The following is a 230,686-nucleotide window of genomic DNA, read 5'->3' on the forward strand; positions in this document are numbered from 1 at the left end:
GCTCATATGAACTAAAATGGATAACGATTGGTCGACCGTGAGGACATGTGAATGGATTGCTTGATTTTCTCAACGATTCTAATAGATTAAAAATTTCATCGTTTGTTATATATTGATTTGCTTTTATTGACGCTTTACAGCTCATCATGATCGCTTTTTCTTCACGCAGTTTTTTTATATTAATTGTTCCGCGTTTTAATAGTTCTTGAATCATTTCATCAATTAATGTATCCTCTTGCCCTTCTGGAAACCAATTTGGATGTTCACGAATGACATAACTATTCGAACCGAACTTCTCGATAAATAGCCCGACTTCTTGTAGTTCATCATGGTATTGGTCTAATAAAATAGCTTGTTCTGGTGAAACATCAAATGTGATTGGAATTAATAAAGTTTGTAGTTCTGATGCAACTTCCCCTATTTTTTCCTTAAAATATTCATAGTAAATACGTTCCTGTGCGGCATGTTGATCAATTAAATATAATCCTTTTTCATTTTGAGCAATAATATATGTTCCGTGCATTTGCCCGATTGGATATAAAGGAGGTAGTTGGTCTATATTTTGCTCATCATATACTTCTTCGTTCACAATGACTGTTTCTTCTATATTTGATTGGTCGTCATCATTTACAAAAGTTGAAAATCCTACGTCTTTTTTGGATTCTTGTTTTTCAAAATAAAGACTTTCATAATCGGTTGGAGTTGATGAATCAATTTGAGTAAAGGAATCGTATTCAGTTGAATGTTCATCCTTTATTGTTTCATTAGTCTCATTGAAATAATTCGAATTAGTAGTAAAACGATCTTGAAGAGAGAATGGTAATTTCTTTTCTACGTCTTCTTTTATCGAAGAATGTTCAAACGAAAATGTAGATTGTTCACTAAATAGTTTTTCCTTTGGAACTGATGACTTTATTTCTGGAATTAGGGAACGACCTCTAAAAACTTTTTTTATACTTTCAGTAATTAATGTAAATAATTGATCCTCTTTACTAAAACGAACTTCTTGTTTTGTTGGATGAACATTTACATCGACTAATTGAGGGTCCATTTTAATAAATAACGAAACGATTGGAAAACGGCCAATTGGGAGCAAAGTATGATAGCCTTCGCTAATTGATTTGTTTACACCATAGTGTTTTACATATCTTCCATTTACATAAAGTGATAGATAGTTTCTAGTTGCTCGTGTATATTCTGGCATGGATAAATAGCCTTCAATTTGAAAGTCTAATGACTCGCCTTTAAAATGAACCATGTTTTTTGCAATTTGTAGTCCGTATAATGATGCAAGAATTTGTCTTGCGTCGCCATTTCCATTACTACGGAACATTAATTTATCATTATGTTTCAAATCAAAAGCGATTTGTGGATTTGCTAATGCCAATCGATACACAACGTCTGTCACATTACTTAATTCTGTTTGAACCGTTCTCATATATTTTAATCTAGCTGGTGTATTAAAAAATAAATTTGAAACTTCAATGCTTGTCCCTTTTGATTTAGCAATTTCTTTTTGAGATTGCAATACGCCACCTTTTAAAATTGTTTCAATTCCAGGTCCGTCTTCGGTTGATGTTTTTACTGTAACATAACTAACAGATGCAATACTCGGTAATGCTTCACCCCGGAAGCCTAATGTACGTATTCGAAACAAGTCATTTTCATCTTTTATTTTACTAGTTGCATGGCGCTCAAATGCTAGGATACTATCTTCTTTTGTCATCCCTTCACCATTATCACTTACAAAAATTCGTGAGAGTCCACCGTCGTTAATTTCGACTGTAATACGTGTACTAATTGCATCAATTGCATTCTCAAGTAATTCCTTTACAACTGATGCAGGACGTTCTACAACTTCACCTGCCGCTATTTGATTGGCTAAAATCTCATCTAACTTCTGTATTTTTGACATTAGTGAACCTCCTCTCTATATAAATGCACTAATCAATAAAAAAAGGTATAGTACATAAACTATTATCACAATTTTAACTGTTAATAAAAAGAAAGGCCAATTGGCCTTTTTTTTATTTTTTAACTTGCTTTTGAAGTTCATATAATAAATTAAATGCTTCCATAGGATTTAATTCTAGTATATTTATTCCTTTTAATTGATCAATAACAGGATGGTTTTTAACAACTTCTTTAACCACCGGTTGATGATCGTCAAATAAGCTTAACTGAGATTCAGCATCCTCTTTGTCAGTTGTTTGAACAATTTCTTTTTTCGGTACTTGAATATTTACAATCTCTTTTTCTGTATTTAGATTTTCCTCTTTAACATAGGAATGATTATTTGATTCTAAATCATTTAATAATTCTTTTGCTCTACTGATTACATCTTTTGGAAGATTTGCTAATTCAGCAACGTGGATACCGTAGCTTTGATCCGCTGCACCTTCAAAGATTTTATGAAGGAATAATACTTTTCCATCTTGCTCTTTTGCTGCTACGTGAATATTTTTTAAGAACTTAAGTTGATTCGCTAATACCGTCAATTCATGATAGTGAGTAGAAAAAAGCGTTTTTGCTCCGATATGATCATGTATATATTCAATCATCGCTTGTGCTAAAGCCATTCCATCATATGTTGATGTACCTCTACCAATTTCATCAAATAAGATTAAACTTTTTTCTGTTGCATTCGTGATTGCATAATTAGCTTCTAACATTTCGACCATAAATGTACTCTGCCCAGAAATTAAATCATCAGCAGCACCAATTCTCGTAAATATTTGATCAAAAATAGGTAATTTCGCATATTCAGCAGGTACATAGCAACCAATTTGAGCCAATATACTTATTAATGCAACTTGTTTCATATACGTACTTTTACCAGCCATATTAGGTCCTGTAATTAAAAATTGATGAGTATTAACATCGAAATTCGTATCATTAGGAATATACTCTGAACCTAGAAGTACTTTTTCAACTACTGGATGTCTGCCATTCTTCACAATATATTCACTTTCCTCAGTGAATGCTGGTCTTACATATCCATTTTTTTCACTAACTACAGAAAAACTTTGTAAAACGTCAATTTGACTAATTATTTGTCCTAATGTTTGAAGTCTAGATAAATATTGTTTTACTTGTTCTCGAATTGAAATAAATAACTCATATTCCAATCCAATCATTTTTTCTTCAGCTTCAAGAATCATTGTTTCTTTTTCTTTTAGCTCTTCAGTAATAAAACGTTCTGCATTCGCTAACGTTTGTTTACGTTCGTAACGACCTTCTGGTATTTGACTGATATTTGATCTAGTTACCTCGATAAAGTAGCCGAAAATTCGATTGTATCCAATTTTTAAAGACTTAATCCCCGTAATTTCTCTTTCTCTTTGTTCTAATTCCATTAGCCAATTTTTACCGTTCTTACTTACGAAACGATATTCATCTAATGTTTTATGAAAGCCATCTTTAATAATGTTTCCTTCTTTAATTGATAAAGGCGCATCTTCAATAATTGCATTCTCTAAAAGCATTTGAAGCTCTTCACATGGATCGATTTGATTAATTAGTTCATCTATCGTTTCATGACTAATGGATTTTAAAGCATGAATAATTAAAGGTACTGTTTGAAGTGATCGTTTTAATTGCAATAAATCTCTTGCATTTACATTACCAAATGAGACTTTTCCAGCTAAACGCTCTAAATCATAAACATCCTTTAATAATTCCTTTAGATCTTCACGTATAAAATAGTTTTCCATTAACAATTCCACAATCGTTAAACGATGCTCGATTTGTTCCGTACTGACTAGGGGACGTTGAATCCATTTTTTTAGTAATCGTCCACCCATCGCTGTTTTTGTTTCATCTAATAACCAATTTAAAGAACCTTGCTTGTTTTTTGAACGTTGTGTTTCAACTAATTCAAGATTTCTCATCGAATACATGTCCATATTTAAAAAATCATGTTGATGAATAACGACTATTTCTTGAAGATGAGAAAGTGTTCGTTTTTGTGTTCTCGATAAATAATTTAATAATCTTGCGGTAGTAGTTTTTAAACTAGTTTGATCAATTGATTTTACAACATTTGTAAACTCCTCAGATAAACGATCATTCTCCTCAAATGAAACGGTAATAGAAAAGCTTTTTTCTAGTGTTTGAATCGCTTTAGATGAAAAATCTTCTTTTACAACTACTTCTTTTGTACCAGTTGCTGCAATTTTTAAAACCGCTTCTTCAATTGACCCACTAAGTAATAAAGCATTGCCCTCACCAGTCGTCAAATCAATCCAAGCCAAAGCATATGAACTCGGTGTTACTTCAGATAATGTTGAGATATAATGATTTTGCTTTTCATCAATCGATCTACCCTCCATTTGCGTCCCAGGAGTGATCAGCTGAACAACCTCTCTTCGAACTACTCCTTTTGCGACGGTTGGATCTTCGACTTGTTCACAAATAGCTACTTTATATCCTTTTTCAACTAATTGTTCTATATATCCAGGAGCAGAATGGAATGGTACCCCACACATCGGAATTCTTTCATCGGTTCCTCCTGCTCGGCCGGTTAAAGTAATTTCTAAAACTTGAGATGCCTTAATTGCATCCTCAAAAAACATTTCATAAAAATCACCAAGTCTAAAAAACAAAAATGCATCTTGGTAATTCTTTTTTATATTTAAATATTGCTCAATCATTGGCGTATAAGTTGCCATTTGTATCCTCTCCATCAAAAAACATTCTTCGCATATTATATCACATTTTGCGAAAAGGCTTAGAAAGTTCGAAAGTTAAGACAAAGAAAACTTTCGATTGATTTATGAATCGCAAAATAAAAAAGCTAGGAAGTATCACCTCCCTAGCCTAACTTACTCTTCTTCGCCCTCTAAAACAAAATCTGGATCTAAATCTTCAAACTCATCATCTACATCAAAGAACTCGTCATCGTCGTCTACACCATGTGGTGCAACAAGTACGACAATTTTCGTTTCACCTACAACTTCAACTAATACTTCTTTCTCTACAGTTACAATAAATCGATTTCCATTTGGAGAAATGATTGCATCTAAACAATTTGGATGTTTTAATGATCTAGCAATCACTTCACAATCCTCGCCAGTAAAGTTTTCATCTCTGTGTCTTAACTTTACTACTTCAGTATACTTAACAGATTCAGGAACTACTTCTGTTTTCGTATTATCACCATAGGAGTACCAAATATTAATATCATATTTACCAGATACTTCTACTCCATCCTTACATTTTTTTGCATCATATACATGGTTTATAACCCAGCAGCCTAAAATACTTGATGGAGTATGATTTGGTGTGATTGTATGTGTGACTTTGTTATATTTCTTGCCTCTTCCTACGACTGCCTTCGTTATAATCTCTCTATGTTCGCGTTCAGACATAGGTGTGACCCTCCTCGTTCCATTTTCATTTCATTCTATGCGTGACATATGCGGAATGTGTTAATGACATGAAAATTCTTTTATACAAGTTAAAAAAACATGTGATGATAAATTGTATGACGACAGCCTAATAAAGTTGACTCTAAATTGAAGAATTTAAAAAATAAACATAAAAATTATGATATTAAGGCTACTTAGTAATTACTTTATTAACTTTATATAAAAAAAAGACTCAAGCAGCAAAATTAATTGCTTTCTTGAGTCTTTTTTTATTAATGGCTGCAGCTATCTGTTTTGCATGAATCCGGTCCATGTGCTACTTTTGAACCTGTCTCACCACTTAATAAGTTCCCACCTGTTGACTTAATGATTTCGTCTGTCACACCATTTGAGATCGTGTGAGCGATTAATTGAAGTAAATCATTAACCTCTACTTGAGAAGATTGGAATTCTTGTACAACTGGAATTGTTTCAAGTTTTTCGTTTAATTCATCAAGCTCTTGTTCAACTTTTTTAAGTGCTTCTTTTTTACCCCAGTGCTCTAAATTAACTGCTTGTTTTTGTAATGACTTAATTTCTTCAATATAAGCTCTAACAGTTTCACTCTCGTTAATTTGCGCTTCAGCACGTTTAAAAAAGTCTACTTCTTCAGTTTCAGAAATCATTACTGCTAATTCTTTTGCACGTTCAACGATATCAGTTTTTGTATATTTTCCCATTATAGCACCTCTACTGTTTCTTCTACTAATTCTCCATCTAATGACCATGTTTTAGCTTTTGTAACTTTTACTTTTACAATTTGACCAACAATTGATTTAGGACCTCTAAAGTTTACAAGTTTATTGTAAGGAGTATACCCAGCAAGGACATCAGGATTTTTCTTGCTTTCTCCTTCTACTAATACATCAAGTATTTGACCTTCAAAACGTTTATTAAATTCAGCAGATTTTTCATTTACAAGATTGTTAAGTCGTTGTAATCTTTCCTTTTTCACACTCTCTGGTACATTATCTACCATTTTTGCGGCCGGTGTACCTTCACGTGGTGAATAAATGAATGTAAATGCTAAATCAAAACCAACTTCTTCATATAATGTCATCGTTTCTTCGAATTGCTCATCCGTTTCATTTGGGAATCCAACAATGATATCTGTTGTAAATGAAATTTGTGGCATTGCAGTTTTTAATTTTCTTACAAGTTCTAAGTATTGTTCACGATCGTATTTACGTGACATTAGTTTTAGAACTTCAGAGCTACCAGATTGAACTGGTAAATGAATATGTGGCATTAAGTTGCCACCTTTTGCTAATACTTCTATTAAATGATCATCAAAATCACGTGGATGACTTGTTGTAAAACGAACACGTGGGATGCCAATTTTACGGATTTCATCCATTAAATGACCTAATCCATATTTACCATCATCTAAGTCTTTACCATAAGCATTAACATTTTGACCTAATAAAGTAACTTCTTTATAGCCCAGTCTAGCTAATTCACGTACTTCATTGATGATATCCTCTGGTTGACGACTACGTTCTTTACCACGTGTATAAGGAACAATACAGTACGTACAGAATTTATCACATCCATACATAATATTAACCCAAGCTTTAATTTCTCCACGACGTACTTTTGGAAGGTTCTCGATTACATCCCCTTCTTTTGACCATACTTCAATAACCATTTCTTTACTAAACATCGCTTCTTGAATAATAAATGGTAATCTATGAATATTATGTGTACCAAATACCATATCTATAAATGAATGTTTTTGTAAGATTCGATTAACAACTGCTTCTTCTTGAGACATACAACCACAAATACCAATTAATAAATCTGGTCTTTGAAGTTTTAATGGTTTTAAGTGACCAATTTCACCAAACACTTTATTTTCAGCATTTTCTCGAATTGCACATGTGTTTAATAGAATAATATCTGCATCTTCAACTGATGTAGCTACTTCATAACCCATCGTTGTTAAAATACCTGCCATAACTTCTGTGTCATGTTCATTCATTTGGCAACCATAAGTACGGATTAAGAATTTCTTACCGACACCTGAATTTCTCATTTCTTCAGGAATTTCGAAACCACGATCATAAGTAACTTCTTCTTTACCACGACGCTTTGCATCAGCTAAAGATGGAGCTTGGTAAACTTTTTCAAAATATTTACTATAATCTTTATCGTTTCTATCTTTTGAATTATTTATATTAGTGCCTTGAAGGCGTTGTTGTTCATTCATGAAACAATCTCCTTTCTTCTCGAGCGTCCACACATTACTTAAGTATATAACGTTATTCTACAATATACAATGTACGTTACGCAAAAAAGAAAGCCGATAATAGTAGTATATTTGAATAATTTTATTCATTTTTATAAAAACAATTCTTTAAATAATAAAGCGCTTTAATTATTAATAGAAGAATGTTGATTTCAAATAAATGATCCTAGTGATTAAAACTGTGACCCGAGCCCATTGAAGATTAATAATTCTGAGTATGATAACTGAAGTTCATAAGTTACATAAAAATGTAAAAATATAAGTAGCTCATGAAACAACATCCCCAGGAAACAATCGTAAAATTCATGACAATGACATTTTCTGACCAACCATATTTAATTCCATAATGAAAATGTATATGGACCATTAGAAATAATCTTTTTCTTGTTCTTTTAAAGTAGAAAACTTGAAAATAAAAGGAAAACTTTTTAGCTAAATAAAACCTGAAAATCGCAAATAAATTCGGCAAATCGGCAATTAAAAATACGGAATCCAAATAAAATTTACAAATCTGCAATTTAATCTAGTAGAACTGCAAATAAACTTAAAAAGTATCTATACCCAATAAGGTATTACGGCCTAATTATTGTACATAGTAAAAGCTTTTAACTTAAAAACAAACAATTAAGTTCTTAAACTTACTAATTCGAATAACAATCAGCTAATTTTTTTAAAAAGCCCAATTATATCAACTATTAAATGAAAACCGAAGTTGAAATACCTCCCACTTCGTATACCTCCATAGTACAGAGCGTAAAAAAATGTGAAAAACTCTTAATATCCCATTTAAAATTGCTATATTAATATATCGCTGACTTTAATTTTCCAAATCATATGATCATATCCTTTTTCCCAATAGTCCTTTAATAAATAATCAGGTTCCCCAAATTTCTTTTTCCAGATTTTTTGGGCATTACAATAGCCACTATCTAAACAAAATTCTTCGATCCCTCTATTCTGCAAAGTAACGTACATACTCTTTAATAATAAATTTCCTATTCCATTTTTTTGATACTCCGGATGTACAAATACTGTACCAACCTCAGGTAGCCCTTTTAATACATGGTTTGTACAATTTAAAATAAGATCACTAGCTGGACCATATTCAATCGAACCAATAATTTTTTCGTTTTCAAGAGCAATCAAAAAAAATCGTTCTTCACCATTACTTTCAAAATCATTTTCTAAAAATATTCTTTTTGTTTTGATTTCTTCATACATACTTTCCACCTGATTACTAATACCTTCTTTTGCAAAAGTATCGGTAATCACTATTTTAAAAAATTGATTTAACTCTTTCATGTCCTCTATTCTTGGTCTTCTTATTTTAATATTCATCATCAAAAACACTCCTAACTACAAATTACTTCAACATCAAATGGCAGTATCCTTCATAATAAATTGTTGATTGTCTAGATTTAAATATAAAATAAAAAAACTCCTCAAAATTGAGGAGTTTTTCTTATTATTACATGAATTCAGCAACTAATTTTTCGAATTGTGCTTTTTCTAATTGAAGTTCTGATTCAACTAATGGTTGTTCACTGTATCCAGAAATTAATTGTTGGTATGATTTTTGCTCTTTGTTTTGGTAGATAAGACCAGTTACTAAACCTTTATTTTGCATTAATGTTTGCATAGCCATTTCTTTGTTTGATGGATCATATCCTTCAACATCAGAAAGTTTAACAAGATTTTCTTTAAACCAGTCATATGTGTTTACTTTATTGTAAGTTACACATGGGCTGAATACGTTAATTAAAGAGAAACCTTTGTGGTTAATACCTTGCTCAATTAATGAAGTTAATTCTTTTAAATCACTTGAGAAACTTTGAGCTACGAATGTTCCACCAGCTGTTAATGCCATTTCCATTACTGAAAGTGCAGATTCAACAGAACCTTGTGGCGTACTCTTAGTTTTGAATCCTACATCACTACGAGGTGATGTTTGACCTTTTGTAAGACCATAGATTTGGTTGTCCATTACGATATACGTAATGTCGATGTTACGACGAATTGCATGGATCGTATGACCTAAACCGATAGCGAATCCATCACCGTCACCACCAGAAGCGATAACAGTTAGATCACGGTTAGCCATTTTAACACCTTGTGCAATTGGAAGTGAACGACCATGGATACCATGTAAACCGTAAGAGTTAATATATCCAGAAATACGACCAGAACATCCAATACCAGAAATTACTGCAAGGTTATCAGGTTCTAAACCAACATTTGCTGCTGCACGTTGGATAGATGCTTGTACAGAGAAGTCTCCACATCCTGGGCACCAGTTTGGTTTAATATTATTACGAAATTCTTTAAATGTTGCCATTTAGAACAACTCCTTCCTTGCAAGTATTGTAAATTTCTTTTGGTAAGAAAGGATTTCCATCATATTTTAGTAAGCTTGAAATCTTTTCTGCATGACCACAATTCATTTTGATAATGCTTGCTAATTGACCAGTAGCATTATTTTCAACAACGATTACACGTTTAGCTTTTTTAAGCTCAGGCATTAATTCGTTTGTTGGGAATGGGTGAATTAGACGAATATGAGCATGGTTAACTTTGATTCCATCTTGCTCTAAACGAACCATTGCTTCTTCAATTGCACCACGAGTTGAGTTGAAACCAACTAGTAATACATCAGCATCGTCGTGTTTAGAGTTCACTAACACTGGGTTAGGGAATTTTAAGTTATTTAACTTGCGCATACGTTTATCCATTTGTTGATTACGGTTAATTGGTGATTCTGATGGTTTACCCATTTCATCATGCTCAACACCAGTTACGTGGTGAATTCCACCTTTCATACCCGGTACTACACGAGGAGAAACGCCATCTTCAGTCACTTCATAACGTTTGAAGTACTCTTTGTTTTCAGATACAGGTAATTCTTGTTTGTAATCAAACTTACCACGGCGAATTTGTACTTTATCAAATTGAAGTGGCTCAACAGTTTGTTTACCTAAAGATAGTTGTAAGTCAGTAATTACGATAACAGGTACTTGGAATTCTTCAGCTACGTTAAACGCTTCCACCATATCGTAGAATCCTTCTTCTACTGTACTTGGAGCGATTACTACTTTCGGAATTTCACCGTGAGTTCCGTAGATCATAGCCATTAAGTCTGACTGCTCTTGTTTAGTTGGGAGACCAGTACTTGGACCACCACGTTGAGTATCAACGATTACTAAAGGAACTTCAGTCATACCAGAAAGACCGATTGCTTCCATCATTAATGAAAGACCAGGACCTGCAGATGATGTTAATGTACGAACACCAGCATAGTTAGCACCGATTGCCATTGTACATGCAGCAATTTCGTCTTCAGTTTGAATAACTGCTCCACCATACTGAGGTAATTTTTTGATTAAGTATTCCATGATTTCAGATGCTGGCGTAATTGGATACGCTGCCATAAAACGAGAACCACCAGCTAATGCACCCATTGCGATTGCATCGTTACCGATTAGGAACATACGTTTTTTACCATCAGCTTCTGATAATTGCATTTTATTTACATTCACGCCAAGCATTTCTCTCATTTCTTCTGCTCCACGTGCGATTGCTTCTATGTTTTTCTCAACAATTTGTTGACCTTTTTTACCAAAAATTTCATCTACAACTTCTCTGAAAACTTCAATTGATAGACCTAAAATTGCACTTGAAGCTCCAACTGCAACCATGTTTTTCATTAATGAAGTACCTAATTCAGTAGCTAATTCTGTAAATGGAATTGAATAAAGTGTTACGTCAGTTGAATCTGGAATTGTCGGATTAAATTTAGCATCAGCGATTACGATACCGCCTTTGCGTAATTCATAAAAGTTTACATCGATTGTTTCTTGGTCAAATGCTACTAAAATATCTAAGTCATCTGAAATTGCACGAACTTCAGTTGTACTTACACGAATTTTGTTATTAGTGTGACCACCTTTAATACGAGAAGAGAAATGACGATATCCGTATAAGTAGTAACCTAAACGGTTTAACGCAATTGCAAAAATCTCACCTGTACTTTCGATACCTTCACCCTGTTGTCCTCCAACTTTCCACGAAAGTTGTTCAATCATTTCCTACACCCCTTTGAATGCCCTCATTCGTAATAAATTAAATTATAAATGGATAATTTTTTTGCATATCATTCATTTTATATAAAAGAATGAAAGCGATTTAAGACATATCTTTTGATATGAGTTAATTCGCTTTCAATTCTAGACCTATTAACCAAAAAAATCAATGATTTTGAAAGAAATTATTCCTTTAATTTTTATATTTTTATTATTCTGAACAAGTAACATATTATTTGTAATGTATATATGATGAATAATTCTCATACATAAAGCCTTTAACCTGTTGTTCTGTATAGTGTTTAAGCAATTCATTTGTTAAATTTTGATAAAGTCCTATATGATGTAAATTTGTTGGATGAGTATCGATTCCATCAAAATCTGATCCCATCGCAATAAATTTTTCTCCACCTAGAGAGCACATATGATCGATATGTTTAAGAATATCTGAAATAGTTGCAACACCTTCATCGACTAAAAAAGTGGGATAGAAATTAATCCCTACTATGGCTCCTCTATTAAACATAGCCTTTAGCTGTTCATCATTTAAATTTCTTGGATGTTTACAAATCGCTTTAGCATTTGAATGGGTAGCTGTTGGATATTTTGCTTGTTCAAATGCATCCCAAAACGCAGCTTCAGTACAATGAGAAAGATCACACCACATATTATGCTCATTTAAGTAATGAACTACACTTCTTCCAAAATTAGTTAAGCCCCCATTTCTTTCTTCAAGAATTCCATCTGCAGCTTCATTTGCATAATTCCATACTAGACCGACACTACGTACGCCTAGACGATGTAATATCTTTAAGCGATTAATATCACCTAAAAGTGCATCACAGCCCTCTAGCGTCAAAATAGCACCCATTTCGTGACTTTTTAATCCAACTTCATCTTCTTTTGTTCGAATAACTTTTATATTATTATTTTCAGTTGCTACTTTTTCATAAAAAAGGGTGACACATTGAAGAGCTGCATCAAATTTGATTAGTTTATGTACATTTTCGGGAATATAAATCGCATAGCATTGTATTTTACTATTCCCTTGTTTTAATCGTTTAACTGAAACTTGTAGTGACTCATCATTTTCAAAATTGATCAAAGGATTTTCAAGTAATTTCATCAATACATCACAATGAGCATCAAAAACTTTCATAAATTAACACCCTCCCATTTTTTTTTGACTATTGAAACTAGTGTAACATATTAATAAATCCAATAATAAAAGTAATAATTATACGCAAAAAAACTCGTCGACTGACGAGCTTCAAGCCGGCGCTAAGTCTTAGCTCCACTTTTTAATCATGACCCGCTACACTTAATCTTTCTTTAACTAAAAATAAAACAACCTGTCGCTTTAGGCTAACAGGTTGTTATTATTAACGAGGCTCTACGATTAATTTTATCGCTGTACGCTCTTCCCCATCGATTTGAATATCTGTAAATGCAGGGATACAAATAAGGTCTACACCACTTGGTGCAACAAATCCTCTTGCAATTGCAACTGCTTTTACAGCTTGGTTTAACGCGCCAGCACCAATTGCTTGAATTTCTGCTGAACCACGCTCTCTCAATACACCTGCAAGTGCTCCTGCTACAGAATTAGGGTTTGACTTTGCTGAAACTTTTAATATTTCCATTCCTGATCCTCCTTGTACTTACAAAGCTATTATTGTGTACAATAAAAACTATTCTCGATGACAAGAAGTTATTCCTGCAAATATTTAAAAGTTTTTTAAAAATTTTCACAATTCTTTTAATTGATATTATAGCTCTTGATGATCATCATTTATTTGTATTCTTTTTATTGATTTTGCTAGCCCAGTTTGTTTGTCTAATTCGATGATGACACCACTTAACTGACCTCTGCCTTCATCTACTTCGAATCTCACTGGTAAGTTCGTTAGGAATTTTTTAATAACAGCTTCTTTCGTAACGCCTAGAATGCCATCATATGGACCCGTCATTCCAACATCCGTAATAAACGCTGTACCAGCAGGTAAAACTCGCTCATCAGCCGTTTGAACATGTGTATGTGTACCGACAACCGCTGTTACTCTTCCATCCAAATACCAGCCCATAGCAATTTTTTCACTTGTTGCTTCAGCATGAAAATCAACAAAAATGATGTTTGTTCGTTTTTTGGCGATTTTTATTAGCTCATCTGCTTTTTTAAAAGGACAATCAAGTGGTGGTAAAAATGTTCTACCTTGTAAATTTATAACGGCTATTTCAACATCATTAAAATTTAAAAAGACTAATCCATTACCTGGTGTACCTTCAGGGAAATTAGCTGGTCTAACTAAGTATTTTGCTTGATCAATAAATTCAAAAATATCCTTTTTATCCCATGCATGGTTACCAAGTGTTACTGCTTGAGCACCTAATTCTAAAAATTCGCGGTAAATTTTTTCTGTTATTCCTTTACCATGTGCTGCATTTTCACCATTTATAATCGTTACCGAAGGATTATATTTCCTTTTTAAAGCTTGAATATTAGCCTTTACCATTGACCTACCATTTGAACCAACTACATCGCCTATAAACATTATTCTCATTTCGTTACATCCTTCCAACTTGCCACTGCTAATTCACAGCACTGATTTTACTTTTAGATTACCCAAAAATACGAAAAAGCCCCTTTACTAGCACAATCTGAATCTTCATCTATGCCATTCAACTAAGATTCATTTCAGATATGTATTAGTTGGAGCTATTTTAAAAAATTTATTTTGTTACAAAAAAGAAAATAAAGTGGCAAATACCACTTTATTTTGCATACTCGACTGCTCGAGTTTCACGAATAACCGTAACTTTTATATGACCTGGATAATCCAGTTCATCTTCAATACGTTTTCTAATATCTCTCGCTAATCTATGAGCTTGTAAATCATCAATTGTATCTGGTTTTACCATGATGCGTACTTCACGACCTGCTTGAATAGCGAATGATTTTTCTACACCTTCGTATGATTCAGAAATCTCTTCAAGCTTTTCTAAACGACGGATATAGTTTTCTAATGTTTCGCTACGTGCTCCTGGTCTAGCAGCAGATAGAGCATCTGCAGCAGCTACAAGAACCGCAATAATTGAAGTTGGCGCAGCATCCCCATGATGGGATGCAATACTATTGATAACTACTGGATGTTCTTTATATTTCGTTGCTAATTCAACACCGATTTCAACGTGACTTCCTTCTACCTCATGGTCAATTGCTTTACCAATATCGTGAAGTAAACCTGCACGTTTTGCAAGTTTTATATCTTCACCAAGTTCAGCAGCCATAAGTCCAGCTAGGTTCGCTACTTCCATCGAATGCTTTAACACATTTTGACCATAACTAGTTCTAAATTTCAGACGACCTAATATTTTAATTAAGTCAGGGTGAATTCCATGAACACCAACTTCAAAAGTAGTTTGTTCACCGACTTCACGTATGTACTCATCTACTTCTCGTCTTGATTTTTCAACCATTTCTTCAATTCGTGCAGGATGGATACGACCATCTTGTACTAATTTATCTAGTGCAATTCGTGCAGTTTCACGACGAATTGGATCAAAACCTGATAATATTACAGCTTCAGGCGTATCATCAATAATTAAATCTATACCAGTTAACGTTTCTAGAGTACGTATATTTCGTCCTTCACGGCCAATAATACGACCTTTCATTTCATCATTTGGAAGATTTACAACTGAAACAGTTGTTTCAGCAACATGATCTGCAGCACATCGCTGGATTGCTAATGATAAAATATCTTTTGCTTTCTTATCTGCTTCTTCTTTTGCTCGAGCTTCTGTTTCTTTTACTAGTATTGCTGTTTCATGGGATAATTCATTTTCGACTTTAGAAAGTATTAATTGTCTTGCTTCTTCACGATTTAAGCTAGAAATTCTCTCTAACTCTTCTTGTTGAGCAGCAATTAATGTTTCTATCTTGCTTTCCATTTCTTCTATCTGCTGTTGTTTTAAAACAAGAGATTCCTCTTTTCTTTCAAGAACAGACTCACGTTTTGAAAGTCCATCATCTTTACGATCTAAGTTCTCTTCTTTTTGCATTAAACGATTTTCTGACTTTTGTAGTTCACTACGACGGTCTCGAATTTCGTTCTCTGCATCTGTACGAATTTTGAAAATTTCGTCCTTTGCTTCCAATAAAGCTTCTTTTTTAATTGTTTCTGAATCACGTTTTGCATCTTCAATAATTTGATTTGCATGATTAGTTGCGCCATTTATTTTAGCTTCTGCAATGGACTTACGGACAAAAAATCCGACAGCATAACCGACTCCGAATGTGGCAAGCAATGCGAAGATGATCAAAATTATAGTATTTGCACCCATGATTTCACCTCCTCTTGCTATTTAGTTAGTTTCATTTTTGTCGGCTGTTATATTGTATAAATAATTGCATCAACATACAGCACACTTCAATTCAATTTTTCACAAAATAGTAATATTTTTTTAGAATATACACTTAAATATTAAATCTCTTACCAAATGATGTCAAGCCTTGTAAATCGCTTACTTACTTGATTTATCAATATTTATTACATTTTTACTAGATTTCATACATGAGAATCTAAATTTTATTCATTAAATTTTTTTTAAGATTTGATTAGTAAGTTAATTGATCGAATTTTTCATTCTTAAACTACTCACCACTTAACACCCTTACAGGTTGTTTGAAGTGGGAGATTCTTGGGAACTGAGCATACTTGCTAGTGTTATTTCTTTGCCAACAGAGGTTACTCTTATTTACCAAGCTATTTCCGTAGATTCCTACGGTTCTATCATTATTTAGGCCAAAGCCAATGTACGTAAACCTGCCTTCAGCTAGAATATTTTTACTGTCATTTATGTCTTAATCGTGATATTGATGGCAAATTGGACAGGTCCATTCCCTAATTACAAGAAATTTGAAATTATAAATATAAAAAATGCAGGCACTTTTAATAAGCGCCCGCATTTTTTGTAATTTTAAACTAACTTTTGATTACTCTTTTAATAAAGAGAATTGTTCTTCGTCATCTGTTTCAGTTATAGCAACAGGGTTATCTAAACCATGGTGAAGACGGATAGATTGTTTAATCGTATCACGAATTTCTTTATTTTCTTTTAAGAATTGCTTAGCATTCTCACGACCTTGTCCAAGACGCTCTTCATTGTAAGAATACCATGCTCCACTCTTAAGAACGATATCTAAATCCGATCCAATATCAAGGATTTCTCCTTCTTTAGAAATACCTTCTCCATACATAATGTCTACATCTGCTTGTCTAAATGGTGGTGCTACTTTATTTTTTACTACTTTAATCTTTGTTTTGTTACCTACAATATCATTACCTTGTTTTAATTGTTCAGCACGACGTACTTCTAAACGAATTGTAGAATAGAATTTTAACGCACGTCCACCAGGAGTCGTTTCAGGATTACCAAACATAACCCCAACTTTTTCACGAATTTGGTTAATGAAGATTGCGATTGTTTTTGACTTGTTAATTGCACCAGAAAGTTTACGTAATGCTTGAGACATTAATCGTGCTTGTAGACCTACGTGAGCATCACCCATCTCACCTTCAATTTCTGCTTTTGGAACTAATGCAGCTACTGAGTCAATTACGATAATATCAATTGCACCACTGCGTACTAATGCTTCAGCAATTTCAAGTGCTTGTTCACCTGTATCTGGTTGAGATAATAATAACTCATCAATGTTTACACCTAATTTTTGAGCATAAACCGGATCTAATGCATGCTCAGCATCTATAAACGCCGCTTGTCCTCCATTTGCCTGAACTTCAGCGATTGCATGTAATGCTACAGTTGTTTTACCTGAACTTTCAGGACCATATACTTCGATAATTCGACCTCTTGGATATCCACCCACACCTAATGCAACATCTAGTGCTAACGATCCACTAGAAATAGTTGAAATTTGGCGGTCAGTTTGTTCTCCAAGTTTCATAATTGAACCTTTACCGAATTGTTTTTCGATTTGTTTTAAAGCCATATCTAATGCAGCTTGACGATCACTCATTTAGATTCCTCCTTCAGGATTCATTTATCTCTTAACTATATAATAACTGTTTTTTGTTCGTTTGCCAACAAAAAAATAGAACGTTTATTCGATATTTTTCGTATTTAAACTTGTTTTTTAAAGAATAGAAACGCTTGTTTCGTATTTTTCGGTCTATAAAACTAGATTTTTATTAATATCGAAACTATAAAATTAAAAAACTCGGCTAAATTAACCGAGCTTTTTTATTATAAAATATTCTATTTCATTTTATAAGTCTTGACTTTCAAAACTTGAATTAATTAATTTAATCAATAAGTTCGCGCCATTTTTGACACTTGATAATCTTATTTGTTCTCTAGTACCACTGAATTGAAACTCTTTTACAATTGAATCAGAATCACCAATTTTTATACCGATAAATACTTTCCCTACCGGCACATCTTCTAATGTAGACGGTCCTGCTTCACCAGTAAAACTAATTGAAATATTACTTCCTGTTAATCTTTGAATATTTTCAACTAGTGATTTTGCACACTCTGCACTTACTGCACCACTTTTATTAAGAATGTCTGATGGTACATGTAAAAGGTTTTGTTTCATTTCATTAGAATAACAAACAACACTCCCCTTAAAAATGGACGAATTCCCAGGAATATCTGTCAGTCTTTTACTGAACAGACCTCCAGTTAAACTTTCAGCAGCAGAAATAGTCAGTTTAAAATCTTTTAACTTTCTTGATAAAACTGTAAACAAGTTTTCATTATTTGTACCATATATAAACTGCCCAACACGGTCGCGTATTTTTTCTTCAGCTTGTCCAATTAGTTTTTCTGCCTCTTGTTCATTACTAGCACTTGCAGTAACTCGAAGCATTACTTCTCCCTCACTCGCTAAAGGAGCAATTGTTGGATTTGATTGATTTTCAAGTAAATCAAGAATTTCAGTTTCTAAAATCGATTCCCCGATGCCAAAAAACTTAAGCTCTTTGGAAATAATCGTACTTGCTTCCTTTCCTTTTAAAAAATAAGGAATTAGTTCTTTCTCAACCATCGGGATCATTTCTTTAGGTGGTCCTGGTAATAATACAAATTGTTTATTTTTCGCTTCAAGAACCATTCCAGGTGCCATACCATTATTATTCAATAAAACATATGCGTTATTAATGACTAATGCTTGTTTTTTATTATTTTCAGTCATTGGTCGATTTACTTTAATAAAATATTGTTCAATATAATCTAGTGATTCATCGTGGTAAACAAGTGATTCTTGAACAAATTCTGCAACAACTTCTTTCGTTAAATCATCCTTGGTTGGTCCAAGTCCACCAGTTAAGATGATTAAATCACTTCTTGATGAAGCAATTTCTAATGCACTTTTAAGTCGTTCGGAATTGTCTCCTACAACTGTTTGGAAATGATGGTGATATCCTAATGCAGATAAATGTTTAGCTAAAAATTGAGCATTTGTATTTGCAATTTGACCTAAAAGTAGCTCTGTACCTACTGCGATGATTTCAGCACGTTTCATATCATTTCCCCCTCTATTCATTACATTGATTTAAGAAGAACATCTCTATTTTTATAAAAATAATCCCAACCAGAATATACTGTAAAGAATAATGCGACCCAAAGTGATACATCCGCAATCGAAAATGGTAAGAAATTCAATGGGAAGTCATGTAAGAAATACGCTGAAATGGCAACTATTTGTGCCCAAGTCTTAATTTTACCTAGCATTGCAGCAGCATGAACTTCTCCAGAACCAGCTAAAATCATTCGTAAACCGGTTACAGCAAACTCTCTACTTATTATGACAATCGTAATCCACGCAGGAACATAATGAAAATCAGTTAAGATAATTAATGCTGAAGAAACAAGTAATTTATCAGCAAGTGGATCTAAAAACTTACCAAAATTAGTAACTAGATTTAATTTTCTTGCGTAATAACCATCTATAAAATCAGTAACTGAGGCAATAATAAAAATTGCAGCCCCTACTAAATGATTTATTGGTATTGAATCACCCATTAATGTAACTTTTCCCCATCCAAAATCAATTAAAACGGCAATCATAAATAATGGAATTAGACAAACCCTTGACACTGTGATCTTATTTGGTAAATTCATGGTAAAACCCTCCAAAACTTTCTAAAAATGAAGCATTTATAATAAATGAATAAAAGCCATCTTAAAGATGACTATTGATTCATTTTTAAATTTTTAATCGTAATCTTTTGGTGAACAGCATTTGTTGGACTAACTGGGTATTTAAATACCTCATCGTTAATTCGTAGCTCAACATTGTTAGAAGCACCAATATTTACAGTTACTTCAGTTTCATCTGTTAAGTCGTAGTTTTGAGTTTGTCCTTTTTTTAAAATTCCGGAATAGAACATTTTTCCATCAGCATTTTTTAAATCTACATAACTTTCACCATTTGCAACTATTTCTATTTTAAATACATCCGTACCAGATAAAGAAATAGTAGTTCGTTTACCCGCTGCAGAGTCAACAGTAATTTTTTGCGCTGGCGTTTGCTCAGTCACATCATTTTTCGGTTTCTCTGTTTTTTTCTTATTATTAACTTTTGCCTGATCTAGCGCATTATTTTTTGGCTTTTCAATTTCAGAATTAGAGTTAGATTGAGATTGATTAGTATCCGCAGATTTTCCATCATTTTTTGATGGGAACATCATATAAATAGCGATGCAGATTCCAATGATAAGAATTGCTACTAGTATCCTTGGTAAATAATCCATTATTCGTGATGACTTTACATTGCTTAATGGTTCTTTCAGCTTCGATGATCTACTAGGAATTTCTTCATGCTTTACTTCTTCTACTGTACTTGCCACAGTTGATTCTTCTACTTCTGGCTTTTCAGTTAGAAATCCAGAAACGTCAACACCAATTGTTTCTGCATATTGTCTGATAAATGCACGAACATAAAATTGCCCTGGCAATATTTCATAATTACCTTCTTCGATTGCTTCAAGATAACGTTTCTGAATCTTCGTTAACTCTTGTACATCGTCAATTGATAAACCTTTCGCTTCTCTTGCTTCTCGTAAATATTTTCCTAATTCTGTCACAAGTTACACCCCAACTAACTTTAAAAATCAAACATCGAGAACGAGTTGTGTCCATTTTTATCCATTTGGTCTACAAGTTCATATTTAATTTCTTCATTTTCATCATTTCTTAATTCAATTATGTAATCAAAATCTTCTAAAGAGTATTCAGTTTGCTGTACAAATACATCAGGATGCTCCACTACTTTCACAGAAGACATTGCCATAATTTCGCGAACCAATTGCCAATGTTGCTCATTTGCTCTTCTATGAGAAAGAATGCCATCAATAATAAATACATTATCTGAATTATATTCGTCTTCTATTAATTGACTTCTTAATGTTTGTTTAATTAATGTAGATGAAACAAATAACCAGCGTTTATTTGCACATACACTTGCTGCTACAACTGATTCAGTTTTACCAACACGAGGCATCCCTCTAATTCCAATTAGCTTATGACCTGGCATTTTAAATAACTCTGCCATAAAATCAACAAGCATACCTAAATCATCGCGAACAAAACGAAAAGTCTTTTTATCATCTACGTCACGTTGAATATAAGTACCATGTCTTACAGCTAAACGATCTCTTAGGGTGGGCTTTCTAAGTTTAATTATTGTTATATTGTCCATAGTATTTAAAATTGATTCAAATCTAGTAATTTGATCATCGTTATCGCAACCAAGTAACATGCCGCGTTTCATTGTGTCGACACCATTGATTGTTAAAATATTAATCCCTAGCATACCGATTAGCGATGCAATATCTCCAAGTAGTCCAGGGCGATTCTTATGTATTTCATACTCAAAATACCATTCGATTAACTCCATACCTATACCCCCTATTTGTTAACTACTTAACTCTCCATTTAATAATAAACGATTTCGCCATAATATAAAAGGTAAAATATGTGAAATAAATAACTTTCGACCGGAAATTTTGCTATGAAGTATGCCAACCGCCGTTTACTCCTAGAATTTGACCAGTTATATAAGAAGATTGTTCGGAAATTAGGTAATTTACAGTATTCGCAATTTCACTTGGAAGAGCTAAACGATTCATTGGAATTTCATTGGCAATATCCTTTAAATCTTCTTCACTAAAGGTTTTTAACATTTTCGTTTTTACAGCACCTGGAGCAACAGCATTTACTTTTATTCCACTTGGCCCTAGTTCTTTAGCTAATGCCATTACATAGGCGTTTTGAGCACCTTTAGTAGTTGAATATAAAACTTCACATGAAGCACCAATTTGTCCCCATATAGACGAAATAACGACGATACTACCAGATTTTTTAGCCACCATATTAGGAAGAAAATGATTGACTACCTTAATCAAACTTTTGATATGTAATTGAGTCATTCGATCAATCTCTTCATCTCTTACATCATTAATCAAACCAAAGATTGAAAAACCCGATGCATACACAATTGAATCGATTGTATCATTTATTTGTGATGTTAAAATTTCAACCCCATTTTCAACTGACAAGTTCGCTTGAACGAATTGGCAACTTACTTCAATCTCATTAGCCAATTCGATCAGTTCATTAAGTGGCTCTTTCTTACTATTATAATGAACAATTAAATCATATTTTTCATTGATTAATTTTTTTGAAATTGCTAGGCCGATGTCACCACTAGCTCCAATTACTAGAATTCTTTTTCTCATTTATTATAATCTCCATTTATTCGAGGTTTTAATTCAAGTTTAAAGAGTATTAAGAAATATAAAGGTAAGCGCGGAAGCTCTCTTAAAAATTTTTATTAATAATAGTACACATAAATTCTTGATAAACCCTTAAATTTTTTAAATTTCAAAAAGCATCCTAAAAAGGATGCTTTTAATTCATTCAATGAGGAAGAACAAAGAATTCACTCATATAGTCTTCATTTATTAGATGACTAGCACTTTCTTTTAAATCCTCTACAGAAATAGATTGTAACACAGATACAATGTCAAATAAATGCATATCTAAGAACGCATATCGCGTAAATTGGTTAGCGATATATTCTGGAGAATTTAATGAGCGTAGGAATCCACCAATTTTCTTTTTAACTACGCGATCCACAATTTCTTTTTCCCATTGATGATTTTTTGAGTCTACTAACACTTCTTTTATTTTCTCAGAAAGTTTTTCAGGTGAAGTAGAATCTCCTCCGATGATTGCAAAAGCAAAACCATTTTCTGCTGAATAATCATATGAGAACGTATCATCGATTAAGCCGTCTTCATACATTTGTTGATACGTATTTGAGCCTTTACCAAATAAATAATCAAGTAATACAGATATAGATAATTCATGCTTTAATAATTCGCTTCCACCTTTAGGTGCAGAAAAGTCTTTTACGCCAACGAGTACTTTCGATGATTGGACATTCATATGTAACACTTTTTTCTTTTCTGCAGATTCAGGAGTTTCTTCAGGGAAAAATCTCTTAATTTCAGTTGCTTCTTTAAACGTTTTTTTGCTTTGGTTTTCTTTAATTAAATTCATTGTTTTATCTGGGTCTACTGGACCTACAACAAAAAACAACATATTACTTGGGTGATAAAAAGTTTCGTAACAAGTATAAAGTAATTCTTTCGTAATTTTTGAAATTGATTCAACTGTACCAGCAATATCTGTTCTAACAGGATGTTTACCATATAAATTAGCAATCATCCCAAAATATTGTCTCCAATCTGGGTTATCTTCGTACATTTTAATTTCTTGACCGATGATCCCTTTTTCTTTTTCAACACTTTGATCAGAAAAATATGGATCTTGCACAAAATCAATTAGAGTCATTAAATTTTGTTCTACATTATTCGTTGCTGAAAATAAATAAGCAGTTCGTGTAAAACTTGTAAACGCATTAGAAGAGGCTCCTTGTTTACTAAAAACCTGGAATACGTCCCCATCTTTCTTTTCAAACAATTTGTGCTCTAAAAAATGAGCAATCCCATCTGGTACAACTAATTTTTCATCTTTTCCTAAAGGAATAAATTCAGAATCAATTGAACCGTATTTAGTTGTAAAGGTCGCATATGTTTTGTTGTAGCCTTGTTTAGGAAGAATATATACTTTTAATCCGTTTTCAAGCTCCTCGAAATAAAGCGTTTCATTCAATTGTTCAAAATACTTTTTTTCCATTATGCTCCCTCCTGACCTTTTAAGAAATAAGTTGTGTGAAGTTTAATTTTATTAGCTACAGCTACAATTTCATCTTTCGTAACTTTTTCAATTTCAGGGAACCAGTCCTCGATCGGACGTTCATTTCCTGCAACTTGGTCATTGAATAATGTTTCAATGATTCCATAAGCAGTGTCCATACTTTCTAATAGACTGTTTTTAATTACTAATTTTGTTTGATCAATTTCCTCTTCAGTGAAATTTCCCTTTTTCATTTCTTCAAGTTGTTCAGCAATAATTGTTGTTGCTTTTTCATAATTTTCACTTGCTATACCAGACATGACCATTAAAATGGATTTATGACTTTCAAAACGAGAAGCAGCATAGTAAGCTAAGCTATTTTTTTCTCGAACATTGATAAATAATTTTGAATGAGAAAATCCTCCAAAAAGACCATTAAATACTTGAAGTGCAAAGTAATCTGGATCTTTAATCGAGATCCCAGTAGTATAACCGATGTGTAGTTTTGCTTGATTGAGTTTTTGTTCTTCAATTACTTCATTAGGAGAATCGGCTGGTATTGCTTTTGTTGTATTAACTGTTAATCTTCCACTAGTTGTGTTTCTAAAGTTCTCTTCAACTAGTTGTTTACATTGGTCAAATGCAACATCTCCAACGATATAAAGGTCAATTAAATCTTGTTGCAAAGCTTTTTCATAGTAGTTATAAAGTGATTCAGCTGTAATTGAATTGACATCTTCTGTTTTTCCATTTGCAAGTAACGAATAAGGTTCATCCTTAAACATTTCTTCCACTAGCCTTTGATTTGCATATTTCAATTTATCATCATTAATAGACTGAATTCGTTGTACTTGTGTTCTTTTTTGAGTTTCAACATGTTTAGCTGAAAATACTCCATTTTCTAAAAATGGATTTTGCCAAATTGAAGCAATAAGCATTAGTGCTTCATTTAATAATGAACCTTGATTTGAAAGGTATTTTTCATTTGCAATGTCAATTGTAAATGACATAACATGGTAATCACCTTTTTTTGATACGTCTACAAAGAAGGTCGCCCCATATAATTCTTCTAATTTTCTTCTAATTTCACCATTGGTAGGAAGATCTTTTGTTCCACTTTGCAATACATAAGGTAAAATTCCGCGAAAAGATACTGTATCTTCTTCAAGTTTTCCACGTACTTTTAATGTAATCGAATTTGTTTTAAACTTTTCAGTTGTTACCACATGTAGTTTAATACCGTTAATATCACTATTTTTGTACTGTAACAAATTCAAATTGAACCCTCCTTAGTCAAATACTATTTACTCATATTTATTTCCAATATCTTCATTGTATCTCTAATTTTCCCAAAAATAAAACCTACTGCTTAGTTTACCCAAAATAATTAATTCAAATAAAAATCTGTTCTTTGAAAATAAGTACTACGCAACTTCCACACAATGATGCTCCCTTTCTGTGGGAAGAGAAGATCACTCCCACCAAACTTTCATAACATCGATAAATTCCTAATTGATTGACAACACCCTTTAAACAATAAAAAAGCTTCCTAATTAATTAGGAAGCTTCAAAACATTTATTCATCGTTTACCTTTTTCATACGCAACACCAACTGATTTTGGTGCTTGAGATGATTTTGAGAAAATTACTAATGCGATTAAAGTTACTACGTATGGGAATAACTTTAGTGCTAATGGTGGGATTTGAGCTAAACTTGGAATAACTTGCGATACATTGGCAATTGTTGTAGCTACACCAAAGAATAATGTCGCCGCTAAAATTCCAAGTGGTTTCCATTGTCCAAAAATTAATGCAGCAATTGCTAAGAAACCAAGACCTGCAACACTACCTGTAAATTCCCCAGAGTATGTTACTAAAATAATTGCTCCACCTAATCCAGAAAATGCACCAGAAATAATAACGCCAAGATAACGGATACGGTATACGTTAATACCTGCTGCATCAGCTGCTTGAGGGTATTCACCACATGCACGTAGACGTAAGCCTAAACGAGTTTTATAAAGTATAAATGTACTAATGATTAGTATACCAATTACTAACCATGTCGTAGAATACGTGTTTTTAAATAATAAATCTCCGATAATTGGAATGTCCTTTAAGACTGGGATATCAGTACGAGTAATACCGTTAATACTAATGTTTCCTGATCCGGTAATATTTCTTGCTAAGAAGATAGTTAAAGCTCCTGCGATCATATTAATTGCGATACCACTAATTACTTGATCTGCGTGTAAATTTATACTTGCAAATGCATGTAGTAAAGAAAATAAAGCACCTGTAAGAACTGCAACAAGAATTCCTACCCAGATTACCCAAACTTCTCCTTGATGAGTTTCTTGAAGTTTTGAAATTGTTAAGGCACTAGCGAAACCACCAACAACCATTAAACCTTCTAAACCAATATTTACGACACCGCTTCGCTCAGAAAATAAACCACCTAATGCTACGATTAATAATGGAATCGTATAGGCAATTGCATATGGGAAAATTTGTATAATTAAATCCATGCCTTATTTCACCTTCTCTCCTACATTGCTGTTTTTGTATTTGCGTGATTTGGATACTCGATCGATAACTTTCTTAATTAAAATACTAGTTGCTGAGAAATAAATAATGATTGCAATGATAACGTCAGCAATATCTGGTGGAATTGAAGTCATTGCACTCATAAAACCTTTTCCAGAATATAATAGTCCAAAGAAAATAGCTGAGAAAAATACGCCAATTGGTGTATTCATTCCTAGAAGTGCCACGGCAATTCCGTCGAATCCTTCGGTAGGTAAAACACCTATTTGAATTAGTGATGCATTACCAGCGTATTGAACAACACCTGCTAACCCAGCAAGTCCACCTGAAATCATCATTGATAAAATAACATTTCTATTTACTGAAATACCTGCATATTCAGCAGCACTACGGTTGTAACCTACAGCTTTTAATTCATATCCTAATACTGTACGATTAATAATAAATGAAATAACGATTACCATAATAACGGCGATAAATAAACCGAAGTTAATATATGAACCACCAAATAAATTTGATAAAAATGGCATTTTTAATGTTGCAGCATCTGCAAGCATTTTTGACTCTGTTTCAGTACTACCTTTAAAATATTGTGGTACTAAATAATAAACAGTCCAGTATGCAATCCAGTTCATCATAATCGTAGAAACTACTTCGTGAACATTAAACTTAGCTTTTAGTATTCCTGGAATAAATGCCCAAGCTGCACCTGCAACAAAGGCTACAATTACCATAATCGGAACTAAGATTAGAGTAGGTAAATCGACAGTTAAACCAATTGCAGAAGCACAAAATCCTGCAAAAAGCATTTGGCCAGCTGCACCAATGTTAAATAAACCTGTTCTGAATGCAAATGCAACAGAAAGTCCTGTTAAAATTAACGGAGTAGCAGTAGCAAATGTATTACCAATACGCTCCGGATCTTTTAATCCACCTTGGAATAAATAAGTAAACCCTTCTACTGGATCATTACCTGTTACTAAAATTAATAATGCTCCAGCTAGTAAACCTAATAATACGGCAATTAAAGAAATGATTCCTCCCTTTTTCATGCCCCTTCACCTCTCCTTATACCAGCCATCATTAATCCTAATTCATCTTCATTTGTGTCTTTGGCATTAACGATATCAACAATTTCACCAGCATTTACGATTGCAATGCGGTCAGATAAATTAAGGACTTCATCTAGCTCTAACGAGATTAGTAGAACCGCTTTTCCACTATCTCTTTGCTCTATTAATCTCTTATGAATATACTCAATCGAACCAACGTCTAATCCACGTGTTGGCTGACATGCAATTAATAACTCAGGCTTTAGTTCGATTTCACGACCAATGATTGCTTTTTGTTGGTTTCCTCCAGACATTGATTCAACCACTGTTTTAGCCCCTTCACCAGAGCGTACATCGAATTCTTCAATGATTTTCTTTGCATGTTTGGCAATCGCAGTTTTATCTAAAACTCCATATTTAGAGAATGGTTCTTGATTATAAATCTCTAGAACAACGTTTTCTTCAATTGTATATTCAAGAACAAGTCCTCTTTTTTGACGATCCTCTGGAATATGTGCAATACCGCTTCTAATTCGCTCACGAATACTGTGTTTTGTAATATCTTGATTTTTTAATAAGATAGAACCCTCTTCAATTGGTCTTAACCCTGTAATTGCTTCAACAAGTTCAGATTGTCCATTTCCTTCCACTCCAGCAATCCCAACGATTTCACCTGCTCGAACTTGAAGTGTAGCATTTTTTAAACCTAAAACTTTTTTATTATTTTTGACACTTAAATTATTTACATCTAGTACAACTTCACCAGGTTTTGATTCTACTTTATCTACCTTGAAAGACACCTGACGTCCGACCATCATAGATGCCATTTCAGATTCAGATGTTTGTTTTACATCAACTGTACCAATGTACTTCCCATGACGAATTACTGTACATTGATCTGCAACAGCTTTAATTTCTTTTAATTTATGAGTAATGATAATGATTGACTTACCTTCATTAATCAAGTTTTTAATAATCTTCATTAAATCTTGTATTTCTTGTGGAGTAAGTACTGCTGTTGGCTCATCTAGGATTAATACTTCAGCATTACGGTATAAAGTTTTTAAAATTTCGACTCTTTGTTGCATCCCTACTGTTATATCTTCAATCTTTGCATATGGATCTACATTTAAACCGTAAGTTTTAGAAAGTTCTTCAATACGTTTTGCTGCAGTCTTGATATCTACTACTAGCCCCTTTTTAGGTTCAAGACCTAGAATAATATTTTCTGTTACTGTAAAATTTGAAACTAATTTAAAGTGTTGGTGAACCATTCCGATCCCTAGTTCATTTGCAACATTTGGATTTGAAATTTTAACTTCTTTACCTTTTATTTTTATAATCCCTTTTTCAGGTGTGTACATTCCAAAAAGGACGGACATTAAAGTTGATTTCCCTGCTCCGTTTTCACCTAATAAAGCATGAACTTCCCCTTTTTTTAATCGTAGTGTAATATTATCATTCGCTATAATGCCAGGAAACTCTTTTGTTATATTTAGCATCTCCACTACATATTCCATAATTTTCCTCCTTGATATTACGAAGTCATTTTTTATTTTAAAGTTTTACTTGATTTCGAAATATTTTTCTATATTTTTTATTTAAAGTGGGCTTAACTCTCTCTCCCGATGGTCATGCCCTAATCAATTGGAAGCTTAACCAATATAAGTGCTTGCAATTGATTAAAGCATGAAAGCCAAAATCATTTTTAGGGTAGAAGAAGCATATAAAAGGGTATCCTTTCCTATGCTTCTTCTATCATTTATTAATTAGAAAGATAATTACTTAATTAAATTTCCTCTTTCACTTGCTACTACAATCTCACCCGACTTAATTTTGTTAAATACATCTTCAACTTTTGTTACAGTTTCAGAACTTAAGTTTGGATTTTCTTTTGGTAAACCAATTCCATCATTTTTTGCATCGTAAGTTAAAGTTTGTCCACCAGGGAATTTTTTATCTTTTTCAGCTTTTACCATATCAGAAGCTGCTTTTGCAACACCTTTCATAGCTGAAGTTAAAATTACTGATTTGTTATCTTTATAAACACCATCAGCGTACTGATCTACGTCAACACCAACAACCCAAACTTCTTTACCACTAGCTACTCTGTTTTTAGCTTCAGTAATAGCACCTTGTCCAACTCCACCTGCTGCAGTGAAAATCGCTTTAACGCCGCGGTCATACATTTGAGCTGCAATTTGTTGACCTGCTGCTTTGTCTGTAAAGCTTCCAGAATAAACTACGTTATTAGCTTTTAACGTTATGCTAGTTCCAAGGTTTTCGTTCGCATATTTAATACCTTGTTGGAATCCCCAGTTATATTTTTGAACTGCTGGAATTTCCATACCACCGATAAATCCAACATCACCAGTTTTTAATTGAACTGCTGTAGCAATACCAGCTAGGTAACCAGCTTCATGTTCTGCGAAGAAAATGGAAACTGTGTTCTTTTTTACATTTGGAGTAAAATCTTTAGCTGTGTGTGGAGTACCATCGATAATAACAAATTTGTCATCTTTATATTTATCTTGTGCTTTGTTAATTGCTGTTTCAAATTTATAACCAGGAGTTATGATAAATTGAAACCCTGCATCATTTAAGTTTCCGATTTCTTTTAAGTAATCAGCTTCAGTTTCACCAGCAGGTTTTAAGTATTTTGTATCTTGCTTAAGATTGAATCCTAAATCTTTAGCTCCAGCTTCGATCCCTTCCCAAGTACCTTGGTTAAATGACTTATCATCAATAGTACCAGAGTCAGTTACCATCCCTACTTTAAATGCGCCTTTTGCGTCTTTTGTATCTCCACCTTTACCACAAGCACCTAAAATTGTACCTGCTGCTAAGGCCATTGAAAGAACAAGACCAGCTTTTTTCATCTTCATAAAAATTTGCCCCCTTAAATCTTTATTTACATTTGCACTAGCTTGGTTTATAATCGTTATCTTAACGATCCACCTCCCTAATAATTTAATGAAATTTCTGTAAACAATATTTGAAAACCAGCCAAAACTTATTTTTCGTAACTATTATTTTGGCTATACAATTTAATTTCTTTTTCTTAAAACATTAAAGCTAAACTGATCAGCTCTGAAGTAATTATAAGAATGTAGAACTGCGCGGTTTAAATCGTCAAAATGTAACTGTTCGATTAATAATAATGAAACATCTGGTTCACACTGTAATAAAGGAGAAACTTTATCGTGGTAACCTATAGGCTCAATTCTTGCACTTGAATATTCAATATTTCGACCAGTTTCTTTTTTGATGAATGAAAAAAACGAATGATCTTCATATGATGGAACCTGTTTAAAATAATTAGTTGGTAATTTATCAATGCAATAAACTACAGGTTCGCCATTTGCTGTTCGAATTCTTTCTACTACGTGCATACGATCATCTTCAGTGATTGTGAAGCTTTTTAAATCATCTTTCGTAGGAACTAATAGTTTAGAAGATAGAAAGATTGTACCAGGCTCTTTACCTGCATCAACAATCATTTCTGATACACTGCTTAATTGTTCGATGCCTGTCCTAAAAATTGGTTTCGGTTTCACAAATGTACCGACTCCGTGTCTTCTAACTAAGATATTTTCTTCTTCTAAAACCCTTAATGCTTCTCTTAATGTTGCTCTTGATACTCCAAATATTTTAGATAACTCATACTCTGATGGTAACTTATGATGTGGCAAGTAAATACCATTCTCAATATCTTGTTTTATTCGATCCATCACTTGGAGATAAAGTAATCTGGTGTCTGTTTTAATCTTCATTTCCCATCCCCCAAACTTCGGATTTCAGACATCAGTTGTTAGACATCTGTCGTATAATCCTTCTTTACTATACTGTTATTTTTTACTCATTTCAACACTTTTTTGTAAACGCTTTATTTTTTATTTCGTTAATGAATCATTTGTTCCTATTTAACAAAAAAACTCTTATAATCTACCGTTCCACTTAGTGAAAAAGCTAGATTATAAGAGTTTTTGATTTTCGTAAATATAAATCATTTCTCCATAATAATGCTTTTTCCCCATAGTATTGCAAATATTGGTTGCAATGTAGAAACTTCCGACCCATTATGTCGATATTATATGAGGACTATCAATTTATCTGAAGAAATAATATCATTCTATGTCTAAAAATGTCAATAATGTTTCGACAATTTTTTCTTTTTGTTTAAGACAAGGCTTGCTCATCTTCCACAGGTTTACTAATTAATACTTCCCTAGGTTTACTACCTTCATACGGACCGACTATTCCATTATCTTCCATCGCATCAATTAATCTGGCAGCTCTTGTATAACCAATTCTAAATCTTCTTTGTAGCAGTGATACCGAGGCTGATTGCATATTTGTTACTAGCTCAACAGCTTCATTATAAAGATCATCATTCACTTCAGATTTCCCATCTTTTTCCTCTTTTACCATCATTTCTTCTTGGTATTGAGCCTTTTGTTGAGAGATTGAAAACTCGACTACTCTTTCAACTTCATCATCAGATAAAAATGCTCCTTGCACTCGGATTGGTTTAGATGCACCGATTGGTTGATATAACATATCTCCTCTTCCTAATAGTTTTTCTGCTCCACCAGTATCAAGAATTGTACGAGAATCTGTTTGAGAAGATACACTAAAAGCAATTCGAGAAGGTATATTTGCTTTAATGACACCCGTGATAACGTCAACGGAAGGTCGTTGTGTAGCAATAATTAAGTGGATACCCGCTGCACGAGCCATTTGAGCTAATCTAGTGATTGAATCTTCCACGTCACTCGAAGCAACCATCATTAAATCAGCTAACTCATCAACAATCACGACGATAAATGGTAATAAAGGTTGTTTTGAATTCGTCATCGTATTATTTTGTTTAGTTAATTCGTTATAAGCTTCAATGTTTCTAGTACCTGAATGAGAAAAAAGCTCATATCTTCTTTCCATTTCACTAACAACTTTACGTAACGCTTGTGAAGCCTTTTTAGGGTTTGTTACCACCGGAGTTAGCAAATGAGGAATACCATTATAAACATTCAATTCAACCATCTTCGGATCGATTAGCATTAGCTTTACTTCAGATGGTTTTGCATTCATTAGGATACTAACAATAATTCCATTTATACATACACTTTTCCCACTACCTGTCGCCCCAGCTACTAGTAAATGCGGCATTTTATTAAGCTCTGCAAATACAGCATCACCGGCAATATCTTTTCCTAACGATACAGCTAATGGATTTTGTAATTTCGGATTTTTTGCTTCGAGAACTTCTCTAAGTAATACAGTTGTTATATTCGTATTAGGCACTTCAATTCCTACAGCAGATTTACCCGGAATTGGAGCTTCAATACGAATGTCTTTTGCTGCAAGTGCAAGTGCTAAATCATCACTAAGGTTTACAATACGACTAACTTTCACCCCTGCTTCAGGGTAGACTTCATATTTCGTTACCGCAGGTCCATGGTGTACTTTTGTTACTGTAGCCTTGACACCAAAACTTTGAAATGTTCTTTCAAGCTTGTCCGCATTTTCCTTTAGTTTGGATTCATTTTCACGTTTTTTAGCAACCTTTGGATAGGCTAATAAATCCATGGATGGCAATACGTAGTCTACCTTATCATCCATTCCTACTTCTGCAACTGGCAATTCGATTGACTGATCGTCATCCTCTGCAAAATGAGCCTGGATTTGATTTGAATTATTTGCGATGATCAATTCTGGTTCCTTAGGTGGCTGATATGTAGGAGAATATTCGATTTGAATTTCTTTTTTCGGCTCAATGATCTCATCTTCATATGAATTTTTAACTTGGTAATTTAAACTATTACCAGTAGACACTTCTTCTTCATTATCATTGTCTTCATATGAATCTTTCCTTGCTTTTCTCTTTTGTTTAGCCTCAGCTCGTCTACTAGTAGTTTTTTGTTCACGACCACGTTTCCAGAAATTTGTAAAATCCTCCCAGCTGTCTGAAATTAAATTTCTTACTTTTGGCATTATATATTGATATATATAACCACCAAGTGGCTTACCAGTTATAAATAAAACTCCCGCAACTATTGCAATGATTCCGAATAAAATCGCACCTGTTCGATCAAATAAGAAATATAAAACTGCAAAAAGTATCGCTCCAATCATACCTCCACCAAGATCCACCGTACTAATTTTGCCTTTGGCTTCAATTAAAAATAAATCTAGCGTACTTTTTATGACAGATTGATCATGAAATTGATTATTTTTTGCTAATAAATCAAATAGAGTAACATGACTAAACATCAATATACTAAAGAAGATTAACAATCCACCAATCGTAATACTCGAAACAAATGGAGGTCTTTTTCGATAAATTATGCTATATGCAGATAAACCGATGATAAAAAGAAAACTAAGCATGTACCATTCCCCAAAGAAAAATCTTAAGAATAATACAAAGGCTTTACCTACAATACCAAGCTTTAATATTGTTACGATTGAAAGTGCTAAAAATATTAATCCACTAATTTCATACCATATTGAACCATTGCCACTTACTGATTTTCGAGCTTTTGACTTTTGCTGCTTCTGCTTTGCCATGTAATTCACCCCCATCAAAATTTGCAGATTCGCCAAAGAAAGCAGCCTTTTGGCTGCTTTCTTAAATTGAATTTATTATAACATATCAGAACATATGTTTACCATGTATTGTTAATAATTACCTCAAGTTGGAAGAACTAAAATTCTTTGACCAGGTGTATATTGCATATAATGCTCGGGATCGGTACTTACAATTCTTTTAATTTCAAAAGCTGTACCCCCAACACTATCAACCAACATTGGAACACCATTGTACTCCAAAAACTGCTGCGATGTATATTCTTGTTGATCAATAGGAAAAATCGATTCAATTGGCATAATTGTATAAAGAATCAAAATTCATTCTCCTCTTTATTAGACTTTTCTTTTCGTTCGTCAATTAATTCCTGCAACTTCTTCAGTGCTTGCCCAATTCCACCTACATCATCAATTAGTCCATATTTTACTGCATCTCCACCGACTACATTAGAGCCGATATCTCTTGTTAAATTACCTTTTGTAAACATTAATTCCTTGAAACGTTCTTCCGTAATATTTGAATGCTTCGTAACAAAACGAGTTACTCTTTCTTGCATTTTATCAAGATATTCAAATGTTTGAGGTACACCAATTACTAAACCAGTTAGACGAATTGGATGAATTGTCATTGTTGCCGTTTCAGCGATATATGAAAAGTCAGTACTTACTGCAATTGGTACTCCGATACTATGTCCACCACCTAAAACGATTGATACAGTAGGTTTCGTTAATGTCGCAATCATTTCTGATATTGCAAGGCCTGCTTCCACATCTCCACCAACAGTATTTAGAACAATTAATAATCCTTCAATCTTAGGATTTTGTTCAATTGCCACTAATTGCGGGATTAAATGTTCATATTTAGTTGTCTTGTTTTGAGGTGGTAATGCCACATGCCCTTCAATTTGTCCAATTATCGTTAAACAATGGATTTTTGAATCATTGCTTGCTGGAACATTTGTTTGTCCTAATTGCTGAATTTTTTCAACAATGCTCATTTCCTTTTGATCATTTGGTTTTGGAGGTGCATCTTCGTTTGGAATAGGTGTTTCATTATTTGAATTTGTCAAAACGGTTCCCCCTATCATTTTTCATACATGTTAGTATGTGAAAATAATAAGGAAATCATACCCATCTTTGATTAAGAAGTACTTCGCTATTTTAAATTATACTTCCATTAAAATTGGAAGAATCATTGGTCTTCTTTTTGTTTCTTCATATAAGTAAGCGCTTAATCCATCTCTTATTGAATTTTTTAATAATGTCCATTCAATTTGATCGTTCTGTAACATTTTTTCTGTAATATCTTTTACAATTTCAGTTGATCTAGTTATTAATTTTTCGGACTCACGAACATATACAAAGCCACGAGTTATAATTTCTGGACCAGATATGATTACTTTCTTTTGCTTGTTAAATGTTACCACAACGATTAGTATTCCATCTTGAGAAAGTAGCTTACGATCACGTAATACGATATTACCAACATCACCGACACCAATTCCGTCAATTAAAACGTTGCCAACTTCGATTTTTTCAGTTCGAGAAGCTTGACCATTTTTAAACGAAACGATATCACCTTTTTCAATAATAAAAATATCTTCTTTTGCCATCCCTACTTCTTCAGCAATATGTGAATGTGCTTTTTGCATTCGATATTCACCATGAACTGGTATGAAATATTTTGGCTTCATCAATTCAAGCATTAACTTTAATTCTTCTTCATAGCCATGGCCAGATACATGTACCTTCTTATAACCATAAATAACATTTGCACCAGCTCTAAATAATAGATTAACAGAAGTTGAAACTAACATTTCATTTCCTGGTATAGGTGTTGCCGCCATTAGTACAGTATCACCTTTTCGGATTGAAACTTGTTTATGCGTACCTTTAGCAATTTTTGAAAGGGCTGCCATCGGTTCTCCTTGAGTACCTGTTGTAAGGATGACAATATCTCTTTCTTTATAATTATCTGTATCAACAACTGAAATCATTAAATCATCAGGAATCGATAAATAATCTAATTCCTTTGCTATTTCAATCGATTTCATCATACTACTTCCGACTACAGCTAGTTTTCTTTCAGAAGCTACACTTGCATCAATAACCTGTTGGATTCGATATATATTTGAAGAAAAGCAAGCTACTAAAACTCTTCCTTTTGCATTCATTATTTCTTTTTTTATTTCTTCCGATACTTTCTTTTCAGAGCCCGAAAACCCTTGTCTTTCTGCATTTGTGCTATCAGATAGCAAACATAAGACACCTTTATCACCTATTAATGCTAGTTTGCCTAAATCAGCACCTGGAAAAGGACTTTTCGATTGATCAAATTTGAAGTCTCCAGTAAAAACGACAGCACCTTGTGGTGTATTCACACAAAATCCAAATGAATCAGGAATACTGTGAGTAGTCCTAAAAAAACTAATAGAACTATTTTCAAATGTTAATAAAGTAGTTTCGTCATATAGTTCAAATTGCTCAAGGTTTTTAATACCCTTTTCACTTAATTTTTCTCTTATAAATAAATAAGCTAATTTATTCGTATAAAACTTTACTTGTGGAAGTTTATTCATAATATATGGAATCGCACCAATATGATCTTCATGTCCATGTGTTATAAAAACACCTACTACTTTATGTGCGTTTTTCTCTAAATAACTTACATCTGGTATGACATGATCTATTCCGTACATTTCTTGGTCAGGAAATTTCAAACCTGCATCTAACACGTAAATCAAATCTCCAACTTCGACTACATACATGTTTTTTCCGATTTCTCCCACCCCACCAAGGGCAAAAACTTTTACTTGTTCCTTCATTTCCTTCACCACAACCTGTTCCTCCTAGTTAGTTCATTAAATTTACAGACCGTTCAAAATCTTACAAACATTATATCCTAGTCCGAACAGGTAAAACAAGATACATTCTTCCTTAAATAGGAAAATCGGATTACTTAGGGTATGTATTTTTAATCACTTTTTAACGCTCAGGTTGTTTTAGCGAACAGTAAAAAGAAAAATTGTTGTTTCCACTTCATCTTTCCTTCTTAACGATAGGAGTAAAGATCACTTGAATTAAGCAGTAAAAATATGGGATACAAATAAACCATAATAAATCTTACTATGACGAGAAAATTGACAAAATCAACTCCAGGGGTGTTTTCAAAAATTGTCTATATTGAATTTCTATATTTTGTTGTATTTGAATGGTCAATTATTACTCAATGTTGGAATATGAATATGTTAGAAAAGGAGGATCGATATGAATTTTAATGACAGAGAGCCCCCAAAAATGAATCTTTCTAAATTCGTAGATGAACTACCCATTCCACCAATTTTAAAACCTCGCTGGAAAGAACATTTTTATACTTATTATGAAGTAACGATGACTGAGTTTAAGCAATCGCTCCATAGTGAGTTAAATGACTCAACTGTTTGGGGGTATGAAGGAAGCTATCCTGGACCTACAATTAAAGTAGAGCAAGGTGAAATCGTGTTTATTAAATGGATTAATGAACTCCCAGACAAACACCTGTTTCCGATAGATTATACTGTTCATGGTGCTCATAAAGATGTTCCTCAAGTAAGGACAGTTGTACATGTACATGGTGCTTGTGTTGAACCAGAAAGCGATGGCTATCCTGAAGCTTGGTTTACAAAAGATTATAAACAAGTTGGTCGTTATTTTACAAAGCAAGTATATCGATATGATAATTGTGATAGTGCATCTACGCTTTGGTACCATGATCATGCACTTGGTATTACAAGGCTTAATATTTATGCTGGTTTAGCAGGATTCTATCTAATTAGTGATCAGAAGGAAAGTTTATTAAATTTACCGAATGGGAAATATGATGTCCCGCTATTGATACAAGATAAAAGTTTTAATCACGATGGTTCACTTTATTATCCAGAACAACCAGATCAACCAATCAAAGAACTACAAACGTCAATTATCCCTGAATTTATTGGTGATACAGTAATCGTCAATGGTAAAGTTCATCCTTATTTAAAAGTTGAACCAAGAAAATATCGATTTAGGTTATTAAACGGTTCTAACTCACGCTTTTTTCGATTTAAGCTTGATACTGGTCAACTTATGTATCAAATCGCAACTGAAGGTGGATTCATGCAGCATCCGATCGGTATAAATGAGCTAATGTTATCCCCAGCTGAACGAGCGGAAGTAATTATCGATTTTACGAATCTTGAAGGTAAGAAGATTATCATGCAGAATGATGCTCCTACCCCATTTCCATCTGGAAAACCTGTTGATGAAAATACGGGAACTGTAATGCAATTTAAAGTTAGTTTGCCATTATCAAACGTGGATACGAGTATGATACCAGCTAATATGGTTACTATTCCAAAAATTAATGAACAGTCTGCTTCAATGAAGCGATACTTAACATTAGATCACAGGATGGATCAGTATGGACGAGAAATAATGTTATTGGATAATAAACATTGGGATACCCCCATCTCAGAAAATCCGAAATTGGGAACGACCGAAATATGGTATTTAATTAACTTAACGCCAGATGCTCATCCTATTCATCTTCACTTAATCAATTTCAAAATCTTAGATCGTAGAAACTTTGATGTAGAAAAGTATAAAAAGGAAAGGATCCTTCATTACACAGATCCACCGACTCCACCAAATCCACAAGAATGTGGATGGAAGGACACTGTTCAAGCTAATCCAAATCAAGTAACTAGAATAATCATGAGGTTTGGGCCATTCACAGGATTATATGTTTGGCACTGTCATATGTTGGAACACGAGGACTATGAAATGATGAGACCATTTATTGTGATTCAATAGGAGAATTCTGTTTTTTTGAGGATGAGTCCATTACATTAATAAAAACCACTTACGCCATCCAATTAACGGATTATTTGTAAGTGGTTTTCTTATTAATTACTTTGTAATGCTTCGTCTAATTTATTTATTAATATACCGATCGTTGTGCGTTCAGCTTCTGAAAGTGGTACAAGCGGTAAACGAACTCCACCAACATCTAAACCTTTCATTTGTAAAGCCGTTTTGATTGGACCTGGACTTGGAGCCATGAAGAATCCTTCAAATAATGGTAATAGTTTACGGTGTAAGAATTGTGCTTTAGCCATATCTCCAGTGAAGAAGCTTTCAGCTAATTGTTGCATTTCATTTCCTAACACGTGTGATGCAACTGAAACAGTTCCCTTTGAACCAATTGCAAATGCAGGAAGTGTTAGGCCGTCGTCACCACAGTATAATTCAAAGTCTTCAGGAGTACGGTCAATAATTTCCGTCATTATGCTTAAGTTACCAGTCGCATCTTTAATTGCAACTACATTCGGAATTTCTGCTAATCTTACAACTGTATCTACAGAAAGGCTAGCAACTGTTCTACCTGGTACATTATATAACATTACAGGCAGTTCAGTACTTTTTGCTGCCGCTTTAAAGTGTTGATAAAGCCCTTCTTGGTTTGGTTTATTATAATAAGGTACAACTACCATTATTGCATCTACACCTAAAGCAGAAACCTTTTTCGTTAATTCAACTGTTTCACGAGTATTATTACTTCCTGTACCCGCGATTACAGGTACTCTTCCTGCTGCAGTTGAAACAACATGGCTAATTAATGCTAACTTTTCTTCAGAAGTTAACGTTGGGGATTCTCCAGTTGTTCCACAAACTACGATTGAATCCGTACCATTCTCAATTAAGTAGTTCACAAGTTTTGTTGTTTTTGCGAAATCAATATTTCCTTTTGAATCAAAAGGTGTTACCATCGCTGTTGAAATTTTACCAAATCTACTCATTGTTCCACTCCGATCAAATATTAATCCACTTTAACTGAACTAAGTTCAAATGCATCATGAAGTGCAGTAACTGCTTCGACCATATCTTCATTTTTGACAAGTACCCAAATAGTAGTATGACTGTCAGCTGATTGTAAAATTTGAATCCCTTTTTCAGCTAATGCAGTTACAATTTTAGAAGTTACGCCAGGTACTCCTGCAATTGCTGCACCAACTATTGATACTTTTGCACATCCTGTAGTGTATGAAGGCTCATAGCCAATACCTTTTAATACATCAATCGCTTTTGAAGCAACTTCATCACTTACAGTGTATACTACACCATTAGGTGAGATATTAATAAAGTCTACACTTATTCCTTTATTTGCCATTGCTTTAAATACTTGAGAATGTAAATCAAAAGTATGTTCCTTTGAAGTTACTCTAATTTGCGTAACATTCGGTACATGTGCGATTCCTGTAATTAAACGATCTTGAATATTTTCACCAATAATTCGTTGTGTAGGATTCGATGTTACTAGTGTACCTAAACTATTTGAATAAGTTGATCGAATTCGAATAGGTACCTTCCCTTGCATTGCAATTTCTACAGCTCTAGGATGAATTACTTTCGCCCCTTGATATGCCATATTACAAATTTCTGCATAAGTAACAACAGATAAAGGTCTTGCTTCTTTTACAATCCTTGGATCTGCTGTCATTACGCCTTCAACGTCAGTAAAGATTTCAATTGTTTCTGCGCCAACAGCAACCCCAAGTGCAGAAGCAGAAGTATCACTTCCACCTCTACCTAATGTTGTGATATCACCATTAGATGTTGATCCTTGGAATCCTGCGACTACTACAACATCAAAGTTTTCTAGCTCTTTAATAAGACGTCCGCATTTCATATCAAGAATTTTTGCATTTCCAAATTCATCATTTGTTCGGAAACCTGCAGATGCACCTGTCATAGCCATGGCATGAATACCGTTTTCATTCAATAAATTAGAAAAAACAATTGATGAAATGGTTTCACCACAAGACATTAATAAATCAAGTTCTCTTTGTGTAACCTTACTTTTTTTTGCGCCAACTAAATTTAATAGTGTATCTGTTGCATATGGTTCACCTTTTCGTCCCATAGCAGAAACAACTACTACTAATTTATATCCTTTTTCTAATGCTTCTTTTATATGCTTAAGTGCGTGCTTTCTTCCATTTTCGTCACGTACTGAAGTCCCTCCAAATTTTTGGACTAATATTTTCATTCTTGCACCTCTCTAGCAGTTTTCACTAAATGATGCTTAACTCAATTAATCTTTCAGCAATTTGCACTGAATTCCAAGCAGCACCTTTTAATAGATTATCTGAAACGATCCATAAATGGAATCCAAATGGATTATCTAGGTCTTTACGGATACGTCCTACAAATACTTCATTACTTCCAATACTGTAAAATGGCATTGGATATAGTTGTTGTTCTGGATCATCTTGTAAAACGATTCCAGGTGCATCACTTAAAAGAGATTTAAGTTCCGCTACCGATACTTCCTTATCAACTTCAATGTAAACTGACTCTGAGTGACCAGAAATTACAGGAAGTCTTACACAAGTTGCGCTAATTTGTAATTCAGGTAAATGCATGATTTTTTTCGTTTCATTAATCATTTTCATTTCTTCATAAGTATATCCATTCTCAGTAAATACATCGATTTGTGGAATTGCGTTAAAAGCAATTTGATAATGTTTCTCGCCACTTTTTACCGGTAATACTGATGGAGTTGCTTCTTCACCATTTAAGAATGCTTGCGCTTGTTCCTTTAATGCTTCAATTGCTGTAACTCCAGCACCAGAAACGGCTTGGTAAGTTGAAACTACTACTTTATTTAAACCAATTGATTGACGAATTGGTTCTAAGGCAACAACCATTTGGATTGTTGAACAGTTAGGATTTGCAATTATACCTTTATGATTAAATAAATCTTTGTCATTTACTTCAGGTACAACTAAAGGTACATCTTCAGCCATTCTAAATGCACTAGTGTTATCTACTACTACTGCCCCTCTTTTAACTGCTTCAGGAGCTAGGTCTTTTGATACTGAACCACCAGCACTAAATAAAGCAATATCAACACCTTCAAAAGCTTCAGGAGTAGCTTCTTGTACGATTACTTCTTCACCTTTATATGTTAATTTTGTTCCTGCAGAACGCTTTGAAGATAAATATTTAATTTCTTTTACCGGAAAATTTCTTTTCTCCAATGTTGCAATCATTTGTTGTCCAACTGCTCCAGTTGCACCTACCACAGCTACTACATAACTTTGTTTATTCCCCACTTTTTTTGCACCATCCCTGTTTTCACTTTTATTAAATAGTTTACGTCAAATGAAGTTTATATTCAAAGGTTTTCGCTTGAATAATTGATTTCATAGTAACGAGTATGTATCCTAATGACACATACTCAATTTTCTTCATTCTAACATAGAAAAAATAATTCAGTCCTATTTTTTCTAAAATATTTATTGGAGATCGCGATATTTTTCAACTAAAACAGGTTGAAGTTGTTTTCCTTCAATAGAAGATTTTACTGTATCAAGCAATGATTCCATTCTTGCCACTAATGAATTCGGTTTTTTTATTGGATCATCTTGACCAAAGGGAATAAAATAGATATTTTTTGTACTCATTAAACGCATTAAATTATGACTTAGAGGATAATACCGATCTAAACGGAATATCATTGGTTTGGGACAGTAAAAAATTGACTTTAAAAGGAGCAGGTTAAAGGATTTAAAAGGGGATTGAAACAAAAAATTAAGCTTAGTAAATAATTTTTAAAATCTCACCCTACTGATTGTAGTGAACGATATATTTAGCGTATACATAATCAAGTTGTTTTTTAATGCAAGTATTATAAAAGGATTGTTTATAATCAGTATATAGTACCTTTAAAAACCGATCTCTAATTGATTTAATCGTCAAATTATGAAACCGTAAATAGGTTTCAGTCCAAAATACCATATTCTTTGAAAAAGTTTCATCGTCGATGTCAAAAAATGTTCGTACAGCTCGAACACCAATATTCCCCATTAAAACAGTAACATCTTCTACGTCAACATTTGCATCTAGTTCAAAAATAATAACCTCTTGGCCGTTTCTAGTTCTATAATTTGCCCCCTTAATTGAATAACCTATTAATTCACCATTTGTAAGATCCAAAGCAACTACACCTTTAGCATAATCTAAAGTCCAGTTATTATAAGCTAGTTCTATGACATCTTTTATTCTTACATTTAATATTAAATGTTCAGCAAGCTTACGTTCGATCAACTTTTCCTTTGAAATAAATTGTTTTTTTAAATGATATTCGATAATAACCAACATTCCTCTCTATGATGAATATTTAGAATCACTATCACTATAATTACGATCGTTATGTAAAAAAAATGACAGATTTTTGAGTAATCTGTCTCAGAATTTTTCTGAAATTCATGAATCATCTTAATCATGGTCACTATTATATCTGCAGTTAAATTGATTGCATATTTAGTTTTTTACCGTTGTAAAAGTACAAAAATAATGTTTCCCTATGGAATTTAGTTTTTGGAATAATAGCTGATCAATGGATATTATCAAAAAAAGCACCCTTTTTTAGGTGCTTACTAAATTCATTCTACTGATCATCTTTCTTATACAATTCTTCTTTAACAATCTTCCAGCCAATCGTATAAATTTCTTCAATAATTTTCTTTCTATTTTCTTCTGTAACATCATTTGGCGCAATTATATTCACTTTTGTTTTTCCAAATTGATAGGTAGCAGTAAATTCTGTTTGTTTACTCAGTATCACCACCCCCATAATTCATTGTATGTTTTGTTTTATGGCGGACTAACCAACATTTTGTTGCTGGTGATTCAAAATTAATTAATTCTTTAATTAGACATATATATAGTCTATGAGGTGATTAAATGGAACGAGTTGCATTGTACTTGCGTAAAAGTCGAGCAGATTTAGATGCAGAAGCTAGAGGTGAAGGTGAGACCTTATCTAAGCATAAGGAGCAGCTTTTAAAATTCGCTAAGGAACATAATTTAAATATAATTTGTATTCGACAGGAAATTGCATCTGGTGAATCGCTTATTTACCGGCCAGAAATGTTAAAGCTTTTACAAGAAGTTGAAGAATTTAAATATGATGGCGTGTTAGTAATGGATATGGACCGTCTTGGACGCGGTAATATGAAGGAGCAGGGAATTATTTTAGAAACGTTTAAATCATCTAGAACAAAAATTATTACACCGAGAAAGACCTATGACCTTCATGATGAGTTTGATGAGGAATACAGTGAATTTGAGGCATTTATGGCGCGAAAAGAATTAAAAATAATTACTCGTAGGCTTCAACGAGGTCGAGTTTTATCAGTCCAAAGAGGAAATTATTTAGGAACCTTTGCACCTTATGGATATGAGATTTATGAAACGAAGGAATTCCGCTCTTTACGCATTAATAACAATCAAGAAAAGGTAGTAAAAAGTATTTTTGAATGGTATACGAAGGATTTGATCGGTGCAAATGAAATTGCTAACCGTTTAAATCAAATGAATATCCCTTCCTATTCTGGAAAAAAGTGGAGTTACCATTCCATTTTAGAGATGATAAAAAATCCTATTTATATCGGGAAGGTGACTTGGAATAAAAAATCAAGTAAAGGGATAAGAAAACCAAAATCTGACTGGTTGATTGTTGATGGAAAACATGAAGCAATCATCGATCCTGATATATATAACTCAGCACAAGATATTTTAACTAGTCGATACCATGCCCCTTATAATAGTAAATTAAGTAATCAGCTAGCTGGTATAATTTTTTGCAGTAAATGTGGATCAAAATTACAGCAGCGTTATCCAAAAGGCAAGCCTAGACAAATTGTGTGTACAAATAACCGCTGTAGCACTCGCTCTTCTTATACTCATTTAATTGAAGAGAAACTCTTACAAGGATTAGAAATTTGGTTAAAAGAATACAAAATAAGTTTTACGAATCAACCCGAAAAAGAAAAATTTGAGGTAATTAATTTAAAAAAACAGGCACTTAAACAAATCGAAAATGATTTAAATGAGGTAGTAAAACAAAAAAATAATTTATTTAATTTACTAGAACGCGGTGTTTATGATGAATCGATTTACAATGAACGTTCTGAAATCCTCTCTAACCGAATAAAAGAACTATCAAATAGTAAATCGTTAATTTTGGATGAACTAGCTAAATATCACAATAGAGTGTTGCCAAACGATCAATTTATTCCAAACTTTGAAAAAGTGTTAGATTTATATTACAAAACAACTGATATAGAACTTAAAAATCGTCTCCTTAAATCAGTATTATTTAAAGTAGAGTATCAAAAAGAGACACATCAAAAACTAGATGATTTTACACTTATACTTTACCCAAAGCTGCCCAGGTGATCTTGTAAACTGATTTGGTATTACCATCTAAGTCACATTAAATTAGTTCCATTTAAACCTAAAGCATCGTTTGTAGAAATACCTAAAACAACAGGTTTTCCATTTCTTAATGTAGCCTTAGCTGCCATTAATACAGGGCTATCAGTTTGAGCATTAGCAAACTTACTCATTGAATTTCCTGTTAATGGTGCAATTACCATACAATCTAATTGTACTTTTGGACCAAATGGTTCTGCTCCTACAATTGAATCAACTGTTTTACGCCCTGTAATTTCTTCTATTTTTTCGATCCAATCTTGCCCTACACCAAATCGAGTTGTTGTGCTTTTTACAGTAAATGTAACAACAGGGTATACGTCAGCTCCATCATCCACTAACTTTTGAATTTGTGGTACTACCTCTTCATAAGTACAATGTGATCCTGTAATACCAAATCCAATTTTCTTACCTTTCAATGTCATTTTTGTTGCTCCTTTCTTTTATCTAAATCTACCTTTAATAGTTGTGTTAGTACGTTTCCAATTATTTGACCTGCAGTTTTAGGAGCAACGATTCCTGGTAAACCTGGTGCTAATAAGGCCTTAATACCTCTTTTTTCAGCATAACGAAAATCTGTTCCTCCAGGTTTAGAAGCTAAATCTATAATTAGTGAATGAGGTTGTAATTTTGAAATGACACTAGCTGTCACGATTTGAACTGGAACAGTATTAATTACAACATCTACATCCTTTATGGCCTCTTCAATATTCTTAAATTCAAAAGCTTCTAAGCCCATTTCAACAATTCTAGCAATATGTTCTGATTTACGAGCGCCTACTTTTACTTTTGCACCCAAACTATGAAAAGTCCTTGCGACACTCATACCTGTACGACCTAAACCTAATACGGCTACTTTTGAATTATGAATTGTATATTCCGTATGTTGAATAACCATCATAATTGTACCTTCAACAGTTGGAATACTATTATAAATAGCTACATCGTCTCGTTCAAATAATTTTACTAACTTTCGATTTGAAGCTGTAACTATACTATCTAAGTAAGAGTTACTAATTCCAGAGTAAATCGTACAATGCGAAGGAGTACTGTCTAAAATTTCTTTTGTCAGCACGACTTTCTCATTTGAAAAAATTGTATCGACAACACCTTCAATATTCGTACCTGGTACTGGTAAAAGGATTGCGTCTAGATCTTCAAAATTTGCATCTGCCATTAATTCTTTTGATGCACTGGTAAAGCCACTATCTAATTGTTCAAAGCCTATTAATGTTACCTTTGCGTCTAACTCTGTTAACTTCCGAATAACTTCGAGCTGTCTGGCGTCCCCACCAATAACAGCAATATGCAAGCCAGTTAACATGCAGCATTCACCTTCTTTACTTCACTATGGTAAATGGAAATTAATCTCTGTAAGCAGGACTACCGCCTAACATCTTTCTCCTAAATATCTTATGAACATTCCATTGCATTGGTGAAGATTCTTTCTAAAATTAAGGAGCAGTAATGAAAAACTGTTTAAATCTGAGCATTTCTATTCTCGCTCATTTGAAAAATAAAAAAGAAGGCCCTATAAGGGGCCCACTAATTGATCAACTTATTGTTAAATTTGGTGGAATTACTCCATCTGGACTTACTAATGAAACTGCATAGTCGTCAGTAAAAACAAACTTCGCAATATCATTTACTTTATCAATTGTTACATCATCTATTAGTTGAATTACTTCATCTAAAGTACGGTGATTGCCTAGCATTAATTCATTTTTACCATTTCGGCTCATTCTGCTATTTGTACTTTCTAATCCTAACATTAAATTACCTTTTAATTGCTCTTTACAATTATTTAATTCTTTTTCTGTTATTCCATCTGCATTTAATACTTTTAAAGTTTCTTGGATTGTTTCAAATAATTGATTTAATTGGCTTTTTCCAGTACCTGCATAAATTGCAACTGTACCACTATCTTGGTATGCAGAGTGATAAGAGAATACTGAATATGCAAGTCCTTTTTGCTCACGAACATCTTGGAATAAACGACTACTCATACTACCACCAAGTATATTATTTAACGCAATTAATGGATATAAATCGCTATGCCCAAGTTCAAGACCTCTATAGCCAACACAAAGATGTGCTTGCTCTGTTTCTTTTTTGCGAGCAATTTGCCCAAAATGGATTGTAGGGATTCCAAAGTTTATATCTTTCTTTTTCCCCTCATAATTTCCAAATAATTCTTCAACACGTTTAATAAAGGATTCATCAATATTACCCGCAATTGAAATAACTACTTGATCCGGTGTGTAAAAATCCTTCATGTACTGACGTAAAGTATCACCATTAAAACTTTTTAAAGTTTCTTCTGTACCTAAAATTGGATAACCTAATGGATGAGTCTCATACATAACTTTACTTAATAAGTCATGAACTAAATCATCTGGTGTATCATCATACATTTTGATTTCTTCAAGTACTACATTTTTTTCTTTTTCTAATTCACCTTCATCAAAAGTAGAATTAAAAAACATATCTCCTAACACTTCTAACGCGTAATCCGCATGAGTATCTAACACTTTTGCGTAATAACAAGTATATTCTTTTGAAGTAAATGCATTTACTTGTCCACCAATTGAATCGAAACTTTCAGCGATTTCTTTTGCATTGCGAGTTTTAGTACCTTTAAAGAACATATGCTCAAGAAAATGTGAAACACCATTTATTTCTGACGTTTCATTGTTTGAACCTGTTTTAATCCAGACTCCAAGTGCAACTGAACGGACAGTTGAAATATTTTCAATTACTACTCTAACTCCATTTTTGCAAGTATGTCGTACAATCATTTAATGCCTCCTATGTATACACCATCTATTTACACTTTTGTAATAAGATTGAAAAATTTAACTATATTTTACAATCATCTTAACAAAGCTGAAAGTAATTGTCATTTGTTTTCAACTTTTTTAATTGTATCGTACCGTTTTTCATCTAATAAAGTTGAAATATTTACAACTTTTCGACCTGATGCCTCTATTTGTGTGATTAGCTCATCAAGTGCCTCAGCTGTCGGTTTCGTTGGATGCATAAGAACGATTGTACCATTGCCTACTTTTTTCATAACACGACTAATAATGACTTCTCTTGGCGGTTTCTGCCAATCAATCGTATCTGCTGTCCACATAATGGTTTTTAAGCCTAAACTTGAAGCAATTTTAACAACCTCATCACGATAACTACCACTTGGAGGAGCAAACCATACAACTTTTTGATCAGTTGTAGCTAGTATGACTGAATTTGTTTGGGTTATTTCATTTCTTATTTGCTGACTACCTAATCTTGCCATATCGGGATGTGTATAAGAATGGTTCCCAACTTCTTGATCTGCAGCAGTGATTAGTTGAGCGACAGTTGGATTATTTTTTACCCATCTACCCTCAAGAAAGAAAGTTGCGTTTGCATTGTGCTTCTTTAATACTTCTAGCATTTTCGGAATATATTCATTTCCCCATGCAACATTGATTGTAAATGCTACCATTGGTTTTTCAGGATTCCCTTTATACACTGGTGATGGTGGTAAATCCTTTAAATGAACTTTTGGAGAAACTTCTTTAAATACAAGTTTATTCTTATCAAACTTACCTTTTGCCTTCATTTTCTTATATGACGCATTAACATCGATTGTTAAACCATTATAGCCTGGTATTGCTTTCCAAACCGAGTCCACATAGGCATCTTTTGGAGGTATTTCGAAAGTTGGCGCTTTTGTTTTGATTTCATCCAATAACCCATTTGTTTTTGCTGTTACAAATGACGATTTTGAAGTTATATCCTTCACGTATTGATTAGTATATTGATTTCTAACTACTAAAATTGCCAGAAATAATGCCATAACGAATGCTAAGACTTTTAACCGACTTCTACTCATTTCCTAAACGCCCTCCTACTAGAAGGAATATGATATTTTTTAATAAAATAGAACAAGCTTTCTACAACTTATGTACGTCTGAATTAGTAATAACTAATTTATCTGGTAATTTCTAGTTCTACTTTTCTTATTGTAACCAAAAAAATTTTAGGCACACATGAAATTACGGAAAATTAAAAGAGAGGATTTAAGCAAGGGGGTTGAATTAAAATAAATAAAAAAACAGGCCCATTTTTATATGTGCCTGTTTTTTTTTGTTCAGGGAAGGCGAACGTCTTCCGCTTTTCTAGTTTTGCTCAGCTTTTTCTTTTTGTTCTTTTAATACAGCTTTGCGAGATAAATTTACTCGTCCTTGTTTGTCGATTTCAGTTACTTTTACTAGGATTTCGTCTCCAAGTGAAACTACGTCCTCAACTTTTGCAATGCGTTCTTCTGCAAGTTCAGAAATATGGACTAATCCATCTTTACCTGCAAAGATTTCAACGAATGCGCCGAATTTTTCAATTCGTTTTACTTTACCCATGTATAATTGACCTACTTCTACTTCACGAACAAGGTCTTCGATAATTTGTTTTGCACGTTCATTCATAGGTTGGTCTACAGATGAAATAAATACTGTTCCATCTTGTTCGATGTCAATTTTCACGCCAGTTTCTTCAATAATTTTATTGATTTGTTTTCCACCAGGTCCAATAACATCTTTAATTTTATCTGGGTTAATTGTCATCATTAAGATTTTTGGAGCAAACTCAGATAATGCCGTTCTTGGTTCGCTTATTGTAGCAAGCATAGAATCAAGAATTTGCATACGACCAATTTTTGCTTGATCTAATGCTTCTTTTAAAATTTGTTCTGATAATCCTTCGATTTTAATGTCCATTTGAAGTGCAGTTACACCTTTAGCTGTTCCTGCTACTTTAAAGTCCATATCTCCTAAATGATCTTCCATACCTTGAATGTCTGTAAGAACTGAATAATGTTCACCAGATTTAATTAATCCCATTGCAATACCAGCAACTGGTGCTTTGATTGGTACACCAGCATCCATCATTGCTAGAGTACTTGCACAAATACTTGCTTGTGAAGTTGAACCATTTGATTCAAGTACTTCTGATACAAGTCGGATTGTATATGGAAAATCCTTTTGATCTGGAATACTTGGCTCAAGTGCTCTTTCACCTAATGCTCCATGTCCAATTTCACGGCGACCTGGTCCACGAATTGGTCCTGTTTCACCAACACTAAATTGTGGGAAATTATAATGATGCATAAAACGTTTTGATTCTTCAATGCCTAATCCGTCGAGAATTTGCACATCACCTAGAGCTCCTAGTGTACAAATGCTTAACGCTTGAGTTTGTCCACGAGTGAATAAACCAGAACCATGTGTACGAGGTAGTAAACCAACTTGTGATGATAATGGACGGATTTCATCTAATTTTCTTCCATCAGGACGAACTTTCTCAACCGTGATTAAACGACGCACTTCTTCTTTTACTAGCATTGAAAAGATTTCTTTAACTTGTCCAATAGTCTCTTCGTCTGCTTCATTTTCTTCAAACTGAAGAACAACACGTTCTTTTACTTCATTAATTGCAGCTTCACGAGCATGTTTTTCATGAACTTGAATTGCTGCATTTAATTCTGTTTCACAAATTTCACGAATTTGTTTTTCTAATTCAGCATCAAGTTCATGAAGCTGAATTTCCATTTTTTCTTTTCCAATTTGAGCTACTATTTCTTCTTGGAATGCAATTAATTTTTTAATTTCTTGATGACCAAACATAATTGCTTCAAGCATTACTTCTTCTGGCACTTCATTAGCTCCAGCTTCAACCATGTTTATTGCATCCTTAGTTCCAGCAACTGTTAAATGTATGTCACTGTTTTCAGCTTGCTCAACAGTTGGATTAATCATAAATTCGCCATTAATGCGACCAACTACAACTCCAGCAATCGGTCCGTTAAAAGGGATGTCAGATACGCATAGCGCTAGTGAACTACCAAACATGGCAGCCATTTCTGATGAACAATCTTGATCAACACTCATTACCATGCTAATTACTTGTACTTCATTACGGAATCCATCTGCAAATAATGGTCGAATTGGGCGGTCAATTAGTCGACTCGCTAATATTGCTTTTTCACTTGGTCTACCTTCACGTTTAATAAATCCACCAGGAATTTTTCCTACTGCATATAAACGCTCTTCGTAGTTTACTGTTAATGGGAAAAAGCTAACTTTCTTAGGCTCTTTTGATGCAGTTGCTGTTGCTAATACGACAGTATCCTCGTATCTTACTAAAACTGCTCCATTTGCTTGCTTTGCTAATTGTCCTACTTCAACAGTAAGAGTTTTACCAGCAAGCTCCGTGGAAAAAACGTGCTTTTGTTGTTCCATATGGTATAAATACCCCTCTCTAATTTACAATTCAAAGTCTAAACTAATTATGTAAAAAAATCATATATTCTCTATTATCTCCTATGTTTAGTAAAGAAATCAACTAACGAGAAAAAGAGAATAAATATTTATAAATTTTAAATTCAATTAATCAGTAATTTTAAAACGATATGTATAAGAAAAAGCGGGAAGAATCCCGCTTTTTCTTAAAGTATCAAATTAATACTCGAATTAACGACGTAAACCTAATTTGTTAATTAATTCACGGTAACGAGTAATGTCTTTGTTACGTAAGTAGTTAAGTAAGTTACGACGCTTACCAACCATTTTTAATAAACCACGACGAGAGTGGTGATCTTTTTTGTGAGTACGTAAGTGCTCATTTAAAGAGTTAATGTTTTCAGTTAAAACTGCAATTTGAACTTCTGGAGAACCAGTATCGTTCGCATGAGTTTTGTAAGTGCTGATAATTTCGTTTTTACGTTCTTGAGTTAATGCCATGTTTTTTCACCTCATAATAATATTGTTGAACACCTATCACCTAGCAGTCGTCGGTGAATCGATTTGCCAAGCAACGGTTTTTCAAGTACTTTAATAATATTACATTGTTTTAATTATAAAAGCAAGTATTCTACATTAGTTATTCTCGAAAATAACTTTTTACTGTTTCACGATCTTTTTGTAATTGATCGATTAACTCAGTTATACCATTAAACTTCTTTTCATCACGTATTCTAGCATACCAAAAAATTTCAACTTCTTTTCCGTATATATCTTCATTAAATTCAAAAATATTTACTTCAATTGTTTGTTTTTGGAACTCATGATAGAAAGTTGGTTTGTATCCAATATTACACATACCTTCATATATTTCACCGTTAACAATACATTTTACAGCATAAACACCTACTGATGGTAATGCATACGGAATAGAAACAGAAATATTAGCTGTTGGAAATCCAATTGTTCGGCCACGTTTGTCACCATCTACAACGATCCCTTTAATTTGATACTGTCTGCCAAGTAAGTGGGTAGCTTCTTCCATTTCACCAGCTTTTATCGCTTCTCTAATTCGTGTTGAACTTACTTTTTCATCGTCTAAAACGAATTTTGAAACTGTTGATTGAGTAAACTCACCTCTAGAGTGAAATGGTAATGATTCCATATTCCCTTTACCATATTTTCCAAATGAAAAATCAAATCCAGCAACAACGTGTTTTGCATTTAAAGCAATAATGTATTGATCGACAAATTCTTGTGGTAGTAGTGTCGCAAATTCCTCTGAGAATTCAACAACAAATAATTGGTCTACACAAAGTTTCTCCATCCACTTCACTTTTAGCTCCAAAGGTGTCAAATAAGAAATCGCATCATCACGATTTCCGAGAATTGCTGATGGATGTGGATCAAATGTCATCACTGATAATAATAATCCTTTTTCATCCGCAATTTCTTTAGCAGCTTTTATGACTTGTTGATGACCTTTATGTACTCCATCAAAAAAGCCAAGTGCTAAGACCGTTTCTTTACAATCTTCTTTTTTTATTGAATGAGGATGGGTGATTTTTATTATTTTTGTCATATTTATCACCTTTTCTATAATCAAGTCTCTTTTCCCATTATAGAACAATGAATAAAATTTATATAGTTTTTTCTATTGGTTATGAAATACTCTTGTCGGTTTAATTACTTTATTATTTTTAGGATTTGGGGTGTACATTGCAATAATTCGATTATTTTCGTTGTAGACTGCAATATATTCTCCTTCTTTACAATTCATCGTGTTCGGAAAAAAACCACCATTAAATACTCTAACCTCTTCTATTTCATTCACATCTAGACGTGGGTACTCATTAAGTGCTTGCTCCATCGATAACATGACACGATCTAAAGTAAAATCATTAGCATTTTCTTCTAATTCAGCAAATGTAACACAATCATCAATCGTAAATGCGCCTGCTTTTGTTCTAGTTAAGTAAGACATATGAGCAGGGAACCCCAAAAGCTCACCGATTTGAACAGCTAAAGTTCTAATATATGTACCTTTACTACAAAAAACTTCAAATTTAAAAGAAATAGTATCTCCTTCGAATACGTCTCGATCATCAAGTAAAATGATTTCAAATATTGTAACCGTTCTAGTTGGACGTTCTACTTCGATTCCAGCCCTAGCATATTCATAAAGCTTTTTACCATTTACTTTAACAGCAGAGTACATAGGAGGCGTTTGACTAATTTCTCCTGTTAATTGATTTAGTATAGTTAATATCTCTTCACGTGTAATAACTCGATCAACCTTCTTTTGCTCAATAATTTCTCCATGAGCATCCTCAGTTGTTGTAGAAAATCCTAAAGTAATTTCACCAATATATTTTTTCCGATCATCGGTTAAATATGGTATTAACTTTGTAGCTTCACCCACACATATCGGTAAGACGCCCGTTACTTCTGGATCAAGGGTTCCTGTATGACCGACTTTTTTTGTCTTTAAAATCTTTCTTATTTTAAAAACGCAATCATGAGAGGTAAGACCCGCTGGTTTATTTAGTGCAATTACACCATTCATCTTATCACCTATCGTTTATTTTTTAGCATGATGAAAAATGGATAGACGAATCTCTCGCCTATCCATTCATTATCAGTTATTCTCTTTATTAATTTGAGTTAGCAATGTTTCAATTCGATTACCATAATCGACTGATTCATCAAATTCAAAAATTAATTCTGGTGTCTTACGTAAACGAATACGTTGACCAATTTCAGAACGAATAAATCCTTTTGCTTTCGCTAATCCAATTAATGTATTTTGACGTTGTTCATCGTCACCTAATACTGAAATATAGACTTTAGCTTGTTGAAGGTCACCAGTTACTTGAACATCAGTAACTGTTACGAAGCCGATTCTTGGATCTTTAATTTTTCTACCAATAATCTCACCAAGTTCTTTCTTCATTTGTTCGCCAACACGATGTGCTCTTACTTTCATACTTTCACCTCAATCATACAAAGCAAAACAATTTATGCTTTATACAATTAGTTTAACTAATTGTATAAATAATTATTTATTATGCTGAACTTATTCATTTGTGATAAGTCCATTATTTATTTCCAGTTCTAAATCATCATCTAAAAGAAGATAATATGATGTTTAGTACTAGAGAAGTCGCCCCCTCGAGGTCATAAGACTATGACCAGTTAAGGTTAAAAACCAACCTTATCTGGTCCTTGTCGGGGCTACGAGCAAACGCCTACCACTTTTTGTTGGTTACTTACGTTTAATTTCTTCCATTACGTAAGCTTCGATTACGTCGCCTTCTTTAATATCATTGTATTTCTCGATCGTGATACCACATTCGTAGTTTGTTGCTACTTCTTTAACGTCATCTTTGAAACGTTTTAATGTGTCTAATTGACCTTCAAAGACAACAATACCGTCACGAATTAAACGAACACCGCTGTCACGAGTGATTTTACCATCAGTTACATAACAACCAGCAATTGTACCAACTTTTGATACTTTGAATACTTGACGAACTTCTGCTTGCCCAATTACTTTTTCTTCAAACTCAGGGTCTAACATACCTTTCATCGCAGATTCAATTTCTTCAATTGCTTTGTAAATAATTCGATGTAATCGGATATCAACATTTTCTAAATCTGCAGTACGTTTTGCATTTACATCAGGACGTACGTTGAAACCAATAATAATCGCATTAGATGCAGAAGCTAAAATTACATCAGACTCAGTAATTGCACCAGCGCCTGTGTGGATGATTTTAACTTTTACACCTTCAACTTCAATTTTTTGCAATGAAGCAGCCATCGCTTCAACAGAACCTTGAACGTCTGCTTTTACAATGATGTTAATTTCTTTTACTTTACCTTCTTGAATTTGAGCAAATAAATCTTCAAGAGATAATTTTGAGCTTTCGTTACGTTGTTGAAGAACTGCTTTTGAAGCACGTGCTTCACCAACTTGACGTGCGGTTTTCTCATCAGCAAATACCATAAAACGGTCACCAGCTTGAGGCACTTCGTTTAAACCAGTAATTTCAACTGGTGTAGATGGGCCAACCTCTTTAATTCGACGACCTAAGTCATTTACCATTGCACGTACACGACCAAATGAAGTACCAACAACAATTGGATCTCCAATTTTTAATGTACCATTTTGAACTAATAAAGTTGCAACTGCACCTTTACCTTTATCTAATTCAGCTTCAATTACTGTACCTAGTGCTTTACGTGAAGGGTTAGCTTTATATTCTTCTACTTCACTAACTAAAAGAATCATTTCAAGTAACTGATCAACACCGTTACCGTTTAATGCTGAAATAGGAACAAAGATTGTGTCTCCACCCCATGCTTCTGATACAATACCGTGTTCAGTTAATTCCTGCATTACACGATCTGGGTTTGCAGATTCTTTATCCATTTTATTCACAGCAATAATAATAGGTACTTCTGCTGCTTTTGCGTGATTGATTGCTTCAACTGTTTGAGGCATAACACCGTCATCAGCTGCTACAACGATAATTGTAATATCAGTAACTTGCGCTCCACGTGCACGCATTGTAGTAAATGCTGCGTGACCAGGTGTATCTAAGAACGTAATTTTCTTTCCTTCGATTTCTACTTGGTAAGCACCGATATGTTGTGTAATTCCACCTGCTTCTCCAGCAGTAACCTTTGATTTACGAATATAGTCAAGTAAAGTAGTTTTACCATGGTCAACGTGACCCATAATCGTTACAACTGGTGGACGTTCTTGTAGACTATCTTCATCATCAGCTTCATCAATAAAGCTTTCGAAATCTGTTTCATCAACAATAACTTCCTCTTCAACTTCAACTCCGTAGTCACTTGCTAATAATTCGATCGTGTCTTTATCAAGGTCTTGGTTAATTGTTGCCATAATGCCTAACATAAATAATTTTTTAATTAATTCTGATGGTTCTTTACCTAATTTTTTTGCAAGCTCAGATACTTTTAATGAACCTGAGAATATTATTTTATTTGAGGTGTTCTCGGTTGAGTTATTTTTATGATTCATATTTTGATTGCCTTTCTTTATCCCTGTCGTTTGTCGATCTTCATTTTGACTGCTTTGCTTTTGGCTATCAGTCTTTTTCTTTTTATTACTGTTCTTTTTTGATTTTTCTTTCGTATCTTCTAATTGATAGTCTACATAATCAAGCTCTTCACTAGCTTCTACATTAAATGCAGGAATTACCTTAAAAGAAGATTTGGACACAGCTTTTTGGGGTTGTTTTATCTCTACAGACTTTGGTTGAAAACTCTTATTTAACTTTTCAACAATATCCTCTGCAATTGTGGCCATATGATTCTTTACTTCGATTTTTAAATCCTTGAGTCTTTCAATAATTTCCTTACTTGAAACATTTTGCTTTTTAGCATACTCATAAATTCTAATTTTCGTCATACGTTCACCCCCAGATTAGTCCATTAATTTAATAATGTCTGAAGTTTTGTTGCAAATCCTTGATCAGTAATTGCAACGACCACTCGAGCGTCTTTCCCAATAGCGTGCCCTAATTCAAAGCGATTTTCAACATAACAAAGTGGAGTATTGTAATAAGTTGTCTTGTCTTTTATTTTCTTCGCGGTTAAATCGGAAGCATCCTTTGACAAAATAACTAGTTTTGCTCTTTTTTGCTGGACTTCTTTTACAACTAACTCTTCGCCTGAAACCACTTTACGAGCTCTAGCTGCAAGTCCTAATAAAGACAATCCCTTATTTGTCATGCTTTTTCCTTTTCAATAAACGCTAAAAGTTCTTCATATAAACTAGCATCAATTTTAGCGTTTAATTGCTGCTCTAAAGTATTTTTTTGCTGCGCTTGTTTTACTACATCAACAGATTTTGTTAAGTAAGCTCCACGACCTGATTTTTTTCCACTTGGATCGATGGATACTTCTCCTTCTTTAGAACGAACAATTCTAATTAATTCTTTTTTTGGTTTCATTTCTTGTGTGACAACACACTTACGTAAAGGAATTTTTCGATTCATGAGTTTACTCACTCCTCATTAAAGTCGTCAGCGTAAGCATCGAAATCATCATTAGATACTGTTACTTCTTGCGCTGGTGATGTATAGTCAATACCAATTTTATCTGCATCAGACTGTGATTTAATATCAATTTTCCAACCAGTTAAACGCGCAGCTAATCTAGCATTTTGACCTCTTTTTCCAATTGCAAGAGATAATTGGTGATCTGGTACTACTACTGTAGTTGCTTTTTCTTCTTCATTTACTAAAACTCTAATAACTTGAGATGGACTTAATGCATTTGCAACAAACTCAACTGGATCTGAAGACCAACGTACAATATCAATTTTTTCACCTTTTAATTCATTAACAATTGATTGTACACGTTGACCTTTTTGACCTACACAAGCACCTACTGGATCTAAATCAGGGTTACTTGTATAAACTGAAATCTTAGAACGGTCACCTGCTTCACGGGCAACTGAACGAATTTCTACAACACCATCATAAATTTCAGGTACTTCCGTTTCGAATAAACGCTTTAATAATCCAGGGTGAGTACGTGATACAAAAATCTGTGGACCTTTTGATGTTTTTTCAACTTTTGTAACAAATACTTTAATGCGATCATGGATTCTGTATTTCTCAGTTGGAATTTGTTCTGTTACAGGAAGTACTGCTTCAATTTTACCTAAGTTAACATAAATTGCGCGTGAATCGATACGTTGAACTGTACCTGTCATCATATCTTCTTGGCGGTCAATATACTCTGAATAAATTACACCGCGTTCTGCTTCACGAACTCTTTGTGTTACTACTTGTTTAGCAGTAGTTGCAGCAACTCGTCCAAAGTCTTTAGGGGTTACTTCTAATTCAATGATATCTCCTACCATAAAGTTTGGATTATGTTGTTGCGCTTCTTCAACTGTAATTTCTAAACGTGTATCAAACACATTGCTTACTACTTCTTTTCTTGCAAAAACACGAATTGAACCATTATGTAGGTTAAAATCAACTCGAACATTTTGTGCTTGATTAAAATTACGTTTATATGCTGAAATTAAAGCTGCTTCAATCGCTTCAATTACTACATCTTTACTAATTCCTTTTTCTCTTTCAATTATTTCTAATGCTGTTAATAACTCCGAACTCATTAAATAGTACCCCCTACTTAGAAAAACGTAACGGCAAGTCTTGCGCTTGCGATTTTTGGTGTTGGAATTGTAATCATTTTTTTTCTTGTTTTAATTGTTAATTCTAACTGAACTTCCTCTGACGTATAGGAAATTAATTTCCCTTCAAATTTCTTTTCGTCAAGGATTGGTTCATAAGTTTTAATGAAAACTTGTTTTCCAATTGCTTTTATAAAATCTTGTTCTTTCTTTAAAGGACGCTCAGCACCTGGTGATGAAACATCTAAAAAATATAGGTTTTCAATTGGATCTTTTTCATCTAAGACTTCGCTTAGTCTTTCACTTACTGCAGCACATTGCTCCAAATCAATTCCAGACTCACTATCTATAAATACTCGAAGGAACCAGTCTTTTCCTTCTTTTACGTATTCTACATCAACTAACTCTAATCCTAGTTGTTCAATTATTGGTTGTGCTAATTCTGATACAACCTCTGTGACCTTCTTACTCAAGAAGTATCCTCCTTCCAAACATTACAAGATGAAAATTCCCTGCTATTTAGCAGGGAAATTATCTTTAGTATTTCCAATTTACGCAATTATTGTAACTTAAAATTCAAGTTTCACACTACGTAAGAGATGAATTGGGTCATAAGGGTAATAAGAAAGAGCAGGTTGCCCCTGCTCTTCAAGAAAAATCCCGTGCTAATTACATCTGTATCTACTATACCATAATTCCCAAGTTTTGCAAACTGTTAAAAGCCATCGAAAAGTGATAATTGGTTTTGATCAGGTAAGTTTTGTAAACAGCCTTGTTTATCTAAATACTCTAATACTGTTTTTGAAATTTTACTTCTTTGTTGTAAGTCTTCTTTCGAAAGGAATTCTCCGTCTTCTCTAGCCGTAACAATATTTTTAGCTGCATTCGTGCCTAATCCAGGAATCGAATTAAACGGTGGAATTAATTTGTTTCCATTTACTAAAAATTCATCTGCACTTGATCGATATAAATCCATTTTTTCAAATGAATAACCTCTTTCACACATTTCCAATGCTAACTCTAGTACAGTCATTAAACTTCGCTCTTTTACTGATGCATCTAATCCTTTTATCGCAATTTCTTCAATTTTAGCTTTAATCGCACTTGGACCAGCAATCATCGCTTCAATATCAAAATCTTCAGCTCGTACTGTAAAATATGCAGCATAATAAAGAATTGGATGGTGAACTTTGAAATACGCAATTCGTACTGCCATTAAAACATATGCTGCAGCGTGGGCCTTCGGGAACATGTACTTAATTTTTTTACATGAATCAATATACCAAGCAGGTACTTTTTTATTTCTCATTTCTTCTTCCCACTCTGCTGGTACGCCCTTACCTTTACGAACAGATTCCATTATTTTAAATGCTAAAGAAGGCTCTAATCCTTGATATATTAAATAAACCATGATGTCGTCACGACAACCAATTACTTCAGAAAGTGTACAAGTTCCACTATTAATTAATTCAGATGCATTTCCTAACCATACATCTGTACCATGTGATAAACCAGATATTTGAACTAGTTCTGAGAAAGTAGATGGCTTTGTATCTTCTAACATTTGACGGACGAATTTTGTTCCGAATTCAGGAATACCATAAGTACCTGTCTTACAGCCTATTTGTTCCTCTGTAACACCTAAAGGCTCTGGTCCAGCAAATATTTTCATAACTTCAGGGTCATCAGTTGGAATCGTTTTTGGATCGATTCCACTTAAGTCTTGAAGCATACGGATAACAGTTGGATCATCGTGTCCAAGAATATCTAGTTTTAACAAATTATCATGGATTGAATGGAAATCAAAATGTGTCGTTTTCCATTCAGACTTTACATCATCAGCTGGGAATTGAATCGGTGAAAAATCATAAATGTCCATATAATCTGGAACTACTATAATTCCCCCTGGATGTTGTCCAGTTGTTCTTTTTACACCTGTACATCCCATAGCTAATCGATCATATTCAGCACCACGTAAATTTAGATTATGATCATTTGCATACCCTCTTACATAACCATACGCTGTCTTGTCAGCTACAGTACCGATTGTACCTGCACGATAGACATAGTCCTCACCAAAAAGTACTTTTGTATAATTGTGAGCTGTTGGTTGATATTCGCCGCTGAAATTCAAGTCGATGTCGGGAACCTTATCTCCTTTAAATCCAAGGAAGGTTTCGAAAGGAATATCATGCCCATCTTTTTTATATGCAGTACCACATTCTGGACAATCTTTGTTCGGTAAATCGAATCCAGAACCTACTGATCCATCATTGAAAAACTCTGAGTGCTTACAATTTGGACAGACATAATGTGGTGGAAGTGGATTTACTTCCGTTATTTCTGTCATAGTCGCTACTAATGATGAACCTACAGATCCCCTTGAACCTACTAGATACCCATCATCTAATGATTTTTTTACAAGTTTATGCGAAATCAAGTAAATTACGGCAAAACCATGTCCAATAATACTTTTTAATTCTTTTTCAAGACGGGCTTCTACGATTTCTGGTAATTGCTCTCCGTAAATAGATCTTGCCATTTGATAGCTCATATCACGAACTTCATCTTCAGCACCTTCAATTTTTGGAGTATATAAGTCATCCTTAATTGGCTTAATATCTTCAATTAAACTAGCAATTTTTTGAGTATTTGTAACGACTATTTCTTTTGCTTTTTCTTCTCCTAAAAATGAAAATGCAGATAGCATCTCATTAGTTGTTCTAAAATGAACATCTGGTAATCGATGTCGATTTAATGGATTTGCTCCACCTTGTGAACCAACTAAAATTTTCCGATAAATTTGATCTTCTTTTTGTAGGTGATGAACGTTACCAGTACCAACAACAATTTTTTCTACCTTTTCAGCCATTTTTACAAGCTTTGAAATAACTTCTCTTAAATGTTGTTCATTACGAACAATTTCTAATTCTACTAAATGTAAAAGTGTCTCTGGTGGCATTACTTCGATATAATCATAAAACTCCATTAGCTTTTCTGCTTCTTCAGGAGATTTTTGAACACTTGCCTCAAAAACTTCACCTTTATCACATGCGGAGCCAACTAAAATTCCTTCGCGATGTTTCACTAATAATGATCTAGGAACTCTTGCAACTCGATGGTGATAATGGATATGAGAATATGAAACAATTTTAAACAAGTTTTTTAGTCCAGTTTCATTCGTAGCTAATAGAGTTGCATGTGATGGTCTTGCTCGTTTATATGCATCGCCTTTCCCCATGTTATTATTTAGCTCGTCATGATAATACATATCCTGCTCTGCTGCATCTTTTAGCATCTTTAGGAGTAAGTAGCCAGTGGCCTCAGCATCGTAAATCGCTCTATGATGCTGTGTTAAGTTAATATCGAATTTTTTACAAAGTGTATTTAATCGAAAGTTTTTAAAATCTGGATACAAAGTTCTAGCTAGCTCAAGCGTATCAATTACACCGTTATTTGAAATACCAATTTCATATTTTTTAAAGCCCATTTGAATAAAGCCCATATCAAATGAAGCATTATGAGCTACTAATATATCGTCACCCATCCACTCTTTAAACTCACGAAGTACCACATCAACATTAGGGGCATCTCTTACCATTTCGTCAGTAATTCCCGTCAATTCAATCGTAGTTGCAGATAGTGGATGATGAGGATTTGCAAATCGTTCAAATCGGTCAATGATTTCACCTTTATGAATCTTTACAGCAGCTAATTCGATGATCGTATCATAAACAGCAGAAAGACCTGTTGTCTCTACGTCAAATACAACATAGGTTGCTTCCTCTAATGAAATATGAGATGGATTATATGCTGTTGGTACACCATCATTTACTAGATTTATTTCAACGCCATACAGTATTTTTACACCATGTTTTTTACCTGCTCCAAATGCATCAGGGAAGGCTTGAACTACCGCATGATCTGTTATTGCAATGGCTTCATGTCCAAACTTACCTGCTTGTTTGACTAAATCACCTGCTGAAACGACTGAATCCATTTGGCTCATATGTGTATGAGCATGTAACTCAATTCTACGTTCTCCTTCTGGAGCTTCATCCTTGCGTTCATCTGGCGTAATTTCATTTATATCATTTGCAATCATGACTAAATCACGTACAAATGTATCGTTTTGTACGGATCCTCTAACTTTTACCCACATACCCTTTTTAATTTTATTTAACATTGGGATATCTTCTTTATCTCTAGAGAACATTTTAACTAGAATTGAGCTAGTGTAATCAGTTATTTTAAAGGTGATTAAGACACGGCCACTCTTAAGTTCACGAATTTCAGAATCGAATACATATCCTTGAAGAACTACTCGTTTTTCTTCTTCAATGATTGACGAGATTGTATTAATTTCAGTTTCTTTAATATAATATCCAACAACAAGAGGACCTTGAGGCTCATCTCCTTCAGCTTCTTCAGCAGCCTCTTTCTTTTCTAATTCAACAAGTACTTCCATCGCTCGCTTGCGATCTTCTTCAGCTTTTTTTTCAAGAAACTCAGTTTTTTCTTCAACATTGTCTTTGATCGTATTCTCAAAAAACAACTTTGGAAAACCTACTTTTTGATATAAATCTTGCAGCTGAGGAACATATCGATTTGTAAAAGCATTTTCTTCAATTAGACTATTTAAATGGACCATTACTTTATTATTTTCAACTGAAGGTAGAGCAGATTCAATATGCTGTAATATAGGGGATTTCGATTCAACAGATTGAATCATAAATGACCAATAATCAATTACTTTTTGTTCTTCTATTTTTGGATTTTCTGTATTAATAACGACGGATACATCTGCTATATGTTTAAAAGTTCTTAATAAACTTGTTACAAATACTTGAAATGTTGCAAAAGGTAATACATTATCTATTTTAAACGTAAACTGCCATTTTTTTTCGCTTTTATTTACTTCAAGATTTACGATTTCCCCATTTTTAAAGTACAGATCTCGCATATCTTCCGGAAATTGAAGCTGCTCTAATAATAGCTGAAACCGCTCCTGACGTGTTTGTCCCATTTTCTCACCAACCTTATTATCTAAATTGCATTATATGTGTAAAAAAATCGAAAGTACCTCTAAATGTCAGAGGTACTTTTTATTTGTGTGCGATTCCCGTTAGGTGTCGCTTCCACATTTATTTTATTTTAACATATTTATTTCATTCACAAGGTTAGAAATTTCTACTTCTTTACTAACTTGTCCATCTCTTGTTTTAAGTTCTACAATTCCTTCTGCAGCCTTTTTACCAACAACTACTCTTACAGGAATTCCGAAAAGATCAGCGTCTGCAAATTTTACACCTACCCGTTCATTTCGGTCATCTAATAATACATCTTGTCCAATCTCTTTTAGTGTTTTATAAATATCGTCTGCTAAATTTACTTGCTCTTCATTCTTTGTATTTACAGTAATAACATGTACATCAAAAGGAGCTAGGTTTTTAGGCCAAACAATACCTTTCTCGTCATTGTATTGCTCTACAATTGCAGCTAATGTACGAGATACCCCAATTCCATAGCATCCCATAATGATTGGATTCGATTTCCCATTCTCATCAAGGAATGTTGCATTCATAGACTCAGAATATTTTGTACCTAATTTAAATACATGACCTACTTCAATACCTTTTGCGAATGAAATAGTTCCTTTACCGTCTGGTGATAAGTCACCTTCTTGAATAAATCTTAAGTCTACGAAGTCTTTTACATCATAGTCTCTATTTACAGTTACGTTAATGTAGTGATAGCCTTCCTCATTTGCTCCACAGCAACCATTTACAATACCTTTAATTGCATTATCTGCTAATACTAATAAATCAGATTTTACGCCAATTGGACCTAATGATCCGATTTCACAGTTCATTAGTTCTTTTACTTCTTCTTTAGAAGCAAGCTCTACTGAATGTGCACCTAAATAGTTCTTTAATTTAATATCGTTGATTTCGTGGTCACCACGAGCAAGCACTAATACAAAATTTTCATCTGCTTTGAAAATAATTGATTTAATGCTTTTTTCAATCGGTAAGTTTAAGAATTCAATTACTTCATCGATTGTTTTTTGATTTGGCGTTTCTACTTTTTGAACTTCTTCTAATTTCTCATCAGATGGTTCGTATTTTGCCACAACTGGTGCCATTTCAATATTTGCTGCATAGCTAGATTCATTTGAAAATGCAATTGTATCTTCACCAATGTCAGATAACACCATGAATTCATGCGTATCTTTTCCACCCATCGCTCCTGAATCAGCAACAACCGCTCTGAAATTTAATCCACAACGAGTAAATACGTTGCTATAAGCCGTAAATAAACGATCATATACTTCATCCAAGCTTTCTTGTGATGCATGGAAAGAATAAGCATCTTTCATTAAAAATTCACGCCCGCGAAGTAGTCCAAAACGAGGACGTTTTTCATCACGGAATTTTGATTGTACTTGGTAAAGTGTAATCGGTAATTTTTTATATGATTTTAATTCATCACGAATAATGGAAGTAACAACTTCTTCATGTGTTGCTCCTAATGCAAATCCTCTACCGTGACGATCCCTTAAACGCATTAGTTCTGGACCAAAATTATCCCAACGACCTGATTCTTCCCATAATTCTTGGGCTTGCATTGATGGCATTAACATTTCCATCGCACCAGCATTATTCATTTCTTCTCGAACGATATTTGCGACTTTTTGAAGCACTTTATTGCCTAAAGGTAAAAAACTATATATACCAGATGCATTTTGTCTAATAAAACCTGCTCTTAATAATAATTGATGGCTTTTTATATCTGCATCTGAAGGTACTTCACGAAGAGTTGGACTATATACGATACTTTGTTTCAAAAGGATTCACCTCATATTTTTCTTTTATTCTTTTTAATAAATTTTTAAAAAAATAGATTTAGGAATTGTTTTAAAAGCTAGATGTAGCAATACAAACAACAATTTCAAAAAAAGCACTTAGCAAGATAAGAATCCGCTCCCACTTAAAACGGGCTAATTGACAAACAATATGTCACTAAGCCCGTTTTATAAGCAAGTAAGTCGCGGATTCTTTAACTCAAAATACATGAAATTACACGATTAAATTAAACAGAGCTTTTTATAAGAAAAATCTTTTAATATCATTCCAAGTTACGATGATCATTAATAACATTAATAGCGCAAATCCAATAAAGTGAACGACACCTTCTTTTTGGCGATCTATTGGACGACCTCTTAATGCTTCTATTGCAAAAAATGTTAGTCTTCCTCCATCAAGAGCTGGTAATGGTAATAAATTCATAATACCAAGATTGATACTTAAAAACGCTGCCCACTTCATTAAGTAGAAAATACCTGATTGTGCAGCTTGATCTGTTACCTGATAAATACCAACTGGACCCGAAAGATTATTAATTGAGAATTGACCAGATACTAAATGACCAACTGCTAAAACAATTTCTTTTGTCCATCCAATTGTTTCAGTTATACCATATTTAACCGAAGAAAAAACATTCTTTTCTACAGGTGCATATACACCGATTAATCCATTAACTTTATGATCGATTTCTTCTGATTTAGGAGTGATTGGAATCGAAATAACTTTGTCATTTCTTTTCACTTTAAATAATAATTCTTTACTTGGGCTTTCTCTTACAATTTTAACTACTTCTGCCCATTTTGAAACTTCTTTATGATCAATTGATAAAACAATGTCGCCTTCTTTTAGACCAGCAGCTTGTGCTGGACCTTTCGGAAGTAATTCACCAATTTTAGCATCATTTACTGGAGTACCTTGAAGTAATCCCAAAAGGATAAAAATGACTAAAGCTAGAACAAAATTCATCATTGGACCTGCAAAAATGGCAATCGCTCTTTTTCCTACTGATTTACTATTAAATTGTCGGTTATATGGAGCAATCTGGTGCCCTTGTCCTTCACTATAAATGAACGCTTTTTCATTTACATTGAATTTTGATACACCTTCAGTTCCTTCCTCAATACCAATGATTTCTAACTTATGTTCTAAATCTATTGAATCAACTTCAACAAAACGAAGATCTTGGAAACGATCAAACTGATCAACTACAATCTTAGTAACTTCCCCGATTGAGTTAAATTGTAAACCGATATGTGATCCAGGCTTTACTTGTACCATTTCTGGATCTTCTCCAGCGTAACGAACATAACCACCAAGCGGCAACAATCTTATTGTATATGTAGTTTCATTTCGATAAAATGAGAAAACCTTTGGACCAAATCCAATCGCAAATTCTCTACATAATATACCAGCACGTTTTGCAAAATATAGATGTCCTAGTTCATGAAAAAATACAAGTGCGCCAAAAATTACAACAAACGCTATAACTGTATTCATCTAATTACCACCCTTACTTTATTAGTGATGAAACGAATTGTCTTGTTTGTTCATCAATGTTACGAATTGCTTCTAATGAAGGTTTACTTATTACATTGTGTTTTTCAAGAGCGTTTTCTATTAAATTCTCAATTTGTAAGAATGATATTTTATTCTGGAGAAAAGCAGCTACCGCTTCCTCATTTGCTGCATTTAATACAGTTGGTAAACTACCGCCGACTTTTCCTGCTTGATAAGCATAATCCAGACATTTAAACCTGTTAAAATCCATTTCTTGGAAATGAAGTGTCCCAAATTTAATTAAATCTAATGGTGTATGATTATTAATTGGTTTCCTTGAAGGATAGTTTAATGCATAGGCGATCGGTACTCTCATATCAGGTGTTCCTAATTGTGCCATTACACTTCCGTCATCGAATTCAATCATAGAGTGAATAACACTTTCTCTATGAAGTACTACATCAATTTTTTCATATGGCATATTAAATAGCCAATGCGCTTCAATCACTTCTAATCCTTTATTCATCATTGTAGCTGAATCAATTGTAATCTTTGCGCCCATTGACCAATTTGGATGATTTAGTGCATCTTCAATTGTAACATCCTTTAATTGATCTCTTGTTTTATCTCTAAAGCTACCACCTGAAGCCGTGATGATTAATTTATGTATTTCATTAGGGTTTTCACCATTTAAACATTGATAGATTGCTGAATGCTCACTATCTACAGGTAAAATTAAGACACCATATTTTTCTGCTTCAGCCATTACAATATGACCTGCTGTTACTAATGTCTCTTTATTCGCAAGTGCGATTGTTTTACCATATTGGATTGCTTTCATAGTTGGAACTAAACCTACACTTCCAACAACAGCGTTAACAAGTATTGTACTGTCTTCATGGACAGCAACTTCAATAAGGCCTTCTTCACCATATAAAACTTTAGTTTTCGAGGGGATACCGAAGCTCGTCAGTTTTTCAGCCTCTTCTTTACCTGCAACTGAAACTAGTTTTGGTTTAAATTCTAAAATGATCTTATATAATTCATCAATATTTCTCCCAGCTGAACACGCGACTAATTCAAAATCATTTGATTGATTTCTAATAATATCGAGTGTTTGTATACCGATTGAACCAGTTGCTCCAAGTAAGCTGATTTTCTTCATTTTCATATGTCTCCTTAAATACAAAAACTAATACTATAACGTAAATAGTAAATAGACGATTGGCAATGTGAAAATGATACTATCAAATCTGTCTAAAATCCCACCATGACCAGGTAATAAATTCCCTGAGTCTTTAACACCGTAGTATCTTTTATATGCAGATTGTACGAGATCACCTAATTGACCAAAAATCGAAACAAGTACAGCAACTAATACTAAATATAGTATTGAATGATTTAAAGTTAACATAATCGATAAAATTACTGCAACTACAACAGCACAAATAATTCCACCTATCGAACCTTCAATCGTTTTATTAGGACTAATATCTGGCCAAAGTTTAGTTTTACCTGTGGCTTTCCCAATAAAATATGCACCTGAATCAGTTGCCCAAATTACGAATAATGGGAAGAAGAAGTATGAAATACCCATATTTCTCATCTCGTACATATAATGAAATCCGAATCCTACATATAAACTGCTTAGTACTACAAAAGAAGCATCTTCAAAAGTAAATGTATTCTTTGTAATTACCGTATATGATAAAAGTAATAGGATTAGTACAATTGAAATTTCTGTTTTACCGATTTCTACAGGAAAAATCTTATCCGATAAACTATTTGGTGTAATTGCAACCCATGTTAAGATTAATCCAAGTACTGTTTGTGCACTAAATAAATTAAACTTTTTCATTCTTATCAATTCAAAATAACCGATTGTGCCAAGTGCAAATACAAGTAATCCAAACGGCCATTTACCAAATATTACCAACCCTAGAAATAAAGCTCCAGCTATAACTCCTGTTATAATACGCTGTTTCAAGTTCGTTCACCGCTTTCTTAAATACCACCATATCTTCTTGCTCGATTTTGATATTCTTTTACCGCATCAATTAAACACTCTTCAGTAAAATCGGGCCATAAAACATCTGTAAAATATAGTTCAGAATAAGCAATTTGCCAAAGCATAAAATTACTGATCCTTAATTCACCACTTGTTCTAATTAACAAATCTGGATCTTTAAAATCACTAGTCATTAAATATCGATTAAATATGTCTTCATTAATTTCTTCTTTATTTATTTTATTATCCAATACATCTGAAGAAATCTTTTTAACTGCAGAAATAATTTCGTCTCTAGATCCATAATTTAGGGCAAAATTTAATACCATACCCGTATTATTTTTAGTTTCTTCTACTGCTCTTAATACTGCTTCTGTAGTATAGCTTGGTAATTGCTCTTTATTTCCAGTTAATCTTACCTGCACATTTTCTTCGATTAATTCAGGTAAAAATGTCCCTAGAAATTCTTGTGGTAACTTCATTAAGAATTCTACTTCAGTTTTAGGTCTTTTCCAATTCTCAGTTGAAAAAGCATATAAAGTTAACGTCTTTACACCTAATTTACTAGCAGTTCTTGCAATTTTTCGAACTACTTTCATTCCCTCATAGTGTCCCTTAACCCTTGGTAGATTCCTCTTTTGTGCCCATCTACCATTACCATCCATTATTATTGCAACATGCTCAGGAATTACTCCGTCGACCCCATTTAATTGCGAACTTGGAGGTACATTTTTCTCTTCTTTATTTCTTTTAAAAAAAGAAATTAATTTAAACATCTTTAATCCTCCGTTTAAGTATATCTAATTAAAGCATTGAGTAAAAAAACCCCCTTAAACAGAGGGTCTTTTTACTCAAAGCGCTTAGTTTATTTAATTATAATGCAATAATGAAATTATGTAATAGCATAATGTGAAAAATTCATTATTTTTCTAAGCGCTAGTAAGATATACCTTGCAATGCAGTATTAAACTTCCATTATCTCTTTTTCTTTTTCTTTTGTAATTCCATCGATTTTTTCAATATGTGAATCTGTTTGTTTTTGAATGTCTTCTACAAGACCACGTAATTCATCTTCAGTAATTTCACCATTTTTTTCTGCTTTTTTAAGATCATCATTTGCATCACGGCGGATGTTACGTACTGCAACTTTAGCATCTTCAGCAGATTTTTTAACTACTTTTACTAAATCGCGACGACGCTCTTCTGTTAATGGTGGGAAACTAATTCTGATTACAGTCCCATCATTTGAAGGGTTTAAGCCTAAGTCAGCTTTTTGAATCGCTTTATCCATATCATTAATGACTGTTTTATCGTAAGGAGTAATTAATAATAATCTTGCTTCTGGTACTGAAATATTTGCCATTTGGTTGATTGGCGTTGGAGCACCATAATATTCAACTAAAACTTTATCTAAAATAGCTGGGTTTGCACGACCAGCACGTACTGTTGCTAATTCTCTAGAGAAAGCAGAAACAGCTTTTGTCATTTTTTCTTTTGCTAAAGAAATGATTTGATTAGACATCTTTTTATTTCCCCTTTACTATTGTTCCAATATTTTCGCCTAGTACGGCACGTTTAATATTACCTTCTTCCATAATTGAGAATACAATTAATGGAATATCATTGTCCATACATAAAGAAGATGCAGTTGAATCCATTACACCTAAACCTTCTTTTAATACGTCTAAATATGTAAGAGTTTCGTATTTTACAGCAGTTTTATCAATTGATGGGTCAGCTGAATATACTCCGTCTACATTATTTTTTGCCATTAAAATAACATCTGCTTCAATTTCAGCAGCACGTAATGCAGCAGTAGTATCAGTTGAGAAATAAGGATTTCCTGTACCAGCAGCAAAAATTACAACACGTTTTTTCTCTAAATGACGAATTGCTTTACGACGGATATATGGTTCTGCAACTTGACGCATTTCAATTGATGATTGTACACGAGATTGTACACCAAGTGTTTCAAGACTATCTTGAAGTGCTAATGAGTTCATTACAGTACCTAACATGCCCATGTAGTCTGCTGTAGCTCGGTCCATGCCCATTTCGCTACCTGTTTTACCACGCCAAATGTTACCAGCACCCACTACTACTGCAACTTCAACATCTAGTTCTGCAATTTCTTTAACTTGTTCAGCAATTGATTTAATAACTGATGGATTAATTCCAAATCCTTGCCCGCCAGCTAGTGCCTCACCACTAAGTTTTAATACTACGCGATTATACTTTGCTTTACTCATAATACCCTCCATTTACGTACATCTATGTAATTTACGTTTCTTTAAAAAATAGGGAACACATAGTGTCCCCTATTTTCATTCAAAGTAACAGAATTAGTTACCTTTTACTTGATTCATTACTTCTTCAGCAAAGTTATCTTCACGTTTTTCTAAGCCTTCTCCAACTTCATAACGAACGAAAGATTTAACAGTTCCGTTAGCAGCTTTTACGAATTGACCTACTTTAACGTCTGGGTTTTTAACGAAAGATTGATCTAATAAGCAGATTTCTTCGAAGTATTTACCAATACGTCCTTCTACCATTTTAGCAACGATGTTTTCAGGTTTACCTTCGTTTAATGCTTGTTGAGTTAAAATTCCACGCTCATGCTCAACTTCTTCTTGAGAAACAGCATCACGAGAAATATATTTAGGGTTGATTGCAGCGATGTGCATAGATACGTCTTTAGCAACATCTTCTTTAGTTGTTCCTTCTACTACTGAAAGAACTCCGATACGACCGCCACTGTGTAAGTAAGCACCAAATGCATCAGCATCTGTTTTAGAAACTAATTCAAAACGACGTAAAGAGATTTTTTCTCCGATTTTAGCAATTGCATGGTTGATGTATGTTTCAACAGTTTCACCATTTTCCATTGTTTGTGCTAAAGCTTCTTCAACAGTTGCAGGTTTGTTAGCAACGATATGTTTAGCAAGAACAGAACCTAATTCTTTGAAACCTTCGTTTTTAGCAACGAAATCTGTTTCAGAGTTTACTTCGATTAATACTGCATCGTTTCCAGCAACTTCAACGAAAGTTAAACCTTCAGCAGCGATACGGTCACCTTTTTTAGCAGCTTTAGCGATCCCTTTTTCACGAAGGTAGTCAATTGCTTTGTCCATGTTACCTTCAGTTTCAGTTAATGCTTTTTTGCAATCCATCATACCAGCGCCAGTTTTTTCACGTAATTCTTTTACCATTTGTGCAGTAATTGCCATAATATTTCATCTCCTATATGTAAGCTTATTTTATTCAATCGTTTTATAAGGTAAACAATTTCCGATTATTTTAACCTTAAAAAAAGGTGATAAAAGGCTAAAACCTCTTATCACCTTTCAATTTCTCATTAAGCAGTTGTTTCTTCGCCTTGTTTCGCTTCAAGAATCGCATCTGCCATTTTTGATGTAAGAAGTTTTACAGCTCTAATAGCATCGTCGTTTGCTGGGATAACGTGATCGATTTCATCTGGATCACAGTTAGTGTCAACAATACCGATGATAGGAATGTTTAACTTACGAGCTTCAGCAACAGCGATACGCTCTTTACGAGGATCAACTACGAATAATGCATCAGGAAGTTGCTTCATGTCTTTGATTCCGCCTAAGAATTTTTCAAGACGTTCTAATTCTTTTTTAAGTTGAATAACTTCTTTCTTAGGTAACACTTCAAAAGTGCCATCTTCTTGCATTCTTTCGATATCTTTTAAACGTTTAACACGTTTTTGGATTGTTTGGAAGTTTGTTAACGTTCCACCTAACCAACGTTGGTTAATGAAGTACATACCAGAACGGATTGCTTCATCTTTAATAGCTTCTTGAGCTTGTTTTTTAGTACCAACGAAAAGGATGTTTCCACCTTCAGCAGCGATACCTTTCATTACGTTGTAACATTCTTCAACCTTTTTAACTGTTTTTTGTAGGTCGATAATGTAGATACCGTTACGCTCAGTGAAGATGTAACGTTTCATTTTTGGGTTCCAACGGCGTGTTTGGTGACCGAAGTGAACACCAGCTTCTAATAATTGCTTCATAGAAATTACTGACATTTTATTTCCTCCTAATGGTTCTTTTTCCTCCGCTCACGTCTTCTTCTCCTATCACTCCCAAGCTGGGTAGCACCAATAAGAAAATCGGCAAGCGTGTGTATTAACACCATGGACTACTATAGCATATACAACATTAATTATCAAGAGAAAACGAGAAATTATTGTCGAAGTTTATACAATGATTGATTTTCCTTTTCTCTGTATAAATCCTTCTTCCATTTTCATCCATAGTAAGTCAATTTTTGGATCATCGAACGAAATTTGGTCTATTTTTCCATACTAAATGACCAACACATGAATGCAATAAATTAAAGTGATTTAGAATTGAGTATTTACCTGTCACAACAACTGAATCTTTATCAGTATTGGGAATTTTTGTTAATTTATTCAACTTAACCGTATTCTTCTTCACATTTCTTTAAATTGTTAAAAAAGAAATTGTCAATAAAGTAAGTAATGTGAGGCTGATTCCCACTACACAAATAGAAATAATCTTAACTGGACTGCCATTAACTCTCTAAATGAAATCAATGTAGAGTTTACGAGCCGCCACTATATTTTATTTTTACTTAAAAGATCCCTTAATTTAAAAATGGATTTAGCATGAATCTGGGAAACCCTAGAAGTTGATAAATTAATAATTGTTCCAATTTCAGTAAATGTTAATTCTTCATGATAATACAAACTTATTACTAGCTGTTCTTTTTCATTTAATTCCGTTACAATCGTCTTGGCAAGAAGTCTTATTTGTTCATCTTTCAGTAGCATTTCTTCTGGTGTTGCTGTTTCATGATCTTTTATTGTATGAATGAAATTAACTTGTCCCTCTCCAGCATCTTTAATTTGTTCATCTATAGACAACATATTAGAGAAAAACACATCATTTATGACATTAACAACTTCCATCGAAGAAAAGCCAGTATACAGTGCTATTTCTTCAGGTGTAGCTTTTCGTTCAAGAGCCGGTTCTAACTTTTCAATTGCACATTCTATTTTTTTTGCTTTATCTCTAATTGATCTAGGTAACCAGTCCTCCTTACGAAGACCATCCAATATATTACCACTTATTCTAATTGAAGCATATGTTTGAAATTTTAAATCTCTTTTTGGGTCAAATTTCTCTAGTGCGTCATATAAGCCCATCATCGCTAAACTGTGTAAATCATCTCTGCTGACACTTGAAGGTAATCTTTGAGCTATACGATTTACTTGAAAGTGAACTAGTGGCATATAAATCCGCATTAACGCATCTCCGGCATCTAAATCACGATCTTCAATCCACATTTTCCAATAACCTTGTGAAACATTTTTTTGAACTTGCAACACGTCTTTCACCTCAGCGAATTACCATAATATGTTTAATACTTGATTGACAATTTGTTATAAATAGTGATTTTTGGTGAAAATAAAATTTTAGGGCAACATTTAATAAAAGGAATTAAACTTTACTCAAGTTTTATTTGTGCTATTGAATTAAATATGTAAGATCATGTCGATTTCCCAAGTAGTCGAGTGAATTCATCAAAAGGAGATTACAATATATCTAGAATCGGTTCATAAAATTCTTTTTTTATTACTATTTAGCCTTTCAATTCCCTATTATTAAACGGCTAAATAGTAATAAATATGAATCTATTAATTTTATTCAATATTCGGTACGAATCAATTCATTTCGCATAGATAAGCACCACGTATTGTATAATTTTATACTAAGGCTCAAAATGCTTTTTCAATGTAAGTTTTGATAAAAAAGTGTTCATTTTTCTATCCTTATATAAATTATATTATTAAAATTCTTTAATGTGTTCACTCATTCTTTAAAATAATGTGAAATTTTATTTAGCACAATAACACAGATTAATTATTTTCATTTTTTTAAAATAATTGTACATATATTCCAGAATTCTATTTTTAATAGAATAGATTAATCTTTAGAATAACCTAATTTTAGTTATACTTAAGAAGAACTATTCAAAAAAGTAGCCTTTTTTGAATAATTGTTGTTTAGTAATTAACTGTTTATGACAAAAATTTATTAAAGCTAATGAGGTAGTCTTCAAATAGGGTTAAGACTAATAAAAGTAAGCTAGATCTAAAACTTTTCCTACTTGTTTAATATTGCACTTCTTTATCTTCGTCTTAAGGAGAGTATGTATCTAGAGTGGAAATAACTGACATATACTAAAAAACAACAATGAATTTGAAAGCAACCAAAAGAAAAAACACCATTACAATTCTATTATCTAATTCCCTCACAAAAATAATTTTTATATTTTATCACTATAATCAAGTAAATATTTTTTAATCATACCATAATTTCCAATTCGTCAATATATTTCATTTATACAAAAAAGGAAAATAGTCTCTATTTAACAAATCTTTTTATTCTAAAATATAAATTTTTAAAATTAACTCAATCATTTTTAAATTTAATAAAGACAAAAAAACCTTTTCCCAAATATTAATTGAGAAAAGGTTTAAACTTAATATTAACTTTTACCTTCTTTAAGAAGTTACTTTATTCATTAGTTAGATTTTAATTTCTCTAACTCTAATAAGAATTTGTCATTTAGTACTTTAATATAAGTACCTTTCATTCCTAGTGATCTTGACTCGATAACACCAGCACTTTCTAATTTACGTAGTGCGTTTACGATAACAGATCTTGTAATTCCTACTCGGTCAGCAATTTTACTTGCTACTAATAAACCTTCATAGCCGTTTAATTCTTCAAAAATATGTTCGATTGCTTCTAATTCGCTATAAGAAAGAGATGAAATAGCCATTTGTACAACTGCTTTACTTCTAGCTTCTTCTTCAATTTCTTCTGCTTTTTCACGTAGAATTTCCATACCTACTACTGTAGCGCCATATTCAGCTAAGATTAAATCATCATTTTCAAAATCTTGATTAATTCGAGCTAGAACAAGAGTACCTAATCGCTCACCACCACCAATAATTGGTACGATAGTTGTTAAACCACCAGAAAATAAATCTTTATTTTCAACTGGGAATGCAGTGTACTCACTATTGATGTCTATATTTGATGATGTTTCATTAATATTAAATAGGTTTTGTGTATATTCTTCAGGGAATTGGCGATCGCTGAACATTTTTTGCATACGCTCATTTTCGATTTTTTGGTGAAGACCGTACCCTAATAATTTCCCTTTACGACTTAAAATAAATACATTTGATTCAATAACTTCTTCTAATGTATCTGCCATTTCTTTAAAGTTTACTGGCTTCCCTGCAGATTGTTGTAATAACTTATTAATCTTTCTTGTTTTTTCTAATAATTGCATCTTTCTAAATGCCTCCTATTTAATTGTACATTTCCTTTGAACTTCTTAGCAATCTCATGGCTGAATTCAAAAATGTTCTTTAACAAAATCATAAAATGAATTGACTTATATCTTTATCTTTTGCAATATTTGCGAGCTTTTCATTTACATATTGTGGTGTAATCATAATTGTTCCCATTTGAATTTCAGAAGCTTCAAACGATAGGTCTTCAAGGAGCTTTTCCATAATAGTATGCAATCTTCTTGCGCCTATGTTATCCGTAGTCTGATTAACTTCAAATGCTATTTGTGCTATTCTACGTATAGCATCGTCAGAAAATTCGATTTGTATACCTTCTGTAGACAATAAAGCTTTATATTGTTTAATAATTGAAAAATCAGGCTCAACTAATATACGAACAAAATCTTCAACAGATAATTTCCCTAATTCTACACGAATTGGGAAGCGACCTTGTAATTCAGGTATTAAATCTGATGGTTTTGAAATATGAAATGCACCAGCTGCAATAAATAGAATATGATCCGTTTTAACTGGTCCATATTTTGTCACAACTGTACTTCCTTCAACGATTGGTAATATGTCTCTTTGTACGCCCTCTCTCGAAACATCTTGAGTAGAGTTTTGTTTACTTGCAATCTTATCAATTTCATCAATGAAAATAATACCTAATTGCTCAGTCCTATAAACTGCTTCTTGGGCTACTTCATCCATATCGATTAATTTCTGAGCTTCTTCATTCGTTAAAATCTTACGAGCTTCTTTAACAGTAAGCTTTCTTTTTTTAGTTTTCTTTGGAAATAGACTACCTATTGACTCCTGGAAGTTCATTCCCATTTGTTCCATTCCAGTTCCTTGCATAAAATCTAGCATCGGAGCTTGTTGTTGCTCTACTTCAATAGACACAAGATCTTCTTCTAGTTTTCCAGATAATAATTGAAATTCTATATTTCTTCTTTTAGATGTTAATTCTGTGTCATTCTCTTCTTGCTCAGCATTCGAGTTTTGTGAATCTTGATTAAAAAGCATCTCAAGTGGGTTTTTGAATGAAGCTTGTTTTTTTGTACTTGGTGCTAGAAGTTTTACTAATCTTTGATTCGCATTTTTTTCAGCTTGATCTTTCACCTTATTCATACGCTCTTCTTTTACAATTCGAATAGAAGTTTGGACTAAATCGCGAATCATTGATTCTACATCTCTACCAACGTAACCAACTTCTGTAAATTTTGTAGCTTCGACTTTAATGAATGGCGCGCCAACTAGTTTTGCCATCCTTCTAGCAATTTCAGTTTTACCAACACCTGTTGGACCAATCATTAAAATATTTTTTGGTGAAATTTCATCACGGAATGACTCTTCAAGTAAACTTCTACGATATCGATTTCTGAGTGCAATTGCTACTGCTTTTTTCGCTTGGTGTTGTCCAACAATATATTGATCAAGTTTTTCAACAATTTGACGAGGCGTGAAAGAAGTACTCATAATACACTCTCCTATTCTAATTCTTCTAATATTATATTTCCGTTCGTATACACACAAATATCACTTGCAGTTTTTAAACTAGCATATGCAATTTGTTTTGCTGAAAGATTTTCCCCTGCGTTTTCCTTTAGCGCACGGCCTGCTGCAAGGGCATAATTCCCTCCAGAACCGATTGCAAGAATTCCATCGTCAGGCTCAATTACTTCACCAGTACCAGAAATTAATAATAATGAATTATGATCCATTACGATTAGCAATGCTTCAAGTTTATGTAATACTCGATCTGTTCTCCATTTTTTTGCTAATTCAACAGCAGCTCGTTGAATATTTCCATTATATTCAACTAACTTGCCCTCAAAAAGTTCGAATAAAGTAAATGCATCTGCAACAGATCCTGCAAAACCAGCTAAAACCTTTCCATTAAAAAGCTTTCTTACTTTTCTTGCAGTATGCTTCATTACTACTGCATTTCCAAAAGTTACTTGACCATCACCAGCCATGGCACTTTTACCATCGTGTCTGATTGCGAAAATCGTTGTAGCATGAAAATTGGACATGTGAATCCTCCTTAGAAATGTCGTTAATTTCTAAAATTGAGCGAATTTATGCTCTAGGATGATGTAAATTGTATACCTTTTGTAATCTTTCCTTCGTTACATGTGTATAGATTTGAGTAGATGATAAATTCTCATGCCCAAGTAATTCTTGAACACTACGAATATCAGCACCGTTATCAAGCATATGTGTAGCAAAGGTATGCCTTAACATATGTGGATAGATTTTATTAGTCAACGAAGTATCTTTGATCATTTTTTCTAATATACCACGGACACCTCTTGCCGTTAGTTTTGTACCACGGTGATTCAAAAAAAGATCGTCATTCATTTGCTTGTTAGCTACTATCAGTCTATTTCGGCCATCTTCTATATATGTATGAAGAGCTTTTTCTGCATAACTGCCAAAGGGAATATACCGCTGTTTATTCCCTTTGCCCGTTACTAAAATAGTCCCAATTTGAAAATCTATGTCTTTTAATTTCAAATTACAGCATTCGCTTACTCGGATTCCGGTAGCATATAGCAATTCTAAAAGAGCTTGATTTCTTTGTCCAAGTTCCGTATCTAGATCGCTAATCTTAAATAGTTTTTCAAGTTCTTCCTTGTATAAAAATCTTGGTATCATAGTTTCTTTTTTAGGAAGTGATGCTAGTACAAAAGGATTCTCTTTTGCTTCATTTTCTCTCATAAGAAAACGATAGAAACTTCTTAAACAAGAAATATGCTTTGAGACTGTACGTCTTGATAGCTGTTTGTCATGCAAAGTTGTTAAATAGAGACGAACATCAGAATAAGTAACTGAAGAAAATGAAATAATGGATTGTTGCTCCATAAAAACTAGAAATTGTTCAACAATTTTTTTATAACTATTTAATGTGTATTGTGAAGAGTTTTTCTCTAATTGTAAATACTGAATGAATAATTGACACAATATTTTAATATTCAAGGTAATTTCTCCTCACAAGCCACTACATACTAACATATTAAGTAGCTATTTGCAATTTATTTTCTTAACATTCTACAAAATTCATAATTGATTCTAATGCACGGTTTGCATATGCTTCATATCGTTCTTGTTTTCTTTTAATTTTGACATCAAGTCGAGGGAACAGACCGAAATTAGCATTCATAGGTTGGAAGTGTTTTGCACTTGTTGTCGTTATATAATTAGCCATACTTCCAATTGCAGTTTCAGCTGGGAATACGACTAACTCTTTCTCCATTACGTATCTAGCTGCATTTATTCCTGCTACTAAACCAGATGCTGCAGATTCTACATAACCTTCCACTCCAGTCATTTGACCTGCAAAGAATAAATCTTCACGACCTTTAAAACGATATGTTGCCTCTAATAGATTCGGTGAATTTATAAAGGTATTTCGATGCATTACACCATATCGTACAATTTCAGCATTCTCTAGGCCAGGTATTAATTGCAAAACTTCTTTTTGAGGTCCCCATTTTAAATGCGTTTGGAATCCTACTATATTATATAAAGTTCCAGCACTGTCATCCTGACGTAGTTGGACAACTGCATACGGAGTTTTACCAGTCTTTGGATCCTCTAAGCCTACTGGTTTCATTGGTCCAAATAGTAATGTTTGCTTACCGCGTTTAGCCATTACTTCAACTGGCATACAGCCTTCAAAGAAAATCTCTTTTTCAAATTCTTTTAAAGGAACTGTTTCTGCTGTAGTTAATGCTTCATAAAAACGATCAAATTCCTCTTCTGTCATTGGGCAGTTTAAGTAAGCTGCTTCACCTTTATCATATCTTGATTTTAAATATACTTTATTCAAATCAATACTTTCTTTTTCTACTATTGGAGCCGCTGCATCATAAAAATAAAAATAATCTTCACCTGTTAATTCTTTTAATTGCTGTGATAATTCAGGTGATGTTAAAGGTCCTGTTGCGATAACTGTAGGTCCTTCAGGAATTTTAGTCATTTCTTCGTTATGCACAGTTACATTTGGATGATTTTTTACATACTCAGTTACACGGCTTGCAAACTCATGTCGGTCTACAGCTAACGCACCACCTGCTGGTACAGCACACTCATCAGCAGATCGAATAATCACAGAATCTAATCTTCTCATTTCCTCTTTTAATACACCTACAGCGTTCGTTAATGTATTCGCTCTTAGTGAATTACTACAAACTAATTCAGCAAACTTATCTGTATGATGAGCAGGTGTTTGTCTAACTGGTCTCATCTCGTATAAATGTACTTTAATTCCTCTTTTGGCGATTTGATACGCAGCCTCGCTTCCTGCTAAACCTGCTCCAATTACATTAATAAATTGTTCTTTCATTGTTAACTCCTTCTACGCTGATTCAATCAAAATTACGTAATAATATTTTATAATTTTTTTCTTAAAGATTTCTTAATAAAAAGTTGATATGAAAAGTAAAAGTGAGCAAATTAATTGCTCACACTTTTATTTGGACAAGTCTTTAGGGAATATGAATTTCAGACTGATTATTGCTGGCATTCTAAAGGTAAGTATATTAATTACTCACACTTGTTGATCTTCTTTGTAGTCACAAGATACACATTGAACTTGAATACCTTTTTTCATTTTCTTTTCAACTAATAAGTTTTCACATTTCGGACAAGGTCTTGCAATTGGCTTATCCCAAGATAAGAATTCACATTCTGGATAATTCGTGCATCCATAGAATATTCGATTCTTTTTCGATTTTCGTTCAATTATATTCCCATCTTTACATGTAGGACATTTGACACCAATATCTTTTACAATTGCTTTTGTATTTCTGCAATCTGGAAAGTTCGAGCACGCCATGAACTTACCGTATCTGCCCATTTTAAATACCATCGGGCTTCCACATAGTTCACAGTCTTCTCCAGCAGGTTCATCTCTAATTTCAACTTTTTGCATTTCTTTTTCAGCTATTTCTAAGTGTTTCTCAAAACCTCTATAAAATTGATCGATGATTTGAATCCAGTTCACATTGCCGTCTTCAATTTTATCAAGGTCACCTTCCATTTGAACCGTAAACTCAATATTAATTACTTCTGGGAAAAACTCAACGACTAAATCAAATACTATTTGCCCTAGTTCAGTAGGTACAAATCGTTTATTATCTAAGGAAACATATCCACGTTTCTGAATCGTTTCTAGAGTTGGTACATATGTTGATGGTCGACCTATTCCTAACTCTTCAAGCGTTTTTACTAATCTAGCTTCCGTGTAACGTGGAGGTGGTTGAGTAAAATGTTGTTCAGGTAATATATCTTCTAATTTAACTTTTTCACCTTCAGCTAATGGTGGAAGGATTCGATCTTTTTCTTCTGTGCCATCATCATTACTTTCTATATATACCTTCATAAAGCCAGGGAATTTAACTACTGACCCATTAGCTCTAAATATTACATCATTATTAATTAAATCAACTTTAACCGTATCTAGTACGGCTGATGCCATCTGACTAGCAACAAAACGTTCCCATATTAATTTATAAAGACGATATTGATCACGACTAACATGTGCTTTGATTGTATCAGGCGAACGTAAAGTTGACGTTGGTCTAATTGCTTCGTGTGCATCTTGTACTTTATCTGATTTTTTTTCGCTTTTTTTATTTGTAGCAACAAAATCTGCACCATAAGTATCAATTATATAAGATTTTGCTTCCTCAGCGGCAACATCGGATATTCTAGTTGAATCAGTTCTCATATATGTGATTAATCCGACCTGTCCTCCACTACCTAGGGAAATCCCTTCATATAATTGCTGTGCAATCATCATCGTTTTCTTTGCACGCATATTTAATTTCCTAGCTGCTTCCTGTTGTAATAAGGAAGTAGTAAAAGCAGTTGCTGGATTACGTTTACGTTCTTTTCTTGTAACACTCTGAACTTCAAAGTGATCACCTTTTATTTGTGATAAAACATTTTTCACGTCTGTTTCAGAATTCAATTCCAATTTTTTACCATTAACTCCGTAAAAAGAAGTATCAAATGTTTCTTTCTTTGTTAAAGCTTTACTTTTAATTGTCCAATATTCTTCAGGTTGGAAGCTTTCAATCTCTTTTTCTCGCTCGATGATCAGTCTTAGAGCGACAGATTGAACTCGACCAGCACTTAAGCCCTTTTTCACTTTCTTCCATAGTAATGGGCTTATGTTATACCCTACTAAACGATCTAATACCCGTCTTGCTTGCTGTGCGTCAACTAAATTCATATTAATTGGTCTAGGTTTTTTAAAAGACTCTTTTATAGCATCTTTTGTAATTTCATTAAACACTACACGACAATCCGATGATGTATCGATATTGAGTGTATTCGCAATATGCCATGCTATTGCTTCACCTTCGCGATCTGGATCGGCTGCTAGATAGATTTTTTTTGCTTTTTTCGCAGCAGATCTTAAATCCTTTAAAACTGGACCTTTTCCACGGATTGTTATGTATTTTGGGTTGTAATCGTTTTCTATTTCAATCCCCATCTGGCTTTTAGGTAGATCTCGAACATGTCCCATTGATGCGATTACTTTGAATTTTTTACCTAAATACTTTTCTATTGTTTTAGCCTTTGAAGGGGACTCCACTATAACTAAATTTTCTGCCATCTTTTAAGCCTCCCGAGAGTTTCCTATTCATTACTCTCTGTATTCCTTATTTCTTTCTTTTATTCTTATGTATTCTCAAATAGATTCATAATAAGAAGAGTTCAATTTATATTTTTGATTTTCCTTCATACAATTTCAAATTGTATAGTTAATTCTATACATTAGTCAAATTTTATTTAGATATAAAATAACACAAGTCGCATTAGTATTGTCAATATTTTGTAATCTAAACATATTTTTTTATTTTTTAGTCTATTCCTAAAATTCCTCTAAAATATCATTTGTACATGTAATTAACTTCGCTCCATCCTGAATTAATCGATGATTTCCTTTATATTCTTCCATTATAATCGGACCTGGCACTGCAAATACCTCTCTATTATATTGAATTGCAAAATTTGCAGTAATCATCGTCCCGCTCTTCTCCTTAGCCTCTAAAACGATTAAACCTTTTGATAACCCAGCAATAATTCTATTTCTTCTAGGAAAATATCTTTTTTCTGGTCTAATATAAGATGGATATTCGCTAATAACTAAATGATTTAATGATATTTCATTAAATAAGTTACGGTTTTCTTTCGGATAAATATAGTCTAACCCACATCCGACAACTGCAATCGTTGATCCATTGTGGAAAATAGCTGAATTATGTGCAATTGAATCACATCCAGATGCCATTCCACTTACAATAACACAATTTTCTCTTATCAGCCCTAATATTATTGAATCACAAATAATTTTCGCAAATAAAGTTGGTTTTCTAGCTCCAATTATACTCAACATGAATTGTTCATTAAGAATTTTTTGATTACCTTTTAAATATAAAACGAACGGAGGATCACATATTTCCCTTAACAAATCCGGATATAAATCATCATAAATTGTAATAATTTTAATATTTTTTTTATAGCTTTCTTTTAAAATATCAAAAATGGAAGTTGAATGAAGTTGATTATATAATGTTTCAGCGGCTTTGGTAGTCATTTGAAATGTAGTTTTAAATGTAGAAGGTGAATATCGATAGAGGTTTTCTAAATGTGGATCAAAGAGAAGAATCTTCTTGATTGCTTGATAGTTTTCAAATAAAAAATGATGCAAATGAATAAGTCGAATTTTCTTTTTCATGTATTCTCCTTTCTTATAAGAAAGTAGCCTCCTATCGGAGGCTACTTATTTAATCATTATTATACTAAAGCTTCATGTGTCTTACATTGTTCATATAAGCCACGCTCTTTTAATGCACCAATTAAAGTTTCGCCCATTACTGCAGGAGTAAGTGCAACTTTAATGCCACAGCTTTCCATTGTAGCCATTTTCTCTTTAGCAGTACCTTTACCGCCTGCGATGATTGCACCAGCATGTCCCATACGTTTACCTTCTGGAGCTGTTTGACCGCCAATGAATCCTACTACTGGTTTCGCCATATTAGCTTGTACCCACTCAGCAGCTTCTTCTTCTGCAGTTCCACCGATTTCACCAATCATAATAACTGCATAAGTTTCTGGATCTTCATTGAATGCTTTTAATACATCGATGAAGTTTGTTCCATTTACAGGGTCTCCACCAATACCTACAGCTGTAGATTGACCAATACCAGCTTGTGTTAATTGATGTACAGCCTCATATGTTAATGTACCAGAACGTGATACGATTCCTACATGACCTTTTTTATGAATGTAACCAGGCATGATACCAATTTTACACTCATCTGGAGTGATAACACCAGGGCAGTTAGGACCAACTAATCTTGTCTTTTTGCCTTCCATGTACTTTTTAACTTTTACCATATCAAGTACTGGAATACCTTCTGTAATACAAATTGCGATATCTAATTCTGCATCAACTGCTTCCATGATCGCATCAGCAGCAAATGCTGGTGGTACGTAGATTACAGATGCATTAGCACCAGTAGCTTCAACTGCATCTTTAACTGTATTGAATACAGGTACGCCAGCAATGTCAGTTCCACCTTTACCAGGAGTTACACCACCAACGATTTTAGTACCATACTCTAACATTTGAGTTGTATGGAATAAGCCTTGTGAACCAGTAATACCTTGTACAATGACTTTTGTATCTTTATTAATGAATACGCTCATTTTTATCCTCCCTTTCTTAGCCTACAAGTGCAACGATTTTTTCAGCGCCATCAGCCATTGAATCTGCTGCAACAATGTTTAAGCCTGACTCATTAAGAATCTTCTTACCTAATTCAACATTCGTTCCTTCTAAACGAACTACTAATGGTAAGTGTAAACCAACTTGTTTAGTTGCTTCGATTACACCTTCAGCAATAACATCACACTTCATGATGCCACCGAAGATATTAACGAAAATCCCTTTAACATTTTGGTCAGAAAGGATGATTTTAAACGCTTCTGTAACTTTCTCAGCTGTAGCACCGCCCCCCACATCAAGGAAGTTAGCCGGATCTCCACCGTAGTGTTTGATGATATCCATTGTAGCCATTGCTAGACCAGCACCATTAACCATACATCCGATATTTCCGTATAAAGAAATATAGTTTAAGTCATACTTAGAAGCTTCGATTTCTTTTGGATCTTCTTCTTCTAAGTCACGGTAAGCTAGAATATCTGCATGACGATATAAAGCATTTGAGTCAAAGTTTAACTTTGCATCTAATGCCATTACTTCTCCATCACCTGTAACTACTAATGGGTTAATTTCAGCGATTGAGCAATCTTTTTCGATAAACGCAGCATATAAGCCCATCATGAACTTTACAGCTTTGTTTACTAAGTTGCTTGGAATGTTGATATTGAACGCAATACGACGAGCCTGGAAGCCTTGTAGACCTACTGCTGGATCAATATACTCTTTAAAGATTTTTTCAGGTGTTTTTTCTGCTACTTCTTCAATTTCAGTTCCACCTTCTTCAGAAGCCATTAATACAACTTGTGAAGTAGCGCGGTCTAAAACTAAACCAACATAATATTCTTTTTTAATATCGCAGCCTTCTTCGATAAGTAAGCGCTTAACTTCCTTACCTTCTGGTCCAGTTTGATGAGTAACTAATACTTTACCTAGAATTTCACTAGCATATGTATTTACTTCATCTAAATTTTTCGCTACTTTTACGCCACCCGCTTTACCGCGGCCACCAGCGTGAATTTGAGCTTTTACTACGCATACAGCTGTACCTAATTCTTTAGCTGCTTCTACTGCTTCTTCAACAGTGAATGCAACTTTACCGTTTGGTACTTTGACGCCATAGCTTCGTAGGATTTCTTTCCCTTGATACTCATGGATATTCATGATCCATCCTCCCCTTTTAGAACAAGACAAATTAAAACACATCCCTATTGTATCTCTTACAGAATATACTGTAAATACTTTAGTAGAAAAGAATTAAATATTCTATGTTTTTATATAGAAAACCCTTTCATATACAATAGTTAATGTAGTTTATCATATTACAATATTATTTTTCCAATAATTTATCTTTATCCTTTAAAAAATAGATTAACGTCAGTTAGCATCATTTTTGATTTTAGGTTTACATCATTTCGATTTAACTATCTACGTTATGCAAACATAAAATGTTATGTAATTTTAAACCGTCGTTAATCTATTCTATTTTAGACTACTTCAATAAATTGATGTAGTCTAACTACCATTTATTTTTTACAATCAAACTTTTTCTTTGATTGGTGCAAAAGATCTTCTATGTTCATTAATAATTCCATGCTCATCGATTGCTTTTAAATGTTCCTTAGTTCCATATCCCATATGCTTTTCAAATCCATAGTTCGGGTGCTTTAAACTAAGTTCGCACATTAAAGAATCTCTTGTTTCTTTTGCTAGTACGGATGCAGCTGCTATACTGATGCTCGTTGCATCGCCCTTTATGATTGATGTTTGAGAAATATTCAGCGGTAGTTTCATTGCATCAATTAATAAATGTTCAGGCGAATGAGTTAGTTGTTCAATCGCACGTCTCATCGCTAGTTTAGTCGCTTCATAAATATTGATTTCATCTATTTCAGTTGAACTGGCCATACCAACCCCATAAGAAATTGCTTCTTCCTTAATCCGTTTAACGAAATACTGTCGTTTCTCTTTAGATAATTTTTTTGAATCATCTAATCCAATTAGCTCAGTATTTTCCGCTAAAATTACTGCGGCTGCTACAACAGGACCAGCTAATGGACCTCTACCAACTTCATCTACTCCTGCAATTAACTTTATATTTTGGCGATAAAGATTCTGTTCATATTCCATCATTTTAAGGAATTTCTCCCTAGCTAAATCTCTTTTTTCTTGTTCTTTATACCATTTAGCTACTAGCTTTTGCACACCAATTCTTTGATCACTTTCAAATTCTTTTAAGAGTTCATTCGTTGGGTCAGTTAATTCACTTAGTATATTTTTTATTTCATCTATTTTCAGAGACATAAATTAGAACTCCTTTTATAACATGTTCTGTTTAGACCATAAAATTTCATTAAAAAAGAAGAAAGTACGCTTATTCTTGCGCACTTTCTTCTACTATTTCATCAGTTACTTCAAGCATTGATGGATTTTCGAAAGTTAATCTTCCTAATTTCCCAGCTCTTAGCTCACGTAAAAATAAATCAGATGTTTTATCATAATCTATCATTCCGCCTGACATAAGTAATCCACGTTTCTTTCCAATATGATCAAAAATATCAACGACTTCTTCAGCAAATAGAACTTCATCATTCATGTCATATCTTTCTTTTAACACATTTGGATAAAACTCTCTTAAATATTTAATCGCATAAATCATTACTTCTTGTAGGTTAATGATACTATCTTTTATTGCTCCTGTAGTTGCTAAACGAAGACCTACAAGTTGATCTTCAAATTTAGGCCACAATATACCCGGTGTATCAAGCAGTTCAATTTCTTTCCCTACTTTTATCCACTGCTGTGCTTGCGTTACACCTGGACGGTCACCAGTTTTAGCAATATTTTTTCGTGCGAGCTTATTGATTAAAGTCGATTTTCCAACATTCGGGATTCCAACAATTAACGCTCGAATTGCGCGAGGTTTAATCCCTTTTGATCTCATTTTATCAAATTTCTCTTTTACAAGTATTTCACAGGAAGAAATAATCGCTTTTAACCCTTGTCCAGATGCTGCATCAATAGCAATTGCCATAACGCCTTGTTTTTCATAATGCGCTAACCATTGCTGAGTAATTCTTGGATCTGCTAAATCTGCTTTATTTAATAAAAGCAATCTTGGTTTATTTGAAATTATTTCATCGATCATTGGATTTCTAGAAGCAGCAGGTACCCTTGCATCCGCTAATTCAATTACAACATCAATTAATGATAGTTTTTCAGTAACTTGTCTTCTAGCTTTTGCCATATGGCCAGGAAACCATTGAATCGTCATGTTGCCACCTTCTTATACATTGAATAATCAAGATTAGTTTGGCTTTTATTTAGCCATTTCAACCTCTGATAACGGCCAAAAAACAAAACTTGCGCGGCCTAAAATTTCTTTTTGACTAACTGTTCCGATAATACGACTATCTTTACTTAAACGACGATTATCACCTAAAACGAATACTTGTCCCTTAGGTACTGTTTTTCTACCTGTAATCTCTTCTAACTTAAAGTCTTCAGTTAGAGGACCATCCGTCGTTTCTTTTTTATATTCGTTCAAATATGGTTCTTTATACGGTTTACCGTTTACATATAGGACATCATTTCTATATTCTACTGTGTCACCTGGTAAGCCAATAACTCGTTTAATATAATCTTTTTCCTTTGTAGCATGGAAGACTACAATATCAAAACGTCTAGGTTCATGTAGTTTGTATACGATCTTATTTACAATCATTCTACTTTGATCCTGTAGTGTTGGCATCATTGAGATCCCGTCAACTAAAACCGGTGTAAAAAGGAATGTTCGAATACCAAGTGCAAGTACAAGCGCAATAAAAATTGTTTTAACTAATTCCCAAATTCCACCACTATTGCTTTCTTTCAACCTAATCCCTCCATTTTATAACCATACGTTTTGCAGTTTTAACCAGTTAAGTTAATAACTTAATTTATGTATTCTATTTTACTTTTTATTATATCCATAATCTACAAATATTGGAAAAAAAGGAGCTTGTTTAATACAAGCTCCTTTCAAAAGACTATCGAAGTTCTTTAATTCTTGCTTTTTTACCAGTAAGTGCACGTAGGTAGTAAAGTTTAGCACGACGTACTTTACCGCGACGAACAACGTCTAATTTAGCAATTTTTGGAGTGTGAATTGGGAACGTACGTTCAACACCAACTCCGTAAGAAATTTTACGAACTGTGAAAGTTTCGCTAATTCCGCCACCACGACGTTTAATAACTACACCTTCGAATAATTGGATACGCTCACGAGTACCCTCAACAACTTTAACGTGAACTCGTACAGTATCACCTGGACGGAATGCTGGTAAGTCAGTTCTTAGTTGTTCTTTTGTAATTTCGTTGATTAAATTTTGCATAGTGTATGCTCTCCTTTTCCAACCGATGCTCTTACAAGATTTAGTGACTCGCAGCGGAACACCGAGAATAAAGGCTCAAGTATTACTCAAGCCACAAGTTATATTAACATATTCTATTAGTACACGCAACTAGTTTTCTTGTTTTAATTCTTCTTTTACTTGCTCCATCCATTTAACTTCTTTGTTAGATAGAGAGTAGTTTTCGAGTAAATCTGGACGGCGCGTTATCGTACGTTTAAAAGATTGTTTTGTACGCCATTCTTCTATTTTCGCATGATTTCCTGATAATAAAACATCTGGTACTTTATGTCCTCTAAATTCGGCAGGTCTCGTGTAATGAGGGTGCTCTAATAATCCTGTACTAAATGAATCTTCAATTTTCGAAGTAGTATTACCAAGTACCCCAGGTAATAAACGAACAACGCTATCAGCAATGACCATAGCACCAAGTTCTCCACCTGTTAATACATAATCACCAATTGAGATTTCATCCGTCACGACATGTTCACGAATTCGTTCATCATAGCCTTCATAATGTCCACAAATAAAGATTAAGTGTTCCTCTTTTGCAAGCTCTTCAGCTTTACGTTGATTAAATCTCTCTCCTTGAGGGCATAGAAGGACTACTCTCGGCTTATTTTCACTTTTTGATACTAATTCATCAACAGCATCAAAAATCGGCTGTGGAGCTAGTACCATACCAGCGCCACCACCATATGGATAGTCATCAACATTTGAATGTTTATTCGTAGAGAAATCTCTAAAATTTACACAACGAAACTTAACAGCCTCTTTTTCTTGTGCTTTTTTTAAAATGGAAGAATTTAAAACTCCTTCAAACATTTCTGGAAAAAGGGTTAAAAAGTCTAATTTCATCATAATAGACCTTCCATTAATTCGATTTTAACTTTTTTATTCGCTACATCTATTTCTTTCACAATTTGCTCGATATATGGAATAAGGGCATCTTTTTGACCTTTTCTTTGAATCACCCAAACATCATTTGCACCTGGAGATAATATTTCTTTTATTTTACCAATTTGCTCTCCATCAATTGTCTCAACAACACAGCCAATAATTTCATGGTAATAGTACTCATTTTTATCTAGCTCGTGTAATTGATCTTCAGTAATCTTTAAAATCCCATTTTTAAGTGGTTCTACAGAGTCTAGAGACTCATACCCATCAAATGTTAGTAAATCAAAATTTTTATGTACACGGTGACTTGTTACGATTAATTCAATTGGTGTCGATTCGTTTTCTTTAAAGAAATATAGTGTATTACCTTTTACGTAACGTTTTTCTGGAAAATCAGTTCTAGAAATAACTCGAACCTCTCCTCGAACACCATGTGTATTTACAATTTTTCCGACATTTAAATATTTTTTCATTCTTTTACCTCTATATTAAAATTTCTCTGTTCATTAGTAGTTTGACCATTTAGATTGTATATATGTCTACTTGAGACCTTAGGCGGTTAAAACAGTTAGCCTTATTCCAATTATAGCATACCTCAAAGTCATTTAAGCATCAAAAGCTACCTCTTGCCCAAACGACTTACATCTATTCATAAATAAGGGCTACCACATTATATCGGGCTTTCCCGTAAATCTCTGTAATGTTGAAAACGGCCCTTAGCTATAGCCAAGGACCGTTTTACATTACTGAATATCTAAGTGAATACGTTTTGCGTTTTCATTACTTGCTGCATATACAACCGTACGAATCGCTTTAGCAATTTTACCATGTTTGCCAATCACTCTACCAGCATCTTCAGGGTTTACCTGTAAATGAAAGAATAGATTGTTCTCATCTTCTTTAACTTGAAGTGAAATATCCTCTGGATGATCTACAAGACTTGAAACAATTGCATTTATGAGTGTATTCATCTTTTTTTCCATAATTACTTGCCGTTGCGAGCGTTGTGGAATTTCTCTAAGATACCAGCTTTAGAGAATAAGTTACGAACTGTATCTGATGGTTTAGCACCTGTTCCTAACCATTTTAATGCTGCTTCTTCGTTAATTTTGATTTCAGCTGGTTGAGCAACTGGATTGTAAGTTCCAATTTCCTCGATGAAACGTCCATCACGAGGAGAACGAGCGTCTGCTACTACTACACGGTAAAAAGGAGATTTTTTAGCTCCCATACGTTTTAAACGAATTTTAACTGCCATTTTTAAAGCACCTCCGAAAATATTTACAACGATTTATATATTATCAAAAACCAATACTGTTTGTAAAGTAAAATTTCTTAACAGCATAATTTTTTATTAAATGATGTTTAAATGTTGGAAATTTATACAAATAGGTTAGAATAAGCCCGGAAATTTAAAACCTTTCTTCTTCCCTTTTTGCATACCACCCATCATTTTCATCATTTTTTTCATTTCTTCAAACTGTTTTAATAAACGGTTTATTTCTTGTACAGGACGACCAGAACCTCTAGCTATTCGCTTTCTGCGACTTGAGTTAATAATATCTGGTGTAAGCTTTTCCTGCTTTGTCATCGATTGAATAATTGCCTCTACATGAGCGATTTGTTTATCGTCAATTTGCAGGTCATTCAATCCTTTAATTTTGTTTGCACCTGGCATCATTTTTAAAATATCACCAAGTGGTCCCATTTTTTTAACTTGAGAAAGTTGGTCTAAGAAATCATCTAAAGTAAAGGATGCATTTCTTAATTTTTGTTCCATTTCTTTTGCTTTTTCTTGGTCTACGTTTTCTTGTGCTTTTTCGATTAAAGTAAGCACATCACCCATTCCTAGAATACGTGATGCCATTCGTTCTGGATGGAACGGCTCAATTGCATCTAGTTTTTCACCAAGTCCAACAAATTTAATTGGAGTATTTGTAACTGCACGAATTGATAATGCTGCACCACCACGAGTATCGCCATCAAGCTTCGTCAAAACGACTCCAGTTAAACCTAATTGATCATTAAAGCTTTGTGCCACATTGACTGCGTCTTGCCCTGTCATTGCATCAACAACTAGGAAGATTTCTTCAGGTTTTGAAAGTTCTTTAATTTGTGCAAGTTCTTCCATTAAACCTTCGTCAATATGTAAACGACCTGCAGTATCAATTAGAACATAGTCATGATGTTCATCCTTAGCGTGTTGAATCGCTTGTTTCGCAATTTCAACCGGACTTACTTGATCTCCTAATGTAAATACTGGCAAATCTAATTGTTTACCTAATGTTTGAAGCTGTTTAATCGCGGCAGGACGGTAAATATCTGCTGCAACTAAAAGCGGCTTACGATTGTACTTTTTTCGAAGTAAATTTGCTAATTTACCAGTCGTTGTTGTTTTACCAGCACCTTGTAAACCAACCATCATAATAACAGTTGGCGGGCGATTTGAAACAGCAATTTTGCTTTGTTCTCCACCCATTAATGCTGTTAGTTCTTCTTGAACTACCTTTACAACATGTTGACCAGGCGTTAAGCTTTGTAATACTTCTTGTCCTACAGCTCGTTCTGAAACACGTTTCACAAAATCTTTAACAACTTTAAAGTTAACATCCGCCTCTAGTAAAGCAAGACGAACTTCTCTCATCATTTCCTTGACATCAGATTCAGATACTTTACCTTTGCCACGAACCTTTTGTAATGTCTTTTGAAGTCGGTCGGCTAATCCTTCAAATGCCATAAAACCGTCCTCCTTATTATTCTAATTTCTCTAACGCATCGATTACTCGAAGAAACTCGTCATCTACAACTTTACCTTTTTTAGCATAAGTTTTCAAATGATTTAAAAGTTCATTTCGTTGTTGAAATTTTTTTAGAAGTAATAATTTCTCTTCATATTCTTCTAACATAGCTTCAGTACGTTTTATATTATCATAAACCGCCTGTCTACTAATGTTAAACTCTTCCGCAATCTCACCTAAAGAATAGTCATCCAAGTAATATAATGACATATAGCTTTGTTGTTTAGGAGTTAAAAGAGAATGATAAAAATCATATAGATAATTGATTCTCATCGTCTTATCTAACATTGTATGATCTGCCATAACTATCACTCCTTTGTTAAGTGAATTGCCTTTACATATGCTAGTTTACCTAATACACAAATATCTGTCAAGTTTTTTACTTGACGATTATTGAACTACTCACCACTTAACACCTTTACAGGTTGTTTGAAGTGAGAGATTCTTGGGAACTGAGCATATTTGCTAGTGTTATTTCTTTGCCAGCAGCGGTTTCTCGTATTTGCCAAGCTATCTCCATAGATTCCTAGTTCTATGATTAGTTAGGCCAAAGTAATTGTTCGTACACCTTCAGCTAGAATATTTTTACTGTTTCAATCGTGATGTTGATGGCAAATTGGACAGGTCCATCCCCTGATTGCAAGAGATTTCTTGCATTCTTGGTGCCCACAATCAGAACATATTTGACTGGTTGGAAACCATTTACTTACTTTCATGATTGTTTTACTATACCATGTGGGTTTGTATTCTAATTTAGATACAAATGCAGACATGATCCATCAGAAATCAATTTGACTAATTTGTGCAACTTTCGAGTCCTCTTGCGTTCATTCCATTATGGTCATACTCATCTTGCTATTGCACAATTTTAAAAAAGTGGATATGTCTTTCAATAAAAAACATATCCACGTCATTTCTTTAATTTTAAATTATGCTTCTTTATTCATTAAATCTCCAAATAGTCCATATACAAATTGTTCTGCTTGGAATGGTTGTAGGTCGTCCATTTGTTCTCCAAGGCCAACGAATTTAACTGGTACTTTTAGTTCGTTTCGGATTGCTAAAACAATCCCACCTTTAGCAGTTCCATCTAGTTTCGTTAAGACAATACCTGTAACATTTGTAGCTTCAGAGAATGTTTTTGCTTGAACCAGACCATTTTGGCCAGTTGTAGCATCAATTACTAGTAATACTTCGTGTGGTGCACCAGGTACTTCTCTAGCAATGACATTACGAACTTTTTCAAGTTCTTTCATTAAGTTTACTTTATTTTGTAGGCGGCCTGCTGTGTCACAAAGTAAAACATCAACTTTACGAGCTTTTGCAGCTTGAACCGCATCATACATTACTGCAGCTGGGTCAGATCCTTCACCTTGTTTAATTGTTTCAACACCTACACGATCTCCCCAAACTTCTAATTGCTCAATAGCTCCGGCTCTAAATGTGTCACCAGCAGCAAGTAGTACTTTTTTCCCTTCAGTTTTTAGTTTATGAGCTATTTTACCAATTGAAGTTGTTTTTCCTACACCGTTTACTCCAACGAATAAAACAACTGTTAAACCATCAGGATTTAAATTTATCTCAAATGAATCATCTGTTAAATCATCACCTTTATACAATTCAACTAATTTTTCAGATATTACCTCTTGTACACCTTTTGGATCTTGAATATTTTTTCGTTTCACTTCAAATTTCAAGTCCTCTACTAATTCCATTACTGTGTTTACACCAACATCAGCCATTATTAGGATTTCCTCAAGTTCTTCAAAAAAATCTTCATCTACTTTACGGTATCTAGCAAATAAATCGTTTAACCCCTCTGTCAGGTTATTTCTAGATTTCTCTAAACCAGATTTAAATTTTTGAGTCACTGACTCCGTTTGTTTTGAGATTGTTTCTTTTAATTTCTTAAAAAAGCTCATCGTTTCAATCCTTTCTAATTACCATTTGATAATAATACTTCGCCTTCATCCAAACGAACTGATACTAGCGTAGAAACTCCATATTCTTGCATTGTAACACCGTATAATACATCACATTCTTCCATTGTACCTTTACGGTGGGTAATAACAATAAATTGAGTTTGTTCACTAAAATATTTTAAGAATTTTGCAAATCGAGCTACATTCGCCTCATCTAGTGCAGCTTCAACCTCATCAAGTACACAGAAAGGTACTGGACGTACTTGTAAAATTGCAAAAAGTAGAGCGATTGCCGTAAGTGCTCGTTCGCCTCCTGATAATAAACCTAAATTTTGAAGCTTTTTACCTGGTGGCTGAGCAACAATATCAACACCTGTTAACAATAAATTTTCTGCATCCGTTAGAACTAAATCAGCTCTGCCTCCACCAAACAACTGAGTAAAGACAACTTGGAATTTTTCACGAATTGCATTAAAACTTGTTTCGAAACGCTTTGTCATTTCTTCATCCATCTCACTAATTACATTGTAAAGTGTGATTTTTGCTTCATTTAAATCAGTTCTTTGTTCTTGAAGAAAATCATGTCGTTCAGATACACGTTCATACTCATCAATTGCACCAATATTAACAGTTCCTAATTCCTCTATTGAACGCTTTAATAGTTTAACTCGTTTCCTTGCATCATCAACTGTCATTTCTAGTGTATATTTCATTTTTGCCGCTTCGTAAGTAGTCATATACTTTACATTTAGTTGTTCAAGACGATTTTCAAGCTCTACATCAAGTCGATTACTATTTACTTCTTGCTGTTTTAGTAAATCAGAAAGTGACTTATATTGACGTTGCTTTTCACGTAATGATTGAACATAATCTTCTAGCTCTGTTTGATAAGCAATTCGTTGCTCTCGACGTTTCGAAATAATTTCTGTCGTTTTTGAAAATTCAATACGCGTATCCGAAATTATTTTCTCGAGCTCTTCCTTACCATTTTCATTTGTCATAAGTTCACTAGATAAGAAAATTATTTTTTCTTTCGTTTGTTCAAGAATTTGCTTTTGCTTAATAGAATTATCTTCAAACTGACGAATTTTTTCGTTACTATAATTTAACTTTTGCTCTTCTTGTGCTAGATAAATTTTAAGACTAGTTAACTTCGATTGTAATTCATCTTTAATTTCCTTTTGATTTAGTTTTCGTTCAGTTAATTCATTGATCTTCTGTTCACTTGCGATAATCTCATTTTTCACATTAGCATCTAAGGATGATAATTCCTCTAGACGGTCTTTAACCTTTAATAAATCACTTGCTGAACTTCCCATTTCTAAATCATAGATTGCTAAAGCATCGTTTATATTTTTTTCTTCAAATTCGATACTTTTTAGTTGCTCCATAATTGAAACAATTATTTGTTTAACGTTTTGAATTTCATCATTTAATGTTTGAGCTTTAGAAGAACTGTCTAGGATTGTCGCTTTAAGGATTTGAACCTCACTCTCAAGCGAGTTCGTCTTTTCTTGCATATCCTTTAGTTTTACAGTGATTTCTTCTAACTCTCGCTGTCTTCCTATAAGTGAAGAATTCGTAGTTCGAACGGCCCCACCAGTCATCGCTCCACCAGGATTAACAACATCACCTTCAAGCGTGACAAAGCGATAGCGATGTCCAACGAGTTTAGCCAGTTCATTAGCACCTTTTAAATCTTGTGCGATTAAAACAGTTCCAAGTAAGTTTTGGATCACTTGCTCATACTCACCTGAATTACTAACAAGTGATGATGCAACTCCAATAAAGGAAGGATTTCTTTTTAATCCTTCAATAACATTAGCTGGTACAAAACGAGCTTTAACAATATTCATTGGTAAAAATGTCGCTCGGCCTAAACGTTGTTGCTTTAAAAATTGAATTGCTCTTCTAGCATGTTCGTCATTTTCAACAACAATTTGTTGTGTAGCTGCACCTAGTGCAATTTCAATCGCAATTTCGTATTGTTTGTTTGTTGTAATTAGTTCAGCGATTGCTCCTTTAATACCTTCTAATCTTGTGCCTCTTGCTTTCAATATTTCTTTAACACCTTGATTAAAACCAGCAAAATCTTCTTGAAGTTCTTCAAGGGTTTCTTTTCTTGATTTTGTTTGTTGAATAAACTGATAAGCTTTATTTAGTAATTCTTCTTTTTCCTTTAAAACGATTGCAGTTTCATCATGCTGCTTATTTAAGGTTTCAAATTTTTCATTTAACTCTTTAAATGTTAAATCAGTTTGTTCTTTCTCATTAAGCAATTCGGTTTTTCTATTCTGTAATTGTTCTCTTTGACGAATGTATTTTTCATTTTCTAAATCTAATCGACTCGATTTTACTGAGTATTGTTGACTTTGCTTTTCAAGCATCGTTTTTTCATTTTTAATCGATGCTTGATTATTTAAAAGCTCAATATAGTCAGATTTTATTAATTCAATCTGTTCTTCAATATCACCCTCATAAGATGTAATCTCATTTTGGATCTCAACAATATTTGTTTTCGTTTTGTTTACATTTTGACGAGAAAGTTTTTCTTGTTCTTTTTCTGCTTCGATTAATTTAATCGTCTCGTTTATTTGTACAGTAACTTCATCAACTTGTTTTCTTAATTGTTCAGATTGAGTTGAAGTATTTCTTTTTCGCTCCTTCATTAACTCTTTCTGACCTTCATATTTTTCCAAGTTCTTCGTAACAGTTAATAAAACTTGCTGTAATTGATCGATTGATTCATCTAATGCATTTAATTTCTCCTGTAATTCGTGTTGTTTTGATTCTTCAGTCGAAATCTCTGTCGATAACGCAATTTCTAAATCAGAGTTCTGGGCAATTTCTAGTTTAAGCTCTTCCCATTTCTGATGAAGCGATTCAATTTCGTATACTAAGAGAGCTGCCTCAACCTTTTCTAGCTCATCTCTATGTTCTATGTATTCCTTTGCAATTGAAGCTTGCATTCTTAATGGTTCAATTTGGGAACTTAATTCAAATAAAATATCATCAACTCGATTTAAGTTTTCTTGCGTTTCGAATAATTTTGCTTCAGCCTTTTTCTTTCTGTTTTTATACTTTAATACTCCAGCTGCTTCTTCAAAAATTCCTCTTCGTTCTTCTGGCTTACTGCTTAATATTTCTTCAACCTTCCCTTGAGAAATTATAGAGAATGCTTCTCTTCCAAGTCCAGAATCCATAAATAAATCAACAATATCTTTTAATCGACAAGATTGTTTATTAATATAAAAATCACTATCTCCAGAACGGTAAACACGTCTTGTAACACTTACTTCACTATACTCAAGTGGTAATTGTTGATCTTCATTATCTAAAGTCAGTGTAACTTCTGCATAATTTAAAGGTTTTCTTCCATCACTACCAGCAAAAATGATATCCTCCATCTTCGCTCCTCGTAATGATTTGACTGACTGTTCACCTAGTACCCATCTAATGGCATCTGTAATATTACTTTTACCACTTCCATTTGGTCCTACAACTGCTGTAACACCTTTTACAAAATCTATCGTAACTCGCTGAGCGAATGATTTAAATCCAATTATATCTAGTCGTTTGAGGAACAACTGAATTCCCCCTTTTTGATTTAATTATATACACAAAAACTCCCCCATAAAAGGGGGAGCAGACTGCCCGCCAAACGCTCGCTTTCTTCGTTGCTTCACCTGTCTAACGATGCTCTTTACCGCCTATGGTAACTTAAGCTCCTCAACAGGCTTCAACCCTTGGGAATCAAGCGCTTGCAATCAGTCTAAAATTTAAGTTTGATCGTTTAGTTGACAAGTTTTCTACTAGATTTTTTAGTTAAATCTATTTACTTGACTCTTTTAATTTTATTAATGCTTCTTTAGCTGCTTGTTGCTCTGCTTCTTTTTTAGACCTACCACTACCGATTCCTAATGTTTCACCATTTAATAATACTTTTGAAACAAATTCTCGGTTATGAGCTGGTCCTTTTTCTTGAAGTATTTTATATTCAATTGAACCTGTGGAATCCCTTTGTACAAACTCTTGTAATTGACTTTTAAAATCCATCACATGCGAAAAAGCACCATCGTTTATTTTTGGGAATATATGAAGAGATAAGAAGTTAATAACTGTTTGTAATCCTTGGTCCAAATATAATGATCCAATGAATGCTTCAAAAACATCCGCAAGTAATGCTGGACGTGTTCGACCACCAGTCATTTCTTCTCCGCGACCAAGTAATATATATCGACCAAAATCTAATTCATTCGCAAATTTCACAAGTGATGGTTCACAAACGATTGCGGCACGTAATTTTGTTAACTCGCCTTCACTCATAGTAATATATTTTTGAAATAAATATTGTGAAACGGTAAGCTCTAAAACAGCATCCCCTAAATATTCTAATCTCTCATTATCTTCATATGGTTTTTTACGATGCTCATTCACATAGGATGAATGTGTAAACGCTTGAATTAGCAAGCTTTCATTATTAAACATAATATTTATTTGTTTTTGAAATTTAACAAAGTTTTCTTTTTCAACATCAGAAAGTTTATATTCTCTTACTCTTCTTGAATGCGGCATATTTACCTCCAACTAAAAGCAGTTTGATATGCTGCTAAACCTACTAGTCAAGAAAATGATGAGAAGTCCCGTATAAAATACGGGACTTTTCTCATTACATGTTGCTCTCTATGTAGTTCACAACATCACCAACTGTGACGATTTTTTCAGCATCTTCGTCAGAAATTTCTAATTCAAACTCATCTTCTAATTGCATTACTAATTCAACTACGTCTAATGAGTCTGCGTCTAAATCTTCTTTGAAACGGCTTGTAATTTGGATCTCAGATTCTTCTACACCTAAACGGTCAACAATAATCTTTGATACGCGCTCTAATACATCTTGCATTATTATTCACCTCCCCCCAAAGTTATCTACTTATGCATTATACATAAAAATGTGGCAAACGCCAAATTAATTCATTACAAGTCCACCATCAACATTGATTGTTTGTCCAGTAATGTATCTACTTGCATCCATTGCTAAGAATACTACTGCATTAGCAATATCTTCTGGTTGACCAAAAGATTGCAATGGAATACTTGATAACATTTGTGTTCTGATTTGCTCATTTAATTCATTTGTCATATCAGTTTCAATAAAACCAGGTGCAATTGCATTAACTGTAATATTTCTAGAAGCCAATTCTTTTGCTGCTGTTTTTGTTAAACCTAATACGCCAGCTTTTGCTGCTACATAGTTCATTTGGCCTGGATTACCAATTTGTCCAACAACTGAACTAATATTAATGATGCGGCCATTACGTTGACGAGTCATAAACTTCGCTGCTGCTTTGATACAATTGAAAACACCTTTTAAGTTTGTATCAATTACATCATCCCAATCAGCATCTTTCATACGTAATAAAAGGCCGTCTCTTGTAATACCTGCGTTGTTTACTAGTATATCAATACTTCCAAATTCATCAACAGTATTTTTTACTAAAGCAGCAACTTCTTCACCATTTGATACATTTGCTTTATATGCTATAGCTTTAACTCCAAGTGCTGTAATTTCTTCTACAACTTTAAGCGCAGCCGCTTCATTTCCAGAATAATTAACAACTACATTCGCACCATTTTTTGCTAAAGATAATGCGATTGCTCGTCCGATACCACGAGATCCACCTGTAACTAATGCAACTTTTCCATTTAGCATGATTTTATTTCCTCCCATTCATTTAAAAATTGGTTTAACGTTTCAACATCATAAACATTTACTAATTTAGATGAAGGAGAGATTGCTTTTACTAATCCAGTTAAAACTTTTCCAGGACCAATTTCAACGAATGTATCAACACCAAGGTCAACTAATTCTTGAATCGATTGGTTCCATTTTACCGGAGAATATAATTGATTAACTAATAATTCCTTAATTTCATTTGCATCTGTCACAACTTTAGCAGTAACATTTGAAATTAATGGCGTTACGCAATCATTTACATTTATTTTACCAAGCTCGTTTTGGAATTCTTCGCTTGCAGGTTTCATTAAAGATGAGTGGAATGGACCACTTACTTTTAAAGGTAATACACGTTTTGCTCCAGCTTCTTTTAGTAAACCAGAAGCAATTTGTACACCTTCTGCATCTCCAGTAATAACTACTTGTGTAGGAGAATTATAATTTGCAATACCTACAGAATGACCATTTTTATTCACTTCAGAAATAACTTCTTCAATTTTTTCTGGAGCTAAAAATAATACAGCTGCCATAGCACCTTGTCCTACTGGTACTGCTTGTTCCATTAATTGCCCACGTTTATGTACTAATTTAACACCGTCTTCAAATGAAATACTATTTGCTGCTACAAGTGCTGTAAACTCACCTAAACTATGACCAGCAACAAAGTCTGGTTTAATTCCAGCTGATTTAATCTTCTCAAGCATAGCAATTGAAGTTGTTAAGATTGCTGGCTGTGCATGATATGTAGCAGTTAACTCTTCATCAGTTCCATTGAAAATAATCTCTGAAAGACTAAAACCAATTTTTTCGTTAGCAGTTTCAAAAATTGATCCACATTCATTATAGCTCTCAGCTACATCTTTACCCATTCCAACTTTTTGTGATCCTTGTCCAGGAAAAATAAACGCCACTTTACCCATTGGAGTGACCCCCTTATGCATTTGATTCGATTTTCTCCATGTGATCACTTACTAGTTTTACAACATTATGTTCAACCATCGTTTGTGTTTGCTTAATTGCACTAAAAATCCCCATAGCATCAGAACTTCCATGAGCCTTAATGACAGGTGATTTTAAGCCAAATAAAGCTGCTCCACCATACTCAGAGTAATCCATTTTCTTTTTAACACCTTTTAAGTTTGGTTTTAAAACAGCTGCTGCAAGCTTGGATGTGAAATTAGTAAGCATCGCATCTTTTATTAATGAAAACATTGCAAGTGCAGTACCTTCAATCGCTTTTAAAGCTACATTTCCAGTATACCCGTCTGTAACTACTACATCTGCTACTGAATTCATTAAGTCTCTAGCTTCTACATTTCCTATAAAATTCAAATTACTTTCTCTTAGTAGTTGGAAAGTTTGTTTCGCAAGTTCATTACCTTTTTTATCTTCCGTACCGACATTTAGTAATCCTACGGTCGGATTATGTATGCCTCTTACTTGTTGTGCATAAACAGAGCCCATTATCGCATATTGAAGTAAATGACTTGCTTTTGCATCAACATTAGCACCTACATCAAGGAAAACAAAGCCTTTTCCATCTAATGTAGGCATAGTAGGTGAAAGTGCAGGTCGTTCTACACCTTCCATTCGGCCAACAACTAATAGTCCCGCTGTCATTAATGCGCCAGTATTTCCAGCAGAAATACATGCATCAGCATTACCTTCTTTTACTTGATATGCCATTAAAACCATAGAAGCATTCTTCTTTCTTCTAACCGCTCTAACTGGCTCTTCAGTTCCTTCAATTACTTCATCTGTATGGATTATCGTTATATTTTTATCATTCGTTAAGAATGGTTTAATTTTTGATTCATCACCAATTAAAGTAATATGTATATCATTCAATTTTTCAACTGCAAGCATCGCACCTTCAACGATGGCTTTTGGAGCATGATCTCCACCCATTGCATCGATAGCTAATTTCATCTTGTTCACTTCCTATTCTTCAATACTTCGGTGGTACATTTCGAATAAGCCATGGAATACATGTTCTTTTTCAACATAGCCATTGATATCAACTGTAGTACGCCTCGGATCTCCTTTTTGCGGTAAAACCTTTGCCTTGGCAATTACTCGATCATTTGTTTTTACTGGTTTAATAAAAACAAAATTGGATTTAGCTGTAAGAGCTAAATCATCATGAATAACTGCAACTGCTAATGAATTTGCTTGAGCAAATAAGTGATGACCTCGGGCAATTCCATTTCTACTAAAAGTATGCTCTTGTTTAACATCAAATATAGAAATGGCACTTTCGTTTAAATGAATATCAATAACTTCACCGATTATTTCATCTACTGGTAGTGATTTTACATCTTCTAATTGCTGAGTGGCAACATTTTTGATGCGCTCCCTTAACTCAGGAATTGATAATTCAAGACGATCAAGACGAATAGTTTGTATGCTCACAGATAATTGATTAGCTAAATCTTCATCTGTAATAAACGGATTTTCTTTTATAATTTTTTTTAACAATTCATGACGATCTTTTTTATTTCTTCTCATATTCCATACCTCAACTACTAATTTGTGACCAGGTATTAAATACAGTTTATATTAAAAATCCACGTATTACAATAGTTTTTTGACAAACTTTTAATACCTAGTACTAATCTAATTTTTCAGAATTAAATATTCCCGTTCTGTCTAAGTACATTCTTAATCCTTGATATTCATTAGCTTTCCAAAATACATCTGAATTAACAAGTAATGTTGCATCATTTCGCGCAACTTCTAATGCACGATAATCATGTACCATATCAGCCATTTTAAATTCAGGCACACCACTTTGTTGTTTTCCAAAGAAATCTCCTGGTCCTCTAAGTTCTAAATCTTTTTCACTTAACTCAAAACCATCGTTTGTTTCTGTCATGATTGTTAATCTTTCTTTTCCTACTTCACTTTTTGGGTCACCAACTAAAATACAATACGATTGTTCAGAACCTCGTCCAACTCGTCCTCTTAGCTGATGTAATTGTGAAAGCCCAAAGCGATCTGCATCATAAATAACCATCACAGTTGCATTCGGTACATTTACACCTACTTCTACAACTGTCGTTGATACTAATATTTGAACGTCATTAGCAGCAAATGCCTTCATCACGTCATCCTTCTCTGTTGATGAAAGCTTTCCATGCATTAATCCAACCTTCGCCATATTTTGATAATGAAAAGTTAGAACACTATGTAAATCTAATGCATTCTGAAGGTCTAATTTTTCTGACTCCTCAATAAGTGGACAGATTAGATATGCTTGTCGTCCATTCTTGATTTCTTTACTGATAAAATCTAAAACGCGATCAAACATTTCTTGCTTGACCCAATACGTTTCTATTTTTTTACGACCAGCCGGATATTCATCAATGATCGATACATCCATTTCACCAAAAGCTGTTATTGCTAAAGTTCTTGGTATTGGAGTTGCTGTCATAAATAAGACATCAGGGAAATAGCCTTTTTCTCTTAAAACTCTTCGTTGACCAACACCAAATCGATGTTGTTCATCTGTTATGACAATGCCTAATTTATTAAATTGAACCTCATCTTGAATTAAAGCATGGGTACCAACTAAAATATGTACCTCACCGTTTTTTAGTCGTTCTAGGATTTCACGACGCTTTTTACCTTTTACAGAACTTGTAAGAAGCTCAACATTTACTTCTGTATGTTGTAGCATTTTTGCTAAAGATTCAAAATGTTGCTCAGCTAAAATTTCTGTAGGCACCATTAATGCACCTTGATAACCATTAAGTGTACATGCATATAAAGCAATCGTAGCGACAACAGTTTTTCCCGATCCAACATCACCTTGTAATAGGCGATTCATTCGATAAGGACTTTCTAAATCTGTAAATATTTCTTGTACAACTCTATTTTGAGCTGATGTCAGAGGAAATGGTAAGGATTGGATTAATTGTTGAATTTTTTCAATGTTTAATGTTTTAGGGATACCTTTAGAATGATTACGCTGAATTTTTCGAAGTGCTTGCATTTTTAGTTGAAAAAGAAAAAACTCTTCATAAACAAAGCTTCTTCTAGCTTGTTTTAAACTATTCGCATCAATTGGGTGGTGAAGTAATCTCAATGTTTCTAAACGATTTAAAAGTTTATATTTTTGAATTAGTTCGTTTGGTACTAAGTCATTTATTAAATGTCCATATTTTTTAAACGACTGCTCAACAAATTTACGCATTGTTTTTACAGACATTTTTCCCTTAATAGAATAGACAGGCTCTATTTCATGACTATTCGTACGAGAACCAAATACAAGGTCTGATAATGTAATGGTTTGTTTATGTTGATCCCACTTGCCAGAAACAGTTACATGTTCATTTAAGTTTATCTTTGTTTTAAAATATGGTCGATTAAAACAAATAACAGTAATTAAGTATCGATCAACTAAAAGTCGAAATGTTAGTCGTGATTTACTTTTGCCAAAATATTGAAGAAGAGGAGCGCTATGAACAATCCCCTCGACAGTCACGCGCTCTTCATGCTTCACTTCTGATAAATCCTTATTTCGAAAATCCTCATACCGATACGGTAAATATTCGATTAAGTCATTTATAGTAAAAATACCCATATCATTTAATTGTGCTTCAGTTTCCTCGCCGACACCACTTAATACAGATACTTTTTGTTCAAGTTCAATACTCACTATTTTTTTAGCGAAACACCAAATATTTTTGCTTCCAATTCACGTCCTGTTGGCGTTGCCGCTAGTCCTCCTTCTGCAGTTTCTCTTAGCGCAGATGGCATTGTTTGTCCAATTCGATACATAGCATCAATTACTTCGTCACATGGAATTCGACTTGTAATACCTGCTAATGCCATATCTGCAGCTACCATTGCGTTAGCAGCACCCATTGCATTTCGCTTAACACATGGTACTTCTACTAAACCTGCAACCGGGTCACATACTAAACCAAGCATATTTTTTAATGTAATAGCAAATGCTTCAGCACTTTGACTTGGAGTACCACCAGCCATTTCAACGATCGCAGCTGCTGCCATACCACTTGCAGAGCCTACTTCTGCTTGACAGCCACCTGCAGCACCTGAAATTGACGCATTATTAGCTACAACAAAACCGAAAGCACCTGATGCAAATAAGAATTCAATCATTTGCATTCGAGTAGGATTTAATTTTTCTTTTACAGCAAAAAGGGTTCCAGGAACTACCCCAGCAGAACCAGCTGTAGGAGTTGCACAAATCGTACCCATTGCAGCATTTACTTCATTTGTCGCAACTGCTTTACTAACAGCATCTAAAAGTAAATGGCCAGAAAGCGAATTACCTTTTGCAATATAATTTTGAAGTAATACAGCGTCTCCTCCAGTTAAACCAGTTGGCGAGTGAACACCTGCAAGACCTCTTTCAACTGCTTTTTCCATAACAACAAGATTTTGCTCCATTTTACCGATAATCTCTTCACGGCTTCTTCCTGTAAACAACATCTCTTGTTGAATCATTATTTCTGAAATTTTAACATTTTTTGATTCAGCTAATTCAACTAATTCAGCAACATTTTTAAACATTTGAGTTCCCCCTCTCCTTAATCAACCATTTTCGTAACGCGAATGATATGTGGTAAAGATTCAATTTCTTTAATAATTTTATCATCTAGATCTTGGTCGACCTCAATTGCCATCAATGCAATTTGTCCGACTTCTTTACGTGAAACTTCCATATGGCCAATATTTACAGCATATTTCATTAGAACATTTGTTACACCAGCAATTGAACCAAAACGGTCATTATGAACAACAAGTATTGCAGGGTAATTACCCGAAAGTTTAAGTTCAAAACCATTCAATTCAATAATTTCAATTTTTCCACCACCGATTGAAATTCCCACTAATTCAAATGGTTGCTCATTATCGAGAATAGAAATTTTCACTGTATTTGGATGCTCCGTTACTGCATCTTCTTCAACGAAATCAATTGACATCCCTTTTTCTTGTGCAATATTTAATGATTCTGGAATACGCTCATCAAATGTATCAAAATCCAATAATCCACCAATAAGCGCAACATCTGTCCCATGTCCACGATATGTTTTAGCAAATGAACCATATAATGAAATCAAAATCTTTTTTGGTTCTTTTCCATAAAGATTTCTTGCTACACGACCAATTTTAGCAGCTCCCGCTGTATGTGAACTAGATGGACCAATCATAATTGGTCCAATTATGTCAAAAACACTTTTATATTTCATCACGTTTCCCCCAATACGTTATTGTAAAAGCGTATTTTATTTAGTTTTTGTTTTGTTCGAACAAATCATTTATATAAAAAGTTGGTATTATGGACAAAACAATGTCCACCTTATAGTGTAATACGAAATTCTACAGAGTTCTACGTTATTTTACATTACTCTTAAAATAAATTACAAAAAAAAAGAAGAAGTGGATCACACTTCCTCTTTTATCTTGCTATATTTTATCTTATTCGATCGAAAAAATATATGAATACAAAGGCTGATTTCCGTTATGAACTTCAACTTCTAAGTGATCAAAGCTCTCTTCGGCAAATTCAACTAATTTTGAAATTTCTTCATTTGAAACATCTTGGCCATATAAGATTGTTAATATTTCAGAATCTTCATCAATCATATCTTGTAATAATTTTTTTGCAGCCTCTAATTGATTTGCATCGGTAGTAACAATTTTACTTTCAAGGATGCCCATGAAATGATCTTTTGTTATTTCTACACCATCAATTTCAGTATCTCGAACCGCATAAGTTATTTGACCTGTTTTTACAGTCTTTAATGCATCTTGCATTCCTGATTTATTTTCATCTAACGTTGCAGTAGGATTAAAAGATAATAAAGCTGCCATACCTTGAGGTACTGTTTTAGACGTTACAACTGCTACATTACATTCTGCAACAGATGCAGCTTGCTCGGCAGCCATCACGATATTTCCGTTGTTAGGAAGAACAATAACATTTTCTGCGTTGCATTGTTCAATCGCTTTTACAATGTCTTCTGTACTAGGATTCATTGTTTGGCCACCTTCAATTACTACAGTTGCCCCAATACTTTCAAATAATGCTTTAATCCCTGATCCCATAGCTACTGTAACGATCCCAAATTCTTGTTTTTCAGTAGATTGTGTAGAGACATTTTTAGAAGGAGATTCATTTGAAACCTCTTCATGTAGTAAGTTAGTATGTTGTTCGCGCATATTTTCGGCTTTTAGTTTTAAAAAGCTTCCAAATCGTTGACCTAAATTAAATACTTCTCCAGGGTACTCAGCGTGAATATGAACTTTTACAATTTCATCATCAGCAACTACTAATAAAGAATCACCCCATGCACTTAGCTCTTTACGGAAAGTGTCTATGTCAAAAGGATGTTTATTTAATTTATCTTTTTCAAATCGCACCATAAATTCAGTACAGTATCCGTAAACAATGTCTTCAGTATTTAACATACTTTGTACATTTCGATGTTCTGCTTCGACAAGTTCTTCAAGAGAAAGAGTCGCCTCAGCACCTTCTAGAGAAATTTCTTCACCTTTTAATGATGCTAAGAATCCTTCATATACAAGTACTAAACCTTGACCTCCGCTATCGACTACACCTACTTGTTTTAACACTGGCAGTAAGTCTGGGGTACGGTTTAAAGATGCATTTGCTTCAATAATTGTTTCCTCAAGAAAAGGAATAAATTCTTCATGTGTTTTTGCTATGACAACTGCTTTTTTTGCTGTTTCTCTAGCAACTGTTAAGATTGTTCCTTCAATAGGCTTCATAACAGCTTTATAAGCAGTTTCTACCCCTGCTTCTAATGCTAAAGCAAAATCTGTTGTTGAAATTGTATCCTTGGATTCAATTGATTTAGAAAAACCTCTAAATAATTGAGAAAGGATAACACCAGAATTTCCACGCGCTCCCATCAATAAGCCCTTTGCAAAGCTTTGACCAACTTTCCCTACATGACTATTTGGTTTTTCTTTTACTTCCTTTGACCCAGAAGTAATAGAAAGATTCATATTTGTTCCAGTATCACCATCTGGTACTGGAAATACATTTAATGAATCTACAAATTTTACATTTTTCGTTAAGTTATTTGCACCTTGAATCACCATTTCTGCAAATAATTTACCGTCAATACGTTTTATCGACACAAATTCTCCTCCTTAATGCGTCTTTACAGGTTAGCTACTTTCACACCTTGAACAAAAATATTAACAGAGTCAACTGACAAGCCTAATGTTTGATCAAGAGTATACTTCACTTTATTTTGTACGTTATTAGCAACTTCAGAAATCTTCGTACCATAGCTTACAATTATGTACATATCGATATTAACGTCCTCACCTACTTGGCGAACAATAACACCTTTTGTAAAGTTATCTTTTTTTAGGATTTCTGTAAGACCATCCTTAATTTGTTTCTTAGAAGCCATTCCAACAATACCGTAACAATCAATGGCAGCTCCACCAGCAATTGTAGCGATCACATCTGTACCAATCTCGATTGTTCCATATTGCGTTTTCATTTCTAATGACATAATTTGGTCCCCCTTATTGGATAATCCAAGTATAGTTAGTTATACTACTTACTTATTATTGTATACCTTTTTCCAAAATAATTCTATTGACTCACTACTATTATTAGCATTTCAATAATATTCATGGTTAATTATAGAAAATACAATTTTTAAGGAATTTCTTTTCAATAAGTCTAAGGTCCCTCTTTAATATTTAGTATATCATACATTTCGATGTCAAGGTTTTTTTCTTGAACAACTTACCAATAACTGTTGCATTAAGCGAAACGGTATGATAAATTATAGTAGTGTTTGAATGAAAATAATCATTGAAATGTTATTCCGTTTTTGTTAGGAGGGAAATAGATGGCTCGTGTTTGTGTAATCACAGGAAGAAAGTCTCGTTCTGGTAACAGTCGCTCTCACGCTATGAATGCTTCAAAACGTACTTGGGGTGCTAACCTTCAAAAAGTTCGTATTTTAGTAAACGGTAAACCAAAGCGTGTTTACGTTTCAGCGAGAGCATTAAAATCAGGTAAAATTGAGCGCGTTTAATTTAATAACGTACTAAAAAGCATAGCGGTCCGCTATGCTTTTTTACTTTTTTTATGATCCCTGTTTCCTCTAACCAAAAAACTCTACTCCAACTAAGCTAAGCGTCTTTTTTAAATGTACTCAGCATGGCGCGAACAAGTCCGCCAAGAAATTTAGGTAATTTAATCGTATAAAATCTCATGCTTTCCCTCCTACAAGCTTTCTAGCATTTTTAAGGAAAAGATTAATCCTATTACATTCTACTTGCGTTGAGCGAAAACTATGACATGAAATTGTTAATCTTTGCTCCTTACTACTAATGCTATGCCTTCGCTAAATGAAATAGACCCTTCACTCTCAAGCAGTTCATTGCTCACACACAGTGATGATCCAATCTCCAATAAATGATTAGTTAGTGGGTATTTAAAGCCCTTTAAAGTTAAATTTACTACTTTAGCTCCTATTGAAAAAAAGGATACGTATTTAAAATGCTGCAGTTTACTAATGAAATGGGTACCTTGCTGAATGATATATAGTTCGTTATATTCATCAACGATTTTTATTGGAATACCGGAATTCATAAATTTTATTAATAATGTAATACTGCCAAACTCATGATCTAACCGTTTTCCAGTTACACAATGGATAAAAATCTTTTCTGGTTTTTGTTTAATTGCCCATTGAATAGCAAGTTCTAAATCTGTTTCATCTTTTTCAGGAGGGTAAATAAAAACATTAGGGACAAGCCTTTGTATCTTTTCTAAATTCTCATCGCTTAAAGAATCAAAATCACCGAATATTGCCTCTGGAATTAATCCTTCTTCAATTAAATATTGAGCTCCATTATCTACGCCAATCAGTAACTGGTTTTCGTCTTTCTGAGTAATTTCAGTAATTGTTTTCGATTTCGGTCCTGCACCTACGACATGTATAATCAACTTTTTTTCCACCTTTAAAAAAAATGCAATCGAATGTCGATTGCATTTTTTATTTCATAATTAAATTTACCATGCAATTTTAGATGATTACATTATCCTCTAATTTTCGCTATAGCTTCTTTTCTGTCTTCCTTATTATAAATTGCTGAACCGGCTACTAATACGGTAGCACCTGCTTCTATGCAAATTTTAGCCGTATGCTCGTCAACGCCACCGTCTATTTCGATTTCAACTGATAAATTGCGTTCTTTAATCAAATTAGCAACTTGTTTAATTTTAGGAACAACTGATTGAATGAATTTCTGTCCTCCAAAGCCTGGATTTACTGTCATTAAAAGGACCATGTCGACATCATCTATTATCTGTTCAATTGTTGAAACTGGAGTCGCTGGATTAAGAACTACACCTGCTTTAATTCCAAAGGATTTAATTGTTTGGATTGTACGGTGCAAATGTGTACAAGCTTCAACATGAACCGTAATAATGTCCGCTCCAGCTTTTACAAATTGCTCTATGTATTGATCTGGTTTTTCAATCATTAAATGTACATCGAGTGGAAGCTTCGTCACAGGTCTAATTGCTTCTACAATTAGTGGTCCAATTGTAATATTTGGTACAAAGTGACCATCCATTACATCGACGTGAATATAATCTGCCCCTCCAAGTTCTACATCTATAATTTCTTCTCCAAGTTTAGCAAAATTCGCTGAAAGGATTGATGGTGCAATTTTAACCATGATTAGTACCTCGGCTTTCTATCTCTTATTTCTTCTATGAATGATACATAATGATCATATCGTTTAGGAGAAATTTCCCCACTTTCAACCGCAGCTTTTACAGCACATTTTGGTTCCTTTAAGTGGGTACAACCTCTAAATTTACATTCTTGACTTTTTTCTCGCATTTCCACAAAACAATACGATAAATCTTCGGATTCGATTCCCATAAATTCCAATGAACTAAAACCAGGAGTATCTGCAACTAGCCCCTGTCCAATTTTTATTAATTCAACATGTCTAGTTGTATGTTTTCCTCGTCCTAAATGAGTGGAAATAATTCCCGTTTTTAAATCTAGCTTTGGATTAATCGCATTTAGTAAAGTTGATTTACCAACGCCAGATTGTCCTGCAAATACAGATATTTTATTAGACATATGAGGAAGTACTTTTTCTAATCCTTCCTCAGTTTTTGAAGAAGTTAAACATACTTCATATCCAATTTGGCGATAATAAGAAACGTATTCATACACTAATTTTAATTGTGCTTCTGAACACAAATCAATCTTTGTAATGACAATTAAAGGTTTAATTTCATTGAACTCTATTAGTACAAGGAATCGATCTAATAATATTGGAGAAAAATCGGGCTCTACTGCTGAAAAAACTAAAATTGCTTGATCAACATTTGCAATTGGAGGTCGAACAAGTTCATTTTTTCGCTCTTTAATTTCAAGTAGATAACCTTCTCCACTTTTTTCGATATGATATTCTACCTCATCTCCAACTAAAGGTGTTATTTTCTTATTACGAAAATTCCCTCTACCACGACAAGCAACAACTTTCTCATCTGTTTCGACATAATAGAATCCACTCAACGCTTTTATAATTTTGCCTTCTGGCATATACTCACTCCTACAGCTCTTTAATTCGATGGATAAGGTACATCTCTTTCTGCAATAACTTGACCATCTTTAACAATTTTATAGGAAGCAGTTTGTCCAGGATCAATTGTCACTTCTACTGGTATAGTAGTTGTTTCGGTGATCGATTTTGAAATTGCAGGTTTTTCACCATTATTATTTTTATCCCTAATATATACCTCAATTAGTTGAGGCGAACTAGGATTGGTCGGGGTATATGGTACTTGTACATTGATTGTTACTTTTTTCGTCTTTTCTTTTTGTTTTCCAGAAGAAATAACGACATTTAATGTATCCCCTTCTTTTACTGCAACGTTAGCAGATGGAGATTGTGAAATCACATGATTTTCAGCAACTGTTCCAGATTCTTCCTTCGTTACGTTAAGCTTTAGATTATTGTCACCTGCATAGGTTTCAACATCTTTTCTAGACCATCCTTTTAGGTCACGAAGAGTAATCGTAGATGTCCCTTTACTAATCCATACATTTAAATCCGTTTCCGATGGTACGACTTCAGCCCCAACATTTGGAGATTGGTCGATTATTTCACCTTCTGATTCATCACTTTCGATAAAATGCGTTGTAACAGAGCGATAATCGTCTTGTAATCGAGATTTTATCGTGTTGTATTGGAACCCTTTTAGGTCTTCCATCTCGTTACTTTTTTTACCTTTTGATTTATAAATCGTTATCGATGAATTTTCTTTAACAGTTTCCCCAATATTAGGAGAAGTTTTAACTACTTTCCCTTCATCAACTTCATCATCAAAAATCTCTTTAGGATCGCTTATCTTTAACCCTTTTGATGCAAGCAACGTAACCGCACTTTCGTATGTCATATCCTTAACATCTGGAATTTCTACGTCTTCAGGTAAAAATAATGCAGGAATCAATGTTATCGCTAATAAACCACCGATTAAAAGTGCAATAAATGTACCTATAATAAACTTTGCAAAAGAATTTTTCTTCTTTCGTTTTAATTTATCAGGTTCTTTTTTGACAGAATCTTTTTTAACAGGTTCTTTTTTGATAGATTCTTTTTCTTTATTTGATTTGTTCTTTGATGGAACAACAACAGTATCATCATTAGTTGATATAGGAATATCCTTTATGATCGGAATTACCTTCGTTTCATCATCATTTGTAGGAATCACAAAAGGTTTTTCATTCAAACGATCACTATCAAGAGCAGTTTGTAAATCTAACTTCATCTCATCTGCAGTATCGTATCGATAAAAGATATCTTTGGCAGTAGCTTTTAAAACGATATTTTCCACACTTTGTGGTATTTCAGGATTAAATTTTGTTGGTGGTGGAACTTCGCTTTGTAAATGTTTTAATGCGATCGCAACTGCACTCTCACCCGAAAATGGTAGTTTTCCAGTTAATAGCTCAAACATTACAATTCCTAAAGAATAAATATCTGACTTTTTATTCGCTACTCCACCTCTAGCTTGTTCAGGTGAAAGGTAGTGAACAGAACCAAGTACTGAATTTGTTTGTGTAATTGTTGCAGCTGTCGAAGCTGTTGCAATGCCAAAATCAGTTATTTTTACATTTCCTTCTTTATTGATTAAAATATTTTGCGGTTTTACATCTCTATGAACGATTTGAAAATGATGCGCATGAGCTAATGCTGATGCTAATTGTTCCATAATCCTCAATACTTCTTTTGGCTTTATAGGTGTATGATGCTGAATATACTCCTTTAAAGTCTCACCTTCAACGTATTCCATGACGATATACTGTAATCCATCTTCTTCCCCAACGTCATATGAGCTTACGATATTTGGATGAGATAGCGAAGTAACTGAATATGCTTCACGTTGAAATCTTCTTAAGAAGTCTGGGTCGTTTGAAAAATCAGCTTTTAACATTTTTACAGCCACATCTCGATCTAATATCATATCACGGGCTAAATAAACGTTTGCCATACCGCCAACACCAATTAATTTTAAGATCTTATATCGGTCGTTTAGGCGTCTACCAATCATCACGCTCATCATCACCCTTTCTCTATATTTCTAGGCTCAAACTTAATAATGGCAAGCGTGATGTTATCTTCTCCACCAAGATCATTTGCGATTGAAATCAACTGGTTACCGAGAATTTCGATTGGTAGATTTTCATTTAATTTTTCATTAAAAAGTTCATTTGATATTTTATTCGATAAACCATCTGAACATAAAATGATTAAATCATCTTCTTCCCAAGTTAAAGTTTTAATATCAACATCAACCGTTTCCTCAGTACCAAGTGCTCGCGTAATAACATTTTTACGAGGATGAATTTCTGCATCCTCCATAGAAATTTGCCCAAATTTAACGAGTTCGGCGACAAAAGTATGATCTTCTGTTATTTGCTTAAACCCTTCATCATTTCTCAAATAACTTCTACTGTCACCTATATGTGCAATCGTAAAAAATAAAGGAGTACAAATAATCGCTTCAAGGGTTGTCCCCATACCCTTGCACTCTTCATTTTGCTCTGAATGCACTAATAAATTTGTATTTAATTGTGCTACAATATTTTTTAGCCATGATTCAGCTTCTACTGGTGTTTCAAAATTACTAGTATTTTTCCACTCTGCTTCAAGGAAATTGATCGCCATCATACTTGCAACCTCACCCGCTAAATGGCCACCCATACCGTCAGCAACTACAGCTAATACGATTCCTGAATCGTTCGTAAATATACCTACGCTATCTTCATTATGCTCTCGAACTTTCCCCGTATCAGTTTGAAAAAAAGTTTGCATTGTTTCACCTCGTCTCCTCTTTACGCTCCTTTGCACGCAACTGTCCACAAGCTGCATCTATATCATGACCTTGTTCACGACGAATAGTAACATTAACTCCATTATTTTTAAGTACTTTTTCAAATGCAAAAATTTGTTCCTTAGGTGTTCTTACGTAATCTCTTTCAGGTACATAGTTAACTGGAATTAAATTAACATGACATTTAACCCCTTTAAGTAACTTAGAAAGTTCTTCAGCATGCTCAACTTGGTCATTTTCACCACCGAATAAACCATATTCAAACGTTACACGTCTACCTGTTTTTTCAACATAGTAACGAACAGCGTCCATTAAATCCGGTAATTTGTATGCACGATTAATTGGCATTAATTTAGAACGCAACTCACTGTTAGGAGCGTGTAATGAAATCGCGAAATTAATTTGAAGTCCTTCATCTGCAAAGTTATAGATTTTTGGAATGATTCCACTTGTTGATACTGTAATATGTCTTGCACCAATGTTAAGACCTTTATCAGAATTAACAATTCTTAAGAAATCCATTAAACCATTATAGTTATCAAATGGTTCGCCTATACCCATAACTACGATTGAGCTAACTCTTTCTTCAACTTCATCAATAGCACGTTGTACTTCTAATACTTGTGCAACGATTTCACCTGCTTCAAGATTTCTTTTTAAACCGCCAAGAGTCGATGCACAAAAAGTACATCCAATTCGACAACCTACTTGTGTCGTTACACATACAGAATTGCCATAATTATGTCTCATTAAAACAGTTTCAATCGAATATCCATCATGTAATTCAAATAAAAATTTCATCGTACCATCTGAAGAGGTTTGTTTAACTAATGTTTTTAATGTCGTTATTGTAAAATTCTCTTCAAGTAACATACGTAGCTCTTTTGGAATATTTTGCATTTCTTCAAAGCTTTCAACTCGTTGAACGTATAGCCAATTATAAATTTGCTTTGCACGGAAAGCCTGCTGCTTTTGCGCCTTTAACCAATCCTCTATATCACTCACTTTTAACGAGTAAATTGAGGGTTTATGAGTTTTTTCTATTTTGACTGAATTTGTAGTATTTTCTAATTTCAACGTTACACCTTCTTCCTTAATCTTGCAATAAAAAATCCATCCGTTCCAAAATAATGTGGTAGTAGCTGTACATACCCTTTTTGAACCGATTTATTTTCATTTAATTTTTCCGGAACATGATCAATTAATGAATGATCTAATTCATAATCATGATGCTCATCTAAAAAAGCTTGGACCACATCAATATTTTCTTCATGTCCAACTGTACAAGTGCTATATACTAAAGTGCCACCTGGCTTAACTAACTTTGAAGCTTCGTCTAAAATTGACTTCTGAACTCTTTGTAAATTTGTTACATCAGTAGCATTCTTTTTTAATAAAATATCTGGTTTACGACGAATAACTCCTAAACCAGAACATGGAGCATCTACTAATACTTTGTCAAATAATCTTCCTTCAAACTCTTCAGGTGCTTTTCTTGCATCTAGAGCTTTCGTTTCAATATTATCTAACCCTAAACGATTAGCTTGTTCTTTTATTAACTTTACTTTATGATTGTGTAAATCTAATGAAGTGACTAATCCAGTACCGCCTAACAACTCAGCAATATGTGTTGATTTCCCTCCAGGTGCTGCACATGTGTCTAATATATCATCACCTTTTTCAACTCCAAGTGCTTGTGCAACTAACATCGAGCTTTCATCTTGAATCGAAAGGAATCCTTCTTTAAATGCATTCGTATGAGCAACATTTCCTTTTTGGATTTCTATTGCAAATGGAGATAGTTTTCCTACCTTAACCTGTACTCCTTCATCTTCAAGCATTTTAATCACGTCTTCTCTTGAAGATTTCATTGTATTGACCCTTGCGGTTTGAAACGGTGGAAGTATGTTCTCTTCACAAATTTTTCTCGTTTCTTCTTCTCCGAATTCTTTTACCCATTGTTCAATTAACCATTTTGGATGATTCGTTTCAATTGAAAGCCTTTCAATCGGATCCTGTATTTCATCGATTGATCGTAAACCATTTCTTTGAATATTTCTTAAAACCCCATTTACTAAAGAAGCAATTCCTTTATGTCCGCGCTTTTTAGCAATATTAACAGCCTCATTTAAAACTGCGTGAGGAGGTATACGATCTAAAAAATGCAATTGATATAATGAAAGTTTTATTAATATATAAACCCATTCTTCTAATTTCTTCTGATTTTTAATGAATGGTTCTAAATAAAAATCTAATAATTGATCTCTTTGGATTGTTCCATAGATTATTTCTGTTAATAGTCCCGAATCAGCCGAAGATAAATCATTCTTTTGAATATAGTTATTTACTAACAAATTACTATACGATTGATTTTTATAAACTGAAAGAAGAGCATCTAAGGCAATCTCTCGTACATTTTTACTCATGTTATTCTCCTAACTTCATTCCACGTTCAATAAAAGAACCTGCACCATTAATATATTGCTTTGCTTCCATACGCTTTTTACCAGCGGGCTGTAAATCAGTAATTTTGATAGCAGTATGATTACCTGTTGCTACTAATATGCCATCGTTTAAAACATCAATTATTTCACCCGGTGTAGAATCTTGATTCGTATTTACTTTTTCACTCCACCAAACTTTTAAAACTTCTCCGTTTAATGTAGTATAAGCTACTGGCCAAGGGTGTAAACCTCTTACGTGATTATAAATCTCTTCACCAGTTTTTGACCAATTTATTTGTTCTTCCTCACGCTTAATATTTTTTGCAAAGCTAACTTTACTTTCATCTTGCTTAACTGCAGTAATTTCACCTTTTAATAATGGTGGAATTGTTTCTAAAAGTAAATTCGCACCAGCAATACTTAATTTATCGTGAAGCGTTCCAACGTGATCCTTTTCTTCAATCGGAACAACGACTTTGGCTAACATATCACCAGCATCTAACTTTTCAACCATATACATAATTGTTACACCAGTTTCACTCTTTCCTTGAATGATCGAATAGTGAATTGGAGCCCCACCTCGTAATTCTGGTAACAATGAAGCATGTACATTTATACAACCAAATTTAGGAGCTTCAAGAATATCTGTAGGAAGGATTTGTCCAAAAGCTGCAGTTACGATTAAATCTGGCTTCAATGCCAATACTTTTTCTGTTTCTTCTGGAAGTCTAATTTTTTCAGGTTGTAAAACTGGGATATTATGTTTTAAAGCTTCTACTTTAACAGGAGGTGGAGTTAGCACTCTTTTTCGACCAACAGGGCGATCTGGCTGAGTTACTACACCTACTACATCATATCCTCCCTCAATTAATCTTCTTAAAACAGGAACAGAAAAATCTGGTGTCCCCATAAAAACAATCTTTGTCATTTTTTTGCCTACCCTTCTAATTCACTTTCTTCATAGTATTTCGAGACTTTGGAAGTGAATAAAACTCCATTTAAATGATCAATTTCATGTAAAAGTGCACGAGCTAAAAATCCACGTGCTTCTATAATAAAATATTTTCCACGTTTATTTTGTGCTTTGATTTTTGCATAACTAGGTCTTGTTACATCACCATATAAGTTTGGGAAACTTAAACAACCTTCAACATCAGTTTGCTCGCCTTTTGTTTCCATTACGATTGGATTAATTAAATCAATTCTTCCATTCTCATCTTCAACATCAACAACAGCTACTTGTTGCAGAATTCCAACTTGTGGAGCTGCTAAGCCAACACCATCTGCTGAGAGCATTGTCTCATACATATTATTTAAAAGTTTTACTAAATTTTTATCAAATGTCGTCACTTTTTCACAAGGTGTTTCAAGAATTTCATTAGGATATTCTACTATTTTTAATAAAGCCAATTTCACAACTCCTATCTTGATTGTACGTTAAGTTTAATTTTTAATAACGACCTACGTCTTATGCTTAGGGGGTGACCAGTCCCCTCCACTTTTCGTTTCTGTCTAGCTCCAGGCGTTAGCCCCTCGAGGTGTCGGGTCTGACCAGTCCCCTCCACTTTTCGTCACATAAACATAGTAGGTTGAAAGTCGATTGTTAATTGTAGTTTGCCTTTGTCCGTTTCGTCTTGGTAGTATTGTTGAATTCGGTTTAGTACGTCATAGAGTGCAGGTTCAGATTTGTATTTTATAACACATTGATAACGAAAATGGTCTTTTATTTTTGCGATTGGTGATGCTACTGGTCCGAGTACAATTGATCCTTCTGATAAGTATTCTCTTAAATAGCCTGCAATTTGTTCGCTTACTTTTACTGTTTTTATCAAATCATTATGTGCGATTGAAATTAAAACTAAATAATAAAAAGGAGGATATCGAAAAGAGCGTCTTAATTTCATTTCTTCTTCATAAAACGCAACATAGTCCTGTGTTTTAGCTAATTCAATACTATAATGCTCTGGTGAATATGTTTGTATAACTACTTCACCAGGTTTTTCATGACGACCAGCTCTTCCACTTACTTGTGTCAATAAGCTAAATGTTCGCTCACTTGCTCTGAAATCAGGTAAATGAAGTGAACTATCTGCTGCTAAAACACCAACCAATGTAACATTTGGAAAATCAAGTCCTTTTGCAATCATCTGTGTACCTAGTAATATATCAGCCTCACCGTTACCAAATTGCTTAAGCATTTTTTCGTGGGCACCTTTACGACTAGTCGTATCATTATCCATTCTAATGACTCGTGCTTCTGGGTATGTTTTTGTAATAGCTTCCTCTACCTTTTGCGTTCCAGTTCCAAAAAATCGAATATGTTCACTTTGGCAAGATGGGCATTGTTTTGGCATATAGGTTTCATATCCGCAATAATGACATTTTAGATGATGGTTATGTTTATGATAAGTTAAGGAAACCTCGCAATGGGGGCACTGAATTGTGTAACCACAATCTCTACACATTACAAACGAAGAATAGCCTCGACGATTTAAAAATAAGATGATTTGTTCCTTCTTCTCTAATCGATCCATTATTTTTTCATGTAAAGCAGTAGAAAACATCGTACGATTACCGATTCTTAACTGCTCTCTCATATCGACTATTTCCACTTCAGGTAATGGGCCTTGATTAACCCTTTTAGACATTGTATTTAGCTCATAAACACCTTTACCAGCTCTAGCAAATGATTCTAGTGTAGGAGTCGCACTTCCTAAAACAATCGGACAATGATGATATTCTCCTCTCCAAATTGCAATATCTCTTGCATGATATCTTGGATGTTCATCTTGTTTATAAGTAGTCTCATGTTCTTCATCAATGATGATCATGCCAATGTTTTCAAATGGTGCAAAGATTGCTGAGCGGGCACCCACTACTACCTTAACTTCTTTTCTCTGAATCTTTCTCCATTCATCATATTTCTCACCAATAGATAAACCGCTATGTAGAACTGCAACATCATTTCCAAATCTACTTTTAAAACGACCTACAATCTGTGGGGTAAGTGAAATTTCTGGTACTAATACGATTGCTTCTTTCCCTTCAGATAGGACCTCTTGAATGGCTTGTAAATAAACTTCTGTCTTTCCACTTCCTGTTACTCCATGTAAAAGATGGATCTTATTCTTTCTTTCATGAAATGAAGAAACGATTTGCTCAAATGCAATCTGTTGTTCTTCTATTAGTGGTAAAGGTTTAGAAAGTTCAATATCCTTACCTTCATAAGGATCACGATAAACTTCAACTGTTTTAATCGAAATTACCTCGTTTTTCTCCAATGTCTTTATAGGTGAATCAGTGATACCAAGACATTCTTTTAACTCCTTCACACTTGTTTGACCATTCATACGTAAGTATTCAATAATGTCTTTTTGTTGTGGAGATTTGATTATAGGCAATTCTTCGTCTAATACCTTTAATAGAGAAACTACACGTTCTGTTTTTTTATTTGCTTTATTTTTCACTTCATACTCAATTTCAAGCAATCCTTCTTTAATTGCACGTTGAACTAATGAAATTTTACTAACTAGACTTTCCATTTCAGTCCATTCTCTTCTTTTTACGATCGAAAATAGATTTGCTAATTCAGGAACTAATTGATCTAAAGCTTCTTCAGATGTTACTTGAACATGTTTTTTATATACAGCTTTAATAGCAGTCGGAAGCATTGCTTGATATGCAGAAATGAAAAAACAAAGTGTTTTTTGAGAAAGATAAGAACCTAAAAGAAGAAGTTCTTCTGTTAAAACTGGCATGACATCAAGAACTTCTTCGATTTCTTTAACCTTCTCTAAATTAGTTGTTTCTTTTATAGACAATACGAATCCTTGCACTTTCCTTGGCCCAAATGGAACAATTACTCGCATTCCAGGTTGTATTGCATCCTGCCATCTAGTTGGTACTTTATAATCAAAAGGACGGTCTGTTTGTCTGACTGATACATCAACTAAAACTGATGCGTATGTCATCTTTCTACCTCATTTAATAAGTGATGAACTTCAAGTAGTATTTCTTCTGCTACTTCTTTTTTACTCATTTTAGGCAGTGACTTAACTTCACCATTACGCTTAAAAATGGTTACAATATTCGTATCAGATCCAAAACCAGCCCCTGCTTTTGTTACATCATTAGCAACAATCATATCAGCATTTTTCTTTAAAAGTTTACTTTTTGCATACTCATCTACTTGATCAGTTTCTGCAGCAAACCCTACTAAAATTTGATGTGTTTTATGTTGACCTAAAGTTAAAAGAATATCTTTCGTACGTTTAAAAGCAATTGAAAGATCACCATTAGCTTTTTTCACTTTTTGATCATAAGTAATTGAAGGGGTGTAATCAGCAACTGCTGCTGTTTTTATGACAACATCCGCTTCATTATAATTAGACCAAATCGCTTCAAACATTTCCTCGGCTGACTCGGTTTGGATAAATTTACACCCTTTAGGTGGTGTTAAATTAGTTGGTCCAGAGACAAGAATTACTTCTGCTCCTAAAGAAACTGCAACTTCTGCAATACTATACCCCATCTTACCCGTTGAATGATTTGAAACAAAGCGAACCGGATCAATTTTTTCAACTGTTGGGCCAGCAGAAATAATAATTTTTTTACCTTTTAATAGACCAACCTCACTTTGGAAATGTTCATTCACGAATTGAACGATTTCTTCCGGCTCTGCTAATCTACCTTTTCCAACATAGCCACATGCTAAATAACCTTCATTTGGCTCAATAAATCGATGACCAATCTCTTTCAATATGTTCATATTCCTTTGAACAATCGGATGGTTATACATATTAACATTCATAGCTGGTGCGATCCAAACTGGTTTTGTTGCAGCCAGTAATGTTGCCTGAATCATTTCATCTCCAAGACCATTTGCAAATTTTCCAATTGTATTAGCAGTTGCTGGAGCAACAATGATTAAATCAGGCCAATCACCTAAATCGATATGTGCAATTTTTGAACTATCTTTTTCATCAAAAGTATCTATATAAACATCATTTCTTGATAAAGCTTGAAACGTTAAAGGTGTCACAAATTTAGTTGAGGAAGGGCTCATCATTACTTTAACGTCATATCCTGCTTGTACTAGTTTACTTGTAAGTGCTGCTGCTTTATAGACTGCAATTCCACCTGTAACACATAGGAGAATCCTTTTTTGTTCCACTCACCTTCACCCTTTCAAATTTTATTCTTTCTATGTAACATGTCAAAAAATAGGTCTTTTGGACGTTCTATGTCTAAGATACCACAAATATGATTGAATTAAATGTTATAGGCTTTTCTAAAAAAACTCTCCAATGAACTTATCTTCAAAGTCATAAGCTTAGTTGTACTGATCCTTTTTTCGAAAGTAATGCTTTTCGTCGATTAAACTACTCGGTCATTTTATCACAAAAATAAGACTGCCCCCATTTCTAATCACCACGAAACTTTTAGGAGAGGTGTTAAACACCACGTTGTCCTTTTTAGTCATATGGATAATTAGTAAATGCTTTGGGACAGCCTCATCACACAGTTAAATATTAATCTTCTTTAACGTCTTCAAGTTTTCTATAAGATAATAATCCAGCATTAATTTCTTCTAATGCTTTTCCTACAAATTTATCAGATACTGGTTTTTCAACACGAGTATCTTTATTTACTTGCATTTCGCGAGCTCGCTTTGAAGCAACTGTTACTAGCGTATATTTTGAGTCTAATTTTGTTAATAAACGGTCAATCGAAGGATATAACATAGTTTATTCGGCCTCCATCATTCTTTTATAATAATTTGCAACTCGTTCACGTTTTAAATGTTCACTTAAAATAATTGCTTTAATACGGTCACAAGCTAAATCAACTTGATCATTTTCAACTACATAATCGTAAGCATCCATCATTTCAATTTCTTCTTTTGCTGCATTCATACGATTCATAATGACATCTTCAGTTTCTGTACCTCTTGTTACAATTCTATTTTGTAATTCTCTCATACTTGGAGGGGCTAAGAAAATAAAAATCCCTTCTGGAAAGGCTTTTTTTACTTGCAGGGCACCTTGAACTTCAATTTCTAGGAAAATGTCTTTTCCTTCGCTTACTGTTTTTTCAACATAATCAATTGGTGTTCCATAGTAATTACCTACAAACTCTGCCCACTCAAGAAACTTATTTTCACTTATTTTCTGTTTGAAATCTTCTTTTGATGTAAAGAAATAATCTACTCCATGTACTTCACCTTCACGAGGATTTCTTGTCGTCATCGAAATACTATATTGAAGATCTAAATCCTTATTATCAAAAATAGCTTTCCGCACCGTACCCTTACCTACTCCTGATGGACCAGAAAGTACGATTAATAAGCCTCTTTCATGCCTCATTTATGACCCTACCCTTCTAATTCTAGACAGTTTAATTTATTAAAGGTCAATCTATTGTTACTTCTTGTGTGTCAGAGTCAATTAATAAAAATTAATTAGTCTTCTACTTCACATTGTTACCGGACCTTTGCAACTATAAACAAATCTTTTACATTATTCAATATTTTGAACTTGCTCTCTAATTTTTTCAAGATTATTTTTAATTTCAACAACTTGTTTAGAAATATCTAATGAGTTTGCTTTAGAACCAATCGTATTCACTTCTCGATTCATTTCTTGTACGATGAAATCTAATTTCCGCCCAATTGATTCTTTTATTTGTAAAGTTTCATTAAACAATTCTAAATGACTAGTTAGTCGAACTAATTCTTCTGATATGTCACATCGATCCGCAAAGAGCATAATTTCTGTTAATAATCTTTGCTCATCAACCGCTGTTAATTCAACTTCCGCTAATTTAGATTGAAGTTTTTCACGATATGATTTCAAAACAAGAGGAGAATGAACAGTAATCTGTTTTTTACATTCTTCAATTGCTGTTAATCTTTCTATTAAATCTTTTTTAAGCTGTCCACCTTCTTTGCACTTAACATCAAAAAATTGCTGACATGCATTTTCAGTAGTCTTTAATAATAATTCTTCAAAATTATCATTGATTTGTTCTACTTCACTTACTGTAGTAACTTCAGGTAGCTTTAATAAATCAATCGGATTATAAAAAGATTTATTTTGCTCTTCACGTGAAAGATGTTCAATCGCTTTTTTATATTGTTGAATTAAGCCTTCATCTATTTGTAATGTACGTTGTAATAAGCCCTCAATTGTAACAAAAACTTCAACTCGACCTCGACTAGTATACTCAGCTACAATTTTCTTAATTGCATCTTCATATGCTAATAATTGCCTCGGCATTCGAACGATTGTCTCTAAGTATCGATGATTCACTGCTTTCATTTCAATATGTATTTTGTACTGTTCATTTGACAAAATGGCTTTACCATATCCTGTCATACTTACGACCATTGTTCCACTTCCAATACACTAATGTTCTCTCTAATTTATTTCCCAAATTTCATTCAATATGTAAAAGAGAAAAGGTAATAGAGCATACCTCTACTACCTTAAGGAATTATAACATATTTTAAATTGGTTATCCATTTTGTTCGTAAATTATTTTTTCTTAGTAAATAATGCTCCTGCAAGCATAAAAGTTGGAATTGATGATAGACCTCCTATTAAGAACCAATCTCTAGGCACAATCGGAATCGTTTTAAAAATAGGTTGTAATGGTGGGTAGTAAATAACAATTAACATTAATAGCATTGAAACGATCACAGCACCTATCAAATATAAATTTCCAAATACATTTCGATGGAAAATTGAACGTTCACTTCTACAATCAAATACATGAATTAATTGTGCTAAAACTAATGTAGAGAATGCTACCGTTTGTGCGTATTCTAGTTGATTCGGATGTTGATTATACGAAATAATGAAGGCTAATAGTGTAACAAATCCAATTAAAAAACCTCTTGAAATAATTTTCCATCCTAATCCTCTTGCAAAAATACCTTCTGTTAATGAACGAGGACTTCTTTTCATTACATCATCCTCAGCTGAATCAACACCTAATGCCATTGCAGGTAAACCATCAGTCACTAGATTTACCCATAGAATTTGTACTGGAACAAGAGGTAGCGGTAAGGCTAATAACATTGCAAACAACATAACTAAAATTTCACCAACATTTGAAGCTAATAAATAACGAATAAATTTACGAATATTACTATAAATATTGCGACCTTCTTTAATTGCTGATTTGATTGTTGCAAAATTATCATCAAGTAATACTAACGATGAAGCTTCTTTTGCTACATCTGTACCAGTAATCCCCATTGAAATTCCAATATCCGCTGCTTTAATGGCTGGTGCATCATTAACGCCATCACCTGTCATTGCTACAATATGTCCATTCGCTTGAAGTGCTTTAACAATTTTCAATTTATGTTCAGGTGAAACTCGGGCAAATACAGCAGCATCTTCAACAAATTCCTGAATCTGCTCTACAGAAAGTGCATCTAATTCTTTTCCTTCTACTACTCTACCGTTATCTCTTAAGATTCCTAGTTTTCTAGCAATACTAGAAGCTGTTAACTTATGATCCCCAGTAATCATAACCGTTCGAATACCAGCTTCTTTACATTCTTGAACAGCTTGTGCAACTTCTGCTCTAGGTGGGTCAATCATCCCTTGTAAACCAATAAAAGTTAAATTACTTTCGAGATTCCTTTCATCAATGATCGAATTTGGATTCAATGGTTTAAACGCAATCGCAATCGTACGAAGTGCATTATTTGCATATGTTTCGATGATACTTTCAACTGAATTTTGTCTAAACGTATTTAATTGTTCTTCTCTTTCATGCCATAAAATTGTATTACATTTTGAAAGTAAGACGTCTGGTGCACCCTTAGTAATTACAAATTGTTCACCTGATCGATTTTTTACAACGACAGACATCATTTTCCGTGTACTATCAAAAGGAAGCTCATGTATTCTAGTAAAATGTGAATTTACGTATTCACGATCGATCCCAGCTTTATAACCTGCAACAACAATTGCACCTTCAGTAGGGTCACCATCTAGTACGATTTCTTTTTTCTTTTGAATTAATTGTGCATCACTACAAATAGATCCGAATACAAGAGTTTGAAATAATTGTTTATTTAAAGTTGGATTAATCGTTCTCTCTTTGTTCGTAAATTCTCCGTTGATTGCATATCCGTTTCCAGATACTTCATAACTAGATCCGCCCGACCAAATATTTGTAACAGTCATTTTGTTCTCTGTCATAGTCCCTGTTTTATCTGAACAAATGACTGAAGCACAACCTAATGTTTCAACCGCTTGAAGCTTTCGAACAATTGCTTTCTTTTTAATCATCCGTTGCACACCAAGTGATAAAGCAACCGTTACAATTGCTGGCAAGCCTTCTGGAATCGCGGCAACTGCAAGTGACACACCCGCTAAAAACATATGATATAATTCATTTCCTTGATAAACACCGATAAATACAACTAAAGCAGTTAAAAATAATGCTAGTACAATCAATATTTTACCTAATTGTTCTAATCGTCTTTGTAAAGGTGTAACAATGGTTTCTGTATTTTGAAGTAAATTCGCAATTTGCCCCATTGCTGTTTTCATTCCTGTAGATACAACGACACCTTTACCATTTCCACGCGTAACGAGTGTTCCCATAAAGCCCATATTATCTTGATCACCAATACCAATATCATCGGCCTGAATTGATTCAAATCTTTTTTGAACCGGAACAGATTCACCTGTTAGCGCTGATTCTTCTATGTATAAACTTGATGCTTCGATTATGCGAATATCAGCACCAATCCGATCGCCACTTGAAAACTTAATAATATCTCCAACAACTAAATCTTTTGAAGGTAGCTTAACAAATTGCCCATCACGCATAACATTTACTTGTGGAGCGGCCAATTCTTTCAAAGCTTCTAATGATCTCTCTGCCTTAGCTTCTTGAAAATATCCTAAAATCCCGTTAATTAATACAATCGCCATAATCGCAACTGCATCTACTACTTCCTTTAAAAAGATTGATATAATCGTTGCGCCTAAGAGTACAAATACCATAAAATCATTAAACTGATTTAAAAATAAAACGAGTTTGGAAGTTTTCTCTGATTCCTTTAACTCATTTGCCCCAAAAGTTGCTCGCCTTTTCTTTACCTCCTCATCAGTTAAACCGGAGGAAACATTTGTATTCGTTACTTGCATGACTTCTTCCGCTCTCATCCGATAAAAATTCATACCCGCGTTCACCCCTAATTAAACATTAGGTAAGTTGTCCCCCTTACCTCTCATAAAAGCATATTCAGACTCGTCCAAATAAATGATATAATGATGAAAATAAATCTAGCTTTTAACTAATAGAACTGTGACAAGACTAATCAAGATATTGTATGATTGAATTCCATGAGAAATTTCTTGATTGTTTATTTAATGGATATGAGCTAATTTAAGAATTATGTTGATTTAAGAAATATATTGAATGTAATTAGAAGTTAATTGGAACTTTAGGTTCATAATTAGGGGGAAAACTTAAATAAACATAGTTTCATTTAATATTTTGAATAGTATTTAGAGAAGTTGATTGGAACTAAAAGGGTGCTCGACACCTAGGGGATATGCGGGAAGGTTGAGACCACCCCACAGGAGCAAACGCGACGAGCAGTCTCAACTCACGCCCCATGGAAAACAGGCATCCTACAGTGAAAATCAACGTTCTCTTTATAAGATATTAATTCACATTTATCTTAATATTAATTTTAAAAATAGTGTTTTAAAGAGTAGGACGTGATACATATGTCTTTTGACGGACTTTTTACAGGAGCTATGACAAACGAAGTAGCTTCTAAACTAACAACTGGAAGAATATCAAAAATTGTACAACCAAGTAACTATGAAGTACTACTTACTGTGAGAGCAAATGGTGCCAATTATAAACTAATATTAAGCGCTCACCCTAGTTACGCAAGATTCCATTTTACAAATCAAAACTATGATACTCCATCAGAACCATCAATGTTTACAATGCTTTTAAGAAAACATTTAAATGGTGGGATCATTGAAAGCATTACGCAGTTAGAACATGAACGAATCGTTACCATTAAAGTTCGTAGTAGAAATGAAATTGGCGATGAACAATACCGAACATTGATCATTGAACTAATGGGTAGACATAGTAATATCCTTTTAATTGATGAAGAAAAACAAATAATATTAGACAGTATAAAGCATGTTCCGATGGCTGTTAATCGTCATCGAATCGTACAACCCGGTGCTACTTATATTTCTCCTCCTAATCAAGAAAAACATGATCCATTTCATGTCACTTCCAAAGAGGAGTTTAATCAAATGATTACTCAAAGTGATCAATCACCATCCGAAGCAATTGTTCAACATTTCTCCGGAATCTCTCCATTACTCGCAAATGAAATTGTCTATAATGGAAAAGAAGATGTGTATAATTCGTTTAAAACAATCATGAATGAAATACAATTAAAAAAGTTTACTCCTTCACTTTTCCGCTTAGAATCGAGAGAACTGTTTTATTTCATAAATTTATCTCACTTACAAGGTGAACAAACTATTTTCGACAGCTTAAGTGAGCTATTAGATGTTTATTACTTTGGTAAAGCTGAACGAGACCGTGTAAAACAACAAAGCGGAGATTTAGAAAAACTGTTACAAAATGAACTGACAAAAAACAAGAAAAAAATTAAAAAGTTACACAAAAGTCTTGAAGATACTGATAAAGCAGATAAAATTCAGTTACAAGGCGAATTGCTTACTGCAAATATGTTTGCAGTACAAAAAGGTATGAAAGAAATTGAAGTAATTAATTACTATGACGAAAATGGTGCTACAGTGGTCATTCCTTTATCGCCATTAAAAACTCCTTCTGAAAATGCACAAGCTTATTTCACCAAATATACTAAGCTTAAAAATTCAGTTGCACATATTGAAGAACAAATTAAATTAACAAAAGAAGAAAATGATTATTTAGAGACAGTTATTCAGCAAATCGAGTCTGCTTCACCACGCGATTTAGAAGAAATTAGAGAAGAACTAGTGGAAACGGGTTATATAAAAAAGAAAAAATCGAAAAAAGCCCAAAAGTCTAACAAACAAAAAGTAACATTAGATGAATATATCTCTACTACGGGTGAACCATTATTAGTCGGTAAAAATAATAAACAAAATGATTATTTAACAAATAAACTTGCGAGTAGAGACGAGCTTTGGTTTCATACAAAAGATATCCCGGGTTCCCATGTTGTCATTCGTGCTAAGGATCCTAGTGAAACTGCAATAAAAGAAGCAGCTATTATTGCTGCATATTTTAGTAAAGCACGTCAATCAAGCTCAGTCCCTGTTGATTACACAGAAATTCGCCATGTTAAAAAACCAAATGGTTCCAAACCAGGTTTTGTCATATATGAACAAAACAATACAGTTTATGTAACACCTGATGAAGAACTTGTTTTAAAATTGAAGAAATAAAAAATGGTGCCTATAAAGGGCACCATTTTTCATGCTGTTGAAAAAATACCTTGTCAATTAATTATTAAATTTTCGTAAAAATAATTTTTACCAATTAAATACAACCTCCCCCTATTAATAAAAAAGATAAGCTAAAATTTAGCTTACCTCTTATCTTTCATTTTGTAAGTAGCTTAACGCCTGTTTTGTCTTCTCAATATATTCTATGTCATTATTCGAACACATAAATTTGACATTTGTTTGACCAGTTTCATTTAATTGGCCATTTTCTCCAAGTAGTTGGATTAATCTTTTTACCGTACCATTACTTCCATCAACAATTTGAACATCTTCAGGTAAAATCTTTTGTAAAATGTTTTTATAAAATGGATAATGAGTACAACCTAAAACAATTGTTCCATATTGGTCAATATTAAATAATGAAAGTTTACTTTTAAAATAATCAATCATAAAATTTTCATCAAAATTTAATTCCTCACAATAATGAACAAGCTCGGGTAAAGGCAATGAGTCTACAATACTTAGATCGTCCACCCTAGATATAAGCTCATTATACTTTGTCTGCTTTAACGTAAGTGGCGTCGCAAAAACTAATACTCTCTTACCAGTTGTTCTGTTCATTTCAACAGCTGGTTTTACAGCTGGTTCCATACCGATAATTGGGAAATCATACATTTCTCTCAATTCATTTACTGCAATACTAGTCGCCGTATTACATGCAATTACAAGTGCTTTTACATCTTCTTTAATAATCATTTCAACAGACTTTTTTACAAATGCACTTACTTCTTCCTTCGACTTTGTACCATAAGGAACATGAAGAGTATCAGCAAAATATAAAAAATCTTCATTTGGTAATTTTTCCAGTGCCTCATTTAAGACAGTTAACCCACCAATTCCTGAGTCAAAAAAAGCTATTCTCATTTCAATTCACCTAATAATTTTAATTTAATGAAGTCATTTGTGAAAGTGTCTACAAATTATACCATTACTCAATAAGGACAAACTTTTACAAATATATAATACTAAATTAACCTAATTATGGATGAATGTAAACTTTTCAGAAAATAGTTAACTCGTAAAGTGATTATTCGCATTTCTTGTCAAGCTTGCTAAACCCATATTTCACGCTATTCCCTAGAAATTACGGCAGCCTTAAAGAATACCGCGGTTTTTATATATTTTAATAATATGAATTTATACCATTTATTTTCAACAATCACAATTATGCTTTAATCAGACAAAATTTATTTTATAATGAAGTACATGGTTCATAGATCAAATACAAGGTGGTTAGTTAAATGAAAGAAGAATTACTTAAGGTTTTCGATGAATCTGGTAATCATATAGGAGAAGCCTCTCGAAGTGAAGTACATGAAAAGGGATTATGGCACGAAACTTTTCATTGCTGGTTAATTAGTATAGTAAAAAACCAAGCTTCTATCTATTTTCAAATCCGTAGTCATCAAAAAAAAGATTATCCAAATTTATTTGATATTACTGCTGCTGGTCATTTATTATCTACTGAAACAGTTGAAGATGGATTAAGAGAAGTAAAAGAAGAACTTGGAATAGAAGTAAGAATGGAAGATGTCATCCCTCTTGGCATTATTAAAAATTCGATCATTTTAGAAACGATTAATGATCAAGAATTGAGTCATGTTTTTTTACTAAAAAGCGATCAACCTTTTACTGATTTCAATCTACAAAAAGAAGAAGTTTCAGGCATAGTGAAAGCTAATTTTAATCAATTTTATCAATTCGCACATGGATTAAGAGATACAGTTGAAGTTGATGGTTTTCAAATTACTGAAACAGAGGAAAAAATTCCAATTCAAAAATCAGTAGATAAAAATCAGTTTGTTTCTCATGAAAGTAATTACCTTATAGATGTTGTTGAATTAATAAAAAATCACATACATAGTGAATGAACACAGATTTAATCTGTACATTCTATTAAACGAACACAAATCATTGGTAATCAATATTGAATGTAAAAAAAGGACTATCAGACAGTCCTTTTCATACCCTTGAAACTTTATCGATAAAATCGAAAAAGTACTCTCATTCATTTGATTGTTGCCTTTTGCGGAAAACAGTAGTCCTTTTTCATTCATTGTACAGTATCTAGTTTTAAGTTTCGTCTTGAAATGAATTTTTTTAACTCATACTAGATTGTCTTTCGATAATTCGATATGGCACGACGACACTTTTTGAAAGTGAATCATTTGATTGGATTTTATCAATGACTAATTTAGTCGCTTCATTGCCTAATTGAAAAATGTTAACGTCTACTGACGAAAGACTTGGAGTCGCTAGTTTCGTTAATACTAAGTTATTAAAGCTTATAATTGAAATCTGTTCAGGTACTTGTATACCTTGTTCTGCAAGTGAACTTAATATTCCTAATGCAATAATATCGTCTGCTGCTACAATTGCTGTTGGTGGGTTTTTTAGAGACATTAAATGATCAATCGATACTTTTCCGCTTTCGAATAAGAAATCATCATGGAAAATGTATTCAGTGGAAAGCGGTAAATCCGCTAATTTCATTGCGTCACAATACCCGTTTAATCGATCTTGAGTGACAAGAAAATTTCTACTCCCACCAACAAAAGCAATTTTCGTATGACCTTTTCGAATAAACATATTAGTTACTTCTCTAGCGGCACCATAGTTGTCATTATTAATATAAGTAATTCTTTCAACATTTTGATACGGTTTTCCTACAAGTACAAACGGAAATTCCTGGTTTAATAAATACTGAATAATTGGATCATTTTCACGTGAATATAGTAAAATAATACCATCCACACGTTTACCCATTACCATTTTTTCAACTGCTTCAAGAATTTGTTCTTCCGTTTCACCAGTTGAAATTAGAAGTGAATAATCTTTAATATGAGCAGTAGAACTAATCCCCCTAATTACTTCAGGGAAAAAAGGATTTTGAAATGCCTTACTTGCTGAACTAGGCATGACAATACCTAATGTTTGTGATGATTTATTTGCTAAATTTCTTGCGTTTATATTTGGGTGATAACCTAACTCTTCCATAATTCTTTTTACTTTTCTTTTTGTACGCTCACTAATAAGTGGACTATCTGAAATTACTCGTGAAACAGTAGAAGGTGCAACACCAGCAGCTTTTGCTACCTCATTTATTGTAATCCCCATCCTAATAACCTCATTTCTAGCTCGATCTTTCATTAAAATAACATTAAGTAAGGATACACTAATGATAACATTTACAGAGTCAAAAAAGTCTAACAACTTTATTTTTGAATTTCAAGAATAATTGTTCCAAACCCATTTATGATCACTCTTGAATGATGAATGAAAGCGTTATTCATGAATAACTTACTCTTTACCGTCTCTTTTAGGTCGAGCTTAAATGGTTCAGAATCGATATTGTGAATAACTAAAATCTTTTGATTTGCACTTTCTCTTATATACGAAAGGCTAGAATCTATATTATATGGTCCATCTTTAAAATCACTAAAAATACCAAATGCTTCATTCTTATTTCTAATTGAAATTAGTTTTTTGTAATGATTAAACATTGAATTTGGATCTTTACTTTGCTCTTCTTCTGACTTTAAATCTTTATTTAAACTAATTGGTTCCCACTTTGTTGTACCATCTGTTAAATTATGATTCCACTTAAATGGTTCACGAATTTGTTCATCTGGCTTTTGACCTAACATCCCTAATTCTTCACCATAGTAAATATATGCTATTCCTGGCATTGTAAGAAAAATACTGGCTGCCAACTTTGCTTGATCAATATTACCATTGAATTGACTAGCAACACGATTTTGATCATGATTACTAATAAAAATTGAGTCGATGAAACGCTGTCCATCCTTTAATTTTTTCCCTTCAATTTCTTTTGAAAAGAACGAATAAAAGTCAAACGCGGTTCCAGTCTTTACAGCATGAATTATTTGATCAGCTCCTTCAAAATTAAACATCGAATCAAAAGATTCATAATATCTTTTTTGATCATATACTGGCTTCCACATTTCTGCGATTACAAATGCATCTGGATTTCTCTTTTTTACATTAGAGGTAAATTCCTTCCAAAAATTAATATTTTTACCTAATACATTTGTACCACGTTTGTATTCACTTGTTTCAAATCCCATTGCTGCAGCATCTAAACGAAAGCCATCAACACCTTTATCTAGCCAGTAATTTGCAATTTTATATATTTCATTTCTTACATTCTCATTATCTAAATTTAAGTCAGGCATTCCTTCCCAGAAAGAAGCATGATAATATTTTTTTCCAGCACGATACCATGGTCCTTTTAAAGGAAATGCTTTATCTTTTCCATCATTAAAAATATAGTAATCTTTATATTTCTCTTCACCTTTTATAGCCTTTTTAAACCATGGATGCTGAATGGATGTATGATTAAAAACCATATCCATCATGATTTTTATATTTTTATCTTTAGCTGATTTTAGTAATTCATCAAAATCCTGCATTGTACCAAATTTCGGATCAATTGCGTAATAATCTAATACATCGTATTTATGATATGAAGGAGAAGGGTGAATCGGATTAAGATAAATACATTGAACTCCCAGATCCTTTAAATAATCTAATTTTTGTTCGATCCCTTTTAGGTCCCCATATCCATCATGATTAGAATCTGAAAATGAAATAGGAAAAAGTGAATAACAAGTACGAATATTTTCAGTAAATGTATGACTGATTTTAAAATTCTTAATTTTCTTCTCTTCAATTGGGACAATAGGTTTTGATGCCGTTTGATTTGTACAACCGACAAGAAAAGAAATGCAACATATAGCAACAAGTATATTTATTGTTTTTATCATCTTCAAACCTCTTTTGAAAAAAAAGAGTGAGATACAGGGACCCCACTCTTTTTGAATTATTATTAAGTAAAAAATTGATTAACCTTTATTCGCTCCAGCAGTGACACCTTGGATGACATATTTTTGAAGTACTACATATAGAATTGTGATTGGTACTGCTACTAACACTGCACCAGCTGCGAACATTGTAAAATTCTGGTTCGTCTGTCCTTTAATTAAATCAAACAGGCCAATAGCAAGTGTTTTCTTTTCATTTGAGCTAATTAATAAACGTGGCAGAATAAAATCCATCCAAGGGACCATAAATTGGGTTAACGCAACAAAAGTTAAAATTGGTTTTGATAATGGTAGAATTATTTTAAAGAACACTTGTGTTTTCGTTGCCCCATCAATCATCGCTGATTCATCAAGTGACTTCGGAACAGCTCCTAGATATCCCTTTATTAACCACGTATTAAAAGGAATTTGTCCAGCTGCATAGACTAATACAAGTCCTAAATGATTATCTAATAGTCCAAAGTTTAAGAATAAGATATAAATAGCAATCATCCCCATAAACGAAGGGAACATTTGAAGAACTAGCATTGCAATCATACCAAATTTTTTTCCTTTAAATTTAAAACGAGAAAAAACATATGCAGCTGATGTAGATAAGAAGATTGAAAGAACCATATTTAATAAAGCAATTTTTAATGTATTCCAATACCATAGAGAAAATTTTGTCTTCTCAAATAATTCTTGGTAATGGATTATTGTTGGATTTTTTGGAATAGGTGTTGCATTGGCGAGCCCAGTTGATTCACCAAACGATGATCCCAATATCCAAATAATTGGAAATAAAACAATTAGAGCAATTAAAGTTAATAATAAATAAATTAAAGTCGTTAATAATGCTCTTCCAAAGTTTAATCTTTTTCTATTTAATTGTGTATTAGTAGACATTTTACTCCTCCTCTTTAAATTGCTTTGTACGAGTAAAGTTCCACGCAGAAATTGATCCAATAACTAAAAATATTAGAATGGACATGACAGAAGCCATATTATACATACGATTATCAAGGGTCAATTTGTAAATCCATGTTATAAGAATATCAGTAGATCCTGCAAATTGATAATTCGGATTGGTTGGTCCACCTTCAGTTAAGAAATAGATGACATTGAAGTTATTAAAATTCATTGCAAATGTCATAATTAACAATGGAGCTGTTGCTGCTATTATTAAGGGGAAAGTAATTTTCCAGAATTCCTGAGATTTTGATGCCCCATCTATTTTAGCAGCTTCATATATTTCTTTATCTAAGCTAGTCATTACCCCTGTCATTAAAGCCATAAAGTATGGAAATCCTAGCCATAAGTTAATAACAATAATTGTTATTCTAGCTACATTAGGATGGCTAGAATCTGTAAACCAATTAATTCGTTCATCTGACAAACCGATATTTACTAAAAATTGTGAGATTGGTCCGAATTGACCATTAAACAAAGTTTTGAATACAAGAAGAGAAATCATGCTTGGAATCGCCCAAGGTAAAATAAAGATTGTACGCCAGAATTTCTTACCTTTTACTAGACTACTATTTATGACTACTGCCATGAATAAACCACCAAAGAAACATGTAGCAGTAGAAAGGATTGCCCAAACAAACGTCCAAGAAAATACCCCTGTAAATGTATGAGTCCAAATTGGTAGGCTAAATAAGTTAATAAAGTTCTCTAATCCAACCCAGTTTACTAATTTAGTAGGCGGCAAGTGGAATTTATTATAATCTGTAAAAGCAATTAATATTCCAAAGATAATTGGCATTAAAGATATAAATATTAGCATAATAATCGATGGTATTAATACAATAAATTCAAACATTCCATCCCATAAATCCCTAAGATATTCTTTTGAAGTTTGCAGTATAGTTGCTTCATTAAATATCTTTCTTACTTTATAAGCATCTTTAATATTCCAATAATAGATTCCTAGAAGAATAGAAATAAAAATGACTGCAATTATTCCATTTATTAATAGAACAATTGAGTGATCGCCTTCCGTTAATCCTGTAATTCCCATCGTACGGGGCTGTGTACCTAACGTCACTAATCCCCAAAAGCCTTTAATAAAAAAACCACCATTTTCTCTTAAATAATACCCCTGTGAAAGATTACTGTAATGACCTGTTAACACTTCAATGGCTACAACTAAGAGTTGAATTGTAAAAAAGAACAAACCTTTTAAATATTGTTTATTGACTACTTGTCCTAATCCCCAAATCAAAACAGAGAGAAAGGCAGGTAGTGATGGGTTCATCTTATTCGACTTTTTATTAGGTAAATTAGGCTGATGTTCAATAACTCTAGCCGCTTCCATACTTATATCTCCCCTTCTCACACCAAAATTCGGCACTAAAATCTTCGTTATAATGTTTCATTATCTCAAATTATGCAAATTTTCGAAATCGCTTGCATAATTAGTTGATAATACAGCCTCTCATTTTGTTTGAGAGGCTGCATGTTAATGCATTATTTTTTTCCTGCTTGTAAAGCTTCGTAATCTTCAACAGCTTTCTTTTGAGCTTCTTCCGGAGACATTAAGCCATCCCATACGTTAACAATCATGTTTTTAGCAGGATCCCACCAGTTAGCCATTTCAGGAATTGAAGGCATTGGTTTTGAGAATTTAGCTTGAGCTGCAACTCCTTTAAGCAATTCATCTTCGCCTAATCCAGTAACTTCACTTGCATATTGTTCCTTAAGAGCTGGTAATTTTCCAGTTGTTTTATAAAGAACTTCAGCGCCTTCTTTAGATCCTAAGAACATTGCAAATATACGCGCAGCCGCTGGATGTTTAGAATAAGAAGATACGTTTGCAATTTGGTTACCTGAGAACGTTATTGGTTGGTGACCATTAATTTTTGGTAGTTTAGCAATTCCAAATTCAAATTTATTTTTGTCAGCACCTTTTTGCACATCAGCAATTGCCCAAGGACCAGTAATTAAGAATGGTGTTTTTCCTTTAGCAAATTCAAGAGTTGTTGTATCATTCGTAGCATCCGCTGAGTTTACATCCCAGATTTGACGTGCAGCTTTTAAAGCCTCAAGAGCTGCTTTTGCTTCTGGTGTATCAAAGCCAATTTGAGATGCATCTTTACCGTCTTTACCAAATAAGTCATAACCATAAGAAGATAAGAAGAAATAGCTCGTGTAAGAATTTCCTGCTTCCCAACGAATTGTCCATTGATTTTTCTTTTTGTTATTATATGTATTAGCTAATTTAGTAATTTGATCCCAGTCTGTAGGAGCAGTGTCTGAACCTGTTAATTGTTTTAATAATGTTTTGTTATAGAAAAGTGCAACCGATTCCGTTGAAATTGGTACGCCGTATGCTTGATCGTCCTTCATCACTGTTCCAACGGAAGCATCTAAGAAACGATCTTTAATTTGATCAGTGTATCGTCCCATTGGCCCAATAATTGCTGATTCTAAAGATGCACCGATCCCATCATGAGGTTGAACAAAAACATCTGCACCTAATCCAGCTTCACCATCAAGTTCCATTTTTGCACGAGTATCTACAGCACCAACTTTTTCATACTCAATTTTTACTTTTGGATACTTAGCATTAAATGCTTGAATGATACCGTTTGCATAATCATCGTTATCTAGCCACACTTTTAATGGTTCTTTACCATTAAGTACATCCTTTTCCATCTTGTAACCTTTTGCTTGTTCGTCCCATGGAAGATCGTCTTTCTTTTCTTTTGCAGTATTTGCAGTTTCCTTTGAAGTACCACAACCAGTTAATGCACCTAAACTTAAACTTACCGTGGCAAATACAGCAAACATCGATTTTAGCTTCATTTTGGTTTCCCCCTAACAAGATTATTTTTTTCATAAAATATAGCAAGCGTTTTCACAACTTTATAATAATCTACTAATAAATTATTGTCAAACTATTTTGTATATTTAAACTTTTTTAAAAAGTTTAAATCCAAGTGCTCAAATCTAGCTTTTTTATGAAGTCTACTTTTTCAAACAAAAAAGAGAGACCTGTTCTAGTCTCCCTTCCTACTTAAAGCATTTACGCTACTCTATTATACTTTCTGTAAATGTAATAACTAAATAAAATAAAACCGAAGTTAAATATGATATATACAAAAGCCATTGAAATCATTGTTCCAACGATCAATGCAAATATTGCTGGTACGGTAGCTGAATAAGCTAGAAACGAAAAAAATTTTTTATAAGTCAATTTAATTGAATTTCCAATATTAAATAACAAAGACATCAAAGCTACAATAGCAATAAATATAATATTTGTTATAATCGTAATTGGATATAAAAGTTGCATTGCTATTGCAACTGCTTGCATTTTTACACTTGATACAACTCCGATAAATAATTGATTATAATTTTGTAGATTAAATGCATCGACTAGTTGACTATTATATACTCCATATAAATCAAATCCTAAAACATTTACATGGATTTGTGTTTTTCCTAAGATTATTGTTATTTTCTCTTTATCATTTAATACAAATCGATCATTAGGATCTATTACAAGTCGTTCGTTTTTATTATCTATGATTCTCGTTTTTTCAATAGAACAAGTCAACTTTTTATTAAAACTACAATTAGGAACTTCGTTTTGCCATTCTTTATTTTCATAAAATGGTGCGAATACTCTTTCACTTAGTCTCTCCGAATCTGTTTGTACAATTTGGAAAACTAGTGGAAATGCAATTAGTGACCCTACTAATATACATTGAATGAAAACAAAAATTAGTTTATTATCTTTTGTTCCATATATACCTTTTAAACTAAAGCGGTTATTAAAAAAGCGTCTAATCAATTTTTCATCTCCTATAAATTAACTTTTCTTTTAGACTCTAACACACATTCTACATTTATTAAACTGAATATTTAAATAAATAAGTCTTGAAAACAATTGACATTGAAAACGTTTAATTATACTCTTTTTTTAGGCAAACGATTGTCTAAATTACGAAATGGAGGTAGCATTATGTTAAAGGAATCCATTTATCACCGCCCTAAAAACAACTATGCATACGCTTACAATAACGAAACGCTTCATATACGTTTACGTACAAAAAAAAATGACATAACTTCTGTTAATTTAATACATGGTGATCCATATGATTGGAAAGATGGGGCTTGGGTAATTAATAAGACAGAAATGAAAAAGAGTGGTAGTACAGAATTATTCGATTATTGGTTTATAGAAATTAAACCTCCTTTTCGTAGACTACGATACGGTTTTGAGATTAGTAGTTTAGATGAAACGATTACATATACTGAAAGAGGATTTTATGAAGAAATTCCAACAGACGATACAGCTTATTACTTCTGCTTTCCATTCTTAAACGAAATAGATGTATTTAAAGCACCAAGTTGGGCAAAGGAAACAGTATGGTATCAAATTTTCCCAGAGCGCTTTGCGAACGGAGACCCATCAATCAATCCTGATGGTGTATTAGCATGGGAAAGTGAAGAGCCTTCTACAAACAATTTCTTTGGGGGCGATTTTGAAGGAGTTATTCATCATTTAGATCACCTTGTAGAATTAGGAATTAATGGAATTTACTTTACCCCAATCTTTAAAGCATTCTCAAATCATAAATATGACACAATTGATTATATGGAAATTGATTCACAATTTGGTACGAAAGAAACGTTTAAGAGATTAGTAGATGAGTGTCATAAAAGAAATATAAAAGTTATGTTAGATGCTGTGTTTAATCATAGTGGTTATTTCTTTGAACCCTTCCAGGACGTTTTAAAAAACCAAGATAAATCAAAATACAAGGACTGGTTCCATTTAAAAGAATTCCCCATTGTAACTGATCCGCTGCCTAACTATGATGCATTTGCTTTTGTACCTTCAATGCCAAAATTAAATACTGAGCATCCTGAAGTTAAATCCTATTTATTAAAGGTTGGTAAATACTGGGCCAAAGAATTTAAGATTGATGGCTGGCGATTAGATGTTGCAAATGAAGTAGATCACGCATTTTGGAGAGAATTTAGAAAAGAAATTAAAGCAATCAATCCTGAACTTTATATTTTAGGAGAAATTTGGCATGATTCAATGTCTTGGCTTCTTGGAGATCAGTTTGATGCGGTAATGAATTATCCTTTTACAAATGGAGCATTAGATTTCTTTGCAAAGGATAAAATTAATGCTGAAAAATTTACGAATATTATTAGTGAAGTACTTCATTCGTATCCTCAAAATATTAATGAAGTAGCTTTTAACTTACTTGGAAGTCACGATACTTCTCGTGTTTTAACAGTTTGTAACGAAAATATTGATAAATTAAAGCTTTTATACACATTTCAGCTATCATTTCCAGGAGCTCCATGTATTTATTATGGAGATGAAATCGGCATGACGGGTAAACAAGACCCAGACTGTCGTAAATGTATGATTTGGGATGAAGAACGTCAAGATCGTAAACTATTTAACTATATCCGAACATTAATAAAACTTCGAAAAAAATATAATGCAATCGGTAGTGTCGGTTCATTTAACTTTATCGAAGTAAATAACGATAAAAACGTCATTGTCTATTCAAAAATATTTAATAATGATACATTTATTTTTATCTTAAGTAATAATCCTAAAAAAATTACCGTTAAAACACCTGATTTATTGGTTGGTAAAACTATAATAAATGTTCTAACAAATAAAAAAGAATCATATAATACTGAGTTTACACTTAACAGCTTTGGTATTAAAATTTTAAAACTTTAGAATAAAAAATGTGTCTCAATACAATGTCCATCATTTGTTTTGAGGCATCATTTCTTATTGTAATAAGGTAGGGCGGAATACAGAACCGACATCAAAGTTTCAAAATAGCGAGCCCCCCTCTTCCTTTTCATATAAAATATCAAAACTAAATTATAAAAAAAACCCTAAATAAAATTAGGGCTTTTTATACTTATTCAATATTTTTACTAAATGAATAAGATAACTTTTTATACTCCATTTTCTGTTCATAAAAACGATGCGCATTCAATCTTTGGACACCGGATTGTAGTGTTACTAATTGACATCCATTTCTTTTTCCAAAATCAGAAATAAAATCTAGTAATTTCTTACCGTATCCATTTGAGCGTTTACTTTCATCCGTCACTAAATCGTAAACAAATATATGTCTACCATTATAGAAATTGGTTAATATACTAATTCCAGCGACTGCAACCGGCACTCCTTGATCTTCTAACCCAAATAATTGATATCCTTGTTTTTGCATTTCTTCGTACAGATTAAAAAATGACTCTTCATTTAAGTGGGTACGAAGTTGTTTTAATACTTCAAAGCCTTTTCTTAACTCTTCTTTTGTTTCGTAAAGTTTTATTGAAATATTAGTCATTCTTACACTCCTTTTTAATCTTTTTACGATACACTAATTACATTTTCACCGGTTTCTGCTTCTCTTTTAAATAATCTTGAATAAACGCCATCTTTTTCTAATAAAGAATGATGCGTACCTTCTTCGACTACTTTCCCATTTTCGAGTACAACGATTCTGTCCGCTGTTAATACGGTAGATAATCGATGTGAAATGACGATGACAGATTGTTTTGATTTTCGCTGTTGAATCGCTTCATTTATTTGCAACTCTGTAATCGGATCTAAAGCCGAGCTTGCTTCATCTAAAATAAGAATAGGGGAGTTTTTAACTAAAGCTCTTGCTAATGATAATCTTTGTTTTTGACCACCTGATAATAATGCCCCTCGTTCACCTATTGATGATTCTAATCCTTCTGGTAATGAATTTAGATAGTCTGATAATCCACTATCTTTTAGAGCCTGAATCATTTCTTCATCTGACACTAATTCATTTCCTATACGAATATTATCAGCTAAACTACCATTTCTTAGCTGTACATCTTGCGAAACAAATGAGATTGCATCTCTGATCCACTTTGCATTTGCTTTTTCAATTGGTAAACCATCTACTTCTATTGTTCCATTATTTAACGGATAGAAACCTAATAATAAATCTACAATTGTTGATTTCCCAGCGCCACTTGGTCCTACTACGGCCACTGCTTCTCCTGGTTTGACATGAAATGACAATCCATTTAACACAAATTCTTCCTTCGTTGGGTAGGCGAATTTAACATCTTTAAATTCAATTAACCCATTAACAGAATTTAATTTTTCACCTTCTTGCACTTCGAATTCCGAAACTTCTTCAGCTAATAATTTTTCAGAACGATCTAATGCTGGACCAGTTCTCCGTACTGATAGCCAGTTTCTTAGCATTCTTTGAATTTCATTAGCCGCAATGGTCACAAGTCCCCCTGCCGTATACATTTGTCCCGTTGTGATTTGATCATTTGAAATGAGTAAAACACTTATAAAATAGACAGCAGCTAAAGCAAATCCATTATAGCTACCGATTACGACAATTGATTGCATTCTTGCTTTTAATTCGATAATTGATTCCTTCATAAATGACTTACGGATATCTGCAACACTTTGAATTTCATAATCCGTTGCACCAAGAATTCTCGAAAGTTGGATCCCTGTAACTGATTCTCGTAATCTTTCTAAATAACGAGACGCTTCAGTTCTAGCTTTAGCCGAAGCAATTCTAGTACGAGCCCCGACTTTATTAGAAGTCCAGTAAAATAAAACACCTAAAACAACACTCGTAATCATTAAATAAGGATTAATCCAAAGTAAGACAATACTATATATAAATACTCCTTGCACAGAAGCCATAAAAGTAGAGCCTTCCCATGCTAAAAAGTTATGCAGTGTATCTGGGTCATCAGAAACCCGTGCTAATAATTCACCAGATTTAGATTGATGAAAATATGAATAAGGTAGAATTTGCAAATGCTTAAATAAGCGTAGTTTTTGCCAGTTTGTAACCGACTTAGCAACATGATGACAAAAATATTCATCAATAACCATTAAAATTAAATCAAGAATTGCTGCAATAACAAGCAACCACATTAATCCCCATAGTAGTGTATTGTCATGATTAGGAATAATATGATCAATTAACCAGCCAGTTCCTAAAGTTGGTATTAGAGCTGCACAAACTTGGCTTAAAGCAATTACAAAGGAATCTGCAAATACCCATTTTTTATGAGGCTTGAGAAAGTTTATGACTCTTTTTCCATCGCCTATTTTTTTAGTCTTTTTCTGCATCATACAGCACTCTCCTTTTCTAGTTCATAACTTTTTATATACTGTATAGTTTCGGTCATCATTTTATTATTATCGATATTTTTATTTTGGCTATATTCCCAATATACAGAATTAATTGTTTTAATACAAAAAAAAGAAGCTACCACATTGGCAACTTCTCTTATTCTGATTCTCTATTTAAAAGTGATTGAATGAAATATTTAAAATTAGGTTCTCCAACAGTAGTAATAGTACAAGTATAACCATTAATTGTTCTTACTTCCGTTCTTACTTCTATTATCTTTTCTTTTTTTAGTGTTTCCTTCATAGCTGTCATTATCCACTAATCTCCTATCTGTTTAATAGCTTCATGTATTAAACAGGTCAAGAACGAAATTCAGACATAACTACGTTTAAAAAATTACCAGTACTGAAAACCGTAATATAGTCGCAACTGTAACGCATCGACTAATTAAATAACTGGATAATGTATCTATTTGTCATTACCATTGCTTCTATTATAAACAGATAATAAACCGTGCGATTATGATCGCACGGTTTATTAAAAGTATCTACAAAAAAAGAACCGTCAAAAGACGATTCTTATATAACTAACGCATGTTTTAGTTGTGTAAGAAAATTATTTAATTTTGTATATCTAACCTTCTTAATACAATGCTATCTATTTTATCTTTCCAGTAAATTTCATAATATACTTCTTTTTCCTTATCAAGGAACTCACATCCACCACACTCTCTTTTTTTACCATGAAATTCACCAGATTGATTTAATAAAAAAGTTTCACCTCCGATTGTTCCATGATTATATTTAATCAAATAGTGCGAGTTTGATTTAACTAAATCTTTATCATATTTTCCTTTATATTTTATAGTTGTTTGATATAAGATATCAGTTCCCGCCAAAGTCATTTCGTGTATAACTTCCCAATTATTGTCGACTCCTTTAAAACTAACCGTCTTGCTACTAAATAAATGATTTGCAATTTCTCCATGTGCTGAAGCAGTTGAATAAAATAAAAACATTAAACAGAAAGTAGTAAACGCTATTTTTTTTTTCATTTAAAAATCTCCATTTTTTATTTAATATTCAACTGATTTCTAGACTTTATACTTTTCAAAGCATTCAATCTTTTAACTATCCTGCCATTATGTTGAATAAAAAAAACTGCCGAAGCAGTCATTCATTGTTCAACTAAAGCATGCGTTAGTTACACAAGCTTATGTAGATTTTTTTTCAAGAACATCAAGTAATTTATCTAATTTATATTCTATATTTTGTAGTAATTGTCTGTTTTTAGCTTGATTTCTAATTCTTCTTTTTAAAAGGAATCCTAGTATAGTTATAATGCCAATAACTATTATCCAAAAAACAATTGGGGCAAAAGCAATCACAGGGTCGTAGATTTCAGTTGTTTCTGTAATCTTGCCCGTAACATCTCCTGATAATAAATACATATTTTTCCTCCTAATAGTTTTTCTTGATAATAGGATAATTCGTTAAAAACTAATTAACTCTTTTGTTCAAAATTTTTTTAACTAAACAATAAAATCCCCCATATAAATATGCCTAATAAAGTAATAATGAATAAAAATATTAACCATTTTGATTTTTGAATGATAAAACCTATATATATCCAAAGTAATGTAAGAACCGTGAACCATAATTTTTCTAATCCACCATCCTGAAAGGCTTCAAACGTATGTACGTTTATGAGAAAGATAAATAGAAGACACAACAGTGGTGCTTTGTTAGATTGATTTTCTTTCTTAATATTCTTTTCCAATGAATTTTAACTCCTTTGAAAACTTACTCAACAAATGTAATTAATTAATTATTTAATTATTTAATTCAATAAAACATCAAAAAAATCCTTTTCTTATTGAACTAAACTTCCATTAATTGAACGAGGTACACTATAACTGAAAAAGAACTTTATATTTTTTTAAAAAAAGAAGCCTGTTACAGCAATCGAGTAGTACGGTTATCCGTGAACTACTTTTTAAATCGCTGTAACAGGCTTTTATAGGCATTATTAGTTTTGTATTTTGAGGTGAAGTATAGCTGATTGGCACAATATCAGCTATTACTTATTTAACTCTGTAATTACTGCTTCTAAATATACAGGTTGTAAATCTGCCATTCCTAAGAAGAATTTCTTAAGAGTTATTGCATCAATACCTGTAGTTGTAGCTAACGCTTCAAGTTCATCTTTAATAAATTTTTCATACATTAATTCACGTGTTTCTTGCATCTTTAATTCACCGCCTTTCAATAAAAAAGAATCAAACAAGTAATCATATCCGATTCTTCGAATCGGATCGTGATTAAAAGTTGATTCATTCATACAATTATTTGTTTTCAAATTCTCTATCTAAATCTGCTTTTATCATTTCTTTGATTGTTTTGACTCGTTTTGCTTCTTCTAATTGGTTACGTTGTTCGATGTACTTTGCTTTTTCTTGTTCATACATATGGTCATACTCACGTTTAAAATCTTCAGCTTTAGTAATCACATCATAAGCACCAGCTAACTTTTGTCTGCTAGTTCCATTTAACGCTTCTTCATCAGTAACTGCTAATCCGTTGCCTAGATTTATTTCAGCGTGTCGTTCTTTCTGTTGGTCATATCCTCTTGATAAAGTCATAAACACAGGTTCGTCTTTCATCTTTAATTCTCCATTCATTTATTGTTTGTGATAGTTGTAGAGTGCATCAATCTGCAATCTTTCAGGAACGGGTGTAAATCTTAAATCAGCTTGTGATTTCATTTCACCTTTAAAAGCTGATTTACTAGCTTGAATCAGCAATAAATAATCCTGGTAAGTTCTTAAATGATTCGTGTAGTTAGTAGTACACTCTACTAATCCTCTTACATACTGTTCTTGTAGTTCCTCTAGCTTTTTCTTAGTGTCCTTCTCTACTGATTCAAATTCAGATAAGAACGCTGGTAATACTTCTTTGACCTGATTAACAGTATTTTCATCTATGAATCTTAGTTCTTCCATCGCTTCTTGAACTTCTTTTCCTTTATCAGATACTTCTTCCTGTAAAGATTTCACCAATTTCATATATCGTTTAACTTCGTTAGGCTGGAATGCTTCCTTTAGCTTTATCTCTTTAGATAGCTTATCTTTCGCATCGTAAAGCCTTATATTGATAGTTGAATATTCTTCATTTAACTGAACTACATCATGCTTTAACTGTTCTTTGTATCTATTACTATCATCTAGTATCTTCTTTACTTCCTCTATAGGCTTCATAGAATCACCTTTTCCCCAGTTTCTTTTCAATTTCTTCAATAAGTTCTTCAAGTTCTTCACCTTCTATAACTGAACATGAATCATCTTTAATTACAGCACGTGCATATTCTTCTATAACGTTCTTAGTTGTGTAGAATTCACTTGAATCTATCTTTTTAATAGCACAATAAAATTCTAGTCCTAAATTAACTAATGAATTAATTAAATCTGCTGTACGTGTCGTATCACCTTCAGTAATTACTTGTCTGTAGTCCGTATCAGCAAGTAACATAGATACTTCAAATAGTGGATTCATTCTGAATGCTTCTTTTAACCATTCATCTTTACTATCCTTACGTTCCTGAAGTAATGAATCTATACCCATCAGCTTCATGAACTGTTCAATTGCCTTTTCTGATGCACCTTGCTTAGTTGCATTAGCTATTACATTTTGTCTAATAACATCTAAGTTATCTTCTACATCAAATCCAAATTCTTCTTTTTGCAACCTTTTATATTCAACTAGGAAATTAGGTTCTTTCATCTTACTATAGTACGTGTTCGGACTTATTTTCAGCCTTTTACACATATCACGGATGCCTTCACCTTTTAACTTCGATTGGAAAAACTCATTTACTAGAAAACTATCTCTAGAATCTAATTCCTCTTTCATTCCGTTGGTTCACCTTCTTTATTGCCTGTTCTAATTCTAATAATTGAACTGTAGTGATTCCGTACTTTTGCTGTAGTGTTTTGAAAATCCTGTTTTGTCTAACAGGTGTTATTGGAAGTAATCCATTTTCAATTTTACTTAAAGTAGATTGGTCTATTCCGAATAGTTCAGCCATATCTTGCTGACTAACTTGTAAAAACAATCTAACCTTTTTTAACATTTGACCGTTCAATTTATATCAATTCCTTTGTCATAATTTATGAGTAAAATTCCAATAAAAAAGAACACCAGCAAACCGAACGCTGATGTTCTGTGGAATAGGTAAGTGAAAAAACTAAAGTAAAGATGCCTTGTCCAAGAGGTGAAATTGGACTAAGTAAGGAAAGAAAATTAATAAACTTCCCTTACACCTATTACTCATAAAATATGATAAAGATAAGCCAGTAAAAATTATTTTATTAATTGTAATTATCCGTGCGATCATAATCGCACAGGTAATTACTTGTTATAACTTCAGCTATCATTTTTTTAAAATCGCATAATAAAAATGTATTTCAAATTTTTTTAAATGGCTTGATTCAGATATGGATGCACCGCGTACCCAGTGGGTAGGTGTCCTGATGTAATGTTGAATATTAATAATCAAATACAGCTACACATCCGAATGTATACATTTACATAAAAGTTTACATTCAATTCATTGTATTTATTGATTTCCTTTTGTATTTAAGATAATATAAAAACATCTTAATAAAAGTATACATTCAAAACATTGATAATACTGAAGGGAACGATACATAATGACTAAGGAACATATAATAGATGTACAGCCAATAAGAACTATAGAGGATATAGACAGTATGAAGTGGGCATTAAAACGCCACGCTTCAGAACGTGATTATATGCTGTTCCTATTGGGAATCAATACAGGATTACGTGTTAGTGATATTCTGAAGTTGAAAACTGCTGATATAGTGAAGTTAAAAGGAAAAAAGCGTAAGGAACTAACTATACAGGAAGGTAAAACTAAGAAGAAGCGTGTAGTAAATCTAATGAGTATATATGAAGAATTGTATGCCTATGCTGTTCAGAATGCTTCAGAATGGCTGTTTCCTAGTCGTAAAGGTGATAAGTCCATATCTGAAATTCAAGCATACAGACAGCTTGTAAAGGCTGGTGAATTCGCTGGATTAGAGGCTATTGGTACTCATACGATGCGTAAAACTTTTGGCTATCACTTATACAAGAAAACTAAAGACGTAGCTATTCTTCAGGATATATTGAATCATTCTACACCAGCTATTACATTACGTTATATAGGTATAAATAAAGATGAAAAGGATAATGTGTTAGATACGTTCGTACTGTAGGGAATCTGATTATATCAGGTTCTTTTTTTGTACTGCTGGATAATGTCATGCTGTTTCTGTCACTCATGCGTTCCCTGTGTTTGGTGCTGTTTTGCTGTGTAGATACTTTTAATTATCCGTGCGATCATAATCGCACAGTTAATTACTTGTTTTCACTGCAACTTAAATTCACCCATTTTTTAATACTGATTTATAGATATTTAGATAGTTTAATTAAGTAGTTCCTGCTGGTGGCTGTACATTATACAGTAATACTATAAGTATTCCCGTTAATGTTTTACAGTATTGTATCCGTATGTGTAATTAAATTCCTAGCAATAAATAAAAAATATTTGTCTGTTAACTCATTTTTTACCTGTTCAGTATATGAAGCAATCGCTGGACTAGGAAAGGAATGAAGTACAATGATGAAAACATTATTTACTACTAAGGGAAAAGAAGCTAGAAGTAGATTAGTAGCTGAATCCCACTTGGAACGCTTAAATAATTATCACGGTGAAAAGAAAGCTAATTTTATATTAAAAGTAGAAATGGCATATTGGGAATCACGTAAGGAACTGAACCTACAACCTTTATATGACGTGCTAATAGGTGATTTAAACCGTAGTGCTAAATGGTATGCTAAGAAATTCAAACAGTATGGAATCCCTGAAGGTGAATTTCTCAATGAATATCTTGAAGAATTATTTAGACACGTTCAAACCGTTCCACCACATCCTTCATATTACTTTTACGAATCATTTAAACCATTATTGAAGTATAGAAGTATTGACGTTACAAGACGTTACACATCTAATCAAAAACAATTTGAAAGAAGCATGAAAAGTTTAGAAGCTATTCAAGAAAAGAAGAAAAAGGATACGATTATAGATACATCCATGAATGTAGAACTACAGGTGATGGTTAAAGAAGATATGTTAAATAATGAGATGCTAACGGAACAGGAACGCCAATTACTAAAAGTAATGCATATGTATCCTAATTTAAAGAAAAATGAAGTATGTGAAGCTGTCGAAATTGAACCTTATCAATACAGCCGAATAATTAAAAAGATTTCTGCTAAACTGTCCGATTACAATTTTAACAAAGAATAAATAACTAACCGTGCATCGATCCGATGCACGGTTATCTTATAAATAAAAATATACTACTAACCAATAGTAACACCTTACACTTGAATTTCCTTATATATATATCTTGTTTGATTACTGTATAATCATAGGTTTTCTACATATCTTTGTGTAATCTTCATTCTCGGCTATTTTTCTTACATTTATATTTTTAATAATCCAATCTGTTCGAGATTTGTTTTCAACCGTCAAAGTAAACAGGTGGTATGGAGGCATTATTGCCCTTTCATATGTGACAAATTGATAAATTATTTCATATCTGTATGCTTGTTCTGGCTTCGTCTTAACTTCTACAACTTTACAAAAATGAGATAGGTACATATCTCCAAAATAATCATTAATTGCTTTTGATTCTAATGGGGATAAAAATGTATAAATTATATCTTCAAGCATCATTTCATAACGTGAATTATCCGTTTCAGCTTTAACAGGTGATAATGTTATAAAAGTAATCAGACAGCTAATCAAAGCGATTTCCCTCAAATTTAATACCTACTTTCTACTATATTGGTAGGTATTTTCTCCAAATGAAGAACTTGCATTCTTATTGAACTATCCTGCTAGTTAGAAAATTAAATTAAAGCAGCCCATCGTTGTTCAACTATCTAATGATTTAGTTACATAAGTAAATACATTATTCAGAATAGGTAATAATACAATTAAATATTCGTAAAGAGGTGTACAAAAAAAGATGAAAAAGACTGCTTTTATACTATCCACTCTTCTGATTATATTTTTTCACACATCAACCGCTTCAGCAGATAAACCAAATCAAGATTCCGAAGAACTTCGATTACAAGATATGCTTATGAATATGCTAACGCCTTATATCAGAAAAGATTTGGATAAATACTATCATCCAAAGATTTTAAAGGACTTTTCTCCTCAAGTAAGTCCACAGAACATTGAAGTGATTGAAACAAAAAGATTACTTCACTTCCGTAGCTTTATATTGGAAATTACATTTGAAATTGAACCTGACGATGGTGGACACCACGTTTTGGTTGGTAAGGATAGAATGACTTACCGTATTTCTTATGGACCAGAGGTGGAGTTAATAAATCACACGCACTTAAAGACCTATAAATCCCCTAACAACTAACAGTCAGCTATTAATTAGAATTTGGTGGTTTCTACTTTAAAGTGTGTATCAAATTTAACATAGATTTTAACAATATTAACCACAAAAAAAGAGAGAAAAGTTCTCTCCTAGTCAATAAATTCAATTTTAATTTTAAATGGATAATACTTACGCTTTGCCACTTTTACACCTAGCTTTGCAATATCTTCGGGCATTATCCTGCTATATCTAATGCACTTGATAATGGTCTTAAGTTTCTTATTAATTTCCGCTGTAGGTTTTTTCTCGATATTATCCAATACATCTACATATCTTTCATATTGTGATTGAATATTAGTTACATCCGTAGCTTCTAAATCTTTCTGTAGGCTTTTTATTTTGCCTTCTAGTATATTTATATTACTCTCAATCTCTGCCTTCTTATTAGCAATCTCCTGTGATGTGAATAAGCCTTGTAAAGCTAAATCTAAAAGTCTTTCCTTTTGTACTTGTTCATGATGTAAATGTTTTTCATACTGTGATAGTGTTTGTTGCTTATCATTTATAATGCTACTGAAATCATTATTAAGCATCTGCTGTAATAACTGCTTGTAGTTATCTTTATGCTTTTTTAATTCATCCAATACTGCCGTTCTAACTATCATTTCATCAATACCTGCATTTTGACACTTACCATTAGTTGACGTTTCACCTCTACATTTTTTATAGACATATTTATCACTGTCTTTAGAAATCTTAGTATAAACCATTTTACAGCCATCTATGGCACATACTAATAAGTCCTTCAATGGTAATATATCTCTTGCTTTACGTTCCCTAATATTTAATTGCTTAGTCTTAGATTCCATCATTGATTGAACTCTATCCCATTCTGATGGATTGATAATTGCCTCATGCGTATTAGGAATATAAAATTCTTCTTTAACACGGTTCTTTGGTTCCATGAAGCCTTTAGATTTCTCTATCACTTCATGCCATTCTTTGAATACTGTATCGCCTCTATAAGCAGGATTTGATAATATCTTGCGTACTGTAATGATAATCCATTGTCCTGTTCCTGTTACCGTAGGAATTTTGTTTAGATTGAGATAGGTTCGGATTGCTTGAGTTCCATTACCTTCTAAATACAGCTTATAGATAAGTCTTATTGTTTCTGCTTTAGTCTTATCAACCTCTAATCGTCTTGTACTTGCATTTCTAATGTATCCATAAGGAACTTTACTTCCAATCCATTCGCCTCTTTGTATACGAGTTTTCATATTGTATCTTCTTCTAAGTGACATTGTATTACGTTCATATTCTGCTGATGATATTGAATCATCATACATCTTACTATCCATTGGAATAGATAAGTCTAATTTCTGGTAAGGTGTATGTAATGGTAATTGGTATCCTTTGAGTAATTGCTTTACTTTGAATCCTAATTCACCATTACGACTAATTCTATCTAAATGGATTACAAATATTGCTGTAAACTCATCTAGTCTATTTAGTAGGTTGTTTAATTCTGGTCTTTCTATTGTTTTACCACTTATAATATCATTAAAAGTTTCATAAGTATGATTACCTTGTTCCATATACTGCTTAACAATTGTCATATGATTCTCGAAGGTATCCTGTTTATCCTTCTCTTTTGAAATCCTTAAATACACCCCATAATGATGCTTTTGTTCTTGAAGATAATTCATTGTATATTCACCTCAATTACAATGATAACACCATCCTTTTATACAGGATATAAGAAATTAAGCTAGTTCACTGTATTGTGCCATATATAATTGATAATACTGACCTTTAAAAGATAATAATTCTTCATGTGTTCCTTGTTCAGCAATACGCCCTTTATCTAATAATAAAATACAGTCCGCATCCTTTACTGTTACAAGTCGATGTGCAATTGTAATTGTTGTACGACCTGGAATTAACTTTTCAAGTGATGATTGTACCTTTTCCTCTGTTTCTCCATCTAATGATGAAGTAGCCTCATCGAAAATTAATACTGGAGGATGACGTAATATTGCCCTTGCAAGAGCTACTCGTTGTCTTTGACCACCAGATAATTTTAGGCCTCTTTCACCAACAATCGTTTCAAAACCTTCTTGTAGTGACTCAACTAAATCAGATAGGTCCGCTGCCTCAACAGCAAGCCGAAGTTCTTCATCAGTTGCATTAGGTTTGGCATATAGTAAATTTTGCTTTAATGTACTATTTAAAAGAAATGTTTCTTGAGAAACGACACCAATATTTTGGCGTAAAGATTGATAATCATGAGAAGATAAATCTTTACGATCAACCGAAATCGATCCTGAAGAAGGCTCGTATAATCCGAGTAATAACTGAATTAAAGTACTTTTTCCTCCACCGCTTGAACCAACAATCCCAATATGTTGACCTGCTCTAATCGAGAATGAAACATCTTTTAGGACTTCTTCAGTTGAATTTGGATAAGTAAATCGAATATTATTAACTTCTATATCACCTTTTACTTCTCCAAATTTCGGTAGATCATCAGGTTGTTCGGCAGGTAGGTCAAAGTATTCATATATTCTTTGAAGTGCTGGAACTGCTTGTTGAATTGTTAATGCATTTTCAGCCAACGAGCGGACAGGCATAAACATTGTTGGGATAAATCCTAGAACAGCAATTAATGTACCAACTGTAATTTCATGCTGCCAGATCGAGTATCCACCAATTAACATAATGACACCTGGTGCACCATTATTAAACACATTTCCTAAACGCCAATTAACCTTCCCAATTAAAGCCAAACGAATAGCAAATCTTTTCCAAACAGACAGCTTATCTTCTAATTTTTTATTTTCTTTATCCTGTGTTTGAAATGTTCGCACTAGACGAACAGATTCAATACTTTCTTGAGTGTGATTATATAAATCAGCACTCATATCACGAGCTATAGCCCCCATTTTTCTTACTTTTTTACCAATTAAAAATGAAGGAACTAAATAAATTGCAAATACAATAAGCATGACCACAGCCGCTGGCCAATATAAAGGAAACACCGCTATAAATGCTGCAATTGCCGCAATTACTTGTTGAATAAAACGTGGTATAACTGTATTATTCAAGTTTAGAACAGACTCTACATCATGCGTTAACCTAAATAACATATCCCCTCGTGGTGTTGTCGAAAAAAACGTCATCGGTGCTTTTTGAAGCTTTGTAAATGCACGTAATTGCATATCTGTAATTACATCTAGACCAATTTTTACTTGAATAAATTCTTGTAATGATTCAAAACCGACCTTAAATAAGAATGAAAGCATAATCCCTAAAATTAAATAAAAGATAATTTTCGAATCTGGCCCCCCAACAATCTCATCGACCAATTTACCAGTCAAAATCGGCGGAATGATCGAAAATGCGCCAGCAATTAATGAACATGCAAAAGCAATGAGAAATACTTTCCAATACGGTTTAAAATGATTAACTGTTTCAATTAAAATTTTCATCTATTGCCATCCCCCTAACCTGTAACATTTTACAATATTTTCTAACTATTTTCACTATTAAAATTTTTACCAGTATTAAAGTAATGTATTTAAAAATGGATTTGGTGCGATATTTTTGTATGTTTATGTTGTGTTTCTCCCAAAACTACTTTCCATTCTCAGTTCTTCGTTATTCATTGATCTGGTTTCAAATACATTTTAATCCTTCAATTATTCTATTTCTTCATTAAATTGATTGAACATTCGTACACTATTAGTCTTATGGGGCATAAAAAAAATCTACAACTTGTGTCGTAGATTTTAAGATTATTTATTGTCAATTTTTTTATTTCAAAATTTTAAAATCGTATGAATGAACTGTTTTCCCTTTTACTGACGACAAAATTTCATCTAATCCCTTCATTTGAACTACATTTGTTTTTTTGCCAGTTTCTAGAGAATATTGTTCAAAATAATATTTTACTTTCTTTTTGGAATCATACCTTACTACAAACATTGAAGCCTTTTTGAAATATGTTTGCTCTCCATACCGATACGGACCTTTTAGTGGATTTTCAATTGTAAATTTCTTTTTCACTAGATTACTAGTAGTGTCCATTGTGTAAACTTCACCTAATCCATTTACAAAGAAAAGCTCCTTACCATAAATATAGATTGAATGATTAAGGCTGTAAGGAATTGTTGCGGTCAATTGATTGATGGTTTTATTTTTATATGAAACAAGTGTGATCATATCTTGCTTTAATATTTTCTTATTTATTCGCACTAGTACTTCATTCTCATCCTTCAAATTCCCTTGTTTTCTTTCTTCAAGTACCATGTAATAATAATTTTCATCATTAATAATCTGTGACCTAGGACCGTAGCTGTCATAACCATTTCGTTTTTTAAACTGAGTTAAATCTTTTATTTTTAGTTTGTTGTCATCGAAACCAACTTTACGTAAATGACAAGTCTCATTATCTTTTGTTAAAATAAGTATTTCATTTTTATCAACACCCGATGTAGAAATAGAATGGGGGATATTTCCTTTTTCAAATCCTTTGTCATTTCCATATATTACATTTGAAGAATAACCATTTTTTACAAAACCTGAATTAAAAAATAGTAAAGTAAAGATTTGAACTTTTTAAATATCCTGTTAGATCTCCTGTATGTTGATACTTCATTTTAACTTCTTTATATTTATGACCAATTAAACGTGGTGTTTCTTTATCCTCTAATAATAGGCCAGCTTCTCCTAACCCAACGCTACCAAGTTCCAATCCTTTCATTTTATACCCTCTAGCTACACCGTCATCATCAACAAAGATTACGATACTGATCCCTCGATTATCCTTATCCTGGTCTGCTGTAGAAGAATAATATAAGACGGCTTGTTTATCGTCTAAAAAGTCCTTCTTTTGAATGGTCTCCTCTTTTATTAGCATAGCTAATAGGTGTTGCAGATAAGACTAAACTAGCTGATAAGACACTTACTCCGAATAATTTTTTCATTTTAAACATCTCCTTTTACAAATAATTTTCTATATTTGAAATAGAGAGTGATATGTGTTGTTTATTAATTTTTACTGTCGAATCATTCATCACAATTCTATACAAGAATATTATATAAGGAAAACTTTACTAACATTTACTAAATTTTAGTCGCTTTTGTGACACTTTTTAAGTTCTTGAAATGTGGATAAACAAAATTCAATCCGTAATAGTGCAGGGTAAAGTGAAAGAGAAAGCTTGAAATTTTTAAGATAAATTTGAGAGCTTTTAGGCGAAGACAGAGAGCGTAGTTGCAATTTTATTTTTACTAAAATTGACTACTACGACGAACTTACTTCACTGCTGCCAATTTATACTTTCTTAATACGTAAAAAAAATCTACAACCTAGGTCGTAGATTTTAAGATTTTTTATTTGTTTCATTTAATTTGTTTACTAAGAATTCTTGAGATTTTCCTTTTGGAATACTCAAACTCTTAAATTCATCATTTTTTATTAATTTAGCTATATAAACAATTTGACCAATATGATTTCCGTAATGACTAATTTGTCTTTGAATTGCTTGTAAAACAGTATGATCTTCACCACGAATTTTAATCGTTTTTAATACATCTTCTTCTTGTAGACTTTTTAGCGTGTTAAAAACAACATTCCATCCTTTATTCCAATCAGCTAATAACTCATCCTTTGAATGATAAATCCCTTCAAACTCAACATCACGATTTCGCCATGGTTTTTCACCATCCGTCGTGAGAAAATCCGTCCATCTAGAAATCATATTACCACTTAAATGCTTTACAATTATAGAAATACTATTCGATTCACTTGATGGTTGTAAGTGTAACTCCTCATAATTTAGCTGATCCATCGAACGTTCACCAAGATTTTTTATCCCTTTGAATTCCTTTAAACTATTCGACAGAAATTGTTTTGCGATTGACATACTTGACCCTCCAATTTTAAAGTTTCTTTCAATCAATTGTATGAATAGTTTAAAAACTTATTAATTATTATTCAAATAATTAGTTTCGGAATAGTGTGTAAAAGAAAAGTAATATAGTTAGATTTTCAGGTGAAGGTTTTTCATTTTGTATAATTTTTCATCAGAATCCTAAACATTTTAGGTGATTTAAAGTTTGGAAGCTTATTTTAAATGACTTTTCTATCGTAGAGCAGTCACGTTGAATTTAATTTTATAATTTCACTACACAAAAAAAAAGATGACTCCAAAAAGTCATCTTTCCTATTCTAAGTATTAAACTTCAACAGTCATCCAACTAGCATCTTGTGGATTTTTTCTCCATGCAGTTAGTTTTGCTACATGTTCTGCTTCGATTGAGCCTTGTTCTTTTGCTACTTCAACTAGTGTGTCATAGTCAGTTAGTGAATAGTATGATACGTCGTTTGCCTCAAATTTCTCTACTGCTGCTGGAAGATTGTATGTGAAGATTGAGACTACTCCTAGTACTTCGCAGCCCGCTTCGCGTAAAGCTTCAACGCATGTTATTACGCTGCCGCCAGTTGAGATTAAATCTTCTACTACTACTACTTTTTGTCCAGGTTTAATAGGGCCTTCAATTTGGTTTCCTTTGCCGTGGCCTTTTGCAGAGCTACGAACATAAACCATTGGTAATTCCATTAAATCACTTGTCCATGCTGCGTGTGGAATACCAGCAGTTGCTGTTCCAGCGATTACATCTACGTTACCAAATTTAGTTTGGATTAGTTCTACTAAGCCTTTTGCAATGTTTTTACGAATTTCTGGATAGCCAAGAGTTAGGCGATTATCACAATAAATTGGAGATTTGATGCCTGATGCCCAAGTAAATGGAGTTTCAGGTTGAAGGCTTACTGCCCCAATTCTTAATAAGTTTGCTGCGATATTCTTTTTCATATTGTTACGCCCTCCCATTGTGCAATTACTTCTTCATATGCTTCTACTGGATTTTCGCTTTTTGTAATACTGCGTCCTACAACAATATAGCTACTTCCAAATTGTCTAGCTTTCGCTGGAGTTGTTACACGTACTTGATCATCTACACTATTATCTGCTAGGCGAATACCAGGTGTTACAGTAAGGAAGTTATCACCTTCAACTGCTGCTTGTACTAACTCTACATCAAGTGGAGAGCAAACTACACCGTCAAGACCGCTTTCTTCTGTTATAGCAGCATATAGTTTTATCGAATCTTGTAAAGAAGAAATTCCTTGTTCATGGATTACTTGTTCTTCTGAAGTGCTTGTAAGTTGTGTCACAGCTATTAGTAATGGTCTTTTTTTACCAGCTGGAGTGCCTTCTTGTAGACCTTCTAATGCTGCTTTCATCATTTTCGTTCCACCAGCTGCATGAACATTAACCATGTCTACTTCTAGAGATGCGATATTTTTCATTGCATGTTTTACTGTATTTGGAATATCATGAAGTTTCAAATCTAGGAAGATTTGATGTCCTAATTCTTTTAATTCCTTTATGATCGCTGGACCCTCTTTGTAAAATAGCTCCATCCCAACTTTTACATATAGAGACTTTTGAAATTTTTTTACAAAATTCATTACTTCATCTTTTGATGAAAAATCAAGCGCGATGACCACTTGTGATGACATGTTGTTTCCAGCTCCTTCCAATACATTCTTCAATTGACTGGTATCCATATTTTTGTAGCACTTCAGGTAGTTCATCTATGATTGTTGGACAAACAAATGGATCAACGAAGTTTGCCGTACCTACACCGATTGCACTTGCTCCTGCTAAGAAAAACTCTAGTGCATCTTCTGCATTCATGACCCCGCCCATTCCGATGATTGGGATGTTTACTACTTGGCTCACATCATGAATCATTCGAATTGCTACTGGTTTTATTGCAGGACCTGATAATCCACCAGTTTTATTAGCTAGAATTGGTTTACCAGTTCTTAAATCTAATCTCATCCCTAGTAATGTATTAATCATTGTTAAACCATCTGCTCCTGCATTTTCAATTGCTTTTGCGATTTCAACAATATTCGTTACATTCGGTGATAATTTTACGTAAAGCGGAACTTCGCTTACTTCTTTTACTTTCTTAGTTACTTCAGCCGCTGTTGCAGCATCCGTTCCAAATGCAATCCCACCACATTTTACATTTGGACAAGAAATGTTTAATTCTAGTGCTTTTACATTACTAACTTTTGAAATTTCTTTTGCGACAGTTACATAGTCTTCAATAGTTGATCCAGCAATATTTGCAATTATTGGTACATCATAATTTGATAACCATTTTAATTCACCGTCAATTACTTTTTCTAGACCAGGATTTTGAAGTCCAATCGCATTTAACATCCCCGCTTGAGTTTCAGCTACACGAGGTGTTTCATTACCGTATCTTGTTTCAACTGTTGTTGCTTTTATCATAATAGCCCCAAGAATACTTAGATCGTAAAGATTTGCAAACTCTCTACCAAATCCGAAGCAACCAGAAGCTGGCATAATAGGATTTTTTAAATCTAAGCCAGGAAGTTTTGTTTGTAAAGAAATCATAGTACTACCTCCTCAGCTTGGAATACTGGTCCATCACTACAAATTTTACGATATGACCCGTCTTCAGTATGGCATACACATGCGAAACAAGCTCCGATTCCACAGCCCATTCGTTCTTCAAGTGATATATAGCCTTCCTTCATACCTTTATATTGCTGTTGTAAAGCTTTTAACATTACAGTTGGACCACATGCAAAGTATTGATCAAATTGAAGTCCTTTTTCACGTATTACATCTGTTACGAAACCTTTCGTACCTAGCGTTCCATCTACCGTTGCCATATAGGTTGGTCCTAATTCAGAAAATTCTTTTTCATAAAAAGCTACATTACTTGATGCAAAACCTAACACATGAATTACATTTACACCACGAGCTTTAAATTGCTTCGAAAGTTCATACATTGGAGGTACGCCAATTCCACCACCAACTAGTAGTGCTGTATCTCCTTCTGAAAGAGTTTCAACATCATAACCTTGACCTAGAGGACCTAATACATCAACTTGTTGTCCAACGCTTGCTTCTTTTAAAAGCTTCGTTCCTTCACCTTCTGCGCGGAATATCATCGTGAACTCACTTTTCTCTTTGTCGATCGAACATATACTGATTGGTCTTCTTAATAGTGGTGTTAGTCCACCAGTCACTTTTATATGGACGAACTGCCCAGGAGAGTGCATCTCCTGAACTAGTTCACCTTTTAATGTCATTTCGACAATTTGATGGGCAATTTCTCTGTTTGAGACAATTGTCATGAGTTCTTTTTTTATCATACTAATACGCCAGCCTTCATTTCTTTGTTTGGTAGTGCAGAAGTTGAGAATGTTAAGCTTTCAATTACTGATAATATTGCAGTTGCTGTATCTAGTGAAGTTAAGCAAACTACTCCGTTTTCAACTGATTCACGACGAATTCTGAATCCATCACGAGCTGGTTTTTTACCTTTTGTTAATGTATTGATAACAAACTGTGCATCTCCACGCTTGATCATATCTAGCATATTGTCTTCATGCTCGTTAATTTTGTTTACCGCTTTTACTGGTATACCGTGGTTTTCTAAATAATTTTTAGTTCCTTCTGTTCCGAATACTGTAAATCCAATTTCATGGAAACGTTTTGCGATATTTACTACTTCTTCTTTATCTTTATCAGCTACTGTAATGATCACTGAACCGTGTGTTGGTATTTGCATTCCCGCAGCAATTAGTGCTTTGTATAATGCTTTTTGAAGACTTACATCTTTACCCATTACTTCTCCAGTTGATTTCATTTCAGGGCCTAAAGTTATATCAACTGAGCGTAGCTTAGCGAATGAGAACACTGGTGCTTTTACATATACTTCATTTCCTTCTGGGTGGTAGCCTGTTGCATATCCGAATGAAGCTAATGTTTGACCTAAGATAACTTTTGTTGCGATATTCGCCATTGGTACATCTGTAATTTTACTTAAGAATGGCACAGTACGGCTTGATCTTGGGTTTACCTCTAGTACAAATACTTCATCTTTATCTGTTACAACAAACTGGATGTTAAGTAATCCTTTGATATTTAAGCCCTTTGCAAGTTTAATTGTATAGTCGATTAATTTTTCCTTCGCAGCTTGTGATACATTTTGTGTAGGGTATACTGCGATTGAATCTCCTGAGTGAACTCCAGCACGTTCGATATGCTCCATAATACCAGGGATGTATACATCGATTCCGTCGGAGATTGCATCTACCTCAATTTCTTTACCAGTTAAGTAGCGGTCGACTAATACTGGATGTTCTGGATTGATTTTAACTGCATTTTGCATGTAGTGAAGAATTTCTTCACGGTGGTATACAATCTCCATTGCACGTCCACCAAGTACATATGATGGTCTTACTAATACTGGATAACCAATTTCATCAGCGATATCCGCTGCTTCTTCAGGTGTCATTGCTGTTTTACCTAGAGGTTGTGGTACTCCTAATTGTTGAAGTGCTTCTTCAAACTTGTCACGGTCTTCAGCGCGATCTAAATCTTCAAGTGAAGTTCCAAGAATTTTCACACCACGTTCAACTAATTTGCCTGCAAGGTTAATCGCTGTTTGGCCACCGAATTGAACAACTACTCCCATCGGTTTTTCTAAATCGATAATGTGCATAACGTCTTCAATTGTTAATGGTTCGAAATACAGTTTGTCTGAGATACTGAAATCAGTTGACACTGTTTCTGGGTTGTTGTTTATAATGATTGCTTCGTATCCAGCCTCTTTTATTGCTCTTACACAGTGTACTGTTGCATAGTCAAACTCGATCCCTTGACCGATTCGAATTGGACCAGAGCCAAGAACAACTACGCTCTTTTTATCCGTTACAATTGATTCATTTTCGATTTCGTATGTTCCGTAGAAGTATGGTGTTGTTGATTCAAACTCTGCTGCACATGTATCAACCATTTTATATACTGGTATGATTTGATTTTGTTTTCTAAATTCGAATATTTCTTTATTTGTAGCATTCCATTGTGATGCGATGTAATCATCACTGAAGCCCATTTTCTTAGCTTTTAAAAGTACATCTAGTTCAAAATGGTTATCTTTAATTTGTTTTTCCATTTTAATGATGTTTTCAATTTTGTGTAGGAAGAAGAAATCAATTTTTGTAATATCGTGTATTTCTTCTAATGTCATACCTGTTCTCATTGCTTCAGCAACAATGTAAAGTCTTTCATCGTCAGCTTTTGCCATGCGAGTAATCATTTCGTCTTTAGTCAGTTCTTTTACTGCGTTAAGCTCGATGTGATTTATTCCTAATTCTAGAGAGCGTACCGCTTTTAATAATGACTCTTCAAGTGTTCTACCAATCGCCATTACTTCTCCAGTTGCTTTCATTTGAGTTCCTAACTGACGGTTTGCAGTTTCAAACTTATCAAATGGCCAACGTGGAATTTTTGATACGATATAGTCTAATGCTGGCTCGAAGCAGGCATAAGTTTTCTTAGTAACTGGGTTAATCATTTCATCTAGTGTTAAGCCTACTGCGATTTTCGCTGCTAATTTTGCAATCGGGTAACCTGTTGCTTTTGAAGCTAACGCACTTGATCGTGATACACGTGGGTTTACTTCGATTACATAGTAATGGAAGCTATCCGCGTCTAGTGCAAGCTGTACGTTACATCCACCTTCGATTCCTAAAGCACGGATGATTTTTAATGATACATTTCGTAGCATTTGATATTCGCGATCGCTTAACGTTTGAGAAGGAGCGATTACGATTGAATCTCCTGTATGAACACCAACTGGATCGATGTTTTCCATGTTACATACTACAATCGCATGGTCATTTGCATCACGCATTACTTCATACTCGATTTCTTTAAAACCAGCGATACTTTTTTCTAATAAACATTGTGTTACTGGGCTATTTTTTAATCCGCTTGCTACGATTTCTTTTAAATCTTCTTCATTATTACAAATTCCTCCGCCTGTTCCTCCAAGAGTAAAGGCAGGTCTTACGATAACTGGGTAGCCAATTTCTTCTACGAAGTCATATGCTTCTTCTAAAGTATGAATGATTGTACTTTCTGGTACTGGCTCGCTTAAGTCGTTCATTAATGTTCTGAATAAGTCACGGTCTTCTGCACGGTTAATCGCTTCTAGAGTTGTACCTAAAATTTTTACTCCACACTCTTTTAACACGCCAGATTTATCTAATTCTACCGCTAGGTTAAGTCCTGTTTGACCTCCTAATGTTGGTAAAAGTGCATCCGGACGTTCTTTACGAATGATTCGACTAACGAAATCCACTGTTAGTGGTTCGATGTATACTTTATCAGCTGTTTGTACATCCGTCATAATTGTTGCAGGGTTTGAATTTACAAGAATTACTTTGTATCCTTCTTCTTTCAATGCCTGACAAGCCTGTGTTCCAGCATAGTCAAATTCTGCTGCTTGACCGATTATGATTGGTCCTGATCCGATTACTAAGATTGTCTCGATGTCTACGCGTTTTGGCATTGTAAGTTCCCCTCTCTTTTCTGTGCTTCCATCATGCTCATAAATTCATCAAATAAATAGTTTGCATCTTCTGGTCCAGGTGATGCTTCTGGGTGGTATTGTACTGTGAATGCAGGGTAAATCTTATGTTTAAGTCCTTCTACAGTTCCATCATTTAGTGCAACATGTGTTACTTCTAAATCAGTTCCTTCAATTGAATCCATTTCTACAGCATAACCGTGGTTTTGTGAAGTGATAGCTACTTTTCCTGTTTCTAAATGTTTAACTGGATGGTTCGCACCACGGTGACCGAATTTTAGTTTTGAAGTATTTCCACCATTTGCTAGAGCAAATAATTGGTGTCCTAAACAAATTCCGAATAATGGTACTTTGCCTACTACTTCTTTAATCATTTCGATTGCTACTTGAACATCCTTTGGATCTCCAGGTCCATTACTTAACATAATTCCATCTGGAGCAAGTAAGAAAATTTCTTTTGCTGAAATATTATATGGTACGACTGTAACGTCACATTTACGGTTTGTTAATTCTCTTAAAATACCATGCTTCATACCAAAATCTACTAATACTACTCGGTGTCCTCTACCTGGACTTCTATAAGGTTTTTGTGTTGAAACACGTTCAACATGGTTTGTGAATAGTGGTGTATTTGTTAGTTCTGCAACTACTTCATCAACATTTGCTTCCATGCTGCAGAATTTCCCTTTCATTGTTCCAACTTCACGAAGCTTTTTCGTTAACATACGTGTATCGATTCCTGCTAAACCTGGAATACCTTTATCTTTGCAATATTGATCCAAGCTCATTTTGTTTCGGAAATTTGATGGATGCTCAGCATATTCTTTTACAATTAAGCCGTGTACTGCTGGTACGATGCTTTCAAAATCCTCTAAGTTGATACCATAGTTCCCTACTAAAGGGAAAGTGAATGTTACGATTTGTCCACAGTAAGATGGGTCAGTTAATACCTCTTGATATCCTGTCATACCTGTTGTAAATACGATTTCTCCTGTTGTTTCAACTTCGCTACCAAATCCTTCTCCTACAAAAACTGTTCCGTCTTCTAATATTAATTGACGCATCATACTGTTAGTTCCTCTCTTTCATATACTAATTTGCCATTTACCATTGTCATTACTGGCCAACCTTTACAGTTCCAACCATTAAATGGAGTGTTTTTACCTTTTGAAAGGAATGTTGTTGAATCGATTTCCTCTTCTAAATCTAAGTCGATTACAGTTAGGTCTGCTACCGCTCCAACTTCAATTTTTCCTCTGTTTAAGTTAAAAACTTCAGCAGGTTTAGTTGTTAAAAAGTTTATTACTTGTTGTAAAGTCATTTTGCCTGTTTCAACAAAATGAGTGTTTAATAATGGAAAAGCAGTTTCTAAGCCTACAATTCCAAACGGTGCTAATTGCATTCCCTGAGCTTTTTCCTCTTCTGTATGAGGTGCATGATCTGTTGCAATCATGTCGATTGTTCCATCAAGTAAACCTTCGATTAATGCTTCTCGATCGACTGCACTTCTTAATGGAGGATTCATTTTGAAATTTGTGTCTAAGTCTGGGATATCATCTTCACAAAGAATTAAATGGTGTGGAGAAACCTCAGCTGTTACATTTATTCCAGCACGTTTTGCATCACGTACCACTCTTACTGATTCTTTTGTACTGATATGGCAAACATGATAGTGACAACCCGTAGCTTCAGCTAATAGTACATCTCGAGCAATTTGAACACTTTCACAAATTGAAGGGATTCCATTTAAACCATTTTCTTTTGAAAACTTACCTTCGTGCACACATCCTTTTTGAATCAGTGTATTTTCTTCACAGTGTGCAACGATTGATACATTTAGTTCAGCTGCTTTTTGCATTGCTTTGTACATCATTTCTGCAGATTGAACTCCTACACCATCATCTGTGAATGCAAAAGCTCCATTTTCTTTTAAGCCTTCAAAGTCTGTTTGCTCTTCACCAGCTTGTCGGATCGTAATTGATGCATATGGTAATACATTTACGACTGCTGTATCTTCTATTTTTTTGTTTAATGCGCTTAGGTGCTCGATTGTATCTGGTACTGGTCGAGTATTTGGCATTGCAGCAATAGTTGTAAATCCTCCTCTTGCAGCTGCCTTCGTACCTGTTTCGATTGTCTCTTTATGTTCACCACCCGGCTCACGAAGATGCACATGAACATCGATTAAACCTGGTGAAAGCAATTTGCCATCTAATTCAATTTGCTTTGCATCTTCATCAACGATTGTTTCAGCGATTACTGAGATTTTTCCATTAACTACTAATACGTCTCGATTTAGAAGTTCACCATTTTCTTGTAAGATGACACCGTTTTTAAACAAGTACTTCATTTTTCATCTCTCCCCATACTGTTGGTAAGGCTCTTTTTAACACAGCCATTCGTACAAATACTCCGTTTTCCATCTGCTTGAAGATTCTTGATTGCTTGCATTCAACTAATTCACTTGCAATTTCAACATCTCGATTAAATGGTGCAGGATGCATGATAATGCTTGTAGATTTCATTTTTGCTGCTCTTTCAACTGTTAGGCCATGCTTTTGTAGGTAATTTTCCATTATGTGATTTGTCTCTTCGTCGTGTCTTTCATGCTGAACTCTTAATAGCATCATGACATCAACTTCTTGGACTAATTCATCTAAATTTTTATATGTTCCATAAGTATTTTTATCATCTTTCCATTCATCAGGACTTGCGAAGTATACCTCTGCACCTAATCTAGTTAGTGCTTCAGCATTAGAGCGTGCAACTCTTGAGTGTCTTAAATCTCCAACAATTGCTACTTTTAATCCTTTAAAACTTCCAAATTCTTGTTTAATCGTTAGTAAGTCAAGTAGGCATTGTGTTGGGTGATTTCCACATCCATCGCCGGCATTCAGGATTGGCATTCCTGCATCCTTTATTTCTTGAAAATACTCGTCTTGTGTATGACGAATTACGACTGCTTCAACACCAATTGCTTGAAGGGTTTTTACTGTATCATATAAAGTTTCACCTTTTTGAATGCTTGAGCTTTCAACAGCTAGGTTGATCACTTCAAGTCCAAGTTTCTTTTGAGCAACCTCAAAGCTAAAGCGAGTTCTCGTACTATTCTCAAAAAACAAATTTGCAACAAATGTCTGACGTTTTAGGCTACTTATTTCTCCATTTGCAAAGCTTTGTGCTTCGTTAAGCAAATCTTGAATTTCTTCGATTGTTAAATCAGACATGGTTAATAAATGATTCATCCGTCATCCCCCTAAATGAATTTCATCTGTTTTATTTTTGGAGTCTTATCAATGTAAGAATGCCCCATTTTAAGGTCAATTATGAAGCTAAGCTCTCATCCTTGTTTTCAGTTGTACGATCGCCACCAATGCTTTCTGGTAAGACTAAATTTAGTACAACTCCGATTAGAGCTGATAAAGCCATTCCTTCTAATGCGAATTGTTTACCAATGTGTATTGCTGCTCCACCAATTCCTAGTACTAGAATGACTGAAGCGATAACTAAGTTACGTTGTTTAGCAAAATCTGTTTTGTTTTCTACTAATACTCGTAATCCGCTTGAAGCGATGATTCCGAATAGTAAGATTGAGATACCACCCATTACAGGTGTCGGGATTGAGCTAATCACCGCTGAAATTTTTCCGATGAATCCAAATGACATGGCCAAGATTGCAGCACCTATGAATACGTATACGCTGTATGCTCTTGTGATCGCTAGAACACCTATGTTTTCACCGTATGTTGTTGTTGTAGGTCCTCCAATTAAACCTGCTATCATTGTTGAAACTGCATCCCCGAATAATGACTTATCTAATCCAGGATCTTTTATTAAATCTTTCTCTACGACACTTCCTAGTACAACTTGGTGTCCAATATGTTCAGAGATTGTCACGATTGCAACTGGTACAAAGATGATTAGTAGTTGGAAAGTGACATGTGGTGTGTAATGAACAAATGGGACTGAGAAATCAGGAACTGCTATCCAATCTGCTTTTTTAATTTCCGTAAAATTTACTACTCCAAAGAAGATTGAAGTAATGTATCCACCGATAATTCCTACTAAGATTGGTATGACTGATAAGAAACCTCTTGTAAATAATGCTGTTATGATTGTGATTGCTAACGTTATTAGTGCGATTGCGATTGATGTTGAACTATATTTGCCGTCTGCTCCATTCATTGCCATTCCAACTGCTACTGTTGATAAGCTTAATCCGATTACGATAATTACCGGCCCAACTACGATTGGTGGTAATACTCTGAATAACCATTTCACGCCTACTTTGTTAATGATTAGTGCGATTACTGCATAGATGATACCTGTGATGAAAACTCCTACGAACGCTGCACCAGGTTCTAAATTTGTTTTCGCGTAGATCATCGGTGCGATAAAGGCGAATGATGATCCAAGGTATGATGGTACTTTGCCTCTTGTAATTAGTATGAACACGATTGTTCCAATCCCACTTGATATTAGTGCGATTGAAGGATTTATTCCGATTAAGATTGGAGCTAATACTGTCGATCCAAACATTGCGAATAAGTGTTGTAAACTTAGGAAAATCCATTGACCTATATTCGGCTTTTCATTTATCTCTAGGATAGGTTTTTGTTTTATCATGTTGTTTCCTCCAATTTTCCCAATAAAAAAACTCTTTGTGATTGTACACAAAGAGTCCAAGTGCGTTGCTTCAAATAAGGCAGCAACTAACTAGACCCTTTGTTAGCCTCTCTGGACCAAATTTAAAAGGGACTTCTATTTTTCAAATATACTTACTTTATCGTGGTCATCTGTTTCCTTTAATGCTACGACTACTTTTTCATTACTCGAAGTTGGAATATTTTTACCAACATAGTCTGCTCTTACTGGAAGCTCACGATGTCCTCGATCTACTAAAACTGCTAATTGTATTTGTGCCGGTCTACCTAGGTCCATCACAGCGTCCATTGCGGCACGAACTGTTCTACCTGTGTAAAGCACATCATCAACTAAAATTACTTTTTTGTTTGTTAGGTCAACAGGAACATTTGAACCCTTTACTAATGGTTCTTTATTTTCTGTCTTTGTTGATAAATCATCTCGATAAAGAGTAATATCTAAATCGCCCATGATTACTTCTTTACCTTCAATCTGTTTAATTCTTTCTGCAATACGTTTTGCTAGATAAACACCTCTTGTTTTAATCCCAACTAAAACAATATTTTCAATACCTTTGTTATTTTCTAGCATTTCATGTGCTATTCTTGTTAAACCACGTCTAATCGCTAATTCGTCTAAGATGATTGCTTTTTCAGTCATTTACCTTACCTCCTACTTTTATAGTGTAGAAGCAAAAAACCCTCTTGCCCAATGGACAAGAGGGTAGCGTAAAAGGATACAATTATCCCTTTTCATTTTTCCGCTTCCTTCTCAACCTCACGGGGTTGTGTTAAAGGTTCATTCAACTGTCCTCATTATGACCTATGTTACAATCATTGTCAACAGTTATCTGCGTAATTGTTCAATAATATTTTCAAGTACTTCTGGAATAGGAGCTGAAAACTCTAAATATTCATTTGTTCTTGGATGATTAAATCCTAAAACAGCTGCATGTAGTGCCTGACCATCTATATCTAATGTTTTACGTGGTCCATACTTTGGATCACCAGCTAACGGGTAACCTATGTATTTCATATGAACACGAATTTGGTGAGTACGGCCTGTTTCAAGCTGACATTCAACTAAAGTAAACTCTTCAAATCTCTCTAATACTCTAAAATGAGTCACTGCTTCTTTACTATTATCTTCGGTAACCGTCATACTTTGACGATCACTTTTATCTCGCCCTATTGGCGCATCGATTGTGCCTTCCTCATGCGGAATTACACCATGTACAATCGCAATATACTTACGTACAGAGGTTTTTTGACGTAATTGCTCTGCAAGTTTCTCATGAGCCACATCATTTTTTGCAACCATTAATAAACCTGATGTATCCTTATCGATTCGATGTACTATACCTGGTCTTAAAACACCATTAATGCCAGATAAATCTTTACAATGATACATTAAAGCGTTCACTAAAGTACCCGTTTCATGACCTAATGCAGGGTGAACTACCATTCCACGTGGTTTATTTACAACAATAACATCCGCATCCTCATAATAAACATCAAGTGGAATATTCTCAGCTATTACTTCTAACGGCTTTGGATCAGGTACTGAAACTAATATTTCATCGCCCTGTTTTACTTTATAATTACGTTTAATTTTTTCGCCGTTCACTAATACAAAATCTTCTTTTAACCATGTTTGTACTTGAGACCTTGACCACTCATCATTTTGAGTTGCAATAAACGTATCGATTCTTTCTAAATGTTGATCCTCTTGAACTGTAAAAGCAAAAACTGTCATTTCTTAACTCCTCTTTTATCTTCCAATAAAGTAATAATAAATAATAAAATAACGCCCACACAAAGTGCTGAGTCTGCGATATTAAATACAGGGAAATTATAATTAAAAATATAAACATGAATAAAATCAACTACTTCTTTACGGAAGAATCGATCAATAAAATTACCGATCGCACCACCTAAAACTAATCCTAAAGATAGACCAAGGAATCGATCTCCTTTTGCGTGCTTTTGGATAAAGTAAATCACTGCTACGACAAAGACTAAAGTAATTAAATAAAAGAAGCCCATTTTTCCTTGGAGCATCCCCCAAGCCGCTCCTTGATTGCGATGTGATGTTATGTAAAAAATATTTTTAATAATTTCAATATTTTCTCCTAAATACATCTTCTTTAAAACTGCAAGTTTTGTCAGTTGATCAATTAAAATGACAATTACCGCAATAATATATGCCATATTTATCCCCTACCTTATTAGATATCTCATCAAATTTTAGCATAGGGGAAACGTTTATACAATGAATAGTATTAGTAATGATTTCTTACAAAACTAAAATCCTCTAACGTTCGACCTGTTGGAAGCACTTTTAATTTTTCAATAGGGATCGCTTGCCCAGTTACTTCACAATAACCAAATAATCCATGGTCAATTTTTTGCAAGGCAATCTCAATATCATATAAATCATTTTGCATGTCTTCAACTAGGATATGATGTTTATTTGTCTCCTCGAAAATTGAATGTTGCTGCTCAATATCAGTAGAACTTATTGGTTCAGAAAATAAACGATGTAGCAATTCATTTTTAATTAGTTCGAGCTCTTGTTTAATATGGAAAATTTCATTGCTCCTCATCTTCTTCACTCCCAATTTTTTTATGTAAAAATACTTTTCCCTCAAAATGAAGTCCATAATAGGTGAAACTTTTTCCTTTATAGGAAATGGCTAAAGATATTTCCATTCATAATTCTGATATAAAGTAATAATAGCGCTAAGAAAGATTATTTTTTTAAACAGAAAAAGAAAACCCGCTTAGGCTTATGTCCTTTTGCGGGTTTTTTGAATAACTTTCAAAATTTTAATTAAAGATTGAATCGTATTATTAGTCTGTAAATTGTTGCGTCCAATAAGTTCCTACTTTACCTACTCCAAGTTGTTTAAAGTTAGCGCTCATAATGTTCGCTCTGTGGCCTGGTGAATTCATCCAATCAGTCATTACTTCCTTCGCAGTTGTTTGACCATGTGCGATGTTTTCTCCTTTATATCCACCATTAAAGTTTAATGTTGAATGATACATATTGTTCGCATTACTCATTGTTTGTGACCATGCTTGTGCCGTTCCGTTAAGATAGCTAGATAGTGTTAATGGCTTTAATCCGCCTTTCCCACGCTCGATATTTACTAAGTCTAAAATTTGTTGTTGTATTGAGTCATTTGAGCTAGGTGGTGTTGCTGGATTTGAAGCTGGTATAGCTGGTGTTGCTGGATTTGAAGCTGGTATAGTTGGTGTTGCTGGATTTGTTGGTGTAGAAGTCGTTGGTGGTACATATTTTACGTTCTTTTTTAGAATGTATCTTGTTTTACCATTATACCTAATTTTTACAAAAGTACTATTGTAACCTGAGTAGTTAATTTTTTGATTTTTAGTTAGATATCCAATAGTTCTAGCATTATTGCTAGCTTTATCTTTTACAGCTACTTTAGTTGCAGTTACTGCACCTGAAGTTGCTCCAGCATATGTTGATCCGAATCCTAGTACCATTGGAGCTGCGATCGCAATTCCTAAAACTGTTTGAGTTACTTTTTTGATGTTTTTATTCAAATTGTATTCCCCCAATGTGTGTTTTTAGTTGTTGTTATCGCTTACAAATACAATCTTACATTAATACATACATACATACAATGCAAAATTTATTAAAGGAAGATTTTACTACAATCATGTGTTTATTAGTCTGTAAATTGTTGCGTCCAATAAGTTCCTACTTTACCTACTCCAAGTTGTTTAAAGTTAGCGTTCATAATGTTCGCTCTGTGGCCTGGTGAATTCATCCAATCAGTCATTACTTCCTTCGCAGTTGTTTGACCATGTGCGATGTTTTCTCCTTTGTAACCACCTTTAAAACTTAATGTTGAATGATACATATTGTTCGCATTACTCATTGTTTGTGACCATGCTTGAGCTGTTCCATTTAAATAGCTAGATAGTGTTAATGGCTTTAACCCACCCTTACCACGTTCGATATTTACTAAATCTAAAATTTGTTGTTGAATCGAGGCATTTGAGCTAGCTGGTTTAGATGGGTTTGATGTTGTAGTTGTTGAATTAGATGGTGTTGTTGATGTTGGCGGAACATATTTTACGTATTTTTTAAGAATATATCTTGTTTTACCTTTATAGCTGACTTTTACAAATGAACTATTGTAACCCGAGTAGTTTATTTTTTGATTTTTAGCTAGATATCCAACAGTTTTAGCTCTATTGCTCGCTTTTTCTTTTACAGCTACTTTAGTTGCAGTTACTGCACCTGAAGTTGCTCCAGCATATGTTGATCCAAATCCTAAAACCATTGGCGCTGCAATTGCAATTCCTAAAACTGTTTGAGTTACTTTTTTGATGTTTTTATTCAAATTGTATTCCCCCAATGTGTGTTTTTAGTTTTTGTTATCGCTTACAAGAACAATCTTACACCAACACATACATACATACAACCCTAAAATAAAAAAAGGAAGATTTTACTAACGATCATCCTTTTTCATCTTCGAACTCTTTTCTAAACTCTTCTTTTAGAATGTCTCTTACATCATCTCTTTTTATAAACTCTTTCACAAATTCTCTAATTCCTTGTTTTCTTATCTCCTCAAGCATCTCATTTCTTATTCCTTCTATCTTAACGGATTGATCAATTTCTTTTTTAAGGATCCCTTTAATATCTGGTTCTTTTATTCCTAACAGGTAATATGAACGCTTAATACTTTGTTGTATACTTGAACGGCTTTTTTGCTCTAAGTCAGCTATTTCTTGGTAACTGTATCCCTTTTCTCTTAAATCCACTCGTTTCTTCATTAAATCAGTTAATTTAGCCCAATTTGGATTATTTTCATAATTCATGGTTTATCTCCCTCTTATTTTTTATTTTAGTACTGCTTATACATACCATACACCAATACATCCTTATTTACAATTTTGTATTAAAAAGAGCCGAAAGTTTAATCTTTCGGCTCTCAAATTTTAATGCTTCACATTCTATTACATATCTTTTACAACACTTGCACAACGTAAGCAAAGTGTAGGGTGTGCTACATCTTTACCAACTTCTTCAGTAACTACCCAACAACGTTCACATGTTTCGCCAGTCGCCGGAGTTACTACAATACTTAATGTGTCAAATTTTTGCGCTGTTTCAGGAGCTTGCTCATCGCTACTAGCAATTTCTACTTGAGAAACAATTAATAATTGTTTGAAGTCTTCATTAATCGAATTTAATAGCTCTGCTACTTCTGCATTAGGATAGATTTTCACTGCTGCAGTTAGAGATTTGCCGATTACTTTTTCATTACGTGCAACTTCAAGAGCTTTTAATACGCCATCACGTAAATCCATGAATTTTTCCCACTTAGCTTCTAAGCTTTGAGTATCGCCGAAATCTTTAACATCTGGCATTTCAGTTAAGAAAATACTATCAACAGTAGTTCCTGCCATATGTGACCAAACTTCTTCAGCTGTATGAGGTAAAATTGGAGCTACTAAACGAGTTAGTGCTTGTAATGACTCATGTAATACAGTTTGAATTGCTAAACGATCTTTATTCGTTTTTGGCTCGATATATAAAACATCTTTTGATAAATCAAAATAGAAAGAACTTAATTCAGTTGTACAGAAGTTTTGAATTGTGTGGTAAACATTAGCAAATTCATATTTCTCATATGATTCACGAACCGTTTTAACCACATTATTTAACTTAACTAGCATATATTGATCTAATTCGCGTAGCTCTTCATATTTTAAAGCATCTTGTTCTGCATTAAATCCATCTAAGTTTCCTAGTAAGAAACGGAACGTATTACGGATTTTACGGTATACTTCAGCAACTTGTTTCATTAATGCGTCAGAAATACGAACATCTGATTGATAATCTACAGAAGCTACCCATAGACGTAAAATATCTGAACCGTATTGATTCATAATTTTTGATGGTAGGACGATGTTTCCGATTGATTTACTCATCTTGCGACCTTCACCATCTAAAACGAAACCATGGCTCACTACAGCTTTATAAGGAGCTTGACCTGTTACTGCAACGCTCGTACTTAATGAAGAGTTAAACCAACCACGGTATTGGTCAGAACCTTCTAAGTAAATATCAGCAGGGAAAGATAATTCCTCACGAGTGTTTAATACAGCTTGATGTGATGATCCACTATCAAACCAAACATCCATGATATCTTTCTCTTTAGTAAAGTTACCATTTGGTGAACCAGGATGTGTAAATCCTTCTGGTAATAATTCTTTCGCTTCTTTTTCAAACCAAATATTTGAACCATGCTCTTTAAATAAGTTCGAAACATGTTCAATCGTTTCCTCAGTGATAATTGCTTCTCCGTCTTCAGCATAAAATACTGGGATTGGAACTCCCCATACACGTTGACGTGAAATACACCAATCTCCACGATCACGAACCATGTTAAATAGACGAGTTTCTCCCCAAGCTGGGAACCACTTAGTATCTTGAACAGCTTGCATTAATTGATCTCGAATTGCTTCAATCGATGCAAACCATTGTGCAGTTGCACGGAAGATAATTGGCTTTTTCGTTCTCCAATCATGTGGATAAGAGTGTGTGATAAATTGTAATTTTAATAAAGCACCTTTTTCTTCTAATGCTTTAGTAATTTCTTTATTAGCTTCATCATAGAATAAACCTTCAAATCCAGGTGCTTCTTTTGTTAGAACACCTTTTTCATCTACTGGACAAAGCACGTCTAATCCATATTGTTGACCTACACGGAAATCATCTTCACCATGACCTGGGGCAGTATGAACACAACCTGTTCCAGCGTCAGTTGTTACATGATCACCTAAAATAACGACTGAGTTGCGATCATACAATGGATGCTTACAAATGATTCCTTCAAGTTCAGAACCATTAAAAGTCTTTTCAACTACTGCATCTTCCCAACCTAGTTCTTTTGCTACAGATTCTCTTAACTCACTAGCAACTACGAACTTGTCACCATTTACAGATACTAAATCATAGCTTAAATCAGGATGTAAACATACAGCTAAGTTAGCTGGGATTGTCCATGGAGTTGTTGTCCAAATAATGAATTTCTCTCCACCGTTTAGAACATTTTTCCCATTTTCAACTGCAAATGCAACATAGATTGATGCTGAACGCTTATCTTGGTATTCGATTTCCGCTTCTGCAAGTGCAGATTCACTTGATGGAGACCAATATACTGGTTTAAGACCTTTATAGATTAAACCATTAGTAGCCATTTTACCGAACACTTTAATTTGTTCAGCTTCATATTCTTTTTCAAGTGTGATATATGGTCGGTCCCAATCACCTAAAATTCCTAAACGTTTAAATTGTTCTTTTTGACGCTCTACTTGCTCGTAAGCATATTCTTCACATAGTTTACGGAATTCTGCAACTGACATTTCTTTACGATTTACTTTTTTATTTGCTAATGCTTGTTCAATAGGTAAACCGTGAGTATCCCAACCTGGAACGTAAGGAGAACGGTATCCATTCATATTATAAAAACGTACAATGAAATCCTTTAATACTTTATTAAGTGCATGTCCCATATGAAGGTCACCATTTGCATAAGGTGGTCCATCATGTAAGATAAATGACGGTTTTCCTTCGTTATGTTTTTGAACAGTTGCATAAATATCTTTTTTGTTCCACTCTTCTTGAATTTGTGGCTCACGTTGAGGTAAATTTCCTCTCATAGGAAATTCAGTTTTTGGCATAAGTAACGTATCTTTGTACTCCATTTGCTTTCCTCCATTTTTTAACTTGATTGATCTAAAGCTAGCCGTTTTAGGCAAGTCCATGCAAGCTTACTTTACATTTTTAAATTCCACATTAACGCATTGTATCCATCTTACAAGCCTTTTATTAGTGGAGTTGTCTATTATGTATAATAAATCGTATAAGACGCAAAAAACCTTCCTCATCCCCAAAAAAGGGACGAGAAAGGTTTCCCGTGGTACCACCCTAATTGACAATAAATTTCATTAAATCATTGTCCACTTAGCATTCGTAACGTGAATGGAACGTCTTTTCTTACTCTTTTTCAGAAAAGCACTCTAGGGTGATTTTCCTTCTATTTTCTATATCAAGCTTACACTATCCTTGACTCGCTACTTAGTTTTATAGAAGTACTCTTCCCTGTCACCGATTTACTATTAATATCTAATAAATTATATGTAAAACTTTACAAATCGTCAAGGCTTATACGACTAGTTTGCGATTTCTTCTGTTTCTTTATCTTCTAAAATATGATCCCAATCTTCATGACCCAACATTTCTAATTGTGTTTCAATAGCCATTCTTAAACGAGTGCGGAAAACTTTCGATTGCTTCTTAAGCTCTTCAAATTCCATTGTAACTTTTCTAGATTTAATTAAAGCTTCATTGATAATACGATCAGCATTTTTCTCCGCTTCTTTAATGATCAATTTAGCTTCTTTTTGGGCACTACCTTTTACATCTTCAGCAGCTTCTTGCGCAATCAAAATTGACTTATTTAAAGTTTCTTCTATAGTAGAAAAATGCTTTAATCTTTCTTTCATATCAAGAATTTGTTCTTCTAATTGTTTCTTCTCACGAATAACTAATTCATAATCTTTAATGACTTGATCTAAAAACTCATTAACTTCATCTTCGTCATAGCCACGAAAACTTTTACCAAATTCTTTATTATGAATATCAAGTGGTGTTAAAGGCAATTAAGCCACCTCCATGTATGTTTTTTCTTTATTTATAGGTTATAATAAATTTTCGACAGTTTCTACGTTTTTCCTTCTACAATTTCTGACTATTTTTTAACACCGTAGTTAATCCGCCATTTATCTTTTTTTGATAAGCCATCAATTGACATTAACATTCCTCTACCAAAACCTTTGACAGAGAATAAATCTCCTTCTTCACATAAAAACGAAGTAGAATCAATAACTCGCTGATTTACTTTAACGTGTTCGGCTTTAATTAAGCTTTGAGCTTTTTGTCTCGAAATATTATAGAATTCACTCAATAAGACATCTAATCTTAGTGATGATACAGTGCCATTATTAGATTGCCAAATATCATCTGATTCAATCAATTCCTTAAATGAAATTCTCTTTAATTTAATTGGCGATTTTCCTACAGAATTTAAGTTACTTTCTACAAAACTTGCTATTTCATCAGCAACAATAACTTGGATCGTATCATTTTTAATTAGAATATCACCAAATTTCCCTCTTGTGATTCCTAAAGACATTAATGTTCCCAATACTTGCCGATGTGATAAAGTGTGAAATTTAGTTGCATAAACTAAGTCAAATGCAACCAAAGAATAATCCTCTTCAACTGGTGTATAAAAACTCGGATAAATAATTGCACGCTTTCGTTCACAATCCTCACGACCACCAAAAAAAGCGACAAAACAATCTCCTTGATGACCGATAATTGATTGCATAATCATTTGTTCTCTTAAATCAAGAAAATCTGTCAACTTAATAGAATAGCGTTCAACTGCTTCTACCTTCCAATTGAGAACCTTGTCTACGAAAACATGCTCTTCTTTTCGAAAATGATCATATATACTCATTAATGCAATCCTCTTTTTCATTAAACTCAATATTAATTAAAAAAGAGAACCTGTTAGATTCTCTTTTTAAAAGTAATGAGAAATACTTGCTATTCCATATCCAGCAAATTCTAAAGCAAATAATGCAATAATTGGTGAAAAATCAAACATACCGATTGACGGTACAATACGGCGGAACGGCTCTAAATATGGTTCTGATAACCTACCAATTAAGCGACCGAAGCCTGATTGTCTTATTTGAGGGAACCAAGATAAAATGATATGAATTACAATGACGTATCTATAGTATTGGATTAATTTGTATAAAATAACAAAAAGTAGATCCATTTAATTACCACCTTTTAACGGAATTGTCTTCCTCAAATAACATATCTGTAATTGTTCCAGAAATATCGATATTATCAGGTGTACAAATAAACGTATTTGTACCAATTTTTTTTATATCTCCACTTATTGCATAAACTGTACCACTTAAGAAATCAACAAAGCGTTTAGCTTGATCGATTTGCATTTGTTGTAAATTGATCACAACTGCTTTTTTTGATTTTAAATGGTCTGCAACATCTTGTGCTTCTGCATATTCACGCGGCTGCGCTAATACAACTTTTGACGACAATGAAGCTCCTCCTGGTATACTTACTAATTTTTGCTTTGATGCATTTCGCTCATGGTTAATTTCTTCATTTACATGTTTAGAAAATTGTTGTTGTTGATGCTGTTGTTGATATTGTTTCTGTTGCTGATGTTGTTGCTCTTCGTATTCATAATCATCTTCATACTCATCTTCCATTGCAAAAAAGTTTCTTACTTTCCCAATAATACTCATCTTCTCTACCTTCCCTTTCCTACTAAATCAGTACCTATTCTTATGAATGTAGCACCTTCTTCTATTGCTATCTCAAAATCATTAGACATCCCCATTGATAATTCAGAACATGGAATATTTGCAATCTGTAGATTTTTTACGTTTTCTTGTAGTTCCTTTAATCCTTTGAAACTATTTCGAATGATTGTTACATCCTCTGTAAATGGTGCCATTGTCATTAACCCAACAACTTGTATTTTATCAAATTCTGAAAGCTGTCTAGCAAATTCAATTACATCATTTGGATGTATACCATGCTTTGAGTCCTCTCCAGATACATTGACCTGTAGGAAACATTTTAATGGCTCTGCTGCTCTTTTTTGTATCTCTTCTGCTAAGGACAGTCGATCTAAAGAATGTAAGTAATCTATTCTATGTATTACGTCTTTTACTTTTCTAGTTTGAAGTGAACCAATAAAATGCCAAACAACATCACTTTTAATGTGTTCTTGTTTTTCTTTTAAACCTTCAAAACGGTTTTCGCCTAATTGAAGTATACCTTCAGCTAAAACTTCTTTAGCCACTTCAGTAGATACTTGTTTAGTAACAGCTATTAAAGTGACTTCATCATTTCGATTTGCTCTTACTTTGGCTGCATTCATTAGTTCTCTAATACGTTCATAATTTTGTTTGACTGTCATGATGCTAATTCCTCCAACCAATATAACTCATCATTCTTCCTGTTTTTCCACCATCTCTACGGTGAGAAAAAAATATGCTCGGGTTACAACTTGTACAATAATTTGTCATTATTATATTCTCTTCACTAATGCCCGATCTAATGAGTAATTGTTTGTTTGCTTCTTTTAAATTAAATTTGAATTTCCCGTTTTGTAAAGTGGTTAAAATATTAGTAGGAATCTTGTGTTCAAAAGCATCATTTAGCTTATTCATCACAAAATCATCCACTTCATAACAGCAATCACCAATTGATGGTCCGATTGCAACTTGGATATTATTTAGTTGTAAGTTTTCTTCTTTAATCAATTTTTCGATTAAACGTCCGCCAATGTTTTGAACAGTACCTTTCCAACCTGCATGAGCTAAACCAATAAATTTACTCGTTGGTTCAAGAAAATACAATGGAACACAATCTGCATAACAAGAAGTTAATAATATATTTTCCTCATTCGTATAAAAACCATCTGTTGTCTTGATGCTAGTTTCGTAATCAGTAACACCTTTGCCACAATCTTTTTTTGTTACCTTCACGACATTATTCCCATGAACTTGTTCTGAACAAACCCATTTCGTCTTTGAAAAATCTAATTTACTCGCAAGGACTTCTCTATTCTCAACGACAATATCCTTCGAGTCATTTACATGTAATCCAAGATTAAAAGAAGTGAAACAACCTTGGCTAACTCCATCATTTTTTGTTGTAAATCCAGCAACTAAATGTTTGTATGAGTCTTCCCAAGGTTGAATCATAAAAGTACTTTCAGTCGATTGAATGAAGCTCTCTTTCATATTTATAAGACCTCACAGAAACTAATTTAGTAAATATATATGTAAACCAGTTGATGGTTTCCTATATTTTACCATAGATTTCACATTTTTGATTATTTTTGACAAAACACACTTATTTTTTTCACATTGAAAAATTAAATTAGCTGCAAGGAATCGTAATCGCGTGGTAACCAATTATAAGAATAAAGTAAAAGTGCAACTACACCCCATTCATCGCCTAAAAACTCGTCAGTCAACGAGCTTTTTTATCTGTATTTAACTGGACTTGCTTGGTTTTCATCCAAATCCACAGATGAACGATATTTTACCAAAATAACATCTTCACCTATTTTCACAATATCATTCCAATAAATTGTCATTTCCTCTTCTTTACTAAAAAAATTTAAGCCCTTCCCTGGCTTTGTTAAAATAATAGATGTGATTTTTCCATTAGATTGATCAATATCTAAATCAACAATATTGCCTAATTTCTTTCCATCAGCAACATTTACAACGTCTTTAACTTGAAAATCTGAAATTCTGGCCATTTTACTTCACCATCCTTTTTTATAAAATATATGAAGTAAGGGCCAAACATCATGATAAAATTCAAATAAAAATGTGTTAGACAAGGTTGTTCGATGCTGATCCATTGTCTAACACATTAATATCGTATTTTCATTCTTCCAGTTTAACTAACTATTTAGTAGTTATTGGATTATTTAGTTTATCTATTTTTTTGTTTTTTAAATTTCATTCATTGTAATATGTAATTCATTATACAGGAAATGAAGCTTGATTGAAGTCGGGCTCCTTATACGATTTCTAGCTCCTCGAGGTCATAAGCCAATTTCCGCTAAAGGTTAAAAGTTACTTTGCTTTTGAGTAATTACTCTTTATTCAGGGAAAGAAACAGTATGATGTCTAGCTCCGGCTCCTAGCTCCTCGAGGTCATAAGTCGAAGCCCGATGAAAGTAAAAAGCAACTTTCCTCCGTCTTCGCCTTATGCTTGTCGGAGCTGAACAGTCGCCTCCGCTTTTCGTTATGTCTAGCTCCGGCTCCTAGCCCCTCGAGGTCATAAGTCGAAGCCCGATGAAAGTAAAAAGCAACTTTCCTCCGTCTTCGTCTTATGCTTGTCGGGGCTGAACAGTCGCCTCCGCTTTTCGTTATCCCTGTATATTTTTGTTCATTTGTTTTATTGCTGATTTTTCTAGTCTGGATACTTGTGCTTGGGAAATTCCGATTTCTTCGGCAACTTCCATTTGTGTTTTTCCTTGGAAGAATCTTTTGCTTATGATCATTTTTTCTCGATCGTTTAGTCGTTTCATTCCTTCACGTAGTGCCAGTTCTTCAACCCATTGCTCGTCCTTATTTTTATCATCACTTAGCTGATCCATTACAAAGATTGGATCTCCGCCATCATTATATATCGGTTCAAATAACGAGACTGGGTCTTGAATTGCATCTAATGCAAAGACGATTTCTTCATGTGTTACGCCTAGTACTTCTGCGATTTGGACAGGAGTTGGTTCTTTTGAATTCTCTGCTAATAATCGCTCTCTAACTTGTAATGCTTTATAAGCAATGTCTCTTAATGATCTAGACACTCTTATTGGGTTATTATCCCTTAAATATCTTCTTATTTCACCAATAATCATAGGTACAGCATACGTCGAAAATTTTACATTTTGGCTTAAATCAAAATTATCAATAGACTTCATAAGACCTATGCAGCCTACTTGAAATAAGTCATCCACAAATTCTCCGCGATTATTGAAACGCTGAATAACACTTAGGACAAGTCGCAAATTACCGTTTACGATTGTTTCTCTTGCGCTTCGATCACCGCTTTGCATTGCATGAAATAACTTACGCATCTCATCATTCTTTAAAACTGGAAGCTTTGATGTATCTACACCGCATATTTCTACTTTGTTTCGTGTCATGATGTTCCCTCCTACTTGGAGTTGCTGTACTATAGGTAAGTATCTCCTTCGGTGGAAAATTTATGCACAAAATAAAGTATACAAAAATAATAAATTCAGGACTAAAATAGCATAGCAATTTGAGATAAAACTAGGATTTTCTAAGCTTAATTAATGAAATTTAGCAGGTATGACGAATGAAAATATTTTTTTAAATTTTTTTGATTACCCTTCATACATAGAAAAAAACCGATTAGTATTTGAAAAATCAAATCTAATCGGTTCTTAAATTTTTAAACCATTTTATTAAACTCTTTTCGAAGCCTTTTAATAATACGTTTTTCTAATCGTGAAATATATGATTGAGATATTCCAAGCATATCAGCTACATCTTTTTGGGTTTTTTCTTCAGTTCCATCTAGTCCAAATCGTAGTTCCATTATTTGTTTTTCACGATCATTCAGTTGATCTAATGCCTTTGTTAATAATGATTTATCGACATTGGCTTCTAAGTCCTTCGTTATGATATCGTCTTCTGTACCTAATACATCAGAAAGTAATAATTCATTTCCATCCCAATCAATATTTAATGGTTCATCAAATGAGACTTCAGAACGGTTTTTATTATTTCTACGTAAATGCATCAGAATTTCATTTTCGATACATCTTGAAGCATAAGTTGCCAATTTAATTTTCTTTTCAGGATTAAAGGTATTAACGGCTTTTATCAATCCGATTGTACCAATGCTAATTAGATCCTCAATATTAATGCCCGTATTTTCAAACTTTCTAGCAATATACACTACTAATCGTAGATTTCTTTCAATTAATAGTGATCTAGCACCTAAATCTCCATTCGGTAGTTTCTGTAAAAGCTTTTCTTCTTCTTCCCTAGTCAAAGGAGGTGGTAATGCTTCACTTCCCCCAATGTAGTATACTTCGTCGGCTTTCAAACCAAGCTTTACTAATAGCTTATACAAACCTAACTTTAGTTTTAAGAACAATCGATTCATTTTCTACCTCCTATGCAATTTCATTAATTGTTCCCTGCATCATTTTTGGATGAAGGATACATTCATATAAATTGTCTGAAGACAAAGTAACATGACTCAATCCAACTAAAACCGAACTCGATGAATACCATTTCCCATTAATTTTCAATTTAACAACAGTAGGTTTTATTGCGACGAGGAATTGATTACTTTGGCCAATACTTTTATAAGGTATATAAGTTCCTTGAAAAAAACTTAAGACATCGAGTGCTTCTGTATTATGTAATGTATTTTCAGAGTCTCTAACTAACTTTACTAGTTCGATAGGTAATCCATAATCACTAGTGGAACAATCTAAAATAATAACTGGTTTCCTAGAAAGCGGTTCATGTAGAGAGTTACCACTATCCATTAACCCTCTAATTTTAATCGAAGTGTTCCGCCACACAATTTCCATTTCATACATTTCATTCAATTTCCATTTTGTAAACGAGATTTGATTAATCGATTTTCTAGCGTAAAATATGACAATTGGGAGCATTCCAATTACAAAATACCAGCTAACAGGATCACCATAAAAGGATGATTTGGTTAAATTTGATTCATTAGTAGCAAATAAATAATGTAAGCCTAATAATGCGCCACCTAAAATGAATGTTGAAAAATAGAAGATACTTAATAGCTGTAAAAAAGTGATAATCCGTTGCCTTCCAAATGCAAAAAATACGATAAAAAACGATAATAATATTTTCATAAAAGGTGAGCCAAAAACATATGCATAAGGAGTAAACGTCATTAGAACAACGATTGAACCTAATAGTGCTCCTAACAATGACCGCAAAATAGATACATTTCTTTTTAGAATTAAGCCTGTCAACTGAATGATCAAGAAATCCATTAACAAGTTTAATAACCAAACAAGATCGCCATATATCACCAATTTTGTTCGCCATCCTCTATAGAATATTAGACTATTCATTTATATGTAAGTATAGGATGAGCACAGTAAGAAGTCTGTCAAAAAAAGGAAGCTTTATTGAAGAGTTTTTCGACAATACATTTTCGAAATATGGATTGGACAGGTCTATATTTAATAGTAATCTTTCACTTTATTCTATTAAATCTGCCCAATAAGGAGTGAGGATTTGGATAGCTGGATATTTCATTCACCCATTTTTGAGTTTGACAAAACTAATCCATCAATAAGACAACACTCTGCCTGGAAAGGTCACGCTAAATTTGCTTACGATTTAGTTCAATTCGTGAAACCAAAAAAAATTGTAGAATTAGGTACCCACTTTGGCTTTTCTTTTTTCTGTTTTTGTCAAAGTGTGAAAGATCATAATCTGTCATGTGAATGTTTTGCAGTTGATACTTGGCAAGGTGATCTGCATAGTGGATTGTATAGTAATGAAGTTTTTGATACGGTACTTGAAGTTGTTCAAAAGCATTATCAGAAAGAAGCTAAAATGTTCCGTAAATCTTTCGACGAAGCAATTCAGAATTTTGAAGATAATACCATCGACATACTTCATATTGACGGGTTTCATACTTTTGAAGCTGTGCTCCATGATTACACTACTTGGCTACCAAAAGTATCTCAAGAAGGAATTGTTTTAATTCATGATACTGAAGTACGAATTCAAGATTTTGGGGTTTATAAATTTTGGGAAGGCATTAAACAAAAACTCCCATCTTTTGAATTTACACACTCATATGGTTTAGGTGTTTTATTCCCTAAAGGCTGTAACAAAAAGTTCAAGAGTGTCTTTAGTGAGCTAACTAATTTACAAAATCACTACTCCAAAGAATAAAAAACCAAGATAAGAGAATTTATCTTATCTTGGTTTTTTTACATTTATTAGCGTCTTTTACGATTACGTAAAAACGCTGGAATATCTAAGTCATCAAGACTCGTTACATTTTTAGTCGTTTCTACAACCGGAGCTTCTTCGCGGATTGGTTCGCGTTTAATAGTTGGTTGTGGAGCTTGGGTAGGTGTTGAAATTGTTTGTCTCGCCATTGGTTTTGGAGTAGGCGGTGCTGTAACAACACCTTCAAATCCAGTCGCAATAACCGTTACAATAATTTCATCCTTTAAGTTTTCATTGATTACAGAACCGAAAATCATATTTACTTCTGCATCACATGCAGTCGATACGATATCTGCTGCTTCTTGCACTTCATATAAACTTAAGTTAGTACCACCAGTGATATTCATAAGTACACCTTGTGCACCATTAATTGAAGTTTCTAATAATGGACTAGAAATAGCCTTTTTAGCTGCTTCTGCCGCACGGTTTTCTCCACCAGCAACACCGATACCCATTAATGCAGAACCTTTATTAGACATAATTGTCTTAACATCTGCAAAGTCAAGGTTAATTAATCCCGGAACAGCGATTAAGTCAGAAATACCTTGAACCCCTTGACGAAGTACATTATCTGCTTCGCGGAATGCTTCTAGCATTGGGGTATTACGATCAACGATTTCTAATAATCGGTCATTAGGAATAACAATTAAAGTATCAACGCTTTCCTTCATTGCAGCGATTCCAGTTGCCGCTTGAGTTGAACGTTTTCTACCTTCAAATGTAAATGGACGAGTAACTACACCTACAGTTAATGCACCTAATTCTTTTGCTACTTGTGCAATTACTGGAGCTGCACCTGTTCCTGTACCTCCACCCATTCCAGCAGTTACGAATACCATGTCAGCTCCTTTAAGAGCTTCTTGTAATTGTTCTCTACTTTCTTCTGCTGCTTTTTTACCTACCTCTGGATTAGCTCCCGCCCCTAAACCACGAGTAAGTTTGCCACCGATTTGCATTTTCACTTCAGCTTTTGATAGATTAAGAGCTTGTGCATCAGTATTCACAGCAATAAAATCTACACCTTGTACTCCATGTTCAATCATTCGGTTTACGGCGTTGTTTCCTCCACCACCTACACCTATTACTTTTATCTTCGCTAAAGCATCTACATTTGTATCAAAATCTAACATGATTGATCCCCCTACTTTTCAAATTCATCACAAATTTAATCCCATAAATATTTAAAAATGCTTTTAACTTTACTCATGACGCGCTCTTCATCCTGCTGTTTTGGTTTTGTATTTGAATTTGAAACAGCTACAGGTTTTCGTTCATTTGATTCGAATGCAATATTAGAGCTAAGTTTTTTTCCACGCATTTTTGATTTATAAAAAGCATACTTGATTAGACCTACGCCAGTAATGTATTGAGGTTCTCTTACTCCAATATAATCTGGTGTTGCAACCCTTACATTATTTTTAAATACCTTTTGAGCTAAATCGATTACACCAGTCATTGTAACTGTACCACCAGTTAGAACAAATCCACCTGGTAAATTGCTTCCCCTCATTCTTACAAGCTCATTTTGAACCATAATGAAGATTTCTTCTAATCTAGCTTCAATAATATCAGAAATTTCTTGCTGACTGTATTGTTGATGTTGTTCACTACCCATTATTGGTACACTTAATACTTCTTCAGGTAATGCAGTATCATAAAAGGCATGTCCAAATTTCACTTTAATTTTTTCTGCATCTTCAGTTGAAGTTTTCAGTCCAATTGATATATCTTTTGTAATATGGTCTCCTCCAACAGGTAGGACTGAAGTTGCCATTAATACTCCTTCTCTAAAAAGAGAAATTGTAGTTGAGCCTCCACCGATATCAACAAGTGCTACACCTAAGTTTTTCTCATCCTGCTTTAGTCCTATCGTACTTGCAGCCATAGGTTGTAGACATATATCCGTTACTTCTAACCCCGCTTTTTCAACACAACGAAGTATATTATGTACTAGAGTTCTTGAACCAGTGATTAATGTACCTTCCATTTCCAATCGTACACCAATCATTCCTCTTGGGTCTTTTACCTCAGAAAGGCCATCAACAATGTATTCATGTGGAACAACATCGATAATTTCTCTTTCCGGTGGTATAGAAATTACTTGAGCCTGATCCATTACTCTTAAAACATCTTCATTGTCAATTTCTTTATTTTCTTTAGAAACTGCTACTACGCCGTTAGTACTAATCAATTGCACTTGATTCGCACTAACCCCTACAATTACTTTGTCAATATGAATGCCAACCATTCTTTCTGCTTGATCAATTGCTTTTTTGATTGATTTGACTGTTTCATCTATATCAACTATTGACCCACGTTTTAAGCCTGAAGATTTAACATTACCAACACCGATAATGTTAAGTGTGTCGTTAACTAGTTCTCCTATGATTACTTTAATTGTTGAAGTTCCAACGTCAAGACTCACATAGATCTCATTGCTGTTCATGATGGCACCTCCTTTTTCTCTCTATCTATTATAATCGAGCATCAATTCATTCTTAAATATCATATATGACATCTATTCAACATTTACGGGGTTTTTCCTCTTTTTTTAAGTTTGATTTTTCATAATCTTTTTAATTTTTTTCATTATTTCTATTTAACTACTAGTCTACACTAACAAATAAAGTTAAAAAAGACTTGAAAGTACTGTTAACTAATGTTAATTCAACTATTTGTTATCAGTACTATAAGGAGAATCAGTACTATAAGGAGAAAAATACGCACCAACTTCTAAATGGATAACCCCTTTTTGATCTTTAGGTATTGACTTTAAAATTAATGGGTAATTTGACATTTTATTTGAGAATTTTCGAATCGTTGTCCTTACTTCATACCCTTCATTTGTAAACACCGTTATTAACAAAGGATCATCCTTACTTGGAGTATAATCTATTTCAGAAATTGAATGAAATATACTTTGTGGCATTTTTTTCAATTCCGCAGCCATTTCCTGCAACTCGTCTCCTTGTTTCCAACCAATTAAATCAGGTGCTGTAGTATTTCCTAGTGAATTTTTCTCTTTAATAAGGACTCCGCTTTCTAACAATAGATACTTTTTCCCGCTGAATAAACCTTGTCCAACAGGCTGAAATTCTTTTACATCGATTTCTACTTTATTAGGAAATCTTTTATGTACGATTGCAGATTGAATTGTGTTTAGACTTTCAAGCTGATCTACTACCCTTTTTGACCTAATTGTCAAAAAGCTATCATCAACGCTAACATCGGCTAATTTTTGAATTTCTTTATCAGAGTACAGTTGGTTTCCATTAATTACTAAGTGAATTTTTGAACCAATTGATGTTTGGAAATACAATACACATAAGAGCAAAGAAAAAAACACAAGAATTGTGACCAGTAATCGCATATTTGCTTTTTTACGTTTTTTATTACGTAAAACAGGTACACGGTCTTCTAAACTAATAATCTTATTTTCCTGCATAAATATGCCTCCATTATCAATGTTCAACTAAAAATACCTTTTTAATTTACTTTTGCTTAAGAAGTAATTTAAGAATAATAAAAAATAGAATAGCAAATGAATGCCATTCTATCTTGGTCATCATATGCTATGTAAATTATAGCATATAATATGGTTAGTTTAGAAGAAACTTACATTTTTTTCCCAACAATTTCTACTTCTGTTTCAAGTTGCACATTAAATTTTTCTAATATAGTTTTCTTAATATATGCTATTAAATCTAATACATCTTTTGAAGTGGCATTTCCAGCATTTACAATAAAGTTACCATGCATTTCAGAAACCTTCGCACCACCAATTTGATATCCTTTTAAATCAGCACGTTCAATTAAATTACCAGCATACAGTGGTAATGGATTACGGAAAATACTTCCAGCACATGGATAATTCCATGGTTGTGTTTCTCTTCGATAATCTTTGTTTTTTTGCATTAAAGCAGTAGAAGCTTCTTTTGATCCCTCTTGAAGCTGAAGTTCTGCTTCTAATACAAATCCTTTACGTTTATGTTGTAAAACTGAAGTTCGATAAGAAAAGTCTAATTCTTCATTTGATAGCCATTCCATTGTTCCATCGGGAAATAGAATATGTGCCCTAGAAGTAATAGTTGAAAAATCGGATTGATGCGCACCTGCATTCATATATACACCGCCACCAACACTACCAGGAATTCCACTTGCAAACTCTAGACCAGATAATCCTTTTCTACTTAGTTGAGTAGCTAAACGAATAACTGAATATCCTGCACCTACAACTACTTTTGTACCTTCTACTTCAATATGGTCTAAGCAATCACTAATTTTTATTACGACACCTTCAATACCTTGATCCGATACAAGTAAATTTGATCCTCTACCAATTACAGTCACATTTACTTCATGTTCATTTGCAAGGTTAATAATCTCTTTAATTTCATTCACAGTTTTAGGAATGACCAAATACTCAGCTGGTCCTCCAATTTTCATTGTCGTATGATTTGCTAAAGGCTCATTTATTAGAAGACTCGAGTCATTTAATATTTCCTTTAATTTTGATTCAAACATTCGTCATTTTCCCCCTTTAGCTTATAGTATCCTCTATTATATTTTTATTTTATTTCAAACTTGTTCGTGCAAGTTCATTTACTTATTTTCTCTAAAACATTTACTAGTTTTTTTGCAGCATCTGGTACACCCATTTTTAATGATGCATTTTTCATCTCTTCAAGTTTAATAGGATTTAGTAATACTTTTTCAATTTCAGTTACTAAATATTCACTATTAAAGTTTTTTTCCAATATAACAATTGCCGCACCATTTTTCTCGAGTGATCTAGCATTAACTTCTTGATGATTATTCGTTACATATGGGCTTGGTATTAGAATACTAGGTTTTCCTAATGCAGTTAATTCTGCTAATGTAGTTGCTCCTGCTCTTGATACGACTAAATCCACTTCTCTTAATATTTCAGGCATATTATGTAAAAATGGTTTAACCACTACATTTTCAGGGTTACCTACTTTATTTATTTCCTCAATGACAGAATCGTAATGCACTTCGCCTGTTACATAAATCATTTGGTAATCTTTTTCACCTAATTGATTGACACTTTTTAAAAAGGCTTGATGAATCGGTCTTGCTCCCCTCGAACCACCAACAATTAGTACTGTGCGTTTACCTGATTTTAATCCTAATGTTTCTAATACGGCTGGATTTGATTCTCCAAGTACTTCAGAAGCCCTCGGGTTTCCAGTAAACACTACTTTCTCTTTATTAAAATAGTCAGCAACCTCTTCAAAACAAATTGCAACTTTTGTTACATAACGATTTAAGAACTTATTTGTTAGTCCCGGTATACTATTTTGTTCATGTATAACTGTCGGAATCCCTAGTTTTGCTGCAGCGTAAACTACAGGACCACAAACATATCCACCTGTTCCAACGACTACATCTGGCTTAAATTCACGAATTATTTTCTTACTATCTGATACACCCTTTAAGAATCGATAGACTGTTTTAAAATTCTCGAATGATATGCTTCTCTTGAACCCTGTAATAACAATAGATTTAAAAGGTATGTGTGCTTTAGATACAATCCCTTTTTCTAATCCATTTTCTGTACCAACATATAAACATTCTACATTGGAATCTTGTTTTTTTAACTCTTTAATTAGCGCAAGTGCTGGATAAATATGACCACCAGTACCCCCACCACTAACTAAAATTTTCATAAAGATCCTCCTAAATTACAATACATAAATAACTTGAAGCAGTTTAAGTAGTTATTATACCAATTTTATCACTATCATTCTAATTGTTTTTTCTATAAAAATAAAGAAAACGTACCAATTGGAAAGTAAATAGGCAAGAACATATTACTTTACTACATAAAAAAGAACGACTCATCTTTGAAAAATTCAAGTACAATATGTACTTGTTTCAATTTGAGTCGGTCCTTTTATGTACGCGCATGTCTACTAATATTTAATAATACACCTACGGCTAGTAGCATTAATGTTAGAGATGAACCACCATAGCTTAAAAATGGTAAGGTAATCCCTGTAACTGGCATTAAGCCTATTACAACGCCTATATTAATCATTACTTGTATTGCAATCATTGAGACAATTCCTACTGCTAAAAAAGTACCGAATAAATCAGGAGCACTTAAAGCAATTCGGATCCCTCTCCAAAGTAATAAAGAGAATAATAAGATGACAAAAGTTCCGCCAATAAATCCTAACTCTTCTGATAGAATCGCAAAGATGAAATCAGTTTGTGGTTCAGGTAAATACATAAACTTTTGTCTACTTTGTCCTAATCCTAACCCAAATAATCCACCAGGACCAATTGCATATAGTGATTGAATAATTTGGAATCCAGTTCCTAATGGATCAGACCATGGATCTAGAAATGATGTAATCCTTTTTATTCGATATGGAGCAGAAGCTATTAGGGCAACAAATCCTGCAACCCCAACAATACCCAATCCCATAAAATGAGAAATTCTCGCTCCAGCTACGAATATGATGATTACACAAGTACCTACCATTACTGTACCTGTTCCTAAATCTGGTTGTAGCATAATTAAACCAAATGCCAAAAACACAAGACCTAATGTTGGTACAAGACCTTTTTTAAAAGACGTAATATTTTTCTGATTATCTGCTAAGTATTTTGATAGAAAGACCATCATTCCAAGTTTCATAAACTCAGAGGGCTGGATCGAGAATGCACCGATTCCAATCCAACTTCGTGCACCACCTCGTACTAGACCAACACCTGGTACTAGTACAAGTACCAACAAGATAAAACAAGCGATTAATATTTTTTTTGCATGTGTTTTGAAAAGCCAGTAGTCGATATTTGAAACAACAAACATTCCAACTACTCCAACTCCAGCAAATAATAATTGCCGTTTAGCAAAAAAGAACGAATCATGAAACTTATAAGATGCCCATATTGCACTAGCACTGTAAACCATAATCATACCTACTGTTAATAATGATAGCGTAACGAGAACAAGAATCATGTCAGGACTATTTTTCTTTGTTGGCACTTAAATACACCTCAACTTTTGAATTAAACAAGCCTTACATTAACTTATGCACTGCTTGTATAAATTTATTACCACGTTCTTCAAAAGTCTTAAATTGATCCCAGCTTGCGCAAGCAGGTGACAATAAAATAATATCTCCAACTTCTGAATGAGCGAACGCTTCATTTACAGCATCTTCAACATTATCTACCGATTTTACTGCTTTCATTCCTGCTTTTTCTGCTGATTCAATTAATTTTTCTGCTGTTTGACCATAAGTGACCATTTTTTTAACATTTTTAAAATAAGGAATTAAATCGTCAAAACCATTTCCACGATCTAATCCACCAGCTATTAAAATGACTGGTTTTTGAAAAGAAGAAATTGCTTTTTGTGTTGCTAAAATATTAGTAGCTTTTGAATCATTATAAAACTTTCTCTTATTTATTTCTGTTACAAACTGAAGTCGGTGCTCTACACCAGTGAAAGTTGTTAACACCTTTTCAATTGCATCGTTTTCAACATCTAGAAGTTTAGAAATTGCTACTGCTGCTAATATATTTTCTAAATTATGTTTACCTGGTAAGACAATTTTTTCAACTTCAATCACTTTTTTCTCTTTAAAATAAACATAGCCATTTTGAACATATGCACCATCTTGCATAATTTTAGTTGTAGAGAATGGAATAATTTTCGCTCTAATTTGAGAAGCCATTGCCATTACATTCTCATCATCAAAATTAACGACAGCAAAATCATTTTCTGTTTGATTTTTAAATATATTGGCTTTTGCCTTAATATACTCATCTTTTGTACCATGATAGTCTAAATGTGCTTCGAAAATATTTGTGATTAATGAAATTTTTGGTCGGAAACTTTCGATTCCCATTAATTGGAATGAAGAAAGTTCAGTTACAATAATATTATCTTCTTTTGCATTTTCAGCAACTTCACATGCAACAGTACCAATATTTCCTGCAACAAGAGGTTTTTTATTGCCTTCTTGCAGCATATTTAGTGCTAAAGTAGTCGTTGTCGTTTTCCCATTTGAGCCTGTAATTCCGATAAATGGTGCTTCACTTATTAAATATGCAAGCTCTATTTCCGTATAAATCGGAATATTACGTTTTACAGCTTCTATTAATAATGGATTTGTATATGGAATTCCTGGATTTTTGACGATACAAAATGGTTGATCATCTAATAATGATAGTGGATGCTCACCACAAACTACGTTAAAACCTTCACTTTTTAGCTTTTGTGCGATTTCATTTTGTTCAAAAGGAGTTCGATCATTAACAGTTACAGTCGCACCTAATTTTTTTAATAATTTACTAGCTGCATACCCGCTCTTTGCCATTCCTAATACTAATACATTTTTATTTTGAAAGTTCGATATGTTATTCAATTACATCCACACCTCAATATAGATTCCTAATAATGCAAAAAGTAATCCTACAAACCAAAATGTTACGACTACACGCCATTCTGACCATCCAGATAATTCATAATGATGGTGCAGAGGACTCATTTTAAATACCCTTTTACCAGTTGCTTTAAAAGATGCAACTTGAATCATTACTGATAATGTTTCAATAACAAAAATACCACCTATAATAACAAGTAAAATTTCTAAGTGTGTAATGATTGCAATTGCAGCAAGCGCCCCACCTAATGCTAAAGAGCCCGTATCTCCCATAAAGACCTTTGCAGGGTGTGCATTAAATACTAAGAAACCTAATACAGCACCTACAACTGCGATTGAAAATATTGCCACATCAAGCTGTTGTTGGTTATAAGCAAGTACGGCATATGCACCAAATGCGATTGCTGCTGTACCTGACACAAGGCCATCTAATCCATCTGTTAAATTTACAGCGTTTGAAGTACCAACTAGCATAAAGATAATTAATAATACATAAATAAAGCCTAAATCAAATGAATAATGTGTCCCAGGTATCGAAATAGATGTAGAAATTCCCATTGCACGGATTGCAAAAAAGACAATGATTGACACAATAACTTGGCAAATGAATTTTTGTTTAGATGTTAGTCCTAGGTTTCTTTTTTTAACAACCTTAATATAGTCATCTAAAAATCCAATTACGCCAAAACAAATTGTGACAAATAATAATACATATGTACGTGTTGATAAAACATCAAAATACATAGAAATTAAAAGCGCAGATAAACTTAAAGCAATTAATATGATAATCCCACCCATAGTTGGGGTTCCTGATTTCTTTTTATGAGATTGTGGACCTTCGTCTCGAATACTCTGTCCAAATTTAAGCTTTCTTAAGTACGGTATAAAAATAGGCGATAAAATGACTGCAATGATAAATGCTGAAATCATAGCAACTAAAATTGACGGTTCTAGCATTATACGCCCTCCTTTCTAAGTTCTCTTCTTTGTTGTTTACTTAATAGTTTAATTCTTTTATAAAGAATTATGAAATCAATTTTTCACATTACAAAGAAGAGGATACTATCCTCTTCTTTGCAAAATAGCTTCTTTAGCTTCTTCAACATCATCAAAATGTGAAACATTTGTTCCTACAATCTGATATGTCTCATGACCTTTACCTGCAATAACAATAATATCATGTTTTTTTGCATTTTGAATCGCAAATGTTATAGCTTTTTTACGATCTTCTATTACCGTAATATTATTATGCTCTAATCCGCGTTTCATGTCTTCTAAAATTAAAGTTGGGTCTTCTGTTCTTGGATTATCAGATGTAAAGATCGCTTTCGTTGAAAGATCCGCTGCTATCTTACCCATTAGTGGTCGTTTTGTTCGGTCACGATCTCCACCACAACCAACAACAGTAAAAATATCATTTTTTGCAAATTGCTTAACAGTATTTAATACATTTTCTAAACTATCTGGTGTATGTGCATAGTCTACAATAACTGTAAAATCTTGCCCAGCATTAACGGCTTGGAAACGTCCTGGTACTCCTTCAATTGTCGCTACTGCGTCTAGGATTGTCTCCATTTCGATATTTAATGCGATTCCTGCACCAATTGCTGCTAACACATTATATACATTAAATGTTCCAATAAGATTCATTTCTACAACATATTGTTTATTTAAAAAATGTAATGTGAATCTAGTACCAGCATTCGTTAATTCAATTTCATTAGCAAACAAATCAGCTTCTTTACTTAAACCATATGTTATTAGATTTGCTTGTGTAAACTTCATATATTCTTCTGAAGCAGAATCATCATTATTAAGGATTGCAAATTTAGGTTTTTGCGTAGAGAAGCTATTACCTAATTGAGAGAATAATAAACCTTTAGCTTTTTTATATTCTTCCATCGTTCCATGATAATCTAAGTGATCTTGTGATAGATTTGTAAAAACAGCTATATCATATTCACAGCCATGAACACGCCCTAAATGTAATGCATGTGAAGAAACTTCCATCACTGCAGTATCCACATTTGCATCAACCATTTTTGCAAACATTGATTGTAAAGTTAAACTATCAGGAGTTGTATTTTTTGTTTCAAAAATTTCTTCTCCTATTTTCATACCAATTGTGCCAATGACACCCGTTTTTTTCTTATTGTGTTTAACAATCTCTTCAATAATATATGAAGTAGTGGTCTTACCATTCGTACCAGTAATACCAACTAGATTAAGTTTTTGTGTTGGATTTTCATAAAAGGCATTACCAACAACAGCCATCGAACGATTTGTGTCTTTCACATAAGCTACTGGAACATTCGATTCAATTGATTTTTGGGCAAGTATCGCTACTGCGCCTTTTTCAATCGCTTGATTTACGTATTTGTGGCCATCAACTGTATACCCTTCAATACAGATGAATAAATAACCTGGTTTTACATTTCTTGAATCCATTTCAACCCCAGTGATTTCCGGATTTTCAGATGGAAGATTCACTAAAGGCTTTAATCTTGATAGTAAAGTATGAAGTTTCATAGTAATTCCTTTCGTATTCACTAAATCATTTTTTATCTTTAGTTTTCGATTTAGTTTCTTCTTTCGTTCCTAAATAAATTCTAATTTTAGAACCTTCTTTTAGTTTAACACCTGCTTTTGGTGCTTGGTCAACGACAATATTTCCACTGCCACTATATTCAATAGTAAAAGTATCTAGCAAAGGTTGCAAATCTTTTTTCTCCAAACCTATTAAATTTGGCACTTGATATGTTGGTATATCACCGTATACGAATTTTTTGGGAATTTGATTTTTTCTAGGTGGTACGCCTAAAACTTGCATACTATCACGAATAATATTCCCTACTATCGGAGCAGCTACAACTCCCCCAAATTGAACAGTGCCTTTTGGATTATCAACTGCAATATAAACGACAATTTGAGGATCGTCAGCTGGTGCAAAGCCTACAAACGAAACGATAAAGCTACTATCATCGTATCGTCCATCCTTTACTTTTTGCGCGGTACCAGTTTTACCGCCAACACGATACCCTTCCACGAATGCACCTTTACCAGTACCTTGTGCAACAACACTTTCTAGAGCTAAACGTACCTTTTTAGATGTATTAGGAGAAATAACTCGTCTTTTTGCAATTGGTGTTTTTCGACTTACTACTTCGTTTGTAACAGGATCTACAAATTCTTTAGCTATATACGGTTGGTAAAGAATTCCTCCATTAATAGCAGCTGATACTGCTGCAACTTGCTGAATTGGTGTAACTGATACACCTTGACCAAAAGCAGTTGTTGCTGCTTCAACTGGACCTACTCTATCCATGCTGAATAAAATTCCTGATCCTTCACCTTGTAAATCAATTCCAGTTTTTTTGCCGAATCCAAAGTTACGAATATAGTTAAATAAACGATCTTCTCCTAGTCGGTTACCTAATTCTACAAATCCTGGGTTACAAGAATTTTGAACTACTTCTAAGAATGTCTGAGAGCCATGTCCACCTCTTTTATGACAACGCAACCGAGCCCCAGCTACTTCAGCAGCCCCATCATCATAAAAATGTTCTTTATTCAAATCTACTAATCCCTCATTTAATGCAGCTGCTAGTGTAATAATCTTAAACGTTGAACCTGGCTCATAATTTGACCAAACAGGTAAATTTCGATTATATACTTCAGGCGAAACATTTTTAAAATTAGTCGGATCGAAGCTTGGACGACTGCTCATTGCAAGTATTTCTCCCGTATTTGGATTCATCGCTATTCCAATCATTGAATCAGGATTATATTGCGCAGTCGCATTATTCATTTCTCGTTCAAGAATTGTTTGTATTCGCGAATCTACAGTTAATTTTAAGTTTAAACCATTAATTGGCGGAATATAGTCGTCTGCAATATTGGGCATTCTTTGACCCTTAGCGTCAGAATAAAATTGTACACTACCTTTTTCACCACTTAATTGCTTATCATAGTAAAGTTCTAATCCGTTTAAGCCCTGATTATCGATTCCAGCAAAACCTAAAACATGAGAAAGATAGTTACCAAATGGATAATATCTTTTAGAATCCTCTGCTATGTATACACCAGCTATGTTAAGATCTCGGATTTGTTTAGCTTTCTCATTTGTAATTTTTATACCTTCTGTTCGAATGTGTTCCATACTTGATCTTTTCGTTAAAATTTTATAAAGTTTTACTTCGGAGATTTTTAAAATTGGGGCAAGTTTTTCAGTTGCTTCCTTAGGATCTTTAATTTGCCTAGGAACGACTAATACAGATGGAGCACTTTTATTAGTAGCAAGAGCAACACCATTACGATCTAAAATTTCACCACGCTTTGGTTCAAATGGAATATCTCGACTCCACGAATTTTTCGCTCGCTCAGTTAAAAGATCACCCATAGCAAATTGTACATAACCAAGCCTCGTTGCAATAATAGAAAAAATTAATAAACCACCAATGAATACAAAAAATAATCGTTTTCGAACTGTTACATTAGATACTCGCATCGAAACGAACACTCCTCTACATTATGTTCGTTTCAATATATGCTTGTACCAAATACAATAGACCTTCTAGCTTTTTATTGTCCTAGAATGGTCTATTGTCATTTTTATTTAATTAAAACTTATTTCAACCAATTTACTCTTGTACATCTACTTTTACATCTTTTTCTTCGTCTGTCGATCCGTTAGGTTTATTTAAATCAATTGTTAAATAGTCACGATCCCGTAGCTCTGAACCTTCTTTAATACTCTGGCTTGTAACAAATCCAGATCCCTTTGTTGATATATTTAGCTTGAATAATTTACCTAAACGGTTAACATCCGATTTTGACCAACCTATAATAGATGGCATGGTATTTGTCCCATTTGTCTTAAGATAAATAGTAGTACCTCTGACAACTTGAGTTTTTGACTTAATTGATTGACCAGTAACTTCTAACCCATTTCCTAATAATACAGGTTTCAATCCCTCAGATATAGCTAAAGATTTTGCTTCATCTAAAGTTAGACCTTTCAAATTAGGAATCTCTATACTTTCTTTATCAATTAATTTGTCTACTTTGGCATTTTCAACAGGCTCAACCTTCATATACTCTAATGCGCCCTTAGTCACTGTTCTAAATATTTCAGAAACACCATCTGAACCAATCTCAGTCGCTTCAAGTTTTGGACGAAGCATCGCTACATAAACGACTAATTTTGGATTATCTGCAGGTGCCATCCCGATAAATGAAAATAAGTTTTGACCACGTCCTTTAAGATATTTCCCGTGATCGTCAACAACTTGGGCAGTACCAGTTTTACCAGCGACACTATAACCTTCAATCGCATAGTTATGCCCAGTACCATGTGGCGCTGTAATAACTGTTTCTAATAACGCTCTCTCTCTTTTTGCTGTTTCTTCTGAAATTGGATTACCAACAACCTGAGATTTATAGTCTTTAATAACTTTATTCGTATCATGATCGACAATTTTATCTACAATATACGGCTTCATCATTTTTCCATTGTTAGCGATAGCACTTGCAGCTTGGATAATTTGAATTCCAGTTACTGTAGATCCTTGTCCAAAAGCAGTTGTAGTTTTTTCAAGTGGATAATTAAATACTAATTTACCACTTGATTCACCTGGAAGATTAATATTCGTTTTTTGTGTAAACCCAAAGTTTTTATAGTATTGTAAAAATCGATCTGCACCTAATTTTTCATTAAGAAGAATCGAAATACCTACGTTTGAAGACCTTTGAATCCCTTCGTCAAAAGTAATAGAACCCCATCCATTACGATTTACGTCATGGACAGTTCCTCCACCTGGTACTTTATATCGACCTGATTGGAAATATTCATTTCCATTATAAACGCCTTCATTCATTGCAGCTCCTAAAGTGAATATTTTCATCGTAGAACCTGCTTCAATTGCATATGAAATCGGGTCATTTGTATAGTTTGTAATGTCATGAATATTCGGATTGAAGCTAGGACGGTTACTCATTGCAACAATTTTACCGGTTTTCGGATCAGAAACGATTGCCATAATCTTTTCTGGCTCATATTTTTTTTCAACGCTAGTCATTGCGTCTTCTAGTAAACTTTGAATCTTTGTATCTATTGTTAAATACACATCATCACCATTATGTGGAGGAGTAACCTTCTCATTTTCATATGGTAGTATATTTCCTTTTCGATCACGTAAAAAGCTTCTTTTTCCATCTTTTTCAGTTAACTCATTATTCAATGATTTTTCTAATCCCATTTCGCCAATTAGGTCACCATTATCATTGACATTCGTATAGCCTAACGTATGAGAAGCAAATACACCATTTGGATAATATCGCTGCTGTGATGGAGTAAAAACAATACCAGGTAGCTTTAATTTCTCAATTTGTTCTTTTGTGCTTTGAGAAATATTTCTTCCACCTGGTCCTAATTCAACTTGATATTTTGGTTTACCCAATTTCGCTAAAAGTTCCGATTCATCGATACCTAAAATTGATGATAATTCTCTAGCTGTTTTTTCTTTGTCTACTACATGCCTTTTCACTTTCGAGTTTTTAGAGGCTCTTGGATCTAGAACTGCCGACACTGTGTATGCTGTCACCTCTTCCGCAAGTGGAACTCCATGTGAATCATAGATTGTTCCTCTTTTTGCTGGAATTTTCTGTGATGTATTGTAATTTTCATCCGCATAAACTTTTAAATTTTTACCTTCAACTGTGTCTGATAATTGTATATAGCCAAGTCTAGCTACAAGTGATATAAAAAGGAGTAAAGTACCTAGAAAAAACCAACGAATACCATAATTTGTGTATTTATTCTTTTTCTTACTCATATCACAATCTCCTACTTGCTAGTGTCGGTAAACTTTACATTATTACTATCAATATTTAACCCTAATTCTTTTGCTTTTTGCCATATGCGCTCATATGTGCTTAATTCATCAATCTTCATTTTAAGCTCAGAGTTACGCTGTTTTCCATTCGCTATTTCATTTTTCACATTTTGAATTTTTAAATTTGTATCATAAATTTCAGCTTGAGTTTTAATGATTTTTGTACCCATAAAGAAGCATGCAAAAATAAATACTAAATAAAGTATTTTCTCAAAAGGTGTAATTTTTGATACTTTCTTTTGTTTTTTCTTGTTAGAAGGTCTTTGTTGTAAATCAGTAACTTGTTTTTGTTGAAGCTTTCTAGCCAAATTACTCATTATTTTCCCTCCTTATAATTTTTCTGCAACCCTTAACTTTGCAGATCTTGCTCGCTTATTAAATTCCACTTCTTCATCTGTTGGTAAAAGTGGCTTTCTTGTTACTAATTTTAACTTCGGCTTAAACTCATCTGGAATAATTGGTAAACCTGGTGGTAACGGCGGAAGTGAACTAGCTTCTTTAAAAATCGTTTTACAAATGCGATCCTCTAATGAATGGAATGTTATAACACTGATTCTTCCTTTTGGTTTTATTAAGGTAATTGCATCCTTTAGAGCTTCTTCAAATACACCTAGTTCATCATTTACAGCTATACGAATTGCTTGAAAAATTCTTTTAGCAGGATGTCCACCTGTTCTTCTTGCAGGTGCAGGTATTGCGTCTTTAATGATTTCGACTAACTCAAAAGTTGTTTCAATCGGTTTCTTAGCTCTTAATTCTTCGATCCTTCTTGCAACTTGTTTCGAAAATTTCTCTTCTCCATATCGGAAAAATATTTTCACAAGCTGCTCATAAGGCCAATCATTTACAACTTCATATGCTGATAATGTTTGTTCTTGATTCATACGCATATCAAGTGGTGCGTCTTGATGAAAACTAAATCCACGTTCAGCAACGTCTAATTGCGGCGAAGAAACACCTAAGTCAAATAAGATTCCATCTACTTCATAAATGCCTAAATTATGAAGTTCTTCTTTTATATGTTTAAAATTACTTTTTACGATTGTTAATTGATTTTCATATTTATTCAATCGCTCTTTTGCATGTCTAATTGCTGTTTCATCTTGGTCAAAAGCGATTAATCTACCCTTTGATGAAAGTTGAGATAGTAAGTATTCACTATGACCTCCACCGCCAAGTGTACAATCTACATAAATGCCATCTTCATTTATATCTAAAGAATCCACAGTTTCTTTTAATAAAACCGTAATATGTTCAAACATGATGCTTTCACTACTTTCAATTTGTTAATTTTTATAAGTCAAATCCGATTAAGTTTTCTGCCAACTCACCAAATGACTCTTCTGATTCATTCATATATGTATTCCAAGTTGATAAATCCCAAATCTCAATACGATTTGTAACACCAACTACTACACATTCTTTTTCTAATTTTGCATAACTGCGTAAATTAGGTGTTATATTAATTCTCCCCATCTTATCCATCTCACATTCCATAGCCCCTGAGAAGAAAAAACGGGTAAATGCTCTCGCATCTTTTTTTGTTAGTGGTAGTGTGCGCAGTTTATCTTCAATTACACTCCATTCGGCTAATGAATAGCCAAATAAGCATTGATCCAAACCTCTTGTAACAATGAAGTTTTCACCAAGCTTGTCTCGAAATTTTGAAGGTATAATAAGACGTCCTTTTACATCGATATTATGTTGATATTCACCGATAAACATCCTATTCCCCCACTTTCTAACACAAACTTACCACATTCCCCCACTTCTTACCACCTTTTCTAAAAAATTCTTTAAAAAAACAAAAAATCCTGCTAACAGTGCAGCAGGATTTCATTTTTATTATAAAATTCAGCTTATTTCAAAGGATTGTTTCAACTTATTCAAATTAAATGCTTAAATTTTTACAATTTGATGAGCATAATCCCATGATAGTTCTAAATCACAAAGCTCATGAACAAAATCAAAACCATATTTATTAATATAGTAGAGAATGTTTAGTGTTCTCTCTTGTGGTTTCCCATTTGGAGTAATTGAACATATGATTCGATTCCACTTTTCGATTTGCTCTTCATTTTGCTTTAAAATTGTTTCTTCTATTTTTCGTTCTAAAAGTAGAATTTGTTCTTCTATCTTTAAATAATTCTTTACAGAAAAATCTTTTAGGTTAGGTGTTACTTTATTCGTTACATCTTGAAGAGGTTTATGCAATTCTTCTAAAGATTTTTTAGCATGTCTAAACACTTCTTTATAGTCTAGTTTTACTTGATCTTTAATCCATTCGACTTTCTTCTCTTCTAATGATGTTTTCAACACATCATTAATATCTAATGAAAAATCTTCTAATGCTGATACAATATTTCTTTCAAAAATAGTAAACATATGTCTTAAAAATACAGGTGGCATTTGAAGGTTAAATAGATTAAAAATATCCTTTAACTCAGCCCAATAAGCAATTTCACCAGGGCCACCGACAAATGCTAATGTAGGAAATAAATACTCCTGCATAATTGGTCTAGTAACGACATTATTACTTAATGAGGCTGGCTGTTCATTTGCGATTTTGATCAACTCAAGTTTTGAGAATTGATAATTCTTATTTTTTGTTTGAAAAACATCTTCATTTTCAGATACTTCAAGTAACTGTCTACCTTCATTACTATGGTAAAAAAGATGAATGCTCTGTTCAGAAATTTGAAGTGTTTCGTGATACCCAGATTTTATTAATCTGCTTTTCGTATCCTTTAAAACCCCTCTTACGTTCTCTTGATTTTGAATCATTTGATTAAATAAAGATGATTCCAACTCACGGACATTCGGATCGTCAGCATCAATTAAGACAAGTCCCTCTTTTTTGAACAATTTAAAAATAATTTTCGCAAAAAAATCTACATAAGTAGTAGATTGTTCAATCATCGAATATAGTTCATCAAGTAAATCATTTGAATAATTCGTTTCATCAAATGTTTTAACAATCTTATCAATCCACTTTTTCATTTCCTGTTGATCTAATTCTGTTCTAGAAGCAGCATGGGAATAAGTCGTTTTTTGATAAAAGGTTTGTTTTTTTACTGCATTGTTCTCAATTGTATGAATATGGTTAATTTCATCTATATCATGGTCTTCACCAGCAATCCAAAATACTGGGACGACTGTTAGCCCATGTTCCTTTTCATATTTCTTAGCCAATTGAATAATTGAAATAATTTTATGTATAGAATACAATGGGCCAGTTAATAAGCCTGCTTGTTGTCCACCAATTACAACAAATGAATCTTTATTAAGTAATTTTTTCACATTTTCTAACGATTCATTACTCGCATGATGCTTATGATGAAACTTCTCTAGTGCATTAACTAATCCTGTGCGATTATAAGAACGCTCCATTACATGTTTAATTCTATATTCCATATCTTCCTTTACTAATGGATTTTCACCAAAGAAAGAAGAAATTACTTCATTTCCATTTACAAAATCATTTAGCAATTTATTTTGCCCGTCTAAATGGACTTTACTAATTTGCATTACGAACTTCCTCTCTCGCTCTTCAGTTAAGCATTATATTCAGTTATTTTTAAAACTAAACCAGCCACTACGGTAATACAGTGAAGAATAATAAACAGAATACATGACATTCTCCAAAAACCTTTTAGTAGCTTAGTAAACCGAATATCTCTTTTTGCTTTCCATTGAAGAATAATACTAATAAATAAGATAACCAATAATAAATTAATTAATATCCAACCTGTTGCAGTCGGAAAAATCATATTTAAAACAAAATAAAATGAACTAATATATAGAATTGTAGATAAATCTAACGTAAAAAGCAAAAGTTTACGCTTGTTATTTTTAAAAAATAATTTCAAAAACATATAGATGAAAATTGTTGAAAAAATCGGAAATTCAATTAATAGTGAAATAAAGAAAATGAAAAATTTTTCCAAAAAGAATTACCCCTTTTTCTTCTCAAGTCCTTTTATACTATTGTACACAAGTTCAATTGTCGGTACATTTATTTTTTTATTAATTGCCAATTTTTTAACAAATCCTAGCATACTTTCAATTTCTGTTTGTCTACCATGAAATAAATCTCGATTCATTGATGAGTAGTTTTCTTTCGTTTTCTCACATATTTCTACTAATTTATCCCACTCTTTGTGGTTATTTAAATCTAGGATGGTCGCAACCTCATTAAATAATAATTTACAAATTGGTTTAAAATACTCATTAGTGATTAATTCACCATTTCGAACGTTCAATATAGAGGTTAAAGGGTTAATAACACAATTTATTAAACACTTTTGTTTCAGTATATACTCCCAATCATTTTGGCTTTTGATTGGAAAACCGGCTGTATGTAAATTCGATAAGCAATTTAAAGCATCAATTTTCCCTTTTATTTGTCCAATTCGAATTATACCTTTACCAGTATGTGTGATTTCATTCGGTGAAGTTTTTAATACACCGTGTTCAACTATACCTATAAAGCAATTTGGAATGGGTAAATTTTTAACGATTTCAATATGAGACATTCCATTTTGAAGAAATAATATATTCTCACCCTCATATTTATTTAACGTGTTTACGATTTGATTTAAATGATATTGCTTTACACAAACAATTAATAGATCGAACGTGTTTATTTTAGGTAATAATTTATTTGCAGTTATACACATTTGTTTCGTTTTTTCATCTACTGAAAGTATAACACCTAAGTTATTTATAAGATTTGCCTGTTCTTCTGTTCTCGTAAACAATGTAACATTATGTTTATTTTGATACAAATACGATGCTGTAAGAAGACCGACGGCACCACCACCAATTATGCCTATTTTCATTGATTTCTCCAATCGAAAAATTATTTTTCCACTATTATCCTTATGATAATAAATTTACATCGAATCTATCTTTTTTTAAATTTAATTGTACGATATAATTATATTTAAAATATTAAAAATTTACATTCTTTTTAAGGGGGAGCTTTTTTGAACATCAAGATAGAACGTTTACAAATAAATTTTAAAACACTTGAACAATTTCAGCAATTTTCCGGTTACGGTTTACAAGAGCTATCAATGCTTGAAGATCTTGAATCAAATTTAATTGATAACGAGTTTCAATCTCCTTTCTATGGTATTTACCTAGGCAAGGCACTTATTGCCCGAATGAGTTTATATACACATAGTGAAAATAATGAAGAAATAATTGAAATTAATAAAATGGAAGTTCTACCTTATTATCAAAAGAATGGTTACGGAAAAGAATTAGTAAATTTCGCTAAATCCTTTAAGAAAACAATTAAAACGATCCCAAGAGCTAATTCAAATGAATTTTGGAAAAAACAAGGTTTTATTGAGGCAGATTCTGAATTTGTCATTTGGAAACCTGAAAATAAATAAAGACAAAAAACTCAACACCCCTTTTGGAGATGTTGAGTTTTTTCATTTTATTTTACCTTCGTGTCATTTTTAGAACTAATATTTACTATTTTTCGTTTTTGATCTAAAAAATCAAATAAATGTTCATATTCACTTTGGAGCTCATTTAGTTTTTCAACTAATTGTTGTTTTTCAATTTTCAATTGTTCATTTTCTTGTTTATATTTTAATAGCTTTTTTTCTAAAGATTGTATATCTTTAATTCGTCCACTGGCCTCAACTTTTAACCTTAAATATTCAAGGAATTTATACACTGACTCAAAGGTTATTTCGGAATGGCCCTTTTCTGTTGTAGTCTCTTCGTGAATCTCATTTGTAATTATTTCCGATTCGTGCGATGGTTCTACCTCATTTGTGGGAACACTTTGTTTTTTACTACTATTTTTTGCCTTTTCAATCTCTTCTTTGTAGAACTTTCTAACAAAAGAATTCCATCGGTAACCGCAAGCAGCAGCAGTCCTTGATAAGTTCTTTGCTACAACTTTAAATGCCATTAATTGAGTTGACCCTTCATTTATCGTTTTTAAAACTACTTCAGCTAAGTAGTTATCTTCATCTTTTGTCCATGCATCCTGGCGATTTGCAACCATTTGCAATCCCCTCCAATTTCTTATGCAATAAGCAGATTTTACTAATTCATATGCACAAAAAAATGAAGGTAGAAGATTACTTATCCAATTTTTTTGTAAATTGTTCGATATTTTTTATATGTTCTTCTGAAAACCAAAGTGGTATAGCCGAAATAACTTCCTCTTCCATTCTTCTCTTAAGATTTTGCTCGGTCCGTTTACGAATAAGTATTTTTTTATTTTGATGATGTATTTGTGCTGGAATACTTCTAGCTAAACTAATAAAGCTTTCATTATGTAAACTTGTTAAATCTTTTGATAGTTCATGTATAAAGCCGATTTTTTTAGCTTGATATGCGGTATAAATATTTGAGGATGATAGTAATGTAATCCAATCTTGATGACTCATTTTTTCTTGAAGTAAGGTACCTCCACCCCATGAGGTTGGGATTCCCATTCTCCCTTGAATAAACCCTATTTTTGCATTGTGACTAGCGTATCTAAAATCGAATGCACTCGCTAGTTCGCAGCCGCCACCTAAAGCATAACCATTAATAAAGCAGATTGTAATTTGAGGTAACATAGCTATTTGGTAAATCAGATCACACATTTTTAGATTAAAAGATTCCAATCCATTTAAATTATTTTTAAACTTTAAAATTGTGTTTAAATCTCCACCAGTACAAAAATATTTCATACCTTCCCCAGTTAATACAACTAGTTTACTTTGGGATTTCATTCGGATTTCTCGGATAATTTCAGAAAGTTTTTCTACCGTATTTTCATCAATGCAATTCCCGTAATTAGGCCTATTTAAAACGATATAATCTATTTCATCTCTTTGATAAGTAATTACTTCAGACATTGGAATCCCTCTCTCTTTACCTAGTTTCCTATTAGTTTTTATTATACTATACAGAAATTGAAATGGGCAGAGTAAGAGGAATCATGATTTTAGAGGATTCAATCAGATAAACTACGTTTAAAGGCAAAAGGAAAAGCACATAGTTTCCTATGTGCTCATTCAAAGACTAGCTTATTTGCTAAGTACTTGTTTTCCTTTGTAGTGTCCGCATGATTTACATACGCGGTGTGCTAATGTTAATTCACTACAGTTTGGGCATTCAACCATTCCAGGTACCGCTAATTTAAAATGCGTACGACGCTTTCTTTTTACAGTTTTGGACGTTCTTCTTGCAGGTACTGCCATTGATCCCACCTCCTTAAAGTGAGTGTTTGTTATGAAGCCGGTTATCCGGTACTTCTCAATTATCTTGTTTGTCAAAAAATTTTGCTAAACCAGCAAGTCGAGGGTCAATTTTTTGCTCTACTTCGACATGTTCCCTAACTTCCCAATCTGTTCCTGACGTTGGTGCTGTTTCTTTCCCCTCAACATCCTCTGCATAAACCTGCATTGGAATCTCAGCTAAGATACATTCCTCAATCACTGGTGTTAAGTCTAACACGTCACCCTCTAGGATGTGAAAATTCTCATCTTCACTTTTCCATTCAGATGTTGTAAAAAATGTTTCTGTTGTGGTAATCGACAAAGGATATTTTACATCAACTAATGTTCTTACACAAGGTAAAATTAAATATCCAGTTATTGTTAAATGAAACGTATAACGGTTCGTTCCAAAATCAACTCGTCCAGTAACTCGAATTGGAGAAACTTCTCGAATATCAGTATTACGTTCCTTTATTTGACTTACATCAATTGTCTCATCTAAATTTAAACCTTTATGTCTTAATTTCTGCAACTGGTGCACTGACCATTTCATAAATAAACCACCTCAAGGCAACAATGAAAATTATATATTCTTTATAATCACTTGTCAATATTTTTTCTTTACACTCTCGAAAAGCGGAGGCGACTGCTTAGCTCCGACAAGCATAAGACGGTTTTTGGCTAAGATTTGCTCTTTAATCTTAGATGAAAATTGGCTTATGACTCGAGGAGTTAGGAGCCGGAGCTAGACATCTTTTCTGCTTATTTTTTAGAATATCTCCATTCAGCTAAAAGAAGTGGCTCTTTCCACTTCGAAGATTAATGGAATATTACAGAAGAGCTAGCTTGTGGAGCTAGACATCATAATATACTTCTTTGACTGAATTCCCAACAAGCATATGACGAAAAATTCACTAAAAGTTTTAGACTTGGTTACTATTTTTTCCCCTTAATTCCTTGACCTTGCTATATGTAACCTATCTAATATATTATTTTCCACAATAAAATTCAATACAATTCACGCTAGGTTGCGAATTATTTCTCAAAACTGGTATTCTTAATGTATAAATTCGTGAAATCAGTAAATATTGGAGGTGCATTTCTCTGCGTTCGGTTGGTGTAGTAGTAGAGTATAACCCATTACATAATGGACATGTTTTTCACTTAACTAGTTCTAAAAAAAGTACAAATGCTGATGTTGTCATTGCGGTAATGAGTGGTCAATTTTTACAAAGAGGCGAGCCAGCAGTCGTTCCAAAGCATGTACGAACAAAGTTAGCTTTACAAGCAGGTGCAGATCTTGTAATTGAATTACCTTATAGCTATTCGACTCAACACGCTAGCATCTTTGCCAAAGGAGCTATTTCAATTCTTGATTCTTTAAAATGTGATTATGTATGCTTTGGAAGTGAAGAGGGTAAAATTGAGACATTTTACGAGTTAATCAAACAAAAGAAGCAGCTTACATCTGCAATCAACACAAGCATACGTACTTTTCTTGATGAAGGACTAAGCTATCCTGCTGCATATAGCACTGCTTTACAAAAAAATCTTGAATCATCAAAACTAGATGTTTCACTTCCAAATAATATTTTAGGAATACATTACTTAGAAGCTATTGAACACTTTAATAGTCGAATGGAAGGAAGAACGATTCAGCGAATAGCTGCAAATTATCATGATGAAGAAACCAATCATCATAGTATCGCTAGCGCTACAGCAATTAGAAAAATTCTAAAAGGTGACAATCAATCGATTTCTGACTTTGTTCCAAGCTTTACTAAAGATTCAATTGAAAAATATATATACGAGTATGGTGCTCTTCACTCTTGGAATGAATATTTACCATTTTTGAAATATAAATTAATGACTTCAACTAAAGAAGAACTTGAAGAAATTTACGAAGCTGTCGAAGGTTTAGAAAGAAGAGTATTACATTCTGTATTAAACTGTCTTAATTTTGAAGAGTTAATGACCACAATCAAAACAAAGAGATATACTTGGACTCGAATTCAAAGATTGTTAACGCATATCTTAACAAATACTTCAAAAAAGGAAATGTCAGCAGTCTTAGAGAAAGATCGAGTTCCTTATATTCGTTTACTTGGAATGAGTTCACTGGGAAAAACTTATTTAAATAGCAAAAAAAAATTAATTGAATTACCAATTTATACGACTATTAATCAGCAAAATCAAAAAGAACTAAGTACTGATTTGAAAGCAACCCTTACATATGCTTCGATGCTTTCATTAGATAATCAACAAAAATTAATAAAAACCGAATATTCATTGTATCCAATTATTTATGATGAAAAAAGTAATCACTTTAGCAGATCATAAGAAGTTTCAACTAAATAGTATAAACACAAAAATGGCAGGTTTAGGGATATCCCCTATATCCTGCCATTTTTTATCATGCACTTATATTATTTAAATTATTTTTTTGTCTTTAATTTTTCAAGGTAATGAATTGCTTGGTCATATGTATCAATAGGTATTATTTTCATTTTCAAGTCATGTTTTTTCGCACTTTTTACAGCTTCATTATAATTAGAATTCTTTTTACCGTTCTCATTTGGTGCAAAGAAAATCTCTGCCCCGGAATCAGATGCTGCAATTATTTTTTGAGATATACCACCAATTGGACCTACGACTCCATTTTTATCAATTGTTCCAGTTCCAGCTATTTCATGACCTTTTGCTAAACTTTCTTCTTTTAATTGATCATAAATTTCTAGTGCAAACATCAGTCCCGCTGAAGGTCCACCAATCTCTTCTGAATTTATTTTAACTTTCGGATTTGTAGTTAGATTAAAATTTTCTGCTATAGAAACACCAATTCCAGCACGATTCGGTTCGTCTTTAAAAGCTTCTGTTTTAATATTAAAGAATTTAATTTTCCCTTTTCTACTTACTTCTAAATTAAAATTTGTACCAGGTTTTCTGCTTTTTACAATGTTGGTAAAATCATTGATTGTACGAATTTCTTTCCCGTCGATTTTAGTGATAATATCACCTAGCATTAATACGTTATGGGCTGGCATATCCTTTAAAACAGATACGACTACAATTCCGTTTTCAGTTACTTTATAAGATTTTTTAGCCTGCTTATATGCGTTTAAAATCGCAGCTTGCTTTGACTCTTCCATATACCTTAATTGACGGAACTGATAATCTTCATCACTTTCACCTTTTACTTTTATTTCATCGATCTTGTATAAATGGTAATTGTCATTAATTTTCGTACCGATATATGAATAGACATTTGCCTTACCCATTGCTATGGTCGTTAACATAAATTCACCTTTATCTTTTTTTGCACCTTCAACTTTTACATATGGCCTTAAAGGCTCGGCTAAGCCTGGTTTTGTAACATAGTATGGTAATGGAATGAAATATAAAAGAATTAGCGTAATACCAAGTACTAATAGTACATTAAGAATTCTGATCCTTTTTTTCACTATTTTTCTCCTTCCATCGCTCAATCTTTTCAAGAATCTCTGGTATTAATTTTTCTGTAGCTTCTTCACCTATTTTGATAATATTTTCTAGGTCAGTAAAGTTTCTAGAATTAACATGGTCTAACTTTGGTCTTATCATCACATTAGAAGCTATTTCTCTATTTCTAACGAGCTCGTGCTGCATTATTTCGATACTTTGCATAATCACATCATAGATCGTCGAAACTTCACCACTAACTTGAATCGGTGAAGCATCTACTCCAATAATAAAATCCGCCCCCATCTCTTTTACAACTGAAACGGGGATACGATCGATGACTCCACCATCAACTAAAAGCCTTCCATTCCATGTTTCTGGTACAAAAATTCCCGGTATGGAAATACTCCCTCGGACTGCAGTAGCAATATCTCCCTTTTGAAATACAATTTTTTCTCCCGTTAATAAATCTGTAGCGATTACCGATACTGGCAAATCTAATTCTTCAAGCTTTCTACCGAATGATAGTACTTTTATCAACTCTTTCACTCTGTTCCCAGAAATCAAACCCATTTTTGGAACTACATAGTCAATATAGTATTTAGATTGAAATACTTTTGCAATTTTATATAGACGATCTACATCCGCACCAGCACCATATAAAACAGCAACTAAAGCACCTATACTACTGCCTGCCATCAGATCTATAGGAATATTATGCTTTTTTAAAACGGAAATTACACCAACATGTGCAAATCCTCGTGCACCTCCTGAACCTAATGCTAAACCAATTTTCGGTTCCAAGTTGTTTCCCCTCCAATTAAACTCTTTGGTCTAAAATTGAATTCCAGCAACGTATATTTAATTGTACAAGTTTTTTTTATACATATATTACTATCTTATTTCCTATTCATTGGTCTTACTACAATTAGACAAAAATCTATATGTTTTTTAAGTTTATCTTTGGAGGTTTATATGTGAAAAAAAATTACTTCATTACCTTACTTATTTTTTTATTACTCATATTTCTGACATCAACAATTATTCAGCATCCAGAGGTAGCATTTAAAGGTTCAATTAGAGGGTTAAATATGTGGTGGGGAATCGTATTTCCTTCGCTCCTTCCTTTTTTCATTTTAAGTGAACTTCTAATATGCTTTGGAATTGTTCAATTTATTGGTGTTTTTTTAGAGCCGGTTATGAGACCTTTATTTAAAGTTCCGGGTGTTGGGGCATTCGTTTGGGCGATGGGGATGGCATCAGGATTTCCTTCAGGTGCGAAACTTTCTGCAAAATTATATAAAGATGGGGAATTAACAAAATTAGAAGCGGAACGACTTAATTCTTTTACAAATTCATCTAATCCTTTGTTTATTTTTGTTGCAATATCAGTTGGTTTTTTTCATAACCCAAAAGTTGGACTCGTACTTGCACTCAGTCATTATTTATCTAACGCGATTGTAGGCCTCATTATGAGGTTTTACGGTAGAAACCAACCTAACTACTCACGTAAAGAAAGAATTCATTCTAACCGCTTTAAATACGCTTTTAAAGTTATGCATGAAAAAAGATTAAGTGAACGAAGACCGATTGGAAAAATATTAGGGGACGCAATAGCTTCTTCCGTACAGACATTATTAATGATTGGTGGATTTATTATTGTTTTTTCTGTTCTAAATATGCTTTTAATTGAAATTGGCTTTATCTCTAATGTTGGAAAAATAATTGCATATTGTTTTTCAAATTTAAATGTTAATCACAATTTATCTACGCCTTTTTTATCTGGATTATTTGAAATTACGTTAGGATCTAAATTAGTCAGTGAAATAGGCAATAGTACATTATTGCAGCAAGTGGCTTTAACTAGCTTTATTTTAGGATTTGGTGGTTTTTCAATACAAGCCCAAGTAGCAAGTATTATTTCTGAAGTGAAATTAAGTATTAAACCTTATTTAATTGGTCGTTTATTACAATCTGGAATTGCACCTATTTTAGCAATTATTTTTTGGAAGCCACTATATCTTAATCAGTTAACTTCTAATGTTACGAATAATACGTTACCCGTTATAAAGATTTTTACAGAGAAACAGGTAAACCTGGAATCATTGATTTCAACAGGTTCATTTATAACCTTAATTTCTCTTTACATTTATGTAATCATCTTAATTTATAAACTGTATACAAAAAAGTTATCTTCTTAAACCTTTTCATATAAAAAAAGAAACCTCATTTTAAATTAAACTTGAGGTTTCTTTATGTTGTCTACTCATTAATAAATTATATATAAATACTTAAGCTTACATTAAACTTGAGGTTTCAAAAATTTTTCTGTTAATGCGGTATTTACACAATCTGGTACTAAGTCTTTTACATTTCCACCATATTTTGCGACTTCTTTTACGATTGAGGAACTTAGGAATGAATATTGATTATTGGTCATTACAAAAAATGTGTCAATTTCATCTACTAATTTTTTGTTCATTGCTGTAATTTGCATTTCATATTCAAAGTCTGATACTGCTCTTAGGCCTCTTAATATTGCAGAAGCGTTAATTTTTTTCGCATAATCCATTAATAGACCACTAAATGAATCAACGCGTACATTTGGAATAGTACTAGTAGCTTCCGTAATTAATTCTTTTCTTTCTTCTAAAGTAAATAAAGAATTTTTGGCTGAGTTATTTAATACGACAACAATTACTTCATCAAACACTCTTGCTCCACGTTTAATAATATCTAAATGTCCTAACGTAATTGGATCAAAACTTCCAGGACAAACAGCAATACGTTTCATCTTGTACCCCCTAAAAATTACTCCATACAGATATGATACACTGATACGCCACAAATTCCATATTTTTCTGCTTTTGTTCGTACAAAATTCCCTATTTTTTCAGGTAATTCGACATCTGTAGCATGTTCTACTAAAATTGTCCCATCTGAGGCAAGTAGATTTTTTTCATCAAAAGTTTCAATTAATGATACGATTTGTTGTTTTTTATAAGGAGGATCTAAAATAATTAAGTCAAATTGGATCTCTCTTTTAATAATCGCTTTAACAGCTCTCTCAGCGTCATTTCGATATACTTCAGCGCAATCAGTTAGATTACAAGTTGCTAAGTTTTCTTTAATCGTCTTAATCGCCTTCATTTCACGATCTACAATAATCGCTTTTTCAATCCCCCTACTTAAAGCCTCAATTGATAATCCACCACTACCACCGAATAAATCTAATACAATACCACCTTCAAAGTAAGGTCCAATTATATTAAACATTGCTTCTTTTACTTTATCAGTTGTCGGTCTAGTACTCATTCCAGGTACTGCCTTTAAACTTAATCCTTTATTTTTTCCTGACACTACTCTCATTTAATTTACACCTACTATATATTTCAATTTACGAAAATATCCTATCATAATTTCACTAAAACAAAAACATTTCTTTCCATATTCTTCTACTAATGTATAAAATCATCCACTTTGGAAATAATTAATTTTAACAACATCTCAGTTGATGTTGTTGCCAACCGCGGAGAAGACTTACGTTTCCCCATAAGTTCTTCCTCCGGTTTCTCCTCTCCCTTTGCCTTCTTTTAAGTGATTACACTTTAATAAGAGGGGCCCTGCAAATGCGGGGTTTTTTTTTATGCTTTTATCCTGTAGAATAAATGTTGCAATTATTTCCATACTTTGTTTGAATTACTCGTAAAGTATTTACGTTTTAAGGGGGAACACTCATGATCCAACGCATGATTGAAATTGGAGAAGGATACTCAGATTTATATGAACTATTTGAAATTGCTAAATCGCAAAAAGATAGAGTTAAATTTTTACTAAAATTAACATCTGAAAATAAAGGCTCAAACTGCTGTTCTTTTGCTGTTATCTTAAGCCCTACTTCTATTGGCGAATTCCAGCCAATATATTATTGTAGAGAAGGAATTACACTAAAAGAAGATTCAGTTACAAAACGTGAAGTGTTGTTTGAAGAATTAGCTACAACTTTAAACAAAGAAATCATCACATTACAAATTAGACACTCAAGCTCATTTCATGAAAACGATTTATTTCATCAATATATAATCGGAATTTTACGCTTAAATCACTTAATTCCACCAATGAAATAACTAGACTAGATAATAAGATTTACTATTTTTCTATTCTTTCTAAATAAAGTACAAAGAATATCAGGGATAGTTTTTACACGATCCCCTACCTCTATAACCATACCACAAGAAAAACGATTGAACGGTTTTTAATTCAGATAGGTTAACCTTCTAAATTAATTTTCCATTCAATCGTTTTTAATCTACTTGATAATCATATTCCTTTGCTTCGTCTGGTTTTGCATTTTCGTATTCAGTCTTAATAAAAGGTTTATATGACAATTCAATTCGTTTCACAAAATGAAATTTTTTCAATCTCTCTATTGTTCGATCTATATCATCCATATTGCAATATAGGACTACGTATTTCAAACGTTTAGAGACAAAGTGAATATTTCCAAATTTACGTAACATTTTTGCTTGTTTTAATGATTGTAAATAAATAATAATACCTTGTCTTTGCACGAACATAGCTTTCTCCTTTAAAAATCCGTTAGAACTAGAATATCATATCCCAAATTTCTTTTGCAACGAAACTTTCATAAATAGTTTTTAGAAAGGATTGAAAATTATGTTAGATGATGTTTGGGAGCAATTTTTTAACTGTATTTCAAATTATAAACAAATTAATCATTTTTCAAACAAACAAATTTGTGGTGCCAATTTCCTATATATTCAGTCAATTCAGTCAAACGGTCAGCAGACCGAAGAAGGGATCAAAAAACTACTGATTGATTGCGCTAGAACCATTACTGAACAGTTTAAACTAATTTACCGAGTTGAATTTATACGTAAAGAAAATAATAACTTCGTATTTAAACATCGATTTTACGTTCCGAATAAAAAAATGTTTTGTTGTGGAAATAATTGCGCTAATTGTACTAGGTTCAGAAAATGAATTTTATTAAAAAAGACTCATTATTAAATAATGAGCCTTTCAATATGATTTATTACCTCGTTTTACATCCACACTTACCACCTGTGCCACATCCACCAGTACTACATCCTCCACCTGTATTTACGAAGAATGGATTACCCGCTGGAACTTTTACAGAAGGCGAAACAGCTTGTGCAATTAAATAGCTAGTCTCATCTAAAAGTAATTGGACCTGATCTTCCGCTTGCTTAAAAGCAGCGATTGTATCGTTTAATTGAAGTTCTCTTTTAACTTCACTCATTTTTTTACGAATTTCTTTATAATCTGGATGATATTTTCCAAATCGCTGAACATCCTCATATAAATCCTTCGTCTTCATAAAACGGCTAATAATTTCTTGAGCAGTTTTATCATTATTTAATGCAATATATGAAGTTCGATACTGATCCGCAACATCCGATTGCACGATCATTGAAGCAAGTTCTTCTGAGACTGTTATAAGTTGCAAGGTTTCCATTGTTGCATACATTTCCTTACACCTCCAAGAATAAACTATATCACATTTAATTCCTTAAATAAAAGAACTTGTCCTAAGCTTTTATGTGATTAGAAATATTAAATTCATTTATCTTCCATTTACCATCTTTTAATTCAATAAAATTTGCACAAGCATTTTTTAATTTTGTCCTAAAATTAACTTTCTCAGGATCTATCGCATGTAGAATTGCTTTAATCGTATGAGAATGTGCAACAATTACAATTCGTTTACCTTTATAAATTTGGGCAATGTCTTTTAATGCACTAAAAGCTCGATCAATTAATTCTTCATTTGTTTCCATACCTTCTACATTATTATTATAAATGTTTTCATGAACATCGGAAATAGGTTTTCCGCTAGCTTTACCAAATTCTCTTTCTAGGAATCGTTCATCTTCTATAATCTCATCAATTTTAGAAAACTCTGCAATTGCCTGTGCAGTTTGTTTCGCCCTAACTAAAGGACTTGTAATAACCAAATCCCACTTTTGATTATTTAAAAACAATGCACTATCATTCGCCTGTTGTTTACCTTGTGTATTTAAAGGAATATCTTCTCTTCCTTGAATTATATTGTTAAAGTTCCAATCAGTTTGTCCATGTCTCACTAAACAAATTTCTGTCATAACTACTACTCCTTTTTAAACTTGCTTTCTTCATTGTAGCAAAAAGCTATGACAGATTGAATTATTATCCTTTTTTAATCTTCTTTTGATTCAGTATCAGAGGATTCACTACTAGTACTATGTTGATCCTTTAGTACATGGAACATGTCAATCATAAATGATGCCATTTGAACTTGATTTGACAATTTATCAACTCGTTGTGGAATAGTTTTACCAAAAAACTCAAGGGAAGCCAGTCTAAACTCATCAGTAAGCTCAGGATTTCTAGAAAGTTTACGATACCATTTTGGTTGTTGTCTTAAAAACTTCAAATAATCTTCCTCACTCTGAAGAAATTCTAATACATCTTTTCTCACTTAGATCTCCTCAATCCTGTCTAAAATTAAATTGTGGTGACGTTGGCTTTTCTTCTCTTTGATTAGTTGAAGCAGCTGGAGATTTAAATTGAGATATGAGCTGTTGAATATTAGTTAAAGTGGAGTTTACATTTGTTAAATGGCCTTGAATTTGATCTGGATCTAAATTTTTTACAAAAGAAATGACTTTTCCAACATATCCTTCTTCTGATTGTTCCGTTTTGGCAGTTTTCTTTTGAGACCTTGTATTATTGTCATTTCTATATTCATCCCACATTTCATGGTCTTCACCTTTGTAATACCAATCTTCAAAGTATTGTTGCCATGTTTTTTTTCCCGTTTTTACTTCCTCACGAAGTTTTGGGTGTTCCATAACGAATTGCCTAAATTGTTCGATAGATGGACGGTTATGTTCATTTCCCATTCATATCACTCCAATTAAATGCATTTACTACAAAATTATGTCTTTCGAATAATTTTGTGCTTGTTTGGAAATAAAAAAATCAAGCATAAACTTTCGCTTTTGCTTGATTTTTCTATTATTTTATAAAATTTTGGGTGTAATATTTATTAAAGGCTCCCACTCCAAGTGTGGTATATTCTTTTTTATACATATTTACACGATGACCTTTACTATTAATCCATCCATATACAGATGCTATACCATCTACATAATTAGCGGAAATATTTTCGCCAGCAATTCTGTATGGAACATTTGCATCATTTAAACGATCAGCTAGACTACCATATAAATTAGAATAGTGATCAAAATATTTATTTTGAACCATATCTTTACTATGTCCTAAAGCTACTTTGGCAGCATCAGCATTCCAAGTTAAAGTACTTAAATTCATTCTTTTACGATAAACATTCGTTAAGTTAAATATCTGTCTCTCTTCTTCACGATCAACAATTGCTTCTTGCAATGTATTTAATTTTTTTGCATTGATTAAATTTCCACTATAAATTAGCTCGTACGGTTTTTGCTTAACTAAAGTTTCTGGAGATAAATATCGAACACCTAATAAACTTCCAGTAAAACGGTCAAAATAAAGTTGAGCAAAACAATTATTTAATGAAACAAGTGGACGTTCGTGTAAATCGGTTGGCGATAATTTAAATGTATATTGATTACTCAATATCGAAAAAGAGACTTTATCATGTAATGCTACATTGTCCATTGTTTCTTCATAGTGGCTCCCCATCACAAATGGGGTTATATCAACTTTATTACCAGCAACAAAAATTGTTACAACCTTGCCATTTCGTACACCAAATTGAGTATACTTTGTAGCATCTTTATCATAAACAAGCCAATCGTAGTCATATTGAGAAGGAACTTTTCTTGACGGTTTACCAAAGGTTTTTAAAATTTCTTGTTCACTTTTACCAATATACTGAGAAACAGAGTATGTAGCTTTTTCAGTACTTGCATTTTCGATCATTGGCATATTCACTTCTTCTACTTTCTGATATTGTTTAAATGATGAAATATTGGTGATCCAATCTTTAATAAGTGGACTGAACATAAAAACTGTTATAAAACTTATTGTAAAAAAGAAAAGTTTTATAAGTTTTTCCATTTAAATCTTCCCTTCCCAATTGTTAACTCTATGTTTATATATCCATTGTAGCCAAATTATTCAAAAAAATATATAAATTAGTTAAAATACATTTATCAGCTTTTCATTGCTAATTATTGTCATAGATAATATTATATTAGTAGGGATTTTTTCTAAGTAATTTAGGGGGTAATAACATGAAATTTGAGAATACAAATTTAGAAAATCATGTATTAAATGTAAATTTATTAACTGAAATCATGGAAGAATTAGGCTTTGTCCTTGCTGGTCAATGGGATTACGAAAGAGTAACTTACGATTATAAATTTGAACAACGTAATGAAATCTACTACTTACGCGTTCAAGGTTTCGCAGTAGAAGGACATGTAGAGTCAAGTAAAGGTAAAATTCAATTACTTACTCCACTTTTAGGTAAATACTATTATCCTCACGGTGTAGAGTACGGAGAAGGCGAAAGCTTCCCTGAAAGTATCGTTGACAAAAGTAAAGAATTACTTAAAAAAGCTGAAGAGCAAATTTCTCTAGTAAGCAAGTTCATTATTCTATAATTATTAAAAAGAGTGAGTAAAAAGAAGTACAACTTCTTTTACTCACTCTTTTATTTTTACTTAAAATCCTAAAACAGCTTTAATAACTGAAGTAGTGTCTCCACCTTTGTAGAAAACGTATAATAAACAATAAACGACTACACCTGTAATTGCAGTAAAAAACCAAATAATACTAGTAATCGGTCCAATTTTTTTGTGTAGTTTTAATTTGTTTTTAAATCCTGAAATTATTGATACTAGACCAAATACTCCGCCAGTTGTAGCTAAGAATATATGGAAAAATAAAAATATATGATAATACAGCTTTAAACTTTTTGGTCCCCCAAAAGAAGTATTTCCGATAAAGATTGTTCTCGTTGCGTATACAATGAAAAATGAGAGTGCAAAGACTCCAGCAAAGAACATAACTTTCTTATGTGCCTCTATATTTCTTTTTGCAATAAGATACCAGCCGATAGCAACTAATATGGCACTAATTACAATAAAGCTTGTACTTATTGTTGGTAAAATTGGTAAAGAATTCAAAATTTCCACCCCTACGATTTTTTAAGCAATAACGGATTACTACTGATTGGATCAATTTTATTTCCATTTTGTTCTCTTTTAGCCCATTTGAAAAAATTATAACCAATAACAGAACCATAAACTATTTCCTGGATAATTTTCATGATAACTCCGCCAACCTGCTGATCTTCCCTTGCTGACATAAAGTTAAATACTTCTGGACCTGAAATATTTAATGATTTTAATAAATCTGGTGATACGCAAAGCTCCATCGCTTTACTCCATAACACTGGATCATTATAAGTCGCGTAAAAAGGATGTCCAGCAAAAATAATAAGTGCACAAGCTGGTGTTAATAAAATACCATTCCCAAACATATAACCAATCTTTTGGATATCAGAAAGTGTTTGTCTCTCAGGTAAATGATTAATAACAGGAAACCACATAAATACTGCCATGAAAAATAATATATTTGTAAATAAGAAATGATAGACATTATTCGTTTTTACAGTATCAAATACTAATGGATAATGGTAAATCGAAAATACTACATTAAAAATAAGTAAAGCAATTAATGGTTTTGTAGCAAATGTAAAAAACGAATTAACGAATTTTGGTTTAAGTATGTTTCGCCATAACCAATTTGGAATCCCATTAATAAGAAAGATCGGTGCAACTAAGTATAATACTGCCATTTCAGTCATATGTGCACTAAAAATTATATGACCAATTAAATCGATTGGACTGCCTTGTGCGGTGTAAACTAATAAAATTCCAATTACGAAATACACTTTTTGTTTAGTCTCAGTAACATGGTTTTTATCTTTAAATTTATTAATTATGTAAAAATAACCTAAAATGACTAAACCTAAAAACACAAATAAATATGGACTCCAAAGTGCTTTAAACCCGAACATCCCTAAGCTAATCATGAATGCACACCCTTTAATTATTCTATTCACACTTTATTTTTACCTAATGTTTAAATTAATATTGTACAATGTAAATATTGTTTGATTTAGAACTATAAACAAAAAACCTTACAAAGACAAAAAAAATATAAACATTACTTCTATCATATAATATTTAATGAAATTATCCAAACTATTATACTACTAAATTATATAACAGTAATAACGGTTTATTCAAATTAAAATACGATTTGAAAACGTTATTCATTTTTAAATGCTTGGTATTTATAGTGTATGAAAATCTAGGGTGCACACTTTCTGTAGAGTCTTACTGCATCCTACTTTCCCCAATCTACGTCTCTATTATTTATATTTCAAATTGCTCCACGTTTTGTCACTAGCAAAGCTAATGCAGCAGCCAATAACCCAGCAGTCAGTTTACCGACAATTAGTGGAATGACAAAATTCTTCTCCACACCCGCTACAAATCCTAAGTGACTGCCAAAAACAAATGCTCCGCTTACGGCAAATGCGGTATTTATGACTTTTCCACGATCATCCATCTCATGCATTGTCGCAAACATTGGAATGTGATGGGCGAACGAGGCAATGAATCCACCTAATGCTTGTTGATTCATACCTAGCTTATTTCCGAGTAAAGCAAAAGGCTTCTGTAATACTTTTACTAGCACAAAAACAAACGGAAACGCACCAGCAAGGATGATTGTTATTTTTCCAACTGTGACGAAACCTTCCGAAAGCGGCATCATACCTGGAATTATAACAATACCTGTTAAAGTTTTAATGATGATTGAGACAAGACCAACAATGATAACGATTTCAATTCCTTTCCCAAACCATTTAAAACCTCGAATCATCACCGTTTGAGCTAATAGCATTCCAACGCCAATCAATACAGAAATCAGAATAGAAGGAATCAAATTTTTCAGCATCCATAAAAAACCAAATCCTGCAACGAATCCTCCCGCTATACATCCAAATGGAATAGTCATTAACCCAATTAAAATTCCTTTTGCAAAAAAGGGATGATCATTTTTATGAACGATGCTTAAAGCAACCGGAATGGTAAAAACAATAGTTGGGCCCATCATTGTTCCTAAAAACACCCAAGAAAAAAGAGCTGCATCACTTGATTGAGCCATTTCATTTGCTAAAGAGTACCCACCCATATCAAGAGCTAAAAACGTGGATGAAAACATCGATGGATCTGCACCAAGAAATTGGTAGACAGGGGTTACAACCGGTGTTAACCATTTTGCTAATACAGGTGATAGTGAGATCATGCCAACCATTGAAAGAGCAAGTGGTCCCATGGATTGGAAGGCTTCCTTAAATTTTTGTCCGAGTCCATACCGATTACCCATCAAATAATCGATTGCCCCTAGGACCATAAATCCCGTCATGATATATAAGATGATTTCATTCATCTTGAATATTCCCCCATTCAAAAGACAGGTCATCTTTTAAAAAAAATCTATTAGATGACCTGTTCAATATTTTTTTATATAATAAATTGTTTATGAGATTGAAAATGTTCATATCCACTCACTGTTGCTAAAATATCATCTTCAATCAGAGCAGCCACTCCATCTTTGAATTCCCTTTTTCACCTGATCGAATTCCTTTTGTTATTTATGTTTTTCTTAATCTTTGTTTCGTAACATGCAATTGGCAAAACAACAGTATGATATTTAGTTAATTCTTTTAAACTTTGGTCAACCAAAAAATTTTTAATTTGCATATCCCCATAACCACCTCAATACCCTTACATTTTCCCATTCGATTTGAGTATTATTTTAGCGTTTTCCCACTTATTATTTAACATATTATAACACTATTTTTCTTTTTAAAGGTGAAGACTAAAATCATGAATAGACGTAAGGGAAGATTTCTTGTTGTCGCAGGGGCAGTATTTTTTAGGGAATGGTGGTACAGTCGCAAAAAAACTTTTTCAACAGTATAAAATTGATATAGATTGGCTAGTAACCACCAGTTTGCTTATAGCTGGATTATTACTATTTGCCATTCAATATTTCAAAAAAAGACCGCTCTCAAATCTTTGGGGTTTGGAAAAATAGACAGATTGCAATTCAACTAATTGTCTTCGGGTTTTGGGGATGCTAGCCGTTATCTACACATATATGGCTTCTATACTATTACAGCTCTTAACTACAATCTTTTGGTTAAAGAACCTTTTGGTATTTTCCAATGGCTTGGTACAGCTTATATCATTGGAATATTATTATTATTGCTTTGAATAAAGAGTCTTCCTCAAAAACTAGCCAACCTCCTAATAATAAAGAACGGCTTAGAGTTAGTTGAAATGTTTTTTTGAAATGTTTTTTTGAAATGTGAAATAGGAGCTGATTAATCAATCAGCTCCTAAATTTTTAATTAAAGTATTCTCTTTGTTGAAATGGAAATAGTACAGTGTATTTTCCCTGCCTGTCTTTGTAACTTACACTTTTTTTCACAGTCAATGATTTCTTGAGTTATTGATATCGGTTTCCTAAATATCTTTTCCTATAAGCTTTACCTTGATCAGGAATATCCATGAAACCTTGTGCACCCCAAATTACATGCTCTGTTAATTTATCAATACTACCAGTAAGCTCAACTCTTTCTTCCATTTCAATATCTTCATCTTTAGGAATTTCCATGTCCATCGTTGAATCATCCCTTCCATTTTACTGTTCAACCACAACCGATTTAGTACTCATTCTAAAATAATTTCGGCTTTATAGTTTTCTTCCACTGAAATTTCTTATACCAGTAGAAATGTACATAGTTGAATTGGAACTTTGATTGACGGTAAAAGAGAACATCAATGAAAATCAGTATTCTCTTTAAGTATTTCTTTAGTAAATTAGGGGATAATTTATAAGTCTAAAGAATTTTATTAGGAGGAAATGTTATTGATTTACTACAATAGGTTTAGTACAAAGAGAGACTTATCAGTAAGTGAAGGTGATCGTGTAGAAATTATTAAAAGAAGTGACATTTATTGTATTAATGAGGAAGAACCTATTTATCATTCTGGGACGATAACGAAAATTGATTATGATGATTTAAATAGATCACCAGAAAAAGAAGCTGTTGGTATTTGGGTAAAATTTGATAAGGATACCGTCTTTAATGATGGCGAAGAAGAACGTATAGCATTAGCTGAGATAGAGGAAATGTTTAAGAAAATGTATGACATAGTTGGTTATGCTATGGTAAATGAAGGAGTTACATTAAGCATTACAGGAGAAGGTATAGGAAAAATCATTAACTTTGACTATCAAGATGGAAGTTTATTACCTGTATCAATCCAAGATGGTAATGGAGTAGAAAAAAGAACTATTACTCAAGCTGATGAAGAATTAATTGAAGAACTCAAGCGTTATGGTACACCACAAAAGTACTTTCATTATGTAATTTCTCAATCAAAAAAAATGAAAAAATAATACAACATTTCTAAAGTATTACATAAAGGTTTGGAATTCAAAAAAGGCTCTTTTCTAATTAGCCTTTTTTAAATTCTATATAACTCGATGATGCATTAGTTGCATTTTAAATTTCAAAAGGTGGCATTAGATCAATACCAACCAAAACCAAGTATGCCATGATCCAAATTACTTTCATTCCATTCTAAAATTCCTTCTCCTACGCAAATGCCTTGTTTTTCCATCTCTTTTTCATAGAACTTTATAATATCATTACGTTTTACATCATCCTCAGGTAATTCAACTAACAAAGATTCAGCATAAGGTCCCCCTTCTTCCTCAATACGTTCTTTTTCATCTATAATTCCAACAACCCACACTTTTCCTGCACCAAGTTCATAAAGCTTCTTAACAAAATTAATAGCATTAATTGTTTCACCAAATCGATTAGTCGCAAATGCTGATGGATTATGATTATTTTTTAGCCACTCTAGTGCTTCAAAAGTTTTCATTCAAATCATTCCGCCTTATTGTATTTTTTACGTTTATGTTAGTAGTTTGATATAAAAGAAAAATCTCCTGTAAAATAAACTCTTTTTATATGTATTCTTAAAGTTCTACAATACAATGTTTCTTTTTGAACTAAACTGAAAGTATGTCCTACAAAAAAAAAGGAAGTGAATTAAATTCACTTCCTTTTTACATCATAACCAGATTAATGTTAAGAATGTTAATAGTGTAATTACAGCAACTGTAACGCCTGAATATAGGAAGAAGGCTGGTGTGCTGTGACCTTTATTTTTCATGTGCATGAAGTAATAAAGTTGGAACACTAATTGTACTACAGCAAGTAATAAAATAAATGGTACCGTAAAGTATGGATCCATTTTATCTCTGTACAATACTGCTCCGAAAGATGCAAGTGTTAAAATGATCATTAATGCAAATGAAATTAATTGTTGTTTCATTTCTTCTGCATGTTTGCGTCTGTGATACTTTATTTCAACTTGATTTCTTTGATGAGAGTTTGTATTTGTGCCCATTTTCTTATCCCACCATTCCCATTAAGTATACTACTGTAAAGATGAAAATCCATACTACGTCGATGAAGTGCCAGTATAAACTTGCAATATAAAACTTCGGAGCGTTGTATAAATTTAAACCTCTTCCACCATTTCGAAGCATTAAAGTAGTGATCCATAGTAAACCAACAAATACGTGGGCACCATGAGTACCTACTAATGTATAGAATGAAGAACCAAATGCACTGCTTTTAATTGTAAAATGAAATTCGTGCATATAGTGTCTAAATTCGTAAATTTCTAATAATAAAAATCCTAGACCTAATAAAACTGTAATACCTAACCATAACATCATCTTTTTGTGTTCAAAGTTTTTCATGTGGTACATTGCATAAACACTTGTAAGAGAAGATGTTAATAGTAACATAGTAGCAATGAATACTAATTTTGGTTCGAACATTTCTGCAGCACTTGCTCCACCAGCAGTAGAGTTTCTTAATGCTAAGAAAGTACCAAATAATGATGCGAATAATACAGTTTCTCCACCAAGAAATAGCCAGAATGCTAAGAACTTATTTTTACCTTCTTCTGTCGCTTTTTCAGGGTTATGAGGAAACGTTTCAGCTGTAAATTTTTGATTCATTTCCATTATGCCTCAACCCCCTCATCAGCTATATCTTCTTTATGGATATGGAATCCATGATCATCAATCCAAGAACGTAAGAACATTGAACCGAATGTAATAAATAAGCCAAGAATTAATACACCAACTGCAGTGTGGTTCTTAAGTTGGTCATTATACATTGCCCCAAATGCTGCAATAAATAAGCCTACTGACATAACAAACGGTAAAATAGATGAGTTTGGCATATGAATATCACCTAGTGGTTCAGCAGGTGTCATTTTGCCGTCTCCTTCCATTTTTTCTACCCATAGAGCGTCTAATCCACGTACATAAGGAATTTGAGCAAAGTTATATTCTGGTGCAGGAGAAGGAATTGACCACTCAAGTGTACGACCTACACCCCATGCATCTCCAGCAGCTTTTTTACCTTTTATTGCTGTATAAACAACATTGATTAACATTACGATAGTAGCTAGACCCATGAACATTGCTCCGATTGAGCTGATCATGTTTCCAGTATCTAAGCCTTGTCCAGGTAAGTATGTAAAGTAACGACGAGGCATACCCATTAATCCTAAGAAATGTTGAATAAAGAATGTTAAATGGAAACCAATAAAGAATAAAAAGAATGTAATTTTACCTAATGTTTCATTTAAGATTTTACCAAACATTTTTGGCCACCAGTAATGTGCACCGGCAAAAAGACCAAATACTACCCCACCTACGATTACGTAGTGGAAGTGAGCTACTACGAAATAACTATCATGGAATTGATAGTCAGCAGGAGCTGCAGCATTCATAATACCAGTTACCCCACCTAGTACGAATGATGGAATAAAAGCAACTGACCAAAGCATTGGTGTTGTAAAACGAATTTGTCCGCCCCACATTGTTAATAACCAGTTAAAGATTTTTACCCCTGTAGGAACAGCAATCGCCATTGTTGCAACAGCGAAAATAGCATTTGCTACTGCACCAAGACCATCTGTAAACATATGGTGAGCCCATACCATGAATCCTAAGAAACCAATTAAAACTGTTGCGAATACCATTGAAGAGTAACCGAATAAACGTTTCTTAGAGAATGCTGGAATGATATCAGAGAAGATACCAAATGCCGGTAATATAAGAATGTAAACCTCTGGATGTCCGAAAATCCAGAATAAATGTTCAAAGATCATTGAGTTTCCACCTAAAGATGCATCAAAGAATGCAGTTCCGAATAGGCGGTCAAACATTAATAACGCTAACCCGATTGTTAATGCCGGGAATGCAAATAAAATAAGTGCTGATGTTACAAAAACCGTCCAAGTAAATAGTGGCATACGCATGTATGTTAACCCTGGAGCACGCATGTTAATAATCGTTGCTAAGAAGTTAATACCACCTGCTAATGTACCAATACCTGAAATTTGTAGACCTAATAAGTAGAAGTCTACACCATGTGATTTACTGTGTAGAGCTAGTGTCGCATATGAAGTCCAACCTGCGTCAGGCGCTCCACCTAAGAACCAACTTAAGTTTAAGAAAACTCCACCAACGAAGAATAACCAGAAACCTAAAGAATTTAAAAACGGGAAAGCTACGTCACGAGCACCAATTTGTAAAGGTACTACCGCGTTAAAAAATGCAAAGATCATCGGCATCGCCGCTAAGAAAATCATTGTTGTACCATGCATTGTTAATACTTGGTTATAAGCATCACCAACTAAAAATGTGTTGTCTGGCTTAATTAATTGTATACGAATAAATAACGCTTCCATCCCACCAACTAAGAAAAAGAATCCGCCTGCAATTAAATACAGGATGGCAATTTTCTTATGGTCGACTGTCGTTAAGTAGTCCCACAATAGTGGTTTCTTTTTCGCTACAGAACTCACAGTATTACCCCCTTTGCTTCATATCCATTAATTTATTTTGCAATTTTTAAGCTAGTTAAGTATGCAGTTAATGCATCAATCTGATCAGCTGATAATTCACCATATTTACCTGTCATAAGGTTTCCTGGCTTCATAGCTTCCGGATTAGTTAACCATTTTTTGATATTTGCTTCATTATTTTTAGCAATACCAGCAACCATATCACGATCACCGAAGTTAGCTAAGTTTGGAGCAAGTCGTGCAGCAGGTGGTCTTGTATCATTTGCATCTGCAGCATGACAACCAATACAGCTTTGTTTGAAGATTTTTTCACCTTCTTGTGCATCTGCTGTTACAGCTTGACCTTTCTGATTCTTCATATCAGCTAACCACTTATCATAGTCGGCTTGACTTACAACTTTAACTTTAAACTGCATTAATGAATGTGAAGGACCACAAAACTCTGCACAGAATCCATTATATGTACCTTCTTTATCCGCTGAAAGCCACATTTTGTTTTCGCCTTCAACGTTTGTATCAATCTTACCTGCTAATGATGGTACCCAGAATGAGTGTTTAATATCTTGACCTTTTAGGTTTAAGATAACTTTTTTACCAACTGGGATATACATGTCTTGAGAAGTAATGAATTTTTGTTTTGGATACTCAAATTCCCACCAGAAAAGATGAGCATTTACATTAATAACAATTGCATCTTTTTTCTTCTCATCTTTTGATATTTGCTTCTCATCTGAAAGCTTGAACGTTTGTGATACTGTTGGTACTGCTAGAATAATAAGTAAAATAACAGGAATAATTGTCCAAAGAAGCTCTAAGAAATGATTACCTTCTACTTGCTTTGGAATAATATTCTCTTGACCTTTACGGTGACGATATTTCACGATTACGTAAAGGAAAAGAACTGTTACTACAGCAACAACGAATACCATGATCATCGTACTTAGCTTCATAAGATCGTATTGCATTTTTGCTACTTCACCTTGAGGATTCAGTGTAGATTGATTTGCATGTCCACATGCACTCAAAATAACTGCTATCAAGGAAATTAGCGAGACTAATCGCCAATGTTTCATAAGTATACTTCCCCCTCTTTCAATTTAAAGTGTTTCATTCTTATTTAAAAATAAGATTAAACAAACAATAAAAAAATCCCCCGTAATACCCCTAATTAAAACGAAATTGTAAACACAATCATTGACATAAATAGAAGAGTTAAATAGTTAATGGAGTATATAAACATCAGTTTAGAGAACTTTTGATCATCCTTTTGTTTATAACAATATAATCCTAAAATAACCCATCCAATATTCAATATTGTTGCAAAAATAATAAATGGTAAACCTAGAGCTTGCATGTAAAATGGCAGTGGTAATAAACATAATACCCAAATCATCACTTGACGTTTCGTCATTTCAAATCCGTAAACCACTGGTAGCATTGGAATTCCCGCTCTTTTGTATTCTTCAGAACGTCTCATCGCAAGTGCTAAAAAATGAGGTGGTTGCCATATAAACATGATTAAAAACAGCATCCAAGCAATTGGATGCAAGTTCGCATCGATTGCTGCCCATCCAATTAATGGGGGTGCTGCACCAGATATACTACCTACTACTGTGTTTAACGTGTAATTACGTTTCGTCCAAAGAGTGTATAGTACGATATATGTAAATGCACCAATAAATGCATATACAACAGCCATTAAGGTTGTGAAAGCCATAAATGTAAAGCCCACAATTAATAAAAGAATACCAATCGAGATTGTAACGCTTGGTTTAATATTACCGGTTACAGTTGGTCTGTTTTTAGTTCTCTCCATGTATGGATCAATATCACGATCAATATAGTTATTGATAACACATGATCCAGCAATAATAAGTGATGAACCAATTACAGTAATAATTGCTTTTGGTAA

216 protein-coding genes, 4 pseudogenes, 1 riboswitch and 1 other annotated feature (2 of these 222 cut by a window edge) are annotated in these 230,686 nt (G+C 33.3%); of the genes and pseudogenes, 18 read left to right on the plus strand and 202 right to left on the minus strand.

Annotated elements, in window-relative coordinates; genetic code table 11:
• From mutL to MY490_RS14410, 29 genes are all read right to left on the minus strand, one after another.
• Positions 1–1,915: the 5' portion of a DNA mismatch repair endonuclease MutL gene (gene mutL, locus MY490_RS14270; protein ID WP_248266323.1), read on the minus strand. It extends 29 nt beyond the left edge of the window; 1,915 of the gene's 1,944 nt are visible here — the first part of the coding sequence; its start codon is at positions 1,913–1,915; its stop codon lies off the left edge, out of view.
• A gap of 112 nt (positions 1,916–2,027) precedes the next feature.
• Positions 2,028–4,670, minus strand: a complete 2,643-nt coding sequence (gene mutS, locus MY490_RS14275; protein WP_248266324.1) for a DNA mismatch repair protein MutS — start codon at positions 4,668–4,670, stop codon at positions 2,028–2,030.
• A 153-nt stretch (positions 4,671–4,823) separates the two neighbouring features.
• Entirely contained in the window at positions 4,824–5,369 is a 546-nt protein-coding gene (cotE, locus tag MY490_RS14280) for an outer spore coat protein CotE (protein WP_248266325.1), read from the minus strand.
• A gap of 272 nt (positions 5,370–5,641) precedes the next feature.
• Positions 5,642–6,088 carry a YlbF/YmcA family competence regulator gene (locus MY490_RS14285; protein ID WP_248266326.1) on the minus strand — a complete coding sequence of 149 codons (447 nt, stop codon included), beginning with the start codon at positions 6,086–6,088 and terminating at the stop codon, positions 5,642–5,644.
• Positions 6,088–7,617, minus strand: coding sequence for a tRNA (N6-isopentenyl adenosine(37)-C2)-methylthiotransferase MiaB (gene miaB / locus MY490_RS14290; protein WP_248266327.1), 1,530 nt, complete (start codon positions 7,615–7,617; stop codon positions 6,088–6,090). Before miaB ends, MY490_RS14285 begins: the two co-directional genes overlap by 1 nt.
• Positions 7,618–8,451: 834 nt before the next feature.
• Positions 8,452–8,997 (minus strand): GNAT family N-acetyltransferase, encoded by a 546-nt coding sequence (locus MY490_RS14295; protein WP_248266328.1) that lies wholly within the window; start codon positions 8,995–8,997, stop codon positions 8,452–8,454.
• A gap of 127 nt (positions 8,998–9,124) precedes the next feature.
• Positions 9,125–9,991, minus strand: coding sequence for a 2-oxoacid:ferredoxin oxidoreductase subunit beta (locus MY490_RS14300; protein WP_088012878.1), 867 nt, complete (start codon positions 9,989–9,991; stop codon positions 9,125–9,127).
• Positions 9,978–11,735 carry a 2-oxoacid:acceptor oxidoreductase subunit alpha gene (locus tag MY490_RS14305; protein ID WP_056470728.1) on the minus strand — a complete coding sequence of 586 codons (1,758 nt, stop codon included), beginning with the start codon at positions 11,733–11,735 and terminating at the stop codon, positions 9,978–9,980. The genes MY490_RS14300 and MY490_RS14305 overlap by 14 nt, the downstream gene beginning before the upstream one ends.
• Positions 11,736–11,964: 229 nt before the next feature.
• The gene (locus tag MY490_RS14310) at positions 11,965–12,891 is read right to left on the minus strand and encodes a dipeptidase (RefSeq protein WP_248266329.1); all 927 of its coding nucleotides are present in this window, start codon (positions 12,889–12,891) and stop codon (positions 11,965–11,967) included.
• Between the two features lie 223 nt (positions 12,892–13,114).
• Positions 13,115–13,375, minus strand: a complete 261-nt coding sequence (spoVS, locus tag MY490_RS14315; protein WP_044893696.1) for a stage V sporulation protein SpoVS — start codon at positions 13,373–13,375, stop codon at positions 13,115–13,117.
• A gap of 126 nt (positions 13,376–13,501) precedes the next feature.
• The gene (locus tag MY490_RS14320; protein ID WP_248266330.1) at positions 13,502–14,293 is read right to left on the minus strand and encodes a TIGR00282 family metallophosphoesterase; all 792 of its coding nucleotides are present in this window, start codon (positions 14,291–14,293) and stop codon (positions 13,502–13,504) included.
• 211 nt (positions 14,294–14,504) lie between these two features.
• Entirely contained in the window at positions 14,505–16,076 is a 1,572-nt protein-coding gene (rny, locus tag MY490_RS14325; RefSeq protein WP_248266331.1) for a ribonuclease Y, read from the minus strand.
• A gap of 652 nt (positions 16,077–16,728) precedes the next feature.
• A complete protein-coding gene (recA, locus tag MY490_RS14330) occupies positions 16,729–17,772 on the minus strand; it encodes a recombinase RecA (protein ID WP_248266332.1) in 1,044 nt (347 codons plus the stop codon).
• A gap of 249 nt (positions 17,773–18,021) precedes the next feature.
• Entirely contained in the window at positions 18,022–19,281 is a 1,260-nt protein-coding gene (locus MY490_RS14335; protein WP_248266333.1) for a competence/damage-inducible protein A, read from the minus strand.
• A gap of 20 nt (positions 19,282–19,301) precedes the next feature.
• Positions 19,302–19,880, minus strand: coding sequence for a CDP-diacylglycerol--glycerol-3-phosphate 3-phosphatidyltransferase (gene pgsA / locus MY490_RS14340; protein WP_248266334.1), 579 nt, complete (start codon positions 19,878–19,880; stop codon positions 19,302–19,304).
• A gap of 71 nt (positions 19,881–19,951) precedes the next feature.
• Positions 19,952–20,845 carry a helix-turn-helix domain-containing protein gene (locus tag MY490_RS14345; RefSeq protein WP_248266335.1) on the minus strand — a complete coding sequence of 298 codons (894 nt, stop codon included), beginning with the start codon at positions 20,843–20,845 and terminating at the stop codon, positions 19,952–19,954.
• Between the two features lie 20 nt (positions 20,846–20,865).
• On the minus strand, positions 20,866–21,657 hold the full coding sequence (locus MY490_RS14350; protein WP_097975425.1) for a DUF3388 domain-containing protein: 792 nt from the start codon (positions 21,655–21,657) through the stop codon (positions 20,866–20,868).
• 112 nt (positions 21,658–21,769) lie between these two features.
• Positions 21,770–22,498: an elongation factor P 5-aminopentanone reductase gene (gene ymfI / locus MY490_RS14355; RefSeq protein WP_248266336.1), complete on the minus strand. Its 729-nt coding sequence runs from the start codon at positions 22,496–22,498 to the stop codon at positions 21,770–21,772.
• A gap of 181 nt (positions 22,499–22,679) precedes the next feature.
• On the minus strand, positions 22,680–23,963 hold the full coding sequence (gene yfmH, locus MY490_RS14360) for an EF-P 5-aminopentanol modification-associated protein YfmH (protein ID WP_248266337.1): 1,284 nt from the start codon (positions 23,961–23,963) through the stop codon (positions 22,680–22,682).
• Positions 23,963–25,240, minus strand: a complete 1,278-nt coding sequence (gene yfmF, locus MY490_RS14365) for an EF-P 5-aminopentanol modification-associated protein YfmF (RefSeq protein ID WP_248266338.1) — start codon at positions 25,238–25,240, stop codon at positions 23,963–23,965. Before yfmF ends, yfmH begins: the two co-directional genes overlap by 1 nt.
• Positions 25,241–25,543: 303 nt before the next feature.
• Positions 25,544–26,491 (minus strand): ABC transporter permease, encoded by a 948-nt coding sequence (locus MY490_RS14370; RefSeq protein ID WP_248266339.1) that lies wholly within the window; start codon positions 26,489–26,491, stop codon positions 25,544–25,546.
• Between the two features lie 3 nt (positions 26,492–26,494).
• Positions 26,495–27,562: an ABC transporter permease gene (locus tag MY490_RS14375; protein WP_248266340.1), complete on the minus strand. Its 1,068-nt coding sequence runs from the start codon at positions 27,560–27,562 to the stop codon at positions 26,495–26,497.
• A complete protein-coding gene (locus MY490_RS14380; protein WP_248266341.1) occupies positions 27,559–29,082 on the minus strand; it encodes an ABC transporter ATP-binding protein in 1,524 nt (507 codons plus the stop codon). The genes MY490_RS14375 and MY490_RS14380 overlap by 4 nt, the downstream gene beginning before the upstream one ends.
• 261 nt (positions 29,083–29,343) lie before the next feature.
• Positions 29,344–30,441, minus strand: a complete 1,098-nt coding sequence (locus MY490_RS14385) for a BMP family lipoprotein (protein ID WP_248269378.1) — start codon at positions 30,439–30,441, stop codon at positions 29,344–29,346.
• Between the two features lie 168 nt (positions 30,442–30,609).
• Complete coding sequence (locus MY490_RS14390; RefSeq protein WP_129689093.1) at positions 30,610–31,335, minus strand: GntR family transcriptional regulator; 726 nt, start codon at positions 31,333–31,335, stop codon at positions 30,610–30,612.
• A gap of 243 nt (positions 31,336–31,578) precedes the next feature.
• A riboswitch (purine riboswitch) is annotated at positions 31,579–31,680 on the minus strand.
• A gap of 61 nt (positions 31,681–31,741) precedes the next feature.
• Complete coding sequence (locus tag MY490_RS14395) at positions 31,742–34,132, minus strand: DNA translocase FtsK (RefSeq protein WP_248266342.1); 2,391 nt, start codon at positions 34,130–34,132, stop codon at positions 31,742–31,744.
• Positions 34,133–34,255: 123 nt separating this feature from the next.
• Positions 34,256–34,468: a YlzJ-like family protein gene (locus MY490_RS14400; protein WP_248266343.1), complete on the minus strand. Its 213-nt coding sequence runs from the start codon at positions 34,466–34,468 to the stop codon at positions 34,256–34,258.
• Complete coding sequence (locus MY490_RS14405) at positions 34,465–35,148, minus strand: ClpP family protease (RefSeq protein ID WP_248269379.1); 684 nt, start codon at positions 35,146–35,148, stop codon at positions 34,465–34,467. The genes MY490_RS14400 and MY490_RS14405 overlap by 4 nt, the downstream gene beginning before the upstream one ends.
• Before the next feature lie 168 nt (positions 35,149–35,316).
• A complete protein-coding gene (locus tag MY490_RS14410; protein WP_248266344.1) occupies positions 35,317–36,987 on the minus strand; it encodes a ribonuclease J in 1,671 nt (556 codons plus the stop codon).
• A gap of 460 nt (positions 36,988–37,447) precedes the next feature.
• Here MY490_RS14410 and MY490_RS14415 point away from each other — a divergent pair, with 460 nt between their 5' ends.
• Positions 37,448–38,980 (plus strand): multicopper oxidase family protein, encoded by a 1,533-nt coding sequence (locus MY490_RS14415; protein WP_248269380.1) that lies wholly within the window; start codon positions 37,448–37,450, stop codon positions 38,978–38,980.
• Positions 38,981–39,072: 92 nt separating this feature from the next.
• On the opposite strand, the gene dapA is transcribed toward MY490_RS14415, so the two are convergent.
• The 6 genes and pseudogenes from dapA to MY490_RS14445 all read right to left on the minus strand — a co-directional run bounded on the left by dapA (position 39,073) and on the right by MY490_RS14445 (position 43,799).
• Positions 39,073–39,966 (minus strand): 4-hydroxy-tetrahydrodipicolinate synthase, encoded by an 894-nt coding sequence (dapA, locus tag MY490_RS14420; protein ID WP_248266345.1) that lies wholly within the window; start codon positions 39,964–39,966, stop codon positions 39,073–39,075.
• Between the two features lie 20 nt (positions 39,967–39,986).
• Positions 39,987–41,216: an aspartate kinase gene (gene dapG / locus MY490_RS14425; RefSeq protein ID WP_248266346.1), complete on the minus strand. Its 1,230-nt coding sequence runs from the start codon at positions 41,214–41,216 to the stop codon at positions 39,987–39,989.
• 25 nt (positions 41,217–41,241) lie between these two features.
• On the minus strand, positions 41,242–42,222 hold the full coding sequence (asd, locus tag MY490_RS14430) for an aspartate-semialdehyde dehydrogenase (protein ID WP_432707083.1): 981 nt from the start codon (positions 42,220–42,222) through the stop codon (positions 41,242–41,244).
• Between the two features lie 246 nt (positions 42,223–42,468).
• A pseudogene (gene spoVFB / locus MY490_RS14435) lies at positions 42,469–42,651 on the minus strand (dipicolinate synthase subunit B); the annotation flags it as partial.
• 145 nt (positions 42,652–42,796) lie between these two features.
• Entirely contained in the window at positions 42,797–43,330 is a 534-nt protein-coding gene (locus MY490_RS14440; RefSeq protein WP_248266348.1) for a hypothetical protein, read from the minus strand.
• Between the two features lie 292 nt (positions 43,331–43,622).
• Positions 43,623–43,799, minus strand: coding sequence for a cell division protein FtsZ (locus MY490_RS14445; RefSeq protein ID WP_248266349.1), 177 nt, complete (start codon positions 43,797–43,799; stop codon positions 43,623–43,625).
• Between the two features lie 119 nt (positions 43,800–43,918).
• On the opposite strand from MY490_RS14445, the gene MY490_RS14450 reads away from it, so the two are divergent.
• On the plus strand, positions 43,919–45,415 hold the full coding sequence (locus tag MY490_RS14450; RefSeq protein WP_248266350.1) for a recombinase family protein: 1,497 nt from the start codon (positions 43,919–43,921) through the stop codon (positions 45,413–45,415).
• A gap of 35 nt (positions 45,416–45,450) precedes the next feature.
• On the opposite strand, the pseudogene dpaB reads toward MY490_RS14450, so the two are convergent.
• The 58 genes and pseudogenes from dpaB to MY490_RS14740 form a co-directional block, all read right to left on the minus strand.
• Positions 45,451–45,876, minus strand: a pseudogene (dpaB, locus tag MY490_RS14455) (dipicolinate synthase subunit B); the annotation flags it as partial.
• Positions 45,873–46,775, minus strand: a complete 903-nt coding sequence (gene dpaA / locus MY490_RS14460) for a dipicolinic acid synthetase subunit A (protein ID WP_248266351.1) — start codon at positions 46,773–46,775, stop codon at positions 45,873–45,875. The gene dpaA and the pseudogene dpaB, both read right to left, overlap by 4 nt.
• Positions 46,776–47,004: 229 nt before the next feature.
• Positions 47,005–48,249: a M16 family metallopeptidase gene (locus tag MY490_RS14465; protein ID WP_248266352.1), complete on the minus strand. Its 1,245-nt coding sequence runs from the start codon at positions 48,247–48,249 to the stop codon at positions 47,005–47,007.
• A 101-nt stretch (positions 48,250–48,350) separates the two neighbouring features.
• Positions 48,351–49,331 carry a polysaccharide deacetylase family protein gene (locus MY490_RS14470; protein ID WP_248266353.1) on the minus strand — a complete coding sequence of 327 codons (981 nt, stop codon included), beginning with the start codon at positions 49,329–49,331 and terminating at the stop codon, positions 48,351–48,353.
• A gap of 286 nt (positions 49,332–49,617) precedes the next feature.
• A complete protein-coding gene (gene pnp / locus MY490_RS14475) occupies positions 49,618–51,732 on the minus strand; it encodes a polyribonucleotide nucleotidyltransferase (RefSeq protein WP_248266354.1) in 2,115 nt (704 codons plus the stop codon).
• A gap of 231 nt (positions 51,733–51,963) precedes the next feature.
• Positions 51,964–52,233 carry a 30S ribosomal protein S15 gene (rpsO, locus tag MY490_RS14480; protein WP_248266355.1) on the minus strand — a complete coding sequence of 90 codons (270 nt, stop codon included), beginning with the start codon at positions 52,231–52,233 and terminating at the stop codon, positions 51,964–51,966.
• Between the two features lie 139 nt (positions 52,234–52,372).
• Positions 52,373–53,314 (minus strand): bifunctional riboflavin kinase/FAD synthetase, encoded by a 942-nt coding sequence (ribF, locus tag MY490_RS14485; RefSeq protein ID WP_248266356.1) that lies wholly within the window; start codon positions 53,312–53,314, stop codon positions 52,373–52,375.
• Positions 53,315–53,386: 72 nt separating this feature from the next.
• On the minus strand, positions 53,387–54,298 hold the full coding sequence (gene truB, locus MY490_RS14490) for a tRNA pseudouridine(55) synthase TruB (protein ID WP_248266357.1): 912 nt from the start codon (positions 54,296–54,298) through the stop codon (positions 53,387–53,389).
• 72 nt (positions 54,299–54,370) lie between these two features.
• Entirely contained in the window at positions 54,371–54,718 is a 348-nt protein-coding gene (gene rbfA, locus MY490_RS14495; protein WP_025568543.1) for a 30S ribosome-binding factor RbfA, read from the minus strand.
• Between the two features lie 279 nt (positions 54,719–54,997).
• Positions 54,998–57,175 (minus strand): translation initiation factor IF-2, encoded by a 2,178-nt coding sequence (gene infB / locus MY490_RS14500; RefSeq protein ID WP_248266358.1) that lies wholly within the window; start codon positions 57,173–57,175, stop codon positions 54,998–55,000.
• A 23-nt stretch (positions 57,176–57,198) separates the two neighbouring features.
• Positions 57,199–57,498: a YlxQ family RNA-binding protein gene (locus tag MY490_RS14505; RefSeq protein ID WP_025568541.1), complete on the minus strand. Its 300-nt coding sequence runs from the start codon at positions 57,496–57,498 to the stop codon at positions 57,199–57,201.
• On the minus strand, positions 57,495–57,764 hold the full coding sequence (rnpM, locus tag MY490_RS14510; protein ID WP_248266359.1) for an RNase P modulator RnpM: 270 nt from the start codon (positions 57,762–57,764) through the stop codon (positions 57,495–57,497). Before rnpM ends, MY490_RS14505 begins: the two co-directional genes overlap by 4 nt.
• A gap of 8 nt (positions 57,765–57,772) precedes the next feature.
• Positions 57,773–58,897: a transcription termination factor NusA gene (gene nusA, locus MY490_RS14515; protein WP_025568539.1), complete on the minus strand. Its 1,125-nt coding sequence runs from the start codon at positions 58,895–58,897 to the stop codon at positions 57,773–57,775.
• Positions 58,898–58,914: 17 nt separating this feature from the next.
• Positions 58,915–59,388 (minus strand): ribosome maturation factor RimP, encoded by a 474-nt coding sequence (gene rimP, locus MY490_RS14520; RefSeq protein WP_097975469.1) that lies wholly within the window; start codon positions 59,386–59,388, stop codon positions 58,915–58,917.
• A 242-nt stretch (positions 59,389–59,630) separates the two neighbouring features.
• Entirely contained in the window at positions 59,631–63,941 is a 4,311-nt protein-coding gene (locus tag MY490_RS14525) for a PolC-type DNA polymerase III (RefSeq protein WP_248266360.1), read from the minus strand.
• Between the two features lie 123 nt (positions 63,942–64,064).
• Positions 64,065–65,762, minus strand: coding sequence for a proline--tRNA ligase (locus MY490_RS14530; RefSeq protein ID WP_248266361.1), 1,698 nt, complete (start codon positions 65,760–65,762; stop codon positions 64,065–64,067).
• A 259-nt stretch (positions 65,763–66,021) separates the two neighbouring features.
• Positions 66,022–67,278 (minus strand): RIP metalloprotease RseP, encoded by a 1,257-nt coding sequence (gene rseP / locus MY490_RS14535; protein ID WP_248266362.1) that lies wholly within the window; start codon positions 67,276–67,278, stop codon positions 66,022–66,024.
• 13 nt (positions 67,279–67,291) lie between these two features.
• Positions 67,292–68,443 carry a 1-deoxy-D-xylulose-5-phosphate reductoisomerase gene (gene dxr, locus MY490_RS14540; protein ID WP_248266363.1) on the minus strand — a complete coding sequence of 384 codons (1,152 nt, stop codon included), beginning with the start codon at positions 68,441–68,443 and terminating at the stop codon, positions 67,292–67,294.
• 33 nt (positions 68,444–68,476) lie between these two features.
• Positions 68,477–69,265, minus strand: coding sequence for a phosphatidate cytidylyltransferase (locus MY490_RS14545; protein ID WP_248266364.1), 789 nt, complete (start codon positions 69,263–69,265; stop codon positions 68,477–68,479).
• A 17-nt stretch (positions 69,266–69,282) separates the two neighbouring features.
• A complete protein-coding gene (locus MY490_RS14550; protein ID WP_248266365.1) occupies positions 69,283–70,062 on the minus strand; it encodes an undecaprenyl pyrophosphate synthase in 780 nt (259 codons plus the stop codon).
• Positions 70,063–70,250: 188 nt separating this feature from the next.
• Entirely contained in the window at positions 70,251–70,808 is a 558-nt protein-coding gene (gene frr / locus MY490_RS14555; protein WP_248266366.1) for a ribosome recycling factor, read from the minus strand.
• A 4-nt stretch (positions 70,809–70,812) separates the two neighbouring features.
• Positions 70,813–71,535, minus strand: a complete 723-nt coding sequence (gene pyrH / locus MY490_RS14560; protein ID WP_069034511.1) for a UMP kinase — start codon at positions 71,533–71,535, stop codon at positions 70,813–70,815.
• Positions 71,536–71,628: 93 nt separating this feature from the next.
• Positions 71,629–72,513 (minus strand): translation elongation factor Ts, encoded by an 885-nt coding sequence (gene tsf / locus MY490_RS14565; protein WP_248266367.1) that lies wholly within the window; start codon positions 72,511–72,513, stop codon positions 71,629–71,631.
• A 128-nt stretch (positions 72,514–72,641) separates the two neighbouring features.
• Positions 72,642–73,340: a 30S ribosomal protein S2 gene (gene rpsB, locus MY490_RS14570; RefSeq protein ID WP_056470859.1), complete on the minus strand. Its 699-nt coding sequence runs from the start codon at positions 73,338–73,340 to the stop codon at positions 72,642–72,644.
• A gap of 552 nt (positions 73,341–73,892) precedes the next feature.
• A complete protein-coding gene (locus tag MY490_RS14575; protein ID WP_432707011.1) occupies positions 73,893–74,663 on the minus strand; it encodes a FliA/WhiG family RNA polymerase sigma factor in 771 nt (256 codons plus the stop codon).
• Between the two features lie 1,202 nt (positions 74,664–75,865).
• Positions 75,866–76,645: a GTP-sensing pleiotropic transcriptional regulator CodY gene (codY, locus tag MY490_RS14580; RefSeq protein WP_088069443.1), complete on the minus strand. Its 780-nt coding sequence runs from the start codon at positions 76,643–76,645 to the stop codon at positions 75,866–75,868.
• A gap of 88 nt (positions 76,646–76,733) precedes the next feature.
• Entirely contained in the window at positions 76,734–78,125 is a 1,392-nt protein-coding gene (gene hslU / locus MY490_RS14585; protein ID WP_248266368.1) for an ATP-dependent protease ATPase subunit HslU, read from the minus strand.
• Between the two features lie 11 nt (positions 78,126–78,136).
• Positions 78,137–78,682, minus strand: coding sequence for an ATP-dependent protease subunit HslV (hslV, locus tag MY490_RS14590; RefSeq protein WP_056470870.1), 546 nt, complete (start codon positions 78,680–78,682; stop codon positions 78,137–78,139).
• A gap of 46 nt (positions 78,683–78,728) precedes the next feature.
• Positions 78,729–79,628: a tyrosine recombinase XerC gene (gene xerC / locus MY490_RS14595; RefSeq protein ID WP_069034515.1), complete on the minus strand. Its 900-nt coding sequence runs from the start codon at positions 79,626–79,628 to the stop codon at positions 78,729–78,731.
• 64 nt (positions 79,629–79,692) lie between these two features.
• Entirely contained in the window at positions 79,693–80,997 is a 1,305-nt protein-coding gene (gene trmFO, locus MY490_RS14600) for an FADH(2)-oxidizing methylenetetrahydrofolate--tRNA-(uracil(54)-C(5))-methyltransferase TrmFO (RefSeq protein WP_248266369.1), read from the minus strand.
• Between the two features lie 204 nt (positions 80,998–81,201).
• The gene (gene topA, locus MY490_RS14605; protein ID WP_248266370.1) at positions 81,202–83,277 is read right to left on the minus strand and encodes a type I DNA topoisomerase; all 2,076 of its coding nucleotides are present in this window, start codon (positions 83,275–83,277) and stop codon (positions 81,202–81,204) included.
• Between the two features lie 258 nt (positions 83,278–83,535).
• On the minus strand, positions 83,536–84,402 hold the full coding sequence (gene dprA, locus MY490_RS14610) for a DNA-processing protein DprA (protein WP_248266371.1): 867 nt from the start codon (positions 84,400–84,402) through the stop codon (positions 83,536–83,538).
• Between the two features lie 59 nt (positions 84,403–84,461).
• A complete protein-coding gene (sucD, locus tag MY490_RS14615) occupies positions 84,462–85,376 on the minus strand; it encodes a succinate--CoA ligase subunit alpha (protein WP_056470883.1) in 915 nt (304 codons plus the stop codon).
• Positions 85,377–85,392: 16 nt separating this feature from the next.
• Positions 85,393–86,553: an ADP-forming succinate--CoA ligase subunit beta gene (gene sucC, locus MY490_RS14620; protein ID WP_098234358.1), complete on the minus strand. Its 1,161-nt coding sequence runs from the start codon at positions 86,551–86,553 to the stop codon at positions 85,393–85,395.
• A gap of 375 nt (positions 86,554–86,928) precedes the next feature.
• Positions 86,929–87,693 carry a ribonuclease HII gene (locus MY490_RS14625; protein WP_248266372.1) on the minus strand — a complete coding sequence of 255 codons (765 nt, stop codon included), beginning with the start codon at positions 87,691–87,693 and terminating at the stop codon, positions 86,929–86,931.
• Positions 87,694–87,763: 70 nt separating this feature from the next.
• Positions 87,764–88,663 carry a ribosome biogenesis GTPase YlqF gene (gene ylqF, locus MY490_RS14630; RefSeq protein WP_248266373.1) on the minus strand — a complete coding sequence of 300 codons (900 nt, stop codon included), beginning with the start codon at positions 88,661–88,663 and terminating at the stop codon, positions 87,764–87,766.
• A gap of 45 nt (positions 88,664–88,708) precedes the next feature.
• A complete protein-coding gene (gene lepB, locus MY490_RS14635) occupies positions 88,709–89,263 on the minus strand; it encodes a signal peptidase I (RefSeq protein ID WP_056470894.1) in 555 nt (184 codons plus the stop codon).
• A gap of 154 nt (positions 89,264–89,417) precedes the next feature.
• Positions 89,418–89,762: a 50S ribosomal protein L19 gene (gene rplS / locus MY490_RS14640; RefSeq protein ID WP_025569026.1), complete on the minus strand. Its 345-nt coding sequence runs from the start codon at positions 89,760–89,762 to the stop codon at positions 89,418–89,420.
• A 129-nt stretch (positions 89,763–89,891) separates the two neighbouring features.
• Complete coding sequence (trmD, locus tag MY490_RS14645) at positions 89,892–90,638, minus strand: tRNA (guanosine(37)-N1)-methyltransferase TrmD (RefSeq protein WP_248269382.1); 747 nt, start codon at positions 90,636–90,638, stop codon at positions 89,892–89,894.
• On the minus strand, positions 90,638–91,153 hold the full coding sequence (rimM, locus tag MY490_RS14650; protein WP_248266374.1) for a ribosome maturation factor RimM: 516 nt from the start codon (positions 91,151–91,153) through the stop codon (positions 90,638–90,640). Before rimM ends, trmD begins: the two co-directional genes overlap by 1 nt.
• Positions 91,154–91,423: 270 nt before the next feature.
• The gene (locus MY490_RS14655) at positions 91,424–91,651 is read right to left on the minus strand and encodes a KH domain-containing protein (protein ID WP_248266375.1); all 228 of its coding nucleotides are present in this window, start codon (positions 91,649–91,651) and stop codon (positions 91,424–91,426) included.
• A 14-nt stretch (positions 91,652–91,665) separates the two neighbouring features.
• Complete coding sequence (rpsP, locus tag MY490_RS14660; RefSeq protein WP_025569022.1) at positions 91,666–91,938, minus strand: 30S ribosomal protein S16; 273 nt, start codon at positions 91,936–91,938, stop codon at positions 91,666–91,668.
• Positions 91,939–92,073: 135 nt separating this feature from the next.
• Positions 92,074–93,417 (minus strand): signal recognition particle protein, encoded by a 1,344-nt coding sequence (gene ffh, locus MY490_RS14665; protein ID WP_025569020.1) that lies wholly within the window; start codon positions 93,415–93,417, stop codon positions 92,074–92,076.
• 16 nt (positions 93,418–93,433) lie between these two features.
• Positions 93,434–93,766, minus strand: coding sequence for a putative DNA-binding protein (locus tag MY490_RS14670; RefSeq protein ID WP_025569019.1), 333 nt, complete (start codon positions 93,764–93,766; stop codon positions 93,434–93,436).
• A 305-nt stretch (positions 93,767–94,071) separates the two neighbouring features.
• A complete protein-coding gene (locus tag MY490_RS14675; protein ID WP_348983767.1) occupies positions 94,072–94,251 on the minus strand; it encodes a zinc ribbon domain-containing protein in 180 nt (59 codons plus the stop codon).
• A 156-nt stretch (positions 94,252–94,407) separates the two neighbouring features.
• The gene (gene ftsY, locus MY490_RS14680) at positions 94,408–95,400 is read right to left on the minus strand and encodes a signal recognition particle-docking protein FtsY (RefSeq protein ID WP_248266376.1); all 993 of its coding nucleotides are present in this window, start codon (positions 95,398–95,400) and stop codon (positions 94,408–94,410) included.
• A gap of 14 nt (positions 95,401–95,414) precedes the next feature.
• Complete coding sequence (gene smc / locus MY490_RS14685) at positions 95,415–98,987, minus strand: chromosome segregation protein SMC (protein ID WP_248266377.1); 3,573 nt, start codon at positions 98,985–98,987, stop codon at positions 95,415–95,417.
• 244 nt (positions 98,988–99,231) lie between these two features.
• Positions 99,232–99,975, minus strand: a complete 744-nt coding sequence (gene rnc / locus MY490_RS14690) for a ribonuclease III (RefSeq protein WP_248266378.1) — start codon at positions 99,973–99,975, stop codon at positions 99,232–99,234.
• A 94-nt stretch (positions 99,976–100,069) separates the two neighbouring features.
• Positions 100,070–100,303 carry an acyl carrier protein gene (acpP, locus tag MY490_RS14695; RefSeq protein WP_025568936.1) on the minus strand — a complete coding sequence of 78 codons (234 nt, stop codon included), beginning with the start codon at positions 100,301–100,303 and terminating at the stop codon, positions 100,070–100,072.
• 66 nt (positions 100,304–100,369) lie between these two features.
• On the minus strand, positions 100,370–101,113 hold the full coding sequence (fabG, locus tag MY490_RS14700; protein WP_248266379.1) for a 3-oxoacyl-[acyl-carrier-protein] reductase: 744 nt from the start codon (positions 101,111–101,113) through the stop codon (positions 100,370–100,372).
• Positions 101,107–102,057: an ACP S-malonyltransferase gene (gene fabD, locus MY490_RS14705; RefSeq protein ID WP_248266380.1), complete on the minus strand. Its 951-nt coding sequence runs from the start codon at positions 102,055–102,057 to the stop codon at positions 101,107–101,109. Before fabD ends, fabG begins: the two co-directional genes overlap by 7 nt.
• Positions 102,058–102,070: 13 nt before the next feature.
• Positions 102,071–103,066, minus strand: coding sequence for a phosphate acyltransferase PlsX (gene plsX / locus MY490_RS14710; protein WP_248266381.1), 996 nt, complete (start codon positions 103,064–103,066; stop codon positions 102,071–102,073).
• A 12-nt stretch (positions 103,067–103,078) separates the two neighbouring features.
• Entirely contained in the window at positions 103,079–103,645 is a 567-nt protein-coding gene (fapR, locus tag MY490_RS14715) for a transcription factor FapR (RefSeq protein WP_248266382.1), read from the minus strand.
• 103 nt (positions 103,646–103,748) lie between these two features.
• Positions 103,749–105,797, minus strand: coding sequence for an ATP-dependent DNA helicase RecG (gene recG / locus MY490_RS14720; RefSeq protein ID WP_248266383.1), 2,049 nt, complete (start codon positions 105,795–105,797; stop codon positions 103,749–103,751).
• Positions 105,797–106,678 (minus strand): L-serine ammonia-lyase, iron-sulfur-dependent, subunit alpha, encoded by an 882-nt coding sequence (sdaAA, locus tag MY490_RS14725; protein WP_088012973.1) that lies wholly within the window; start codon positions 106,676–106,678, stop codon positions 105,797–105,799. The genes recG and sdaAA overlap by 1 nt, the downstream gene beginning before the upstream one ends.
• Before the next feature lie 17 nt (positions 106,679–106,695).
• Positions 106,696–107,358 carry an L-serine ammonia-lyase, iron-sulfur-dependent subunit beta gene (gene sdaAB / locus MY490_RS14730; protein WP_248266384.1) on the minus strand — a complete coding sequence of 221 codons (663 nt, stop codon included), beginning with the start codon at positions 107,356–107,358 and terminating at the stop codon, positions 106,696–106,698.
• A 229-nt stretch (positions 107,359–107,587) separates the two neighbouring features.
• Positions 107,588–109,276 (minus strand): DAK2 domain-containing protein, encoded by a 1,689-nt coding sequence (locus tag MY490_RS14735; protein ID WP_248266385.1) that lies wholly within the window; start codon positions 109,274–109,276, stop codon positions 107,588–107,590.
• Between the two features lie 23 nt (positions 109,277–109,299).
• Positions 109,300–109,662: an Asp23/Gls24 family envelope stress response protein gene (locus MY490_RS14740; protein WP_088012978.1), complete on the minus strand. Its 363-nt coding sequence runs from the start codon at positions 109,660–109,662 to the stop codon at positions 109,300–109,302.
• 345 nt (positions 109,663–110,007) lie between these two features.
• Here MY490_RS14740 and rpmB point away from each other — a divergent pair, with 345 nt between their 5' ends.
• Positions 110,008–110,196, plus strand: coding sequence for a 50S ribosomal protein L28 (rpmB, locus tag MY490_RS14745; protein ID WP_025568947.1), 189 nt, complete (start codon positions 110,008–110,010; stop codon positions 110,194–110,196).
• A 97-nt stretch (positions 110,197–110,293) separates the two neighbouring features.
• Here rpmB and spoVM read toward each other — a convergent pair whose 3' ends face one another.
• The 16 genes from spoVM to MY490_RS14825 all read right to left on the minus strand — a co-directional run bounded on the left by spoVM (position 110,294) and on the right by MY490_RS14825 (position 128,181).
• Positions 110,294–110,377 (minus strand): stage V sporulation protein SpoVM, encoded by an 84-nt coding sequence (gene spoVM / locus MY490_RS14750; RefSeq protein WP_056470930.1) that lies wholly within the window; start codon positions 110,375–110,377, stop codon positions 110,294–110,296.
• Positions 110,378–110,471: 94 nt separating this feature from the next.
• Positions 110,472–111,113: a thiamine diphosphokinase gene (locus tag MY490_RS14755; protein WP_248266386.1), complete on the minus strand. Its 642-nt coding sequence runs from the start codon at positions 111,111–111,113 to the stop codon at positions 110,472–110,474.
• A 92-nt stretch (positions 111,114–111,205) separates the two neighbouring features.
• Entirely contained in the window at positions 111,206–111,850 is a 645-nt protein-coding gene (rpe, locus tag MY490_RS14760) for a ribulose-phosphate 3-epimerase (RefSeq protein ID WP_248266387.1), read from the minus strand.
• Between the two features lie 2 nt (positions 111,851–111,852).
• A complete protein-coding gene (gene rsgA, locus MY490_RS14765) occupies positions 111,853–112,734 on the minus strand; it encodes a ribosome small subunit-dependent GTPase A (RefSeq protein ID WP_248266388.1) in 882 nt (293 codons plus the stop codon).
• Between the two features lie 20 nt (positions 112,735–112,754).
• Positions 112,755–114,749 (minus strand): Stk1 family PASTA domain-containing Ser/Thr kinase, encoded by a 1,995-nt coding sequence (gene pknB / locus MY490_RS14770; RefSeq protein WP_248269384.1) that lies wholly within the window; start codon positions 114,747–114,749, stop codon positions 112,755–112,757.
• Between the two features lie 8 nt (positions 114,750–114,757).
• Entirely contained in the window at positions 114,758–115,510 is a 753-nt protein-coding gene (locus tag MY490_RS14775; protein ID WP_248266389.1) for a Stp1/IreP family PP2C-type Ser/Thr phosphatase, read from the minus strand.
• A gap of 4 nt (positions 115,511–115,514) precedes the next feature.
• The gene (rlmN, locus tag MY490_RS14780) at positions 115,515–116,606 is read right to left on the minus strand and encodes a dual-specificity RNA methyltransferase RlmN (protein ID WP_248266390.1); all 1,092 of its coding nucleotides are present in this window, start codon (positions 116,604–116,606) and stop codon (positions 115,515–115,517) included.
• 2 nt (positions 116,607–116,608) lie between these two features.
• The gene (gene rsmB, locus MY490_RS14785; RefSeq protein WP_248266391.1) at positions 116,609–117,955 is read right to left on the minus strand and encodes a 16S rRNA (cytosine(967)-C(5))-methyltransferase RsmB; all 1,347 of its coding nucleotides are present in this window, start codon (positions 117,953–117,955) and stop codon (positions 116,609–116,611) included.
• Between the two features lies 1 nt (position 117,956).
• Positions 117,957–118,901: a methionyl-tRNA formyltransferase gene (fmt, locus tag MY490_RS14790; RefSeq protein ID WP_248266392.1), complete on the minus strand. Its 945-nt coding sequence runs from the start codon at positions 118,899–118,901 to the stop codon at positions 117,957–117,959.
• A gap of 8 nt (positions 118,902–118,909) precedes the next feature.
• Positions 118,910–119,383 (minus strand): peptide deformylase, encoded by a 474-nt coding sequence (def, locus tag MY490_RS14795; protein ID WP_248266393.1) that lies wholly within the window; start codon positions 119,381–119,383, stop codon positions 118,910–118,912.
• Positions 119,384–119,544: 161 nt separating this feature from the next.
• Entirely contained in the window at positions 119,545–121,944 is a 2,400-nt protein-coding gene (priA, locus tag MY490_RS14800) for a primosomal protein N' (RefSeq protein WP_248266394.1), read from the minus strand.
• Positions 121,941–123,146 (minus strand): bifunctional phosphopantothenoylcysteine decarboxylase/phosphopantothenate--cysteine ligase CoaBC, encoded by a 1,206-nt coding sequence (gene coaBC, locus MY490_RS14805; protein ID WP_248266395.1) that lies wholly within the window; start codon positions 123,144–123,146, stop codon positions 121,941–121,943. The genes priA and coaBC overlap by 4 nt, the downstream gene beginning before the upstream one ends.
• 358 nt (positions 123,147–123,504) lie before the next feature.
• Complete coding sequence (gene rpoZ / locus MY490_RS14810; protein WP_248266396.1) at positions 123,505–123,717, minus strand: DNA-directed RNA polymerase subunit omega; 213 nt, start codon at positions 123,715–123,717, stop codon at positions 123,505–123,507.
• A gap of 3 nt (positions 123,718–123,720) precedes the next feature.
• Complete coding sequence (gene gmk / locus MY490_RS14815; RefSeq protein WP_248266397.1) at positions 123,721–124,338, minus strand: guanylate kinase; 618 nt, start codon at positions 124,336–124,338, stop codon at positions 123,721–123,723.
• Positions 124,339–124,491: 153 nt separating this feature from the next.
• On the minus strand, positions 124,492–125,361 hold the full coding sequence (locus MY490_RS14820) for a YicC/YloC family endoribonuclease (RefSeq protein ID WP_248266398.1): 870 nt from the start codon (positions 125,359–125,361) through the stop codon (positions 124,492–124,494).
• A 147-nt stretch (positions 125,362–125,508) separates the two neighbouring features.
• A complete protein-coding gene (locus MY490_RS14825) occupies positions 125,509–128,181 on the minus strand; it encodes a calcium-translocating P-type ATPase, SERCA-type (RefSeq protein ID WP_248266399.1) in 2,673 nt (890 codons plus the stop codon).
• Between the two features lie 555 nt (positions 128,182–128,736).
• Between MY490_RS14825 and MY490_RS14830 the strand changes: the two genes are divergently transcribed.
• Positions 128,737–130,437: an Rqc2 family fibronectin-binding protein gene (locus MY490_RS14830; protein ID WP_248266400.1), complete on the plus strand. Its 1,701-nt coding sequence runs from the start codon at positions 128,737–128,739 to the stop codon at positions 130,435–130,437.
• 150 nt (positions 130,438–130,587) lie between these two features.
• On the opposite strand, the gene murI is transcribed toward MY490_RS14830, so the two are convergent.
• Positions 130,588–131,361 (minus strand): glutamate racemase, encoded by a 774-nt coding sequence (gene murI, locus MY490_RS14835; RefSeq protein ID WP_248266401.1) that lies wholly within the window; start codon positions 131,359–131,361, stop codon positions 130,588–130,590.
• A 377-nt stretch (positions 131,362–131,738) separates the two neighbouring features.
• On the opposite strand from murI, the gene MY490_RS14840 reads away from it, so the two are divergent.
• Entirely contained in the window at positions 131,739–132,368 is a 630-nt protein-coding gene (locus MY490_RS14840) for an NUDIX hydrolase (protein WP_248266402.1), read from the plus strand.
• Between the two features lie 229 nt (positions 132,369–132,597).
• Here the strand turns inward: MY490_RS14840 and MY490_RS14845 are convergent, their stop codons facing one another.
• The 6 genes from MY490_RS14845 to MY490_RS14870 form a co-directional block, all read right to left on the minus strand.
• Complete coding sequence (locus MY490_RS14845; RefSeq protein WP_248266403.1) at positions 132,598–133,614, minus strand: LacI family DNA-binding transcriptional regulator; 1,017 nt, start codon at positions 133,612–133,614, stop codon at positions 132,598–132,600.
• A 98-nt stretch (positions 133,615–133,712) separates the two neighbouring features.
• A complete protein-coding gene (locus tag MY490_RS14850; protein WP_248266404.1) occupies positions 133,713–135,284 on the minus strand; it encodes an alpha-amylase family glycosyl hydrolase in 1,572 nt (523 codons plus the stop codon).
• 78 nt (positions 135,285–135,362) lie between these two features.
• Positions 135,363–136,226, minus strand: coding sequence for a sugar ABC transporter permease (locus MY490_RS14855; protein WP_248266405.1), 864 nt, complete (start codon positions 136,224–136,226; stop codon positions 135,363–135,365).
• 1 nt (position 136,227) lies between these two features.
• The gene (locus tag MY490_RS14860; RefSeq protein ID WP_248266406.1) at positions 136,228–137,640 is read right to left on the minus strand and encodes a carbohydrate ABC transporter permease; all 1,413 of its coding nucleotides are present in this window, start codon (positions 137,638–137,640) and stop codon (positions 136,228–136,230) included.
• 152 nt (positions 137,641–137,792) lie between these two features.
• Positions 137,793–139,130, minus strand: coding sequence for a sugar ABC transporter substrate-binding protein (locus tag MY490_RS14865; protein WP_248266407.1), 1,338 nt, complete (start codon positions 139,128–139,130; stop codon positions 137,793–137,795).
• Between the two features lie 220 nt (positions 139,131–139,350).
• Positions 139,351–140,121: a DUF1189 family protein gene (locus tag MY490_RS14870; RefSeq protein ID WP_248266408.1), complete on the minus strand. Its 771-nt coding sequence runs from the start codon at positions 140,119–140,121 to the stop codon at positions 139,351–139,353.
• Positions 140,122–140,292: 171 nt separating this feature from the next.
• On the opposite strand from MY490_RS14870, the gene MY490_RS14875 reads away from it, so the two are divergent.
• Positions 140,293–142,044: a glycoside hydrolase family 13 protein gene (locus MY490_RS14875; protein WP_248266409.1), complete on the plus strand. Its 1,752-nt coding sequence runs from the start codon at positions 140,293–140,295 to the stop codon at positions 142,042–142,044.
• Between the two features lie 190 nt (positions 142,045–142,234).
• Here MY490_RS14875 and MY490_RS14880 read toward each other — a convergent pair whose 3' ends face one another.
• From MY490_RS14880 to MY490_RS14930, 11 genes are all read right to left on the minus strand, one after another.
• On the minus strand, positions 142,235–142,669 hold the full coding sequence (locus MY490_RS14880; RefSeq protein WP_248266410.1) for a GNAT family N-acetyltransferase: 435 nt from the start codon (positions 142,667–142,669) through the stop codon (positions 142,235–142,237).
• Positions 142,670–142,692: 23 nt separating this feature from the next.
• Positions 142,693–144,468, minus strand: a complete 1,776-nt coding sequence (locus MY490_RS14885) for an ABC transporter ATP-binding protein (protein ID WP_248266411.1) — start codon at positions 144,466–144,468, stop codon at positions 142,693–142,695.
• Between the two features lie 157 nt (positions 144,469–144,625).
• On the minus strand, positions 144,626–144,781 hold the full coding sequence (locus MY490_RS14890) for a hypothetical protein (RefSeq protein WP_248266412.1): 156 nt from the start codon (positions 144,779–144,781) through the stop codon (positions 144,626–144,628).
• 307 nt (positions 144,782–145,088) lie between these two features.
• Positions 145,089–145,523, minus strand: coding sequence for a hypothetical protein (locus MY490_RS14895; RefSeq protein ID WP_248266413.1), 435 nt, complete (start codon positions 145,521–145,523; stop codon positions 145,089–145,091).
• Between the two features lie 159 nt (positions 145,524–145,682).
• The gene (locus tag MY490_RS14900; protein ID WP_248266414.1) at positions 145,683–145,919 is read right to left on the minus strand and encodes a hypothetical protein; all 237 of its coding nucleotides are present in this window, start codon (positions 145,917–145,919) and stop codon (positions 145,683–145,685) included.
• Positions 145,920–145,996: 77 nt separating this feature from the next.
• Positions 145,997–146,248, minus strand: a complete 252-nt coding sequence (locus tag MY490_RS14905; protein ID WP_248266415.1) for a hypothetical protein — start codon at positions 146,246–146,248, stop codon at positions 145,997–145,999.
• Between the two features lie 300 nt (positions 146,249–146,548).
• Positions 146,549–146,827, minus strand: coding sequence for a hypothetical protein (locus MY490_RS14910; protein ID WP_248266416.1), 279 nt, complete (start codon positions 146,825–146,827; stop codon positions 146,549–146,551).
• Complete coding sequence (locus MY490_RS14915; RefSeq protein ID WP_248266417.1) at positions 146,814–147,131, minus strand: hypothetical protein; 318 nt, start codon at positions 147,129–147,131, stop codon at positions 146,814–146,816. Before MY490_RS14915 ends, MY490_RS14910 begins: the two co-directional genes overlap by 14 nt.
• 18 nt (positions 147,132–147,149) lie before the next feature.
• Positions 147,150–147,776, minus strand: a complete 627-nt coding sequence (locus MY490_RS14920; RefSeq protein WP_248266418.1) for a hypothetical protein — start codon at positions 147,774–147,776, stop codon at positions 147,150–147,152.
• Positions 147,730–148,377 carry a hypothetical protein gene (locus MY490_RS14925; protein ID WP_248266419.1) on the minus strand — a complete coding sequence of 216 codons (648 nt, stop codon included), beginning with the start codon at positions 148,375–148,377 and terminating at the stop codon, positions 147,730–147,732. Before MY490_RS14925 ends, MY490_RS14920 begins: the two co-directional genes overlap by 47 nt.
• A complete protein-coding gene (locus MY490_RS14930) occupies positions 148,355–148,609 on the minus strand; it encodes a helix-turn-helix domain-containing protein (protein ID WP_248266420.1) in 255 nt (84 codons plus the stop codon). The genes MY490_RS14925 and MY490_RS14930 overlap by 23 nt, the downstream gene beginning before the upstream one ends.
• Positions 148,610–149,177: 568 nt before the next feature.
• Between MY490_RS14930 and MY490_RS14935 the strand changes: the two genes are divergently transcribed.
• Positions 149,178–149,747, plus strand: a complete 570-nt coding sequence (locus MY490_RS14935; protein WP_432707012.1) for a tyrosine-type recombinase/integrase — start codon at positions 149,178–149,180, stop codon at positions 149,745–149,747.
• A gap of 404 nt (positions 149,748–150,151) precedes the next feature.
• Entirely contained in the window at positions 150,152–150,841 is a 690-nt protein-coding gene (locus MY490_RS14940; RefSeq protein WP_248266421.1) for a hypothetical protein, read from the plus strand.
• Between the two features lie 111 nt (positions 150,842–150,952).
• On the opposite strand, the gene MY490_RS14945 is transcribed toward MY490_RS14940, so the two are convergent.
• Positions 150,953–151,360, minus strand: a complete 408-nt coding sequence (locus MY490_RS14945; RefSeq protein ID WP_248266422.1) for a DUF3888 domain-containing protein — start codon at positions 151,358–151,360, stop codon at positions 150,953–150,955.
• A 208-nt stretch (positions 151,361–151,568) separates the two neighbouring features.
• Here MY490_RS14945 and MY490_RS14950 point away from each other — a divergent pair, with 208 nt between their 5' ends.
• Positions 151,569–151,979 (plus strand): DUF3888 domain-containing protein, encoded by a 411-nt coding sequence (locus tag MY490_RS14950; RefSeq protein ID WP_248266423.1) that lies wholly within the window; start codon positions 151,569–151,571, stop codon positions 151,977–151,979.
• A 107-nt stretch (positions 151,980–152,086) separates the two neighbouring features.
• On the opposite strand, the gene MY490_RS14955 is transcribed toward MY490_RS14950, so the two are convergent.
• The 32 genes from MY490_RS14955 to spoIIGA all read right to left on the minus strand — a co-directional run bounded on the left by MY490_RS14955 (position 152,087) and on the right by spoIIGA (position 184,821).
• The gene (locus MY490_RS14955; RefSeq protein ID WP_248266424.1) at positions 152,087–153,646 is read right to left on the minus strand and encodes a recombinase family protein; all 1,560 of its coding nucleotides are present in this window, start codon (positions 153,644–153,646) and stop codon (positions 152,087–152,089) included.
• 57 nt (positions 153,647–153,703) lie between these two features.
• Positions 153,704–155,428, minus strand: coding sequence for an ABC transporter ATP-binding protein (locus MY490_RS14960; protein ID WP_248266425.1), 1,725 nt, complete (start codon positions 155,426–155,428; stop codon positions 153,704–153,706).
• Positions 155,429–155,753: 325 nt separating this feature from the next.
• Positions 155,754–156,248 (minus strand): hypothetical protein, encoded by a 495-nt coding sequence (locus MY490_RS14965; RefSeq protein ID WP_248266426.1) that lies wholly within the window; start codon positions 156,246–156,248, stop codon positions 155,754–155,756.
• Between the two features lie 277 nt (positions 156,249–156,525).
• Positions 156,526–156,858 carry a hypothetical protein gene (locus tag MY490_RS14970; RefSeq protein WP_248266427.1) on the minus strand — a complete coding sequence of 111 codons (333 nt, stop codon included), beginning with the start codon at positions 156,856–156,858 and terminating at the stop codon, positions 156,526–156,528.
• 466 nt (positions 156,859–157,324) lie between these two features.
• Entirely contained in the window at positions 157,325–157,867 is a 543-nt protein-coding gene (locus tag MY490_RS14975; protein ID WP_248266428.1) for a DUF1572 family protein, read from the minus strand.
• 312 nt (positions 157,868–158,179) lie between these two features.
• Positions 158,180–158,818, minus strand: coding sequence for an orotate phosphoribosyltransferase (gene pyrE / locus MY490_RS14980; protein ID WP_248266429.1), 639 nt, complete (start codon positions 158,816–158,818; stop codon positions 158,180–158,182).
• Positions 158,815–159,528, minus strand: a complete 714-nt coding sequence (pyrF, locus tag MY490_RS14985; protein WP_248266430.1) for an orotidine-5'-phosphate decarboxylase — start codon at positions 159,526–159,528, stop codon at positions 158,815–158,817. Before pyrF ends, pyrE begins: the two co-directional genes overlap by 4 nt.
• Positions 159,500–160,441 carry a dihydroorotate dehydrogenase gene (locus MY490_RS14990; protein WP_069035622.1) on the minus strand — a complete coding sequence of 314 codons (942 nt, stop codon included), beginning with the start codon at positions 160,439–160,441 and terminating at the stop codon, positions 159,500–159,502. Before MY490_RS14990 ends, pyrF begins: the two co-directional genes overlap by 29 nt.
• Positions 160,438–161,208: a dihydroorotate dehydrogenase electron transfer subunit gene (locus tag MY490_RS14995; protein ID WP_248266431.1), complete on the minus strand. Its 771-nt coding sequence runs from the start codon at positions 161,206–161,208 to the stop codon at positions 160,438–160,440. Before MY490_RS14995 ends, MY490_RS14990 begins: the two co-directional genes overlap by 4 nt.
• The gene (carB, locus tag MY490_RS15000) at positions 161,205–164,417 is read right to left on the minus strand and encodes a carbamoyl-phosphate synthase large subunit (protein ID WP_248266432.1); all 3,213 of its coding nucleotides are present in this window, start codon (positions 164,415–164,417) and stop codon (positions 161,205–161,207) included. Before carB ends, MY490_RS14995 begins: the two co-directional genes overlap by 4 nt.
• Positions 164,402–165,502 carry a carbamoyl phosphate synthase small subunit gene (locus MY490_RS15005; RefSeq protein WP_248266433.1) on the minus strand — a complete coding sequence of 367 codons (1,101 nt, stop codon included), beginning with the start codon at positions 165,500–165,502 and terminating at the stop codon, positions 164,402–164,404. The genes carB and MY490_RS15005 overlap by 16 nt, the downstream gene beginning before the upstream one ends.
• Positions 165,499–166,785 carry a dihydroorotase gene (locus MY490_RS15010; protein ID WP_248266434.1) on the minus strand — a complete coding sequence of 429 codons (1,287 nt, stop codon included), beginning with the start codon at positions 166,783–166,785 and terminating at the stop codon, positions 165,499–165,501. The genes MY490_RS15005 and MY490_RS15010 overlap by 4 nt, the downstream gene beginning before the upstream one ends.
• The gene (locus MY490_RS15015; protein WP_248266435.1) at positions 166,769–167,680 is read right to left on the minus strand and encodes an aspartate carbamoyltransferase catalytic subunit; all 912 of its coding nucleotides are present in this window, start codon (positions 167,678–167,680) and stop codon (positions 166,769–166,771) included. Before MY490_RS15015 ends, MY490_RS15010 begins: the two co-directional genes overlap by 17 nt.
• Positions 167,681–167,759: 79 nt before the next feature.
• Positions 167,760–169,058: a solute carrier family 23 protein gene (locus tag MY490_RS15020; protein WP_248269386.1), complete on the minus strand. Its 1,299-nt coding sequence runs from the start codon at positions 169,056–169,058 to the stop codon at positions 167,760–167,762.
• A gap of 138 nt (positions 169,059–169,196) precedes the next feature.
• A complete protein-coding gene (gene pyrR, locus MY490_RS15025) occupies positions 169,197–169,739 on the minus strand; it encodes a bifunctional pyr operon transcriptional regulator/uracil phosphoribosyltransferase PyrR (protein WP_248266436.1) in 543 nt (180 codons plus the stop codon).
• Between the two features lie 186 nt (positions 169,740–169,925).
• Complete coding sequence (locus tag MY490_RS15030; RefSeq protein WP_248266437.1) at positions 169,926–170,834, minus strand: RluA family pseudouridine synthase; 909 nt, start codon at positions 170,832–170,834, stop codon at positions 169,926–169,928.
• Complete coding sequence (gene lspA, locus MY490_RS15035; protein WP_248266438.1) at positions 170,831–171,289, minus strand: signal peptidase II; 459 nt, start codon at positions 171,287–171,289, stop codon at positions 170,831–170,833. The genes MY490_RS15030 and lspA overlap by 4 nt, the downstream gene beginning before the upstream one ends.
• Before the next feature lie 71 nt (positions 171,290–171,360).
• Complete coding sequence (locus MY490_RS15040) at positions 171,361–171,684, minus strand: TraR/DksA family transcriptional regulator (protein WP_248266439.1); 324 nt, start codon at positions 171,682–171,684, stop codon at positions 171,361–171,363.
• Positions 171,685–171,931: 247 nt separating this feature from the next.
• The gene (locus tag MY490_RS15045; protein WP_248266440.1) at positions 171,932–172,651 is read right to left on the minus strand and encodes a CAP domain-containing protein; all 720 of its coding nucleotides are present in this window, start codon (positions 172,649–172,651) and stop codon (positions 171,932–171,934) included.
• Between the two features lie 125 nt (positions 172,652–172,776).
• Positions 172,777–173,457, minus strand: a complete 681-nt coding sequence (locus MY490_RS15050; RefSeq protein ID WP_248266441.1) for a CAP domain-containing protein — start codon at positions 173,455–173,457, stop codon at positions 172,777–172,779.
• Between the two features lie 115 nt (positions 173,458–173,572).
• Positions 173,573–173,938, minus strand: a complete 366-nt coding sequence (locus MY490_RS15055; RefSeq protein ID WP_248266442.1) for a hypothetical protein — start codon at positions 173,936–173,938, stop codon at positions 173,573–173,575.
• 138 nt (positions 173,939–174,076) lie between these two features.
• Positions 174,077–176,833, minus strand: coding sequence for an isoleucine--tRNA ligase (gene ileS / locus MY490_RS15060; protein ID WP_248266443.1), 2,757 nt, complete (start codon positions 176,831–176,833; stop codon positions 174,077–174,079).
• 189 nt (positions 176,834–177,022) lie between these two features.
• Positions 177,023–177,246, minus strand: a binding site (T-box leader).
• 55 nt (positions 177,247–177,301) lie between these two features.
• Positions 177,302–177,790 carry a DivIVA domain-containing protein gene (locus MY490_RS15065; protein WP_098846755.1) on the minus strand — a complete coding sequence of 163 codons (489 nt, stop codon included), beginning with the start codon at positions 177,788–177,790 and terminating at the stop codon, positions 177,302–177,304.
• A gap of 89 nt (positions 177,791–177,879) precedes the next feature.
• Positions 177,880–178,653 (minus strand): YlmH family RNA-binding protein, encoded by a 774-nt coding sequence (locus MY490_RS15070; protein WP_248266444.1) that lies wholly within the window; start codon positions 178,651–178,653, stop codon positions 177,880–177,882.
• Between the two features lie 66 nt (positions 178,654–178,719).
• Entirely contained in the window at positions 178,720–178,980 is a 261-nt protein-coding gene (locus MY490_RS15075) for a YggT family protein (RefSeq protein WP_248266445.1), read from the minus strand.
• A 4-nt stretch (positions 178,981–178,984) separates the two neighbouring features.
• Positions 178,985–179,479: a cell division protein SepF gene (locus tag MY490_RS15080; protein ID WP_248266446.1), complete on the minus strand. Its 495-nt coding sequence runs from the start codon at positions 179,477–179,479 to the stop codon at positions 178,985–178,987.
• 5 nt (positions 179,480–179,484) lie between these two features.
• On the minus strand, positions 179,485–180,159 hold the full coding sequence (locus tag MY490_RS15085) for a YggS family pyridoxal phosphate-dependent enzyme (RefSeq protein ID WP_248266447.1): 675 nt from the start codon (positions 180,157–180,159) through the stop codon (positions 179,485–179,487).
• A gap of 4 nt (positions 180,160–180,163) precedes the next feature.
• Positions 180,164–180,988 (minus strand): peptidoglycan editing factor PgeF, encoded by an 825-nt coding sequence (gene pgeF / locus MY490_RS15090; RefSeq protein ID WP_248266448.1) that lies wholly within the window; start codon positions 180,986–180,988, stop codon positions 180,164–180,166.
• Positions 180,989–181,233: 245 nt separating this feature from the next.
• Positions 181,234–181,515, minus strand: a complete 282-nt coding sequence (locus MY490_RS15095) for a YlmC/YmxH family sporulation protein (protein WP_248266449.1) — start codon at positions 181,513–181,515, stop codon at positions 181,234–181,236.
• A gap of 618 nt (positions 181,516–182,133) precedes the next feature.
• Positions 182,134–182,913, minus strand: a complete 780-nt coding sequence (gene sigG, locus MY490_RS15100; RefSeq protein ID WP_056471070.1) for an RNA polymerase sporulation sigma factor SigG — start codon at positions 182,911–182,913, stop codon at positions 182,134–182,136.
• Between the two features lie 272 nt (positions 182,914–183,185).
• Positions 183,186–183,905, minus strand: a complete 720-nt coding sequence (gene sigE / locus MY490_RS15105) for an RNA polymerase sporulation sigma factor SigE (protein WP_069035602.1) — start codon at positions 183,903–183,905, stop codon at positions 183,186–183,188.
• Positions 183,906–183,915: 10 nt separating this feature from the next.
• Positions 183,916–184,821 carry a sigma-E processing peptidase SpoIIGA gene (spoIIGA, locus tag MY490_RS15110; protein ID WP_248269387.1) on the minus strand — a complete coding sequence of 302 codons (906 nt, stop codon included), beginning with the start codon at positions 184,819–184,821 and terminating at the stop codon, positions 183,916–183,918.
• A 208-nt stretch (positions 184,822–185,029) separates the two neighbouring features.
• On the opposite strand from spoIIGA, the gene MY490_RS15115 reads away from it, so the two are divergent.
• The gene (locus MY490_RS15115; RefSeq protein WP_248266450.1) at positions 185,030–185,698 is read left to right on the plus strand and encodes a class I SAM-dependent methyltransferase; all 669 of its coding nucleotides are present in this window, start codon (positions 185,030–185,032) and stop codon (positions 185,696–185,698) included.
• A 47-nt stretch (positions 185,699–185,745) separates the two neighbouring features.
• On the opposite strand, the gene ftsZ is transcribed toward MY490_RS15115, so the two are convergent.
• From ftsZ to MY490_RS15200, 17 genes are all read right to left on the minus strand, one after another.
• A complete protein-coding gene (gene ftsZ, locus MY490_RS15120) occupies positions 185,746–186,888 on the minus strand; it encodes a cell division protein FtsZ (protein WP_248266451.1) in 1,143 nt (380 codons plus the stop codon).
• A gap of 35 nt (positions 186,889–186,923) precedes the next feature.
• Entirely contained in the window at positions 186,924–188,204 is a 1,281-nt protein-coding gene (gene ftsA, locus MY490_RS15125) for a cell division protein FtsA (RefSeq protein WP_248266452.1), read from the minus strand.
• Between the two features lie 225 nt (positions 188,205–188,429).
• Complete coding sequence (locus MY490_RS15130) at positions 188,430–189,203, minus strand: cell division protein FtsQ/DivIB (protein WP_248266453.1); 774 nt, start codon at positions 189,201–189,203, stop codon at positions 188,430–188,432.
• Between the two features lie 170 nt (positions 189,204–189,373).
• Entirely contained in the window at positions 189,374–190,282 is a 909-nt protein-coding gene (gene murB / locus MY490_RS15135) for a UDP-N-acetylmuramate dehydrogenase (RefSeq protein WP_248266454.1), read from the minus strand.
• A gap of 74 nt (positions 190,283–190,356) precedes the next feature.
• Positions 190,357–191,448, minus strand: a complete 1,092-nt coding sequence (gene murG, locus MY490_RS15140; RefSeq protein ID WP_248266455.1) for an undecaprenyldiphospho-muramoylpentapeptide beta-N-acetylglucosaminyltransferase — start codon at positions 191,446–191,448, stop codon at positions 190,357–190,359.
• Positions 191,449–191,675: 227 nt separating this feature from the next.
• A complete protein-coding gene (gene spoVE / locus MY490_RS15145; protein WP_248269388.1) occupies positions 191,676–192,749 on the minus strand; it encodes a stage V sporulation protein E in 1,074 nt (357 codons plus the stop codon).
• A 61-nt stretch (positions 192,750–192,810) separates the two neighbouring features.
• Positions 192,811–194,163, minus strand: a complete 1,353-nt coding sequence (murD, locus tag MY490_RS15150) for a UDP-N-acetylmuramoyl-L-alanine--D-glutamate ligase (protein ID WP_248266456.1) — start codon at positions 194,161–194,163, stop codon at positions 192,811–192,813.
• The gene (gene mraY, locus MY490_RS15155) at positions 194,164–195,138 is read right to left on the minus strand and encodes a phospho-N-acetylmuramoyl-pentapeptide-transferase (protein WP_248266457.1); all 975 of its coding nucleotides are present in this window, start codon (positions 195,136–195,138) and stop codon (positions 194,164–194,166) included.
• 105 nt (positions 195,139–195,243) lie between these two features.
• Positions 195,244–196,710 (minus strand): UDP-N-acetylmuramoyl-L-alanyl-D-glutamate--2,6-diaminopimelate ligase, encoded by a 1,467-nt coding sequence (locus tag MY490_RS15160; RefSeq protein WP_248266458.1) that lies wholly within the window; start codon positions 196,708–196,710, stop codon positions 195,244–195,246.
• A gap of 25 nt (positions 196,711–196,735) precedes the next feature.
• Positions 196,736–198,688, minus strand: a complete 1,953-nt coding sequence (locus MY490_RS15165; protein ID WP_248266459.1) for a stage V sporulation protein D — start codon at positions 198,686–198,688, stop codon at positions 196,736–196,738.
• A gap of 133 nt (positions 198,689–198,821) precedes the next feature.
• A complete protein-coding gene (locus MY490_RS15170; RefSeq protein WP_248266460.1) occupies positions 198,822–201,014 on the minus strand; it encodes a penicillin-binding protein in 2,193 nt (730 codons plus the stop codon).
• Between the two features lie 11 nt (positions 201,015–201,025).
• A complete protein-coding gene (ftsL, locus tag MY490_RS15175) occupies positions 201,026–201,391 on the minus strand; it encodes a cell division protein FtsL (protein WP_248266461.1) in 366 nt (121 codons plus the stop codon).
• A 12-nt stretch (positions 201,392–201,403) separates the two neighbouring features.
• On the minus strand, positions 201,404–202,336 hold the full coding sequence (gene rsmH, locus MY490_RS15180) for a 16S rRNA (cytosine(1402)-N(4))-methyltransferase RsmH (RefSeq protein WP_248266462.1): 933 nt from the start codon (positions 202,334–202,336) through the stop codon (positions 201,404–201,406).
• A 31-nt stretch (positions 202,337–202,367) separates the two neighbouring features.
• Positions 202,368–202,799: a division/cell wall cluster transcriptional repressor MraZ gene (gene mraZ / locus MY490_RS15185; protein WP_025672272.1), complete on the minus strand. Its 432-nt coding sequence runs from the start codon at positions 202,797–202,799 to the stop codon at positions 202,368–202,370.
• A gap of 174 nt (positions 202,800–202,973) precedes the next feature.
• Positions 202,974–204,602, minus strand: coding sequence for a bacillithiol biosynthesis cysteine-adding enzyme BshC (bshC, locus tag MY490_RS15190; protein WP_248266463.1), 1,629 nt, complete (start codon positions 204,600–204,602; stop codon positions 202,974–202,976).
• A 26-nt stretch (positions 204,603–204,628) separates the two neighbouring features.
• Positions 204,629–205,021 carry a DUF3397 family protein gene (locus MY490_RS15195; RefSeq protein ID WP_248266464.1) on the minus strand — a complete coding sequence of 131 codons (393 nt, stop codon included), beginning with the start codon at positions 205,019–205,021 and terminating at the stop codon, positions 204,629–204,631.
• A gap of 6 nt (positions 205,022–205,027) precedes the next feature.
• Positions 205,028–205,915, minus strand: a complete 888-nt coding sequence (locus MY490_RS15200) for a 2-dehydropantoate 2-reductase (protein ID WP_248266465.1) — start codon at positions 205,913–205,915, stop codon at positions 205,028–205,030.
• 147 nt (positions 205,916–206,062) lie between these two features.
• Here MY490_RS15200 and MY490_RS15205 point away from each other — a divergent pair, with 147 nt between their 5' ends.
• Entirely contained in the window at positions 206,063–206,476 is a 414-nt protein-coding gene (locus tag MY490_RS15205) for a GNAT family N-acetyltransferase (RefSeq protein ID WP_248266466.1), read from the plus strand.
• A 47-nt stretch (positions 206,477–206,523) separates the two neighbouring features.
• Here MY490_RS15205 and MY490_RS15210 read toward each other — a convergent pair whose 3' ends face one another.
• The 4 genes from MY490_RS15210 to MY490_RS15225 all read right to left on the minus strand — a co-directional run bounded on the left by MY490_RS15210 (position 206,524) and on the right by MY490_RS15225 (position 208,865).
• Positions 206,524–207,105 carry an RsfA family transcriptional regulator gene (locus tag MY490_RS15210; protein WP_248266467.1) on the minus strand — a complete coding sequence of 194 codons (582 nt, stop codon included), beginning with the start codon at positions 207,103–207,105 and terminating at the stop codon, positions 206,524–206,526.
• Between the two features lie 76 nt (positions 207,106–207,181).
• Positions 207,182–207,949 (minus strand): enoyl-CoA hydratase/isomerase family protein, encoded by a 768-nt coding sequence (locus tag MY490_RS15215; protein WP_248266468.1) that lies wholly within the window; start codon positions 207,947–207,949, stop codon positions 207,182–207,184.
• Positions 207,950–208,120: 171 nt separating this feature from the next.
• Entirely contained in the window at positions 208,121–208,294 is a 174-nt protein-coding gene (gene rpmF / locus MY490_RS15220) for a 50S ribosomal protein L32 (RefSeq protein WP_025672195.1), read from the minus strand.
• A gap of 55 nt (positions 208,295–208,349) precedes the next feature.
• Positions 208,350–208,865 (minus strand): YceD family protein, encoded by a 516-nt coding sequence (locus MY490_RS15225; RefSeq protein WP_025672196.1) that lies wholly within the window; start codon positions 208,863–208,865, stop codon positions 208,350–208,352.
• Positions 208,866–209,416: 551 nt separating this feature from the next.
• On the opposite strand from MY490_RS15225, the gene MY490_RS15230 reads away from it, so the two are divergent.
• Positions 209,417–210,652, plus strand: a complete 1,236-nt coding sequence (locus MY490_RS15230) for a nucleotidyltransferase (protein ID WP_248269389.1) — start codon at positions 209,417–209,419, stop codon at positions 210,650–210,652.
• Positions 210,653–210,747: 95 nt separating this feature from the next.
• On the opposite strand, the gene MY490_RS15235 is transcribed toward MY490_RS15230, so the two are convergent.
• Together MY490_RS15235 and MY490_RS15240 are read right to left on the minus strand one after the other, a co-directional pair.
• Positions 210,748–211,773 carry a SepM family pheromone-processing serine protease gene (locus MY490_RS15235; protein WP_248266469.1) on the minus strand — a complete coding sequence of 342 codons (1,026 nt, stop codon included), beginning with the start codon at positions 211,771–211,773 and terminating at the stop codon, positions 210,748–210,750.
• Positions 211,748–212,554 (minus strand): patatin-like phospholipase family protein, encoded by an 807-nt coding sequence (locus MY490_RS15240; RefSeq protein WP_248266470.1) that lies wholly within the window; start codon positions 212,552–212,554, stop codon positions 211,748–211,750. The genes MY490_RS15235 and MY490_RS15240 overlap by 26 nt, the downstream gene beginning before the upstream one ends.
• 140 nt (positions 212,555–212,694) lie before the next feature.
• On the opposite strand from MY490_RS15240, the gene ylbJ reads away from it, so the two are divergent.
• Positions 212,695–213,951, plus strand: a complete 1,257-nt coding sequence (ylbJ, locus tag MY490_RS15245) for a sporulation integral membrane protein YlbJ (protein WP_432707013.1) — start codon at positions 212,695–212,697, stop codon at positions 213,949–213,951.
• Positions 213,952–214,052: 101 nt separating this feature from the next.
• Here ylbJ and coaD read toward each other — a convergent pair whose 3' ends face one another.
• Together coaD and rsmD are read right to left on the minus strand one after the other, a co-directional pair.
• Complete coding sequence (gene coaD, locus MY490_RS15250; RefSeq protein WP_248266472.1) at positions 214,053–214,544, minus strand: pantetheine-phosphate adenylyltransferase; 492 nt, start codon at positions 214,542–214,544, stop codon at positions 214,053–214,055.
• Between the two features lie 17 nt (positions 214,545–214,561).
• On the minus strand, positions 214,562–215,119 hold the full coding sequence (rsmD, locus tag MY490_RS15255) for a 16S rRNA (guanine(966)-N(2))-methyltransferase RsmD (RefSeq protein ID WP_248266473.1): 558 nt from the start codon (positions 215,117–215,119) through the stop codon (positions 214,562–214,564).
• Between the two features lie 368 nt (positions 215,120–215,487).
• Here rsmD and MY490_RS15260 point away from each other — a divergent pair, with 368 nt between their 5' ends.
• Positions 215,488–215,877: a DUF7147 family protein gene (locus MY490_RS15260; protein WP_056468446.1), complete on the plus strand. Its 390-nt coding sequence runs from the start codon at positions 215,488–215,490 to the stop codon at positions 215,875–215,877.
• Between the two features lie 177 nt (positions 215,878–216,054).
• Here MY490_RS15260 and MY490_RS15265 read toward each other — a convergent pair whose 3' ends face one another.
• Positions 216,055–216,327, minus strand: a complete 273-nt coding sequence (locus MY490_RS15265) for a YlbG family protein (protein WP_056468449.1) — start codon at positions 216,325–216,327, stop codon at positions 216,055–216,057.
• A 100-nt stretch (positions 216,328–216,427) separates the two neighbouring features.
• Between MY490_RS15265 and MY490_RS15270 the strand changes: the two genes are divergently transcribed.
• Positions 216,428–216,754 carry a hypothetical protein gene (locus MY490_RS15270; protein WP_248266474.1) on the plus strand — a complete coding sequence of 109 codons (327 nt, stop codon included), beginning with the start codon at positions 216,428–216,430 and terminating at the stop codon, positions 216,752–216,754.
• Positions 216,755–216,806: 52 nt separating this feature from the next.
• On the opposite strand, the gene MY490_RS15275 is transcribed toward MY490_RS15270, so the two are convergent.
• The 5 genes from MY490_RS15275 to MY490_RS15295 all read right to left on the minus strand — a co-directional run bounded on the left by MY490_RS15275 (position 216,807) and on the right by MY490_RS15295 (position 219,835).
• Positions 216,807–217,262 carry a YlbF/YmcA family competence regulator gene (locus MY490_RS15275; protein WP_056468453.1) on the minus strand — a complete coding sequence of 152 codons (456 nt, stop codon included), beginning with the start codon at positions 217,260–217,262 and terminating at the stop codon, positions 216,807–216,809.
• 61 nt (positions 217,263–217,323) lie between these two features.
• A complete protein-coding gene (locus tag MY490_RS15280) occupies positions 217,324–217,896 on the minus strand; it encodes a histidine phosphatase family protein (protein ID WP_248266475.1) in 573 nt (190 codons plus the stop codon).
• Positions 217,897–217,970: 74 nt separating this feature from the next.
• The gene (locus tag MY490_RS15285) at positions 217,971–218,252 is read right to left on the minus strand and encodes a YlbE-like family protein (protein ID WP_248266476.1); all 282 of its coding nucleotides are present in this window, start codon (positions 218,250–218,252) and stop codon (positions 217,971–217,973) included.
• A gap of 10 nt (positions 218,253–218,262) precedes the next feature.
• Positions 218,263–218,676 carry a YlbD family protein gene (locus tag MY490_RS15290; RefSeq protein WP_248266477.1) on the minus strand — a complete coding sequence of 138 codons (414 nt, stop codon included), beginning with the start codon at positions 218,674–218,676 and terminating at the stop codon, positions 218,263–218,265.
• A gap of 115 nt (positions 218,677–218,791) precedes the next feature.
• Positions 218,792–219,835 (minus strand): CAP domain-containing protein, encoded by a 1,044-nt coding sequence (locus MY490_RS15295; RefSeq protein WP_248266478.1) that lies wholly within the window; start codon positions 219,833–219,835, stop codon positions 218,792–218,794.
• A gap of 176 nt (positions 219,836–220,011) precedes the next feature.
• Between MY490_RS15295 and MY490_RS15300 the strand changes: the two genes are divergently transcribed.
• A complete protein-coding gene (locus MY490_RS15300) occupies positions 220,012–220,383 on the plus strand; it encodes a YugN family protein (RefSeq protein ID WP_248266479.1) in 372 nt (123 codons plus the stop codon).
• A 60-nt stretch (positions 220,384–220,443) separates the two neighbouring features.
• On the opposite strand, the gene MY490_RS15305 is transcribed toward MY490_RS15300, so the two are convergent.
• From MY490_RS15305 to MY490_RS15320, 4 genes and pseudogenes are all read right to left on the minus strand, one after another.
• A complete protein-coding gene (locus MY490_RS15305; protein ID WP_248266480.1) occupies positions 220,444–220,908 on the minus strand; it encodes a DUF420 domain-containing protein in 465 nt (154 codons plus the stop codon).
• Between the two features lie 11 nt (positions 220,909–220,919).
• Positions 220,920–221,819 carry a cytochrome c oxidase assembly factor CtaG gene (gene ctaG, locus MY490_RS15310; protein ID WP_248266481.1) on the minus strand — a complete coding sequence of 300 codons (900 nt, stop codon included), beginning with the start codon at positions 221,817–221,819 and terminating at the stop codon, positions 220,920–220,922.
• Positions 221,820–222,172: 353 nt separating this feature from the next.
• Positions 222,173–223,246: an ethanolamine utilization protein EutH gene (eutH, locus tag MY490_RS15315; RefSeq protein ID WP_248266482.1), complete on the minus strand. Its 1,074-nt coding sequence runs from the start codon at positions 223,244–223,246 to the stop codon at positions 222,173–222,175.
• A 203-nt stretch (positions 223,247–223,449) separates the two neighbouring features.
• Positions 223,450–223,560: pseudogene (locus MY490_RS15320) on the minus strand (AraC family transcriptional regulator); the annotation flags it as partial.
• A 126-nt stretch (positions 223,561–223,686) separates the two neighbouring features.
• Here MY490_RS15320 and MY490_RS15325 point away from each other — a divergent pair.
• A pseudogene (locus MY490_RS15325) lies at positions 223,687–223,972 on the plus strand (EamA family transporter); the annotation flags it as partial.
• A gap of 339 nt (positions 223,973–224,311) precedes the next feature.
• Here the strand turns inward: MY490_RS15325 and MY490_RS15330 are convergent.
• The gene (locus MY490_RS15330; protein ID WP_248266483.1) at positions 224,312–224,485 is read right to left on the minus strand and encodes a hypothetical protein; all 174 of its coding nucleotides are present in this window, start codon (positions 224,483–224,485) and stop codon (positions 224,312–224,314) included.
• A gap of 249 nt (positions 224,486–224,734) precedes the next feature.
• On the opposite strand from MY490_RS15330, the gene MY490_RS15335 reads away from it, so the two are divergent.
• Positions 224,735–225,268: a hypothetical protein gene (locus MY490_RS15335; RefSeq protein ID WP_248266484.1), complete on the plus strand. Its 534-nt coding sequence runs from the start codon at positions 224,735–224,737 to the stop codon at positions 225,266–225,268.
• Positions 225,269–225,399: 131 nt separating this feature from the next.
• Here MY490_RS15335 and MY490_RS15340 read toward each other — a convergent pair whose 3' ends face one another.
• The 6 genes from MY490_RS15340 to cyoE all read right to left on the minus strand — a co-directional run.
• Complete coding sequence (locus MY490_RS15340) at positions 225,400–225,759, minus strand: hypothetical protein (RefSeq protein WP_248266485.1); 360 nt, start codon at positions 225,757–225,759, stop codon at positions 225,400–225,402.
• 192 nt (positions 225,760–225,951) lie between these two features.
• Complete coding sequence (gene ctaF / locus MY490_RS15345; RefSeq protein ID WP_248266486.1) at positions 225,952–226,290, minus strand: cytochrome c oxidase subunit IVB; 339 nt, start codon at positions 226,288–226,290, stop codon at positions 225,952–225,954.
• A 4-nt stretch (positions 226,291–226,294) separates the two neighbouring features.
• Positions 226,295–226,918 carry a cytochrome (ubi)quinol oxidase subunit III gene (locus MY490_RS15350; protein WP_248266487.1) on the minus strand — a complete coding sequence of 208 codons (624 nt, stop codon included), beginning with the start codon at positions 226,916–226,918 and terminating at the stop codon, positions 226,295–226,297.
• Entirely contained in the window at positions 226,918–228,774 is a 1,857-nt protein-coding gene (gene ctaD / locus MY490_RS15355; protein WP_248266488.1) for a cytochrome c oxidase subunit I, read from the minus strand. The genes MY490_RS15350 and ctaD overlap by 1 nt, the downstream gene beginning before the upstream one ends.
• Before the next feature lie 32 nt (positions 228,775–228,806).
• Positions 228,807–229,847, minus strand: coding sequence for a cytochrome c oxidase subunit II (gene coxB, locus MY490_RS15360; protein WP_248266489.1), 1,041 nt, complete (start codon positions 229,845–229,847; stop codon positions 228,807–228,809).
• A 95-nt stretch (positions 229,848–229,942) separates the two neighbouring features.
• A protein-coding gene (gene cyoE, locus MY490_RS15365; protein ID WP_432707084.1) for a heme o synthase crosses the window boundary here: on the minus strand, positions 229,943–230,686 show its 3' portion. The gene runs 216 nt beyond the window's last position; only the last 744 of its 960 coding nucleotides appear in the window; the start codon falls outside the window, past its right edge; its stop codon occupies positions 229,943–229,945.

Source organism: Gottfriedia acidiceleris, assembly GCF_023115465.1.
Classification (GTDB): domain Bacteria; phylum Bacillota; class Bacilli; order Bacillales; family Bacillaceae_G; genus Gottfriedia; species Gottfriedia acidiceleris_B.

Bases quoted from the DNA above. Each gene is read 5' to 3' on its own strand.
- mutS (WP_248266324.1), bottom strand. From the start codon at position 4,670: ATGGCAACTTATACGCCAATGATTGAGCAATATTTAAATATAAAAAAG.
- cotE (WP_248266325.1), bottom strand. From the start codon at position 5,369: ATGTCTGAACGCGAACATAGAGAGATTATAACGAAGGCAGTCGTAGGA.
- MY490_RS14285 (WP_248266326.1), bottom strand. From the start codon at position 6,088: ATGGGAAAATATACAAAAACTGATATCGTTGAACGTGCAAAAGAATTA.
- miaB (WP_248266327.1), bottom strand. From the start codon at position 7,617: ATGAATGAACAACAACGCCTTCAAGGCACTAATATAAATAATTCAAAA.
- MY490_RS14295 (WP_248266328.1), bottom strand. From the start codon at position 8,997: ATGATGAATATTAAAATAAGAAGACCAAGAATAGAGGACATGAAAGAG.
- MY490_RS14300 (WP_088012878.1), bottom strand. From the start codon at position 9,991: ATGGCAACATTTAAAGAATTTCGTAATAATATTAAACCAAACTGGTGC.
- MY490_RS14305 (WP_056470728.1), bottom strand. From the start codon at position 11,735: ATGATTGAACAACTTTCGTGGAAAGTTGGAGGACAACAGGGTGAAGGT.
- MY490_RS14310 (WP_248266329.1), bottom strand. From the start codon at position 12,891: ATGAAAGTTTTTGATGCTCATTGTGATGTATTGATGAAATTACTTGAA.
- spoVS (WP_044893696.1), bottom strand. From the start codon at position 13,375: ATGGAAATATTAAAAGTTTCAGCAAAGTCAAACCCTAATTCTGTAGCA.
- MY490_RS14320 (WP_248266330.1), bottom strand. From the start codon at position 14,293: ATGAGAATAATGTTTATAGGCGATGTAGTTGGTTCAAATGGTAGGTCA.
- rny (WP_248266331.1), bottom strand. From the start codon at position 16,076: ATGGGTGCAAATACTATAATTTTGATCATCTTCGCATTGCTTGCCACA.
- recA (WP_248266332.1), bottom strand. From the start codon at position 17,772: ATGAGTGATCGTCAAGCTGCATTAGATATGGCTTTAAAACAAATCGAA.
- MY490_RS14335 (WP_248266333.1), bottom strand. From the start codon at position 19,281: ATGAAACGTGCTGAAATCATCGCAGTAGGTACAGAGCTACTTTTAGGT.
- pgsA (WP_248266334.1), bottom strand. From the start codon at position 19,880: ATGAATTTACCAAATAAGATCACAGTGTCAAGGGTTTGTCTAATTCCA.
- MY490_RS14350 (WP_097975425.1), bottom strand. From the start codon at position 21,657: ATGGAGTTAATCGAATGGTATTTTGAGTATGAAATACATAAGAATCGC.
- ymfI (WP_248266336.1), bottom strand. From the start codon at position 22,498: ATGAGAAAAAGAATTCTAGTAATTGGAGCTAGTGGTGACATCGGCCTA.
- yfmH (WP_248266337.1), bottom strand. From the start codon at position 23,963: ATGGAAAAAAAGTATTTTGAACAATTGAATGAAACGCTTTATTTCGAG.
- MY490_RS14370 (WP_248266339.1), bottom strand. From the start codon at position 26,491: ATGGATTTAATTATACAAATTTTCCCATATGCAATTGCCTATACGATT.
- MY490_RS14375 (WP_248266340.1), bottom strand. From the start codon at position 27,562: ATGAAAAAGGGAGGAATCATTTCTTTAATTGCCGTATTATTAGGTTTA.
- MY490_RS14380 (WP_248266341.1), bottom strand. From the start codon at position 29,082: ATGGAATATGTAGTGGAGATGCTAAATATAACAAAAGAGTTTCCTGGC.
- MY490_RS14385 (WP_248269378.1), bottom strand. From the start codon at position 30,441: ATGAAAAAAGCTGGTCTTGTTCTTTCAATGGCCTTAGCAGCAGGTACA.
- MY490_RS14390 (WP_129689093.1), bottom strand. From the start codon at position 31,335: ATGAAGATTAAAACAGACACCAGATTACTTTATCTCCAAGTGATGGAT.
- MY490_RS14395 (WP_248266342.1), bottom strand. From the start codon at position 34,132: ATGGCAAAGCAGAAGCAGCAAAAGTCAAAAGCTCGAAAATCAGTAAGT.
- MY490_RS14405 (WP_248269379.1), bottom strand. From the start codon at position 35,148: ATGAGCATTGTTGAAAAAATTCAGCAATTAGGACAAACAAATGTTCCA.
- MY490_RS14415 (WP_248269380.1), top strand. From the start codon at position 37,448: ATGAATCTTTCTAAATTCGTAGATGAACTACCCATTCCACCAATTTTA.
- dapA (WP_248266345.1), bottom strand. From the start codon at position 39,966: ATGAGTAGATTTGGTAAAATTTCAACAGCGATGGTAACACCTTTTGAT.
- dapG (WP_248266346.1), bottom strand. From the start codon at position 41,216: ATGAAAATATTAGTCCAAAAATTTGGAGGGACTTCAGTACGTGACGAA.
- asd (WP_432707083.1), bottom strand. From the start codon at position 42,222: ATGATTGCAACATTGGAGAAAAGAAATTTTCCGGTAAAAGAAATTAAA.
- MY490_RS14450 (WP_248266350.1), top strand. From the start codon at position 43,919: ATGGAACGAGTTGCATTGTACTTGCGTAAAAGTCGAGCAGATTTAGAT.
- dpaA (WP_248266351.1), bottom strand. From the start codon at position 46,775: ATGTTAACTGGCTTGCATATTGCTGTTATTGGTGGGGACGCCAGACAG.
- MY490_RS14465 (WP_248266352.1), bottom strand. From the start codon at position 48,249: ATGATTGTACGACATACTTGCAAAAATGGAGTTAGAGTAGTAATTGAA.
- MY490_RS14470 (WP_248266353.1), bottom strand. From the start codon at position 49,331: ATGAGTAGAAGTCGGTTAAAAGTCTTAGCATTCGTTATGGCATTATTT.
- pnp (WP_248266354.1), bottom strand. From the start codon at position 51,732: ATGGAACAACAAAAGCACGTTTTTTCCACGGAGCTTGCTGGTAAAACT.
- rpsO (WP_248266355.1), bottom strand. From the start codon at position 52,233: ATGGCATTAACTCAAGAACGTAAAAACGAAATTATCAGCACTTACAAA.
- ribF (WP_248266356.1), bottom strand. From the start codon at position 53,314: ATGACAAAAATAATAAAAATCACCCATCCTCATTCAATAAAAAAAGAA.
- truB (WP_248266357.1), bottom strand. From the start codon at position 54,298: ATGAATGGTGTAATTGCACTAAATAAACCAGCGGGTCTTACCTCTCAT.
- rbfA (WP_025568543.1), bottom strand. From the start codon at position 54,718: ATGAAAGTAAGAGCACATCGTGTTGGCGAACAAATGAAGAAAGAACTT.
- infB (WP_248266358.1), bottom strand. From the start codon at position 57,175: ATGACGAAAATTAGAATTTATGAGTATGCTAAAAAGCAAAATGTTTCA.
- MY490_RS14505 (WP_025568541.1), bottom strand. From the start codon at position 57,498: ATGACAAATAAGGGATTGTCTTTATTAGGACTTGCAGCTAGAGCTCGT.
- rnpM (WP_248266359.1), bottom strand. From the start codon at position 57,764: ATGAATCGAAAAATTCCTTTACGTAAGTGTGTTGTCACACAAGAAATG.
- nusA (WP_025568539.1), bottom strand. From the start codon at position 58,897: ATGAGTTCGGAGTTATTAACAGCATTAGAAATAATTGAAAGAGAAAAA.
- MY490_RS14525 (WP_248266360.1), bottom strand. From the start codon at position 63,941: ATGGGACAAACACGTCAGGAGCGGTTTCAGCTATTATTAGAGCAGCTT.
- rseP (WP_248266362.1), bottom strand. From the start codon at position 67,278: ATGAATACAGTTATAGCGTTTGTTGTAATTTTTGGCGCACTTGTATTT.
- dxr (WP_248266363.1), bottom strand. From the start codon at position 68,443: ATGAAGAAAATCAGCTTACTTGGAGCAACTGGTTCAATCGGTATACAA.
- MY490_RS14550 (WP_248266365.1), bottom strand. From the start codon at position 70,062: ATGTTTAAATTAATTTCTTTTTTTAAAAGAAATAAAGAAGAGAAAAAT.
- frr (WP_248266366.1), bottom strand. From the start codon at position 70,808: ATGTCTAATCAAATCATTTCTTTAGCAAAAGAAAAAATGACAAAAGCT.
- pyrH (WP_069034511.1), bottom strand. From the start codon at position 71,535: ATGAGTAAAGCAAAGTATAATCGCGTAGTATTAAAACTTAGTGGTGAG.
- tsf (WP_248266367.1), bottom strand. From the start codon at position 72,513: ATGGCAATTACTGCACAAATGGTAAAAGAATTACGTGAAAAAACTGGC.
- rpsB (WP_056470859.1), bottom strand. From the start codon at position 73,340: ATGTCAGTAATTTCTATGAAGCAATTATTAGAAGCTGGTGTTCACTTC.
- codY (WP_088069443.1), bottom strand. From the start codon at position 76,645: ATGCAATTATTAGAAAAAACAAGAAAGATTAATAAGTTATTACAACAA.
- hslU (WP_248266368.1), bottom strand. From the start codon at position 78,125: ATGAGTACTTCTTTCACGCCTCGTCAAATTGTTGAAAAACTTGATCAA.
- hslV (WP_056470870.1), bottom strand. From the start codon at position 78,682: ATGTCCAATTTTCATGCTACAACGATTTTCGCAATCAGACACGATGGT.
- trmFO (WP_248266369.1), bottom strand. From the start codon at position 80,997: ATGAAAGAACAATTTATTAATGTAATTGGAGCAGGTTTAGCAGGAAGC.
- topA (WP_248266370.1), bottom strand. From the start codon at position 83,277: ATGGCAGAAAATTTAGTTATAGTGGAGTCCCCTTCAAAGGCTAAAACA.
- dprA (WP_248266371.1), bottom strand. From the start codon at position 84,402: ATGAAAAAGAAAATTCGACTTATTCATTTGCATCATTTTTTATTTGAA.
- sucD (WP_056470883.1), bottom strand. From the start codon at position 85,376: ATGAGCGTATTCATTAATAAAGATACAAAAGTCATTGTACAAGGTATT.
- sucC (WP_098234358.1), bottom strand. From the start codon at position 86,553: ATGAATATCCATGAGTATCAAGGGAAAGAAATCCTACGAAGCTATGGC.
- MY490_RS14625 (WP_248266372.1), bottom strand. From the start codon at position 87,693: ATGTCTCTGAAAATAGATGAAATAAAAAATATACTAAGTGAATTAACT.
- ylqF (WP_248266373.1), bottom strand. From the start codon at position 88,663: ATGACGATTCAATGGTTTCCTGGCCATATGGCAAAAGCTAGAAGACAA.
- rplS (WP_025569026.1), bottom strand. From the start codon at position 89,762: ATGCAAAATTTAATCAACGAAATTACAAAAGAACAACTAAGAACTGAC.
- trmD (WP_248269382.1), bottom strand. From the start codon at position 90,638: ATGAAATTAGACTTTTTAACCCTTTTTCCAGAAATGTTTGAAGGAGTT.
- rimM (WP_248266374.1), bottom strand. From the start codon at position 91,153: ATGAAAAAATATTTAAATGTCGGAAAAATTGTAAATACACATGGTGTT.
- MY490_RS14655 (WP_248266375.1), bottom strand. From the start codon at position 91,651: ATGAATACACTCATAAATGCAATTGTTTCAAGTCTTGTAGATCATCCA.
- rpsP (WP_025569022.1), bottom strand. From the start codon at position 91,938: ATGGCAGTTAAAATTCGTTTAAAACGTATGGGAGCTAAAAAATCTCCT.
- ffh (WP_025569020.1), bottom strand. From the start codon at position 93,417: ATGGCATTTGAAGGATTAGCCGACCGACTTCAAAAGACATTACAAAAG.
- MY490_RS14670 (WP_025569019.1), bottom strand. From the start codon at position 93,766: ATGTTAGATAAGACGATGAGAATCAATTATCTATATGATTTTTATCAT.
- MY490_RS14675 (WP_348983767.1), bottom strand. From the start codon at position 94,251: ATGTCTGCATTTGTATCTAAATTAGAATACAAACCCACATGGTATAGT.
- ftsY (WP_248266376.1), bottom strand. From the start codon at position 95,400: ATGAGCTTTTTTAAGAAATTAAAAGAAACAATCTCAAAACAAACGGAG.
- rnc (WP_248266378.1), bottom strand. From the start codon at position 99,975: ATGCCGCATTCAAGAAGAGTAAGAGAATATAAACTTTCTGATGTTGAA.
- acpP (WP_025568936.1), bottom strand. From the start codon at position 100,303: ATGCAAGATGTATTAGAGCGCGTATCAAAGATTATTGTTGACCGTTTA.
- fabG (WP_248266379.1), bottom strand. From the start codon at position 101,113: ATGCTAAATGGAAAAGTTGCATTAGTTACAGGTGGATCTCGTGGTATC.
- fabD (WP_248266380.1), bottom strand. From the start codon at position 102,057: ATGGGTAAAGTGGCGTTTATTTTTCCTGGACAAGGATCACAAAAAGTT.
- plsX (WP_248266381.1), bottom strand. From the start codon at position 103,066: ATGAAATTAGCTATCGATGCAATGGGTGGAGATCATGCTCCAAAAGCC.
- fapR (WP_248266382.1), bottom strand. From the start codon at position 103,645: ATGAGAAGAAATAAAAAAGATCGTCATGAATTGTTAAAAAAAATTATA.
- sdaAA (WP_088012973.1), bottom strand. From the start codon at position 106,678: ATGTTTAAAAATGTTGCTGAATTAGTTGAATTAGCTGAATCAAAAAAT.
- sdaAB (WP_248266384.1), bottom strand. From the start codon at position 107,358: ATGAAATATAAAAGTGTTTTTGACATAATTGGACCAATTATGATTGGT.
- MY490_RS14740 (WP_088012978.1), bottom strand. From the start codon at position 109,662: ATGTCATTAGAAATGAAAACGCAATATGGAACAATCGAGATTGGTACA.
- rpmB (WP_025568947.1), top strand. From the start codon at position 110,008: ATGGCTCGTGTTTGTGTAATCACAGGAAGAAAGTCTCGTTCTGGTAAC.
- spoVM (WP_056470930.1), bottom strand. From the start codon at position 110,377: ATGAGATTTTATACGATTAAATTACCTAAATTTCTTGGCGGACTTGTT.
- rpe (WP_248266387.1), bottom strand. From the start codon at position 111,850: ATGGTTAAAATTGCACCATCAATCCTTTCAGCGAATTTTGCTAAACTT.
- rsgA (WP_248266388.1), bottom strand. From the start codon at position 112,734: ATGCCAGAAGGCAAAATTATAAAAGCGTTGAGTGGATTCTATTATGTC.
- MY490_RS14775 (WP_248266389.1), bottom strand. From the start codon at position 115,510: ATGCAAACTTTTTTTCAAACTGATACGGGGAAAGTTCGAGAGCATAAT.
- rsmB (WP_248266391.1), bottom strand. From the start codon at position 117,955: ATGAGTAAAAATGTACGAGAGATTGCCTTAGATGCTCTTCTTTCAGTT.
- fmt (WP_248266392.1), bottom strand. From the start codon at position 118,901: ATGACAAAGATTGTTTTTATGGGGACACCAGATTTTTCTGTTCCTGTT.
- priA (WP_248266394.1), bottom strand. From the start codon at position 121,944: ATGACATACGCATCAGTTTTAGTTGATGTATCAGTCAGACAAACAGAC.
- rpoZ (WP_248266396.1), bottom strand. From the start codon at position 123,717: ATGTTATATCCTTCGATTGACCGTTTATTAACAAAATTAGACTCAAAA.
- gmk (WP_248266397.1), bottom strand. From the start codon at position 124,338: ATGAGGCATGAAAGAGGCTTATTAATCGTACTTTCTGGTCCATCAGGA.
- MY490_RS14820 (WP_248266398.1), bottom strand. From the start codon at position 125,361: ATGGTCGTAAGTATGACAGGATATGGTAAAGCCATTTTGTCAAATGAA.
- MY490_RS14825 (WP_248266399.1), bottom strand. From the start codon at position 128,181: ATGAATTTTTATCGGATGAGAGCGGAAGAAGTCATGCAAGTAACGAAT.
- MY490_RS14830 (WP_248266400.1), top strand. From the start codon at position 128,737: ATGTCTTTTGACGGACTTTTTACAGGAGCTATGACAAACGAAGTAGCT.
- murI (WP_248266401.1), bottom strand. From the start codon at position 131,361: ATGAGAATAGCTTTTTTTGACTCAGGAATTGGTGGGTTAACTGTCTTA.
- MY490_RS14840 (WP_248266402.1), top strand. From the start codon at position 131,739: ATGAAAGAAGAATTACTTAAGGTTTTCGATGAATCTGGTAATCATATA.
- MY490_RS14845 (WP_248266403.1), bottom strand. From the start codon at position 133,614: ATGGGGATTACAATAAATGAGGTAGCAAAAGCTGCTGGTGTTGCACCT.
- MY490_RS14850 (WP_248266404.1), bottom strand. From the start codon at position 135,284: ATGATAAAAACAATAAATATACTTGTTGCTATATGTTGCATTTCTTTT.
- MY490_RS14855 (WP_248266405.1), bottom strand. From the start codon at position 136,226: ATGTCTACTAATACACAATTAAATAGAAAAAGATTAAACTTTGGAAGA.
- MY490_RS14860 (WP_248266406.1), bottom strand. From the start codon at position 137,640: ATGGAAGCGGCTAGAGTTATTGAACATCAGCCTAATTTACCTAATAAA.
- MY490_RS14865 (WP_248266407.1), bottom strand. From the start codon at position 139,130: ATGAAGCTAAAATCGATGTTTGCTGTATTTGCCACGGTAAGTTTAAGT.
- MY490_RS14875 (WP_248266409.1), top strand. From the start codon at position 140,293: ATGTTAAAGGAATCCATTTATCACCGCCCTAAAAACAACTATGCATAC.
- MY490_RS14880 (WP_248266410.1), bottom strand. From the start codon at position 142,669: ATGACTAATATTTCAATAAAACTTTACGAAACAAAAGAAGAGTTAAGA.
- MY490_RS14885 (WP_248266411.1), bottom strand. From the start codon at position 144,468: ATGATGCAGAAAAAGACTAAAAAAATAGGCGATGGAAAAAGAGTCATA.
- MY490_RS14890 (WP_248266412.1), bottom strand. From the start codon at position 144,781: ATGACAGCTATGAAGGAAACACTAAAAAAAGAAAAGATAATAGAAGTA.
- MY490_RS14895 (WP_248266413.1), bottom strand. From the start codon at position 145,523: ATGAAAAAAAAAATAGCGTTTACTACTTTCTGTTTAATGTTTTTATTT.
- MY490_RS14900 (WP_248266414.1), bottom strand. From the start codon at position 145,919: ATGTATTTATTATCAGGAGATGTTACGGGCAAGATTACAGAAACAACT.
- MY490_RS14915 (WP_248266417.1), bottom strand. From the start codon at position 147,131: ATGAAAGACGAACCTGTGTTTATGACTTTATCAAGAGGATATGACCAA.
- MY490_RS14925 (WP_248266419.1), bottom strand. From the start codon at position 148,377: ATGAAAGAGGAATTAGATTCTAGAGATAGTTTTCTAGTAAATGAGTTT.
- MY490_RS14935 (WP_432707012.1), top strand. From the start codon at position 149,178: ATGACTAAGGAACATATAATAGATGTACAGCCAATAAGAACTATAGAG.
- MY490_RS14940 (WP_248266421.1), top strand. From the start codon at position 150,152: ATGATGAAAACATTATTTACTACTAAGGGAAAAGAAGCTAGAAGTAGA.
- MY490_RS14950 (WP_248266423.1), top strand. From the start codon at position 151,569: ATGAAAAAGACTGCTTTTATACTATCCACTCTTCTGATTATATTTTTT.
- MY490_RS14955 (WP_248266424.1), bottom strand. From the start codon at position 153,646: ATGAATTATCTTCAAGAACAAAAGCATCATTATGGGGTGTATTTAAGG.
- MY490_RS14960 (WP_248266425.1), bottom strand. From the start codon at position 155,428: ATGAAAATTTTAATTGAAACAGTTAATCATTTTAAACCGTATTGGAAA.
- MY490_RS14965 (WP_248266426.1), bottom strand. From the start codon at position 156,248: ATGGTACTTGAAGAAAGAAAACAAGGGAATTTGAAGGATGAGAATGAA.
- MY490_RS14970 (WP_248266427.1), bottom strand. From the start codon at position 156,858: ATGCTAATAAAAGAGGAGACCATTCAAAAGAAGGACTTTTTAGACGAT.
- MY490_RS14975 (WP_248266428.1), bottom strand. From the start codon at position 157,867: ATGTCAATCGCAAAACAATTTCTGTCGAATAGTTTAAAGGAATTCAAA.
- pyrE (WP_248266429.1), bottom strand. From the start codon at position 158,818: ATGAAAAAGAATATCGCAGCAAACTTATTAAGAATTGGGGCAGTAAGC.
- pyrF (WP_248266430.1), bottom strand. From the start codon at position 159,528: ATGTCATCACAAGTGGTCATCGCGCTTGATTTTTCATCAAAAGATGAA.
- MY490_RS14990 (WP_069035622.1), bottom strand. From the start codon at position 160,441: ATGATTTCTTTACAAACAAAACTTCCTGGCTTAGATTTAAAAAATCCT.
- MY490_RS14995 (WP_248266431.1), bottom strand. From the start codon at position 161,208: ATGATAAAAAAAGAACTCATGACAATTGTCTCAAACAGAGAAATTGCC.
- carB (WP_248266432.1), bottom strand. From the start codon at position 164,417: ATGCCAAAACGCGTAGACATCGAGACAATCTTAGTAATCGGATCAGGA.
- MY490_RS15005 (WP_248266433.1), bottom strand. From the start codon at position 165,502: ATGATGCGTCAATTAATATTAGAAGACGGAACAGTTTTTGTAGGAGAA.
- MY490_RS15010 (WP_248266434.1), bottom strand. From the start codon at position 166,785: ATGAAGTACTTGTTTAAAAACGGTGTCATCTTACAAGAAAATGGTGAA.
- MY490_RS15015 (WP_248266435.1), bottom strand. From the start codon at position 167,680: ATGAATCATTTATTAACCATGTCTGATTTAACAATCGAAGAAATTCAA.
- pyrR (WP_248266436.1), bottom strand. From the start codon at position 169,739: ATGACTGAAAAAGCAATCATCTTAGACGAATTAGCGATTAGACGTGGT.
- MY490_RS15030 (WP_248266437.1), bottom strand. From the start codon at position 170,834: ATGACAGTTTTTGCTTTTACAGTTCAAGAGGATCAACATTTAGAAAGA.
- lspA (WP_248266438.1), bottom strand. From the start codon at position 171,289: ATGGCATATATTATTGCGGTAATTGTCATTTTAATTGATCAACTGACA.
- MY490_RS15040 (WP_248266439.1), bottom strand. From the start codon at position 171,684: ATGAGGAGCAATGAAATTTTCCATATTAAACAAGAGCTCGAACTAATT.
- MY490_RS15055 (WP_248266442.1), bottom strand. From the start codon at position 173,938: ATGAATTATGAAAATAATCCAAATTGGGCTAAATTAACTGATTTAATG.
- ileS (WP_248266443.1), bottom strand. From the start codon at position 176,833: ATGGAGTACAAAGATACGTTACTTATGCCAAAAACTGAATTTCCTATG.
- MY490_RS15070 (WP_248266444.1), bottom strand. From the start codon at position 178,653: ATGAGTATATATGATCATTTTCGAAAAGAAGAGCATGTTTTCGTAGAC.
- MY490_RS15075 (WP_248266445.1), bottom strand. From the start codon at position 178,980: ATGGATCTACTTTTTGTTATTTTATACAAATTAATCCAATACTATAGA.
- MY490_RS15080 (WP_248266446.1), bottom strand. From the start codon at position 179,479: ATGAGTATTATTGGGAAAGTAAGAAACTTTTTTGCAATGGAAGATGAG.
- MY490_RS15085 (WP_248266447.1), bottom strand. From the start codon at position 180,159: ATGACAGTCAAACAAAATTATGAACGTATTAGAGAACTAATGAATGCA.
- pgeF (WP_248266448.1), bottom strand. From the start codon at position 180,988: ATGAAAGAGAGCTTCATTCAATCGACTGAAAGTACTTTTATGATTCAA.
- MY490_RS15095 (WP_248266449.1), bottom strand. From the start codon at position 181,515: ATGGCCAGAATTTCAGATTTTCAAGTTAAAGACGTTGTAAATGTTGCT.
- sigG (WP_056471070.1), bottom strand. From the start codon at position 182,913: ATGACACGAAACAAAGTAGAAATATGCGGTGTAGATACATCAAAGCTT.
- sigE (WP_069035602.1), bottom strand. From the start codon at position 183,905: ATGAATCGATTGTTCTTAAAACTAAAGTTAGGTTTGTATAAGCTATTA.
- ftsZ (WP_248266451.1), bottom strand. From the start codon at position 186,888: ATGTTAGATTTTGATACAAATGTAGATGCTTTAGCGAAGATAAAAGTA.
- ftsA (WP_248266452.1), bottom strand. From the start codon at position 188,204: ATGAACAGCAATGAGATCTATGTGAGTCTTGACGTTGGAACTTCAACA.
- MY490_RS15130 (WP_248266453.1), bottom strand. From the start codon at position 189,203: ATGCAGGAAAATAAGATTATTAGTTTAGAAGACCGTGTACCTGTTTTA.
- murB (WP_248266454.1), bottom strand. From the start codon at position 190,282: ATGTTTGAATCAAAATTAAAGGAAATATTAAATGACTCGAGTCTTCTA.
- murG (WP_248266455.1), bottom strand. From the start codon at position 191,448: ATGAAAATTTTAGTTAGTGGTGGGGGTACTGGTGGTCATATTTATCCA.
- spoVE (WP_248269388.1), bottom strand. From the start codon at position 192,749: ATGATTCTTGTTCTCGTTACGCTATCATTATTAACAGTAGGTATGATT.
- mraY (WP_248266457.1), bottom strand. From the start codon at position 195,138: ATGCTAGAACCGTCAATTTTAGTTGCTATGATTTCAGCATTTATCATT.
- MY490_RS15160 (WP_248266458.1), bottom strand. From the start codon at position 196,710: ATGAAACTTCATACTTTACTATCAAGATTAAAGCCTTTAGTGAATCTT.
- MY490_RS15165 (WP_248266459.1), bottom strand. From the start codon at position 198,688: ATGCGAGTATCTAATGTAACAGTTCGAAAACGATTATTTTTTGTATTC.
- MY490_RS15170 (WP_248266460.1), bottom strand. From the start codon at position 201,014: ATGAGTAAGAAAAAGAATAAATACACAAATTATGGTATTCGTTGGTTT.
- ftsL (WP_248266461.1), bottom strand. From the start codon at position 201,391: ATGAGTAATTTGGCTAGAAAGCTTCAACAAAAACAAGTTACTGATTTA.
- rsmH (WP_248266462.1), bottom strand. From the start codon at position 202,336: ATGTTTGAACATATTACGGTTTTATTAAAAGAAACTGTGGATTCTTTA.
- mraZ (WP_025672272.1), bottom strand. From the start codon at position 202,799: ATGTTTATCGGTGAATATCAACATAATATCGATGTAAAAGGACGTCTT.
- bshC (WP_248266463.1), bottom strand. From the start codon at position 204,602: ATGCAAATTAGTAAAGTCCATTTAGACGGGCAAAATAAATTGCTAAAT.
- MY490_RS15200 (WP_248266465.1), bottom strand. From the start codon at position 205,915: ATGAAAATAGGCATAATTGGTGGTGGTGCCGTCGGTCTTCTTACAGCA.
- MY490_RS15210 (WP_248266467.1), bottom strand. From the start codon at position 207,105: ATGGTTGCAAATCGCCAGGATGCATGGACAAAAGATGAAGATAACTAC.
- MY490_RS15215 (WP_248266468.1), bottom strand. From the start codon at position 207,949: ATGTCTGAAGTAATTACTTATCAAAGAGATGAAATAGATTATATCGTT.
- rpmF (WP_025672195.1), bottom strand. From the start codon at position 208,294: ATGGCAGTACCTGCAAGAAGAACGTCCAAAACTGTAAAAAGAAAGCGT.
- MY490_RS15225 (WP_025672196.1), bottom strand. From the start codon at position 208,865: ATGAAATGGTCAGTGCACCAGTTGCAGAAATTAAGACATAAAGGTTTA.
- ylbJ (WP_432707013.1), top strand. From the start codon at position 212,695: ATGTTTTTTAAGTTTATCTTTGGAGGTTTATATGTGAAAAAAAATTAC.
- coaD (WP_248266472.1), bottom strand. From the start codon at position 214,544: ATGAAACGTATTGCTGTTTGTCCTGGAAGTTTTGATCCAATTACGTTA.
- rsmD (WP_248266473.1), bottom strand. From the start codon at position 215,119: ATGAGAGTAGTGTCAGGAAAAAATAAAGGATTAAGTTTAAAGGCAGTA.
- MY490_RS15260 (WP_056468446.1), top strand. From the start codon at position 215,488: ATGATCCAACGCATGATTGAAATTGGAGAAGGATACTCAGATTTATAT.
- MY490_RS15265 (WP_056468449.1), bottom strand. From the start codon at position 216,327: ATGTTCGTGCAAAGACAAGGTATTATTATTTATTTACAATCATTAAAA.
- MY490_RS15270 (WP_248266474.1), top strand. From the start codon at position 216,428: ATGTTAGATGATGTTTGGGAGCAATTTTTTAACTGTATTTCAAATTAT.
- MY490_RS15275 (WP_056468453.1), bottom strand. From the start codon at position 217,262: ATGTATGCAACAATGGAAACCTTGCAACTTATAACAGTCTCAGAAGAA.
- MY490_RS15280 (WP_248266475.1), bottom strand. From the start codon at position 217,896: ATGACAGAAATTTGTTTAGTGAGACATGGACAAACTGATTGGAACTTT.
- MY490_RS15290 (WP_248266477.1), bottom strand. From the start codon at position 218,676: ATGGGAAATGAACATAACCGTCCATCTATCGAACAATTTAGGCAATTC.
- MY490_RS15295 (WP_248266478.1), bottom strand. From the start codon at position 219,835: ATGGAAAAACTTATAAAACTTTTCTTTTTTACAATAAGTTTTATAACA.
- MY490_RS15300 (WP_248266479.1), top strand. From the start codon at position 220,012: ATGAAATTTGAGAATACAAATTTAGAAAATCATGTATTAAATGTAAAT.
- ctaG (WP_248266481.1), bottom strand. From the start codon at position 221,819: ATGATTAGCTTAGGGATGTTCGGGTTTAAAGCACTTTGGAGTCCATAT.
- eutH (WP_248266482.1), bottom strand. From the start codon at position 223,246: ATGAATGAAATCATCTTATATATCATGACGGGATTTATGGTCCTAGGG.
- MY490_RS15330 (WP_248266483.1), bottom strand. From the start codon at position 224,485: ATGGACATGGAAATTCCTAAAGATGAAGATATTGAAATGGAAGAAAGA.
- MY490_RS15340 (WP_248266485.1), bottom strand. From the start codon at position 225,759: ATGAAAACTTTTGAAGCACTAGAGTGGCTAAAAAATAATCATAATCCA.
- ctaF (WP_248266486.1), bottom strand. From the start codon at position 226,290: ATGGGCACAAATACAAACTCTCATCAAAGAAATCAAGTTGAAATAAAG.
- MY490_RS15350 (WP_248266487.1), bottom strand. From the start codon at position 226,918: ATGGAAATGAATCAAAAATTTACAGCTGAAACGTTTCCTCATAACCCT.
- coxB (WP_248266489.1), bottom strand. From the start codon at position 229,847: ATGAAACATTGGCGATTAGTCTCGCTAATTTCCTTGATAGCAGTTATT.